187 protein-coding genes and 1 pseudogene (1 of these 188 running past the window's edge) are annotated in these 193,318 nt (G+C 55.3%); 162 read left to right on the top strand and 26 right to left on the bottom strand.

Going from position 1 to position 193,318, the window contains the following annotated elements; all coding sequences use genetic code 11:
* Window positions 1-182, top strand: a 182-nt coding sequence (locus AC3Y2E_RS15135; protein WP_483875099.1) for an AMP-binding enzyme, incomplete at its 5' end; no start/stop codon positions are given.
* A 174-nt stretch (window positions 183-356) separates the two neighbouring features.
* Window positions 357-1,097 (top strand): metallophosphoesterase family protein, encoded by a 741-nt coding sequence (locus AC3Y2E_RS15130; RefSeq protein WP_379211595.1) that lies wholly within the window; start codon window positions 357-359, stop codon window positions 1,095-1,097.
* An 82-nt stretch (window positions 1,098-1,179) separates the two neighbouring features.
* Here the strand turns inward: AC3Y2E_RS15130 and AC3Y2E_RS15125 are convergent, their stop codons facing one another.
* A complete protein-coding gene (locus tag AC3Y2E_RS15125) occupies window positions 1,180-4,347 on the bottom strand; it encodes a transglycosylase domain-containing protein (RefSeq protein ID WP_379211593.1) in 3,168 nt (1,055 codons plus the stop codon).
* Window positions 4,348-4,912: 565 nt separating this feature from the next.
* Here AC3Y2E_RS15125 and tyrS point away from each other — a divergent pair.
* Window positions 4,913-6,169, top strand: coding sequence for a tyrosine--tRNA ligase (gene tyrS / locus AC3Y2E_RS15120; protein ID WP_379211591.1), 1,257 nt, complete (start codon window positions 4,913-4,915; stop codon window positions 6,167-6,169).
* Window positions 6,170-6,280: 111 nt separating this feature from the next.
* Here tyrS and rpsD read toward each other — a convergent pair whose 3' ends face one another.
* Window positions 6,281-6,880 (bottom strand): 30S ribosomal protein S4, encoded by a 600-nt coding sequence (rpsD, locus tag AC3Y2E_RS15115; protein WP_190927639.1) that lies wholly within the window; start codon window positions 6,878-6,880, stop codon window positions 6,281-6,283.
* 522 nt (window positions 6,881-7,402) lie between these two features.
* On the opposite strand from rpsD, the gene AC3Y2E_RS15110 reads away from it, so the two are divergent.
* From AC3Y2E_RS15110 to AC3Y2E_RS15090, 5 genes are all read left to right on the top strand, one after another.
* Window positions 7,403-9,292, top strand: coding sequence for a diguanylate cyclase (locus tag AC3Y2E_RS15110; protein ID WP_379211588.1), 1,890 nt, complete (start codon window positions 7,403-7,405; stop codon window positions 9,290-9,292).
* Between the two features lie 80 nt (window positions 9,293-9,372).
* Window positions 9,373-10,251 carry a hypothetical protein gene (locus AC3Y2E_RS15105; RefSeq protein WP_379211585.1) on the top strand — a complete coding sequence of 293 codons (879 nt, stop codon included), beginning with the start codon at window positions 9,373-9,375 and terminating at the stop codon, window positions 10,249-10,251.
* 146 nt (window positions 10,252-10,397) lie between these two features.
* Window positions 10,398-11,084, top strand: a complete 687-nt coding sequence (locus AC3Y2E_RS15100) for a TVP38/TMEM64 family protein (RefSeq protein WP_379211583.1) — start codon at window positions 10,398-10,400, stop codon at window positions 11,082-11,084.
* Window positions 11,085-11,109: 25 nt separating this feature from the next.
* Window positions 11,110-12,225, top strand: a complete 1,116-nt coding sequence (locus AC3Y2E_RS15095; RefSeq protein ID WP_379211581.1) for an aminopeptidase — start codon at window positions 11,110-11,112, stop codon at window positions 12,223-12,225.
* Between the two features lie 119 nt (window positions 12,226-12,344).
* Entirely contained in the window at window positions 12,345-12,590 is a 246-nt protein-coding gene (locus tag AC3Y2E_RS15090) for an HPr family phosphocarrier protein (RefSeq protein ID WP_379211579.1), read from the top strand.
* 104 nt (window positions 12,591-12,694) lie between these two features.
* Here the strand turns inward: AC3Y2E_RS15090 and ald are convergent, their stop codons facing one another.
* Complete coding sequence (gene ald, locus AC3Y2E_RS15085) at window positions 12,695-13,804, bottom strand: alanine dehydrogenase (protein WP_379211623.1); 1,110 nt, start codon at window positions 13,802-13,804, stop codon at window positions 12,695-12,697.
* A gap of 107 nt (window positions 13,805-13,911) precedes the next feature.
* Window positions 13,912-15,159: a PucR family transcriptional regulator gene (locus AC3Y2E_RS15080; RefSeq protein ID WP_379211576.1), complete on the bottom strand. Its 1,248-nt coding sequence runs from the start codon at window positions 15,157-15,159 to the stop codon at window positions 13,912-13,914.
* A 229-nt stretch (window positions 15,160-15,388) separates the two neighbouring features.
* Between AC3Y2E_RS15080 and AC3Y2E_RS15075 the strand changes: the two genes are divergently transcribed.
* Complete coding sequence (locus AC3Y2E_RS15075) at window positions 15,389-15,682, top strand: Fpa/YlaN family protein (RefSeq protein ID WP_190927652.1); 294 nt, start codon at window positions 15,389-15,391, stop codon at window positions 15,680-15,682.
* 50 nt (window positions 15,683-15,732) lie between these two features.
* Here AC3Y2E_RS15075 and cax read toward each other — a convergent pair whose 3' ends face one another.
* Window positions 15,733-16,791, bottom strand: coding sequence for a calcium/proton exchanger (gene cax / locus AC3Y2E_RS15070; RefSeq protein ID WP_190927654.1), 1,059 nt, complete (start codon window positions 16,789-16,791; stop codon window positions 15,733-15,735).
* Between the two features lie 174 nt (window positions 16,792-16,965).
* Here cax and AC3Y2E_RS15065 point away from each other — a divergent pair, with 174 nt between their 5' ends.
* Window positions 16,966-17,346 carry an Asp23/Gls24 family envelope stress response protein gene (locus tag AC3Y2E_RS15065; protein WP_190927656.1) on the top strand — a complete coding sequence of 127 codons (381 nt, stop codon included), beginning with the start codon at window positions 16,966-16,968 and terminating at the stop codon, window positions 17,344-17,346.
* A 535-nt stretch (window positions 17,347-17,881) separates the two neighbouring features.
* Here the strand turns inward: AC3Y2E_RS15065 and AC3Y2E_RS15060 are convergent.
* Together AC3Y2E_RS15060 and AC3Y2E_RS15055 are read right to left on the bottom strand one after the other, a co-directional pair.
* The gene (locus tag AC3Y2E_RS15060) at window positions 17,882-18,439 is read right to left on the bottom strand and encodes a DJ-1/PfpI family protein (RefSeq protein ID WP_379211575.1); all 558 of its coding nucleotides are present in this window, start codon (window positions 18,437-18,439) and stop codon (window positions 17,882-17,884) included.
* Window positions 18,440-18,542: 103 nt separating this feature from the next.
* Window positions 18,543-19,031 (bottom strand): hypothetical protein, encoded by a 489-nt coding sequence (locus tag AC3Y2E_RS15055; RefSeq protein WP_379211572.1) that lies wholly within the window; start codon window positions 19,029-19,031, stop codon window positions 18,543-18,545.
* A 290-nt stretch (window positions 19,032-19,321) separates the two neighbouring features.
* Between AC3Y2E_RS15055 and hmpA the strand changes: the two genes are divergently transcribed.
* Complete coding sequence (gene hmpA / locus AC3Y2E_RS15050; RefSeq protein ID WP_379211569.1) at window positions 19,322-20,563, top strand: NO-inducible flavohemoprotein; 1,242 nt, start codon at window positions 19,322-19,324, stop codon at window positions 20,561-20,563.
* A 1-nt stretch (window position 20,564) separates the two neighbouring features.
* Here hmpA and AC3Y2E_RS15045 read toward each other — a convergent pair whose 3' ends face one another.
* From AC3Y2E_RS15045 to AC3Y2E_RS15030, 4 genes are all read right to left on the bottom strand, one after another.
* The gene (locus AC3Y2E_RS15045; protein ID WP_379211567.1) at window positions 20,565-21,086 is read right to left on the bottom strand and encodes a Crp/Fnr family transcriptional regulator; all 522 of its coding nucleotides are present in this window, start codon (window positions 21,084-21,086) and stop codon (window positions 20,565-20,567) included.
* Between the two features lie 214 nt (window positions 21,087-21,300).
* A complete protein-coding gene (locus AC3Y2E_RS15040) occupies window positions 21,301-21,801 on the bottom strand; it encodes a GNAT family N-acetyltransferase (protein WP_379211565.1) in 501 nt (166 codons plus the stop codon).
* The gene (gene ftsW, locus AC3Y2E_RS15035) at window positions 21,798-23,003 is read right to left on the bottom strand and encodes a putative lipid II flippase FtsW (protein ID WP_379211562.1); all 1,206 of its coding nucleotides are present in this window, start codon (window positions 23,001-23,003) and stop codon (window positions 21,798-21,800) included. Before ftsW ends, AC3Y2E_RS15040 begins: the two co-directional genes overlap by 4 nt.
* A 19-nt stretch (window positions 23,004-23,022) precedes the next feature.
* Window positions 23,023-23,370, bottom strand: a complete 348-nt coding sequence (locus tag AC3Y2E_RS15030; RefSeq protein WP_190927670.1) for a YugN family protein — start codon at window positions 23,368-23,370, stop codon at window positions 23,023-23,025.
* A gap of 194 nt (window positions 23,371-23,564) precedes the next feature.
* On the opposite strand from AC3Y2E_RS15030, the gene AC3Y2E_RS15025 reads away from it, so the two are divergent.
* Both AC3Y2E_RS15025 and AC3Y2E_RS15020 read left to right on the top strand, forming a co-directional pair.
* Window positions 23,565-24,773, top strand: a complete 1,209-nt coding sequence (locus tag AC3Y2E_RS15025; protein WP_379211559.1) for an amidohydrolase — start codon at window positions 23,565-23,567, stop codon at window positions 24,771-24,773.
* A gap of 120 nt (window positions 24,774-24,893) precedes the next feature.
* Entirely contained in the window at window positions 24,894-25,310 is a 417-nt protein-coding gene (locus AC3Y2E_RS15020) for a CBS domain-containing protein (RefSeq protein WP_223836587.1), read from the top strand.
* Between the two features lie 132 nt (window positions 25,311-25,442).
* Here the strand turns inward: AC3Y2E_RS15020 and AC3Y2E_RS15015 are convergent, their stop codons facing one another.
* Window positions 25,443-26,153 (bottom strand): thermonuclease family protein, encoded by a 711-nt coding sequence (locus tag AC3Y2E_RS15015; protein ID WP_379211556.1) that lies wholly within the window; start codon window positions 26,151-26,153, stop codon window positions 25,443-25,445.
* Window positions 26,154-26,486: 333 nt separating this feature from the next.
* Here AC3Y2E_RS15015 and AC3Y2E_RS15010 point away from each other — a divergent pair, with 333 nt between their 5' ends.
* From AC3Y2E_RS15010 to AC3Y2E_RS15000, 3 genes are all read left to right on the top strand, one after another.
* The gene (locus tag AC3Y2E_RS15010) at window positions 26,487-28,196 is read left to right on the top strand and encodes a DNA repair helicase XPB (RefSeq protein ID WP_379211554.1); all 1,710 of its coding nucleotides are present in this window, start codon (window positions 26,487-26,489) and stop codon (window positions 28,194-28,196) included.
* Entirely contained in the window at window positions 28,193-30,208 is a 2,016-nt protein-coding gene (locus tag AC3Y2E_RS15005; RefSeq protein ID WP_379211551.1) for a helicase-associated domain-containing protein, read from the top strand. The genes AC3Y2E_RS15010 and AC3Y2E_RS15005 overlap by 4 nt, the downstream gene beginning before the upstream one ends.
* A 118-nt stretch (window positions 30,209-30,326) precedes the next feature.
* Window positions 30,327-30,773, top strand: coding sequence for a YlbF/YmcA family competence regulator (locus AC3Y2E_RS15000; RefSeq protein WP_379211548.1), 447 nt, complete (start codon window positions 30,327-30,329; stop codon window positions 30,771-30,773).
* Window positions 30,774-30,789: 16 nt separating this feature from the next.
* On the opposite strand, the gene AC3Y2E_RS14995 is transcribed toward AC3Y2E_RS15000, so the two are convergent.
* A complete protein-coding gene (locus tag AC3Y2E_RS14995) occupies window positions 30,790-31,794 on the bottom strand; it encodes an asparaginase (RefSeq protein ID WP_379211546.1) in 1,005 nt (334 codons plus the stop codon).
* Between the two features lie 73 nt (window positions 31,795-31,867).
* Between AC3Y2E_RS14995 and AC3Y2E_RS14990 the strand changes: the two genes are divergently transcribed.
* The 7 genes from AC3Y2E_RS14990 (at window position 31,868) to AC3Y2E_RS14960 (ending at window position 39,191) form a co-directional block, all read left to right on the top strand.
* Window positions 31,868-32,128, top strand: coding sequence for a YlbG family protein (locus AC3Y2E_RS14990; RefSeq protein ID WP_190927683.1), 261 nt, complete (start codon window positions 31,868-31,870; stop codon window positions 32,126-32,128).
* Window positions 32,129-32,409: 281 nt separating this feature from the next.
* Window positions 32,410-32,847, top strand: a complete 438-nt coding sequence (locus AC3Y2E_RS14985) for a hypothetical protein (protein WP_190927685.1) — start codon at window positions 32,410-32,412, stop codon at window positions 32,845-32,847.
* 479 nt (window positions 32,848-33,326) lie between these two features.
* Entirely contained in the window at window positions 33,327-34,238 is a 912-nt protein-coding gene (locus AC3Y2E_RS14980; RefSeq protein WP_190927686.1) for a selenium metabolism-associated LysR family transcriptional regulator, read from the top strand.
* Between the two features lie 183 nt (window positions 34,239-34,421).
* Window positions 34,422-35,315, top strand: a complete 894-nt coding sequence (locus AC3Y2E_RS14975) for a PHP domain-containing protein (RefSeq protein ID WP_379211542.1) — start codon at window positions 34,422-34,424, stop codon at window positions 35,313-35,315.
* Between the two features lie 17 nt (window positions 35,316-35,332).
* Complete coding sequence (galU, locus tag AC3Y2E_RS14970) at window positions 35,333-36,238, top strand: UTP--glucose-1-phosphate uridylyltransferase GalU (RefSeq protein WP_190927688.1); 906 nt, start codon at window positions 35,333-35,335, stop codon at window positions 36,236-36,238.
* A gap of 897 nt (window positions 36,239-37,135) precedes the next feature.
* Window positions 37,136-38,137 (top strand): Gfo/Idh/MocA family protein, encoded by a 1,002-nt coding sequence (locus AC3Y2E_RS14965; RefSeq protein ID WP_379211540.1) that lies wholly within the window; start codon window positions 37,136-37,138, stop codon window positions 38,135-38,137.
* A gap of 22 nt (window positions 38,138-38,159) precedes the next feature.
* Window positions 38,160-39,191 carry a helix-turn-helix domain-containing protein gene (locus AC3Y2E_RS14960; RefSeq protein ID WP_379211538.1) on the top strand — a complete coding sequence of 344 codons (1,032 nt, stop codon included), beginning with the start codon at window positions 38,160-38,162 and terminating at the stop codon, window positions 39,189-39,191.
* Window positions 39,192-39,458: 267 nt separating this feature from the next.
* Here the strand turns inward: AC3Y2E_RS14960 and AC3Y2E_RS14955 are convergent, their stop codons facing one another.
* The gene (locus AC3Y2E_RS14955; RefSeq protein ID WP_379211536.1) at window positions 39,459-41,228 is read right to left on the bottom strand and encodes an Rqc2 family fibronectin-binding protein; all 1,770 of its coding nucleotides are present in this window, start codon (window positions 41,226-41,228) and stop codon (window positions 39,459-39,461) included.
* A gap of 241 nt (window positions 41,229-41,469) precedes the next feature.
* Between AC3Y2E_RS14955 and AC3Y2E_RS14950 the strand changes: the two genes are divergently transcribed.
* Both AC3Y2E_RS14950 and AC3Y2E_RS14945 read left to right on the top strand, forming a co-directional pair.
* Window positions 41,470-44,253, top strand: coding sequence for a calcium-translocating P-type ATPase, SERCA-type (locus AC3Y2E_RS14950; RefSeq protein ID WP_379211534.1), 2,784 nt, complete (start codon window positions 41,470-41,472; stop codon window positions 44,251-44,253).
* A gap of 507 nt (window positions 44,254-44,760) precedes the next feature.
* Window positions 44,761-46,383 carry a response regulator gene (locus AC3Y2E_RS14945; RefSeq protein ID WP_379211532.1) on the top strand — a complete coding sequence of 541 codons (1,623 nt, stop codon included), beginning with the start codon at window positions 44,761-44,763 and terminating at the stop codon, window positions 46,381-46,383.
* 63 nt (window positions 46,384-46,446) lie between these two features.
* Here the strand turns inward: AC3Y2E_RS14945 and AC3Y2E_RS14940 are convergent, their stop codons facing one another.
* Window positions 46,447-47,361, bottom strand: a complete 915-nt coding sequence (locus tag AC3Y2E_RS14940; RefSeq protein WP_379211530.1) for a helix-turn-helix domain-containing protein — start codon at window positions 47,359-47,361, stop codon at window positions 46,447-46,449.
* Window positions 47,362-47,626: 265 nt separating this feature from the next.
* On the opposite strand from AC3Y2E_RS14940, the gene AC3Y2E_RS14935 reads away from it, so the two are divergent.
* From AC3Y2E_RS14935 to spoVM, 22 genes are all read left to right on the top strand, one after another.
* Window positions 47,627-48,613: a Gfo/Idh/MocA family protein gene (locus AC3Y2E_RS14935; RefSeq protein WP_379211528.1), complete on the top strand. Its 987-nt coding sequence runs from the start codon at window positions 47,627-47,629 to the stop codon at window positions 48,611-48,613.
* A gap of 31 nt (window positions 48,614-48,644) precedes the next feature.
* Complete coding sequence (locus AC3Y2E_RS14930; RefSeq protein WP_190927697.1) at window positions 48,645-49,688, top strand: Gfo/Idh/MocA family protein; 1,044 nt, start codon at window positions 48,645-48,647, stop codon at window positions 49,686-49,688.
* Between the two features lie 2 nt (window positions 49,689-49,690).
* Complete coding sequence (locus AC3Y2E_RS14925; protein WP_379211525.1) at window positions 49,691-50,557, top strand: sugar phosphate isomerase/epimerase family protein; 867 nt, start codon at window positions 49,691-49,693, stop codon at window positions 50,555-50,557.
* Window positions 50,558-50,657: 100 nt separating this feature from the next.
* On the top strand, window positions 50,658-51,566 hold the full coding sequence (locus tag AC3Y2E_RS14920; protein WP_379211523.1) for a GNAT family N-acetyltransferase: 909 nt from the start codon (window positions 50,658-50,660) through the stop codon (window positions 51,564-51,566).
* A gap of 408 nt (window positions 51,567-51,974) precedes the next feature.
* Window positions 51,975-52,811, top strand: coding sequence for a diaminopimelate epimerase (gene dapF, locus AC3Y2E_RS14915; RefSeq protein ID WP_379211520.1), 837 nt, complete (start codon window positions 51,975-51,977; stop codon window positions 52,809-52,811).
* An 85-nt stretch (window positions 52,812-52,896) separates the two neighbouring features.
* Window positions 52,897-54,768: a bifunctional homocysteine S-methyltransferase/methylenetetrahydrofolate reductase gene (locus AC3Y2E_RS14910; RefSeq protein ID WP_379211518.1), complete on the top strand. Its 1,872-nt coding sequence runs from the start codon at window positions 52,897-52,899 to the stop codon at window positions 54,766-54,768.
* A gap of 86 nt (window positions 54,769-54,854) precedes the next feature.
* Complete coding sequence (locus AC3Y2E_RS14905; RefSeq protein WP_379211516.1) at window positions 54,855-55,742, top strand: YicC/YloC family endoribonuclease; 888 nt, start codon at window positions 54,855-54,857, stop codon at window positions 55,740-55,742.
* A 109-nt stretch (window positions 55,743-55,851) separates the two neighbouring features.
* The gene (gene remA / locus AC3Y2E_RS14900) at window positions 55,852-56,115 is read left to right on the top strand and encodes an extracellular matrix/biofilm regulator RemA (protein WP_110840413.1); all 264 of its coding nucleotides are present in this window, start codon (window positions 55,852-55,854) and stop codon (window positions 56,113-56,115) included.
* Complete coding sequence (gene gmk / locus AC3Y2E_RS14895; protein WP_379211514.1) at window positions 56,105-56,731, top strand: guanylate kinase; 627 nt, start codon at window positions 56,105-56,107, stop codon at window positions 56,729-56,731. The genes remA and gmk overlap by 11 nt, the downstream gene beginning before the upstream one ends.
* Window positions 56,732-56,734: 3 nt before the next feature.
* Window positions 56,735-56,944: a DNA-directed RNA polymerase subunit omega gene (gene rpoZ / locus AC3Y2E_RS14890; RefSeq protein WP_332072583.1), complete on the top strand. Its 210-nt coding sequence runs from the start codon at window positions 56,735-56,737 to the stop codon at window positions 56,942-56,944.
* Between the two features lie 116 nt (window positions 56,945-57,060).
* Window positions 57,061-58,278 carry a bifunctional phosphopantothenoylcysteine decarboxylase/phosphopantothenate--cysteine ligase CoaBC gene (gene coaBC / locus AC3Y2E_RS14885; RefSeq protein ID WP_379211511.1) on the top strand — a complete coding sequence of 406 codons (1,218 nt, stop codon included), beginning with the start codon at window positions 57,061-57,063 and terminating at the stop codon, window positions 58,276-58,278.
* Window positions 58,271-60,895, top strand: a complete 2,625-nt coding sequence (priA, locus tag AC3Y2E_RS14880) for a primosomal protein N' (RefSeq protein WP_379211509.1) — start codon at window positions 58,271-58,273, stop codon at window positions 60,893-60,895. Before coaBC ends, priA begins: the two co-directional genes overlap by 8 nt.
* A gap of 70 nt (window positions 60,896-60,965) precedes the next feature.
* Window positions 60,966-61,451 carry a peptide deformylase gene (gene def, locus AC3Y2E_RS14875; RefSeq protein WP_190927716.1) on the top strand — a complete coding sequence of 162 codons (486 nt, stop codon included), beginning with the start codon at window positions 60,966-60,968 and terminating at the stop codon, window positions 61,449-61,451.
* A gap of 4 nt (window positions 61,452-61,455) precedes the next feature.
* Window positions 61,456-62,415: a methionyl-tRNA formyltransferase gene (gene fmt / locus AC3Y2E_RS14870; RefSeq protein ID WP_379211506.1), complete on the top strand. Its 960-nt coding sequence runs from the start codon at window positions 61,456-61,458 to the stop codon at window positions 62,413-62,415.
* Entirely contained in the window at window positions 62,412-63,938 is a 1,527-nt protein-coding gene (rsmB, locus tag AC3Y2E_RS14865) for a 16S rRNA (cytosine(967)-C(5))-methyltransferase RsmB (RefSeq protein ID WP_379211504.1), read from the top strand. The genes fmt and rsmB overlap by 4 nt, the downstream gene beginning before the upstream one ends.
* A gap of 652 nt (window positions 63,939-64,590) precedes the next feature.
* The gene (rlmN, locus tag AC3Y2E_RS14860) at window positions 64,591-65,706 is read left to right on the top strand and encodes a dual-specificity RNA methyltransferase RlmN (protein WP_379211620.1); all 1,116 of its coding nucleotides are present in this window, start codon (window positions 64,591-64,593) and stop codon (window positions 65,704-65,706) included.
* Window positions 65,707-65,714: 8 nt separating this feature from the next.
* The gene (locus AC3Y2E_RS14855) at window positions 65,715-66,500 is read left to right on the top strand and encodes a Stp1/IreP family PP2C-type Ser/Thr phosphatase (protein WP_379211502.1); all 786 of its coding nucleotides are present in this window, start codon (window positions 65,715-65,717) and stop codon (window positions 66,498-66,500) included.
* The gene (pknB, locus tag AC3Y2E_RS14850; protein ID WP_379211500.1) at window positions 66,497-68,617 is read left to right on the top strand and encodes a Stk1 family PASTA domain-containing Ser/Thr kinase; all 2,121 of its coding nucleotides are present in this window, start codon (window positions 66,497-66,499) and stop codon (window positions 68,615-68,617) included. The genes AC3Y2E_RS14855 and pknB overlap by 4 nt, the downstream gene beginning before the upstream one ends.
* Complete coding sequence (gene rsgA / locus AC3Y2E_RS14845; RefSeq protein ID WP_379211497.1) at window positions 68,617-69,543, top strand: ribosome small subunit-dependent GTPase A; 927 nt, start codon at window positions 68,617-68,619, stop codon at window positions 69,541-69,543. The genes pknB and rsgA overlap by 1 nt, the downstream gene beginning before the upstream one ends.
* A 3-nt stretch (window positions 69,544-69,546) precedes the next feature.
* Complete coding sequence (gene rpe / locus AC3Y2E_RS14840; protein WP_379211495.1) at window positions 69,547-70,227, top strand: ribulose-phosphate 3-epimerase; 681 nt, start codon at window positions 69,547-69,549, stop codon at window positions 70,225-70,227.
* Entirely contained in the window at window positions 70,224-70,499 is a 276-nt protein-coding gene (locus AC3Y2E_RS14835; protein WP_190927727.1) for a hypothetical protein, read from the top strand. The genes rpe and AC3Y2E_RS14835 overlap by 4 nt, the downstream gene beginning before the upstream one ends.
* A 217-nt stretch (window positions 70,500-70,716) precedes the next feature.
* A complete protein-coding gene (gene spoVM / locus AC3Y2E_RS14830) occupies window positions 70,717-70,797 on the top strand; it encodes a stage V sporulation protein SpoVM (RefSeq protein ID WP_110840399.1) in 81 nt (26 codons plus the stop codon).
* 391 nt (window positions 70,798-71,188) lie between these two features.
* Here the strand turns inward: spoVM and rpmB are convergent, their stop codons facing one another.
* The gene (gene rpmB / locus AC3Y2E_RS14825; protein WP_120745324.1) at window positions 71,189-71,377 is read right to left on the bottom strand and encodes a 50S ribosomal protein L28; all 189 of its coding nucleotides are present in this window, start codon (window positions 71,375-71,377) and stop codon (window positions 71,189-71,191) included.
* Between the two features lie 276 nt (window positions 71,378-71,653).
* On the opposite strand from rpmB, the gene AC3Y2E_RS14820 reads away from it, so the two are divergent.
* From AC3Y2E_RS14820 to AC3Y2E_RS14800, 5 genes are all read left to right on the top strand, one after another.
* Window positions 71,654-72,013, top strand: coding sequence for an Asp23/Gls24 family envelope stress response protein (locus tag AC3Y2E_RS14820; RefSeq protein WP_190927729.1), 360 nt, complete (start codon window positions 71,654-71,656; stop codon window positions 72,011-72,013).
* A gap of 91 nt (window positions 72,014-72,104) precedes the next feature.
* On the top strand, window positions 72,105-73,778 hold the full coding sequence (locus AC3Y2E_RS14815) for a DAK2 domain-containing protein (RefSeq protein WP_379211617.1): 1,674 nt from the start codon (window positions 72,105-72,107) through the stop codon (window positions 73,776-73,778).
* A 29-nt stretch (window positions 73,779-73,807) separates the two neighbouring features.
* Window positions 73,808-74,662, top strand: coding sequence for a DegV family protein (locus tag AC3Y2E_RS14810; RefSeq protein WP_379211491.1), 855 nt, complete (start codon window positions 73,808-73,810; stop codon window positions 74,660-74,662).
* A complete protein-coding gene (gene recG, locus AC3Y2E_RS14805; protein ID WP_379211489.1) occupies window positions 74,659-76,713 on the top strand; it encodes an ATP-dependent DNA helicase RecG in 2,055 nt (684 codons plus the stop codon). Before AC3Y2E_RS14810 ends, recG begins: the two co-directional genes overlap by 4 nt.
* A gap of 692 nt (window positions 76,714-77,405) precedes the next feature.
* A complete protein-coding gene (locus AC3Y2E_RS14800; protein WP_190927735.1) occupies window positions 77,406-77,693 on the top strand; it encodes a stage VI sporulation protein F in 288 nt (95 codons plus the stop codon).
* Window positions 77,694-77,746: 53 nt separating this feature from the next.
* Here AC3Y2E_RS14800 and AC3Y2E_RS14795 read toward each other — a convergent pair whose 3' ends face one another.
* Window positions 77,747-78,316, bottom strand: a complete 570-nt coding sequence (locus tag AC3Y2E_RS14795) for a YdeI/OmpD-associated family protein (protein ID WP_379211486.1) — start codon at window positions 78,314-78,316, stop codon at window positions 77,747-77,749.
* A gap of 468 nt (window positions 78,317-78,784) precedes the next feature.
* Between AC3Y2E_RS14795 and AC3Y2E_RS14790 the strand changes: the two genes are divergently transcribed.
* From AC3Y2E_RS14790 to AC3Y2E_RS14755, 8 genes are all read left to right on the top strand, one after another.
* On the top strand, window positions 78,785-79,741 hold the full coding sequence (locus AC3Y2E_RS14790; RefSeq protein WP_190927737.1) for an ABC transporter permease: 957 nt from the start codon (window positions 78,785-78,787) through the stop codon (window positions 79,739-79,741).
* A gap of 39 nt (window positions 79,742-79,780) precedes the next feature.
* Entirely contained in the window at window positions 79,781-80,632 is an 852-nt protein-coding gene (locus tag AC3Y2E_RS14785) for a carbohydrate ABC transporter permease (protein WP_379211615.1), read from the top strand.
* Between the two features lie 210 nt (window positions 80,633-80,842).
* On the top strand, window positions 80,843-81,880 hold the full coding sequence (locus AC3Y2E_RS14780) for a response regulator transcription factor (protein ID WP_379211484.1): 1,038 nt from the start codon (window positions 80,843-80,845) through the stop codon (window positions 81,878-81,880).
* Window positions 81,877-83,724: a cache domain-containing sensor histidine kinase gene (locus tag AC3Y2E_RS14775; protein ID WP_379211481.1), complete on the top strand. Its 1,848-nt coding sequence runs from the start codon at window positions 81,877-81,879 to the stop codon at window positions 83,722-83,724. Before AC3Y2E_RS14780 ends, AC3Y2E_RS14775 begins: the two co-directional genes overlap by 4 nt.
* Before the next feature lie 70 nt (window positions 83,725-83,794).
* On the top strand, window positions 83,795-84,565 hold the full coding sequence (locus tag AC3Y2E_RS14770; protein WP_379211478.1) for an SDR family NAD(P)-dependent oxidoreductase: 771 nt from the start codon (window positions 83,795-83,797) through the stop codon (window positions 84,563-84,565).
* A complete protein-coding gene (locus tag AC3Y2E_RS14765; RefSeq protein ID WP_379211475.1) occupies window positions 84,562-86,718 on the top strand; it encodes a heparinase II/III domain-containing protein in 2,157 nt (718 codons plus the stop codon). Before AC3Y2E_RS14770 ends, AC3Y2E_RS14765 begins: the two co-directional genes overlap by 4 nt.
* 7 nt (window positions 86,719-86,725) lie before the next feature.
* Window positions 86,726-89,071: a DUF4962 domain-containing protein gene (locus AC3Y2E_RS14760; protein WP_379211473.1), complete on the top strand. Its 2,346-nt coding sequence runs from the start codon at window positions 86,726-86,728 to the stop codon at window positions 89,069-89,071.
* Window positions 89,072-89,206: 135 nt separating this feature from the next.
* On the top strand, window positions 89,207-90,769 hold the full coding sequence (locus AC3Y2E_RS14755) for an extracellular solute-binding protein (protein WP_379211470.1): 1,563 nt from the start codon (window positions 89,207-89,209) through the stop codon (window positions 90,767-90,769).
* Window positions 90,770-91,509: 740 nt separating this feature from the next.
* Here the strand turns inward: AC3Y2E_RS14755 and AC3Y2E_RS14750 are convergent.
* On the bottom strand, window positions 91,510-92,193 hold the full coding sequence (locus AC3Y2E_RS14750; RefSeq protein ID WP_379211468.1) for an SOS response-associated peptidase: 684 nt from the start codon (window positions 92,191-92,193) through the stop codon (window positions 91,510-91,512).
* A gap of 583 nt (window positions 92,194-92,776) precedes the next feature.
* Here AC3Y2E_RS14750 and AC3Y2E_RS14745 point away from each other — a divergent pair.
* Window positions 92,777-93,184 (top strand): YhjD family protein, encoded by a 408-nt coding sequence (locus tag AC3Y2E_RS14745; protein ID WP_332072562.1) that lies wholly within the window; start codon window positions 92,777-92,779, stop codon window positions 93,182-93,184.
* Window positions 93,185-93,303: 119 nt separating this feature from the next.
* A complete protein-coding gene (locus AC3Y2E_RS14740; protein WP_379211465.1) occupies window positions 93,304-93,639 on the top strand; it encodes a YolD-like family protein in 336 nt (111 codons plus the stop codon).
* 288 nt (window positions 93,640-93,927) lie between these two features.
* Here AC3Y2E_RS14740 and yqeK read toward each other — a convergent pair whose 3' ends face one another.
* Window positions 93,928-94,581, bottom strand: coding sequence for a bis(5'-nucleosyl)-tetraphosphatase (symmetrical) YqeK (gene yqeK / locus AC3Y2E_RS14735; protein WP_379211462.1), 654 nt, complete (start codon window positions 94,579-94,581; stop codon window positions 93,928-93,930).
* Window positions 94,582-94,948: 367 nt separating this feature from the next.
* Here yqeK and AC3Y2E_RS14730 point away from each other — a divergent pair, with 367 nt between their 5' ends.
* The 12 genes and pseudogenes from AC3Y2E_RS14730 (at window position 94,949) to AC3Y2E_RS14675 (ending at window position 102,011) form a co-directional block, all read left to right on the top strand.
* A complete protein-coding gene (locus AC3Y2E_RS14730; RefSeq protein WP_379211460.1) occupies window positions 94,949-96,253 on the top strand; it encodes an arsenic transporter in 1,305 nt (434 codons plus the stop codon).
* Window positions 96,254-96,585: 332 nt separating this feature from the next.
* Window positions 96,586-97,107, top strand: a complete 522-nt coding sequence (locus tag AC3Y2E_RS14725; protein WP_379211457.1) for a GNAT family N-acetyltransferase — start codon at window positions 96,586-96,588, stop codon at window positions 97,105-97,107.
* 153 nt (window positions 97,108-97,260) lie between these two features.
* A complete protein-coding gene (locus AC3Y2E_RS14720; protein WP_379211455.1) occupies window positions 97,261-97,596 on the top strand; it encodes a DUF3024 domain-containing protein in 336 nt (111 codons plus the stop codon).
* 11 nt (window positions 97,597-97,607) lie between these two features.
* A pseudogene (locus tag AC3Y2E_RS14715) lies at window positions 97,608-97,709 on the top strand (class I SAM-dependent methyltransferase); the annotation flags it as partial.
* A gap of 25 nt (window positions 97,710-97,734) precedes the next feature.
* The gene (locus AC3Y2E_RS14710) at window positions 97,735-97,911 is read left to right on the top strand and encodes a hypothetical protein (protein WP_379211452.1); all 177 of its coding nucleotides are present in this window, start codon (window positions 97,735-97,737) and stop codon (window positions 97,909-97,911) included.
* A gap of 63 nt (window positions 97,912-97,974) precedes the next feature.
* Window positions 97,975-98,448, top strand: coding sequence for an NUDIX domain-containing protein (locus AC3Y2E_RS14705; RefSeq protein WP_379211450.1), 474 nt, complete (start codon window positions 97,975-97,977; stop codon window positions 98,446-98,448).
* Window positions 98,449-98,472: 24 nt separating this feature from the next.
* The gene (locus AC3Y2E_RS14700; RefSeq protein ID WP_379211448.1) at window positions 98,473-98,952 is read left to right on the top strand and encodes a hypothetical protein; all 480 of its coding nucleotides are present in this window, start codon (window positions 98,473-98,475) and stop codon (window positions 98,950-98,952) included.
* A 132-nt stretch (window positions 98,953-99,084) separates the two neighbouring features.
* On the top strand, window positions 99,085-99,501 hold the full coding sequence (locus tag AC3Y2E_RS14695; protein ID WP_379211446.1) for a GNAT family N-acetyltransferase: 417 nt from the start codon (window positions 99,085-99,087) through the stop codon (window positions 99,499-99,501).
* Window positions 99,498-100,016 (top strand): NUDIX hydrolase, encoded by a 519-nt coding sequence (locus AC3Y2E_RS14690; RefSeq protein ID WP_379211443.1) that lies wholly within the window; start codon window positions 99,498-99,500, stop codon window positions 100,014-100,016. The genes AC3Y2E_RS14695 and AC3Y2E_RS14690 overlap by 4 nt, the downstream gene beginning before the upstream one ends.
* 72 nt (window positions 100,017-100,088) lie before the next feature.
* Window positions 100,089-100,631, top strand: coding sequence for a DUF4269 domain-containing protein (locus AC3Y2E_RS14685; RefSeq protein ID WP_379211441.1), 543 nt, complete (start codon window positions 100,089-100,091; stop codon window positions 100,629-100,631).
* Between the two features lie 39 nt (window positions 100,632-100,670).
* The gene (locus AC3Y2E_RS14680; protein WP_379211439.1) at window positions 100,671-101,315 is read left to right on the top strand and encodes an HAD family hydrolase; all 645 of its coding nucleotides are present in this window, start codon (window positions 100,671-100,673) and stop codon (window positions 101,313-101,315) included.
* Window positions 101,316-101,354: 39 nt separating this feature from the next.
* Window positions 101,355-102,011 carry an HAD family hydrolase gene (locus tag AC3Y2E_RS14675; RefSeq protein WP_379211437.1) on the top strand — a complete coding sequence of 219 codons (657 nt, stop codon included), beginning with the start codon at window positions 101,355-101,357 and terminating at the stop codon, window positions 102,009-102,011.
* 220 nt (window positions 102,012-102,231) lie between these two features.
* On the opposite strand, the gene AC3Y2E_RS14670 is transcribed toward AC3Y2E_RS14675, so the two are convergent.
* Both AC3Y2E_RS14670 and AC3Y2E_RS14665 read right to left on the bottom strand, forming a co-directional pair.
* Window positions 102,232-102,471 carry a hypothetical protein gene (locus AC3Y2E_RS14670; protein WP_379211435.1) on the bottom strand — a complete coding sequence of 80 codons (240 nt, stop codon included), beginning with the start codon at window positions 102,469-102,471 and terminating at the stop codon, window positions 102,232-102,234.
* Between the two features lie 174 nt (window positions 102,472-102,645).
* Complete coding sequence (locus AC3Y2E_RS14665; RefSeq protein WP_190927825.1) at window positions 102,646-102,885, bottom strand: hypothetical protein; 240 nt, start codon at window positions 102,883-102,885, stop codon at window positions 102,646-102,648.
* A 218-nt stretch (window positions 102,886-103,103) separates the two neighbouring features.
* Between AC3Y2E_RS14665 and AC3Y2E_RS14660 the strand changes: the two genes are divergently transcribed.
* From AC3Y2E_RS14660 to coaD, 3 genes are all read left to right on the top strand, one after another.
* A complete protein-coding gene (locus tag AC3Y2E_RS14660; protein ID WP_379211432.1) occupies window positions 103,104-103,859 on the top strand; it encodes a DUF1906 domain-containing protein in 756 nt (251 codons plus the stop codon).
* Between the two features lie 684 nt (window positions 103,860-104,543).
* The gene (gene rsmD, locus AC3Y2E_RS14655; protein ID WP_379211430.1) at window positions 104,544-105,107 is read left to right on the top strand and encodes a 16S rRNA (guanine(966)-N(2))-methyltransferase RsmD; all 564 of its coding nucleotides are present in this window, start codon (window positions 104,544-104,546) and stop codon (window positions 105,105-105,107) included.
* 63 nt (window positions 105,108-105,170) lie between these two features.
* The gene (gene coaD, locus AC3Y2E_RS14650; RefSeq protein WP_379211427.1) at window positions 105,171-105,668 is read left to right on the top strand and encodes a pantetheine-phosphate adenylyltransferase; all 498 of its coding nucleotides are present in this window, start codon (window positions 105,171-105,173) and stop codon (window positions 105,666-105,668) included.
* A gap of 158 nt (window positions 105,669-105,826) precedes the next feature.
* Here the strand turns inward: coaD and AC3Y2E_RS14645 are convergent, their stop codons facing one another.
* Window positions 105,827-107,131: a hypothetical protein gene (locus AC3Y2E_RS14645; protein WP_379211425.1), complete on the bottom strand. Its 1,305-nt coding sequence runs from the start codon at window positions 107,129-107,131 to the stop codon at window positions 105,827-105,829.
* A 108-nt stretch (window positions 107,132-107,239) separates the two neighbouring features.
* Here AC3Y2E_RS14645 and AC3Y2E_RS14640 point away from each other — a divergent pair, with 108 nt between their 5' ends.
* On the top strand, window positions 107,240-108,364 hold the full coding sequence (locus tag AC3Y2E_RS14640) for a SepM family pheromone-processing serine protease (RefSeq protein ID WP_379211423.1): 1,125 nt from the start codon (window positions 107,240-107,242) through the stop codon (window positions 108,362-108,364).
* Between the two features lie 59 nt (window positions 108,365-108,423).
* On the opposite strand, the gene AC3Y2E_RS14635 is transcribed toward AC3Y2E_RS14640, so the two are convergent.
* The gene (locus tag AC3Y2E_RS14635) at window positions 108,424-109,683 is read right to left on the bottom strand and encodes a nucleotidyltransferase (protein ID WP_379211421.1); all 1,260 of its coding nucleotides are present in this window, start codon (window positions 109,681-109,683) and stop codon (window positions 108,424-108,426) included.
* Between the two features lie 125 nt (window positions 109,684-109,808).
* On the opposite strand from AC3Y2E_RS14635, the gene AC3Y2E_RS14630 reads away from it, so the two are divergent.
* The 13 genes from AC3Y2E_RS14630 (at window position 109,809) to csaA (ending at window position 123,509) form a co-directional block, all read left to right on the top strand.
* Window positions 109,809-110,333 carry a YceD family protein gene (locus AC3Y2E_RS14630; RefSeq protein ID WP_190927838.1) on the top strand — a complete coding sequence of 175 codons (525 nt, stop codon included), beginning with the start codon at window positions 109,809-109,811 and terminating at the stop codon, window positions 110,331-110,333.
* A 23-nt stretch (window positions 110,334-110,356) separates the two neighbouring features.
* On the top strand, window positions 110,357-110,530 hold the full coding sequence (gene rpmF / locus AC3Y2E_RS14625) for a 50S ribosomal protein L32 (protein ID WP_190927840.1): 174 nt from the start codon (window positions 110,357-110,359) through the stop codon (window positions 110,528-110,530).
* Window positions 110,531-110,778: 248 nt separating this feature from the next.
* Window positions 110,779-111,375, top strand: coding sequence for a transcription factor FapR (gene fapR / locus AC3Y2E_RS14620; RefSeq protein WP_379211613.1), 597 nt, complete (start codon window positions 110,779-110,781; stop codon window positions 111,373-111,375).
* Window positions 111,359-112,366 carry a phosphate acyltransferase PlsX gene (plsX, locus tag AC3Y2E_RS14615; protein ID WP_379211418.1) on the top strand — a complete coding sequence of 336 codons (1,008 nt, stop codon included), beginning with the start codon at window positions 111,359-111,361 and terminating at the stop codon, window positions 112,364-112,366. Before fapR ends, plsX begins: the two co-directional genes overlap by 17 nt.
* Complete coding sequence (locus tag AC3Y2E_RS14610) at window positions 112,363-113,349, top strand: beta-ketoacyl-ACP synthase III (RefSeq protein ID WP_223836580.1); 987 nt, start codon at window positions 112,363-112,365, stop codon at window positions 113,347-113,349. Before plsX ends, AC3Y2E_RS14610 begins: the two co-directional genes overlap by 4 nt.
* Window positions 113,350-113,390: 41 nt before the next feature.
* Window positions 113,391-114,344 (top strand): ACP S-malonyltransferase, encoded by a 954-nt coding sequence (gene fabD, locus AC3Y2E_RS14605; protein ID WP_379211415.1) that lies wholly within the window; start codon window positions 113,391-113,393, stop codon window positions 114,342-114,344.
* Between the two features lie 14 nt (window positions 114,345-114,358).
* Window positions 114,359-115,099, top strand: a complete 741-nt coding sequence (gene fabG / locus AC3Y2E_RS14600) for a 3-oxoacyl-[acyl-carrier-protein] reductase (RefSeq protein WP_332072539.1) — start codon at window positions 114,359-114,361, stop codon at window positions 115,097-115,099.
* 108 nt (window positions 115,100-115,207) lie between these two features.
* Window positions 115,208-115,441 carry an acyl carrier protein gene (gene acpP, locus AC3Y2E_RS14595; protein WP_138877913.1) on the top strand — a complete coding sequence of 78 codons (234 nt, stop codon included), beginning with the start codon at window positions 115,208-115,210 and terminating at the stop codon, window positions 115,439-115,441.
* A gap of 142 nt (window positions 115,442-115,583) precedes the next feature.
* A complete protein-coding gene (fabF, locus tag AC3Y2E_RS14590; protein WP_332072538.1) occupies window positions 115,584-116,822 on the top strand; it encodes a beta-ketoacyl-ACP synthase II in 1,239 nt (412 codons plus the stop codon).
* 95 nt (window positions 116,823-116,917) lie between these two features.
* Window positions 116,918-117,616, top strand: coding sequence for a ribonuclease III (gene rnc / locus AC3Y2E_RS14585; protein ID WP_379211411.1), 699 nt, complete (start codon window positions 116,918-116,920; stop codon window positions 117,614-117,616).
* Between the two features lie 702 nt (window positions 117,617-118,318).
* Window positions 118,319-121,891 (top strand): chromosome segregation protein SMC, encoded by a 3,573-nt coding sequence (gene smc / locus AC3Y2E_RS14580; protein WP_379211409.1) that lies wholly within the window; start codon window positions 118,319-118,321, stop codon window positions 121,889-121,891.
* Window positions 121,892-121,935: 44 nt separating this feature from the next.
* Window positions 121,936-122,928, top strand: coding sequence for a signal recognition particle-docking protein FtsY (gene ftsY / locus AC3Y2E_RS14575; RefSeq protein ID WP_379211407.1), 993 nt, complete (start codon window positions 121,936-121,938; stop codon window positions 122,926-122,928).
* A 230-nt stretch (window positions 122,929-123,158) separates the two neighbouring features.
* Entirely contained in the window at window positions 123,159-123,509 is a 351-nt protein-coding gene (csaA, locus tag AC3Y2E_RS14570; protein ID WP_379211405.1) for a chaperone CsaA, read from the top strand.
* Between the two features lie 114 nt (window positions 123,510-123,623).
* Here the strand turns inward: csaA and AC3Y2E_RS14565 are convergent, their stop codons facing one another.
* A complete protein-coding gene (locus tag AC3Y2E_RS14565; protein WP_379211403.1) occupies window positions 123,624-124,538 on the bottom strand; it encodes an AraC family transcriptional regulator in 915 nt (304 codons plus the stop codon).
* Window positions 124,539-124,673: 135 nt separating this feature from the next.
* Here AC3Y2E_RS14565 and AC3Y2E_RS14560 point away from each other — a divergent pair, with 135 nt between their 5' ends.
* The 14 genes from AC3Y2E_RS14560 to AC3Y2E_RS14495 all read left to right on the top strand — a co-directional run bounded on the left by AC3Y2E_RS14560 (window position 124,674) and on the right by AC3Y2E_RS14495 (window position 136,086).
* Entirely contained in the window at window positions 124,674-126,434 is a 1,761-nt protein-coding gene (locus tag AC3Y2E_RS14560; RefSeq protein WP_379211401.1) for a hypothetical protein, read from the top strand.
* Window positions 126,435-126,546: 112 nt separating this feature from the next.
* On the top strand, window positions 126,547-126,897 hold the full coding sequence (locus AC3Y2E_RS14555; protein WP_379211399.1) for a putative DNA-binding protein: 351 nt from the start codon (window positions 126,547-126,549) through the stop codon (window positions 126,895-126,897).
* A gap of 51 nt (window positions 126,898-126,948) precedes the next feature.
* Window positions 126,949-128,331: a signal recognition particle protein gene (gene ffh / locus AC3Y2E_RS14550; RefSeq protein ID WP_190927860.1), complete on the top strand. Its 1,383-nt coding sequence runs from the start codon at window positions 126,949-126,951 to the stop codon at window positions 128,329-128,331.
* 34 nt (window positions 128,332-128,365) lie between these two features.
* On the top strand, window positions 128,366-128,638 hold the full coding sequence (gene rpsP / locus AC3Y2E_RS14545) for a 30S ribosomal protein S16 (protein WP_190927862.1): 273 nt from the start codon (window positions 128,366-128,368) through the stop codon (window positions 128,636-128,638).
* 21 nt (window positions 128,639-128,659) lie between these two features.
* Window positions 128,660-128,890: a KH domain-containing protein gene (locus AC3Y2E_RS14540; protein ID WP_190927864.1), complete on the top strand. Its 231-nt coding sequence runs from the start codon at window positions 128,660-128,662 to the stop codon at window positions 128,888-128,890.
* A 213-nt stretch (window positions 128,891-129,103) separates the two neighbouring features.
* Window positions 129,104-129,628 (top strand): ribosome maturation factor RimM, encoded by a 525-nt coding sequence (gene rimM, locus AC3Y2E_RS14535; protein WP_379211395.1) that lies wholly within the window; start codon window positions 129,104-129,106, stop codon window positions 129,626-129,628.
* Complete coding sequence (gene trmD / locus AC3Y2E_RS14530; protein ID WP_379211393.1) at window positions 129,628-130,368, top strand: tRNA (guanosine(37)-N1)-methyltransferase TrmD; 741 nt, start codon at window positions 129,628-129,630, stop codon at window positions 130,366-130,368. The genes rimM and trmD overlap by 1 nt, the downstream gene beginning before the upstream one ends.
* A gap of 183 nt (window positions 130,369-130,551) precedes the next feature.
* On the top strand, window positions 130,552-130,890 hold the full coding sequence (gene rplS / locus AC3Y2E_RS14525) for a 50S ribosomal protein L19 (protein ID WP_190927870.1): 339 nt from the start codon (window positions 130,552-130,554) through the stop codon (window positions 130,888-130,890).
* Window positions 130,891-131,086: 196 nt separating this feature from the next.
* Window positions 131,087-131,776, top strand: coding sequence for a signal peptidase I (gene lepB, locus AC3Y2E_RS14520; RefSeq protein WP_379211611.1), 690 nt, complete (start codon window positions 131,087-131,089; stop codon window positions 131,774-131,776).
* A gap of 31 nt (window positions 131,777-131,807) precedes the next feature.
* On the top strand, window positions 131,808-132,707 hold the full coding sequence (ylqF, locus tag AC3Y2E_RS14515) for a ribosome biogenesis GTPase YlqF (RefSeq protein ID WP_190927872.1): 900 nt from the start codon (window positions 131,808-131,810) through the stop codon (window positions 132,705-132,707).
* Window positions 132,708-132,879: 172 nt separating this feature from the next.
* Window positions 132,880-133,494, top strand: coding sequence for a ribonuclease HII (gene rnhB, locus AC3Y2E_RS14510; RefSeq protein ID WP_379211609.1), 615 nt, complete (start codon window positions 132,880-132,882; stop codon window positions 133,492-133,494).
* A gap of 80 nt (window positions 133,495-133,574) precedes the next feature.
* The gene (locus AC3Y2E_RS14505; RefSeq protein ID WP_379211390.1) at window positions 133,575-135,401 is read left to right on the top strand and encodes a hypothetical protein; all 1,827 of its coding nucleotides are present in this window, start codon (window positions 133,575-133,577) and stop codon (window positions 135,399-135,401) included.
* Complete coding sequence (locus tag AC3Y2E_RS14500; protein WP_379211388.1) at window positions 135,398-135,709, top strand: EscU/YscU/HrcU family type III secretion system export apparatus switch protein; 312 nt, start codon at window positions 135,398-135,400, stop codon at window positions 135,707-135,709. The genes AC3Y2E_RS14505 and AC3Y2E_RS14500 overlap by 4 nt, the downstream gene beginning before the upstream one ends.
* Window positions 135,706-136,086 carry a YraN family protein gene (locus AC3Y2E_RS14495; RefSeq protein WP_379211386.1) on the top strand — a complete coding sequence of 127 codons (381 nt, stop codon included), beginning with the start codon at window positions 135,706-135,708 and terminating at the stop codon, window positions 136,084-136,086. The genes AC3Y2E_RS14500 and AC3Y2E_RS14495 overlap by 4 nt, the downstream gene beginning before the upstream one ends.
* 76 nt (window positions 136,087-136,162) lie before the next feature.
* Here the strand turns inward: AC3Y2E_RS14495 and AC3Y2E_RS14490 are convergent, their stop codons facing one another.
* Both AC3Y2E_RS14490 and AC3Y2E_RS14485 read right to left on the bottom strand, forming a co-directional pair.
* Window positions 136,163-136,351, bottom strand: coding sequence for a DUF2524 domain-containing protein (locus tag AC3Y2E_RS14490; RefSeq protein ID WP_379211384.1), 189 nt, complete (start codon window positions 136,349-136,351; stop codon window positions 136,163-136,165).
* 256 nt (window positions 136,352-136,607) lie between these two features.
* A complete protein-coding gene (locus AC3Y2E_RS14485; protein ID WP_379211382.1) occupies window positions 136,608-138,167 on the bottom strand; it encodes a YifB family Mg chelatase-like AAA ATPase in 1,560 nt (519 codons plus the stop codon).
* Window positions 138,168-138,396: 229 nt separating this feature from the next.
* On the opposite strand from AC3Y2E_RS14485, the gene AC3Y2E_RS14480 reads away from it, so the two are divergent.
* From AC3Y2E_RS14480 to AC3Y2E_RS14200, 57 genes are all read left to right on the top strand, one after another.
* Window positions 138,397-138,654 (top strand): hypothetical protein, encoded by a 258-nt coding sequence (locus tag AC3Y2E_RS14480; protein ID WP_379211380.1) that lies wholly within the window; start codon window positions 138,397-138,399, stop codon window positions 138,652-138,654.
* Between the two features lie 315 nt (window positions 138,655-138,969).
* Window positions 138,970-140,130, top strand: coding sequence for an ADP-forming succinate--CoA ligase subunit beta (sucC, locus tag AC3Y2E_RS14475; RefSeq protein ID WP_190927887.1), 1,161 nt, complete (start codon window positions 138,970-138,972; stop codon window positions 140,128-140,130).
* A gap of 21 nt (window positions 140,131-140,151) precedes the next feature.
* Window positions 140,152-141,084, top strand: a complete 933-nt coding sequence (gene sucD / locus AC3Y2E_RS14470) for a succinate--CoA ligase subunit alpha (RefSeq protein ID WP_379211377.1) — start codon at window positions 140,152-140,154, stop codon at window positions 141,082-141,084.
* 147 nt (window positions 141,085-141,231) lie between these two features.
* Entirely contained in the window at window positions 141,232-142,329 is a 1,098-nt protein-coding gene (gene dprA, locus AC3Y2E_RS14465; protein WP_379211375.1) for a DNA-processing protein DprA, read from the top strand.
* Window positions 142,330-142,584: 255 nt separating this feature from the next.
* A complete protein-coding gene (gene topA, locus AC3Y2E_RS14460; protein ID WP_332072515.1) occupies window positions 142,585-144,696 on the top strand; it encodes a type I DNA topoisomerase in 2,112 nt (703 codons plus the stop codon).
* Window positions 144,697-144,778: 82 nt separating this feature from the next.
* Window positions 144,779-146,107: an FADH(2)-oxidizing methylenetetrahydrofolate--tRNA-(uracil(54)-C(5))-methyltransferase TrmFO gene (gene trmFO, locus AC3Y2E_RS14455; RefSeq protein ID WP_379211372.1), complete on the top strand. Its 1,329-nt coding sequence runs from the start codon at window positions 144,779-144,781 to the stop codon at window positions 146,105-146,107.
* Window positions 146,108-146,370: 263 nt separating this feature from the next.
* The gene (gene hslV / locus AC3Y2E_RS14450; protein WP_379211369.1) at window positions 146,371-146,910 is read left to right on the top strand and encodes an ATP-dependent protease subunit HslV; all 540 of its coding nucleotides are present in this window, start codon (window positions 146,371-146,373) and stop codon (window positions 146,908-146,910) included.
* A 26-nt stretch (window positions 146,911-146,936) separates the two neighbouring features.
* The gene (gene hslU, locus AC3Y2E_RS14445; protein WP_379211367.1) at window positions 146,937-148,334 is read left to right on the top strand and encodes an ATP-dependent protease ATPase subunit HslU; all 1,398 of its coding nucleotides are present in this window, start codon (window positions 146,937-146,939) and stop codon (window positions 148,332-148,334) included.
* Between the two features lie 36 nt (window positions 148,335-148,370).
* Complete coding sequence (codY, locus tag AC3Y2E_RS14440; RefSeq protein ID WP_332072512.1) at window positions 148,371-149,150, top strand: GTP-sensing pleiotropic transcriptional regulator CodY; 780 nt, start codon at window positions 148,371-148,373, stop codon at window positions 149,148-149,150.
* A 225-nt stretch (window positions 149,151-149,375) separates the two neighbouring features.
* Window positions 149,376-149,780 carry a flagellar basal body rod protein FlgB gene (gene flgB / locus AC3Y2E_RS14435; RefSeq protein WP_190927902.1) on the top strand — a complete coding sequence of 135 codons (405 nt, stop codon included), beginning with the start codon at window positions 149,376-149,378 and terminating at the stop codon, window positions 149,778-149,780.
* Between the two features lie 3 nt (window positions 149,781-149,783).
* On the top strand, window positions 149,784-150,233 hold the full coding sequence (gene flgC / locus AC3Y2E_RS14430) for a flagellar basal body rod protein FlgC (RefSeq protein WP_190927904.1): 450 nt from the start codon (window positions 149,784-149,786) through the stop codon (window positions 150,231-150,233).
* A gap of 28 nt (window positions 150,234-150,261) precedes the next feature.
* Window positions 150,262-150,570, top strand: coding sequence for a flagellar hook-basal body complex protein FliE (gene fliE / locus AC3Y2E_RS14425; protein ID WP_190927906.1), 309 nt, complete (start codon window positions 150,262-150,264; stop codon window positions 150,568-150,570).
* 91 nt (window positions 150,571-150,661) lie between these two features.
* Window positions 150,662-152,248 carry a flagellar basal-body MS-ring/collar protein FliF gene (fliF, locus tag AC3Y2E_RS14420; RefSeq protein WP_379211362.1) on the top strand — a complete coding sequence of 529 codons (1,587 nt, stop codon included), beginning with the start codon at window positions 150,662-150,664 and terminating at the stop codon, window positions 152,246-152,248.
* 12 nt (window positions 152,249-152,260) lie between these two features.
* Complete coding sequence (gene fliG / locus AC3Y2E_RS14415) at window positions 152,261-153,277, top strand: flagellar motor switch protein FliG (protein WP_190927910.1); 1,017 nt, start codon at window positions 152,261-152,263, stop codon at window positions 153,275-153,277.
* Window positions 153,270-154,118: a FliH/SctL family protein gene (locus AC3Y2E_RS14410; RefSeq protein WP_379211360.1), complete on the top strand. Its 849-nt coding sequence runs from the start codon at window positions 153,270-153,272 to the stop codon at window positions 154,116-154,118. The genes fliG and AC3Y2E_RS14410 overlap by 8 nt, the downstream gene beginning before the upstream one ends.
* The gene (gene fliI, locus AC3Y2E_RS14405; protein ID WP_379211358.1) at window positions 154,111-155,430 is read left to right on the top strand and encodes a flagellar protein export ATPase FliI; all 1,320 of its coding nucleotides are present in this window, start codon (window positions 154,111-154,113) and stop codon (window positions 155,428-155,430) included. Before AC3Y2E_RS14410 ends, fliI begins: the two co-directional genes overlap by 8 nt.
* Window positions 155,431-155,434: 4 nt before the next feature.
* Window positions 155,435-155,875, top strand: coding sequence for a flagellar export protein FliJ (gene fliJ, locus AC3Y2E_RS14400; protein ID WP_379211353.1), 441 nt, complete (start codon window positions 155,435-155,437; stop codon window positions 155,873-155,875).
* 37 nt (window positions 155,876-155,912) lie between these two features.
* Complete coding sequence (locus AC3Y2E_RS14395) at window positions 155,913-156,836, top strand: MotE family protein (RefSeq protein ID WP_379211351.1); 924 nt, start codon at window positions 155,913-155,915, stop codon at window positions 156,834-156,836.
* A gap of 54 nt (window positions 156,837-156,890) precedes the next feature.
* Entirely contained in the window at window positions 156,891-158,363 is a 1,473-nt protein-coding gene (locus AC3Y2E_RS14390) for a flagellar hook-length control protein FliK (RefSeq protein ID WP_379211348.1), read from the top strand.
* Between the two features lie 27 nt (window positions 158,364-158,390).
* Window positions 158,391-158,810 (top strand): flagellar hook capping FlgD N-terminal domain-containing protein, encoded by a 420-nt coding sequence (locus AC3Y2E_RS14385; RefSeq protein ID WP_317891195.1) that lies wholly within the window; start codon window positions 158,391-158,393, stop codon window positions 158,808-158,810.
* A gap of 12 nt (window positions 158,811-158,822) precedes the next feature.
* Complete coding sequence (locus AC3Y2E_RS14380; RefSeq protein WP_379211345.1) at window positions 158,823-159,209, top strand: TIGR02530 family flagellar biosynthesis protein; 387 nt, start codon at window positions 158,823-158,825, stop codon at window positions 159,207-159,209.
* Between the two features lie 115 nt (window positions 159,210-159,324).
* On the top strand, window positions 159,325-160,146 hold the full coding sequence (locus AC3Y2E_RS14375) for a flagellar hook-basal body complex protein (RefSeq protein ID WP_379211343.1): 822 nt from the start codon (window positions 159,325-159,327) through the stop codon (window positions 160,144-160,146).
* Between the two features lie 92 nt (window positions 160,147-160,238).
* Window positions 160,239-160,460, top strand: coding sequence for a flagellar FlbD family protein (locus tag AC3Y2E_RS14370; protein WP_332072505.1), 222 nt, complete (start codon window positions 160,239-160,241; stop codon window positions 160,458-160,460).
* Between the two features lie 2 nt (window positions 160,461-160,462).
* A complete protein-coding gene (locus AC3Y2E_RS14365; RefSeq protein WP_332072504.1) occupies window positions 160,463-160,948 on the top strand; it encodes a flagellar basal body-associated FliL family protein in 486 nt (161 codons plus the stop codon).
* Between the two features lie 30 nt (window positions 160,949-160,978).
* Window positions 160,979-161,977 (top strand): flagellar motor switch protein FliM, encoded by a 999-nt coding sequence (gene fliM, locus AC3Y2E_RS14360; RefSeq protein WP_190928027.1) that lies wholly within the window; start codon window positions 160,979-160,981, stop codon window positions 161,975-161,977.
* The gene (fliY, locus tag AC3Y2E_RS14355; RefSeq protein WP_379211339.1) at window positions 161,967-163,286 is read left to right on the top strand and encodes a flagellar motor switch phosphatase FliY; all 1,320 of its coding nucleotides are present in this window, start codon (window positions 161,967-161,969) and stop codon (window positions 163,284-163,286) included. Before fliM ends, fliY begins: the two co-directional genes overlap by 11 nt.
* 22 nt (window positions 163,287-163,308) lie before the next feature.
* Complete coding sequence (locus AC3Y2E_RS14350) at window positions 163,309-163,671, top strand: response regulator (protein WP_190927931.1); 363 nt, start codon at window positions 163,309-163,311, stop codon at window positions 163,669-163,671.
* A gap of 29 nt (window positions 163,672-163,700) precedes the next feature.
* The gene (locus AC3Y2E_RS14345; protein WP_379211337.1) at window positions 163,701-164,345 is read left to right on the top strand and encodes a flagellar biosynthetic protein FliO; all 645 of its coding nucleotides are present in this window, start codon (window positions 163,701-163,703) and stop codon (window positions 164,343-164,345) included.
* 26 nt (window positions 164,346-164,371) lie between these two features.
* The gene (gene fliP / locus AC3Y2E_RS14340) at window positions 164,372-165,106 is read left to right on the top strand and encodes a flagellar type III secretion system pore protein FliP (RefSeq protein ID WP_379211607.1); all 735 of its coding nucleotides are present in this window, start codon (window positions 164,372-164,374) and stop codon (window positions 165,104-165,106) included.
* Between the two features lie 57 nt (window positions 165,107-165,163).
* Window positions 165,164-165,433, top strand: a complete 270-nt coding sequence (fliQ, locus tag AC3Y2E_RS14335) for a flagellar biosynthesis protein FliQ (RefSeq protein WP_190927936.1) — start codon at window positions 165,164-165,166, stop codon at window positions 165,431-165,433.
* Between the two features lie 9 nt (window positions 165,434-165,442).
* Window positions 165,443-166,237, top strand: a complete 795-nt coding sequence (fliR, locus tag AC3Y2E_RS14330; RefSeq protein WP_379211334.1) for a flagellar biosynthetic protein FliR — start codon at window positions 165,443-165,445, stop codon at window positions 166,235-166,237.
* A 26-nt stretch (window positions 166,238-166,263) separates the two neighbouring features.
* Window positions 166,264-167,376: a flagellar biosynthesis protein FlhB gene (gene flhB / locus AC3Y2E_RS14325; RefSeq protein ID WP_317891196.1), complete on the top strand. Its 1,113-nt coding sequence runs from the start codon at window positions 166,264-166,266 to the stop codon at window positions 167,374-167,376.
* Entirely contained in the window at window positions 167,373-169,406 is a 2,034-nt protein-coding gene (flhA, locus tag AC3Y2E_RS14320; protein WP_379211331.1) for a flagellar biosynthesis protein FlhA, read from the top strand. The genes flhB and flhA overlap by 4 nt, the downstream gene beginning before the upstream one ends.
* Complete coding sequence (gene flhF, locus AC3Y2E_RS14315) at window positions 169,403-170,689, top strand: flagellar biosynthesis GTPase FlhF (RefSeq protein WP_379211329.1); 1,287 nt, start codon at window positions 169,403-169,405, stop codon at window positions 170,687-170,689. Before flhA ends, flhF begins: the two co-directional genes overlap by 4 nt.
* Window positions 170,689-171,561, top strand: a complete 873-nt coding sequence (locus AC3Y2E_RS14310) for a MinD/ParA family protein (RefSeq protein WP_379211605.1) — start codon at window positions 170,689-170,691, stop codon at window positions 171,559-171,561. Before flhF ends, AC3Y2E_RS14310 begins: the two co-directional genes overlap by 1 nt.
* Before the next feature lie 47 nt (window positions 171,562-171,608).
* Complete coding sequence (locus AC3Y2E_RS14305) at window positions 171,609-172,721, top strand: protein-glutamate methylesterase/protein-glutamine glutaminase (RefSeq protein ID WP_379211327.1); 1,113 nt, start codon at window positions 171,609-171,611, stop codon at window positions 172,719-172,721.
* 101 nt (window positions 172,722-172,822) lie between these two features.
* Complete coding sequence (locus AC3Y2E_RS14300) at window positions 172,823-174,880, top strand: chemotaxis protein CheW (protein ID WP_379211325.1); 2,058 nt, start codon at window positions 172,823-172,825, stop codon at window positions 174,878-174,880.
* 15 nt (window positions 174,881-174,895) lie between these two features.
* Window positions 174,896-175,357: a chemotaxis protein CheW gene (locus tag AC3Y2E_RS14295; protein ID WP_332072495.1), complete on the top strand. Its 462-nt coding sequence runs from the start codon at window positions 174,896-174,898 to the stop codon at window positions 175,355-175,357.
* 7 nt (window positions 175,358-175,364) lie between these two features.
* Entirely contained in the window at window positions 175,365-175,985 is a 621-nt protein-coding gene (locus tag AC3Y2E_RS14290; protein WP_379211322.1) for a chemotaxis protein CheC, read from the top strand.
* Complete coding sequence (locus AC3Y2E_RS14285) at window positions 175,982-176,473, top strand: chemotaxis protein CheD (protein WP_190927956.1); 492 nt, start codon at window positions 175,982-175,984, stop codon at window positions 176,471-176,473. Before AC3Y2E_RS14290 ends, AC3Y2E_RS14285 begins: the two co-directional genes overlap by 4 nt.
* A 2-nt stretch (window positions 176,474-176,475) precedes the next feature.
* Window positions 176,476-176,901 (top strand): hypothetical protein, encoded by a 426-nt coding sequence (locus AC3Y2E_RS14280; protein WP_379211320.1) that lies wholly within the window; start codon window positions 176,476-176,478, stop codon window positions 176,899-176,901.
* Window positions 176,902-176,917: 16 nt separating this feature from the next.
* Window positions 176,918-177,703 carry a FliA/WhiG family RNA polymerase sigma factor gene (locus AC3Y2E_RS14275; protein ID WP_190927960.1) on the top strand — a complete coding sequence of 262 codons (786 nt, stop codon included), beginning with the start codon at window positions 176,918-176,920 and terminating at the stop codon, window positions 177,701-177,703.
* 28 nt (window positions 177,704-177,731) lie between these two features.
* Entirely contained in the window at window positions 177,732-179,138 is a 1,407-nt protein-coding gene (locus AC3Y2E_RS14270) for a flagellar assembly protein A (RefSeq protein WP_379211317.1), read from the top strand.
* Between the two features lie 74 nt (window positions 179,139-179,212).
* A complete protein-coding gene (locus AC3Y2E_RS14265) occupies window positions 179,213-179,539 on the top strand; it encodes a hypothetical protein (protein WP_190927964.1) in 327 nt (108 codons plus the stop codon).
* Window positions 179,540-179,566: 27 nt separating this feature from the next.
* Window positions 179,567-180,133, top strand: a complete 567-nt coding sequence (locus AC3Y2E_RS14260; protein WP_379211315.1) for a DUF6115 domain-containing protein — start codon at window positions 179,567-179,569, stop codon at window positions 180,131-180,133.
* Window positions 180,126-180,632 (top strand): hypothetical protein, encoded by a 507-nt coding sequence (locus AC3Y2E_RS14255; RefSeq protein WP_379211313.1) that lies wholly within the window; start codon window positions 180,126-180,128, stop codon window positions 180,630-180,632. The genes AC3Y2E_RS14260 and AC3Y2E_RS14255 overlap by 8 nt, the downstream gene beginning before the upstream one ends.
* Before the next feature lie 131 nt (window positions 180,633-180,763).
* Window positions 180,764-180,976 carry a hypothetical protein gene (locus tag AC3Y2E_RS14250; protein ID WP_379211311.1) on the top strand — a complete coding sequence of 71 codons (213 nt, stop codon included), beginning with the start codon at window positions 180,764-180,766 and terminating at the stop codon, window positions 180,974-180,976.
* A gap of 192 nt (window positions 180,977-181,168) precedes the next feature.
* Window positions 181,169-181,867: a 30S ribosomal protein S2 gene (gene rpsB / locus AC3Y2E_RS14245; protein ID WP_190927970.1), complete on the top strand. Its 699-nt coding sequence runs from the start codon at window positions 181,169-181,171 to the stop codon at window positions 181,865-181,867.
* 126 nt (window positions 181,868-181,993) lie between these two features.
* Complete coding sequence (tsf, locus tag AC3Y2E_RS14240; protein ID WP_190927972.1) at window positions 181,994-182,644, top strand: translation elongation factor Ts; 651 nt, start codon at window positions 181,994-181,996, stop codon at window positions 182,642-182,644.
* A 124-nt stretch (window positions 182,645-182,768) separates the two neighbouring features.
* Window positions 182,769-183,497, top strand: a complete 729-nt coding sequence (gene pyrH, locus AC3Y2E_RS14235; RefSeq protein ID WP_190927974.1) for a UMP kinase — start codon at window positions 182,769-182,771, stop codon at window positions 183,495-183,497.
* On the top strand, window positions 183,497-184,051 hold the full coding sequence (gene frr, locus AC3Y2E_RS14230; RefSeq protein WP_190927976.1) for a ribosome recycling factor: 555 nt from the start codon (window positions 183,497-183,499) through the stop codon (window positions 184,049-184,051). The genes pyrH and frr overlap by 1 nt, the downstream gene beginning before the upstream one ends.
* Window positions 184,052-184,124: 73 nt before the next feature.
* The gene (uppS, locus tag AC3Y2E_RS14225) at window positions 184,125-184,889 is read left to right on the top strand and encodes an undecaprenyl pyrophosphate synthase (RefSeq protein ID WP_379211306.1); all 765 of its coding nucleotides are present in this window, start codon (window positions 184,125-184,127) and stop codon (window positions 184,887-184,889) included.
* 26 nt (window positions 184,890-184,915) lie between these two features.
* Complete coding sequence (locus AC3Y2E_RS14220; RefSeq protein ID WP_379211304.1) at window positions 184,916-185,710, top strand: phosphatidate cytidylyltransferase; 795 nt, start codon at window positions 184,916-184,918, stop codon at window positions 185,708-185,710.
* A gap of 30 nt (window positions 185,711-185,740) precedes the next feature.
* A complete protein-coding gene (locus AC3Y2E_RS14215) occupies window positions 185,741-186,886 on the top strand; it encodes a 1-deoxy-D-xylulose-5-phosphate reductoisomerase (RefSeq protein ID WP_379211302.1) in 1,146 nt (381 codons plus the stop codon).
* A gap of 148 nt (window positions 186,887-187,034) precedes the next feature.
* Window positions 187,035-188,291: an RIP metalloprotease RseP gene (gene rseP / locus AC3Y2E_RS14210; protein WP_483875101.1), complete on the top strand. Its 1,257-nt coding sequence runs from the start codon at window positions 187,035-187,037 to the stop codon at window positions 188,289-188,291.
* 315 nt (window positions 188,292-188,606) lie between these two features.
* Complete coding sequence (gene proS, locus AC3Y2E_RS14205) at window positions 188,607-190,055, top strand: proline--tRNA ligase (protein ID WP_379211298.1); 1,449 nt, start codon at window positions 188,607-188,609, stop codon at window positions 190,053-190,055.
* A 187-nt stretch (window positions 190,056-190,242) separates the two neighbouring features.
* Window positions 190,243-193,318 carry the 5' portion of a PolC-type DNA polymerase III gene (locus AC3Y2E_RS14200; protein ID WP_379211296.1) on the top strand. It continues 1,235 nt past the right edge of the window, so only the first 3,076 of its 4,311 coding nucleotides appear in the window; its start codon is at window positions 190,243-190,245; the stop codon falls past the right edge of the window.

Raw genomic sequence — 193,318 nt, 5'->3', positions numbered from 1 at the left:
ACGAGCTGAAGGCGGAGATTTCGCAGTTCGTCAAGGTCGGGCTGTCCGCCCACGCCGCGCCTCGCGAAATCGAGTTTAAGGATAAGCTGCCGAAGACGCGCAGCGGCAAGATCATGCGCCGCGTGCTCAAAGCGTGGGAGCTTGGCCTGCCGACCGGCGACTTGTCGACGATCGAAGATTAATTATCCGCTATTATGAATACGATCAGCCCCGCTAGGCCGTACATCAGGCCGGCGGGGTTTTCTATTGGAATAGACCGTTATAACCAACAAGTAGCTGGAGGCGGCAAGGCGTTTCCCCTAGGATAAGAAGTCTGAGGTCTATTCTATCAATACTATGAATCAGAGGAGACGTGTATGGAGCGAATTGCGGTAATATCCGATATTCACGCCAACCTGGCCGCGTTGAAGGCGGTCTGGGCGGATATCGAGCGGCGGGAGATCGGACGAATCTTTTGTCTGGGCGATCTGGTGGGCAAAGGCCCGTATCCGGCCGAAGCGGTTGATGAAGTACGCGAGCGTTGCGAGGTCGTGCTGCAGGGCAACTGGGATCATAAAATAACGTTAACTCCGGAAAACGAAGAATGGGTCTGGCAGCTGTGGACACAACCACTGCTTGGACAGGAGAGGCTCGATTATTTGCGGAATCTTCCGTTTTGCTATGATTTTTACTGGAGCGGGCGGAAGGTCCGGCTCTTGCATGCTTCCCCGACGAGCGTGTATGACCGGGTCCGGCTGAAGACGTCGATGACGGAGAAGTTAACGTTGTTTGAAAATACGCCGCTGACGGGCGATTGGCTCGGAATCAGCGGAGAGAAGTCTGATTGCGTCGTCTACGGCGATATTCATATGGCCTATGTGATGCCGCTGGAGGACCGGTTTGTCGTCAATGCGGGCAGCGTCGGTCTGCCGCTGGATGACATTCCGCTGGCCGGTTACGTCATCATGGAAGGTGCGCTGCATCAGCAATCGCCGGCACCGTTTTCCGTGCAGATCGTTCGAGTGCCGTACGACCGCGAAGAGGTGCTGCAGGATGCAGCCGCTCGAGGAATGCCGAGGCTGGAGAAGTTTACGCGCGATATTACCCGGGCGAGGTAGCCGGACTGCTGCCGGAAAACCGCATAGATCGCATCAAAAACAGCCTTGACCGGTTGCAGGTCAAGGCTGTTGAAGTTTGGTCTTATGGCTTCTTGCTTTTGAAAGGCACGCTTGCCGAAGCTTTGGATTCGCCATGCTCGTTAATGGCGACGACCCGGTACCAGCCTTCGTAGACGAGTGCGAAATAGTTCAGCTTCGGAGTTTCGGAAGACTGAATCTTTTTGAAGCTGCCGTTTTCTTTATCGCTGAAGTAGATATCGTACCGTTTGACCGCTTCGGTCTTCGGATTGGCCGACCATTCGATTTGAATCCCGGCTCCGGACTGCTGGACGGTTACGTTTTTCGGAGCTGACGGCGGTTCCTTTTTGGCAGGCTTGTCGTCCGGCTTGTTGTTTCCGTTGCTGCCGTTGTTGCCTTTACCGTCCGAGCCGTTGATGTCGCCCGGCTGACCGTTCGGCACACCGAACGGATCAAGCGGGGAGGAGATCTCTGTCGATCTTCCGTCGCTGAACACCACTTTGCTCGGCTTCGACTCTTTGCCGGCTACGTCCACGGCTGTTACGTAATAACCCACGACTTGCTGGCCGGATACCGTATCGGCAAAGATCCGGTCTTGCCCGGAAAGGACCACTTTGCCGGCTGCGCGTGCGAATTTGCCGCCGAGGGCATCCGCTTTGTACAGCCGATAACCGACGATATCGGCGCTTCCGGCTTCCTGGAACGTAATCTCGTTTTTGTCGGCCGAATGCTTCAGGGTGACGCCACCCGGCGCGTTCGGAATTTGTCCGTCGTCGGCTCTCGGGTCCACTTCGACGGCGGCGTCGTTATCGTAATCGAGCGGGTAATAGTGCGAGATGTCGGGACGGTTTTTGGCCGGCAATTGAGGCAAAATCGCCTGAATCTCCTTGATGATGTCGCCGATCGGCCGCTCCCGCTTGACGACGGTTTTCTCTTGCACCATATCGGCCGGCGTTCCCGGCTGCGGCAAGTAGACTTTGCCGTCGAACGTAACGTATTTCTGCTTGACCAACACCTGGTCTTCTTCGGTCGGAATAAACTTTTTGTTGAAAATATCCGTGACCAGCTTGCCGCTTTGCTTCGTTTGTTCGTTCGGCAGCTTGCCGGAATAACCGGATACGGTCCTTGAAACGATATTATCCGGCTTGACGAACTGTTTGTTCGGCAGCAGTTCCGGACGGTTATCCGCAATCGAGTTCATGACTTTGGCCCATATTTTCATGGCCCGCTGCGTACCGCAGCCGAGCTCGCTGTTCAGATTGCAGCCGCTCTTCTTCAGAGAATACTTCTGCTGGTCGTAGCCGGCCCATACCCCGACGGTAATATCGGGAGAATACCCTACAAACCAGGCGTCGCCGTCATTTTGCGTGGAGCCGGTTTTGCCTGCGACCTGGATCTGGCTGTAATGTTTAAAGTCTTTTTTCAGCAAGGTAGCCGTACCCGAGCTGATAACCGTCTTCATCATATCGGTGATGAGGTAGGCCGTCTCCTCGGAGAAAACCGCCGTCGGCTTCACCACATGCTCGTATACGATTTTGCCTTCCGAATCCGTAATTTTGCGGATCATATAGGCGTCCGTGAACTGGCCTTTATTCGGAATGGCGCTGTAGGCGTTCGTCAATTCCTCGACCGAAACCCCGCGGGACAACCCTCCGATAACTCCGGTTTGTGCTCCGTAATCGCTTTTCTCGATCGTCGAGATTCCGAGCTTCTTGGCAAAATCCCATGCGTTGTTAATGCCCACGACGTCGATAAACAGCTTGATCGCCGGAATGTTATACGATTGGTTCAAGGCTTGCCTTGCGGTCACCAGTCCATGAAATTTGTTGTCCCAATTTTCCGGCAGATGGAACCCTTTGCTGCCGTCCTTCAGGATGACCGGCACGTCGTCGATGACGACGGCCGGGGCGATCGCTCCTTTGTCGATGGCCGGGATGTAAGCCGCGATCGGCTTCATCGTAGAGCCGGGCTGACGCGTCATCTGGGTGGCGAGGTTCATCTGCTCCTTGTGGAAATCGCGTCCCTCGATCATCCCGAGAATGGCGCCCGTGGCGTTGTCCAAGGTGATGGCGGCGATCTGCTCCATCCCTTTTTCGGGATCGTCGGGAGTGAAGTTGTCGCTATTGTCGGAGATGACGTGCATCTCGTCGTAGATCTGCTTGTCGATCGTCGTGTAGATCCGGTATCCTTTGCGCTGCAGATCCTCGCGCGCCTGCTTGACGGCTTCCGCGTATTCGGCCTGGCCTTGCTTCGTATCCTTCTTGAGGTCCGGGTTGCTCAGGTTGGCCAATATTTCGCTTGATTGGCGCTCCACTTCCAGCATCAAGTACGGGTATGTATTGTATGCTTTCGGCTGGGACGGCGCGAGCGAACCTTTGATGTCGAACGCCAGCGCTTCGTCGTATTGCGTTTGCGTCAGCTTGCCTTCATCGAGCATTCTCTTCAAGACCAGCTTCATCCGTTCGACCGCTCCGTTAAAAGCTTTCTCGTCAAGTTCGCCGCGGCTCGTGAATGCCGAATATTTGGACGGCAGCTGCGGCAAGCCGGCCAGATAAGCCGCTTGGGCGGTGTGCAGATCGTGCAGGTTGTCGATATTAAAGATGCCTTTGGCCGCCGCCTTGATCCCGTACAGATTATAGCCGGACGAGCCGTTGCCGTATGGGATCTTGTTCAAATAGGCGAGCAAAATCTGCTCCTTGGACAGCAGCCTCTCCAGGCGGAGCGCGAGCAAAATCTCCTTCGCCTTCCGGTTGTCGCTGCGGTCCAGCGTCAAGAAAACCCGTCGCGCTACTTGCTGGGTAATCGTGCTGCCGCCTGTCTGCACGTCGGCATTCGTCAGCTTCTGGGTGACAGCCCGGAAAAAAGCTTTGACGTCGACGCCGTGATGCGTGTAAAAATCGTGATCCTCAATCGCCAGTACGGCGTCTTCGACGAACTTGGGCAGATCTTCGCTGCCGATCGGCCGGCGGTCTTCCTCCGAGCGGAGCTGACCGATCGGCGTGTCGTCGTTGAAATAGACGAAGCCGGTTATCGCATTTTCGTTAATCCTCTCCAGGATTTCTTCCTGGGGGCGAACGGGGTCGTCCTTTACAAGTGCGCTAACGTAACCGAATGCCGCTCCCGCTCCGACAAATCCGATTATTATGCCGGCGATAAACATCCATTTGAGAGTTATCAACGTTACGCGCAGCGCTTTTTTTGCTGTAGAAGATGATGATGATGGCTTGGTCATTCCGTTAATCCTCCTTCGGGCACACAGAGTTATTATAGCACATATCGTCATTTCATAATTTGGAATATCCGATAGAAGTTGCGAATTTTCGCCGTTTTTTTCAGTGAAATCCGAGAATTAATCAAAAATTGAATGATTCTTGTCGTTGACTTTCACTTTGGCCTTATGATATAACTGGTGTTAAATCTTAAAAACGACAAAGCGTTTGAAGGGCTAGCGTGGCCCGGCGAATACCGGGAGCGCCAGTAGGCGGATGCCAGCGCATATCAGAGAACCGGCGGAAGGTGCGAGCCGGGATGCGTCATGTTGCCGAATTACGGTCCTGAGCAGCAAAAGGGGAAGCGCGTGAGGCGCCAAGCTTTTGCCGGGTGATCCCGTTATCGAAATGAAGTGAAAGCAGCGCCCGTCTCCTTTAGAGTTAACAACGGCTCTTATAAGGATTCGAAAGCAGCTGCTTTAATTAGGGTGGTACCGCGGGTCAAAGCCTTCCCGTCCCTTTTTGTGGACGAGAAGGCTTTTTTTGCGTTTATTTTGGAAAAAACAAGCAGAGAGGACGCGAATAGCGATGGAAGCATGGAAACAGTTGACAGAGCAGATGAGAAAGGAAGCGGAACGGCAGCTGGAAGTCGTCCGCCGGGGTGTTGTGGAGATCGTTCCCGAAGAGGATCTGAAGGAAAAAATAGCGAATTCCCTGCTGACCGGGAAGCCGCTTAAGATCAAGCTCGGTCTCGACCCGTCCGCACCGGACATCCACGTCGGCCATACGGTCGTCCTTCATAAGCTGCGGCAGTTCCAGGAGCTCGGCCATGAAGTGCAGCTGATCATCGGGGACTTTACCGGACGGATCGGCGACCCGACGGGCAAATCGGAGACGCGCAAGCAATTGTCCGAAGAGGACGTGAAGCGTAACGCGGAGACGTACCAGGCGCAAATCTTCAAAATTTTGAACCCGGCCCAGACGACCGTTCATTACAATTCGCAATGGCTGAACAAGCTGAACTTCACGGATGTCGTCCAGTTGGCGGCGAAGGTGACGGTAGCGCGTATTTTGGAGAGAGACGACTTCACGAAGCGTTATGCGAACGGTCAGCCGATCGGCGTGCACGAGTTTTTTTACCCGCTGATGCAAGGTTACGATTCGGTCGAGCTGGACAGCGATGTCGAGCTGGGAGGAACCGACCAGAAATTCAATCTGCTTATGGGCCGCACGTTGCAGAAAGAGTACGGTAAACAACAGCAGGCCGCCATTACGCTGCCGCTGATCGCAGGGCTCGACGGCGTGCAGAAGATGAGCAAAAGTCTCGGTAATTACATCGGCATCGACGAAGCTCCGAATGATATGTACGGCAAGGCGATGTCGGTGCCGGACGAATTGATGGTGAAATACTTCGAACTGGCGACCGACCTGCCCGACGAAGAGCTCGGCAGCTTAAAGGCCGGACTCGAGGAAGGAACCGTACACCCGCGCGACGCGAAGATGAAGCTTGCATACACGTTCGTCAAGATGTACCACGGGGAAACGCAAGCGGAAGAGGCGAAGCGGCATTTCGTGACGGTATTCCAGCAAAAGGCACTGCCCGATGAGATCGAGGACGCGGAACTGCCGGTGTCGGAGCTGAACGGCGGGGAGATCCGGATTGTCCAGCTGCTGGTAACGACCGGACTGCAAGCTTCGAACGGGGAAGCGAAGCGCAGCGTATCGCAGGGAGCCGTGAAAATAAATGAAGAGAAGGTAACTGACCCGAACGCGGTTGTCCAACTGGAGGGCGGAGAAGTGCTGCAGGTCGGGAAGCGGAAGTTCGTCAAAATCAAGCTCGTGTAACCAGCCGGCCGAAACCAAAACGGGCTGAAGCAAAAAACGGCTAAAACCAAAACGGTCAAAAGCAAAAACCCCCAAGCCAAAAGGCTCGGGGGTTGATTGTTGAAGTCCAGATTAACGGCTGTAAAACTCGACGATTTGCTTCTCGTCGATTTCTTGAGGAAGTTCCGAACGCTCAGGCAGGCGGATGAACTTGCCTTCCATTGCCGTGTCGTTGAACTCCAGGTAGTTCGGCAGGAAGTTGCGGTTTGCCAAAGCTTCCTTGATGGAAGACAAGCCGCGGCTTCTTTCGCGAAGGCCGATTACAGTGCCAGTGCTAACTGTGTAGGAAGGGATATCTACTTTGCTTCCGTTCACCGTTACGTGGCCGTGAGCGACGAGCTGACGGGCACCTGCACGGGAGTTGGCAAGGCCAAGACGGTACACGAGGTTGTCCAGACGGCTTTCGAGCAGAACCATGAAGTTCTCACCGGAAATACCTTGCATTTTGGATGCTTTGTCGAACAAGTTGCGGAATTGCTTCTCGCCCAAACCGTACATATGGCGAAGCTTTTGCTTTTCTTGGAGCTGAATGCCGTAGCCGCTCAGCTTCTTGCGTTGTCCCGGACCGTGTTGTCCTGGAGGAAACGCGCGTTTCAATTCTTTTCCTGTCCCGCTAAGGGATACGCCGAGGCGGCGGCTCAATTTAAATTTAGGACCTGTATAGCGTGCCATTATGTTTTGCTCCTTTATACCGATAGTGTTTAATGGTTGAGTAGGCGTAGGGGAGACGTTCCGACGCGGTATACGTTGCGAAACGGACTTCGATCAGTCCCGTTTCCCGGCAGGCAGTTCAGCCGCTGGCCTGCTGGTAACGAACACCGTGAGGGTCGCATCGTGCGTCGCCAATCATAAAAAACACCTTTTTCCACTCGAATATTAATTCTATTAGAAACCTGGGGGTGATGTCAAGCGGAAACCGCTATTGGGCGAAATCTGACGATGCAAATATGAAGTGTGTATATAATGAAAGTAAATGATCCGGTGCGCATCTTATCGAATTTATACGGTTTGTGGCGGCAATGGGATTGGTAAGGCGCGGCAAGGTACGGTATGGTTCGGCATGGCACGGTAAAACGCAGCGATGACCGATTTTGGAGAATCCTTCCTTTAGCGAATTTTGAACGAAAATTTAGTGCAGCCTGTTTGCATTCATAGTATGATTGGAATATTGACGTTTCATAGAAGGGGTTCGCTATGAAAGAAATGCTACATCAGGACCGACTCGCTGTACTAATCGAGGATGGATTCGGCCCGTTCGTCACCGGCCTGGAGAGACATATGCCAGACCGGGCTGCGGTATACGCAGTGTGGGATGCCGACGGCCGCTGCATTGCTCATCATACGATCAACCCGTCCGGTTCCGGAATAAACGTTTCGTTTCCAGCGGATCCAGAAGCTTTTCTGCGCGAGATCCGGGCTGCACATGCTGTGAACGGTCACGACCGAACGTTTTCAAGAGCCGCATTTCTAGTCCATTCCGAACGCCGGGATGCCGCATCGCCCGTCATCGCCTCGTATCCCCTTTACGCCGACCGCAATGATCCGATCGCTTATTTGATTCGTATAACTGACGATTCGACAGCCGAGCCGGAGCTGCTGGAGTCCATGGAGCTGACCGGAACGGCATTCGCCGCCGCGATTCGCGCAAAGGAGGCGGAAGCCCGGCATGACGAGCTTGCCGGACAGATGAAGGAGCTGGAGCAGCAACTGGTACGCAAGAAAGCGTTGTTCGACATGGCGATCCATATTCATTCCTGCAACGATCCGGACCAGGTGCTGGAGACGCTGATCCGCTTTCTGGACGAGCGGGACCCGGCCGTGGCTTACGAAATTTATTTGTCTCAGGATCAATACAGCTCGATCCCGTCTGTCAAGCCGCTCCGTTTTGACCAGTCCGAGGAAGATATCCGCTTCCGTTCGTTTACCGAGGGCCGGCCGATCGTCGGACAATGCGGGACCGATGCGGTTTTCCCGCTGCGCGGCAAGCAGGGGGTGTACGGAGTCATCCGGATTGCGATTCCGGACGGAAAGACGGAGTTCGAGACGCTTCAGGAGATTACGCTGCTAGCCGATACGACCGGCGGCGCCTTCGAGAATGCGCGCCTGTATGAACAATCGAACCGGCTTGTCGGGGAACTGCGCCTGATTAACGAGATTACGCAGCGTCTGAATCAAAGTCTGAAGCTGCAAGATATATATTCGTTTGTTTCCATGGAGCTGCGCACGATTTTTAATGCGGAGTTTTCGTGCATTTTAGAGCTGGACAAGCCGAGCGGCAAGCTTATTGTCCGGGCCGGGGAGCCGGCTTCTTTTTGCGGCGAGGTGCTGGCCTCCGATTACGGGTTTGCCGGGCGGGTCATCGCTTCGAAAGAACCGCTGATCGTATCGGATTACAGGTTCAATCCGGCCGTCGAGTCGCTCTGGATGAAGGCGACGAACGCCCGCTCGCTGCTGGCTTGCCCGATCGTGGTGGAAGGAACGGTGGTCGGCGTCATTCTGATGGCGCACCGGCGGGCCCATTACTTCTCCTACGACAACTACAAGCTGCTCAAGACGTTGTCCAGCCATATCGGACTGGCCGCCTCCAATGCGAACCTGCACGCGGAAGTGCGCCGGATGGTGCAGACAGACCGGCTGACCGGGCTGTTCGCCAGACATTATTTGGACGACCAGATCGGTCTGTTTCAGAAAAAAGATTACTGCGGCTCGCTAATTCTGGTCGATATCGATAACTTCAAAAAGGTAAACGATACGTACGGCCACCAGATCGGCGACCGCGTGTTGATTCAGGTAAGCGCGATAATCCGCACCTCGATCCGCGAAGGCGATATTGCTTCCCGCTGGGGAGGCGAGGAGCTGGCCATTTATTTGCCCCAGGTTTCGAAGGAGCAGGCGATCAAGGTGGCGGAGCGGATCCGGAAGCAAGTGAAAACGGAAACTTCCCCGATCGTCTCGGTATCGTGCGGAGTTTCGGACTGGAACTGGGAAGACGAGAGGATCAGTGTGGAATCGCTTTTTTACCGGGCGGATATGGCGTTGTACAAGGCGAAGCATTCCGGGAAAAACCGGATCTGCATCGATTGAGCCGAATGTCGCAGGAATAACTACACTCTCTTGGGAAACGATAAGGTGAAGTTGAATCGTTATGCCCAGGAGGGGTTTTCATGCTAACGAAGCGGAGATATAGTCGGCTGAGGCGGCGTGCGCTCGCGCTTGCCGTTTTTGCGATTATCGCGATCCTGGCGGAGGCGTGCTCATTAACGGGAATGCCGTCCGATCCGGGCGAGCTGCTGAAGCAGACCGTCTCCGGCTTGTCCGGAACGGACGATTTCCGGTTTGAAGGGACGACGAGCGTATCGGTCGGGGGATTGCCGATGCAGGAAGGGGCCTCGTTCGAAGGCGTGGTCAACGGGCATAACCGGCTGTCGATGAGCTTTAACCGGGGCAGCCCGGGAGCAGGGACGATCGGTGCGGCCCAAGCGGGGGGAACGCCCCGTTCCGTCGTGTTCAGCAAATCCCAGAACGAATGGGTCGTCTCGGAGGCCGCTTCGCAAAGCGATGCGATCGTGCTGCTGCCCTGGAGCCCGCTGTACAAGCTGGAGCAGTTGAACACGATGGCGAAAAAAACGGAAAGCGCCAGAGACGAACAGGATACCCGTCTGACGATTCTTACGGTAACGCCGGAGACGGCCGATGTAACGAAGGCGGTCCGAGATCAGCTGGCCCGTCAAGCCGATGTGCTCGATATCGACAAGCAGCTCGCCGGACTGCGGACGAGGCACGGGCTGTCCGAAGCGGAGGCGGCGCGTATGAGGGGCGAGCTGGAGCAGAGCGTCCTTCTGACGAAGCGGCAGCTGGACGAGGCGGGAGGATCGCTTGAGGCGGGCGCCGTATACCGGATCTGGGTGGACCGGGTAAGCCGCCTTCCCCGCAAGATGCAGATCGAGACGGAGATGAAGTATACTTCGGACGGTCAGCCGAAGACCGAGACGATTCGCGTCGACTACCTTTTCACGGATTATAATAACAAGAAAAGCACCTGACGTCGCCGGCTTCGCACACCGAAGATCAGCGTCCGGGAGGGGCTTCTTTCCCGTTGTGCGCAGCTTCCCTGCGGCGGGGCCTGCCTTTTATCCATGTCCGAATCCGTGTTACAATATGGGAGGATGTACAGGGGAGGGCTTACAGGTTGAGCACCATACGTAATCGTTTGAAATACGGCATTCCTCTAGCCATGTTCGCAGCTGCAGCCTATTTCATCCTGTTTACGGAAACGGGAAGGGACCTTCGTCACGGCAACGTGGAGCAGCTTGCGGATCTGCTGCATTCGTTCGGGATATACGCAGTAATCGCTGGGATGCTCGCTATTTTTTTTCAAACCTGGTTTCCGATTGTTCCCTTCGTGCTGCTCGCTGGCGCCAATGCGTATGTGTTCGGCTTGACCGGAGGATTTGTGATGAATTACGGAATGACGTGTTTATCCGCGGTGTGCGCATTTCTGATCGCGAGATACATAGCCCGTGACGCGGTCGAAGCCAGACTGGCGAAGTTTCCGGCCGTACAGTCGTTCAACCGCAAGCTGGAGCGGCAAGGTTTCTTCTACACGCTGGTCGGCCGGCTGATCCCGGTCATTCCGTCCTCGCTGATCAACTTCGGCGCCGGCGTATCCAATATCCGGTTTCGTCCGTTCTTGCTGGCGACCGTGTTGGGCAAACTGCCGATCGTGCTGATGGAAACGTTCATCGGACACGATCTGATCCGGTTCAAGGAACATAAAATCCGGCTGCTGCTGGTGCTGGTTTTGTTCGTTCTGCTGATCTGCCTCGGCCAGTACATGAAGACGAGATGGACCGGCAAGCGGGATGAAGCGACCTAACTTACATAAGGAGATGAGCGGACTTATGAGAGATCCACGATTGCAAACGTTAGCCGCCAACCTGGTCGGCTATTCGGTGAACGTCCAGCCCGGCGACAAGGTGCTGATCGAGATGATCGGCCCGGAGAGGGAGATCGTCCACTGTCTCGTCGAGGAGGTTCATGCGAAAGGCGGCTTCCCGTATGTGATCTACGAAGACAGGGCGGTGCTGAGCTCGGTGCTGCAGTCGATCACGAAGGAGCAGCTTGAGCATTGGGCGGAGATGGACCTAAGGCGTATGGAGCAGATGGATGGTTACATCGCGGTCCGGTCCGGGGAGAACGTCAACGAATTGTCCGACGTCCCGAGCGACAAGAACGATATGTACAAACGGATCTACTACAAGCCGGTTCATCTGGAGCGCCGGGTCAAGAAGACGAGATGGGTCGTGCTGCGTTACCCGAACCCGTCTATGGCCCAGCTTGCCAGTATGAGCACCCGGGCTTTCGAAAATTTTTATTTCGACGTGTGCAACCTCGATTACCGCAAGATGGATATCGCCATGGACCCGCTGGCCGAGCTGATGGCTCGCACCGACCGGGTACGAATCACAGGGCCGGGCACCAACCTGTCGTTCTCGATCAAGGGGATCGGGTCCAAAAAATGTTCCGGACACCGCAATATTCCGGACGGAGAGGTGTTCACCTGCCCGGTCCGGGACTCCGTGAACGGTGTGCTGCAATACAATACGCCAAGCGTAAATTCCGGCATTACGTTCGAAAATATCCGGTTCCGCTTCGAGAACGGGAAAATCGTCGAGGCTACCTCCAACGATACGAAGCGGCTGAACGACATTTTGGATACGGACGAAGGGGCTCGCTATATCGGGGAGTTCAGTCTCGGATTTAATCCGTTTATCATGCACCCGATGAAGGATACGCTGTTCGACGAGAAAATCGACGGCAGTCTGCACTTTACTCCGGGCCAGGCTTATGAAGAGTGCGACAACGGCAACCGTTCGTCGGTTCATTGGGACCTGGTGCTGATCCAGCGGCCGGAATACGGCGGCGGGGAAGTGTATTTCGACGATGTGCTGATCCGCAAGGACGGCCGCTTCGTCATTCCCGAGCTGCAGGGGCTCAATCCCGAAAACTTGAAATAGATTCCAGCCCGCAGCAAGTTCTGGCAAATTATCATTGCGCGAATAGATGTTCCACGCTAATATAGAAGTATCAAATACGGAAGCCGGATTACTCCGCTTCTACTTGGAGGGATTGTGCCATGTCAAGCGCCAGCAACGCCGCAATTGTTGAAGTATCGCAAACGGCTAACAAGTTCAGATCTTCTATCGTACTTCAATATGAAAATAAATTCATTGACGTCAAGAGCATTCTCGGACTGTTCACGACACTGCTCGACTCGGGCGTTTACGATCTGCACGTTCACGGTCCCGACGCTGAAGAAGCAAAGGCTGCGATGGTCGAAGTATTTAAGAAGCATAACCTGGAAGTTAATGTCGTAAGCTGAGCGGACTTCCAGGTCCGTTCGATATACAGACGCAACCAAAAGGCTGCCTCGGGATAACCCGGGCAGCCTTTTCTGTGCGCAACCGCCTAAACGGACGACGAATCTTATACGGCTTGTTCGACCGCAACGTACGTGTAGCCGAGGTCGCGTGCGACCGCCGGATGCGTGATTGCTCCCCGGAACGTATTAATGCCGCTCAGGAGCGTTTTGTCGGACAGGAGAGCCTCCAGGCCGGACCCGGCGATACGAAGCGCATAAGGCAGCGTGGCGTTGGTCAGAGCCATGGTTGATGTGCGGGGCACGGCTCCGGGCATGTTGGCAACCGCATAGTGAACGACTCCGAACTTCTCGTATGTCGGGTTATCGTGCGTGGTCAGCCGGTCGACCGTCTCGAAGATGCCGCCTTGGTCGATCGCCACATCCAGGATGACGGAGCCGGGCGACATGGCGCGAACGGCGCTTTCCTTGACCAGCTTCGGCGCTTTCGCACCGGGAATCAGCACGGCGCCGATGACGAGATCGGATTCCGCCACCGATTCGGCGATATGCAGCGGATTGGACATAAGCGTCCGGATGCTCGTGCCGAATATGTCGTCCAACTGCCGTAGACGATCCGGGCTTACGTCGATAATCGTAACGTCGGCGCCGAGGCCGATCGCGATTTTGGCCGCATTCGTTCCGACGACGCCTCCGCCGATGATGGTCACCTTGCCGCGTTTGACGCCGGGCACGCCGCCGAGCAGGATGCCTTTGCCGCCGTGCGGGCGTTCCAGAAACTGCGCTCCGATCTGGGCGGCCATCCGGCCGGCCACTTCGCTCATCGGCGTCAGCAGCGGAAGCGAGCGGTTGACTTCAACGGTTTCGTAGGCGATCGCGGTTACGCCCTTGGTTGTGAGCGCCCGGGCCAGCTCGGGCTCGGCGGCCAGATGCAGGTAAGTGAACAAAATGAGACCGTCCCGAAAGTAACCGTATTCAGACGAAAGCGGTTCCTTTACTTTCATCACCAGATCGGAATTGTCCCATACCTCTGCGGCGCCGGTACAAATCAATGCCCCTGCCGACTGATACAGCTCGTCCGGAAAGCCGCTTCCCGCTCCCGCGTTCGTCTCGATCCGCACCTCGTGTCCTGCGCCCGCGAGCGCCATGACTCCGGCCGGAGTGACGGCTACCCGGTTTTCATTGTTTTTGATTTCTTTCGGTACCCCGATTCTCATCATCCATCCAGCTCCCCCGATTTGGTTTTCGTTACCAAGTATACGTGTCGGCGAGCGGTCTAGCTTCGTGATGAAACGAGAAAAAAAGGGGACGCCCTTGTGAAAAGTCACAAACGATCCGGATTGCCGCTCCATTTGTCCGTCTTTAAATCCAGAAACAAAGTCGTTTTCTGATCGACATTGGCAAAGTTGATACCGCCGATCTCGGCAATCCGCTTCAGCCGGTAAGCAAGCGTATTCGTATGAACATGCAAGGCGTCGGCGGCGACCTTGACGTTGCTGTCGCAGGCGAGGAACGTTTCCAGCGTCTCGACCAGATTGGCATGATGCTCCCGGTCATAGGTCCGGAGCTGTTTTAACGACGCGTTTTCGTACCGGTGCAGCCGTTTTTGTTCGAGGAAATAAGGAAGATAGCGGTAATAGCCGAGCTCGTGGTAGTGGGTGACGGAACCGGTCTCGGCGGGAAACTGCGCTTTGATCTGCAGCACGGTGAGCGCTTCCCGGTAGCTTTGCTCGACTGCGGTCACCTCTTCGCACGAGGAGCCGATTCCCCAGTTGAGCGGTTCACTGCCGAATCGTTCCTTCATCTGATGATAAAACGACAGGGCGAATTCCCCGGCTTCCGCTGCGAAGCGGGAGGCGTTCGTTCCCGGGACGAGGGCGATCAGCTGTTTATCCGACAGGACATGGAGCAGCGGACGGGTTTTCTGGATCGCCGTTACGATATATTGGATCTGCTGATTCAACTGCTCGGAGACATCGTGTCCGAACTGGAAGACGATCACGCCGAACAGGCCGGGCAGAGTGACGCCGAGCGAATCGGCTTTGAGCTTCGCCTGAAGCGCCGTCCGGTGATGGCCGGTAAGTAGCTCCCAGAAAAAGTCGCAACGCTCCTCGTCCTCTTTTCTTCTTTGCGTCTGGAGACGCAAAAGCTTGATCTTCGCCGCCTGGGCGGCAAGCTTCAGATGAAGCAGACAAGCTTCGTCCAGCGGCCGTTCCACCTCGAGCGCCCAGATGTAGCCGAGCACCTGATTGTCTTTGCGGATCGAGATGGCGACCCGGTCGCCGAGTCCGACATCGCGAATCGACCGGATCCGGACAGGTTCGTCGCTTTGCATGAGCCGGGGGATCACGCCGTCTTTCCACAAGCTGGCGATCACGTTATCGGGTACGCGCCGGCCGATGATCGTGGCAATCCGCGCCGCGTCGGTCCCGGGGTCGTGCTTGCTGTAGGCGAGCAGCCGGTGGTTTGCGTCCTCGACCGTTACCGGCGCGTGGAGCACTTCGCCTATTTTGTCGGCCAAAGCTTCCAGATGGTCAAAGCTTCGGTTGAAAGGATTTAGTTCCGCGTTCATCCGCGCGCTCCTTATTGTTCCGCCCAATTCGCATGCAAACGTACCAGCATCCGAATGGTTGACTATTTAGTTGGTTTCCCTACTATTTTATAGATTGGCCCGCGCCGATTCAATGCGAATAATAGACGCAGCTATAATTCTAATCTGTTGTGCGCTTGTGTAATCATCGGTTTTCGACTATCATAAGCATATAGAGATTGGATGAGCTTTGCGCAAAGGGGGAAAACGGATGTCTACATCGGACGTCATGGTCGGTTTGCATCAGAAAGCGCTGAACCTGCTTCAAGAAGATGCGGACAACATCGAAAAGCTGATTCAGATCCAAATGGAAACATTGACGAATCGCAGATGCCCTCTTTACGAAGAGGTATTGGATACACAGATGTATGGGCTGTCCCGTGAAATCGATTTCGCGATCCGGGCGGGGCTGATTGACGAAGCGTCGGGCAAGCTTATAATAAGCGATCTGGAGCGCAAGCTTGCGCAGCTGTACGAAGCGCTCGCCCTATCCAGAAAAGAGTAACTCCGCCTTGGAGCTACTCTTTTTTTTGTGCAATTTTGGAGTCCGGGCGGTCAGACGAGGAAAAAGGCGATTCCCAAGATGACATAGACGACCAGCAGCAAAAATCCTTCATACCAATTCGTCGCGCCGTCCTGGGAGATCGAACGGGCTAACACTGCGGCGATGGCGATGGCGGCGAGCTCGTATAACGTAAAGACGATATTCATCGGATCGCCCATAAAGTGGCTGACGATGACGAGTACGGGAGCAACGAATAGGGCGACCTGCAGGCTGCTTCCGATGGCGATTTCGACGGCGGCGCCGATTTTGTTTTTCATCGCGAGGAACACGGCGGCGCTGTGTTCGGCGGCGTTGCCGATGATCGCAATCAGAAACGCGCCTACGAACAGCTCGGACAAGCCGAACGTTTCCGTAAAATGTTCCAGGGTGCCGACAAGCCATTCGCTTATGAAGGCAACCATCACGGTGGCGAGCACGAGATAAAAGATCGATTTGCCCTTGCTCCAATTGAGCGTATGCGCATGATCCTCAGGGTCGCGAGCGGAGACGTCGCTCAGTTCTTTTTTGTGCGTTACCATGGAGAACAACAGCCATAAGCCGTAAGCGATAATGAGGATGACGGCGACGATCGTGCTGAGCATATCCATTTCCTTGAATGTGAAGCTTTTGGCGAATATGGCCGGCACGATCAGGGCGACTACGGCGAGCAACATAAGCGAGGCGTTATGGCTGGCCAGCATCACGTTGAAATTTTGTACCTTGTATTTGAGGCCGCCGAGAAACACGCTGAGTCCCAGCACGAGCAGCATATTGCCGATAATGGAGCCGGTAATGCTCGCCTTCACCATGTCGTGGAGCCCGTCGCGTACGAGGAAAATCGCGATGATCAGCTCCGCCGCATTGCCGAACGTGGCGTTCAGGAAACCGCCCATCCGCTCCCCGGCATAGTGAGCGACGCTCTCCGTCGCCTTGCCCATAAACCCGGCGGCAAAAATAACGGCTATGCAGCAGAGGACGAATTGCAAAGTCGTATTCAAACCGCTGTAGTGGGCGGTGCCGCTCAGCAGAAAACTGGCGATCAGAATGGTGTAAAACAGCTTTTGCTTCATGATGTGATCTCTGCTCCTTCCGTCAACTACCAGTGTTCCAGCATCAAGTGGATCCTATTCTACTATAATGGAAAAATTTCCAGTTGCAAAGAAAAACCGCTTCTGCTTATCCGGTTGCGAACCGCCCTTCCAAAAAGGTACAATGGAAATATCCGTATACGAGGAGTGAGAACAATGTCCGCTGAAAACCAACCGGGAATGATCCGCATTTCCGATGACGTCGTAGCCACTATCGCCGGATTGGCTGCTCTCGAGACGCAAGGCGTCGCTGCTATGTCGGGGGGCATTTCCGAAGGACTTGCCAAACGGCTTAGCGGAAAAAACGTACAAAAAGGCGTCTCCGTCGAAGTCGGACAGTTGGAGGCCGCGATCGATCTGCGAGTCATCGTTCATTATGGCTCGATTATACAGAGCGTCTGCCGCAGTCTGCAGGAAAACGTAAAAGAAGCGGTAGAGAACATGACGGGATTAAACGTGGTCGAAGTGAACGTTAAGGTAGAGGGAGTCGCTTTCAAGGAAGAGGAAGCGGAAGAAGTCCCGGCCCGGATCAAGTAAAGTGTGGAGCGGCGTTCGCGCCGCTTTTTTGTTTGCTGCCAGAAAGTTTAAGTTCTTTACCGTGCTAAAGTGAAGGTTTCCTTACTCGGCGTTAGTGAACGTATACTCAGGTGCGATGACTAACGAATCGTATCGTGCTTATGGCTGAAAAACGACGTTATTTCAGACGTAACGAATCCGGGGATCGTTATCGAACCGAAAGTGGAAAAAAAACGATCCGATTTGCGGGAGTAACCATACAAGAGTTCGTTACAAATTCAAACGCCTGCATTCGGCTCTGATAACGAATTCTGGGTTCGTTAGCCATACCACCGCATGAAGACAACACGACTGAGGGCGAGCGGCTGAAGCGAAGGTATCCATTCTCTTCCAACGTACTAATGTAGGGGGTTGCACGTCAAAGGACCTTCCGGATGCTTTTCTGGACGGTTTTTCTTAATTTTTTGTTTTTCTGCAACAGGCGAAGCGCCGCTTCATCGTGACATAACCCCCACAAAGAAGGAAGGGACCGTATCGAGACGGTCCCTCCGGATATTCAACCTCTCACCAACTTGAGAAATTCGCGCATAAAGCCGGGAAGATCCGGCCAGGCATGTCCCGATACGATGTTGCCGTCGACGCACAGCGTCTCTTTGGCGTATTCGGCGCCGAGATTTTCGATATCCGGCTTGCAGGCGGAATAAGCGGTCATTTTGCGGCCTTGGAAATAGCTGCTGTTCTTTAATACGGAAAGGACGAGCGCGGCGTGACAGATGGCGCCGACCGGCTTGTTCGCCTCGAAGAAATGGCCGACGATGCGGGGAACATCCGGATCGAGACGGATATATTCCGGCGCTCGGCCGCCCGGAATGATCAGGCCGTCGAATTCCGCCGGATTCACTTCGGCGAACGAAGTATGCGACTCCAGCAGGTAGCCCGGCTTCTCCGTGTAAGTGTCCCAACCCTCGAAGTCGTGAACGACCGTTTTCAGCACTTTTTTGGTCGGAGAAGCGATAATCGCCTCGTACCCTTCCTCTAAAACCCGGTAAAACGGATAGTACACTTCCAATGCTTCCACAGCGTCTCCAGTCAAGATCAAGATCTTCTTGGACATCCTGGACTCACACTCCTCGTTATCGGATAGCCTACCCTTCTATCTTGCAGCAACCCGCCCGATCTGTAAAGTAGAAGAATGAAGCGTCCGGCGTGGCTGCCCGTTATACGTCTTGCTTCGCAGCCGCCCGGAGCGGTGCGGCCGCCAGCCTGGCCTGGGCAGCTTTTCGCAGCAGCAGCTCCAGCTTCCCGATGAGCCATAACGGCAGAAGCAGGCAGAGCAGCGAGGCGAGAACCGTAAGCGGCAGCACCCAGACGACTTCCGGACGGACGAAATACGGAATCAAGGAAACGGCGAGAATCGGCGCCGCGTTCCACTTGCACCATTGAATCAATAAGACGGTCACGAGCGCGGTAGCGAGCAGCGAGAGGGCGCCGCTGCTGATCGTGTAGAAGACCGCTCCGATTCCGGTCGAGATACAAGCTCCGATGATGATCCTCCGGATGTCCTTCATCTGGTCCATCCGCTGCATGAACAAGTAGCTGAACGCGCCGAGAGTCGGGTAAAACACCATTTTAAAAATGGGGTAGTGCGCGGAGATCCAGTAGGCGGCGGCAAGATATCCGCATATGACGAATGAACGCAGTAACATGGCTGTCGAACCTGTCCTTTTCTGATAAACTCAAATTCTGATTTGAATACTAGGCAATCCATATTGTACACGATGGTTTTGTTTAACAACAAATAAGAAATGCTTATGCAAATGCGAGAATCGCTTATAGATGGAAACGCGATGCCGGCCTGCATAACGAAGCGGCTGTGCGCTTTGTCACAGAACGTTGGTTATTGGAGTGATTGCAATCACACTTCGCGCATGCTCCGGCTCCTTATAATGGGCACATAAGGCACGATACAAGTCCAAAACAGTGAGGAGAATGAAACATGCTAAACGAAGCTACGATCGCCATCATCAAATCCACGGTGCCGATTCTTAAAGACCGCGGAACCGAGATTACCAAACGATTCTACGAGCTTTTGTTCTCAAGTCATCCTGAGCTGCTCCATATATTCAATCACGCCAATCAGAAGCAGGGCAAACAACAGGCCGCGCTGGCCAATGCGGTATACGCCGCCGCCGCTCACATCGACCAGCTGCCGGCGATCCTGCCGGTCGTCAAACAGATTGCGCACAAGCACCGGAGCCTGGGAGTGAAGGCGGAGCACTACCCGATCGTCGGTCAGAACTTGCTCGCCGCGATAAAGGATGTGTTGGGCGATGCGGCCACGGACGAGATTTTGCAGGCATGGGCGGATGCGTACGGCGTGATCGCCTCGGTATTCATAGAGGTCGAACAATCGATGTACGACCAAGCTGAAGGGCAGGACGGAGGCTGGGAAGGGTTCCGTGCATTCGTCATCCAGAAGAAAGTGAAGGAGAGCGACGTGATCACTTCGTTTTACCTCGTCCCGCAGGACGGCAAGCCGATCGCGGGTTTCGAGCCGGGACAATACGTGAGTGTCCAAACGAAGCTGCCGGACGACGGCTACACGCATATTCGCCAATACAGCCTCTCCGACGCGCCGGGGAAACCGTACTACCGGATATCGGTGAAACGGGAAGACGCTATCGGCAACCGCCCGGCCGGAAAAGTATCTACCGCTCTGCATGAAAAAACGAAAGAGGGCGATGTCCTGCTGCTGTCGGCTCCGGCAGGCGACTTTACCTTGAACCGCGACGATAAGAGACCGGTCGTGCTGATCAGCGGCGGGGTCGGCCTGACTCCGATGGTCAGCATGCTGAACACGCTGGTGGAAACACAGCCGCAGCGCCCTGTCACGTTTATCCATTCGGCTCAGAACGGAAGCGTCCATGCGATGAAGGAGCATGTGAACCGGTTGGCGCAGGCTCATCCGCAGTTGTCCGTCCGGTATTGCTACGCCGAGCCTAATGAAGCGGACCAAGCCGCGGGATCGTATCACCGGGAAGGCTACGTCGACGCGGACTGGCTGAAATCCGTAATCCCGTCGATGAATTCCAGCGTTTACTTCTGCGGGCCTCAGCCGTTCATGGCGGTCGTCAACAGCGCGCTGAAGGCATGCGGCGTCGCGGACTCCGATCTTCATTACGAGTTTTTCGGTCCGGCAGCCAGCCTGGAACAGCCGGCGCTTCAGACGCAGCCTTAACCTACCCGTCCGTCGGGGGAAGCTTCGCCGCTTGCGAACGGAGCAGCCGATTGACCGTCTCACGGCGCATGCCGATTAATTGTCCGATTTCGTCCTGGGTCAGAACGTCGGTCAGCGTAGCCGGCGAGATATATACCGCAAACCATTCCTGCAAGCTTTTCAGCTTGGCCGCCGGAGTCGTCTGAGTGAGCTGGTCGATGCGCTGCTGCATCATTCTCAGCTTGCCTTGGAGCAGCAAAGCGACCTCCAGACATTTATCCGGATTGCCCGCAAGCGAATCGTACCATTCCTTCGAGGGAAGTGCTTCAACCTCGCTGGTGACGAGCGCGATGGCAGTTCCGTGGTAAGGCTTCGGCGTAATTAAGGAGTGGTGGGGGATCATCTCGCCGGAAACGATAATATTCACCAAGACCGGATTGCCGTCTTCATGTACGCGAATAATTTTAAGCAGGCCGCTCTTCAGACGATACAGCGGCCCGTTTTCCCCTTGCCGGAATAACGTTTCCCCTTTGTGCAGAAGCATTTGCCGCCCTCCTTCTTTTTCCTGGCTCCCGATGTCCGTCACTCGATTCAACCGATACGAACAGCTTCTAAACGACGCTTTTTCCGGTGAATACCCCTGTTTAAGAGAGGGTCTTTTCGGGTTAAAGAAGTTTCATTTGGCTTGCGGCGATAAAAAAGAGCCCGTAAGGACTCTGGATAATTGCCGGATGCGTGATGTGTTCCCCCTGCAAGCGTCAGGTACGCTCGAGGATGAGCTGATACAAATATACGTCCTGCCAGGCGTTAAATTTGCAGCCTACCTCGCGAAGCACGCCGGCCTCGGTAAAGCCGAATTTGCGGTGCAGGCGCACGCTTGCCTCATTGCCCCCGGTAATGCCGGATATGAGGACGTGAAAGCCGAGATCCCGCCCCATGTCGATCATGTGCTGCAGCAGTACGGAGCCGATTCCGCCGCCTCTGCAGTCTGTATCCAAGTAAATGGAAAGCTCTGCCGTCAACTGGTATGCCGGCTTTGGCCGATATGGTGTCAGACAGCAATAACCGGCCACACCCGATTCGTTCTCCGCTACAATAATCGGGAACCGTTCGTTAAATTGCGCGAACCAGCGTTCCCGCTCCTGCAGCGTCTGGGGTGTCAGATCAAATGTGGCCGCAGAGTGAATGACAGCATCATTGTAGATGTCCAGCAGCTTCGGGAGATCTTCCCGTACCGCCGGGCGGATTCGAAGGGTCATGCGCGTTTGCTCCAATCGTTGCGATCTCTTGCGAAGCCGGTACGTTTCTCCGGTTTCTCGGCCCGGTCCGGCTTTGTGATGTCCCGGGATATGCTGAGCAGGATGCCGATACTGGCCATCGTAACCGAAAGGGAGGAGCCCCCAGCGCTTATAAACGGCAGTGTGACGCCGGTCATGGGAATCGTCCCCGTCACTCCGCCCATATTAATCAACGCCTGAATGGCGATCAGACCTACGATGCCTGTCCCTGCCAAACTGCCGAACAGATCGGTGCAGCGCAGAGCAACGATAAATCCCCGCCATAGAAACGCCAAATACAACAGCAGGAAAAGCACCGTTCCGATAAACCCGAATTCTTCCCCGATAATTGCAAAAATAAAGTCGTTATGGGCTTCCGGTAAATAATGCATCTTCTGGATGCTTTGTCCGAAACCCGCTCCGGTCAGTTCGCCATGGCCAAATGCATATAGAGACTGCACCAGCTGATAGCAGCTGCTCTGCTGATCGAACCACGGGTCCAGATAACAGGCAATCCGGTCCATCCGGTAGCCTAGCGAGTCTGCGGAGATAAGGTAGCCCGCCAGAAAGATCGCTGCAATGACGGTGATTGACCCTACGGCCAGGAAAATATGTTTGAGATTGGCGCCTCCGACCACGATTACGAGCGAAGCGGCAAGAACAAGAATCATAGTGGAGCCGAAATCCGGCTGCAGCATGATGAGTCCCGCCACAATCCCGACGATAATGACAGCGGGCAGCAGCCCGTTTTTCAGATCGCGAAACCGCTCGCCTTTTTTGCTGATCAAAAGCGACAAATATAAAATGACGCCGACTTTGGCGAACTCGGAAGGCTGCAAGCTTCCCATGCCGCCCGGAAGGTTAAACCAGCTTCTCGCCCCGTTGACCTCGAAGCCGATAAAAGGCACCAGCACGAGCATAACGAGTACGACGATAAACCCCGGCCTCAAGAGCGGCTTAAGCCGCCTGTAAGGAATGTTCATAAGAAAAAACATGCCAACCGTGCCGGCGACGGCAAAGATGGCTTGTTTTTTCACGAAGTATAACGGATCGTTGCCGAACTTCTCTTTGGCAAGTGCCGTAACGGAACTGGCGCTAAACACCATCACGAGCCCGAAGCCGACGAGCAGGAACGTAAGAAGCAGCAGCAGAAAATCAGGTGTGCCTCTGCGTTGTTCGGTCATATCGGTTCCGCCTTCACGTTTATTCGCTCAGCTGTTTTTTCAGTTCGGCCAGTTTTTGATTGGCTACTTTCACGATCTGATCCGGTACCGGCGAATCATAATCGAGTCCGTGCGGGAACGTGCCGCGTCCCAAGTATGTATCTTCGATGACAAGGATCGCATAAGGCGATTCCAGCTTGCCTTCCACCGCTCTTGTGTTGATGCGAAGGAAGTAATCTACCTTATTCGCTTTATCTTCCAGCTTCAGGTCGTAGGTAGCGCGGTAATATTCCCACTGCCAGCGAACGAAGCCCAGCTTCTCCGAAGCGCCGTCCAGATGAGCCAAATCGCTTTTTAATCCTTTAATTCCCGCATTTTCAATAATCACGATAGGGAAACCTCCTGCGTATCATTTAAAGTAGTTCCGATAGGGGCGCAATCCTCTATTCATGATAGTATGTTTCCCTTGCATGCGCAAGCCTATTAAGATCCGAGATATTAAAATTTGATGACGGCTCGGGGCGATGCGGATGAAACGGCGGCTTCGTTCTGGTACAATGAAGGGATCAGAATCGCGAGCTTATGCGGGGGTGCAGGAAAGTGAACAGCATTATGGAACGGCTGCAATCGTTATTTCCGGACATGGTCGAATGGCGGCGCCATTTGCACCGTCATCCCGAGCTTTCTTATGGAGAACAGATGACCTCAGCCTTTGTCGCGGGGAAGCTTGCCGAGTGGGGAATCGAGGTAAGAACCGGGGTCGGCGGATACGGGGTAACCGGCACGGTCCGGGGAGGCCGGAGCAGAGGCGAACGCCTGACTGCTGCGCTGAGAGCCGATATGGATGCGCTGCCGATTCAGGACGGCAAATCGTGCGACTACGCTTCCATCGTGCCGGGCGTGATGCACGCTTGTGGACACGATGCGCATACGGCCGCTTTGCTTGCGGTAGCCAAGATGTTCGCAGAGAACAAAGATGAATTGCCGGGGGATGTCCGGTTTTTGTTCCAGCCTGCGGAAGAAATCAGTCCCGGCGGCGCGGCGCCGATGATCGCAGACGGGGCGCTGGACGGCGTAGATCGTGTATACGGGGTCCATCTGTGGACGCCGTTTCCCGCAGGAACCATTTATTCGGCCCCAGGACCGCTTATGGCTGCCGCCGACGAATTCGTCATCCACATCCGGGGGAAGGGCGGCCACGGAGGCTTGCCTCATCAGACGGTCGACAGCATACTCGTAGGTTCGCATCTGGTCGTCAATTTGCAGACCATCGTCAGCCGCAGTGTCGATCCGACCGAGCCGGGCGTCGTCTCCATCGGCAAGTTTCAGGCGGGCAACGGCTTCAACGTGATCGCGGAAACATGCAGCATTAACGGAACGGTGCGTTCCTTCGATGATAAGGTCAGGGAAACCATCGTCTCCCGGATGGAACGGATCTGCGCTCATACCGGAGAGATGTTCGGAGCGGACATTCAGCTGGACTACAAGCCCGGATACCCTCCGGTCGTGAACGACAAGGCCGAGACGGAACGGTTTTTCCGCGTTGCGGAAAGCTTGTTCGGTGCGGAGCGCGTTCAGGCTTCTCCGCTGATTATGGCCGGGGAAGATTTTTCTTATTATTTGCAGCGTGTACCGGGCTGCTTCATGTTCGTCGGCGCCGGCAACCCGGCCGCCGGTATTAAGGCGCCTCACCATCATCCGATGTTCGATATCGACGAGTCGGCCATGCTGCAGTCGGCGCAGCTTCTGGCATCGATGGCCGTCAGCTATTTGAGCGGAAGCTCCCGCTGAACATTCTCCGCATGGTACAAACTCACATGCATTTCTCTTCAGCCGGGCGGAAAGCCTATAGAAGCAATCCGTCATCAACGACTGAAGAGGAGGATCTACGTGAGAACGATACAAGATATTATGAGCACCGACTGCGTTACCGTTTCGCCGCAGGATAACATTTACGAAATTGCCGTCAAGATGAAGCAAAACGATATCGGGTTTATTCCTGTGGTCGAGGGGCGGAAGCTGATCGGCGTCGTAACGGACCGGGACCTTGTCATCCGCGGTTATGCGGAGAAACATTCCGGCTCGACTGCGGTGGAAGAAGTGATCTCCAAGGACGTCACGACGGTCGGACCGGACACGTCGGTAGACGAAGCGGCCAAGCTGATGGCGCGCCAAAAAATCCGCAGGCTTCCTGTCGTGAGCGGCGGAGAGCTGATCGGGGTTGTCGCGATCGCCGACTTGGCCGTTCGTGAGATTTTCGTGAACGAAGCGGGAGAAGCGCTCAGCGAAATTTCTGAAAATGTGGACCATGCGGCAACGGTTCATTAATTACACAAACCCGGGAGACGCCTAAGGCTCCCGGGTTTTGTACGTCCTGGCGCTATACAAGCCGACAGCGCGGCACTGCCTGAATAGGCGGATGCTGTAAGCGGTCAGCCTGCTCGGGTTTCTGCTTATCAGTTAGCCGGCTTTTCGAAATCCGGCTTCCTCCGCTTCCTCTTCCGTACAAAACATCATCTCTTCCTTCGTCTGATTGTACGACTTGCCGCCCGGCACATGATAAATTTTTTCATTTTTGGAATTAATATTGCCTTTAATGTTCGGTTCTTTGCAGGATGCCGTCCGGTAAGGACTTTCGCCGTTGCCGCCTTTTTTGCCCCATAGCCCTTTGTTTGTATTGCGCGCCTCGCGTTCCGCTTCCACGAACGTTTTGGCGAACGTTACATTTGGCACAATCGTCATCGTGTTGGCGTACCCTTCCCGGAGCAGCGTCTCGTTGTACATGACGGATTCGCCTTGAATGAACAAGTAGCGGAGCTTCCTGCCGTATTTGTCCGTGTCGCCGGCGTCGGCGAACAGGTAGACGGTTTTACCGGTCAACTGCTTTTTGCTGAAGGCGCTTGCTTCTTTGCCGTACGCTTCGACAGGGCTGTTCGGTTTGACCGTCTCGGGCGTATTCATGCCGATCAGCCGCACCTTGTCGCCTTCCTTCGTCTCCAGCGTATCCCCGTCTACTACGCGTTTCACTTCCGTCGTCTCGTACTTCTGGCCTTTCAATTCCGGATACCGGCTCCATATGCCGCTCATATCGCTTGCCTCGCCGCTCCCGGAAGACGCCGCGCAGCCGGCAAGGATGAGGGTGAACCAGAGCCATATCACCATCGGTTTCATTACACTACGTTCCTCTCTCCATAAGATCAGATTCTATAGTACCTTTTCACAGGCTCCGGTTCAAATCGAGGAGCCGTCCGTTTATTTCAGGCGGTTTCATTTCATACTATTAGTGCGAGTTCAAAAGTCCGGTTTTCAGCACCGAGAAGATGGGGTGAAGCTAGGAAATGAGGAGCGGAGCGTAGTGGGATCTACGTGAGCACCGGAAGTTCCGGCTGAATTCCATATTCGATGTCGAGCAGGCTTCCTGATCGGGTTCGTGATCAAAAGCGGACTTTTTGAACAACCTCTAATAGAGAGTGTCATTTTCCGAAACGAACAGGAGGGAGAGCTATGCGTTACGATCCGCAGCGGCCGCTGGTCGTACAAAGCGATTCCACGATGCTATTGGAGGCAGACCATGCGTTAAGCGAAGAAACGGCCGCGTCTATAAGCCGCTTCGCCGAGCTGGTCAAAACGCCGGGGCATATCCATACGTACCGGATGACGCCTTTGTCGCTATGGAACGCAGCATCTTCAGGTATGGATGCAGAGCGAATACTCGATGTGCTGAACCAATACGGCAAGTTTGACGTTCCGCTGCAGGCGAGGCAAAACATCATTCATTTCGTATCGCGCTACGGGCTGGTCAAGCTGAGATTGGATGGTCAGAAGCTGCTGCTCGTCTCGGATGAGCCGGGTCTACTGGACAAGCTGGCTGGCTACAAATCGTTGCAGACGTACTTTATCGGCGGCGATGCGTCCGAAGGGCTGGAGGTTGCCGCCGCTTACCGCGGGATGATCAAGCAGGATCTCATCCGGCTCGGGTTTCCGGTACAGGACGTCGCCGGTTATCATCACGGGGAACGATTGCCGATTCGGCTGAAGGACGTATCCGCTTCGAGGGATTCTTTTATTCTGAGAGATTATCAGAAAGCGGCTGTGGACGCCTTCTACGACGGCATAGGGCAGCATGGGGGGAGCGGAGTCGTCGTGCTGCCCTGCGGGGCGGGCAAAACCGTGGTGGGCATCGCCGCTTTAGCCCGCTTGCAATGCGCCGCGCTGATCTTGACGACCAATGTCGCTTCCGTCCGGCAATGGAAACGGGAACTGCTGAGTAAAACCGACTTGGACGAACAGCTGGTCGGGGAATACGGCGGCAGCCGGAAGGAGGTTCGTCCGGTCACGATCGCGACGTATCAAATCTTGACGCACCGCCACCGGAAAGAGGACGGCTTCTCGCATATGTCGCTGTTCAGCGAGCGGGACTGGGGGTTGATCGTCTATGACGAGGTGCATTTGCTGCCTGCTCCGGTATTCCGGGCTACGGCCGACATCCAGGCTACGCGCCGGCTGGGGCTGACCGCCACGCTGGTCCGCGAGGACGGAAGAGAAGAGGACGTGTTTTCCCTTGTAGGCCCGAAGCTGTATGAGGCCGGGTGGAAAGATTTGGAGCATAAAGGCTGGGTATCCAAGGTGCAGTGCACCGAGCTGAGAGTGCCGATGCCGGAGAGAATCCGCGAATCGTACGTGCGGGCCGAGCCGCGCAGCAAGCACCGGATCGCCGGGGAGAATCCGCTCAAGCTGCAGGTGCTCCGCGACGTGCTCGAGCAGCACCGGGACGACCAGACGCTCGTAATCGGTCAATATTTAGACCAGTTGAAGCGGATTTCCGCCGATCTGAACGCGCCGATGATATCGGGCGAGATGCCGCACGAGGAGCGGGACGGGTTGTACGCCCGGTTTAACCGCGGGGAGATTCGGACGCTGGTCGTCTCGAAGGTGGCTAATTTTGCGATCGATCTGCCGGACGCGCGCGTCGCGATTCAGGTTTCCGGGAGCTTCGGATCGCGCCAGGAAGAGGCGCAGCGGCTCGGACGAATCCTGCGGCCGAAACTGGAGGACAACCGAGCATTCTTCTATTCGCTCGTCAGCGACGACACGAGAGAGCAGGAGTTTTCGGTGCACCGGCAGCTGTTTTTGCTGGAGCAGGGATACCGGTACGAGATCCGGAAAGCGGAAGCGCTGCAGGCAGCGGAGATGGAGGAGGAGGGAGCGACATGAAATTGGCCGCTTTGCTGGAGAGCTTGACCGGGCCGATGCGCGAGGAGATTCGCCGTCATAACGGCTGGGAGGAAGAAGCCGTGACGCTGGAGCAGCTGCTCGCCGACGAGCGTAAAATCAGCGAGCTGAACGGTTCGTTATACGATCTGGAAATCAAGACGCTCACCCTCGTGCTGCGTACGTTCGGTTACGAGCCGTTCGACTGGCCCAAGCTGGAGAAGGCGGGCAGAAAGGCGTTTCCGGGAGCGGCGCTTAAGGTCGGTTTGATCCGGCTAAGCCGAAGAGGAATCGTATTTGCGATACAGCGGAAATGGGGGGAAGCCGAGTACCGGGTGGCGGAGGATACATTCCCGCTTTGGAGAAGGCAACTCGTCCCATTCGACGAGACTGCGGCGGTATATGCGGGCTCGGACGCAGCGCCGGACTCCGACTACCGTCCCGGCATTCCTTCGCAGTTGCTGTCGGTGCTGGCTTATACGGCCAAAGAAGAAGTGGCACTCACGCAGAAAGGAACGATGCATAAGCGTCATGCCGGCAAACTGTCGGCGCTTACTCCGGTCAAGGACGAGGAGTTCCGCGATGCGGGTACGCTTCTTCGGCCCGACCCCGACTACGGTTCTGCGGCGGCCGCTTATTTATGCGCGATGGGGCAAAGTCTGGGTTTGCTGGAAAAGGCGGACGGACGGTTAGCCGTGAGGAACAGTCGGATGCGCGGCTGGCTGCGCCAAACGGAAGCGGAGATGCATGCGGTCCTTTACGCGTTGTGGAAAGAGATGAACGCTCCGCGCTGCTGCTGGCTGCAGCATGCGGTCAGCTGTATCGAGCAGATGCCCGAGTCGGTCTGGATCTCCGTATGCGCAGTGGCGGAGCAGATGCCGGGCGATTCCGAAGGATTGACTGCCGGGAGACTGACCGGCGATGGTCCGGCAAGATCCGCGCTGCTTATGGACTGGCTGTCTTCGCTTATCGCCTGGGGCTGGGCGGAAAGCGGAGCGGCGCCGGACGGGAGAAAGCTGTTCCGCTGGCTGACCAACCCTGCCGGTTCCAAAATCGGTGGAGGGACAACCGCAGCAACCTCTTCCTCCCGTGACGAAGCCGCCGCGGCTCCCTGCCTGTTTATTCAGCCGGACTTCGAGCTTATCGTTCCGCCGGATTGTCCGTATGGCGTGCGCTGGGAGCTTGAGCTTATCGCAGATCGGATCAGGCATGAACATATGGCCGTCTACAGGATGACCCGGGAGACGATCATGCGCGCCCTGGAGCAAGGCAGAACGGCGGACGGAACGGTCGGGTTTCTGGAGCTGCATGCCAAGTACGGAGTGCCGGACAACGTGCGGGTCGCCATCCAGCAGTGGGGCGAACAGCAGTCGCTGCTCAAGCTTGCACCGTATGTCGTACTGAAGTGCCGGGATGAAGCGGCGGCCAGAATAATCGGAAGCGACGAACGGATCGCGCCCCTTCTGGGCGAAACGCTCGGGCCGACGGCTTGGACAGTGCCTGCGGATAAAGAGGCGGAGCTGCGCGCCTTGCTGGAAAGAAGCGGATACAGCCCCGGCGGGAAGAAGGGAGCAGACGGCGGTGCAACTGACTATTTGCAGCTATCCGCGGCGGATGACGTGCACTTGCCGGATACCCGCAGCGGCGAGCCGGCCGTGAACCCGGCTAAAGGGCATATTTACTCGAAGGCGGCTGTACAGTATTATGGTAAGGAGGGCAAATTTCCGTTAGTCGAGGATGTGTATCCCGGTCTGCAGGAAGTGCCGTCTATGTGGCTCAAAGACTGCAGGGCGTATCACGCTTCGACCCGCAAGCAGATGATCCTGAAGGCGCTCGAATGGAAGGCGTGTCTCAAGCTGAGAAAATCAGGAGCGGACACGGTTTTCATCCCGATCCGGCTGGACGGCATCCGCGACGATTGGGCGGTAACCGGCTTCGAGCAGTTAAGCGAGGTGCGGATATCGCCAGATCAATGGGAGGAAATGCAGCTTATCCTGCCGGGAATCAACGACTAGTATCATAGTCAGGCCTTACATCTGCGCGGCGGACTCGGGTTCCGGCAACTGCCGGCCGATCCATCGCACACTGCCGGTTCTGACTGGATGCCAGTGACCCGCGAGACGAAGGAGGCCCATGCCGGTGAACATGACCGAGACCCAATCGCTTGACATGGCCCAGGTGCTGCTTCAAGCGTATGAAGTCGGAGACATGATCAATAGCTCCGCGGAAGTTGCGGACTATTTATATTGGAAAAACGCGGTGGATGGCGATCCGGAGGTTAAGAACGCGATGCAGGCTTTCGCCAAGGCGAAAGAGACGTTCGAGGATTGCCAGCGGTTCGGACATTATCATCCGGACTATCACGCCGCGCTTAACGCCGCCAATCTGGCTCAGGAGAGGCTGGACGCCATTGAATCCGTCCGGCGTTTCAAAGAAGCGGAGGCGCGGCTGGACGAGCTGTTGCTTCACGTGTCGGAGGCGATCGCTTATTCCGTGTCCGATACGATCAAAGTTCCAAGCAACAACCCGCTTCCGTCCAAAGGCGGCTGCGGCGGCAATTGCAATGGCGGCTGCGGCTGATGCCGCAGCTTGGTTCTTAACGCAGCGCGAAGTCCGGGACCAGCTCGCCGACGATGGCTCCGCGGAAGTTGCGGACCGGCGGGCGATGGAACGTCCGGAGCGCCTCTGTCTCGTCAAGGGTGAGCCATCCGAGCTGGACGAGCGCTTCCGTTACCGCCGGATAGAGGGCGCGCTGGGCTCCGTCTTCGATCTTGACGGCCAGCGCCGCCTTCCGCTCCGGATTGGCGACGGCAAAGACGCCCTCGGCGCCCATCTTGCCTACAAGCCTTCCGCCAGTCGCTTCAATCAGCCTGGTGTCGAACCGGTCCGTTCCGGCTATAAAGTGCGGGTGACTCCGGACGGCGCGAATGATCTTGCGACATGCCTCGGCCGTCGGAGTCGATAGACGGTCCGGTGCGCCCCAGGAGGCGAACGCATAAGCGAGGCGATCCAGCGGCAGGCCGAATACGGGAACGCCGCAGCCGTCGGTTCCGAGCGCGATGTCCTCCGAAGGAACCCCGGAGAATTCGGACACCGTCCGGAGCATCGTCTGTTGAACGGGATGAGCGGGGGACATATAGTCGTCGGTGGATGCGTTCAAGAGCAGGGCAAGTGCAAGCATGCCCGCATGTTTGCCCGAACAATTGTTGTGAAGGCGGGTAGGTTGTTCCCCCGCCCGTTTCATCCGCTCGGCGGCAGGCTCGTAATACGGATAGTGCGGTCCGCACTGCAGCGCCGCTTCCGTCAAGCCCAGCTTGGCGAGCAGCTCAAGGGCGGCTTGAAGGTGCTCCGGTTCTCCGTTGTGAGAGGCGCACATCAGCGCGATTTGCCCGCCGTCGAAGCTGTACCGCTCGGCGGCGCCGGCTTCGATGACCGGGACGGCCTGCAAAGGTTTCGCAGCCGAACGGGCGAAGGTCCGGTATCCGGGATCGCCGGCGCTTGCCAGCAGCTTACCAGCCGTGTTCACGACCGCCATATGGCCCCGGTGAACCGATTCCGTAATCGGAGCACGCACGGCACGAACAAGCATCGCAGATTTCATTTGTTTTCACTCCCGATTGAACCTTAATATAGAGATATGTTTTGTCGATCCGATAACGAAAGGACAAAAAATCATGTATCCACAACGCACCGGCCTTATTTTGTGGGTGTCCGATCTGAAACAGACGAAACATCTGGAGAAGTACGGCAGCATCCATTATATTTCCAAACGTATGCATTACGTCGTCCTCTATGTGAACGCCGACAAGGCGGAAGAAACGACGAAGGCGGTTCAGAAATTGTCGTTCGTAAAAAAAGTCGAACGGTCGTATCGAAATGAAATCCGTACTGAATATAATAGTAATGTGCCGGATAAAGCGAAACTTTACACGTAACACTTCTTCCACATCATTCTAAAAAATAAGCTTGGATGAAAGACAACTTGTGAGCACTCGAAAAAAACCGGATCTCTCTACTATATCACACCGGAATGCTTGCAACCTAGTAAGCTTCCGGTGTTTTTATATAGAATTGGCGTGCATGAATTTGGGTGCGTCCGGAACGCAAAATGGTGCATTTTCCATTTGGAAAATGTTTAAAGATCGAGTAAAATAAAGTTAACTCCCGTTGTACATAGGTAATAAGACCTGATTTGGTTAAGAGAGGGGTTGGGATTATGAAGGATAAAATTATGGATCGCTGGAGCACCTATGAACCTTTTCATGTTGTTTTAGGCGATAAAAAAGTAGCAGACATCATTATCACGAATCATGCCCGATCCCGTTGGATCGATCGCGTAGAGAGTGAAAAAACAGGATTCGAGGACATTTGCGCTTTTCTATGGGATCGATTAAAAAAAGACCAAATCAAGCCTTATTACAAAAACGAAAAGGACGTTTATGTCGTCGAGGACGATTTGGTCATGGTAGCTGAATTTGCGATTATGGAGAACGAATTCGACATTGCCGGCAATCCGCTGCATAAGATGATCATCGTTACGTTCCTCGGGCGTATGTCCGAAGTGATCGAGCTTCGGGATTTGAAATCGTATTACTCCTGGCTCCGGCATTCCCGGAGGATGACCTTGATCAAGAACAGCCGCAAGCGTAAATAACGAACCTTAATGGGGCATGCCGGCAATCGCCGCATGCCTTTTATCGTCATTAAAGAAGTTTAACTCTGCATATGCAGTAATGTGCTAATGCTGAAGCAAAGTTATCTTTAGCTTGAGCAAAAACCGGCTATCGGTCAACCACGCACGAATGCCCTTCAACGAATTGCTTCGATCGGAAGCTGTTGTTACTTTACGAGTATAGGGGGAACCGAATATTGGTTCTGGTTTTTCGAAAAGGCCGAAAATAAAGGGTGCCAAAGACTTCTATTTTGTATAGGACCGGGCTGAAGCTGTGGGATGTGGGTACACGACTCGCGGCGGCGCGAGTCTGGGGCACTCACGATCATCCTTTCTGGCGTGACGCGAATTTCAGCACCATTTTTTGTCCGGGTGGCATCTCGATTGGCGTTCTCTTCCATTTGTTGCAAAAGGAAGGCCGCATGCGATACAGTATCAAGTAGAGAGGGGGCGGGATCGGCTTGGCGTTAAACTTCCATCAGCTTCATATTTTTTATACCGTCGCCGATAAAGGCAGCTTCTCCATGGCCGCCCAGGCGCTTCATATGACACAGCCCGCCGTAACGATGCAGGTGCAGTCGCTCGAGGATTACTTCGGCACGAAGCTGTTTCACCGGTCTACCAAAAAGATCGAGCTGACGGAAGCGGGAAGGACGCTGCTGCCGTTCGCCAAGCGCAGCATCGACCTGATCAAGGATACGGATTCGGCGATGTCGAAGTTTACACAGCTGCTGGAAGGCCGTCTTCAGCTCGGAGCAAGCCTCACGATCGGGGAATATATTTTGCCCCGCCTGCTCGGTCCGTTCGGCAAAGAATATCCGAGCATATCCGTCAGTTTGAAAGTGATGAATACGACGCAAATTCTCGAAGAGATCTTTAATCACCAGTTGACCTTCGGTCTCGTGGAAGCGCCGATCCAGCATCCGGACGTCCGGACGGAAATCGTGCTGAATGACGAGCTGAAGCTGATTGTCCCGTCGGATCATCCGCTGGCCGACAAAGACATCGTGACGATGGCCGACGTGCAGAAGTATCCGTTTATTTTGCGGGAACAGGGGTCCGGCACCCGCCAGGTGATGGAGCAGGAGCTGCATCGCGTCGGGGTCGGTTCGGAGCAACTGAAGATTGTTATGGAACTCGGCAGCACCGGGGCGATCAAATCCGCGGTCGAAGCGGGACTCGGGATTACGCTGTTGTCGCAGGCAGCCGTCCGGCACGAGATGGCGCTTGGCATTTTCAAGATGAAGACGATCGAGGGGCTTACGTTTACCCGGCATTTTTATTCGATTTATTTGCAGGCGGCTTTGCTTCCGATATCGGCGGTCACCTTTTTATCGTTTTTGCGCGAACGCGATCTGAATGCATGGCTGTAAAGAATTCAGACTATAAGTGCGAGTTCAAAAAGTCCGGTTTTCAGCACCGAGAAGATGGGATGAAGCTAGGAAATGAGGAGCGGAGCGTAGTGAAGCTTTTGTGAGCACCGGAAGTTCCGGCTGAATTCCATATTCGATGTCGAGCAGGCTTCCTGATCTGCTTCGTGATCAAAAGTGGACTTTTTGAACAACTTTTATAACGAGGAAAGCGAGGAGGGCGAATTGACGGATAAGTACGATCTGCATTCCCATACGACTGCGTCGGACGGCACGAACGCCCCGGCGGTTCAAGTCAGGCTGGCCCGGGAGGCCGGTCTGCGCGGAGTCGCGATCACCGACCACGATACGGTAGCCGGCGTTGCAGAGGCGCAGGCGGAGGGCGGCGCTATCGGCATCGAAGTAATACCGGGCGTAGAGATAAGCACCGTTGCCGACGGAAGGGATATTCATGTGCTCGGTTATTTTATCGATACCGGGAACACCGCGTTTTTGGAACGATTGAAGCAGTTGAGGGAGACGCGCAACACCCGGAATGAAATGATACTCCGCAAGCTTGCATCACTCGGCATCGAGGTGTCGATGGAGGAAGTGATTCAACAGGCCCGCAAAACTCCCGGCAAAGACGAGACGATCGGCAGGCCGCATATTGCCGAGGTGCTTGTTCGAAAAGGGCATGCTTCTGACATGGCCGATGCGTTCAACCGTTACTTGGCCACAGGCGCCGCAGCCTACGTCAATCCGCCGAGAATCCGCCCGGAGGACGCGGTCGACTGGATTCGCGAGGCGGGGGGCGTGCCGGTGCTGGCTCACCCGGGATTGTACGGCAATGACGAACTGGTCATACGGCTCATCGAGTATGGGATTGCCGGAATCGAAGCGTACCACTCCGATCATGGACCGGAGGAGGAGGCCAAGTATGCGGAGCTGGCCGAACAACACGGCTTGATCGCGACCGCCGGTTCGGATTTTCACGGTTCCCGGGGCGGTGTTGTGTTCCATGCTCCGCTTGGCTCCCGTACCGCCGACGCTTCGGTGGTAGAACGTCTCAGAGCAGCAAGCGCCACTAATCGACGATAGGAGACGTGACCGTATATATGAAAATACGTAAAGCCATTATACCGGCGGCAGGTCTCGGAACCCGGTTCCTGCCCGCGACGAAGGCCCAGCCGAAAGAAATGCTGCCGATCGTGGATAAGCCGGCGATTCAATATATTGTGGAAGAAGCGATCGCTTCGGGCATTGAAGACATTATCATCGTAACGGGACGCAATAAACGGGCGATCGAGGATCATTTCGACAAATCGGTGGAGCTGGAAGCGACGCTGGAGGAAAAAGGGAATTCCGATCTGCTCCGGATCGTCCAGGACATATCGAATATGGCGGACATTCATTATATCCGTCAGAAGCAGCCGCTCGGATTGGGGCATGCGGTATACTGCGCGAGAAAATTTATCGGCGACGAGCCGTTCGCCGTCCTGCTCGGCGACGATATTATCGATTCGGAGCCGCCTTGCCTGAAACGGATGATCGATCTGTACGAACGTCATCAGACGTCGGTCATCGCCGTGCAGCAGGTGCCTTGGGAAGACGTTCACAAGTACGGAATCGTATCGCCGGCAGGCGGCTGGGAAGGGCCGATCGCTCATACCCGGATCGAGGATCTGGTCGAGAAGCCGGACCGCGAAACGGCGCCTTCCAATATGGCGGTTATCGGCCGCTACATTATCGAGCCGGATATTTTCCGGCTGCTGGAGGAAGGCAAGCCCGGGCGGGGCGGGGAGATTCAACTGACGGACGCGCTCCGTCTGTTGAATACGGACAAGCCTATGCTCGCTTACCCGATCGAAGGAAAACGGTACGATGTCGGGGACAAACTGGGCTATATCGAGGCGACGATCGAATTTGCCCTGGGCCGCGACGATTTGCGGGACGACGTCCGGCAATACTTGTCGGCGCTTGTAAGCAAGTGGGACCTGGAAATGATGCGGGCCCGGGGATAGCGGATACAGCGAGAACGAGCCTGTGGAGGCTCGTTCCTTTTTTTAGATCAGAATGTTTAAGTGCTTTACGGTGATAAAGCGAAGTTAAACCACACGCTAACGGACATGGTGGAGGCTATTTCGCTAAAAAACAGTTTTTTAAAATGTAACGGTCACCACAGCGCTTATTTACTCCGAACCACCTCTAAAAGTAACATTTCTCACCAAATAGTTGCATCCATGTCCGTTAGAAAACAAATGGATCGATATTCACCATAATAACGACCGCTGTGCCCGTTAGAGTTTTGTTCTCTGCCAGAAAGTTTAAGTTCTTTACCGCACTGAAGGGGAGGGGTTTCCTTCCTTGGCGTTAGCGAACGTATACCCAGTTCGATGATTAACGAATCGGATCGTGCTTATGGCTGAAAAAACGACGTTATTCCAGACGTAACGAATCCGGGGATCGTTATCGAACCGAGAGTGAAAAAAACGATCCGTTTTGCTGGAATAACCATACAAGAGTTCGTTACAAATTCAAACGTCCGCATTTTGTTCTGATAACGAATGCGGGTTCGTTAGCGATACCACCTCATGAAGACAACACTACCTGAGGGCAAGCTGGCTGGAGCGAAGGTACCCATTCCCTTCCAACGTACAAATGCATGGGTTTGCACGTCAAAGGACCATCCGAACGGTTTTTCTTAAAGTCATAATTTTCAGCAAGCCATTTCTTACGGTTAAAACGGCTTGAAGGAGCGGAGTAGATTGAGGGGTTGGGCTTTGCCTTTTGGGAATTGTTAGTCATGTCGTAATAATATAGCTCGATGTCACAATAAAGTAGTAACAAATTAGGCCGTGTGTGTGGTATTTTGTAATTGATGTCGTATATTAATAGTCCTTGCGAGGAGTGGATCTGTTGTGATACGAGTGGCCATGCTGAGCTTTTGGCACGTACATGCGAAAGATTATGCCAAACAAATTAACGAGCATCCGGATACGGAAATTGTAGCAATCTGGGACGAAATCGCCGAGCGCGGCCGCGGAGAGGCGGAAGCGAGGGGCGTGCGGTTTTACGATTCGCTTGATGAGCTGCTGGCGCAGCCGGATATCGATGCCGTTGTCGTGGATACGCCGTCCAGCATGCATCGGGACGTTATGGTGAAGGCGGCGAATGCCGGCAAACATATTTTTACAGAGAAAGTATTGGCGCTGACGCTGCGCGAAGCGAACGAAATCGTGGAGGCGGTCAACCGCTCCGGCGTGAAGCTGACGGTATCGCTTCCGCGGCTGAACGACGGATATACGCTGGCGATTCAGGAAGTGCTGCGCGAAGGGCTACTCGGCGAGCTGACGCTCGTACGCGCCCGCTTGTCCCATGGCGGTGCTATAGCGAACTGGCTGCCCGCCCACTTTTACAACCCGCAGCAAACCGGAGGCGGCGCATTGGTCGATCTCGGCTGCCATCCGATGTACCTGACCCGGTTGTTCCTCGGTTTGCCGGAAAGCGTCACAGCCAATTACGGCTACGTGACGGGCAAGGAAGTGGACGATAATGCAGTAGCCGTGCTCCGGTATCCGGGTGGCGCGATTGGGATCGTGGAAGCCGGATTCGTCAACAAGTTTTCGCCGTTCTCGCTCGAGCTGCACGGTACCGAAGGGTCCCTTCTGTACAGCACGCACGATAATCAGATTGTGCTGCGGACGTCCAAGCTCGGCGAGGAAGCGGCGAAGTCCTGGAGCGTCAAGCAGCAGCCTTCGAATCGAGCTTCGGCGATTCAGCAATGGGTCGGTCATATTCAGAACGGCACGACCGCGGAGGAAAATATCGGCCTCGCTCTCGACTTGACGAAGCTGATGGAAGCGTCCAACCTGTCCGTCCAGCGCAATCAGCCGGTGCTTCTAAGCGAGCTGGTTCGATAACCGGCCGGGCGGGGGAAAGCCGATGGCTATCCATAAAGCGCGGCGCCGGGAAGAGACGGTTGCGTCCTCTGCGAGAAGAAGCGAGAAGCCAAGCCCTTACGCTTTTATGAACGGGCGGCATAACGAGTTGGAGCGGCGGGACATCCGGTTTCGCTGGGGCGATTACGGATTCCGGGTTCTCCGCTTTCACTGGACGACGTTTGCGCCATCCAAAACGGTCCCTTTTCATAAGCATGCGGAATTCGAATTCCATTTCATTCCCCGGGGTAAAGGGCTCGTCATTATGGACGATATCCGGCATCCGTTTCATGAAGGGATGTTTTACTTGACCGGTCCGGAGGTCGAGCATTACCAGGAAGCCGACGCGGTCGAAGGGATGGATGAGCTGTGTCTCCACCTGGATTTCGTCAAGCTGAACGAGCATCCTCCCAATGAAGCGGGAGCGCAGTATTCCGCCGTCTCGGGGGAATGGGGAATGGAGTCCGAAGTCGAGGAAGCGGAAGAGTGCGTCCGTCTTCTCCGCAGTTTGCCGCGCAAGCCGGCGGTGGACCAGTTCGGGGCGATGGACTGCTTTATGACCGCTTTTCGCGCCTGGTCGGGCAACGAGACCGGCATGTACACGACGATTAAACAAGCCGTGATCCAAATCCTGCTCCGGTCGGTTCGCGCTTACGGGGGCGGGCAGGCAGAGCCGAATTTGCCGACAAGGGATATGAACGCTTACCGGGTTCAGCTGGCCTGCCAATTTATTCAGGCGAACTACAAACGGCCGATTACGCTGGAGGAAGTGGCGGAGAAAATCCGGATCAGCGGCAGGCAGCTGCAGCGCATCTTCCGCGAGCAAGGCATGGGTTCATTCAGCGAGTATATCGAGGCGGTCAGGCTGGAGCGCGTATGCGGGCAACTGCTCGAATCCGACGAGCCGATCGAGCGAATCGCTCTGGAGCAAGGATTTGCAAGCGGCAATTATTTGTACTACGTATTCCGCAAACGATTCGGCACGACGCCGGGAGCTTATCGGGCTAAAGCCCGAAGCGGCGCGCTGAAGCCGTGATAAAGCGGGCGTGCAGCGGAGGCAGCGGGTTCCTCCTGCTCCCATACGTATAAGTTTGCGCATCCAAAAGGGGCGTTCCCAAAGCGTTCGCAAAACACGGAAACGTCCCCATAGCCAAACGAAAGGACCTCAACTTCCACGGTAAGGTGAAGCTTGAGGTCCTTTTTCTTCAGAAAATTCGAGCGGGGTTCGAAAAAGCGCAAAATGACTTTCAGGACAGTCTTTCTTTCGTACTCCGCCAAATGGCCGGCATCGGTCCGCAAGGCCCTACTTTACAGTAACGGGCATGGACTTGACCGCTTCATCATCCGGCGTTACGAATAACGTCTTCTGCCGTTCGTAGATGACATAGCCGGGCTTGGAGCCGTTCGGCTTGCGTACATGCCGGATCAGCGTGAAGTCGACCGGCACTTGGCTCGAAGATTTGGCCTGACTGTAGTAAGCGGCCAGCATCGCCGCCTCGTGCAGCGTCGTCTCCCCGAAAGTATCGGCCCGGATGACGACGTGAGAGCCGGGAATATCTTTCGTATGCAGCCAGGTGTCGTTCGGCTGGGCAAGCCGGTTGGTCAAATATTCGTTCTGGATGTTGTTTTTGCCGACATAGATCGGTATGCCTTCTCCAGACGTGTAGCAGGTGAGCAGCGGTTTGTCCGTTTTTTTCTTTTTGGCTTTCCCCTTCTTGCCTCCCCGGTCGCGGAGATACCCTTGTTCCACCAATTCGTCCCGGATGCCCTCGATGTCGCCGAGCGTCGCCCGGTCGAGCTGAGCGAGCAGCGTGTCCAGATACGTGATCTCGATGTCGGCCGCTTCAATTTGCTCTTGAACGGCGCTGACGCTGTTGCGGAGTTTCGTATACTTTTTGAAGTACCGCTGCGCGTTTTCCGACGGTGTCAGTTGGGGGTCCAGCTCGATTTCGAGCGGCTTCTGGTCCTCGTCGTAATAGTTGATCACTTCGATCGATTTGTCGCCCCTTTGCGCCAGATGAAGAGAGGCGGTGAGCAGCTCGCCGAGGATGCGGAAGCTGTCCGCTTCTTTGGCGTCCTCGATCGTATCGCGCAGCTTTTCCAGCTTTTTCGCATTTTTGGTGCGCTCGTTCTGCAAGAAACGAAGCAGATCGGCCGCCCGCTGCTTCACCGCATCGCGGTCCGCCTTATCCCCGTAATAGGATTCCAGACAAGCGCTGACCGTATCGAACCGGACGGTTTCTCCATGAATATGCGTCAGTTCGATAACCGAAAAGTAAGCTTTCCCGCCCGTTTCTTCTACGATTACCGGCACGTAGCGGTTCGCTTCGATCGCTCCCATCACATCGCGGAACGCCTTCCAGACGGCGCCCATATCCGTCTCGCCCGCAGCAGCTCCAGGCGCCGCGCCGCTGCGCCTTACAATTTCTTTGGCGGCCAGCGGGCTGATTCCGCTGTAAAGGTTTACGAGCTGCTGCCGGACAGGCGCGGCGCCGGTTTCCTCATCGCCGCCGCTTTCCTGCAACAGCTGCCTGAATGAAGCCTCGGTCGCCTCGAGCGGGTTCGCTTTGCCCTGCTCCGGGGGAGCGGCGTACTGGCTTCCGGGCATGACGATCCGATGCGAGCTGATCGCCGGCGTAACGTGATGGATGCCGTCCAGCACTGCATTCGTCTTCGGGTCGACTAAAATAATGTTGCTGTGCCGGCCCATAATCTCGATCACGATCCGCTTGACGCTAATATCGCCGATTTCGTCGCGCTGCCGGACGTCGATGTGGAGAATCCGCTCGAGACCGACCTGCGATACCTTCTCGATGACCGCGCCTTCGCAATGTTTGCGCATCAGCATGCAGAACATCGGAGCTTCGGTCGGATTCGTGTACGACGACTCCGTAAAATGAACGCGCGGGTAAGTCGGGTTGGCCGACAGCAGCAGCTTGCGATTCTGGCCCTGCGCCCGCAGTTGGAGCACGATATCGTGTCCGGCGGGCTGATAAATTTTATTGATTCTGCCTCCTACGCACACCGCGAGTTCGCTGGCGATGGCGCGGGTGACGAGTCCGTCCAAAGACATGAGGCTTTCTCTCCTTTGTATGAAAAACCGGCACGGCACGGATATTCGGCCGCCGGTAACACGTAAGCTTCCCCTATCATGCCATAAACAGGGCCGGCGGAACAAATGTTTTAATCATTTTGTGCGAACGGATCCGGCAAAAAAACGGATTCGGACGGGCGGTGGGATATTTTCCGGCTTGTCTGAATACATTTACCATGAGTGAGCGTGTACCATTCAACGCTTCGGGAGGGGAAGGGACGTGGATCAGAAGAACTGGTATCACATGGCGGCGGCGGAGTCGGCCAAGACGCAAGGCGTCGTTCCGGCGCAAGGGCTGACGTGGGAAGAAGTCGGGGCGCGCCGCGAGAAGTACGGCCCCAATGAACTGACGGAGAAGCGCAGTGTATCGCTGATCGCGCTTTTTTTCAACCAGTTCAAAGATTTTATGGTGCTTGTGCTTATGGCGGCGACGCTCATCTCCGGGCTGCTTGGCGAGTATTTGGACGCCATTACGATCATAGCGATTATTGTCATGAACGGCGTGCTCGGATTTATTCAGGAGTTCCGTGCCGAGAGGTCGCTCCGCGCACTTAAGGAGCTGTCCGCTCCTACAGCGAAAGTAATCCGGGAAGGCGAGCTCGTTTTGTTGGCGGCGAGGGAGCTGGTGCCGGGGGATATCGTGCTGATCGAAAGCGGCGACCGGATTCCGGCCGATATCCGGTGGATCGAGGCGAACAGCCTGTACGTGGAGGAGTCGGCGCTTACCGGCGAATCGGTACCGGTCGGCAAACATACGGATGCTTTGCAGGAGGGCGAAGTACCGCTCGGGGATCAGAAAAATATCGGATTTATGGGGACGATGGTAACGCGGGGAACGGCCAAAGGCATCGTCATCCGGACCGGTATGGAGACGGAGATGGGCAAAATCGCCGATCTGATCCAAAATACGGATACGATGGAAACGCCGCTGCAGCATCGGCTCGAACAGCTGGGCAAAATATTGATCGCGGTCGCCATCGGTCTCACGATTATGGTCGTCGTCGCGGGCATTATGCACGGACAGCCGCCATACGCCATGTTCCTGGCCGGCGTGAGCCTGGCGGTCGCGGCGATTCCCGAAGGATTGCCGGCGATCGTTACGATCGCCCTGGCGCTTGGGGTACAGCGGATGATCAAGCGCAAAGCGATCGTCCGCAAGCTGCCCTCCGTCGAGACGCTAGGGTGCGCTTCGGTTATCTGCTCGGACAAGACGGGAACGCTGACGCAAAATAAGATGACGGTCACACACGTCTGGCTTGGCGGGGACGTGCTCGAAGTAACGGGCGACGGATACGAGCCTTCGGGGCAAATTTTAAGCAACGGCGCGCTGGTCGACTTGCGGCAAAATCAGTCGCTGAGACGGCTGCTGCAAATCGCCGTCCTGTGCAATAATGCCCACCTGCATGAGGAAATTCCGGAACAGAAGCGGAAAGCGGGCAAAGGGCCGGTGAAGCCGGTGTACTCGATCAAGGGGGACCCGACGGAAGGCGCGCTGGTCGTGCTGGGGGCGAAGGCGGGCATTACCCGGCATTCGCTCGACGGGCTTTATGATAGGAAGGGCGAGCTTCCGTTCGATTCCGACCGGAAGCGGATGTCGGTGCTGCTTCAGCATCAGGGCGGCCGGCTGCTGTTCACGAAGGGCGCGCCGGACGTCGTGCTGGAGAAATGCAGCTACGTGTTGTGGGACGGCAAAGTCATCCCGTTCACCCCGACGCTGAAACAAAAGGTGATCGCCGCCAATGAGGGAATGGCCCGCTCCGCGCTGCGCGTCCTCGGTCTTGCTTACAAGGAGCTCAAGCCGTCGGACCGCGAAGATACGACGCATATTCTCGAAAATCAGCTGGTGTTCGTCGGACTGACCGGCATGATCGATCCGCCCCGCAAGGAGGTTCGCGACGCGATCCAAACGTGCAAACGGGCCGGAATCAAAACCGTTATGATCACCGGCGACCATCAATCGACGGCGGAGGCGATTGCCCGCCAGCTCGGGATGGTTCCGCAAAACGGCATGTCGATGAACGGCCAGCAGCTGAATGCGTTATCGGACGATGAGTTGGACGAGAAGTCGGATCACGTCTACGTTTATGCGCGCGTATCGCCCGAGCACAAGCTGCGGATCGTCAAATCGCTGCAGCGCAAAGGCCATGTCGTGGCGATGACTGGCGACGGGGTCAATGACGCGCCGGCCATTAAGGCGGCCGACATCGGCATCTCGATGGGAATAACCGGTACGGACGTGACGAAGGAAGCGTCCGCACTCGTACTGAGCGACGATAACTTTGCCACGATCGTCTCGGCGATCGAAGAAGGACGCGGCATCTATGAGAATATCCGCAAATTTATCCGGTATTTGCTGGCTTCCAACGTAGGGGAAATCATGACGATGTTCCTGGCGATGATGATGGGCATGCCGCTTCCCCTCGTACCGATCCAGATTCTCTGGGTCAATCTGGTGACGGACGGCTTGCCGGCCATGGCGCTCGGCGTCGACCAGGCGGAAAAAGATTTGATGCAGCAAAAGCCGCGTGGAGCCAAAGAAAACATTTTCGCCCGCAGGCTGGGATGGAAGGTCGTCAGTCGCGGCATACTGATCGGGGTATGTACGCTGGCAGCTTTCTGGATTACGCTGCAGCAAAATCCGGACAGCGCGGAAGGATTGGTCCGGGCGCAGACAGTAGCGTTCGCTACGTTGGTCATGGCTCAACTGATCCATGTGTTCGATTGCCGCAGCTCGCGCTCAATTTTTCACCGCAATCCGCTGCAAAATAAATATTTGGTGCTCGCCGTTATATCTTCCGTCGTCCTTCTGCTGGGCGTATTGTACATCGAAGCGCTGCAGCCGGTCTTCAAAACGATGGCGCTTGGGCTAGACGAATGGCTTATTACGCTTGTATTCGCGGCGATTCCGACGTTCCTGTTCGGACTTGGCAGCATTTTGACGACACAACGCCGCAAACGCCGCAAGCTTGTATCCGGGTACCGTTCCAATACGGCGGCAAGATAAGAACGCTGCCGGATCGCCAAGCAAGAGGAAATTTCGCAGCACGTATCGAACCGCCCCGGACTGCAACGGACCCGTTTGGAAGAGCCGGTTCGCAGCGGGAGCTGCTTCCTGGCGCTAGAATAGCGAAGATTGAGTATACGTAATAAGAAGCCGGGCTGTGCGCTCCGGCTTTTTTTCGTTAAATAATGTGTAAAAATGTTCATATTTGCGCCGCGAATTGAAGGACTTTTCTTTCTATTCTTAGAAGAGTAGTAAGGATTACAACGGGAAGGGAGCGGGGGCTGCCACACCTGAATCACTCTGAACCAGGCAGCATGCCGAATTTTGATGTCGCCAAGGAAAATCCGGAGCTGCCCGGCTCTGCGCTTAACGGGGGCCGGACACGTTTGGCAAATCGGTTGCAGACAGAGGCAACGATTGCTTCTTTCCTGAAGAATACGAGGCAGGGCTCTCTGAGCCCGGCAGCGTTTGGACAACCAACACGGACAGAGGGGAAGGGATGGACGGATGGTTAAAATATTGGCGGTTGATGACCGTGAAGCGAATTTAGTGGCACTGAGGGGCGTATTATCCTCCACCCGGTATGAAGTGATCACGCTCGGCTCCGGCCAGGAGGCGCTTCGTTACTTGCTGCAGGAGACGATCGACGACCTGGCTGTCATCCTGATGGATGTGCAGATGCCGGGCTTGAACGGTTTCGAGACGGTTAAACGGATCAAGCAGCGAGACAGGTGCAAAGACATACCTGTCATCTTCCTGACTGCCATTAGCATGTCCCACGAGCATGTCAGACGGGGCTACGACGTCGGGTCGATCGATTATTTATTCAAGCCGGTTGACCCGGAGCTGCTCAAAATGAAAGTGGAAGCGTTCGTCAAGCTGCACCGCTATCACCGGAAAATTGCCGAACAAGGCGAAATGCTCCGCAAACGGGCGCTCGAGCTGGAATGGTCCAACCGGAAAATCGTCGAGGCGGATGCGCGGCTGAAATATCAGAACGAGCGACTCGAGATGATGGTGAAGGAAAGAACGCTGGAGCTGATGGAAGCGAACGAAAAATTGCAGAAATCGCAGGAGAGGTTCCGCACGATGTTTATGTCCAGTCCGTGCCTGATGTCGATCCGGCGTATCTCGGACCTGAAATATATCGATGTCAACGAAAGCTGGATGCAGTGGACGGGATACGGCCCGGAGGTCGTCGGTGAAGCTTCCGACCTGCTGCGGATGAAGCTGGAGTCCGAGGAGCGGAACGCGGGGCTGCAGAGCTTGCGCAACGTGAAGATCAAATATACGACGAAGGCGGGGGAAGTGCGGGACGGGATGATCTCGACGGAAATGATCGAGATTGATCATGATAAATGTTTGCTGGAAGTCATCATCGACATCACCGAGCAGCTCCAGTTCGAGAAAGAAATGACCCGTCTGTCCGAACTGAACCTGATCGGCGAGATGGCCGCCGGCATCGCGCACGAAATCCGCAATCCGATGACGACGATCCGGGGATTTCTCCAGTTGTCCAAAGGCGTGAACGGGCGGATGGGAAGCGAGCATATCGACATTATGCTGGATGAGCTCGACCGGGCCAACAGCATCATTACGGAATATTTGTCGCTGGCGAAAAACAAACAGACCGATATCCGGCCGGCTTCGCTCAACCGGCTGCTCGAGTCGCTGTATCCGCTGCTTCATGCGGAAGCGATGATGTCAGGTAAGCACATTCATATCGAATACGGGGAATTGGCGGATCTGGAGCTGGATGAAAAAGAAATCCGGCAGCTCGTCCTGAACATCTCGCTGAACGGTTTGGAAGCGATGGAGCCGGGGGGAATATTAACGATTGCGACATGTGCGGAAAAAGGCTGCGGTGTGCTTCGGATCGCCGATCAAGGGCACGGGATCGGCAAAGAAAATATGGAGAAGCTCGGTCGGCCGTTTTTTACGACGAAGGAGCACGGCACGGGGCTGGGGCTGGCGGTCTGCTACAGCATTGCGGCCCGGCACGGGGCGGTCATCGAAGTGGATAGCGGCCCGGGGGGCACGATGTTCACAGTCCGGTTTCCTGCCATTACAATTAATGGAAGCGTTATCAAAAAAACTGAAGCGATCCTATCCGGCGACGGCAGCCTGTAAACAACGTGCGGTCCGGGAGGAGGCCGGATCGGTCTTTCCTCCCGGATTTTGCCCGCCATTCGATTACATCTGAGCTTTCATCGTTTTCAAATATTCCGAAGGGGCCATGCCGGTCGCTTTCTTGAACTGGCGGGAAAAATAATGGATGCTCGTATAGCCGAGCCGCTCGGCGATCTCCGTGACGTTGCACGTATCCTCACGAATATGCTGCTTCGCTCGCTCGATCCGCAGCTTGCTCATATATTCGGTAATTCCGCTGCCGGTATGCTGGCGGAAAACGGTGCGCAGATGCGTCTTGCTCAGCGCGAATTCGGCGCACAGCCGGTCGATCGACGGGTGCTCGTGCAGATGCTCTTCCAAATAGCGGACAATGCGCCCGACCAGCTCCCGCTGGCCTTTTTCCTTCGTAATCGACGACAGCTTCGGCTTCTGCGCCTGTGCCTGGTTGTTGCGGATGAGCCGGATGAACAGCGCTTCCAAGTAAATTTTAATCAGCTGCTCGGCGCCGAAATCGAACTTTTCCTTACGTGTGAGAGGGTGAGCCGACTTGCGCTTCACCGTTACGGAATACGGGCGCGCTACAGGCAGGACGAACAGCTTATTGCCTTCCTCGATAATTTGCGATAGCAGTTGACGCTCTTCGTTGCCGAGATGAAGCGCTTTATGGGAGAAAAAGCTCATCGCCTCGGACTTGCATTCGAACGAGATAATAAAAATGTTCGGCGGCGTCTTCCGGTTGCAGCGCAAGCTGTGAAATTCGTTCGGCGTATAAAATACGATATCCCCCTGTTTGACATGAAAGGTCGTAAAATCGGTCGTAATCTCCACTTCCCCTTTGTCCACGTACAGAAACTCCCAGAAATCGTGCTTTTCGCCGCTGTATACGTAGCCCTGACGCAGCTCGTTATAATGGAACGAGTATATTTTATCGACCGATATTTGCTCTCTCAGTTTAATGTGCCGGTGTCGTTTCCTCATGGCTCCCACCTTTTGGACGCGTTTCGTATAAAGAAGCTTTTCCAGCAAACGGTTCCTGAGTTAATCGTATGCGGCCGACCTTCCCTTGTCAATTGGCTGCGAGTGTTTTCGGGGGGCGGACATCCCCTGGCGCCGCTGCTCCTAAAGTGCAAAGATTCCGATTCAAAAGTGCAAATTTTGCGTCGTTTTAGATAAAGCTTTTCTTTCCGATCGCCGTTATGATAACGGTGAGAAAACGGTTTCCAGCCGAATGGAGGAAAAACAGATGAGTAAAATCCGCACAGCTGTAGTTGGTCTTAACATGGGGCTCGATCACGCTTACGCTTACAAGCTTGCTGAACGATCTGAACTGCGGTGGGTCGTCGATCTCGACGAAGAGAAAGCAAAGAAAGTAGCCGCGGATCTGGGCTGCAATTACACGACGGACTGGACGACGATTCTGGACGATATCGATGCCGTCAGCCTGTGTACGCCGCATCATCTGCATGCTCCTCAGTCGCTTACGGCGATCGCCGCCGGCAAGCACGTCCTTCTGGAGAAGCCGCTGGCGAATTCGGAGGAAGATTGCTTGAACGTCATTCAGGCTGCCGAGCAAAACAACGTCACCCTGATGCTCGCCTTCGTCGTACGGTTCCTGCCGGCGATCCGCAAGCTGAAGGAAGCGGTGGACAGCGGCAAGTACGGCAAGCCGATCAGCGCGCAAGGCTGGGTCGAGGCCTTTTTGCAACCGGCTCCGGGCACCTGGTTTGCCAGCAAAGAAAAACTCGGCGGAGGCGCTTTGTTCAGCCACGGCTGCCATTACATCGATATATTGCTCTACTTGCTTGGCGAACCGGCCCGGGTTTCCCATTTCGGAACGCGCGTCGGCACGGACTGGATGGAAGGGGAAGGGACTTCGCACGGCATCATCGAATTCAAAAGCGGAGCGCTCGCTCATCTGGTGACCAGCTGGGGCATGCGTTACAAGAAAACGCCGGCGAGATTCCAAATTCATATGACCGAAGGCATGCTGGAGCTGGACAACAGCATGTGGAAGGTCGAAGCGATCTCGAAGGACGGCACGGAAACGCTGTACGAGCGTCCTGCCGAATATCCGGCACGCCGCGGACAGAACGTTTTGTTCGAAATCGAGCATTTCCTCGAAAGTATCGCAACCGGACAGCGGCCGGAGACGGATGGTCACGAGATTTTAAAATCGCACCGGACGATCTGGGCGATGTACAACAGCCAGGGCACCCCGGTGAACCTGTAACGGCATCGATAACGAAGGAGGCTGGATAACGATGACGATCAAAGTTGGCTTAATCGGTTGCGGTCTGATGGGATCGCTGCATGCCCGCACGCTGCACAAGCTGCCGGGCGTAAAGGTGGCGGCCGTCCACAACCGGACGCGCGAAAAAGCGGAGTCGCTCGCCGCCGAAGTGGGCGCTACCGTGTACGATTCTTATGAGGCGCTGCTGGAGCAGGATTTGGATGCGGTATGGGTCGCTACGCCGGATCATCTGCATGTCGATGCTTCCAAGGCTGTTCTGGAATCGGGCAAGCACCTGTTTCTGGAGAAAGCGCTTGCCACCTCGGTGGAAGACGGGGCCGAGATCGTGGCGGCCGGAGCGAAGCATCCGGAATTGAAGTCGATGGTCGCTTACCCGCTCCGCTTTGCTCCGGCTTACCGGACGATGAAGGAGACGGTTTCCCGGGCGGGCGCGGGCAAGACGATTCAGGCCTGGTCGATGCGGACGCATTTCCTCGATCCGAATCAGCGGGTGTACGACAAGTACCGCGATCATTACTACGATACGCCGAGCTGGTATTTTGACGATGTAACGGCCAAAGGCCCGATTTTCTCCCACGGCTCTCACGATTACGACCTGCTTACCTGGATGTGCGGCGAGGTGGAATCGGTGTTCGCTTACGGCGGGACGTACCTGCTCCCTCCGGGCAGCGTAGCCGATGCCTTTACGGTATCGCTGCGGTTTGCGAGCGGCGGGATCGGCCAAGTCAGCACCCCGTGGGTGACGCGGGTGGAATACGACATCACCGGAGTCGCTACGGAGAATTTGACCGTCGTGAACAACAACGGCCAGGTACTGGTGAAGGACGACGGCGGACCCGAGCAGAAAATATCGTTTGCGGACAACGATATGTGGGTACAGCTGAACGGGCATTTCATCGACTGTATCCGTGAGAACAAGCAGCCGCTTATCTCGCTTGAGGACGGACTGCGCGTCATAGCGGTATCGGAAGCCGCGTACCGTTCGCTTAAGGAACGCCGCGAGGTGGCGGTCGATTATTCGGCGCTGCGCAGCGTTTCGCGGACCGGGGTGTAACAATGAAGCCAACCGTCAAGCTTGCATGCATGAGCTGGATCTATAACAAGCATTCGTTCGAACGCGCTCTGGAGAGCATATCCCGAGCAGGTTACCGTTACGTTTCGTTCGGCCTGCCGCACGAAGGCAAGCCTGCATTCGACGACGGGCTCGAAGGGGAAGCGGAGCGTATCGCGGCCTTGCTGAACAAGTACGGGCTCGAGCCTGTCTCGCTGGTCAGCACGGATGTCCTGCATCCGAATCAGCCGATCGAACGGGCGATCCAACGACTCGAGTTTGCCCGCGCCCTAGGCGTGGAGGAGCTGTTGTCGCTCGGTACGACGAGTTACAAGCGATTTCCGGATGAGCCGCGTTCCGACGAAGAGATGGCGCCGATCAACGAGGCGTTCGCGGACAAATACCGGCGGGTCGGAGAGGAAGCGGGCAAGCGCGGGCTGGTCGTCACGATCAAGCCGCACACCGGCAATACGGCTACGGCGGAAGTGATTGCGGACACGCTGCGTACGATCGGTTCCCCGCACGTGAAAGCGTCTTACGATCCGGGCAACGTGCGGTTTTATGAAGGGATCGAGCCGGCAGACGATTTTCCCGCCATCGCCGCCCAGACGATCTCCGTTGTCGCCAAAGACCACCGGGGAGCACGCGCGGCGCTCGACTTCCCGATTCCGGGCGAGGGAGAAGCCAACTTCCCCGCGATATTCGCCACGATGCGCGAGACCGGCTTTACGGGTCCTGTAATCGTGGAACGTCTGGACGGGTTGAACGGCGAGTTCGGTGCGGACATTCCGCTGGAGCAGTTGGACCGGCGGATTACCGAAGCACGCGTCAACCTGGAGCGGATGCTGCGGGAAGCGGGCTATGATATGTAGCGTAGTATAACTGAATGATCCGGGTGGACGGAAGAGTGCCTGCTATTCAGCGGGTCTTCTTCCGTTCCCGGCTTATTTTTTTGCGGGGGGAGAGTGCTTTATGGACAACCGTCTTACGGAGCGGGATTCGATTGAAATCCGGCGTTTGGCAGACTGTACGTTCCGCCAGGCGGTGGAGCTGTGGAATCAAGGATTTTCCGGCTACTATTCGGATATGTCGACGACGCTTGAGAAGTTTACGGCAAGGCTCGGACGGGAGTCGATCCGCACGGACCTTTCGGTCGCGGCCTTTGTGAACGGAGAACCGGCCGGATTCGTCCTGATCGCGCTGAAGGAAGCGGGCGGCGTCAAAATCGCCTGGAACGGCGGAACCGGAGTCAGCCCGAACCAGAGGGGCAAGGGGCTGGCCAAACTTCTGATGCGGGAAGCGGCGGAGGCGATCAAGGAGAGCGGTGCGTCCATCGCTTATTTGGAGGTCGTTCAGAAAAATGCGGGAGCGATTGCGGCGTACGAAAGCGCAGGGTTCCGCAAGTGTGACGGCCTGATCGGAGCAAAGCTGGAAGGCCCGCTGCCGGCTTCCGCCGTGCAAGCGGACGAAGCGTACCGGCTCCGGCCCGCCAAGCTTCGCGAGCTGACCGCGCTTCCGTTTTTCCGCCACGATTCGGCGTGGAACTGCCAGTGGTTCAACCGGAGCGACAGCGAAGGGATTGCGGTTATCGACGAGCAGGGTGCAATCGGCGCTTACGCGATTGTCCGGCGTTCCTATGGAGAGAACGGCGAGCTGGCGGGATCGGTGTTATTCCACTGTGCCGCCGATCCGGAACGCCCGGACCGGAGCAAGCTCGCACGGGCCGCTATTGCCGGTGCGTTCGGACCGGCGGACGCCGCTTACACGAGAACGGCGGACAATCTGTCCATGTCCGACCCGGCGGTGACCGAATGGCTGGAGGAAGCAGGCTTCAAGACGATATACACCCAGTATTTGATGGTCGCGGACTTTTCGGTTTAACGTTCATAGAGGCGGTTAAGCCGCCCGGACAGCCCCGGGGCTGTCAATCCGGCGCCCCGTATTGGAGTTGCGCCACGGCTTCCACGATATCATAAGAATAGCTCCGGCCCTTGACTTTGGCGGTCCGGGGCTTTTTTTCGTACCGGATTAATGTCCCCGCTTGATGAATGCCTATCGCAGCCGTGCCCCCGCCAGCCGCTCGATCGTGCCGGCATCCGTTTCGTCCGTCCGCTTCGCCGCTTCCGACCGCCGAATTGTTAACGATTTCCGCATTATCCCGGATAACGGCGGGAAAAATGGCGGTTTCCTCCGCCAGATTCGATATTGCTTACAAAATCACTAGGCATACTGTCCGTTATGCACTATAATAAGGTCTAATCCAAACGATTCAGAAACAGAGGAACCGCCATGAATTTTACTAAAATGCACGGCCTGGGCAACGATTTTATCGTGATCGCGGGCGAGTCCCGCCTGCCCGACAACGCGGCTTCGCTAGCCGTATCATGCTGCAACCGGTTTTTCGGAATCGGGGCCGACGGCCTGGTGTTCGTGCTGCCTTCCGACCGTGCCGATTTTATGATGCGGATTATGAATTCCGACGGTTCGGAGGCGGAGCAGTGCGGCAATGCCATCCGCTGTGTAGCCAAATACGTATACGATAATGGTTTAACCGATAAAACGGAGCTGGCGATCGAAACGATCGGCGCAGGCGTTCAGCCCGTACGGCTTCAAGTGCAGGACGGCAAGGCGGTTTCCGTTACGGTAGATATGGGGATTCCGGTGCTGAACGGGCTGTCCGTCCCAACGACGGTGGACAGAAATCCGGTAGTGGATTATCCGGTGGAAATTGACGGGGTTACTTTCCGGTTTACCGCCGTGTCGATGGGGAATCCACATTGCGTCGTGTACGTGGACGATGCCGCCGGGTTCGATCTGTACCGCTGGGGGCCGAAACTGGAGCAGCATCCGCTGTTTCCGAAGCGGGTTAACGTCGAATTTGCCACGGTCCGCTCCCGCGAACATATCGACATGCGCGTCTGGGAGCGCGGGGCCGGGCCTACGCTGGCGTGCGGCACGGGAGCGTGCGCCACGCTGGTCGCTTCGGTGCTCAAGGGCGTATCCGGCCGCCGCGCCGTCGTCTCGCTGAAGGGCGGAGATCTGAAGATCGAGTGGGCGGAGGAGGATGGCCGGGTGTATATGACCGGCCCTGCCGTAACCGTATACCGGGGTACGCTGGTTGAATAGATCCATAGCAGTTGGCAGGTTTCGGATGGGAGATTTGCAGTTTTCAATAGAGAGATTTATATAGAAAGCTTGGGTGAGGAACCGGATGAAAGAAGATTTGCGTAAAGCGCTCGGACAGCGGGTGTTGATCGGCGACGGAGCGATGGGGACGTTTTTGTATCAGCAGGGGTTCCCGGTAGGCGTCTCTTATGAAGAATACAACCTGCTGAAGCCCGAAGTCATTGCCGACGTTCACCGTCAATATTATGAAGCCGGAGCGAGATTGATCGAAACGAATACGTTCTCGGCGAACAGGGAGAAGCTGTCCAAGTTCGGACTCGAACAGGACGTGCGGGCGATCAACCAGTCCGGCGTGGCGCTCGCCCGGCAGGCGGTCGGCGAAGACGCCTACGTCATCGGCGCGGTAGGCTCGATCCGGGCGGCCCGCCGCCGCAACGTCACTCCGGAGCAACTGGAGCGCGATTACCGGGAACAGATGGAGGCGCTGCTGGAGGCGGGAGTTGACGGCCTGCTGCTGGAAACCTTTTACGATATGGAAGAGATTGTGCTTGCGCTTCGTGTGGCGCGGCAGTTAACCGATTTGCCGGTCATCGGCCAGTTTGCGACCGACGGCGGAGCGATGACGAATGACGGCGTCGATTATCAGACCGCTTTCGAACAGCTTCACGCCGAAGGGGCGGACGTGCTCGGCTTTAATTGCCACAGCGGTCCGAACGGAATCATCCGCACGCTGGAGAAGCTTCGCCCGGTTCCCGGAGTTCCGTTCTCGATTTTTCCGAATGCGGGATTGCCGAGTTATGTGGACGGGAAGTACACGTTCGGCTCCAAGCCGGATTATTTTGCGGAGAACGCGCTGAAGTTCGCCGATCTCGGAGCGCGTCTCATCGGCGGCTGCTGCGGAACGACGCCTGAGCATATCGCCGCAATGGCGAAAGCCTTGGAGCATTACGTGCCGAGCTCGGCAGGGCGTGCCGCCGGTAGCGCCGGTCCGGTTAAGCCGGCCTCGCCAGACGCCGGAACGGTTGCGGTTTCGCAGCCGGCAGGCGCGGCGCCGGGCGGTGCGGAGCCTTCGCTGCTCGAGCTCGTTCAAGAGCGGCATACGGTGATCGTCGAATGGGACACGCCGAAAGATCTGGACATCAGCAAGTTTATGGAAGGGGCGAAGGCGCTCAAGGAAGCGGGCGCAGATTCGATCACGATGGCCGATAATGCGCTGGCCGTCACCCGGATGAGCAACCTTCCGCTCGGCATACTCGTCAAGGAGAAGCTGGGCGTTCGCCCGCTGCTGCACATCGCTTGCCGCGACCGCAACCTGATCGGCACGCAATCCCATCTGATGGGCATGCATGCGCTCGGACTCGATCATACACTCGTCATTACCGGCGATCCGTCGAGATTCGGCGATTTGCCGGGCTCCAGTTCGGTTTACGATATGACTTCGTTCGAGATGATCCGCTTGATCAAGCAGTTGAACGAGGGCGTCGCTTTCTCCGGCAAGCCGCTGAAGCATAAGTCGAAGTTTATCGTTGCCGCGGCGTTTGATCCCAACGTCAAGTACTTGGAGAAAGCGGTGCAGCGGCTGGAGAAGAAAATCGCGGCAGGCGCCGATTTTATTATGACGCAGCCGGTGTATGACGCGAAGCTGATCGAGAACGTGTACGAGTCGACGAAGCACCTGAACGTGCCGATCTTTATCGGATTTATGCCGATCGTCAGCGAGGGCAACGCGACGTTTCTGCATAACGAAGTTCCGGGCATTAAGCTGTCGGAGGAAGTGCGCGGACGAATGGCGGGTCTCAGCGGCGAGTCCGGCCGCGCGATGGGCGTGCAGATTACGAAGGAGCTGCTGGACGTGGCAATGCCGAGGTTCAAAGGCATCTATATCATGACGCCGATGCACTTTTACGGCATGAGCGCTCAGCTGACCCAGTACGTGTGGGAGAAGTCGGGGCGCTGAGAACGCCCGGAGCCCTTGGGACAGCTCTCTTTTCCACTTGTCCCCTCTTGCAAAATGAATTAGAATAGGGTATGGATGTGATACCCATGGTTCAAAGCATGACCGGATTCGGTCAATCCGGCCGTTCCGTCTGCGGTTGCCGGCTGCAGGTCGAGATGAGATCGGTCAACCACCGGTACTCGGAAATTTCCGTCCGTATTCCCCGCGAATGGATGCGGCTGGAAGACAAGGTGAAACGGATCGTTCAGCACTCCGTCAAGCGCGGGAAAGTGGACGTGTCCGTCACCGTCGAGAAGGAACCGGGAACGGCAGCCCTTGCGGAGATCGACTGGCCGCTTGCCGAATCTTACCGTCTGGCGGCGGAACAGCTTAAGGAACGGTTCGCTTTCAGCGACTCTCTCTCGCTGAGGGATATCCTCGCTCTGCCCGGGATCGTATCGTTTCGGGATGCGGGGATGGCGGCGGATCATTTCACGGAACCGCTTCTGGAATGCGTGCGGGAAGCGGCAGCCGGCATGCTGGAGATGCGACGCGCGGAAGGCGGCCATCTGGCCATCGAAGTTGCCGGACGGCTCGACCGGTTGGAACGTTTGAGACGGGAAACGGCCGAGTGGGCTCCGAAAGCGGTGGAAGAGTACAAATTGAAGCTGCATCAGCGTCTGACCGGGTTGCTGGGCGAATCCGCCGGTTTGCTGCCGGACGATCCCAGGCTGCTTACCGAAGCAGCCGTTATGGCGGACCGTTCGGATATCCGGGAGGAGCTCGTCCGGCTCGAGAGCCACATCGGTCAATGCCGCAAGCTGCTAGCAACAGACGAGCCTGCCGGACGCAAGCTGGACTTTCTGAATCAGGAGATGAATCGGGAAGTCAATACGATCGGTTCCAAGTCAGGGCATCTCGAGATCGTCGGCAGGGTTGTCGAGATGAAGGCGGAACTTGAGAAAATACGCGAACAAGCGCAAAATATCGAGTAACCGGCCGCATTTTAAAGTATGAGCGTACATCGATAAGGCAAGAATAGTGCAAGGCTGCTAAGGCTGCGAGACAACGGGCCAACGGTCTTGAATTCGTAGGAGGGCAATGATGGCCATTAAATTGATCAATATCGGCTTCGGAAATATCGTATCCGCAAACCGGATCATCTCGATCGTCAGTCCGGAATCCGCGCCAATCAAGCGGATCATTCAGGAGGCGCGCGACCGGCATATGCTGATCGACGCCACGTACGGCAGACGTACCCGCGCGGTGATTATCACCGACAGCGACCATGTCATTTTATCCGCCGTACAACCGGAAACGGTGGCGCATCGACTTACTAACAATAAGGACGATGATCATGACGAGTAATGCGGGCGACAAAGGCCTTTTGATCGTGCTGTCCGGCCCGTCCGGCGTAGGCAAAGGAACCGTATGCTCCATGCTTCGCAAGCTGGCACCGGAACTGGTATATTCCGTTTCCGCTACGACCCGCTCGCCGCGCGCAGGAGAAACGGAAGGCGTTAATTATTTTTTTACGTCCAAAGATAAATTCCGTTCGATGATCGAAAAAGACGAGCTGCTGGAGTGGGCCGAATACGTAGGCAACTACTACGGAACTCCCCGGAGCTTCGTCAGAGACACGATCAACGCAGGTAAAGATATTATTTTGGAGATCGAAGTGCAAGGCGCGATGAAAGTAAAGCAGAAGTTTCCGGAAGGCGTCTTTATTTTCCTGATGCCTCCGTCGCTTGATGAACTGAAAAACCGGATCGAAACCCGAGGGACCGAAACCGACGAATCGATCCGCAACCGGTTGTCCGCAGCGGTTGACGAAATCAGGCTGCTCGAGCATTACGATTACGCGGTCGTCAACGACCAGGTGGAAACAGCCTGCTCCCGCATCCGCTCGATCATTACGGCCGAACATTGCAAGCGCGAACGGATTATGCCTTATGTGAATTCTTGGATGGAAGAGGTGCGTTAAAAGATGTTATACCCATCGATCGACCTGCTTATCAACAAAGTGGACAGCAAATATTCGCTCGTCGTAGCGGCATCCAAGCGGGCCCGCATGCTGCGGGACGGATCCAAGACCGATCTGAAAGACCAGCACGCCAGCAAGCATGTCGGAGTTGCGCTCGAAGAAATCTACGGCGATTACATTCACGTGGAGTCAAATAGAGAAAACAAACAGTAAGAGAACATGTACGTTTCGTATGACGACAACCTGTCACAGGTTGTTATTTTTTTCTCTTCCCAGGTTGAAGGACGCAGCCGGATGGATGTCATTGATCAGATGGAGAGGTGAGCAGGATGCAAGGAAAAACGATCGTGCTCGGAGTTACCGGAGGAATAGCGTGTTTCAAGGCGGCTGCGCTGTGCAGCAAACTCGTGCAGGCGGGGGCGGACGTACGGGTGATTATGACGGAGTCTGCGACCAGGTTTGTCGCCCCGCTGACGTTCCAGACGCTGTCAAGACATGATGTTGCGGTGGATACGTTCGACGAGAAGGATGCTTCCGTCGTGTCGCATATTCATTTGGCGGACAGCGCCGATCTGGTTGTCGTTGCACCGGCTACTGCGAACATAATCGCCAAAATGGCGCATGGCCTGGCCGACGATATGCTCAGCACGACGCTGCTCGCGACGGAGGCGCCGGTGCTGGTTGCGCCTGCCATGAACGTGCATATGTACGCGCATCCGGCCGTAACGGCGAATATGCAAACGTTGCGGGACCGCGGCGTTTCTTTCGTCGAGCCGGGCGAAGGGCAGCTGGCCTGCGGTTACGTCGGCAAAGGAAGACTGGCGGAGCCGGAAGAAATGATGACGGCCATCGAACGGATGCTGAATCCGGCAAAACCGCTCTCCGGGCTGAAGGTGATCGTAACGGCAGGGGGAACGGTGGAGCGAATCGATCCGGTCCGTTACATCACGAACGATTCGTCCGGCAAGATGGGGTATGCGATCGCGGAAACCGCGAAGCGGATGGGAGCGGACGTCACCGTTGTTACGGGGAAAGCGACGGCGGCTTTGCCGGCTGGAGTCAAGGTCGTCCATGTCGAGTCGACGGCCGATATGATGAACGCAGTATTGTCACGCTTCGAGGACGCGGATATCGTCATTAAAGCGGCTGCTCCGTCGGACTATCGTCCGGCCCTTCGGTCCGACAAAAAAATTAAGAAGAAAGACGAGACGATGACGCTGGAGCTCGTCAAAAATCCGGATATTTTGCAAACGCTTGGCCAGCGAAAGGCGAAGCAGTTCCTCGTCGGCTTCGCCGCGGAAACGGATAACGGGGAACAGTATGCGATGGACAAGCTGGTCCGTAAAAATTGCGATCTGCTTGTGCTTAATGATGTGACGGTGCCGGGTGCGGGGTTCGGAACGGATACGAACATCGTAAGCGTGTACGACAAAGACGGTCTGGTGGAATCGCTGCCGCAAATGAGCAAGCTGGACGTCGCGCAGAAACTGCTGAGCCTTGTAGCGTTACGGCTGAATACACGCGGCGGGAGTGATCGCCATGACTAAGGAAGGCGCGACGGCGCCTTCCGCGTTGTATGACGGGGCGCTGCTGCAAGGCGATCTGTTCGGGGAGCGCCGTCTCTATGCGCAGGTGATCGTGGATGTGCCGGCCAAACAGACGAACCGTCCGTTCGACTACATCGTGCCTCCCCAGCTTCAGTCCTGGGTTGCGGTCGGCAGCCGTGTTGGAGTTCCGTTCGGCCCCCGGACGCTGCAAGGCTTCGTCGTCGGCTTGTCGGACCGGACTAGTATGGATGCTGGCAAGCTGAAGCCGGTAGAGCAAGTGCTCGATTTGGTTCCTCCGCTGAACCCGGAGCTGGTCGATCTGGCCCGGTGGATGAGCCGGACGTATATATGCCACGAGATTACGGCGCTCCAAGCGATGATTCCGGGAGCGTTAAAGGCCAAATACGAGAAAATGATCGCTTTTGCCGGAGAAGAGACCCGCACGGCTGCCGGGGAGACCGGAAGGCAAGCGTATATGTTTGCCCGCAGTCCGGAGGAAGAGAATATCGTCGCCTTTGTGAAGCAGAAAGGCACAGTACCGGCGGAAGCGCTGCTTCGCCGTTTTCCCGATGCCAGCCTGATGCTGAGAAATCTGCTGGAGCAAGGAATACTGGCCGAGATCAACTCGGTGAAGGACCGGATGAACGCCAAGAAGGTGCTTTATGTCGAGGCGGCTGCGGACCGGGCGACGATGCTGGAACAAGCGGAGAAGCTGGGAGCCGGAGCGAAGCGGCAAAAAGAGCTGATGGTTTTTTTCGCCGGGCAGCCGGAGCCGCTGCCGCTCACAGAGCTGACCGATAAATTGAACATTAGCGCAGGCTCGGTCAAGGCGCTTGCCGAGAAAGGCTGGCTGTCGGTTCAGGAGCGGGAGGTATACCGGGACCCGTATGCAGGCAGGCAGTTTGCCAAAACGGAGCCGCTGCCGCTCACCGATCAGCAGCGCGGGGCGTTCGTTCCGATATCGGCTGCGCTCGAAGAGAGAGAGCACCGCGTTTTCCTGCTTCACGGCGTAACCGGCAGCGGAAAGACCGAAGTGTACCTGCAATCGATCCAGCAGTGTCTCGACCAAGGCCGGGAAGCGATCGTGCTCGTCCCGGAAATATCGCTCACTCCGCAAATGGTCGAACGGTTCAAGAGCCGGTTCGGCGATGCGGTCGCGGTGATGCACAGCCGCTTGTCCCAAGGCGAACGGTACGACGAGTGGCGCAAAATCGGCACGAAGCAGGTAAGCGTCGTGATCGGCGCGCGCTCGGCTGTGTTCGCTCCGTTTACGAAGCTCGGCCTGATCATTATCGACGAGGAGCACGAAGCTTCCTATAAACAGGAGGAGAGCCCGAAGTATCATGCCCGCGACGTGGCGGTTCAGCGCGCTTCGCATCAGGGGGCGGTCGTCGTGCTCGGCTCGGCGACGCCATCGCTGGAAAGTTATGCCCGGACAAACGAACGTTCGGCAGACCGCTCCCCGTTCCAACTGCTGACGATGGAGGACCGTGTCGAAGGCCGTCCTTTGCCCGCCGTTCATATTGTCGATTTGCGGGAGGAGCTGAAGGAAGGCAACCGCTCCATGTTCAGCCGCGGCTTGTATAAAGCGATTGAAGAACGGTTACACAAGAAAGAACAGACCGTATTGCTGTTAAACCGGCGCGGCTACTCGACTTTCGTCATGTGCCGGTCGTGCGGCTACGTCGTCCAATGTCCGCACTGCGACATCTCGCTAACCTATCACCAGGTATCCCGGACGATGCGCTGCCATTATTGCGGCTTATCCGAGCCGGAACCGAAAAAATGCCCCAGCTGCGAAAGCGAGCATATCCGTTATTTCGGAACGGGGACCCAGCGGGTCGAAGAGGAGCTGGGCAAGCTGTTTCCCGGTATTCGCGTCATCCGGATGGATGTGGACACGACTTCCGAGAAAGGCGCCCACGAACGGCTGCTGACCCGGTTCCGCAACAAGCAGGCGGATGTGCTGCTTGGCACCCAAATGGTGGCCAAAGGTCTTGATTTCCCGGACGTCACGCTTGTCGGCGTCATCGCGGCCGATACGGTGCTGCATCTGCCCGATTTCCGCGCGGCGGAGAAGACGTTTCAACTGCTCACCCAGGTAGCGGGACGAGCGGGAAGGCACAAGCTTCCCGGCGAAGTGTTTATCCAGACGTATACTCCCGATCATTACAGCATCGTAACCGCCAGCCATCATGATTATGCCTCATTCCTGGAGACGGAGCTGGAAATGCGGAGAGAACGCGGATACCCGCCATACTGCGATTTGGTGCTGATCACCTTCTCCCACGAACAGGTGCCGATGCTTGTCCGGGCGGGAGAATCGTTTGCCGCGAGACTGAAGGACAAGTGGAAGCGTTCAGAAGTCGGATCGGCATCAGAACGTGGAGGGTTGTATGGCCGGGGGGTGGACGCGCCTTACTTCGAGGTGTACGGGCCTGTCGCGTCGCCGATCCCGCGAATCAAAGATAGATATCGGTTTCAATGCATGGTAAAATATCGGGGGGATATCGACGTCTCCGGGATGATCGCCGAAGTGGCGGCCGCGTTTGACGATACGGTGCGCCAGGAGAAGCTGCAGATCGGGATCGACGTTAATCCGCAAGTGCTGATGTAGCGAGCGCCTTGGCGCTTCCGGACCGATTATGGAATGGATGACTTATGTTTTTGAAAGGAAGTGCTGATCCGTGGCCATTCGAATTATAGTAAAAGAACCGGACCCGGTGCTTCGCGAGAAAGCGAAACCGGTTCCGAAAATTACACCGAACATTCACAAGCTGCTGGACGATATGGCGGATACGATGTACGATGCGGAGGGCGTCGGCCTGGCCGCGCCGCAGATCGGTATTTTGAAGCGGGTGATCGTAGTCGACGTAGGAGACGACAACGGGCTGATCGAGATGATCAATCCGGAGATCGTAAGCGCGGAGGGCGAGCAGCTCGGGCCGGAAGGATGTCTTAGCATTCCGGGGCTCAGGGGCGACGTTAACCGTTCGCTGACAATTACGATTAAAGGTCTGGACCGCAACGGCGACGAGCTCGTCATTACCGCTTCGGAGTTTCTGGCCCGCGCATTCCAGCATGAGGTCGATCATTTGAACGGAGTGCTGTTTACCGATCTGGCCAAAAGCGTATACCGCGAAGAGGAACGGCAGAAAAAGGGCGAGGAGTGAAGACATGAACGTCGTTTTCATGGGAACGCCTGATTTTGCCGTTCCTTCCCTTCAAGCGCTGCTGGAGCAGGGCTACAACGTTGTGGCTGTCGTCACTCAGCCGGACCGGCCGAAAGGGCGCAAACGCGAGCTTGCGCCCACCCCGGTCAAAGCCGAAGCGATGAAGCACGGCATTCCGGTACTCCAACCGGTCAAGCTCCGCGATCCGGCTGCCGTTGAAGAGGTTAGCAGCTTCAAGCCGGACTTGATCGTAACGGCGGCTTACGGGCAAATTTTGCCCAAATCGCTGCTGGCCGTGCCGCAGCATGGCTGCATTAACGTGCACGGCTCGCTTCTCCCGAAATACCGGGGCGGGGCGCCGATCCAGCATGCGGTTATGAACGGCGAGCCGGTAACCGGCGTCACGATTATGTATATGGCGGCGGGTCTCGATACCGGCGATATGATCTCGAGCGTGGAAGTTCCGATTACCGACGAAGATACGGCGGGCACGCTGTTCGACAAGCTGAGCGTGGCGGGAGCCGAGCTGCTCCGCACGACTTTGCCCGAGCTGCTGGCCGGGCGTATCCAAGCCGTACCGCAAAACGAAGCCGATGCGACCTACTCCCCCAATATCTCCCGCGAGGACGAACGGATCGACTGGACGAAATCTTCGCTTCAGCTGTTCAATCAGATCCGCGGACTGAATCCGATGCCCGGCGCTTTTACGCTGCTTCACGGCGAAGTGTTTAAAGTATGGGCGAGCCGCAAACCCGCCGATGACGAGAGAACGAACGGTTCCGCATGGAAAGTGAGGCCGGGGACTGTGCTGCAAATGACGGACGACGGACTGGAAGTCGCTACCGGAAGCGGTTCGATCTGGCTCACTCACGTTCAGCCCGCCGGCAAGAAGGCGATGAGCGTGTCCGACCTGAAGCGCGGCACACCGATTGCCAAAGGAACGGTATTGGGGGAAACGAATTGAATCCGAAGCAGCCACAAACGCAAACGTCCGCGAAGACGAAAACGGATGCGCAGCGGCAACCGAACGGTAACAAACGATCCCCCGGAACGGGCAAGCCCGGACTGGTCGGCGGACGACCCAAGACGGGCGGAGGCTCCGGCAAAAAGCCGGGACCGGCGGCTCCACCGAGACAGCCTTGGTCCGCGCGGGAAATCGCTCTGGACGTGCTTACGCGCGTCGAGACAGAGCACGCGTACAGCAATCTGCTCCTGAACCAGGCGCTGCTGAAGCATAAACCGGACAAGGCCGATGCCGGACTTGCGACAGAGCTCGTGTATGGGACGATTCAGCGCCGAAATACGATCGATTATTTTTTGGACCGTTTCGTCGCCAAAGGAGTGAAAAAGCTGGAGCCGTGGGTACGTAATTTGCTGCGGCTCAGCTTGTATCAGCTGCATTACCTGGACCGCGTGCCGGAGCATGCGGCGGTTCATGAAGCGGTAAATATCGCCAAGCGGAGAGGGCATGCCGGCATATCGGGCATGGTGAACGGCGTGCTGCGCAATGTCATTCGCCGCAAGGAGGAGCTGACCGTTCCCGTCTCGCTGGAGCCGGTCGCCCGGATCGCGCTCGAGCACTCCCATCCGGAATGGCTCGTCGCCGATTGGGTGAGACGTTTCGGAGCGGAGACGGCGGAGAAGATATGCCGGGCCAATAACGAGCCGCCAAGCGCCAGCGTACGGGTCAATACGATGAAGCTGACGCGGGAAGAGCTGCTCGGCCGGTTGAGGGAAGCCGGCTGCGAGGCGCGTCCGTCTGACGTGTCGCCCGCCGGCATAGTGGTCGAGAGCGGCGGCAATATGGCGCTGACCCCTTGGTACGTGAACGGCGAGCTGTCCGTGCAGGACGAGAGCTCGATGCTCGTCGCCGAAGCGGCCCATCCGGAACCGGGCATGCAGGTGCTCGACTGCTGCGCCGCTCCGGGCGGCAAAACGTCGCATATGGCCGAGCTGATGAACGATCGCGGCCGCATACTGGCCTGCGACATTCACGAGCATAAGCGGGAGCTGATTGCGGCCCAGGCCGAGCGCCTCTCGCTCCGCTGCGTCGAGACGAAAACGATCGACGCCCGCAATCTTCCCGAGGCGTTGGCGGGGACGGCGTTCGACCGGATTTTGCTTGACGCTTCCTGCTCGGGATTGGGCGTGATCCGGCGGAAGCCGGATATCAAGTGGGCGAAAAGCCCCGGGGATGTGGCCGGGATCGCCGAGCTGCAGTACGAGCTGCTAAGCGGCGTCTCTTCCCTTCTGGCGCCGGGAGGCGTGCTGGTGTACAGCACCTGTACCGTGGCCGAAGAGGAAAACGAGCAGGTCGTGATGCGGTTTTTGCAGGAGCATCCGGAGTTCGCGCTGAGCCGGCCGCCGCAGTCTCTGCAGGATCGTCTGCCGGCGGATTCCGTAGCTCCGGGCGGGACGATCACGGTGTTGCCGCACCAATTCGGCTCGGACGGTTTTTTTATCGCCGTGTTGCGCAAACGTTCGTGAAGCTGCTAAGGAGCTTTGGAAGAGTCTCGGTGAAGAAGCTTAGGAGAGTCTTAGAGCTCTGACAGACTTGCGCGGGGACTTGGAAGAAGCTCTGTAAGAGCTTTGAAAAGGCTCTGAAAAGGCTCAGAAGAAGCTCTGAAGAAGCTTTGAAAAAGCTTTGAAAAGCGCAAAAGGCCCGGCAACTTTAGCTGGGCGCTCCGTTATGCTAGAATAAGATCAGCTTCCGGTTGAAGCTTGTTCGCTCTAAAAGCCGATCTTCAGCCAAAATGTTTAAATAAGAGCTGCAAACGACCTTTATTTGAGCACCAAATGTGGATCGAGAGCTGAATAGGAGCGGTTTGCAGCTCTTATTCTGCTCCAAAAACCGATTTTAGCCAGAAAACGTCGATTTAAGAGCCGCAAACCGCCCTTATTTGACTACATGTACGGATAACGAGCGAAATAAGAGCGGTTTGCAGCTCTTAACAACCGCCTATCCAAGAGAGACAGCGGGTTTATCCGCCACGAACGATCTCCAGCCAGCGATTTTTGATTCTAGAGAGAAATTGTTGCGGGCGATCGCGTTTTACCGACAATCTTTATTATTTGATACCGGTTGTCGCCACCATCAGATGTGTCATGCATACATGTGAAATCCAAACAACGGGCAGGGATGCTTGTGACTACACCTATACAACCTTTAAAACCATTAAAACCGCTGCAGCCCCATATTCCGGAAAAGCTGTCGGCCTACGATTTGACTCTCGAAGAGTGGCAGGCCTGGCTCAAAGAAAACGGCCAGCCGTCTTTCCGGGCGGGGCAAATCTTCGATTGGCTGTACGTGAAGCGCGTCGGGTCGTTCGAAGAGATGTCCAATCTGTCGAAGGAGCTGCGCCGGAAGCTGGACGAGTCGTTTGTATTCGTATCGCTGACGGAAATTGCAAGCCAGCAGTCGAAAGACGGCACGGTGAAATTTTTGTTCGAGCTGGCCGACAAAAACGCGATCGAAACCGTAGTGATGAAGCATAGCTACGGCAACAGCGTTTGCGTAACGACGCAGGTGGGCTGCCGGATCGGCTGTACGTTTTGCGCCTCTACGCTGGGCGGACTCAAGCGCAATCTGTCTGCGGGCGAGATTGTAGCGCAGATCGTTAAAGCCCAGCAATTGCTCGATGCGACCGGAGAGCGGGTAAGCAGCATCGTTATTATGGGAATCGGCGAACCGTTCGAAAATTACGATGCGATGCTTAAGTTTCTGAAGCTGATGATTCACGAGAAAGGGCTCAACATCGGCGCGCGCCACATTACGGTTTCGACGAGCGGCATCGTTCCGAATATTCACCGATTTGCGGACGAGAATATGCAGATCAATCTGGCGATATCGATTCACGCTCCGAACGACGAGTTGCGTTCCAAGCTGATGCCGGTTAACCGCCGCTATCCGTTCGCCGAACTGATTGAAGCGTGCAAATACTACCTTCATACGACCGGTCGGCGTATAACGTTCGAATACGCTCTTATGGGCGGAGTGAACGATAAGGCGGAGCATGCTCAGGAGCTGGCGGTCGTGCTGAAGGAGATGCTGCCTTTGGTCCATGTCAACCTGATTCCGGTTAATTTTGTAATGGAACGGGATTTCAAACGTACGGAGCGGGACGATATATTTGCCTTCCAGCGGATTCTAGAGAAACACAACATTCCCGCGACGATTCGCAGGGAGCAAGGTAGCGACATCGCCGCGGCATGCGGCCAGCTGCGGGCGAAGCATATGGAATCACAGGTGAGGTGAGGGAAAGTATGCAAACCGCGCATCGTACGGATGCCGGGCTCATCCGGTTGATTAACGAAGACCGGGCTGCGGTGAGAGACGAATTTAACGGCTTTACCCTCGCCATCGTTGCAGACGGCATGGGCGGACATCAAGCGGGAGAAATCGCCAGCCAGATGGCGATCGAGCTCGTAGAAACGGAAATGCGCAGCGTGCTTACGGCGGATATGAACGTGGAGCAGCGCAAAGACACGGTGCGCGGAGCCATCTCGGTAGCCAACGACCGGGTGTTTGAGATTGCCTCGAAGCAAGCCCGCTACCAAGGGATGGGCACGACCGTCGTCGCTGCGCTTGCGACCTCTACCGATCTCGTCATCGGCCATATCGGGGACAGCCGCGCCTACCTCGTATCGGACGGCTCGATCCGCCAACTGACGGAGGACCATTCTCTCGTCAACGAACTGATCAAATCCGGCCAGATCACCCAGGAGGAAGCCAGCGTCCATCCGCTCCGCAATGTAGTGACACGGGCACTCGGCACGGATAAGCAGGTCGATGTCGACGTCGTTCATACGGAATGGCGGACCGGCGACGTCCTGCTCCTGTGCAGCGACGGATTAAGCGGCCTGGTCGGAGAGGCGGAGCTATACTCGGTTATTACGGACAGCCGAGATCTGCACGGCAAAGTCGACCGGCTCGTGGAACGGGCCCTCGAGGAAGGCGGAGGCGACAACATTACGGTTGTTCTGCTGGCCAACGACAAGTTGGGCGGGGCGGACGTTACGACCGATCCGGGAAGGAGGGATGATGCATGATCGGCCACGTGTTGGGAGGGCGTTACGAGATACTCGACCGGATCGGCGGCGGCGGAATGGCGCTGGTGTACAAAGGGCATGATATTTTGCTCAATCGGAAAGTTGCGGTAAAAGTGCTGCGGCAGCAATACGTACACGATGAGGAGTTCATCCGCCGGTTTCGCAGAGAAGCCCAGGCCGCAGCGTCGCTATCACATCCGAATGTTGTAAGCATCTATGATGTCGGTCAGGAGGACGAGACGCATTATATCGTCATGGAATGCATCGATGGGAAGGCGCTTAACGAGACGATTAAGGAAAAAGCGCCTTTGCCCGTCGAAGAAGCCGTCCGGATCGCCAGTCAAATATGCGACGCGCTCGATCATGCCCACTATAACCAGATCATCCATCGCGATATTAAGCCCCATAATATCCTGATCGGCAAAAACGGCCGCGTCAAAGTTACCGATTTCGGAATCGCTCGGGCCGCGGATTCTTCGCAGATTACCCAAACCGGCTCGGTCGTCGGTTCGGTTCATTATTTTTCCCCGGAGCATGCCAAAGGGACGCTGACCGGCGCCCAGTCCGACCTGTATTCACTGGGCATCGTGCTGTACCAGATGTTGACGAACCGGCTTCCTTTTCTTGGAGAAAGTCCGATCAGCGTCGCGCTGAAACATTTGCAGGAAGACGTGGAGGAACCGCGTAAAGTCAACCCGCTCATTCCTCAAAGCGTCGAGAATATTATCCTGAAGTCGATGCGCAAAAATCCCGACGAACGTTACCGCTCCGCCAAAGAAATGCTGCAGGATCTCGATACTTGTCTGGAGCCGGGCCGCCGGAACGAACCGAAAATTACGTTCGTCTCTGACGATTACGACGATGACGAGAGAACCCGCGTAGTGCCGGCTATACGCAGCGACCAGTTTGTCCACGATGTGGAGGATGAACCGGACGAGGAGCCGAGGCGGAAGAAGAGAGGCTGGGTGAAGCCTGTCGTCTGGACCGTCGTCATACTGCTGCTGCTCGCCCTGATGTACATGGGAGTCCGGTATGTGAAGGAGATGCTTTATGTGCCGGACGTGGACGTGCCGAGTCTGGTCGGCATGACACGGGAAAATGCCGAAGCTTTGCTTGTGCAAAAGCAGCTTCACAGCAGGGTGATCGAAGAGCATCATCCCGATGTGGAGAAAGATATCGTCACGAAGCAGGACCCGAACCCGTCTACCGTAAAAATTAACAATACCGTGACGCTGTACGTCAGTCTCGGGCCGGAGAAGCAGAAGATGCCGGACTGGACGGGCAAAAAAGCAACCGATGTGAAAACAGAGCTGGCGGGGCTTAACATTACGAAGGTTACGCTAGAGGATATAAACAGCGATCAGGAGATCGGGACGGTGGTGTCCCAGGAACCTGCCCCGAGCGTCGAATATGATCCGAGGACGGTTGCGGTTAAGCTGAAGGTCAGCAAAGGGCCGAAAGAGTTTCCGATGCCGCAGTTGATCGGCGAAACGGAGGATACCGCCAAAGCGATTGCTACGAAGCTGGATTTGAAGCTGAAGGTCGAGCACAAGCCGTCGTTTTCGCAGCCAAAGGATCGGGTGTTTTTCCAGTCTCCGTATAAGGAAGGGGAGTCTGTCCTGCCTGGCGCCGAAATAACGGTCAGCGTAAGCACCGGTTATCCGGAGGACGCCAAAGAAGCGACCGTAACGAAACAAATTGAGCCGACCAGGAAAGGCGTAAAAAGCACAATCGTGATTAAATACAGCGACGCCCGGGGAGAAAACCAGACTTGGGGTAAGCCTGTTGAAATCACAGAAGCACAACAGTTTAATGTGACCCTGGTACTTTCCCCAGGGATGATCGGCACCATCGAATATTACAGGGATAATGATAAGATCGATTATTGGCCGGTACCGTATCCGGGCGAAGGTATTCCCGGCAATCCGGGCAACACTACCCAGCAGCAGGGAACGCCCGGGTCAACTACAGGCGGCTCCGGAGGAGCAGGCAACGGAAACGCCGCGAACAAACCGGCGTCGACATCGCCTTCCGGAGGAAACGGCTCTGGCGGCAACGCCCAAACGCCGGCCGGCACGACTACGACTACGAACTCGACTACAGGAGGACAAAATTAATGCCTGAAGGTATTATTGTGAAGGCATTGAGTGGTTACTATTATGTGAAGTCCACCGGTTCCGCAGAGGAGCCGGTACAATGCCGGGCGCGGGGGATCTTTAAGAAAAGAGGCGTCTCCCCGCTGGTTGGAGACCGCGTTATCTACGAAGTTACGGAAAACGGGGAAGGTACGGTGGATGAAGTGCTGCCGCGCTCCACCGAGCTGATCCGGCCGCCGGTCGCCAACGTGGAGCAGGCGGTGCTTGCTTTCTCCGTGGCGGAACCGGCGCTGAATTTGCAACTGCTGGATAAATTTCTGGTTCACACGGAAAACGCCGGCCTCGATACGATCATCTGCCTCACCAAGTCGGATCTTCTGGACTCCGAGGACGAATCTGCGGAGGCCGCTTCGCAGGAAACGATAACGATGCAGGACGCCAAGCAGCTCTACGAGCAGATCGGGTATACCGTCATCATCACGAGCACGAAGACGGAGGACGGGATATCCGAGGTGCGCTCCCGGCTGGCGGGCCGGATCAGCGTCTTCTCCGGCCAATCCGGCGTCGGCAAATCTTCGCTTCTGAACGCATTGGTGCCCGGCCTGATGCTGGAGACGAATCAAATTTCGTCCAAGCTCGGCCGGGGCAAGCATACGACCCGGCATGTCGAGCTGATCGAGCTGGAAGGCGAAGGAGGCGGTCTCGTGGCGGACACACCCGGCTTCAGCCAGCTTGATTTCGTACAGTTGGAGCCGGAGGAGCTGTCCAGCTGCTTCGCCGAGATGAAACGGATCGCTTCGGGCTGCAAGTTCCGCGGCTGTCTGCACCAGCACGAGCCCGGCTGTCAGGTGATAGCGGCGGTGGAGAGCGGGGCGGTCGCTGCGAGCCGGTACAAGCACTACCTTGTCTTTTTGCAGGAGATGAAAGAACGGAAACGGAGGTACTGACATATGCGGGAATTGTTAATTGCCCCTTCGATTCTGTCCGCGGACTTTGCCCGTCTGGGCGAAGAAATCCGCGACGTCGAACGCGGGGGAGCCGACTGGATTCATGTGGACGTGATGGACGGCCACTTCGTACCTAATATTACGCTGGGGCCTCCTATCGTGCAGGCGATTCGTCCGCACACGAAGCTGACGCTGGACGTTCATCTGATGATATCGAAGCCGGACGATTATATACGCGCTTTTGCTCAGGCCGGTGCGGATTACATATCGGTGCACGTCGAAGTTTGCACGCATCTTCACCGGACGGTGCAGCTCATCAAGGATCAAGGAGTTAAGGCCGGTGTCGTATTAAATCCGGCTACTTCGCTTTCAACTTTGGAGCATATCGCCGAAGATGTGGATCTGGTGCTGCTGATGACGGTTAATCCCGGGTTCGGCGGACAGCGGTTTATCGCCTCCAGCCTTCCGAAAATTACGGCGCTTCGTCACATGCTGGACGAGCGCGGGCTTGGACACGTCCACATTGAGGTGGACGGGGGAGTGAACGAGGAGACGGCGGAGCTCGTCAAAAAGGCCGGGGCGAACGTGCTCGTGGCCGGCAATGCGGTGTTTGCCCAAGCGGACCGCAAGGAAGCGATCTCGCGCATTCGCGGCGGTTCCGACAAAGGAGGCAGCTCTCTTTGAAAAAAACGCTGATGCTGCTATTGTGCAGCTTTTTGGCGGGACATCTGCTGCTTATCTTCTCCTGGCACGAATTTTCGATCTTCCGGTACATTTATTCGCTTGGGGCGCTGTTCATAGGCATTTATTATTTTAAAACCTATGAGAGCAAAGGGCTGCGGATCAGCTTCATCCTCGTATCGCTCGTGTTCTGGGTGCTGCTGACCGTAGTATACGTGATGATCGGCAAAATTCCGATTCTTAATCTGGAACCGCCGGGCTTGAAGCTGGAGTAGTAAGAACGCGCAGGCGAATGCATTTTTTTTCCTTTATCCGCATAAGATGACTACAAGAGTTGCCGCTCTTGTAGTTTTTTTTGTTTCGGGTCATCACCTTTTCCGCAGGCGGCGAATACAATGGAGACATAAGGTGAATTCGTACGGCGGCGCCATTTTCGGTCAAGCGGCGGGCGGACGTTCGCGGCCGTGCGGAACATGCGAGGGAGGGGTAGAAATGAAATTTTATACGATCAAGCTACCGAAGTTTCTGGGCGGTGTCGTGAAAGCGATTTTGAACTCGTTCAGCAAAAGCTGAGCTTGTACAAAGGACATAGGCTCGCCGCCGGGCGTTCATTACGATGCCTGTGACCTAAGACGGATACATTCATACTTAGGGCGCCGTTACGTCTTTCGGCTGCCCATCTGAAACGTACCGACGAATTCGTGGAGCGGATGCATGCGGCCGGATTCTGATAACGGCCGGTCCTGGGGCGCGAAGGACCGGGCCGTCTGTCTTGGTTAAGCGAAAAAGCACCTGAACGGGTGCTTTTTGTCATCAATCGCCATGTTGGCGACCCATTGGCTCGGCTTGGGGGGGGTTGACAAAAAAGAAAAACAACCGCCGGGTGGCGGTCGCTTGTCTTGGGAAACCATAAGTTTGATTCACAGTTGGCTTGATGCAATATGGCATCTTGCAAGCGTTAGAATTACACGCGCTCAACAAGGCCGGATTTCAAAGCACGGGCGCTTACATAAACGCGCTTCGGCTTACCGTTTACCATGATGCGGACTTTTTGCACGTTAACGCCCCAGGTGCGTTTGTTTTTGTTGTTGGCGTGGGACACGTGGTTGCCTTGGCGCGGGCTTTTACCAGTAATCGTACATTTGCGGGACATGAGTTACACCTCCTGACACTTTCATACCGAACACATACCCCAATATATTATCATATGGATAACTGCGGCGTCAATCTACGCGAGTGGCGGTTTTGCATTTCTTTCTGATGTCGATTATAGTAAAATGGAAGGTAGTCGTAAGGTAGGACGGTTGCGAAATCATGCACCTGTTTTTTTGGCGGCGTAAGCTAATGCTTGCCGGCTCTGACAAGCTATTCGCCAAGCAGGGCGGTAATTTCGGAACAGTCAGCAAGTAACCCGGAGGAGGAACATGCCATGCCTATGCAAATCGACAGCGAACTCGGCAAAGTATTCGTATCGAACGAAGTGGTGGCGGTATTGGCAGGATCGGCCGCTCTCGATTGTTACGGACTGGTCGGCATGGCTTCGCGCAAACAGCTTAAAGACGGGATTGCGGAACTGCTCGGCCGCGAAAATCTGGGCCGGGGCATCGAAGTCCGGAGCGAACCGGACGGGGTGCATATCGAACTGCATATCATCGTCAGCTACGGAACCAAAATATCCGAAGTTGCGCACAACGTGCAGTCCAAAGTGAAATACGTATTGAACGAGGTCGTCGGATTAAAGATCGATTTCGTACATATAGTCGTCCAAGGCGTGCGAATCGCACGCTGAGACGGCGTTCGAATCGGCAGAATATCCGAGAGGAAGGGGTTTTTTTTTGAGTAAGCGCTTTAATTCACTGGATGGTTCCACTTTTACTAGCATGATTTATAAGGGCGCGGAAGCATTGCACGCGAACGTTGCGAATGTGAATGCTCTGAACGTATTTCCCGTGCCGGACGGAGACACGGGAACAAACATGAATATGACTTTGACCTCCGGTGTCGAAGAGCTCAAGAAAAAAACGTCTCCGCATATCGGCAAATCGGCCGAAGCGCTGTCTAAAGGGCTGCTTATGGGTGCCCGGGGCAATTCAGGAGTAATTTTGTCACAATTGTTCCGCGGATTCGCGAAAGCGGTACAGGACGCGGAAGACATTGATGTCCATAAATTTGCGGCTGCGCTCCAACAAGGCGTAGATACGGCATACAAAGCGGTAGTGAAGCCGGTAGAGGGAACGATTCTGACCGTCGCGCGCGAAGCGGCCAAACATGCCGTCGCCTCGGTTCGGCGCAGCTCCGATATCGGCGAGCTGATGAAGGAGGTTCTGGCCAAAGCGAAGGAAGCGCTGGCCCGGACGCCGGAGCAGCTTCCGGTATTGAAGCAGGTTGGCGTCGTTGATGCCGGCGGCCAAGGGCTGGTTCTTATCTATGAAGGTTTTGCAGCGGCGTTAAGCGGCGATATGCCGGTTGCGTCCCTCATTGCGGCGCCCGGTGCGGCGGCTGCCTTGCCTGGACATGGAACGGCCGAGCGGAGATCGGCCCAGGCCCATATGGCGACGGAGGACATCGAGTTCGGCTATTGCACCGAATTTATGATCCGTCTGGAGCCGGGCAAGACGCCCGGACTTGCGTTTGACGAGTTGTCGTTCCGCGGCGAGATGGAGAAGTTCGGGGATTCCGTTCTGGTCGTCTCCGACGACGATCTGGTCAAAGTGCATCTGCATGCCGAGCATCCCGGAGAAGTATTGACGCTTGCCCAGCGGTTCGGCGAGCTGGTCAAAATTAAAATTGACAATATGCGCGAGCAGCATACGCATATATTGGAAGAAGGCGCTGCTCCGGCCGCATCCCATCATGCGGCACCGGCGGCGAAGCCGGAGGCGTCCGGAAAACCGGCCAAGCCGTACGGCTTCGTAGCTGTGGCGGCCGGAGACGGCGTGGCCGCCATCCTGTCGAGTCTGGGAGCCGATGTCGTATTGTCCGGCGGACAAACGATGAACCCGAGCACCGAGGATATCGTCAGCGCGATCAAGCGTGTTCATGCCGAGACGGTGTTCGTGCTGCCGAACAATTCGAACATTGTGCTGGCCGCTCAGCAAGCCCGCGATTTGCTGGACCGGATTGTGATCGTCATTCCGACGAAGACGATTCCGCAGGGAATGGCGGCGCTGTTTGCCTTCCAGGCGGGGGCGACTGCGGAGCACAACACTTCCGTGATGGAGGAAGCGATCGCACGCGTTCATTCGGGACAAGTTACGTACGCCGTCCGTGATTCGCAAATCGACGGAATGGACATTCGGGCTGGAGATTATCTCGGCATTCATAACAACAAGATTGTCGCCTCGACGCCGGAGCTGCTCGCAACGTGCCGTCAACTGCTGGACAGCATGATGGCGGACGGCGGAGAAGTGGTTACGGTGTTGACAGGGGCGGATGCGGCGGAGCCGGTTACTAGCCAGCTTGCAGCACTCATTGAAGAGACGTATCCCGACGCCGAGCTCGAAGTGCATGCCGGCGGCCAGCCGCTGTATTATTATTTATTTTCGGTAGAATGATCATTATTCATTTATGAAGGGGTGCGCCGATGGGGAAAGTCCGAATAGTGACGGACAGTACGTCCGACATTCCGGAGTCGGTCCGGAAAGAATACGGCATTGAGATGGTGCCTCTAAAAGTACATTTCGGTACGGAAACGTATTATGATTCGATTACGATTCAATCCGACGAATTCTATAACAAGCTGACGTCCTCGCCTGCGCTGCCAACGACGTCTCAGCCGTCGCCGGTCGATTTTCTCGAAATCTACAAATCGTTGACGGAAGATCCCGAGACGGAAGTGATCTCGATTCATCTGTCCTCGGCGATGAGCGGCACGTATCAGTCGGCCGTACTGGCCAAGTCGCTGCTGGAGGATAAGCCGAATCTGACGATCGTCGATTCGAAGTCGGCCTCTTACGGAATCGGCCTTCTCGTAGTCGCAGCGGCGAAGGCGGCTCAGGAAGGCAAAAGCAAGGAAGACATTCTGGCGCTGATCGAGAAGATTCGCCGGGAACTGCGCATTTATTTTTTGGTCGGCACGCTCGATTATTTGCAGAAAGGCGGCCGGATCGGCAAAGCGGCGGCCATGTTCGGCTCGCTGTTGAACATTAAGCCGATATTGACGATCGACGACGACGGGGAAGTGAACTCGATCGATAAAGCCCGCGGGCACAAAAAAGCGATGGCGCGCATCGTCGAGCTGATGAAGACGGACTTCGGCGGCAAGGAGCTGCACTTGACCGTGGCCCATTCGCAATGCCGGGAGGCGGCTGAGGAGTTCAGCACGCTGCTGCAGGAGCATTTCCATATTTCCAAACTGACGTATACGGACATCGGTCCGGTCATCGGTACGTACACCGGTCCGGGTACGGTGGCTGCATTCGCCATCCCGGCGTCATGAGCACGGATCTTCATACGCTTCCCGTCCGCAGCGTAAAGGGCGTCTCTTTGGCCAAAGCCAAAGAGCTGGAAGAGCTCGGAATCGACTCGGTCGCCCACCTGCTGGAATATTTCCCGTTCCGGTACGAGGATTACCGGATTCGGGATCTCGCGGACGTCAAGGACGGGGAGAAAGTAACGATCGAGGGCAAGCTGTACAGCGAGCCAAGCGTGCAAATGTACGGGCGCAGTAAATCCCGCATGACCTGCAAGGTGTTCGTCGACCCGCTAATGATCCAAACCGTCTGGTTCAACCGGCATTTTCTAAAAGACAGGCTGCGGCCGGGTGCCCAGCTCCTGCTGACGGGGAAATGGGACAGCCGCAGGCTGCAGCTTACCGTCGCCGAGTGTGAGTTTCCGGGGGGAAGCTCGTCCCGGTCGGGGACGCTGCAGCCTGTTTATTCGATTACGGGGGCGCTTGCCCAAAGATGGATGCGCAAGACGATCCAGCAGGCGCTCGTCCAGTTCGGGGCTCTCGTCGCCGAGGCGCTGCCGAAGCAGTTGGTCGACAAATACGGCTTCATGCCGCGAAAGCAGGCGGTGTACCGGATTCACCATCCGGACGATGTGGAGGAAGGCAAGCAGGCCCGCAAACGGCTTGTGTACGAGGAACTGTTTTATTTCCAATTGAAGCTTCATGCGTTCCGTGCCATCCAGCGCCAAAAAGAAGACGGCGTCGCCCACGAGTTCGACAACGAGGACGTGCGGCAATTCGTCCGTGCGCTGCCGTTCAAGCTGACCGATTCGCAGAAAAAGGTGATCGCCGAAATTTTGCACGACTTGAAGGAGCCGTATTGTATGAACCGGCTGCTGCAGGGCGATGTCGGCGCAGGCAAAACCGTGGTGGCGGCGGCCGCCTTGTTTGCGACCGTAAAAGCCGGTTGCCAAGGTGCGCTTATGGTGCCGACGGAAATATTGGCCGAGCAGCACAAGCGGTCGCTGGAAAAGCTGTTCGAGCCTTACGGAATGACGATAGGGCTGCTTACGGGCAGCCTGACCGACCGGCAGCGGCGGGATGTGATCGCTTCGCTTCATATGGGGCTGATCGATGTGGTCGTCGGGACCCATGCGCTCATCCAGGACGATGTGTTGTTCCGGAAGCTCGGGCTTGTCGTAACGGACGAGCAGCACCGGTTCGGCGTCAACCAGCGGAGCATCCTGCGCCGCAAAGGAATGAACCCGGACGTGCTGACGATGACGGCTACGCCGATTCCGCGTACGCTCGCGATTACGGCGTTCGGCGATCTGGACGTATCCACGCTGCGCGAGCTTCCGAAAGGGCGCAAGCCGATCAAAACGTATGCGGTCGGACACGACAAGCTGGAGCGGGTCATCGGTTTTATCCGTAACGAAGTGAGCACGGGGCGTCAGGCGTACGTGATATGTCCGCTGATCGAGGAATCGGAGAAACTGGACGTGCAAAATGCGATCGACGTGCACGCCCAGATGTCGCACGCATTTCCGGAGTTCCGGGTAGGGCTGCTGCACGGGCGGATGACGACCCAGGAAAAAGACGAGGTTATGCGCCAGTTCAAGGAGAATCAGGTACAGGTGCTCGTCTCGACGACTGTCATCGAGGTCGGCGTCGACGTGCCGAATGCGACGGTGATGGTCATTTACGACGCGGTCCGGTTCGGCTTGTCCCAGCTACACCAGCTGCGCGGCCGTGTCGGCCGGGGGGAGCATCAGTCGCACTGCATTTTGATCGCCGACCCGAAAAACGAAACGGCGAAGGAGCGCATGCGCGTCATGACCGAGACGAACGACGGCTTCGAGATCGCCCGCCGCGATTTGGAGCTGCGCGGTCCCGGCGACTTTTTCGGCACGAAGCAGAGCGGCCTGCCCGAGTTCAAGCTTGCGGATATGATGAGCGATTTTGAAATTATGGAGATGGCCCGCGACGACGCGGCCGAGCTGGTCGCCCAGCCGGATTTCTGGACGTCGGCGGAGATGCTGCCGCTGCGCGAATTTTTGCAGAGAGAGCATATTCTGGACGGAGAGCGGCTGGACTGAGTTGGTTAGTTGGTTGGGCGAAGATTGTGGTTATCGTTTGGTTTGGAAGCGCCGGCTTGCCGGCTGCCGCGTTAGGAAAGCGAACCTCCATCCGTTATCGGCTGGAGTGCGCTGCTTGGTATGGACATGGGACAAACGATGAGTTTAGTCCGATGGATCTGCCAAGCCGGTGCGCTCGGCAAACGGGTTGGAGGTTTTTTCGAGAGAGCTGGAATGTATAAGTTCTTCACCGTGCTTAAGCGGGTAAAGGGAGGCTGTCGATTCAATGTGGACAACCAAGTGGAAAGGGAAAAGATTACCTTCTGGCGAGTTTTGTCTGGAATCCCCTACCTTACAATCCTATTCAATCAAGGGATTCCGGACAACCTGTTTGAGCAGAAGAAGGTAACTTTTCACTTGGAGCGGCCCTACTAACACTTCTACACAATGAATCGACAGCCTCTAAAGGGCCCTTACTTGTCGAGTCAGCCAGTGTCGCAAGCTGCTCTACCGTGATGACCGCTGTCCTGTACGGAATGGGGGGAGACGCCCGAACGCATGAAGCAGGCGCGCTTGACGGAGGCTGCGGGAACCGTAACATTCCGGTCCCTGGTCCCGAGTGAAGGTGAAGCCGATAGTTGTTCCCCGGGCAGGCAAAACGACGGCCTATCCGGCATACAATTAGAGACGACCACTTCGGGAGGTGTCCGGCGTTGAGCTATCAAAAGTATGGAATTCCGCGCGAGCTGGTGGAGAGGGTCCGGAAAAAGCTGAAGCATCCGGAGACGAAGGACCGGGTCCGAGCGATTATGGACGGGGTGACGAAGGGGGACTTGCAGGACCGCTCCAAAGTTAAGACGCTGCTCAGCAAGACGGCCAAGGCGCTGGGCGAGCCGATCTCGGACGGTTTGGCCAAACAGATCGTACAGATGGTTCTGGATCTGAAAATCGATCCGAACAATACGTTTCATTTGATTAAGCTGTGGGGGATGTTCCGGTAGGCTGCCATCCCCTTTGCTTCCCTTATCGGGCGAACCGTTGCCGCTGTCGCCTCTTAATAATCCAGAAGACGTCCATGATCATGCCATTGACCGTACATTTTATTTGCTTTTGTGTGCGTAATGAATTTGTCTAAACGACTCCTAAATAATTCCGGCTGATTTTTATAGCTCTGGATCGTGTCGATCCGAATTCGTTTATAAAGAGCAGGAAATGCCAAAAAATTCTCGTATACTTGCCTTTCCTCTTGCAGTCTTTGCTCGATAACCGTATCTATTTTAAAAGAATCGGGGTCCATATCAGGAAGCACCTTTCTTCCTTCGTCTCTCATGAACCCCAACTTTTCGAGGCGGCGGACACGTTCTTTATTCAATTCCGTCCATGAGCTTTTTTTGCTTCTGGGAGACAGTCTTTGCGCCAGCTCCGTCTCGGATATTTTCTTTTTGACCCCATCGATCCAGCCAAAGCATAAAGCTTCTTCGACCGCGTCCAAATATAGCAGCGCATCCGGGTTTGGCGTCATGCTCACGACTACCCAGCAAAAGGTTTCCGTTTTACCCTTTTCCTGCAGCCAGCCCCTCAAGCCTTCTCTTGATGTTACTTTAATCAGATGTTCGATATCCATAAATAAATACGTTCTCCTTCCCGGGTATGGAGAGTCATTTCAATTGATTGCGGCGTCTAGCCCCAAGTCGATGTCGTAGCTAGGAGCAAGAGGATGTAGGGGCACCTATCTTCATAATAGCAATGATGACTTATCAAAGTCACGTTAGCAGCCATCGCCTGTTACCGTTAGAAGACCTCCGGCGCGTGTGAAGTCCGACGTTAGGGGCATTCTCCCGGAGCCGGTCGCTGACGTAACGGCACCGATATCCTATAGGTTCATCAGCCTGACGAACGCTGTTCCTACACCGGAACGGCGTTTTTTCGTTGTGCAAACCCAGCCGCGCGGCTTGCCTCCCACCTAAAAAAAACACAAGTCCAATCAAAGGGACTCCATTGTTGGCGAACCGCTCCCGCTCTATGATTAAAGAGAACAAGCGCTTACAAATCTAGGCTTGCACTACGATAACAGACGGTTGGGGGGAGCGGAATGGCGGCTGCAATACAACCCGAGGCCAAGAAGGCGATCAAGTCTTCGCCCCGCGGAAGATGGCTGGATTACATGTGGAAATACCGGGCGCTGTACTTCATCTCGATACCGGGGATCGTTTACTTTTTCATATTCAAATACGTTCCTTTGTTCGGCTCGGTGATCGCGTTTCAGGATTACAACATTTTCAAAGGATTTACGGGCAGCGAGTGGGTCGGGCTCAAACATTTTAAAACGATGTTCGAGCATTACGATTTCCTCCGCATCTTGAACAATACGATTTTGCTGGGGCTGTACGATCTGTTCATCGCATTTCCGGCCCCGATCGTCCTGGCGCTGCTGCTCAACGAGCTGAGACTCGTGTTGTACAAGCGGGTGCTGCAAACGGTCGTGTATATGCCGCACTTTTTGTCCTGGGTCATTATAAGCGGGATCGCGATCGGCATCTTGTCTCCCTCGACCGGCATCTTGAACAAAGCGCTGTCGCTGTTCGGCATCGATCCGATTTACTTCCTGGGCGAAAATTCGTATATCCGCACGATCTTGATCGGCTCGGGCATATGGCGCGATACCGGCTACGGGACGATCATTTATTTGGCCGCACTGGCGGGTATCAATCCCGATCTGTACGAAGCGGCCGAAGTGGACGGCGCGAGCCGGTGGAGGCAGACGCTGTCGATTACGCTGCCGTCGCTGCTGCCGACGATTATGATTTTGTTTTTGCTTCATATCGGCAAGTTTCTCGATCTCGGCTTCGAGCGTGTGTACGTGTTCCTCAATCCACTTAATACGGAGAACGGCGAAATACTCGATACGTACATTTACAAGGTCGGCCTGTTGTCCCAGCAATACAGCTACACGACGGCGGTCGGTTTGTTCAAATCGCTGGTCGGGCTTATGCTGATCGTCATTGGCAATGTGTTCAGCAAAAAAACGACGGGTGAAAGTCTTTACTAAGGGGTGAGAAACTTGAGAAAATATAGCCGAGGACAAAATATGTTCAACGCGTTCAACGTCGTGCTTCTCACCGTCATCGCCCTGACGATGCTGCTGCCGTTTCTGAACGTGATCGCGCAATCGTTCAGCAGCTCGGAAGCTATTATTAACAACCAGGTCGGCTTGTGGCCGGTAGACTTTACCTGGATCAACTACCAGTACGTGTTCAGCGACGCCTCGATCTGGCGGTCGTTCGGAGTTACCGTATACATTACAGTGTTCGGCACGCTGATCAATCTGCTTGCAACCGCGTCGCTCGCTTACCCGGTTTCCCGTCAGGAATACGTCGGGCGCCAAGCCGTCGTTATGTTCGTGCTTATTACGATGGTATTTACGGCTCCGCTTATTCCGAACTTTATATTGATGAAAAATTTGCATCTGGTCAATTCGTTGTGGGTACTCCTGATTCCCGGGGCAATCAGCGCGTTTAACTTTTTCGTCATGCGGTCGTTTTTCATGCAAATTCCGGCGGAGCTGATCGATTCGTCCCGAATCGACGGATGCGGCGAGCTGCGGATTATTTCCAGCATCGTGCTGCCGTTGTCCAAGCCGGTAATGGCTTCGCTGGGTATCTTTTATGCGGTCAACCATTGGAATACGTATATGAGCGCGCTGTATTACATCAACAAGCCGGCGTTGTGGCCGTTGCAGGTGAAGCTGAAGAAGCTGTTCGAGACGGACGATATCAGCATCGACCCGTCGTCCCAGGTGTTCAGCTCGCTCGCCCACACTTCGCCGGAAGGCATCAAAATGGCCGTCATCATGATCGCCACGGTTCCGATTATTCTCATCTATCCGTTTCTGCAGCGCCATTTCGTCAAAGGCATGATGGTCGGTTCGGTCAAATCGTAGGGCGCATGCGTCTTCGTCCGGGCCGGTCTGCGGAGAACGGAACATGTCGCGGTTCAGACGGCGGGTGAGGCTTCGGACCGGAAGTAACGTCAATCCAATCGAAGCGAAGCAAACGAAACGGGCCGGCCCTACGCCGCCGTCCTCCTTTACAGACGGGAGAACGATGTTGGAGCGCGAGCCGTTGGTTTGCCCGCAAAAGGGGCGTTCACCATGTACAGCATTCTGATCGTCGACGACGAGCCGATAATTCGCAAAGGGCTCGAGAAAATGATCCGGCAGACGGAGTCGCTGGACTGTTCCGTCCGCATGGCCGAAAACGGGGAGGAAGCGCTTGCCCGAATCCGCGAGGAACGACCGGATTTTGTATTCACGGACATTCGCATGCCGCGGATGGACGGGCTGGAGCTGTGCCGGAGGCTGGCCGAGGAGGAGCCGGACGTTCAGGTCGTCGTCATATCCGGCTACGGCGACTTCGAATACGCGCAGAAGTGTGTCTCGTACGGAGTTAAGCAATATTTGCTGAAGCCGGTCGGCGTCCAGGATATGCGGGATACGCTGGCTAAGCTGACGAACGCGCTGGGCCGGAAGCAGTCGCCGTATTATTTGTCGGTAGCCCGGCTGGACGAATGGGTGGAGCAGATGGAGGTCGCGGTCTGGAGTCTTCATAGCGAAGAGCTGGAACGGCTGCTGGAACGGCTGGAGTGCGATTACGATTTTGCCCAATTGACGGTAAGCCGGCAAAACGAGGCGCTGCAGGAGCTGTACGCGCTGCTTGTGAAGAAGCTGGCACACCGCGACGTCGTGCCGCACGACAAAGAGCTGCGGCTGGAGGGCGTCGCCACGAGCGCCGAGTCGTTCGGACGGCTGGCCGAGGCGGTTCGCAAAATCGCCGCCGATTTGAAGGCGAAGCGCAAAGGCAAGGCGAAAAATCCGGTGGAGGCGGCGAAGGCGTTTATCGACGAGCATTTGTCCAAGGAGGTGTCGCTGGAGGAAGTGGCGGACGTGCTGGGGCTGAATCCATCATATTTCAGCCAGCTGTTTAAGCAGACGACGGACGAAACGTTCGTCCAGTACCGGACCCGCCGGAGGATGGACAAAGCCAAGAAGCTGCTGGAGCAGCCGCACTACCGGATTACGGATATTTCCTACGAGGTCGGTTACGCCGATCATCCGCATTTTACGAAAATGTTCAAGAAGCATACGGGTTATTCGCCGTCCGAATACCGCAGCAGGCTCGGGATCGAATGATGAAGAAACGTCTGTCGAGACAGCTTTTCGTCTATTTCCTGGTCGTCATCGTCATGTCGCTTACTACGGTTGGGATTTTCTCGTACACGCAGTCGTCGCGGGCGCTTGACCGCCAGTCGGAGCGGTACATTTCCCAGATCATTACAAGCGCCGCTTATCAAACCGACATTTACTTGAGAACGTATGAGCGGGCAAGCCAGTCGCTGCTCACCAGCATGGATTTGAAGCGCTTTCTCGATATCAATCCGAACGACAGCTACGAGTACTACCAATACTACAATGCGCTGCAAAAGGAACTGTTTCCGACGGTGTTCATTCTCCATCCGCAAACGCATCTGATTTATTTGATCGGAGAGCACGGACGCGCCGTCGCGGACGACAATTCGACCCAGCTGTATACGCCGAACTTCCGGCCTGCGGAGCAGTACGCGATGCTGCTCGAGCGGACGCCGGAGAACGGGGCGATTGCGATGTTCAAGTCGAGCATCAAGCCGGACCAGGCGGACCGGATCATTACGATGGCCCGGAGGGTGCGGGGAGTCTCGTCGTATACGCCGAACGGCGTGCTGGCGATTGAGTTCAAGGAGCAGGATCTCGCGCAAATGTGGAAGCCTCTCGATATCGGGGAGCGCGGCTTTTTCTTCATCGTCGACGAACAGGGTGGTTTGATCTACCGGCCGGCGGATTCCGAATATGCGGGCATTTCGAGCGGAAGTTTGCTTCACAAAGTGACGGAGACCGGCAACGGCAGCTTTCTGGAGAAGCTGAACGGGGAAAACCGGCTGTTCGTCACCCGCAAATCGGACTATTCCAACTGGACGATCGCGATATCCGTGCCCGTGCAGGAGCTGCGCGGCCCGGTATCCGCCATCCGCTCGACAACGCTTGTCGTCGGGCTGCTGACGCTGGTGGCGGCGATCTTCGCCGCGCTCCGGTTCGGCCGCTCGATCGTGAAGCCGATTCAGGTGCTCAAGAACGGCATGCGCCAGACGGAGAAAGGCAATTGGGCCCATATTCACGTTCCCGAGCGGCAGGACGAGATCGGCAGCCTGATTGTGACGTACAACCGGATGGTGACCCGTCTGTCGGAGCTCGTCGAGGAAGTGTACGCAGCCGAGCTGAAGCAGCAGGGGACGCTGCTGGATTTGCAGGAAACCCGGCTGGAGCGGCACAGGGCGGAGTTTCAGGCGCTGCAAATGCAGATTAACCCGCATTTTTTGTACAACACGCTGGAGACGATCAAATGTTACGCCGTCGTCCAGGATTCCGCGGAAATTACCGAAATGGTGGAGGCGATGGCCTTCATGCTGCGGTATTCGATCCAGACGAATCTGGAGGAAATTACGATGGCCAACGAGCTGAAGCATGTGCTCAGCTATATGACGGTACTGCGGCACCGGCACGGGCGCGACTTCGACATCGACGTCGCGGTTCCTCCCGAGCTGCTGCTGGAGAAGATGGTACGGCTGACGCTGCAGCCGATCGTGGAAAATATTTTTCAGCATGCGTTCCCGGACGGGATCGAGGACCGGCACTACATCCGGATCGACGCGCGGCGCGAGGACGACCGGTTTCTCGTGATCGTCGAAGATAACGGGGCCGGCATGAGCCCGGAGAAGCTGGAGGCGCTGCGGGAGAAGCTGAAGCAAAACCGGCTGGCCGAACCGGACACCGGCTCGATCTATCATCGCGGAGGCATCGGTCTGATGAACGTGCACCGGCGCATCCAGCTCGTATTCGGCGAACAGTACGGCATGTCGGTCGGCAGCGAGCGCGGCAAGGGAACGCGCATTACGCTAACGATGCCGGGCATACGCAACAAGCTCAGCATAGCGGCGGACTGAACGGACAGAGGCTGACATTCAAAAACTGGCATTCTGCCCAAAAAACAAAAATCATGAGGAGGACGAAACAATGAATACGATCGATCTGACGGGGAAAGTCGCTTTAGTAACGGGTTCCAGCTCGGGTATCGGACGCGCGGTTGCGATCCGGCTGGCGGCCAGCGGAGCGAAGGTGGCGGTTAATTATTTGAAAAATGCGGGCGACGGCGAGGAGACGGTCCGGACGATCCGCGCGGCTGGAGGGACGGCGGAGCTGTTCCAGGCCGACGTCTCGAAGCTGGATCAGATCGATACGCTCGTGCGCGCCGTCGAGGCCGCCTTCGGCACCGGAATCGATATCCTTGTGAACAATGCCGGTCATCTGGTGCAGCGTTGCTCCAACGCGGATATGACGGAGGAGCTGTACGATACGATCATGGATGTAAACCTGAAAAGCACCGTGTTCGTGACGAAAACGGCGCTGCCGGGCATGAAGGCCAAGGGCGGGGGCGCTATCGTCAACCTGTCCTCGCTGGCGGGGCATGACGGGGGCGGGCCGGGCGCGAGCGTGTATGCGGCGAGCAAGGGCGCGATCGTCTCTTATTCCAAAGGGCTTGCCAAAGAGCTGGCAGCCAGCGGCATCCGGGTTAATGCCGTTTCCCCGGGCTTTATCGGCCAGACGGCGTTCCATGCGACGTTCACCTCCGAGGAAGGGCGCAAAGCGACGGTCGGGCGCGTTCCGCTTGGACGGGAAGGCACTCCGGACGACGTGGCCGGGGCGGTTCTGTTCCTCGTCTCCGATCTGGCTTCCTACCTGACCGGAGAAACTGTCGAAGTAAACGGAGGCATGTTCATGCGATGAAGACGACACGAATCCGGGAAAAGGTGCGAGGGAGCATATGGGGTCAGCCGGCCTGCGAACTGCTGCGCCGCGAGCTGGATTCGCTGCCGGAGCAGGCGCTGGCGATCCCTCATGAGCCGGGCGGGTGGTGGCACCAATACGTGTGCCCGGAGCATCATACCGAGCTGCTATTCGATCCGGCCGAGGCGGATGCGCTGTCGTACGTTTGCCCTCACGGCTGCCGGCTGTCGGGCGAGCCTTACCGCGGCGCCTGGCTCGTGTTCAAGCACCAGGCGCTGGCACGGTATGCGCTTCAGGCAGCGTCTGTTTATGCGGGAACCGGCGATGAGGCATATGCCGCGCTCGGCCGGAAGCTGATTGCCGGTTATGCCGCGCAGTTTCCGCATTATCCGGTCCATCCGGACGCCCAGCCCTGGATGCTGAAAGGGCGAGCCTTTCATCAGGCGCTGACGGAGGCGATCTGGGCGACGACGCTAATCCGGGGGTATTTGCTGCTGCGCGACGAGGGTGCTGCCGATTGGGAAGAAGCGGATGCTGCGGCGATGGAGACGTTTCTCGGCTTGCTGGAAAGCAGTATGGAGCAGTACCGGCACGTCTTGATTCATGAAAAGCGCAATCCGGAAAATAACTACACGGCTTGGCTAAACGCGGCGCTAGCCTGCGTATATGCCGCCCGCGGCGAGAAGGAAAAGCTGCTGGCGCTCGTTGACGGCGAAGGCGGACTGCTCCATCATCTGACGATCGGCGTAAAGCCGGATCAGTTCGAATTCGAGGGCAGCACGTATTACCACATTTTTGTACTGCGGGCGTATTTCATTACAGCGGAGATGGCGGAACGGCTTGGCGTCGATTTGTACGCGGTCCGGGGAGCGGACGGTCAGTGCTTCGAAGGGATGCTGGACGTGCTAGCCGGGCTGGCGAACGATCTCGGCGAGCTGCCTGCGCTGCACGACGGCCCTTACGCGCGGGTGCCCTACGCCCGGGAGATCGCCGAAGTATTCGAGACCGGGCTGACCCGGTACGGGCATGCCCGGTATACGCCGATTCTTGCCGAAGCTTACAGACAGCTGTACGGCGGGCCGGTGCGGACCGGACTGGAGGCCGTGGTGTACGGAACGGGCGATTGGACGCCGACGCCTTATCGTATGGATCAGGGAGCGGTGGATGGCTTGGAAGGAGGAGCCCGCGCCCGCTCCGGGATTCCGCCGGCTGACGACTATAATCAGCGCCGTTCGCTGCTGCTTGCCGACTCGGGTTTCGTCGTGCTGCGCCGTCCGGGGAGCAAGCTGTCCCTTCTGGCCGATTTCGGTCCGCACGGCGGCTCGCACGGCCATTACGACAAGCTGCACGTATCGCTTATGCACAAGAGCGGCGCCGTCGCCCCGGATATGGGAGTGGTGCCGTACGGCTCGCCATTGCGGAAAGGCTGGTATGCGGAAACGGCGAGCCATAACACGGTGTCGATCGGCGGACAGTCGCAAGCGCCGCATGAAGGCGAATGCGTCGGATTTGAAGAGGGGGCGGACAGGGCTTACGTCTGGCTCCGCTCGGATCAGGCTTACGCGGGTACGGTGCTCGACCGTCATCTGCTGCTGACCGGGGAATGGCTGCTCGACTGGTTCGAGGTACAGACCGGGGAAGAGGCGGAGATCGACTGGTGGATGCACGGAATCGGAGTTATGGCGCCCGCCGGTTCTCCGGAAGCGTGGGCGGACGGCATCGATACAGGCGCTGAGGGTGTGGTATTGGGCGCCGGCGGCGGTTACTCTTACATTCGGGAGGTACGCAGCCATAAGCCGGTCCTGCCCGGACAAGATACCTGCTTATGGCGGATGACGGTGGAAGGAACGGAGGAGCAGGTGACGGCGGCGATGGTGCTGTTTCCCGGCTCCGAGGCTAAGTTGATTCGCACGCCGGGCGTATCCGTCGATCCGAGCAGGCCGGGGGCAGGTCTGCTTCATCGGCAGCGCGGGCGCTCGGCCAGGTTCATCGCGGTGTACCGGGACGGTGCAGAGCCGTTGTCGCTTCATTTCCGCGAAGGAACGGCTGGAGGTGCCGCGCTGGATATCGCCGACGGTAACGGTGTGCGGAGGACCGTTCATTTTACGAAGCAGGCAGGTTTACGTTTGGCAGAGCCAACCCGAGGAGCGTGATCCGGAAATGACGAAGCTGTACGAGCCGAACAGCGGCATATTAACCGTCCTGTATGAACCGAACGAGCGGACGATACTGCTGGAAAATCCGCCGCGCTTCACCTGGATGCCGGCGGCGGAGTCCGACGACCGGTACGTGCTGCAGCTGTCGTCTTCGCCGGGCTTCGAGGCGGAGCGAACGGACGTATACGAGCCCGTTCCATATAACTACTTCACCCCCGATCGGCCGCTTGCCCCGGGTACCTACTACTGGCGTTACGCCCTGCTGATCGGGGAGGAGACGGCGGACGGCTGTGCCGCCGGGATCGGCGCTGCGGCGAATACGGGTGCCGGGCGGCGGACGGAATGGAGCCGGGTCCGTTCGTTTGAAGTGCCGGCAGGGCTGCCGGAGACGCCGCTGCCGGGACGCGGCACCCGTTACCCTGCGGCGGGCGGGGGGCACCCCCGCTTGTGGCTGCAAGCCGATTCGCTTGCGCCGTTCCGCGATGCGGTGCGAAAAGACGAGTCCGCGTACGGCTGGGGCGAGTTTATGGAGAAATCGGTACTCCCCTGGACGAACCGGCCGCTCATCCCGGAGCCTGCACCATATCCGGACAACAAGCGGGTGGCCCATCTATGGCGCCGGATGTACATCGATTGCCAGGAGTGCTTGTATGCGGTCCGTCACTTAAGCGTCGCCGGCATCGTGCTCGAAGATCGCGAACGGATCGGACAGGCGAAGCGGTGGCTGCTGCATGTGGCGTCTTGGAATACGGAGGGAGCGACGAGCCGGGACTATAACGACGAAGCGGCTTTCCGCACCGCCGGCGCGCTTGCCTGGGGCTACGACTGGCTGCACGGGGAGCTGAACGAGGCGGAGCGGGCGGCAGTGCGCCGCAGCTTGTTCCGCCGTACCGAGCAGGTCGCCTACCACGTGATCGAGCGGTCGAAAATTCATCAGGTGCCGTACGACAGCCATGCCGTCCGCTCGCTGTCGTCGGTGCTGGTTCCTTGCTGCATGGCGCTGCTAGGGGAAGAGCCGAAGGCCGAGCAGTGGCTCGACTACGCGATCGAATATTTCGCCTGCCTGTATTCGCCTTGGGGCGGCGCGGACGGAGGCTGGGCCGAGGGGCCGATGTACTGGACGACCGGCATGGCGTTCGTCACCGAAGCGATGAATCTGCTGCGGTCTTACACCGGAATCGATTTGTACCGCCGGCCCTTTTTCCGGCGAACCGGAGATTTTCCGCTGTATGTGTTTCCGCCGGACGTAAGGCGCGCCAGCTTCGCGGATCAGTCTACGCTCGGCGACCCGCCCAGCCTGAAGACGGGGTTTAATGTCCGCCAGTTTGCCGGAGTCACGGGGGACGGACGCTACCAATGGTATTATGAGCAAGTAAAACGTCTTAATCCTGATGCGGACAGTAAATTTTACAATTACGGCTGGTGGGATTTCCGTTTCGACGAGATGACGTATCTTCACGATTATCCGCTTGTCGAGCCTGTGGCGCCTGCCGGCATTGAAGCGGTCAAATGGTTCAAGGACGTCGGCTGGGTGGCGATGCACCGCCGTATGGACGATCCGCAGGAGCATATCATGCTGCTGACGAAGAGCAGCCGCTACGGCTCGATCAGCCACAGCCACGGCGATCAGAACGCTTTTCTGCTGCATGCGTTCGGCGAACCGCTGGCGATCGAGAGCGGGCATTACGTCGCCTTCGGCAGCACGATGCACCTTCAATGGCGCAGACAGACCCGCTCCAAAAACGTCATCCTGATCGACGGGCAGGGCCAATATGCGGGACCCGATAAGGTGCTGAACATGGCGGCCTCCGGAACGGTGCTCGAAGTGTGCGATACCGGAGACTGCAGCTTCGTCCGATCCGATGCGACCGCCGCTTACAAGCAGCTGGTGCCGTATTTAAAATCGTATGTCCGTGAAATTTATTTCGTAGGGCAGTCGTATTTCGTGATTGTCGATCACGTCGATCTGGAGCAGCCGGCTTCCGTCGATTGGCTGTTCCACACGCTGCATCCGATGACGATCAAAGGCCAGTCGTTCCGGGTTAACGGAGAACAGGCGGAGCTTGCCGGCCGGTTTGTCTATTGCTCGTCGGGAGAGCTGAAGCTGTCGCAGCATAACGCGTTCACGGACGTTGACCCGGCGGAGATCGAAGGGCTGCCGCTTCACTGGCATTTGACGGCCTCGACCCGGAAGGCGTCCAGCCACCGCATTGCCGCGCTGCTCGTCCCGATGAAGAAGGGGGACGCCAAATACGTCTCGTTTTTTATGGACGATCAGGATCACGGGGTTCACTTGTATTTCACGGAGGACGGCAGGACGCAGCGTATTGAAATCGCCAAATCGTATTAGGCGTGACGGGTAAATCTGAAAAAATGACAAACCGACATAAAGCCACTCCATTGTTGAAATCCGCATCCGGCGATAAGATAGGGCTAGAACTACGATAAAGCGTTTTCAATATAGCGAAAAGGGAAGAGGGGTATCATGAACAAATGGTTTAAAGTGAGCTTGGTGAGCACGCTTGCCCTTGGCACCTTAGTCGGCTGCGGTACGAAAGAGGACGGGAATTCCGGCAAGGACGGCCAGGCAGCCGGCCCGGGAGAAAAGACGAAGTTTTCGATCGCGCTGCGGACGCTGGCTTTTAACTATGTGGAGAAGTCCCCGAATCTGAACGAAGACAAGTGGGTCAAGCGGCTGGAAGAAAAAACGAATACCGATCTGAACATCGTGCTCGTGCCGCATAAGGAATATGAGCAGAAGATGGTGCAAATGTTCGCCACCGGCGACGTTGCGGACGTGATGCAGGGCAGCGGAGGCGTCAACGGCAAAGAAATGGCCGGCTCGGTGCAGGCGGGCGTCTTTATGCCGCTGGACGACCTGCTGAAGAAGCACGGGCAAAATCTGCTGAAGAAAATTCCGAAGGACGCTTGGGATCAAGTGTCGTATCAGGGCAAAATTTACGCGATTCCGGAATATTTGTCCAATCCTTCGCGGAGAGCGACCTGGGTTCGCCAAGATTTGCTCGATAAAGCCGGGCTGAAGGCGCCGAAGACAGTGGAGGAAACGCTCGATATGCTGCGTGCGTTCAAGAAGCTGGGCGTCGAGAATCCGTATATGGGCCGTCAAGATTTCAAATACGCCGATACGTTTTTTGGAGCGTATGATGTGTATCCGTATTTGTCGATGTTCGAGAAGCAGGGCGACCAGGTCGTTCCGAAGTTTTTCGACTCGGACAATATGCAGAAGGCGCTCGGCGTCTACAAGACGATGTACGATGAGGGCTTGATTAACAAGGAGTTCGCGACGATCAACCCGACGACGTTCAAAAACACAATCCTGGCCGGTAAAGCGGGCATGTGGACGATGAATGCCAACGAGCTGCTGCAATGGGAAGCGCAATTGAAGGCGAGCGTTCCCGAGGCGAAGCTGGAAATTATCCCTTCCCCGACCGGAACTGACGGCAAGGGCGGCCATTATTTGTACGGATCGGTCACCCGCTCGTATTTTATCAAAAAAGATGTGAAAAACGCCGAAGGCATCGTGAAGTTTTTCGACTGGATGATCTCGGACGAGGCGGAGAAGTTTTTCACGTTTGGCGTTGAAGGCGAGACGTACAAGACGGAGAACGGCAAAATCGTCTATACGTCGCCGACCGATCCGACGGCTGTCGACGAAGAGCGGTACAGACAGGCGTTTCTGTGGATGGTTCAGGATACGACGTACAACAAAGGCTCGCTGGAGCTGACGCCCGAAGGCAAAAAGCTGATTCAGATTTACGATACGGTTCTCGCCAAGGAAGGGCGCGACGGCATCACATTCGAACCGCGTCTGGAGTCGCTTACGAAAAATCCGGACGTTTCGCCTAATTCCGACACCGCGCCACCGCTTCTGCTCACCCACATGGTCAAAATGGTGTACGGCAAAGAGCCGATCTCCGACTGGCCGAAGGTAATCGAGGAGTGGAAATCGAAGGGCGGCAACGAGGTTATCAAGGAAGCGACCGACAAGTTCAACAAAAAAGAAGGAATCACGATGCCGCGGCGGTAAGGCCGGACGCGGGCGCGGCTTTCTTCGGAAGGGATGTCCCCAAAGTCATTAATCGTTTTTTTGAGCCTCATCCAGAACCGATTCCCTCAAGAAAAAGGACCTCAGTCTCCACCTTACGTGGAATTTGGGGTCCTTTTGCTCGGATATTGGGACGCCTCTGTCACGCGGACACTTTTGGCCCCCCTCTTTTCCGTGCATAGATCGATGTATATTTACCGTGGTGAAGGGGAAAAGGATTCCCTTTACTGATCGGGTCAGCGAAAAGGGTGCATCTCCCATCAGTTGGTGGAAATAAGGGGTGCAAACCGCTTCTATTCGTTTCCGTTTGTCGAAAAGGCCGAAAATAGAAGGTGCCAAAGAGACTGTCGATTCATTGTGTAGAAATGTTAGCAAGACCGTTCCAAGTGAAAAGTTACCTTCTTCTGCTCAAACAGGTTGTCCGGAATCCCTTGATTGAATAAGGATTGTAAGGTAGGGGATTCCAGACAAAACTCGCCAGAAGGTAATCTTTTCCCTTTCCACTTGGTTGTCCACAATGAATCGACAGCCTCGCCAAAGACTCCTATTTTGTTCCGGGCTCACACGCGTAGACGGTTTTTCCTGCCGCTATTTTTAGGAAGATCCTGTTTCCGGGGTTACTACGCAGGGTCCTGAGTAGCAGCCTTCTGGGCAGGAACGGGTTTTTGCTGCCGGCTACGGGAGGCGATTCGCTCCACCCGGGGCCTCGGCCTGGGCCGGCCCTAATCGTCGATGGTGAGCCTGCGTATACATTCGGGACTGTCGTTTCTGACATTGCCGACGCCGGCGGCGACCGGGTAGGCCGTCATCTGCTCGGCCGGATAAGGCCGCAGCAGACCGAGCAGCAGGGACGTTTGGCGCATGCTGCGGTCCAGCCAGATTGCCTCCTGCTCCGGCGGGACGATGACCGGCATCCGGTCGTGAATGTCCGCCATCAGCCGGTTGGGGGTCGTCGTAATGACCGTGCATGTGCTGACTTTGCGTCCGTCCGGGGTTGTCCACGACTCGTACAGGCCGGCCATCGAGAAGAGCGATTCGTCCTTCATCGTAATGCGCATCGGCTGTTTGCCGCCGTCCTGCTTTTTTTTCCACTCGTAAAAGCCGTCCGCCGGGATAAGGCACCGTCTGCGCTCGAAGGCGGTCCGGTAAGCCGGCTTCTCCGCTACGGTTTCGGCGCGGGCGTTGATCATTTTGAACCCTGCCGCTTCGTCCTTCGACCATTCCGGCACGAGCCCCCATTTCAATTCCCCGATCCGGTTGCTCGCCCCGTCGTTAATAACGGCAACCACCATTTGGCCCGGGGCTACGTTATATTTCGGACGGTGGTACAGCGGGAAAAACGGATCGATCTGATACCGCATCAGCAGTTCCTCAAGCGTGACCGTAATTGTGTATCTGCCGCACATGGATAGTCCTCCTTACGGGAAAGTTTGTTCGCATCTATGACGAATCCGGGAATGTTACTTGGGGGATTCTCCCATCATTCAATAATCCAGTTGCATCAAACGAACGAGTGGAACAAGGGAACCGATGCGGCGTTCGGATTTTGGCGAAAGGGGTTACGCTCTAGCTTGACGGATGAAAACGGCATGAAAGCGCGAATTTCGGTATATCAGGCCCCCCTTTACGTAGGGCCTTTATCGTAGAAAAGGCTTGTGGAGCTGCTGCTCTTACCTCCATTGTACGCTTTTCAAACCGCATCTTCCAGTTAGCCTCCCGTATGCCGGGAGCGGCCGGAGCCGGACGAAGTTGGCGCGCATCAAAATTTTCCCTCTTGAAACAGGAATATATGTTCGCTTATTGTATATACTAGTAAGGGAACGTTTGTTCTTATTTGTGAGGCTGGAAGTATACGATTTTAGCCGAGTTGAACGGTTACCGCTTGCAAGAAAGCTCCCACTTGTGCAGAGTTCGTCGTAGAGAAGGCTTCGCTTAGTCACATAGTCGCTTAGTCGGCTTAGAAGCTTTTCTAAAAAAGGGGATGTTCGAATGGGTGAAGGTGGGACGATGCACATGCCGGACGGAATCAAGCGGACCCCGCTGGAGACGCAGGAAGAGCTGCAATGGGTGCTCGATTACATGCTGCTGCCGGTCGTGCTCGATGTGCTGGAGCGCGATATCCGGACGCTCGATACGCTCGAGCTGAAGATGCCGTTGCTGTATATCAAAAGCTTAAGAAAAGTGCAGGATCGGGTAAGCGGCGAAATGGCCGCCCTTCGCGGCAAGCTGAAAAGCCGGGGAATCCGGATTTACGATCAGCGGCGGGCGAAGGAGCAGCTCGAGGCGGATTTTATGTGCAGGGGCTACCACCGCAAATGCTCGATGCTGTGGGGGCTCGTCAAATCGGAGGTAGAGCGCAAGCTGAGCGTTTATTTGGAGCTCGATCTGGCTCAGTGATGATGGCGGGAAGTTGGCTCCTTGTAACGGTACGCCGGCGTCCCGGGTACGAACGACCCTCCCGCGGCTGCGGCGGAATAGGCGAATGGCTGGCAGGACAAGATTGGGGGAATGACAACATGGGGAAGAAACTGGAAGGGAATGGTCTGTTCGAATCATCACGTATGATGCTGCCGGAACATAAGGCGCAGTTTGCGGCCAAGCAGAAGGAGACCGGGCATCGGCAACGCCCTCTGCTGGACGACCAGGCGCTGGAACAATACGCGCTGCTGCTGCTGGAGTCGACGGAACGGCAGACGGATGTCGTCATCTGCGTCTTCGATCCCGTCCGGGACGAAACCGTCCAAGGGAGAGTGGTCAAAATCGACTTTACGCTGCGTCGGGTGAAAGTAGCCTGCGCTGGAGAGACTGTCTCGATCCAGTTTGCGGATATCGTCAACGTTACACGGGGGTAAGAGGACTGGGCGGGTTCAGGCCGCAGACTTAGGAATTGAGGCTTTGCAAGTCCGCTCGGGGCAGCTTGCAGCTCGGCAGGGCTGGGCGGAACAGCGGCCCGCCCGAGTCTGTCGAACAGCAGCGCCGCTGGCTGACTGAAGCGCGGTCGCATTCTCCCGGCAAGGGCCGGTTGGGCGGGCAGGTGGCTGCTGGATGCTAGAAAAAGCCGCTCCCGCTCTGCCGGTGTGCCGAAGTTCAGGTACATGGTATCCGGAACAGGGAGCGGCCGGGTGTTGGCAAGAATGACGCTAGCGGCTGTTCCGCAGGGGCAGCGTCACCTCTTGCCGGGCGATGACGGCCGGCAAATCCCGGTAAGCGTCCGCCAGCCAAGGGTGGACGACTTTAAGCTTATCCTTTTGCGACCACAGGTAGCCGATATACGCCATCGCTCCATGCTCCAGCGACTCTTCGAGCTGGGCGTTCAGCTCGGCCAGATACGGCGGGGTTCCCGCCTGATCCCACGAGATTTTATCGGCGACGAAGACGATCCGGTCCAGCAGCGTGGAAGGGGCTCGCAAGGTCGTATGGCAGCCGATCGCATCGAGCACGTCCTGCCGGGTTATCCCGAACAGATCCCGGGCTACGGCAACGGACAGCTTCTGGTGGATGATCATCGGGAACGCCTCTTCTTCCGGGAGCACTTCGATGCCGAGATTGCGGGCCACGACAGCCCGTTCGGCGCTCGGATAGATGGCGCTGCTATCGTGCAGCCAGCCGGCGGTTTCCGCCGCGTCCGGGTCCGCGCCGAACCGCATCGCGAGAGAGCGGGCTTCGGCGCCAACCATGATGCTGTGCTCCGCCGTCTTGGGGCAGCCGTGCGATTCGAGAAACCGGCGTACGTCCGCTGCCGTATCGCCGCTGTGCTGAAAGGTACGGGCTTCCGTTTCAAAAAAAGGATGCAAGGGTGTTCAAACTCCTTCCAGAGATATTGTTTTATCCCAGTTTACCATACAACCGATTCGCTGCCCCGGCCGCCGTTAAAAACCTTTTGCTCCCGTTACCCTTTCGGCCTTATAGTAGAGAAAGTGGAAACATGGCGTTCGGGCAAGAAAGCGGCGTTATGCGGGGCGAAAGTGGCGGACCAGGACTTTGGAAGCGGGCTGTTATCGGCGGCAACCCATGATGAGTGCTTTGGCTGTACGGGGAGAAAGGACAATGCGAAGGGAAGGGCGGACGCTATGAACGGTTCGCCATGCAGCGATTGCAACGCGCGGTCTAAGACGTATGGCGCCGGATGCCGTTAATCGGCTTCGGGGGGAATCGGCACAAGTGGCAACAACGGTATTGGCTATCCTTATTTTTATTCTGACGATGACCTTCGTCATCTGGCAGCCGCGGAATCTCGGTATCGGCTGGTCCGCGTCGGGCGGGGCGCTGCTGGCGCTGCTTGCCGGGGTGGTCGGCTTGCACGATGTGGCGACCGTGGCCGGCATCGTTTGGAACGCGACGCTGACGTTTGTCGCGCTGATCGTGATCTCGGTCATCCTGGACGAGATCGGATTTTTCGAATGGGCGGCGCTTCATATGGCCCGGCTTGCCGGAGGGAACGGCAGACGCATGTTCGTGTACATCATTTTACTGGGGGCGGGGGTATCGGCGTTTTTCGCCAACGATGGAGCGGCGCTTATCTTAACGCCGATCGTGCTTGCCCAAGTTCGGGCGCTGCGGCTGGAGGAAGCGCGGATTTTGCCTTTTGTCATGGCCAGCGGTTTTATCGCCGATACGACGTCGCTGCCGTTTATTATCAGCAACTTGACCAATATCGTGTCCGCCGATTATTTCGGGATCGGGTTCGTCGAATACGCGTCGCGGATGGTGGTTCCGAACTTCTTTTCTTTGGCGGCCAGCGTAGCGGTGCTGTATATCGTGTTTCGCAGAAACGTCCCCGCGCATTACGACACCGCAGACTTAAAGCAGCCGGCAGCGGCCGTTAAGGATAAGCGGCTGTTCCGTATTTCCTGGGCCATTCTCGGCGTACTGCTCGTTGCTTATTTGCTTAGCGAGTGGGTCGTTGTGCCGGTATCGTTTATCGCGGGGGCGGTCGCTTTGCTGTTTTTGCTGGCTTCCCGCGGCAGTCCGGTCGTTCAGTCCAAAAAAGTGCTGCTGGAAGCGCCTTGGTCAATCGTTATATTTTCCATCGGGATGTACGTCGTCGTCTACGGCTTGCGCAACGCGGGACTTACCGATCTGCTGGCCGGCGTGCTGGAGCAGCTCGCCGCATCCGGCTTGCTGGCGGCTACCGTGGGCATGGGAATGATTGCGGCGGTGTTATCGTCCATTATGAACAATTTGCCGACCGTTATGATCGGCGCTTTGGCGATTGACGGCACGTCCACCGAAGGGCTCCTTCGCGAAGCGCTTATCTACGCTAACGTCATCGGCACCGACCTCGGCCCGAAAATGACCCCGATCGGCTCCCTTGCGACGTTGCTGTGGCTGCACATTTTGGCGCGGAAAGGCGTTCGCATCACGTGGGGGTACTATTTTAAAATCGGCGTCGTGCTGACGCTGCCTACTCTGCTCATTACTCTCGGGGGATTGTATGTTTGGCTTCGGGTGTTGGGTGGGGGGTGAGGAACGGGCCGGATAAAGCTACCGTCATATAAACGAATACAAAACGAAGCGTCGCCCCTTTCCATTAGAAAGAAAGGCGGCGCTTTTTTAATGGGAAGGAAAGCGCTGAAGTCGCGTGTTGAAGCTATGTCCCAATTTTGGCATGAGCATAGAACTTTTGCTCGTACTAATGTCTTGCAGCAAACCTGCCTTTGGGTTAAAGTGGATGAAAACGCTGGATTATGCAGGGAATGAAGCGGTGATCCAAAGCTTACTCCAATACTCGTCTGCAGGGTAAAACAAATCGCAAGGCCAGAGAAAAGCATCCCAAACGATCCGGAAGGAGAGCCGTTATGGACCTCATCAACACCGCAAGACTGCGGATCAGACCGTACGAGAAAGAGGAGTTTGTCTCCATTCACCGTATACTCAGCGATCCGGTTACTATGCATTTTTGGCCCTTGCCGTTTACGGAGGAGCAGACTTCGGGCTGGATTCGCAGGAGCTTGGACAGCTATGCGGCCTGGGGATTTGGAAGGGCGGTCATCGAGCTGAAGGAAACGGGCGAAGTGATCGGCGATGGGGGGCTCATGAAAGCTGAGCTGGACGGTACGACCGAGAACGATCTCGGATACATCATTTACTCCCCGTATTGGCATCAAGGGTATGGATATGAAGCGGCACAGGCGATATTGGACTACGGTTTCGTCCATCTCGGACTGCACAGAATTTGCTCCAATATGCCAATCGATCATCACGCCTCGCGGAGAGTGGCCGAGAAGCTAGGGATGACTTTGGAAAAAGAATATATCAACCGCCGAAACCGGAACATCCGGACTTATTTGTTCGCGAAAGAGACGGCGGAAAAAGCTTAATACCAAACCCTTCACCATCGTTTTTTTCATACATATGATCTGCTACAGTTTCGTGTATTCATTACTATTCGCAGGCAGCAGTAGAAAGGCTTAGTATCGGACTTCTCTCCCCAAATCCCCAGAATTACTATGGAAAGGTAAAGGTGAACCGAAATGCTGGACGCGTTTACTAAAAAGAGAATTGAGAATATTTTGGACAGTTACATGGAACAAAAAGTGCCCAAACATGCCAGAGATCAAGTGAAACTCAACTACAAGATCCGCGGTGATTCCGTAACGTTATTCGAGGAAAGAGTCGGGTTTCGCAGCGATCAATGGATTCAACTGCCGATTGCTCAGTTTCGTAGAAATGAAAACAACAAGTGGACCGTTTACTGGCAGGATAGTAAAGATCGGTGGCATCCTGTCGTTGAGATCACTCCAGAAGACGACTTCGAACTCCAATTGCAGGCTGTGGACCGAAATAATCAAGGAGTATTTTGGAAATAGGGGTGCACTTTATGGAGAGCGCTAGAATAGAGCGGATTCGCCAGGGAGAACGCAACTACCACGAAGCTTGCTACGAGGAGTACAAGCTGTTCGAACCGGGCTCTTGGTTGTACGGCCGCTGAGCCGCTCGAAGTCCAGATGGAACTAAATCTGGAGACGGCGGCCGTACAGGAGCTGTTCGGTAGACTTTATCGGGAGTGGAATGTGGTGGAGGCCAGCGTGAAGCCGATGCAATTCCCTATAAACCGGCACGGACGGGAAGTTATTCTGAAAAGCGATGTGGTGACCTTTGCCGCGCAAAAACGAGCTCCGTAAACGGAAAGCGAAAGCATGGATCGCCGAAATCGGACATACAAATCAGGCTAAGGGGGATTCCACTTGGGAGAAGCCAGATTTTATTATCGAAACGAACACGCTCCGCGGCCCAATAAGCCGACCGGTATCGGAGTAGTCGCGATTATCAGACGTGATGACGGCATTTTGCTGGAAAAACGGTCGGACAGCGACCGCTGGGCGATCATTGGCGGGGGCGTGCAGGAGCACGAGTCGCTAACGGATGCGCTAAGCCGGGAAGTTAGGGAAGAAACGGGCTTAACCGTGTGCGGTGTAAAGCTGTTCGGGACGTTTTCGGACCCTTCCAGAATCGCCGCTTTTCCGGACGGCAATGTGAAACGGATCATAACGATCGCATATGAGGTAGAAGTCGAGCCTTTCTCGGAAATCGGGTGCAGCGAAGAGTCGAAAGAGGTGCGATTTATACCGGTCGGTCAACTGCATCAACTCCCTATAGCCGAAACACATCTGCCGATCATTCAGTCGATTGTAACGGGGCAAAGCGTTATATTGGAATAAAGGATCACTAGGGAGGGGCGTCCTATGAACGGCATCGACCCGGTCCGGATCGTCAAGCTGGCGGCAGGGCTCCAAGTTATCATTTGTTTGTGGATCCTCATTCTGTTTGGGTTTAACGGGGTTTTGCACCATTTCATAACCTGGGATTTGTCTGCCGGCCAACGGCTCCTGTTGCTCAGTTTCGTTTCGGGCGTCGTGCTGGCTGCCGGTTCGGTTGGCGTGTTAAGGGGAAAAAGGTGGGGCTGGTGGATTACGGTTACGATGTGCATCTATCTTTCCTTCGTCTCGGTTCAAAACCTGATCCTGCCTGGTCCAGCGATCCGGCCGGGAGTTTCCCTCCTCGTTAGTTTCAGCTTGCTTATCCTCTTTTTTACTGCAGCGGTTCGGAGAACGTATCGGGTGCATCGGCAGAAGCCCGCTGTTTTGTTGATCGTTTCAATAGGTATTGGCGGGATGTACAGGATCGCTATGTGGGTCATTTCGAACAGTATGGTTTCATCCTAATCAAGGCCGGCAGGGAACTTCTCTGACGGCCGGGCGGGAGGACAAGCCTTATGAGCGGTTCCGGCGGCGGCTGAACAAGATCATGCACTATTTTAAAATAATAACGAAGATGTAAGGGGCGCAGCGCACAAGATGGACATCCGGGAAATGAAGCTGGACGATTATGAAGAGGCGGTCGGGTTATGGCGCCAAACGGAAGGGCTGGTGCTGAGCGAAGCGGATTCCAAGGCGAATATCCGGTCGTTTTTGGACAGAAACAGCGGCTTGAGTGCGGTATGCGTTGAAGGGCGGCGTGTGGTGGGGACAGCGCTGTGCGGACATGACGGCCGGAGGGGCTTCCTGTATCATGTTGCGGTAAGCGAACCGTATCGCGGGAAAGGAATTGCCGGGCGGATGGTCGAACATTGTCTGGAAGGGCTGCGGCTGGCGGGGGTAACCAAGTGCCATCTCTTTACCGTCGAAAATAACGAAATCGGGAACCGCTACTGGTCCGGAACCGGCTGGCGGCGGCGAGACGGAATTTTGCTGTATTCGAGGGATCTGCTATGAACGAATTTATCCGGTATACGATTCTATTTATAAGACAAGGCAGCCGGATTTTACTGCTTAACCGCAATTCGGCACCGGCTAAAGGGCTGTGGAACGGAGTAGGCGGCAAGCTCGAAGCCGGAGAAACCCCGATGGCCGGAGTTTTGCGCGAGGCATGGGAGGAAACGGGCATTCGTTTGACCGAGGTGGCGTACAAAGGAGTTGTCAGTTGGGAGTCGGACGTTTCACCGCGCGGAGGAATGCATGTATTTACGGCTGAACTGCCGCCGTCGCTCGCTTACCCGACTCCTGTCCAGATGGAAGAAGGGCTGCTCGATTGGAAGGAGATCGAGTGGGTGCTGTCGGATCACAACTTCGGTATGGGGGAGATTATTCCGCGTTATTTAAGGACCGTACTCGAAGATGACTCTTGTTATGTTCACCATTGTGTGTTTCAACAGCACAAAGTCATTGCTTACGAGCGCAGACAAATGGAGCCAGTGTTAGCCGGGACGGTTACTAGGAAAGGCTGCTAAGATGAAGCAAGAGGTAATCCGAGAGGAGGCTTCACTCACTACGGGATGGAAGACTGGACAACTATTACATACATGAGCCGAGGCACCGCGGTCCAGCGGAACGCTTACCGGATTATCGGATCGTACGGTTTGCTTGAGAAGCTGAAGCCTTTCCGGCCTGTGGTGGTCGGCACGATCCCTATCGCAATCGATATCCCGGGCAGCGATCTGGACATAGCGTGCGAAGTGGAAGATTTTTTATATTTTGAGCAAACGGTTAGAGAGGCGTTCGGTCATCACGAGTTGTTCGGCTACTCTTACAGAAGTGCGGAGCCTCCAAGTGCCGAGCGGGCGGTGGTACGTTTTTGCTGCGACGGTCTTCCGATTGAGATTTATGGAGAGCAGACTCCAGTGGAGCGACAGAACGGATATATCCATATGGTTGTGGAAGCGCGTCTGTTACAATTGTTCGGAGACCATGCCAGAAACGCCGTTATGGCTAAAAAACGGGCTGGGCTCAAGACAGAGCCGGCTTTCGCCGACTATTTCGGGCTCGAGGGTGACCCTTATCAGGCGCTGCTGGAGCTTGCGAAGGAGCCGGATGAACGTTTGTTTCAAATGCTTATAGTCAGATAATGTTGGGTTTGTATACCCTTGACGGGAGCGGGAATTCAGATGAACTATAAAACGATTCTTTTTGACTTTGACGGAACGCTGGCGGATACGCTGCCGGTTTGCATTCATTCGATCGGGGAAGCGTTCTCGAAGTATGACGGGAAATCGCTGAGCGCCTCTGAGGTAGTGGCGATGTTTGGTCCTACGGAGGCCGATATTATACGGCTTAATCTGGGAAACCGCGACTCTGCAGAAGATGCTGTCCGTTTGTTCTACGATTGCTACGTCCGGGAGCACGACCGGATGGTGAAGCCCAATGCCGAAATCAACAGCCTTCTCGAACGTTTGAAGGCGCGCGGACACCGGATGGGCATCGTTACGGGAAAAGGAAGGGCGGCGCTGGATATCTCTTTGGAAAAGCTGGGGATGAGCGGGTATTTTGACGTAACCGTATCCGGCGACGAGATGACGCGCCCCAAACCGGACCCGGAAGGGGTGCTGACGGCGATGAACGCGCTTGGCGGCACTAGGGAGGAGACGGTGTTTATCGGCGACAGCGAGGCGGATATGCGGGCAGGCAAAGGAGCGGGCGTGTTCACGATCGGAGCTCACTGGCTGGAGCATGTGCAGACACACCGTTTTGATACGACCCCCGATTTGTATATAACCCGGGTCGCGGAACTGATTGACTTTCTGGAAGGCTAGGGCGGACTAACCGAAACGGATACATCCAAGGGGGAAGAAATGAAGCCGGATTTGCCTTACGAAGCTATTATTTTCGATATGGATAATACGTTGCTGAGATCGTCTATTAACTTCCCGCAAATTAAAAGCGAAGTGTTCGCTCTGCTGTGCAAGGAACAACTGCTTCCCCCCGGTTTCCCGGTCGGCGACCATACGATCGCTACCTTAATTGAGACGGCTCGACATACGCCCGGGATGACGCCGGCGCTCGATCAAACGGTATGGGAGATTGTCGTAGAAGGGGAGCGGACGGGCATGGCGGGAGCGGGACTGGAGCCGCATGTGCCCGAGGTGCTGGAGCGGCTTCATGGCCGGTATCCGTTAACCGTCCTCACGAACAATGCGTATCAGGCGGCTGTGGAGGCATTGGAACGAACGGGAATTATTCGTTTTTTTGAACATATCGCGGGGCGGGAGCAGATGGATGCGTTGAAGCCCTCCTCTTCCGGAGTGGCCGCGCTGCTTGCGCATTACCCGCATATTCGCCCCGAAAAGTGGCTGTCTGTCGGCGATTCCTGGATCGACGGGAAAGCGGCGCAGGGAGGCGGAGTCGCTTTTCTGGCGTATAACGCAAAAGTGGCGGAGCTTGTGCGAAGAGAAGTTCCGTTCATCGGACATATTCAATCGATGCGGGAGCTGCTTGGTTTTTTGGAATAGTATAGGCATCGCTGCGTAAACGGAGAACGTACACTCTGCACCGAGGGCTGTTTCAAATGTCATTTTGCAATTTTTTGAGCCCCGCTTCAAACCGGTTTCCTTGAGAAAAAGGATCTCGATCTCCACCTTACCGTGGAATTGAAGGTCCTTTCGTTTAGATATGGGACGTTCCCGTGGGACTGACACTGGGGGAATGTGGACTATACAAGGTCGATGCATGTCAAGGCACCAGCTTGTCGTGTCCTTTCGGGTCGAGCATACCGGGATTCAGGCCGGTGGAGCTGATCGCTTCTTCTTTCATAGCGGTGCTGCAGGACTTACATATGTAGAGCTTGGTCAAGTTCATTTTCAGTTTCGGGTAATACGGATCGCTCGCTTCCAGGCGGTACTCTTTTCGGCAGGTCATACACTTCGCTTCGAGTGACAACAGGAATTCCTCCCCATAATCGGATGACTGCATAACCATTATATCCTATTCGGGAGCAGGCGGATGCGGCCGATTGTGAACGGGAGCGTACATTCAGCGCCAGGCACAAGCGGAATTTGTGCGTTTTGACGGCCGCAAGGAAGGCATGCAGCGAAAAACAGACGAAGCCTCCGCCGGAGCTCATCGCTCCGACGAAGGCGCTCCCCTTTATCTTCTTCCCCCGTAACGCGTATTTCGAGCCATATTTACATTCGCCATTTCCCCGCAAAATTCATCCCGTTCACTGCAAGTATAGACATGTTGATACACCGGCACACAATGATGGCGATTCACCACCTCGACAGCATGAACGACCTGGACGATTTGCGGATGATAGTGATTGCGGTACACAACTCTGGGCGGATCGTATATCGCTTTGGTCGGACAATGGAAACCTTGAGAAGACATATCATGTTCCTCCTTCCAGTGTGGAGATTCACCATAGTATACGAAGCGGGGAGCCGCTTCGACTGTACCTTCGCCCGGTTTTCGGGACGAGAGAACATTTTTTTATTCGTTTCGGCCCGGCATCCGCCTTTTTGTAGAGATACATCGTGTCACTTGCCAAGTGCGGGCGTACCGCTTGCTGCATATGTTACAGAAAAGGACAAGGCAGGTGAACCGAGATGGCACAAGGATTCGATTGTGCAACACCGTTAACCGCAGCGACGGCTGCAGCCTTTAATCGGGATGGCTACGCCTTCGTTTGCCGGTACCTCGTTCCTTTAACAAGCTGGAAAGCATTAAAAAAATCGGAGGCGGACCTGATCAGCGCCGCCGGCTTGCAAATCGTGTCCGTATTCGAAACGACCGCAAACCGGGCGCTCGGCGGACGGAACGCCGGACGTGCAGACGGGCAAACGGCCGTTCAAGTTGCGAAGCAGGTAGGTCAGCCTGAAGGAAGCACGATTTATTTTGCCGTCGACTTCGATGCCCAGCCTTCACAGATGACTACGATCATAGACTATATTCGTGGTGCAAATGAAGCGACCCCCGCCTATGATACAGGCGTATACGGATCGTATGCGGTCGTTCAGGCCGTTCGATCCGCAGGAGCGTGCTCGAAGTTTTGGCAGACGTACGCCTGGAGCAGGGGGCAGGTCGCAAGTGGAATCCATCTTTATCAATACGATAACGGTCCAAGCGGACAGGGGATGCTGATCAACGGGATCATGGTCGATCTGGACGAATCGTATGGGGAAGAAGGGTGGTGGAATACTTTGGCGTACATGATCAAACCGGAGGATGCCAACGAGATCATCGAGCGTTTTTTGGCCCATGAATTCGATAAAGCGTCGGATGCCGACAAAATCCGCCGCAACCAGCTCGCCAACGAGCTTCGTAAAGCTTCGGGACAGCCGGAGCAGATTTATAATGGGTGACTAAAATGGGGTCTAAGCCGTTGAATATTCTACAACGAAAAGAGAGTGTGCGGATAGTCTGCGCGCACTCTTTTTATAACTTACAACAAAACTGAGATTGCTGCATGTTTACATATTTCAAACAGGGATTGACATTGTTTAGATTTAGTACCGAAATAAGAATGACAAGTGTAGTACGAGAAGTGAAGGACAAACCGGAGTGTAGGTATGATGGAAAATGGAGTTTTCCAGAATACGGAAGAGGGAAGCCCTAAGGTGGACCGAGCCATGGTGCTATGCGTACCACTGTTAATGCGATAACTATAGCTGAATACACTAACACAAGACTCTAAACCCTGAAGAGAGGTACAACAAAAAACCGCCCCACACAAGGCCGGGCGGATCATAGTCTTTGGGGGCCGCTTGCGCGAACCCCCTCATGGGAGAGGAGAAACCGGACGAAGAGCTTATGGGGAAACGTAAGTCTTCTCCGCGGTTGTCTACGACATCTTGTGAATGTCGATAGCTTCAATATGGCCCGCAGAACCAAAAGATATACATGGCGGGCTCAAAATTTTTGTGGTTTTTTTGCAGAATATGATACGATAGCTACAGCAAAACCGCTATGGAGGCCGGAATCCAACGACGGGCCGGCCGGCCATTTACATAAAGGTGCCCGCAAGCGGGAGAAACGAGGGAACGATCGTGAGAGTCATTTCGGGGTCGGCGAAGGGCAGACCGCTTAAAGCGGTTCCCGGCATGGGAACGCGGCCGACGACGGATAAAGTGAAGGAAGCCATTTTCAGTATGATTGGACCGTATTTTACGGGAGGAAATGTGCTCGATTTGTTTGCGGGCACCGGAGGTCTGGGCATCGAGGCGCTCAGCAGGGGGATGGAACGGGCGGTTTTTGTGGACGCCGACAAAAAAAGCGTGGAAGTTGTGGCGGCGAACTTGCAGGCAGCCCGGCTATCGGAACAGGCGGAAGTGTACCGGAACGACGCGGCCCGGGCGGTCAAAGCGCTGAGCAAGCGGGATTTGCAGTTTGAGCTTATTTTCCTCGATCCTCCGTACAAAATGACTGCGATTGAAGAGCTGCTCCATTCGATGCAGGAGCTTGGTCTTTTGGCGGAGAAGGCAATCGCAGTCGTGGAGCACGATGCAGCCAACCGTTATGCCGATGAGATCGGGGGGCTGGCGCTCCGGAAACGTGTGGAGTACGGTGAAATTGCCGTATCCGTATACGACAAGGTCGCCCCTGCGACATAGTAGGATGCGAGTGTTCACCTTCCGAAAAACAGTCTAATTTCAGCGCCATCAGGAGATGAGGATATGACTACAATTAAACACGATTATACGGTAGCCGTATATCCGGGCAGCTTCGATCCGGTTACCTTCGGACATCTGGACATCATTCACCGGGCCGCCAACGTGTTTGACAAAGTAATCGTGGCCGTTCTGAATAACAGCAAGAAAAGTCCGCTATTCACTGTCGAGGAGCGCAAGCAGCTGCTTGAGGAAGCTACCCGAGGATTGACTAATGTTGAAGTGGACAGTTTCGGCGAACTGCTGATTACGTACATGGCGGCCAAGCAGGCGAATGTAATCGTTAAGGGGCTGCGCGCCGTGTCCGATTTCGAATCGGAAATGCAGATGGCTTCGCTCAATCACAAGCTGAACGACAAAGTCGAGACGTTTTTTATGATGACAAGCCCGCAATATTCGTATCTCAGCTCCAGCATCGTGAAAGAGATCGCCCGTTTTCAAGGTCCGGTTTCCGATCTGGTCCCGGCCGAGGTGGAAGCGGCGTTGCGGGTGAAGTTTACATAAGCTGATCTTGCCGATTGTTTAGAAGAAAGCTTCTCAACGAGCTCTTTCCCACGTCGCCTTTCCAGGTCGAATGACCCTGTATAAGCGGCAGCTTTTCTACATTCAGAATGTCCTAGATCGCTATGAATATGTTGAAAATGGCGCCCGTCCAAAGCCAATTACGACGGTTTTCGGAAACGAAGCAGCACCGAGAGCGCGATGGACATGGCGGCGAGTCCGGCAAGGACAAGCGCCAGGTCGAGCATCCGGTAGGGGGCAGCCGCCCACAGGCTCCAGGCGTCCAGCGTTACGGGCTGAACCGGATCGGCTCCGCTTTCCGGCAAAAAGCTGGGCTGTATCTGGGACAACCAGCCCGTTAACGGCCGCCATAATACGAAGGTCAGAACAACGGCCAAGCCGGCGTGGAGGAGACGGGACAGCAGAAACGATACGTACCGGAAGTCGGTATGACGAACGGCGGTTTGTACCTGCAAATGAACCGCGGCTCCGCTCCAGGCGAGCGCGGCACCGATCAGTGCGGCTGTAGCGGCATCCGGCATACCTCCGGAAGCGCTCAGCCGGTTCGTTCCGATATGAAGCTCGAGCAGCCCGGACAACATGCTTCGGACGGAATCCGCCGGGGACGACAGCGAAGGGACCGCCACAGAGACGACATCCGCCAGCAGACCGACAATGCCGGCCGTGTCCAGCACGCCGAGCAGCACGGAGAACACGATCATCGTACCGCCGATCATCATGAGCGTTTGGATCGCATTGGAGACCGAATCGCCGAGCAGCTTGCCGAGAGAGCGGCCATCCTCGAGACGAGCGGCGTGCATGTCCGACATCGCGCGAATGAGAAGGGAATTTCTGGTGCGAACCGGTTTCCGTTTGGTTTGTAAAACAGTAGTTGTACCGGGCAGCGGGGCATCCGGGAGGTCGCCGGGCGGTGTCCGCCACAGGAAGCGCATCAGCACGCCCATACCGATCGCGGCGGCATAATGAATGATCGCGATTGCGGCTCCCGCCTCGGGACTATGAAGAAATCCCGCTCCGAGAACGGTCAGCATAAAAAAAGGGCTCGCCACGTGCGAGAGCGCGAGTAAGCGTTCGCCGTCTTCACGGCTGACCCGCTTTTCCAGCCGCAGCTTGCTGGCCGCATCCGCTCCAAGCGGAAGACCGCCGACAGTCCCGACGGAGAGAACCCAGCCGCCGATGCCGGGAAGTCGGAACAGAAGCCGGGTGGCGGGCTCCAGCAGCGTACCGAGGCCGCGAATCGCGCCGAAGCCGGACAGCAGCTCGCTTAGCATCAGAAACGGAAGCAGCGAAGGGAATACGATCGTCCACCAGATCGTTAATCCTCCAAGCGAGGACTGAAAAGCCCGTTCCGGAAATAATAGTATGGAAAGCACGAGCACGGCCGTCAGCACGGCGAGCACGACGGTGAATTCGCGGCTTCTCGCGTGAAACGTCCCGAGTTGCATGTGAATCGCCTCCAAACGATGGTGCTACCATGTTTACGCGAAGCGGCGGCGCTTTAGACCAAGCCCCTTCCGAGAACGGCGGGGCGATTGACCGGAGGGAGCACACGGATGATGTACGATCACCACAGAGAACGAGCCAAGCTGAGATGGACGCGCAGCTTTCTGTCCACGTTTCTTATTACGCTGGCGGTTATCTATGCGTTTTATTTCATTCCGGTTCCGTATTACATCTACAAGCCGGGAACGGCGGAAGAACTGAAGCCGATGGTTAGCGTGACGAACGGCGACCCTGAGGAAAAAGGGACGTTTATGCTGACTACCGTGACGATGGGACGGTCCAGCATCTTAAGTTTACTCACCGCCAGACTGAATCCGAATGTGGAAATCCGCAAAAAGCAGGAAGTGCTGCGAGGCAGCTCGGAGCAGGAATATTCGACCCGTCAGGAATATGTCATGCTGGATTCCCAAGGAAACGCCATTCAGGCGGCGTATAAAAAGGCCAATATCCCGTACCAAATCGAATCCCAAGGCGTGCTCGTCATGCAGGCGGTGGAAGGATATCCGGCGCACGGTATCTTGCAGCCGGGGGATCGCATTATCCAGGTTGGGACGAAACCGGTCATCAAGCATGAGGATATCGTCAACGAAATCAAGCGGCATCAAGCGGACGAGTCGGTCGAGGTCACGATTAAACGGGGGAAGACGGAAAAGAAAGTAGCGGTAACGCTGAAGGATTTGAACGCGATCGACGCGGCGAACGGCAAACCCGGAGCGGCGGGCGGAGAAAGCCGGGTCGGTCTGGGCATCTCTACGGCTGAGCTGCTTGAGATTGTACCTGCGCAAGGGGATAAGAAAGTTACGATCAATGCCGGAGAAATCGGGGGGCCGTCGGCCGGATTGCTGTTTTCACTGGAAATCCTCAACCAGCTGACTCCCGGGGATTTGACGAAAGGTTACCGGATCGCAGGGACCGGCACGCTGGACACGTCGGGCAATGTGTGCTCGATCGGCGGCATCCGGCAAAAAATCGTGGCGGCCGATCGGGAGAAGGCGGACATCTTCTTCGCCCCGGCCGACCGGAAAAAGGGCGAATGCAATCTGAGCGCCGACGTACCGAACGCATCCGATGCGGCGGATCAGGCGCAAAAAATCGGGACGAAGATGAAGGTCGTCCCTGTCGCCACGATGGAGGAAGCTGTGCATTATCTCGAAACGCTGAATCCGAAATCGTAAACCGTTCCTGCGAAGGCGCACCTGCCGGGATGCAAGTCCTGCCAGGTGCGCCGCGTTATTTAAGGAAGACGAAGGGGAGGCTCGTAGTAATCGCGCCATAACTCCGCTTTCGCCGGAGAACGGAAGGCCGAAGCGTGAACAGTCGCGGACCGGATGTCGAGCTCCAGAAACGGATGCCGGAACGCGGCCGCCTTCGTCACTACCGGGACCGAGGAGCGGGTCCGCATTTGCTTTAACAGCACTTGCCCTTGGGCGGAGAAGCCGAGCACGCGCAAGTAAGGAACGCCTTGGCCGAGCAGCTCGGGGGACAGTTCTTCTTTACGGTGATGGAGCAAGATGCGGGTCATCGTCCGCTGCAGCTTGGTACGGGTATACCGTTTCGTCTTGAGATTGTTCATCAACTGCCCGAACGGGTCCCCCAGGTCGGGCTGCACGTCTGCTATAGCCCGACCGATCCGGTGCTCGAGCCCTTCCGTCACTTCCCCGATGCCGGCCAGCTCCGCGGGAGCGGTTACGGCAAGCCTGGCGAACAAGACGCGGTAAAAGCAATCCCAGCTTACCGGAGCGCGTCCCGCCTCAAGCTCGCGCTTCAGGATCGTCCACGTGTAATCCGGCACAAACGGGCGAAGCGCTTCGGCGCGGCCTTCATCCGCGAGCAGCTTGCGGAGAGCCGTGGCGCTGGCGATCTGCTCGTCCGTAATGTCCGTCTGATTATAGCCGGCTTTTTGCCTGCTGATCGTATACGGCGTCATCGTTCCTCCGAGCCGCTCGAGCGCGAGCAAATAATGCAGTCCGAGCGTATTGTTCGGCTGGGCGAGCCAGTCGGCCCCGGATGGATCGCCCAAGCAGCCGGCCGCTGCGGCCGCATAGGCGTGAGGGTAGCTGATCCCGTTTTTCAAATGAGACCTCAGCGCTTTCTGGAATCGTCCTTCCCCGCCATCCGGCGCATTCCGGTCGGCGCTGTGCAGCCGTTTGGCAGCTGTACGCAGCAAGCCGATGTCCCCGCTTTCGCTGCCAAAGCAGAAGGAATCGACCACTCCCGCAGCTTCGAGAGCCGAGACGGCGCCGAACGCGAACCATTCGGCAGGCTGCGTAGAATAGGCAACGGGCAGTTCGATGACCAGGTCGGCTCCCATCCGGAGCGCCATTTCCGTACGCGCCCATTTGCTGACGAGCGCCGGTTCGCCTCTTTGCAGGAAGCTGCCGCTCATCACGGCAACGACGGCGTCCGCGCCTGATACGATTTTGCTTTGTTGGAAATGATAAACGTGACCGTTATGCAGCGGGTTGTATTCGACGATAATACCGACCGTTTTCAAAGGAATGCTCCTTTTCCGTTCTACGGATGCGTTCTTGGATATTTCTACTATAGCACGGCCGCAAAACGTTGACAAAATAGGAACGGAATCGATATAATAGTCTATGTTTGTTTGGAGTGATTAACATGAAAATGAACATCCGGGATCTGGTTTCCAAATCGGGACAGGTCCGGTTCACCGAAGACTTGGACATCGGTGGTCTGTTTCAAGGTCAAGGCGATGTGCTTCGGGTCGACCCGCTTCACGTAGATGTGGTAGCGAAGGCTGATTCCGGCATCGTGGATGTTAGCGGGACGTTGACCCTTCCAGTCGAATTCGCTTGCTCGCGCTGCTTGAGCCATTACGGCCAGCGGCTGACGATCCCGTTCCGGGAACGATTTACGCGCGACAAGGAACATCTGGAAGAGGGGGATGACGAGGAAAACGAACTGTTCGTGATGGAGGAAGACGTCGTTGATCTGACTCCGTTCGTCGAAGAGGGCGTTCATCTCGGATTGCCTTACATTCCGCTGTGCATGCCCGAGTGCAAAGGCTTGAATCCGGAAACAGGGGCAAATCTGAATATCGATCCCGCGGCCGTACCGGAACCGCGCATCGATCCGCGGTTGGCCGTGTTACAGCAATTGTTCGACAATGGGAACGAGAAATAAGACTCTGAGAAGGAGGTGGGAATATGGCAGTTCCATTTCGTAAAACATCGAAAAGCACCCGTGACAAGCGCCGTACTCACTTTAAATTGTCCGTACCAGGTATGGTAAAATGCGACAATTGCGGCGAACTTAAGCTCGCTCACCGCGTATGCAAAGTTTGCGGTACTTACAAAGGCAGAGAGATCGTCAAGCAATAACAATTACAGGCAGGACGCAAAAGGTACTTCATTTCGATGAGGTGCTTTTTTCTTTTCCGAGGGAGAAGCAAGAAGAGCCGGCCTACCCGGATGTCGTTCGCGGGGCCCGTTTTGCAGGATTGGGCCTTTCTTTTTGGACGGGAATTTTATATACTAACGTTTAGTACCTGGTAACAATCGATTCGTCGATTCATATAATGAACTGCAAGTGTACGAAGAATTGAAAGTAGGTGCGCGATATCGAACGAATGCCGAAGCGCCAAAGACAGCAGCTGCTGGCAAAAGAACTCGAGCAAAACCCGTTCGTCACCGACGAGGAGCTGACGCGGACGTTTAAGGTCAGCATTCAGACGATCCGTCTGGACAGGCTGGAGCTCGGCATTCCGGAGCTTCGGGAACGTCTGAAGCTGATGGCCGAGAGAACGTACGATCAGGTGCGGTCGCTTCCTCTGCATGAGGTAATCGGGGACGTAATCGATCTGCAGCTCGACAAAAGCGGGATCTCGATGTTCGAGATCCGGGAGGAGCATGTATTTTCCCGGACGAAAATCGCCAGAGGCCATCATATTTTCGCTCAGGCCAACTCGCTTGCGATCGCGGTCATTAATAACGAGATGGCGCTGACCGCTGCAGCAGACATCCGGTTTATCCGGTCCGTCAAGCTGGGGGAGAAATGCATAGCGAAGGCGTATGTGAAGTCGATCTCCGGCCAGAGGGGGAAGGCCAAGGTCGAAGTTTTTACATACGTCGGTGAGGAAACGGTATTCCAGGGCAATTTTTTAATCTATCGATTCGCTAATGAAATGAGCGAAAGAGAGGAACAGCTGCATGCGAATCGCGATTGATGCCATGGGCGGCGACAATGCGCCGCGAACGACGGTGGAAGGAGCGCTGCTTGCGGCGCGGGAGTGGAGCGACGTTCAAATCATCCTAGTCGGGGACGAAACGCAGATCGCCGCTTTTATGCACACAGGTTCCGTGCCGGCCAACGTGACCGTGCACCACGCCTCCGATGTCATTGCGGCCGATGACGAGCCGGTGCGTGCCGTCAGGCGCAAAAAAGACGCCTCGATGGTCGTAGCCGGGCGATTGATCCGCGAAGGCGCTGCCGACGCCATGATTTCGGCGGGCAATACGGGAGCGCTGATGACGACGGGGCTGCTGATCGTCGGCCGCATTGACGGCATCGAACGGCCGGCGCTGGCGCCCATGCTGCCGACGATGGACGATTCCGGCGTCCTGGCACTGGATCTCGGTGCCTATATGGACGCATCTCCGCATAATTTGCTGCAATACGCCGTAATGGGCAGCATATACAGAAATAAGGTGCACGGCCTTCAGAAGCCGCGCGTCGGTCTGTTGAACGTTGGAACGGAAGCGATGAAAGGCAATGAGCTGACCAAGCAGGCCTACCCGTTACTCGAACAGGCTCCGATTCATTTTATCGGCAACGTGGAAGCGCGCGACGTGCTGCAGGGCGCCTGCGACGTGCTCGTTTGCGACGGGTTTGTCGGCAATATTTTGCTGAAATCGATGGAAGGCACCGCAGGGACGATTTTCTCCGTACTGAAAACGGAGTTTACCCGCTCGTTTTTCAGCAAACTGGCGGCGGCGGTTCTGAAGCCCGGCTTGGTCGCATTTAAGAAAAAAATGGATTACAACGAGCATGGAGCGGCTCCGCTCCTCGGAATTGAAGGGCTCGTGCTGAAAAGTCACGGCTCCTCGGATGCAAATGCGATAAAAAATGCGGTTCGGCAAGCGCGTATCGCCCTTGCGAGTCGCCTGGTTGAGGCGATTTCAACGGAAACCGGCAGGAAGCGAGATGGAAAAGAATGAATGGGATACCGGTAGGCATTTTGGGGACGGGCATGTACGTGCCGGAGCGTGTGCTTACGAACAAAGAATTGGAACAAATGGTGGAGACGAACGACGAATGGATCGTCAGCCGCACCGGCATCAGCGAGCGGCGGATTGCGGCGAAGGAGCAGGCTTCCTCCGATTTGGCGTACGAAGCGGCTCTCGAGGCGCTCGGCAATGCAGGCTTGTCCGCTGAAGAGCTCGACCTGATCATCGTCGCTACGGTGACGCCGGATATGTCGTTTCCTTCGACGGCGTGCGTGCTGCAAAGCCGGCTGGGCGCGAAAAACGCGGCGGCGTTCGATTTGTCCGCAGCTTGCTCCGGGTTTATTTACGGATTGGCCAACGCTTCCGGACTGATCTCCAGCGGCATGTACAAAAACGCGCTGGTGATCGGAGCCGAATGTTTGTCGCGGATTACCGACTATACGGACCGCAACACCTGCATTTTGTTCGGAGACGGCGCCGGAGCGGTCGTGATCGGCCAAGTTCCGGAAGGGCGCGGTTTCCAATCGTTCGTCCTCGGGGCGGACGGCTCGGGCGGCGAGCTGCTGAAGGCGCGCGCGGGGGGCTCCCGGGACCCGATCACCCGGGAAGTGCTGGATGAGAAACGCCAGTTTATCTATATGGCCGGCAAGGAAGTTTTCAAATTTGCGGTCAAAATTATGGGAAGTGCGGCCGAGGAGGCGCTGGTCAAGGCGGGAATCGACAAATCCGAGATCGATCTGCTGATCCCGCACCAGGCCAACATCCGGATCATCCAATCGGCTCTGGAAAGACTCGAGCTGCCGGAAGAGAAGTGTGTCGTTAATATTAACCGGTACGGCAACGTGTCCGCGGCATCGATCCCGATCGCACTCGCCGAGGCGGCCCGGGAAAACCGGATTAACCCGGGCGACAAGCTGCTGTTTGTCGGCTTCGGAGGCGGCTTGACCTGGGGCGCTTCCGTGCTGGTCTGGTAAGAGGAAGAACTTAAGAGCGTCGAAAGGAACGGATACGGCCCATGAAACGAATCGCATTCGTATTTCCCGGCCAGGGGGCGCAAGCCGTCGGTATGGGAAAAGATTTTTACGACAGCCACGAAGGCGCAAAGCGCGTCTTTGACCAGGCGGATGAGTCGCTTGGCTTTAAGCTGTCCGAACTTATTTTTAACGGTCCGGAAGACGAACTGAAAAAGACGTACAACACGCAGCCGGCGCTGCTTACGACCAGCATCGCAATTCTGGAGGCGGTGCGCGAACTCGGCGTGGAGCCTGATTTCGTAGCCGGCCACAGCTTGGGCGAATACAGCGCGCTGGTCGCTGCAGGCGTGATGGGCTTCGAGGATGCGGTACGGACCGTGCGCGCCCGGGGACAATATATGGAGCGGGCGGTTCCGAGCGGCCAAGGCGGTATGGCGGCGGTGCTCGGAGCGGAGCGGGAGAAGCTTGCGGAATTGTGCCGCGCGGTGAGCGGCGAGACCGGAGTGGTCGAGATGGCGAACGTCAACTGCCCGGGGCAGATCGTCGTATCCGGCAGCGCCGAAGGCGTCGCAGCCGTCGTAGAGCGAGGCAAAGAGGCCGGAGCGAAACGGGTTATCCCGCTTGAAGTCAGCGGTCCGTTCCATTCTTCGCTGATGCAGCCTGCAGCCGACGAGTTGGCGAAAACGCTGGAAGCCGTGCCGATGCAGGATGCGCGCATCCCGGTTGTCGCCAACGTGACAGCAGACTCGGTGCTTCAAGCCGGCGATATCCGCCGGCTGCTTGTCGATCAGGTCGTCTCGCCCGTTCTGTGGGAAGACAGCATAACGTGGATGATCGCGCAAGGCGTCGATACGTTCGTCGAGATCGGTTCCGGTACTGTACTGGCCGGTCTGATTAAAAAGGTGGATAAGCAAGTCCAGATCGTCTCCGTAGGCAGCCGGGAAGGGCTGGAGAAACTCGCCGCCGAACTGCAGGCGGCACGTTCTTCATCTTGAAAGGAGGAATCGCGATGTTGGAAGGAAAAGCGGCGCTTGTAACGGGAGCTTCCCGCGGCATTGGCCGGGCGATCGCCATCAGTCTTGCGGAAGCGGGGGCCGACGTAGCGGTAAACTACTCGGGGAGCGAACAAGCCGCCGAAGAAGTGGTGCGCCATATCGAAAGCTTGGGACGCCGCGCGTTCAAAGTGAAGGCGGACGTTGCGTCCTCGGCTCAAGTCGAAGAGATGGTCAAGCAGGTGCTCGATCAATTCGGCAAGCTGGATATTTTGGTCAACAATGCCGGAATTACGCGTGACAATCTGATCATGCGAATGAAAGAGGAAGAGTTTGACCAAGTTATGAATACGAATTTGAAAGGCGTTTTCAACTGCATCAAAGCGGTAACGCGTCCGATGATGAAGCAGCGTTCGGGTAAAATCATCAATATTTCCTCCGTCGTAGGCGTGCTCGGTAACGCGGGACAGGCGAATTACGTTGCGGCGAAAGCCGGCGTAATCGGACTCACCAAGTCGGCCGCCCGGGAGCTGGCTTCCCGGAACATCGCCGTGAATGCGGTCGCTCCCGGATTTATCGAGACGGATATGACCGACAAGCTGACGACGGAGCAGCGGGAGCAGATGCTGCAGCAGATTCCGGCCGCAAGGCTCGGAAAGCCCGAGGATATCGCCCGTGTCGTTCGTTTCCTCGCTTCGGACGATGCCGCATACATGACCGGCCAGACGATTCATGTCGACGGCGGCATGTATATGTAAGGAGCGGCGTCGAAAACGCCCGTTCCGTGTCCGAAGCTGCAAGGTTATCGGACAGGTATGGCATTTTGTTTTCTTTTCTCGTATAATACCATGGAGGAGGTGAACCGGATGTCCGACATTTTTGACCGCGTGAAGCGCATAGTGGTCGATCGCCTAGGGGTTGAAGAATCTGAAGTCACCCTCGAAGCATCTTTCAAAGACGATTTAGGTGCAGATTCCCTCGACGTAGTCGAATTGGTTATGGAGTTGGAAGACGAGTTCGATTTGGAAATTTCCGACGAAGATGCCGAGAAGATTACAAGCGTAGGAGAAGTAGTAGAATACATAAAGTCTCATACCTAAACAAGCGTTGTAAGTCCCGTTTTCGTCTGAGGAACGGGACTTACTCGTCATTACAGCGCCAACAATTTCTCCGGCGGCGCCGGAGACTCCGAATACAGCAGCAACCCTATTAACCGTCCATTTGTCGAAGAGGTGAGAACTCATGAAACGGAGAGTCGTCATTACCGGGATGGGCGTCATGTCATCACTGGGACACGATCTGGATACATTTTGGAATAACCTGATGGCCGGCAAGTCCGGTGTTTCGGTAATTCAGGCGTTTGATACGAGTGAATATACGACTCACATCGCTGCGGAAATCGCTGATTTTAATCCGGAAGAGTATATGGATAAAAAAGAAGCCCGCCGCATGGACCGGTTCGTGCAATTTGCCGTAGCCGCCAGTCAGTTTGCTATGAAAGATGCGAATTTGGATATTCAGAAAGACACCGATCCGGAACGCTGCGGCGTATACGTAGGGTCCGGCATAGGCGGTCTCGGAACTTGGGAAGAACAGCATAAAATATTGCTGGACAAAGGCCCGAAGCGGGTAAGCCCGTTTTTCATCCCGATGATGATCGCCAATATGGCTTCCGGACAAATCTCGATGCTGTTCGGTGCCAAGGGGCCTAACAGTACGGCAGTAACGGCTTGCGCAACCGGGACGCATTCGATCGGCGATTCGTACAAGCTGATTCAGCGCGACGAAGCGGACGTCATGATATGCGGCGGAGCCGAAGCGACGATCCGTCCTACCGGCATGGCCGGATTTTGCGCGCTGCGCGCCATGTCGACCCGCAACGACGAGCCGGAGAAGGCGAGTCGTCCGTTCGATACCGACCGCGACGGTTTCGTTATGGGCGAGGGCGCCGGCATCCTCATTCTGGAGGAGCTGGAGCATGCGCAGAAACGCGGAGCCCGCATCTACGCCGAAGTGATCGGCTACGGGATGAGCGGAGACGCTCACCATATGACCGATCCGGACCCGGAAGGCGCCGCAAGATGCATGTCGCGCGCGATTCGCGACGCGGGACTGGAGCCTAGCGCGATCGACTACATTAACGCGCACGGTACTTCAACGCCGGTCGGAGACAAGTCGGAGACGACTGCAATCAAGAAAGCGCTCGGCGACCATGCTTATCAGGTAGCCGTCAGCTCGACCAAGTCGATGACCGGACACCTGCTCGGCGCAGCCGGGGGCGTAGAAGCGGTTATCACCGGCCTTACGCTGCATAACGGCAAAATCGCCCCAACCATCAATTTGGACAACCAGGACCCTGAGTGTGATCTCGACTACGTCCCGAACGTTGCGAGAGAAGCGGACGTCCGCATCGCGATGTCCAACTCGTTCGGTTTCGGAGGACATAACGCGACGATTATTTTGAAGAAGTTCGAGGAGTAACATCTCCAAGTGACGACACTCACTCCCGGATAACGGCGCCTGACGGACGCAACATTCTAATTACCGGTTCCGGACACGAGGGGCGGTGAATTCCGTTGAGATCATTAAAAAGGCTGCAAGCCGATTTAGGAATCGAATTTCGCGAACCGAAGCTGTTGAAACAGGCGTTTACCCATTCGTCTTATGTAAACGAACAGCGTTCGGCCGATATACGGGATAACGAACGTCTGGAGTTTTTGGGGGACGCCGTGCTGCAGTTGACGGTATCCGAATATTTGTACAACACCTATCCGGACCGGCCTGAGGGCGAACTGACCCGGCACCGCGCGGCGATCGTATGCGAACCGTCGCTGGTCCAGTTTGCCGAAAGGCTCGATTTCGGCTCCTGCGTCTTCCTCGGCAAAGGGGAAGAACTGACCGGCGGAAGGTCGCGTCCGGCGCTGCTTGCGGACGTGTTCGAGTCTTTCGTCGGAGCGTTGTACCTGGATCAGGGACTCGGCGCGGTGCGTGCATTTTTGCAAACGCATCTGTTCCCGTACTTGTCTCAGGATACGATGGTGCTGTCGGGGGACTACAAGACGAAGCTGCAGGAATATACACAGCAGCGCGGAATGGGGACGGTGGAATACCGGATCGTGGAAGAGCGGGGTCCCGCTCACGACCGGGAATTCGTCTCCGAGGTGTGGATGGACGATCAGAAGCTGGGCTCCGGCCTTGGGCGTTCCAAGAAGGATGCCGAGCAGCGGGCCGCCTCTCAGGCGCTCGCCAAACTTACCTCCGCGCCCAAAGCGTAGCGTCAGCGGCCACCCGCAACGGATGCGGCGGCACTACGCGGGAACAAGCGGCGAAAGCCGCTTTTTTTCACGAATGGAACTTATACATTGACGGGCTCTCCGCCAAGTATCAAGATAAACGCAACGAAGCTAAAGCCCCACGTTGTGGGGTTGTTTTTCTTCGGTACGGCGGGATTCCGCTTCGAAAGAAGCAAAGTGGTTGTGCTTATTCAGCATTATGGAGCGATAAGAGTTGTTCGAAACCGCTATTCGGGAAGCCGATAAGGCCGGAGCTGGAATAAGCTTGCCTTGTACGGCTGCCGGAACGCCGCGGCTCGGCTGGAAATACGAAAGCGTCGTCGAAATAACGGTACCGAATGACCCTTATCCGGATCGCTGGGGGAGAGGTGTCCTCAGTGGGACAGTCCGCTCGAACCGCCGCGCCCTGACCAACCTTGACAGAGCCGAAAGCGGGCGATTTTCGCGTTAAGGCATATATGCTACAATGAAAGGTAGGCTGCAGGTCCGCAGCGGCGACAATGGAGAGTGGAACGGCAAAGTCCGTTGAAGCGGCTGAAGGGCAAGGAAGAGATCGGGTTTGATGAATGGAATAGGCTTTAGCTTGCGGTTTCGTTGAATACACCGTGTCGACCTCATCAGATTCAAGGCATAAACCGTACATAAGAGCCGTGACCATTTTTTTTAATAGTTTGAGGTGAAGCTATGTTTTTGAAACGTTTGGAACTGGCCGGGTTCAAGTCGTTCGCCGACAAGACGGAGCTGGAGTTCGTCCAGGGCATTACTGCCGTAGTAGGGCCAAACGGCAGCGGCAAGAGCAATATATCCGACTCGATTCGCTGGGTGCTCGGGGAACAAAGCGCGCGCTCGCTTCGGGGCGGCAAGATGGAAGATATCATTTTCGCCGGAAGCGACGCCCGCAAGGCGGTAAACTACGGCGAAGTTTCGCTGACGCTCGATAACTCCGACGAATCGCTTTCGCTCGGCTTTAACGAAGTCACCGTGACGCGGCGCATCCACCGCAGCGGGGACAGCGAATATTTTATCAACAAGCAGGCGTGCCGGCTGAAAGATATAACCGAGCTGTTCATGGATACGGGGATCGGCAAGGAAGCGTATTCGATTATCGGACAAGGGCGGATTGAAGAAATTTTAAGCACGAAGTCGGAAGACCGGCGGGGGATTTTCGAGGAAGCTTCCGGCATCGTCAAATACAAATCCCGTAAAAAGGAAGCGGAGAAAAAACTGGCCGACACGGAGCAAAATTTGCTGCGCATCCACGACCTCGTATCCGAGCTGGAAGATCAGATCGAGCCTCTGCGCGATCAGTCGGAGAAGGCGATCCGCTATAAGCAGTTGAAAGAGCGGCTGAAAACGAGCGAAATCTCGATGTATGTCCATCAGATCGAACAGATTCACCAGTTCTGGTCGGAAGCCAGCGAGAAGCAAAATGTGCTGCGCAAAGAAGAACTGGAGCTGTCCACGATCGTCAGCAAGCATGACGCGCTGCTGGAGAAGGAACGGATGGAAGCGCGACGGCTGGAGGAGGAGATCGACCGGCTGCACGAGACGGTGCTGCGCCTGAGCGAGGAATTCGAGAAATGCGAAGGACAGGGGGAAGTATATAAGGAACGCGACAAAAACTTGCGCAGCAACCGCAGTCAGCTGGAGCAGACGATCGAGGCGCAGGAGAAGCGGATCGGCGACAAGAGGACGGAGGCTGCCGCGTACCGGGACAAATATACGGCGCTTCAACTGGAAGTAGACGAGCTGAGATCCAAGCTGACGGAGGAAGAAGAGCGGCTGCTTGGCGTCGCCGGCGGGGTTAGCAGCGCTGAGGAAGAAGACCTCAAGGCGGAGCTGCTGGAGGCGCTCGGACGGACTGCCCAAGCGCGTAACGAAATCCGCTATGCGGAGCAAAATCTGGAATCGCTCGCTCGGCGGATCGACCGGCTGGAGGAGGAACATGCCAAATGGTCCGGTCAGCATGAGCAGATCGTCCGCAAGCGCGGGGAACTGCAGGAGGCGGCCGGGAAGCTGGCCCGGGAGCTGCAGGCGGGCCGCGACCGGTTCGTCGAGCTCGGGCAGGAGCTCAAGGCGAAGCAGGAACTGCTCGGCGAGGCGCAAGAGACGGTCCGCAGATGGGAGCAAAAGCTGGAGGCGCAAGTTTCCCGGCGGGACACGATGCGCGAGATGCAGAACGATTACGACGGCTTCGCCCATGGGGTCAAAGAGGTGCTCAAGGCGAAAAGCCGCTCGGACGGGCTCAGAGGGATACATGGCGCGGTAGCGGAGCTCGTGCACGTGCCGGCCGAAGTGGAGACCGCAATCGAGACGGCGCTGGGCGGCGCCCTGCAAAATATCGTCGTCGAAAACGAGGCTTCCGGACGGGAAGCGATCGCCTTTCTAAAGCGCAGACAGTCGGGCCGGGCTACGTTTCTGCCGCTGGACGTCATACGCGGAAGATCGATTCCGGAGCATGAGAAGTCGAATGTGACCGGGATGGACGGTTTTGTCGGGATTGCCGTGCAATTGGTGCGTTTTGACTCCAAATACGACAATATTATGTCCAGCCTGCTCGGCAACGTTATCGTGGCAGAGAAGCTGGAGGAAGCGAACCGGATTGCAGCCCGCTGCCAATACCGGTACAGGGTCGTCACGCTGGAAGGCGACGTCGTTAATCCGGGCGGCTCAATGACGGGCGGAAGCCTGCAGAAGAAGTCGTCCAGCCTGCTTGGTCGTCAGCGCCAGATCGAGGAGATGGACAAAGAAATCCGCACCGCCGAAGGGCAGCTGGCTGAGCTTCGCAAAAAGCTCGAGCAACTGCGGCGGGAGCTGTCGGAAGGAAACCGGACGCTGGACGAGCTTCGCCAGCTCGGGGAACGGCAGCGGCTCGAGGAGCAGCAGCTTCGCGCTCAGCTGAGCCAGCTGGACAGCGAAGGGAAAAATGCGGCCGAGCATACGGTGCTGTATTCGCAAGACCATGCGGCGCTAACGGCTGAGCGCAGTGAGTACGAGCAGAAGAAGCAGGCGGCGGCGCTGTCGCTGGAGACGCTGCGTCAGGAAGAGGCGGATTTGCAGCAGGCGATTCGCGATGCCGAGCTGAAGCGGAAGGCGAAGGAGTCGGCGAAGGAAGAGCTGCAGGTGCAGCTGACCTCGCTGAAGGTGAAAACCGCTTCCGTCAGCCAGGAGAAGCAGTCGCTCGAAGATCAGCTGCGCCGGTTCGAGGACGACTTGACGGCGACGCAGCGTGAATGGAGCGGGAGCAAAAAGCTGCTGCAGCAAATCATTCAGGATTTGGACGCCAACGATGCCGAGACGGTCAAGCAGATCGAGCAGCTCAATCATTTGCGGCTTAAAAAGCAGGAAGCGGCCGAGCAAATGGATTACAAGCGGGCGGAGCGGGCGAAATGGGTGCAAAAGCTGGAGGAAGGCGAAAGCTTGACGAAGGAGCAGCGTACCCAGCTGAAGCAGGTGGAGGAACAGCTTCGCCAGACGGAAGTGCGTGTGGCCCGCCTCGACGTCGAGCTTGACAACCTGCTCAAAAAACTGGCCGAAGAATACGAGCTGAGCTATGAGCTGGCCAAGGAACGGTATCCGGTACCGGAAGACGTCGCTGCGGCACAAAGCGAAGTGAAGGATCTGAAACGGCAAATTTCCGCGCTGGGCGACGTCAATTTAGGCGCAATCGACGAGTACCAGCGGGTCAATGAGCGGTTTCAGTTTCTCTCCGCCCAGAAAGACGATCTGGTGGAAGCGAAAACGGCGCTGTATCTTGTCATTCGCGAGATGGACGAAGAGATGTCCAAACGGTTTAAGACGACGTTCGACGCGATCCGCTCGCAGTTCGTCGGCGTATTCGTCAAGCTGTTCGGCGGCGGCCGCGCCGATCTGATCTTGTCCGAGCCGGAACGGATGCTCGATACGGGCATCGAAATCGTCGCTCAGCCTCCCGGCAAAAAGCTGCAAAACTTGCAGCTGCTAAGCGGCGGAGAACGCGCTTTGACGGCGATGGCGCTGCTGTTTGCGATCCTGCACGTGAAGCCGGTGCCGTTTTGCGTGCTGGACGAGGTAGAGGCGGCGCTCGACGAAGCGAACGTCAGCCGGTTCGCGGAATATTTGCGTGAATTTGCCGGACAAACCCAATTTATCGTCGTTACTCACCGCAAAGGCACGATGGAGACGGCGGATGTGCTGTACGGCGTCACGATGGAAGAGGGGGGCGTATCGAAACTTGTATCGGTGCGGCTTGACGACGAAGATGTAATGACCGCTTAGGGCGGAGCAGTTGGACGATATTGATAAGGGACGGTTGGGAAACGATGAGTTTTTTTAAGAAGCTGCGCGACAGCATCGCCTCGAAGGCGGAGACGGTTACGAACAAGTTCAAGGAAGGGCTGAGCAAAACCCGCTCCGCTTTCGTCGAAAAGGTGGAGGAGCTCGTTCTCCGGCGGAAAAAAATCGACGAGGAGTTTTACGAGGAGCTTGAGGAAATCCTGATTTCGGCCGACGTCGGCGTCAACACGGTAATGGAGCTGATCGAGGAGCTTCGTGCCGAAGTGCGCAAGCGTAAGCTGGAAAATCCGGCGGATTTGCAGCCGGTATTGTCGGAGAAGCTCGTCGGCATGATGCAGGGGGCCGAAGACAGCAGCTTGAAAATGGCGGCAAGCGGAATGACCGTTATTTTGTTCGTAGGCGTCAATGGCGTCGGTAAAACGACGACGATCGGCAAGCTAGCCCACCGCTTCAAGTCGGAAGGGAAAAAAGTGCTGCTTGCGGCGGGAGACACGTTCCGGGCGGCGGCGATCGACCAGCTGGAAGTATGGGGCCAGCGTGCCGGCGTCGATGTCATCAAGCATTCCGAAGGCTCCGATCCGGCAGCGGTGATGTTCGATGCGATCCAGGCGGCGAAAACGCGGGGCGTCGACGTCTTGCTGTGCGATACGGCGGGCCGTCTGCAGAACAAGTCGAACCTGATGGATGAACTGAACAAAATATACCGGGTGATCCGCCGGGAAATCCCGGACGCGCCGCACGAGACTTTACTCGTCATCGACGCGACGACAGGACAAAATGCGTTGTCGCAAGCGAAAATGTTCGGCGAGAAAACGGGCGTCACCGGTCTCGTGCTCTCCAAGTTGGACGGCACGGCCAAGGGCGGGATCGTCATCGCGATCCGTCACGAGCTGAACATTCCGGTCAAGCTGGTCGGACTCGGCGAGAAGATCGATGATCTGGAGCAATTCGATTCCGAGCAGTTCGTTCATGCGTTATTTGCCGGTTTAATCCAGAAAGAAACGGCTAACGAGGCGTAGTCGATTTAACAACGAAACAGGTATTGCTCCTTAAGGTCCCTTGCCTGGACGGGAAAAGACGGTCGTCTTATCCTTCCGGCAGGGCCTTTTTGTCGTTTTCGGCAGAACCTCGGCGGATAGTCACGACAAAGGACAAAACCGTTGTAACGGATCTATCCATTGACTGCAGCGGCAGTTAAGGGGAAGATAAACGGTATACGCACACTTTTCACAGCTAAGGGGATGTAAGCATGGAAACGAAATCAACAGCGTCTGCAAACTACGAACAATTTGCGCAGCTCGACATCCGGGTCGGGACGGTCGTTTCGGCCGAGCCTTTTCCCGAAGCCCGCAAACCGGCGATCAAGCTGACGATTGACTTCGGACCGCTCGGCATAAAGCGGACTAGCGCGCAAATTACTACCAGATACGAGCCGCAAACGCTTGTAGGAAGGCAAGTGACGGCAATTGTGAACTTCCCGCCCAAGCGGATCGCCGGCTTCATATCGGAAGTGCTTGTTCTTGGCGGCGTACCCGGCGAGGGGGATGTTGTCCTGCTCCGTCCGGACGAGCCCGTTGCTAACGGGACTCCAGTCGCTTAAGCAGCGCCAGCGGGAAACGCCGGTATGTGACGTTCAGACACGAATTCGGAAAAGACGTCTGACCGGCGTATTGCCGCGCCGCAAACTCGTTTTTATAATGAAACCCAAAGGAGCCTAATCCTTTGGGTTTTGTTGGTTGCGGTAAGCGGTTGGAGTAAGGCCGACATTTTGTCTAAACGCGGCATGGAAGTTTCCCGGCGACTGATAGCCGACCGCAGCCGCGATATCATGGACAGGCCGGTCCGTGTTTGTGAGCAGCTCCATGGCAATTTTCATCCGGGTCTCCAGCAGCTTCCGGCGAAAGGACGTGCGGTACAGCTCATTTAAGATACGGTGCAGCTGACGGGTGCTCACATTCAGCCGGCGCGCCAGCTCTTCCTCCTTGACCGCCTCATTATAGTGCGTGGCGAAGTACGCATCGATCAGCCCGGTCCGGTTATCATCCGGGTTCAAAGGTACAGCCGGTCTGTACTCCTCGGCAGGGGCATGCGGGGCGGAGCGGATCAGATCGATCAGCAGCTGGGCGAGCAAACTTTTCGTTTTGGCCCGGTAGCCGACCGGCTTCTCCAGCAGCTCCCGTTTAATAGCGGTCATAAGCGATTGCAGGCTTCCGGACGAATCCGTCTGCTTGTAGAAGGTCATCCCGTCCAGCACCTGAAGGAACGTTTCCGCTTCCGGATCGCGGGTTTGGCTATCGCGGTCAGCAGCTGCTCTGTAGTGGAAGCGCAAACATATTTTGCGCACCTGATCCTGCTTGCCGGACAATTGGGAATGATACGTTCCGGGCGGAATGACGCAGTACGTACCTTCCGGCAGCTCGTGCTGCTGGTCTTCGATGAGCATGACGCATCTGCCCAACTGGACAAGATGGACCTCGAAGTCGGCATGATTATGGCTTAACTGCTGGTCCCAGTCGTAATCGTCCGGGCGAAAAAAGCCGATGTCCAGACCGGCCTCGAAGAGCACGGTTCCGGCTTCCACAGTAATTTTGACGGACTCGCACGGCTCACGACGGCTTGGTTCCTGCACTTGATTCAACTCCAGCTCGGTTTATAGGGGGGCTTGACGTTCGTTGATTTTATCATAACGGACGGAGCATGGAGCGTAAATATCCGTTTTCCGCGGCAACAGTTTTATGAAATGGTCAGAAGGGGAGAGGTATACATGATTCGTTCGATCGTGCAACGAAACGATAACTTGGTGGAATTGAAGCTGGGCGGCGTAGAAGGACTGATCTCGTGCGAGATGCGGATCAGTGTGGACGGTTTAAACTGGAAAGCGGCCAGCCTATACCCCGGCTTGGATGCGGAAACGGTACTGAACGGAAACGGGTACTTATGGAGCCAGGCCGTATCCAAGGGGATCGTCCGGTTAAGCGGCCAAGCCGAGCCGAAGTTTTACTGGAACAGTTATTTGAACCTGGGCGCATACTGCGGCGCCGTGTCCGTTCGACTGATCGTCGTCGCGGTAGACGGTATTCACGAATATTCCGAATCCGTCGAATTATCGGACCGGGGAGTTGTATACTGCAGCGATTGGGTGTATCCGGCCGAAGGGACGGACGTTTCGGCTGCACACGGGGGCGAGGGGCGGCCGTTCGGCGTGCTGCGCAACGAGTTTTCACCGTATGCGACGATGACTTTACCCGCTTCCGGAGAGTACGATATTTATTTCGGCCTGCCGGCAGGAGGCTTGAGACAGCTGGTACGGATCGATGCCGAGCCGTTTTCCCGAATCGTCACCTCGGGCAACAGTATGGACTTATTGGAAAGCAGCTTTAACGGCAAAGCGAATAAAGAATTATACTGGAAGCGGCATAAGCTGGACGGAAGTGTTCTCGAATTAGCCAAACTGAAAGAGACGCTCGTGGAGCATCACCAGGCGGGGAAGATCGGGTATGTGAAGCTTGTCCCCGTAACCGAATCGCTGAAAACGGACGTTATTTCAGACAGGAGAGCTGTTCCGGAGCTTGTTCTGTATTATGAACCGTACAGCTATTCTCTCCATGGGTTCCATGACGGTGCGACGATGAACGGAGTGATGCTGGAGGAGTTTCTGCGTTTACAGCCGCGGGAAATTACATGCCAAACCGTCCGGATCGGGATGAAGTCGCTGCACCACAGCCGCTTTTTGCAAAGGCTGGACACTCCCGCCCGAACGGATGAAAACACGATTATCGACGACCCGGTCAAGCTGGCGAACAACTGCGATATTTTGTCGGAAACCGTTGCTTATGCAAAAGGCAGTGGAGTGCGGCTGACCGCCAACGTCGGAATGAACCGGCCTTACCTGTGGCTTCCCGCCATATCGGAACGATTTTCCCAAAGCAATCCGGGCCTGCTGTCCGGCGGGGAGTTCGATTACGGCAAAGAAGAAGTGCGCGAGTACGCGCTGCGCATCCTGTTCGAGCTGGTCGACAATTACGATATAGACGGTTTATTCCTGGACTATATGAGAAGCTTCGGCAATCAGACCGCGGAATCGATCGTGTATATATTGCAGAAAACAAAAGAGCGATTGAACCGCAAGTCGGCGGAAACGGGCCGGCCGCTTGATCTGAAGGTACGGATTCCGGCAGATCAGGCTCATTATTTCAGGGCGATGCAAATCAGTGTGGAACACGGATACGTCGACGGGATCGTACCTTCCAATTCGGCGACCAGCGAGCCGTTCCCGCCGGTGGAGCATTTCGTAGCGATGTGCAAAGGGACGGCCACCAAGGTATACGGCTGCATCGACGGGTGGAAACGATCCGTAGCTTCCGACCCGAGGGCGGGCAGTTTGTGTATGGCTCACTCCCCTCAGGATCTATTGCGGTATATCGATCATTACACGAATCTTGGCGTGGACGGCATCTTCATTTACCAAGCCGATCAATTTACGGCGAATCCGTTTCTGAATAAAGTGTTTGCCCCGGTCGAATGACCGGGGTTGTTTTTTGTCTGACAAGGTAAAATGCTTGACAACGCGCCGCCTACCCGCTATGATTAGTTTTGTCGCTGTAAAGGTGTTTTCCTTAACAGAGGGAGTGACGCAGGTGACAAGCGAAGAAGCGCTCAGCAAGACGAACCGGATCAACATGCTGTTTGACATATACGGCCCTTTGTTGACGGGCAAGCAGAGCACGTTTCTCGGTCTGTACTTTCACGACGATTATTCGCTCGGCGAAATAGCCGAGGAATATGAGATCAGCCGCCAAGCGGTATACGAACATATCAAGCGCGCAGAACAGGCGCTGGAGGATTACGAGGCGAAGCTGGGCCTGCTCCGCAAGCACGAGGAGCGCCGCCAGGTCGCAGAGCGGATCGAAAAGCTGTTCGCCGGCGAAACGTCCGCCCTTCCGGGCGAATTGAAAGAGCTGGTGCGAAAGCTGTACAATATAGATTGAACGACTGCAACACTGTACTTAGAACTCCACGGATGAAGCGGGGGGATGACCATGGCATTCGAAGGATTGACCGGCCGTTTGCAAAACGTGCTTACCAAGCTGCGGGGCAAAGGAAAACTGACCGAAGACGATGTGAACGAAGCGCTGCGCGAGGTGCGTCTTGCTCTGCTTGAGGCCGACGTCAACTTCAAAGTCGTCAAAGAGTTTATCGCCAAAGTGAAGGAGAAGGCGATCGGCCAGGAAGTGCTGAAGAGCTTTACTCCGGGCATGGTCGTCATCGATATCGTAAACAAAGAGCTGACCGAGCTTATGGGGGGCACCCAAAGCAAGCTGGCGAAGGCGAACAAGCCGCCGACAGTCATCTTGATGGTAGGCTTGCAGGGCGCGGGTAAGACGACGGCTTCAAGTAAGCTGGCCAAGCTGCTGCAGAAGCAGAACCATCGCCCGCTGCTTGCCGCTGCCGATATTTATCGTCCTGCGGCGATCAAGCAGCTTCAGGTGCTCGGCGAGCAGATCAAAGTGCCGGTGTTTACGCTCGGGGATCAGACAAGCCCGGTCGACATCGCCAAGGGCGCTTTGCAGCACGCGAAGGATAACGGAAACGACTACCTGATCATCGATACAGCCGGACGGCTGCATATTGACGACCAACTGATGAACGAGCTGAAGATGATCGTCGAGTCGGTGCAGCCGGACGAGACGCTGCTGGTCGTCGACGCGATGACAGGTCAAGAAGCGGTTAATGTCGCCGAGAGCTTCCATGCCCAGCTGGAGCTGACCGGCGTCGTTCTGTCGAAGCTGGACGGGGATACGAGAGGCGGAGCCGCCTTGTCGGTCAAGGCCGTTACCGGACGGCCGATCAAGTTCGCTTCGCTCGGGGAGAAGATGGATTCGCTCGAGCCGTTCCATCCGGAGCGGATGGCGTCGCGGATTCTCGGCATGGGCGACATGCTGTCGCTGATCGAGAAGGCGCAGGCCAACATCGACGCGGACAAAGCGGCCGAGATGGAACGCAAGATGCGCAACGCCGAGTTCACGTTCGAAGATTTTCTGGAACAGATGGAGCAGGTGAAGAAGCTCGGACCGCTTGACCAACTGCTCGATATGCTGCCCGGAGCGAACAAGATGAAGGGCATGAAAGACATGAAGGTCGACGACAAGCAGATGGGTCGCGTCGTCGCCATCGTCAAGTCGATGACTACCGAAGAGAAACGCAAGCCGGAGCTGCTGAACGCGAGCCGACGCAAGCGGATTGCGGCAGGCAGCGGCACCTCGATTCAGGACGTCAACCGTCTCATCAAGCAGTTCGACGATATGCGCAAAATGATGAAGCAGTTCTCGTCGATGATGGGACCCGGCGGTCCGAAAGGCATGAAAAACTTAAAAAACAAACTCGGCAAAGGCGGCGGAGGCTTCAAGTTTCCGTTCGGCTAAACCGGCGTCTATTCTGCAAGGGAGGTGAAATCAAATGGCAGTTCGCATTCGTTTGAAACGTATGGGCGCTCATAAAGCCCCTTTTTACCGCGTGGTTGTATCGGATTCCCGTTCCCCGCGTGACGGCCGATTCATCGAAGAAATCGGTACGTACAATCCGTTGACGAAACCGGCTGCAGTTACCATCGACGAGGAAAAAGCGTTGAAATGGCTGCAAGACGGCGCGCAAGCGTCCGACACGGTTCGCAACTTGTTCAGCAAAGCCGGAATCATGACGAAGTTTCACCAAATCAGACAACAGAAGTAATCTGTTGATTTGGAGGTTGCTATGAGAGATTTGATCACCGTTATCGCCAAGGCGTTGGTTGATCATCCGGAAGATGTCGTCGTGAATGAAGCCGAGGAGAAAGACGAGATCGTGTACCGGCTGTCCGTTCATCCGTCCGATATGGGCAAGGTGATCGGCAAGCAGGGGCGTATCGCCAAAGCTTTGCGCACTGTCGTCACATCGGCGGCCGTGAAACAAAACAAACGCGTGTCCGTGGAAATCGTCTCTTGACGTTTGAAGCGGACTCGCTTCCGTTTGCCTTCCGTTCCAGCCGCTATGCGGCAAGTATAACGGTTGGAACGGGAGCGCAAGCTGCAGGCAGGAAGGGTTAGGCCGCTCGCGCCTAGCCCTTTTTCCAAATCCGGAGGGCGGAGGTCCGCTGTCCTGCCCTGCTTCGAAAGCTCGGAATATACAAATGAATACCGGTTACATGGAGGGACATGGATGAGCGGAAAACTGTACAGTGTCGGTAAAGTAGTTAATACGCACGGCGTTCGCGGAGAGCTTAAAGTAGTGCCGCAAACGGACTTTCCCGAAGAACGGTTTGCCAAGGGCAGCCGGCTGATCGTGGTAAACCCGCAGAACGAAGCCGATCGTATGGCCGTTCAGGTGGAGTCGGCCCGTCTCAACAAAAACGTGTATATCGTCAAGCTGAAAGGGCACGTTAACATTAACGAAGTACTGCCTTACAAAGGCTGGGAGCTGAAAGTGGCGGAAGAAGAGCGGAAGCCGCTGGACGAAGGCGAATATTATTATCATGAGATTATCGGCTGCACCGTCGTTACAGAGGACGGGGAAGAGCTTGGAGTGGTAAGCGAAATACTGGCTCCCGGAGCGAACCACGTGTGGGTCGTCGAACGTCCCAAAGGCAAGCAGGTATTATTGCCGGTCATTGACGACGTCATTCTCGACGTGGATGTGGAAGCGAAACGGATCCGGGTTCATCTGATGGAAGGTTTGATCGACTGATGCGGATTGAGGTGCTGACTCTTTTTCCGAGTATGTTTGAAGGCGTCTTCGGTTCGAGTATATTGGGCAAAGCGCGGGATAAAGGAATCGTTTCGCTGCAAACGGTTAATTTTCGCGATTATGCGAGCAACAAGCACAATACGGTGGACGATTACCCGTTCGGCGGCGGGGGAGGCATGGTGCTGAAGGCGGAACCGATCTTCAGCGCCGTGGAAGAGCTGGCGCCGCCCGGAGGAGATCGCCCGCGGGTTATTCTCATGTGCCCGCAGGGCGAAACGTTTACACAGCGCAAAGCGGAGGAATTGTCGCGGGAAAGCCATCTCGTGTTCGTTTGTGGACATTATGAGGGGTACGATGAACGGATTCGCGAGCACTTGATTACAGACGAGCTCTCGATTGGCGACTACGTGCTGACCGGCGGCGAGCTGCCGGCGATGGTTGTGATCGACAGCGTCGTCAGACTGCTTCCCGGCGTGCTTGGCAACGAGCTGTCCGCTGTCACCGATTCGTTCAGCACGGGGCTGCTGGAATATCCGCATTATACGCGGCCTGCCCAGTTTCGGGAGTGGCCGGTGCCGGACGTGCTGTTATCCGGTCATCACGACAATATAGCCCGCTGGAGACGCGAGCAGTCGCTGCTCCGGACGCTGAGGAGACGGCCGGATTTGCTGGAGGATGCCGACTTGACGCCGAAGGAACGGGCGTGGCTGGAGAAGCAGCGGAGCGAGCCGGAGTCGTAACAGGGGAAAGCTAGAGCTTTCGATTGATATTTTAGAAGAGTTGCTTGCATTCATTAGGGTGGGTATGGTAAAATATCACCTGTTGTAGTTTTTAGTTCGGTGGTCCTCTGCGCGCCATGATGTCAGCCATATAGGGCTTTCGGAGCGAGTACGAACATCTGAGTGGAAGGAGGAAGTCAACCTATGAATCTTTTACGTGAAATTACGCAAGAACAGCTTCGTCAAGTACCAAGCTTTCGTCCAGGCGACACGTTGAAAGTGCATGTTAAGGTTATCGAGGGCTCGCGCGAACGGATCCAGCTGTTTGAAGGTGTTGTGATCAAGCGTCGTGGCGGCGGAATCAGCGAAACGTTTACCGTTCGCAAAGTTTCGTATGGCGTAGGCGTGGAAAGAACATTCCCGCTGCATTCGCCTAAGCTCGAGAAAATCGAGGTGGCTCGCCGGGGTAAAGTTCGCCGCGCGAAGCTCTACTACTTGCGCGGACTGCGCGGTAAAGCAGCTAGAATTCAAGAAATTCGTTAATCGGAATGGGGGCTTGTCGCAAACAAGTCCCTTTTCGTTTACCCGGATAGAGATAGGACGACTTCAGTAACATGCAGAAGGAAGCGTAATTCCGGAGCAGAAGGGGGAGGCTATGAGCGATAACGATCAAGCGAAACGTCCGGTTCCAGCGAATGCAAACGATATGCCGGACGAGAGCAAGCAGTCGGATTCAGACATGGAGCGCTCCACAGCTCCGGAAGCGGCAAGCGCCGAAGAGGGCCTGAACCGGAACGATGCGCCGCCGGCGAATGGACAAGTTGAGCCGGCACGTGAAACGGATGGGGCCGGCGTCCAAGCAGCGGCGCAGACCGGCGGCACCGCCGCCGCGAAAGCGAAAAACGAAGTGTGGGAATGGACCAAGGCGCTGCTGATTGCGTTCGCGCTCGCCTTTTTGATCCGCTACTTCCTGTTCGGCTCCTACATCGTGGACGGTCCGTCGATGAAACCGAATTTTCACACCGGCGAGCGAATTATCGTCAACAAACTGCTGTACAAGTTCCGTGAGCCGAAACGCGGCGAAGTGATCGTGTTCCACGCTCCGGGCAATAAAGATTTCATCAAACGCGTAGTGGCGCTCCCGGGCGAGACCGTTAAAGTGCAGGGCGATACCGTTTTTGTTAACGGACAAGCGGTGGACGAGCCGTTTTTGCGGGATGTCATAGAGAAAGCGAAGCAATCGGGCAGAACGTATAACGATCTGAACTGGCCGGAATCCAAAGTTCCGGAAGGGACCGTTTTCGTCATGGGCGATAACCGCTCGGACAGCACGGATAGCCGGATGATCGGGCCTGTGCCGTTTGACAATATCGTCGGGCGGGCGGATATCGTTTTTTGGCCGGTGAAAGATTGGCAATGGATTCATTAAAGAAATGAACGGACAGTCGGGAGGTGACGGCATGGCGACGATCCAATGGTTTCCCGGTCATATGACGCGGGCGAAGCGGCAAATCCAGGAGAAGCTGAAGTTGATTGATCTTGCGATCGAACTGCTGGACGCTCGGGTTCCGCTCTCCAGCCGCAATCCGATGATCGATGAAATATTGATGAACAAGCCTCGGCTCGTTTTGTTGAACAAAGCGGATTTGGCTGATCCGAGCGTTACCCGGGAATGGGTTCAATATTTTGCCGGCATCGGCATCGAGGCGCTGCCGATAGACTGTGTATCGGGCGAGGGCGTACGGGCCATCCCGGAGCGGGCGAAGCATGCGCTGAAGGACAAGATCGAGAAGCAGCTCAGCAAAGGAATGAACCCGCGTGCGGTACGGGCGCTGATCGTCGGTATCCCGAACGTAGGGAAGTCGACTTTGATCAACCGTCTCGCAGGCAAGCATATTGCGGCGACCGGAGACAAGCCGGGAGTGACGAAGGGGCAGCAGTGGATCAAGGCAGGCGGGGATCTGGAACTGCTCGATACGCCGGGGATATTGTGGCCGAAGTTCGAGGATCAGCAGGTCGGCTATAAGCTGGCGGCGATCGGGTCGATCAGCGATCAGATTTTGCAGGTGGAAGATGTGGCGTATCATGCGATCCGGTTTCTGATTGCCGGGTATCCAGGCGAGTTGCAGCAGCGGTACGAGCTGGACGAGCTTCCGTCCGGACAGTCGGAGCCGAATGCGTTCGTCGACGTGATGGAACGGATCGGCCGCAAGCGGGGCTGCCTGCAAAGCGGGGGTACGATCAACCTGGAGAAGGCGTCGATGGTCATCCTGCGGGATCTGCGAGGCGGTAAGCTGGGCCGGATCAGTCTGGAAAGCCCGAATCAGATGCAGTATATGACAAGCACTCTTGACGGCTGAACGTTACGCCGCCCGAGGGTGCTTTTTTGTCGTTACCGGGGGATTTAGGCTGAGCGATTTCCAGCGAATGTTTAGGAGGGATTTTTGCGGGAGGGATCAGATGCGGTCTTCCCACTTGTCCGTATTCCCGGTACAATGGAACATACAACGACCGATCATGGGGGAACGCAAGGTGCTGGAATATGAACGCGATTTATGGCAAAGCGGCATCCGATTCGTCGCGGGGATCGACGAGGTCGGACGCGGCTGTCTGTTCGGCGACGTAGTTGCCGCAGCGGTGATTTTGCCGGAGGGCTGCGAAATTGAAGGAATTAACGATTCGAAAAAGTTAAGCGAGAAAAAACGCGAGGAGCTGTATCCAATCATTACGGAGCGGGCGCTCGGGATCGGGATCGGCTGCGTGAGCGCTTCGGTAGTCGATTCGATCAACATTAAGCAGGCGGCCAGACTGGCTATGAAGAAGGCGCTGGAGCAGCTAAGCGAATCGGTCGTGCCGGACTATCTGCTGGTCGATGCGGAGAAGGTGGACAGCCCAATCCGGCAGCTCGCGGTTATACACGGGGATGCGCTTAGCCAGTCGATTGCGGCCGCTTCGATCATCGCCAAAGTAACCCGGGACCGTCTCTGTCTTCAGTGGGATATGGAATATCCCGAATACGGAATCGCGGCGCATAAAGGATACGCTACGAAAGCGCACAGGGAAGCGATACTCGAATACGGGGCTTGCCCGCTGCACCGCAAAACGTTTTTGAAAGGTTTGTTAAACGAGCAACTGGAGCTGTTCTGACTCCATAGGCCTATTAACAATAAATCCGTATCAAGCCGATATACATAACAAACAGATAAGACGGTAAAGGAGTCGGCGATATGAGCATGCAGATCGGTCAAATGATGCGGAATTTGCTTGGCGAGATGCAGCCGGCGGCAGATGCCAAATCGCTGGAGCTGAAAGTCGGCCAAATCGTCAAAGGAATGGTGCTGCAGCTGCTCGGTGAGCAGGATGCGATTGTTAATATAGGCGGGGTCCATATGAGGGCCAAGCTGGAAATTCCACTGCGCCAGGGATTGGTGACGTTTCTGCAGGTGATGCCCGATTCGAACGGCAGCCAATTGGTGCTAAAGCCGGTAAACGGGTCGGCGCTGCCGCTTGATGAAGGGGCGTTGTCCGAGCTTGTCAAAGGATTTCCTTCCAAAGACCAGCCTGCGCTGAAAGAATTGGCGAAGCAACTGCAGCAGGCGGATGTGCCTCCCACGAAAGCGAATCTGCAATCGTTTCATAAAATCATGACTCAGGCGCCTGCCCAGGTCCCGGCCAATCAATGGCTGGAAGCGGCTGTCGTGGCAAACGACCGGAATTTGCCCCTAACCCGGGAAACGGTAGCCGGCCTTCGGGAGGCGATGTTCGGTCCGGCGCTGCAGGAGAGGCTGGACGGACTCGAGGCGAGAGCTTCGGAAGCGTCGCGCACGCTCGCCGCAAGCGGTACGGCCGCAGAGCTGAAGCCGCTTCTGGACAAGCTGCAGCAGGCGATCGGCCAAGTCCGCGAGGCGGCAGGACGTATGCCGGCGGCGCTTGCGGAACAAGTCGCGCCGGACGTGCCGGCAAGACCGCAGACCTCTGCGGCGAATCCGGCCCCGGGAACGGCGAATGCTACCGCACGCGAGCCGATTCCATGGTCGCAGAGTGCGGGCGCTGCCCCTACGGCGGTGCCGGCTTCGGGTCCAGGAAGCGGAGGTGCTGCAACCGGGGCAAATGGTGCAGGACAAGCCGGGGACGGGAGGACGCCGGGGACGGCAGCAGGGACGGAAGCCGCTGTAAGCCGGGATTCGGCTATCCCCAAAGCGGCGAATCCGGCCGCGTCCGCTATTCCCGCTGCGCCCCAACCATCCGTAGAGCACGATCCGTCCTCCTCCGGCCGGCCGGCAGCTAGAGCCGACGACAATTGGATCTCACGCGTTCTGAAGGCGGTAGGCATGGATCACGAGCATCAGCTCGCCAAAGCGATCGAGAAGGCGGAGCCGAAGCCGGGAGGAACGCCTATGACGCACGACCCGGCCTCTGTGCGGCTTGCAGCGCAGGAACCGGAGGTCAGAGCCGTTCCATCCGATCCGGGCCGTCACGCGGCGGCTGACAGCCTCAAAAGCGTTCTGTTGCAGGTGATCAGTTCGAGTTCCGCTCCGGAGCCTCTGCGCGAGCAAGCTCAGCAGACTTTGCAGCAAATTACCGGGCAGCAGCTGCTGCTTTCACCGGACCGGGGGTCCGTATTCAGCCATGTCACTTTATTGCTGCCGGTGCGTCATGAAGGGAGCGAGCAGACGGCTGCGATTCACGTCCAATCGAGAAAAGGAAAACGGGGGGAAATCGACGCGCAAAATTGCCGGCTGCTGTTCGACCTGAACATGCAGACGCTTGGCTTGACTCTTGTCGACGTTCAGGTGTTCGATAAAAAAGTGCATCTGCAAGTGCATAACGATATGCCATTTCTCGGACCGCTGCTCCAGCAGTACCGCGATGAGATTGAAAACGGGTTAAGACAGAATGGATACCAGTTCATGGCGCTCAAGTGCAGCCCTTTTCCTCAGCCCGCACAGGCGGATTCCGACTCCTCCGGTATGGCTGTCCTGAATCCCGACAGAGCTGCGGCAGCATCCGGATTCCGCGTAAAGCCGTATAAAGGTGTGGACGTGAAAGTATGAACGGAAACAATAAGAAGGATCGGAACAGCAGCATCAAAAAAGCGGTAGCACTCCGCTACATGCCCGGCGAGAACACTTCCCCGGTCGTCGTAGCCAAAGGGAAGGGCCACATCGCGGAGACGATAATGGAGAAGGCGAAGGAGCACGGCGTCCCGCTGCAGGAAGATCCGTCGCTCGTCGAAGTGTTGTCCAAGCTGGATCTGAAGCAGGAAATCCCTTCCGAGCTTTACCAACTGGTCGCCGAAATATTAAGCTTCGTGTACCGGACCGATTCGCGCGCCAAGGCGGGAAGGGAAGAAGCGAAATGACGGGCGGAAGAATGGCAGACGGCAGACGTGCGCTGGGGCGCAAAGGGGAAGAGGCAGCCGCCGCTTACCTGGAAGCGGAAGGGTACCGGATACTGGAACGGAATTGGCGTTGTCCGAGCGGGGAGCTTGACCTGATCGCGGAGACGGATGGAGTTATCGTATTCGTTGAGGTGCGTTCTCGAAGAGATACCGGCACGTTCGGAACGGCGGAGGAGTCAGTCGACGCCCGCAAACGGAACAAGGTACGGGAGACGGCGAATTTTTACTTGTACCGCAATCGGGCTTTTGATAGAAAGACGCGGTTTGACGTCATTGCGGTCGCGTTTACGACCGGCGGGGAGCTGCTCCGAATCAATCACATTCCGTACGCTTTTTAATGGAATACGTAAGGGAAAAAGCCGCAAGACCGGTTCCGGTCTACGACGGCTTTTTCTTAGGTTGAGGGTGATGCGATCAGCTTTCGCCGGGAATGGAGCATTTGTTGCGGATAAACCGGATCTGATTTTCGATTCGGTTCAGCTGCTCCTGATCTTCTGGTAATGCCCCGCTGCGGCTGCGCAATTGCTCCGCCTCCTGCAGCAGGTTGTGCAAATCTTCGTCGGCGTTCGAGCAGTTATAGTCGCTTTCCAATTGATCCAGCATAGTAGCCTCCCTAGTGTCGTATTGCCCATGCAGCCAGCAAGCCTCGCAGAAGGGGCTGGCTCATACGGTAATGGGCGGTGCAACACTATTATGCATCGATGTCGGCCCGGATAATCGCAAGAGTGCGACGAACGGATATCGGGCCTTTTGGCGCGATCAAAAAAATAATAGATCAATCGGTTAACCAGAAAGGCTTAGCGACACGTATGATTGGACAACATAAGGTCCGCTATTTTTGATCGCGCCTTAGTCCGGATCATCCGAATTTATCTTCCATATTGCGGTCCAGACAGCGGTATTGAAGCGCCTCGGCGAGGTGTGCCGTCCGGATCGATCCGCTGCCGTCCAGATCGGCAATCGTCCGGGCTATTTTGAGAATGCGGTCGTGAGCCCGTACGCTTAAGCTTAAAGCTTCGAACGACTCGGCCAGCAGCTTGTCTCCATCCGGAGGGAGCCGGCAGTATTCACGCAGCAAGCGGCCGGACAACTCGCCGTTAAACCGGATTCCTTTGCCCGCATAACGCTCCGCCTGGAGCAGCATCGCACATTCCACCGACTGGCGGATCTGTTCCGAGGAAACGTTGCCCTCCGTTCGCTTCATCGAATCGAAATCGATGCGCGGAACCTCCACATGGATATCGATCCGGTCAAGCAGAGGGCCGGATATTCGGGAACGGTAACGCTGAACTTGAGGCAGACTGCACGAACAGGCCGCTGCCGGTCCGGAGAAGCCATAAAATCCGCAAGGACAGGGGTTCATTGAACCCGTCAGCATAAAATGGGTTGGGAATGTAAATACCGCTTTCGCCCGGCTGATCGTCACGCGCCGGTCTTCGATCGGCTGACGCAGCACCTCCAGCACATTCCGCGGAAATTCCGGCAGCTCGTCGAGAAACAGGACGCCGCGATGGGCCAAGCTGACTTCGCCCGGCTTCGGAACGCTGCCTGCGCCGACAAGTCCGCCCATCGATACGGTGTGATGCGGATTGCGAAACGGTCTTGCCCGGATCAACGTCGTGCGGTCCTTTAATTGGCCTGCAGCACTATATATTTTCGTTACTTCAAGCGATTCCTCGTCCGACAAGACGGGGAGGATGGAGGGCAGCCTGCGGATCAGCATCGTTTTTCCGGAGCCTGGCGGTCCGACGAAAATCAGATTATGCATCCCGGCCGCAGCGATCGTTAGAGCGCGTTTCGCCTGATGCTGACCGCACACCTCGACAAAATCTTCAGCCCATGTTTCGACAAACTGCGGCTGCAATTGATCATTTGACGGGCGCCGTGAATCGGGTAGGCTCTTAAATATGTCGTTCCCACTATACTGAAGCAGTTCCTTCAAATTGTGAATGCCTGCGATCCGCATGCCTTCGATCAGGGCGGCCTCCTCCGCATTCTCCGCAGGCAGCAGCACGTTCGTTAGCCCCCTGCGTCTGGCTGCATCGACCATCGGCAGCACGCCGTGCACAGGCCGCAGCCGGCCGTCGAGCGACAGCTCGCCGATCGTCAGGCAGCGGTCCAGACCTGGCAGCGACAGTTGGCCGCTTGCCGTGAGGATGCCTGCGGCAATGGCCAAATCGAACGAGGCGCCTTCCTTGCGGACGTCGGCCGGAGCCAGATTGACCGTAATCCGTTCCATCGGAAAGGCGGCTCCCGTATTTTTGATCGCAGATCGCACCCTTTCCGCAGATTCCCGCACGGAGCTGTCCGGAAGTCCGACGATTTGAAAAAACGGCAAGCCGTTGCTAATATCAATCTCCACATCCACGACCGTACCGTCAATCCCTTGCAGGCAAGCGCCATAGCGGTTGTCGTACATAACCAAAAACACCTCTTCTCGGAATGATAACCCAGGCCGGGCATGATAGGCCAAGCGGGTCGGTTGCCGGAAAAGGTGCTTCCTTATCGTCCGTATTACCGAAATTTACTCAGATTGTAAGAAGTAGTTATTCGCCGCGGCGATACGGTTTTCCTTCCCGGCCCAACATTTTTATTAAAATCCGATCCGTTGGAGATACTGGAATGTAACGGAAATGAGGTGAGACTACATGGAGGAAAAAGCGTACTTTTGTCCCAATTGCCGTTCAAACCGGACGAAGTTCCGGGTTTATGCGACAACGTCCCAATCGTTTATGAAAGAGCCGGTGACCGGGGAAATCTACAGCATGGCCGATCCCGTTCCGGTTGAGGATGCCGAGCCGACGATCGGTTGTCTCGTGTGCGGCTTTGCCGGCAATGAGATGCGGTTCGTCAAGCAGGCGGAGCGCGAGCCCAGAATGGCTTCGCCAACGAATCCGGTGTATTGAAGGACGGGTCCGCGCGTATAGTCCGGCCCCTTAGCGATAGCGCGAGCTTTCCGAGTTCGGGAGCTGCGCTATTTGCATGTCTAAGCGTATGGAACGCCTCCTAACGTTCCGGCTGTCTTTTTGTCGTCTTAATCAAAAAAACGTACATTGTTCACAAAAAATTCAGGAAAGTGTCGATGAAACGTGATACAATGAGTAGGGCATTTTTGGGGATACACCGAATCGACGGAGTTGCTTTACGTTCGGTCGGGAGAGGGCAATTTGCCTTTTTTTGCATACAAACTCACCCAAGACAGTTGATAGGAGGATTCGAGAATGAATATCCATGAGTATCAAGGCAAAGAAGTCCTGAGACAATATGGCGTTGCGGTTCCTCAGGGCAAAGTGGCGTTTACCGTCGACGAAGCCGTCGAAGCGGCAAAAGCTCTCGGCACCCAGGTGGTCGTCGTCAAAGCTCAAATCCATGCAGGCGGCCGCGGTAAAGCGGGCGGCGTCAAAGTGGCTAAAAACCTCGACGAAGTGCGTACATATGCCGAGCAAATTCTCGGAAAAGTACTCGTAACGCACCAAACCGGGCCGGAAGGCAAAGAAGTGAAGCGTTTACTCATCGAAGAGGGCTGCGACATCAAGAAAGAGTACTATGTGGGCGTGGTCGTAGACCGCGCTACCGGCCGTGTCGTCATGATGGCTTCCGAAGAAGGCGGTACCGAGATTGAGGAAGTTGCCGCACATACCCCGGAGAAAATTTTCAAAGAAGTGATCGATCCTGCAATCGGCTTGATGCCTTTCCAAGCCCGCAAGCTGGCTTATGCGATCAACATCCCGGCTCCGCTGGTCAATAAAGCGGTTCAGTTCATGACAGCTTTGTATACCGCATTTGTGGACAAGGACTGCTCGATCGCGGAGATCAACCCGCTCGTCGTAACCGGCGACGGCAACGTGATGGCGCTTGACGCCAAGCTGAATTTCGACTCCAACGCTTTGTTCCGTCATAAAGACATTTTGGAGCTTCGCGACCTGGACGAAGAAGACGAGAAAGAAATTCAAGCATCCAAATTCGACCTGAGCTACATCGCGCTTGACGGCAACATCGGTTGCATGGTTAACGGCGCGGGTCTTGCCATGTCGACGATGGATATTATCAAATATTACGGCGGCGAGCCGGCGAACTTCCTCGACGTAGGCGGCGGCGCAACGACCGAGAAAGTTACGGAAGCGTTCAAAATCATTTTGTCCGACCCGAAAGTAAAAGGCATCTTCGTCAATATTTTCGGCGGCATCATGAAATGCGACGTGATCGCAGACGGCGTAATTGAGGCAGCTAAGCAAATCGGCTTGGATCGTCCTCTTGTCGTGCGTCTGGAAGGTACGAACGTCGAGCTTGGCAAGAAGAAGCTGAATGAATCCGGTCTGAACATTGTGGCGGCCGACTCGATGGCGGACGGCGCGCAAAAAATCGTTTCGCTGGTGAAGTAATTCGAGAGGAGATGGACAACGATGAGCATTTTGATCGATAAAAATACGAAAATCATTACGCATGGCATCACCGGTTCGCAAGGGAAGTTCCACACTCAAGGCGGACTCGAGTACGGCTCGCAATTCGTCGGCGGAGTAACGCCGGGCAAAGGCGGTACGGAAGTCGAGTTCTCGCTGGAGAACGGCACGACCGTCAAATTGCCTGTGTTCAACACGGCTATCGAAGCTAAAAAAGCGACGGGTGCAACTGTATCGCTCATTTTCGTTCCTCCGGCTTTCGCTGCGGATTCGATTATGGAAGCGGTCGACGCGGAGATGGATTTGGCCATCTGTATTACCGAAGGTATTCCTGTACTCGACATGGTTCGCGTCAGCCGTTATATGGAAGGCAAGAAAACCCGTCTGATCGGGCCGAACTGCCCGGGTGTCATCACTCCGGATGAGTGCAAAATCGGCATTATGCCGGGTTACATCCATTTGAAAGGTCATGTGGGCGTCGTATCCCGCAGCGGTACGCTTACATACGAAGCGGTTCATCAGCTGACGACCCGCGGCATCGGCCAATCCACGGCTGTAGGGATCGGCGGAGACCCGGTTAAAGGCTCCGAGTTTATCGACATCCTCAAACTGTTCAACGAAGATCCGGATACGTATGCGGTTATTATGATCGGCGAGATCGGCGGTACGGCGGAAGAAGAAGCGGCCGAATGGATTAAAGCGAACATGACGAAACCTGTCGTCGGCTTTATCGGCGGCCAAACGGCGCCTCCGGGAAAACGGATGGGACATGCCGGCGCGATCATCTCCGGCGGCAAAGGAACAGCTGCAGAGAAAGTATCGACGCTTGAGGCTTGCGGCATCAAGGTTGCTCCTACGCCTTCCGAGATGGGCTCCACGCTCGTCAGCGTTCTGGAGGAAAAAGGACTGCTCGAGAAATGCACCGTTAAAAAATAAATATATACAATAATATGTATTTAATGAAGGTAAGCAACCTTCCGCATCCCGGTTCCGGGTACGGAAGGTTTTTTTGTTTTTTCGACAAAAATCCGCAAAGGATGCCCGGTTCCCATCGGGTCTACAAAATAGGAGGTGCTTTACTTCATGAACGATCGTAAGGTATTATTTGGATTGCACGAGTTAGAGGGGGTTGGCTGGAAATCGATAAAGCTTCTGGAATCGGCCGTATCCGGAGCCTGGTCGGAATTGCGCCTCATGAGCCCGGAGGAGTTGAAGGCGGCCGGGCTTAGGGCAGCTGCAGCCGAGAACGTTTATGCGCGCCTTCGCGACGAAGCTTCGATCGACAAAAGAGCCGGGGAATACGCGAGCCGCCGCATTTCGATCGTCACGGTCCTTGATCCGCATTATCCCGCACTGCTGAGAGAAATCGCCCAGCCTCCGTGGGTGCTTTATTGCAAGGGAGAACTGAGCGTGCTCGAGCGGGCGGCGATTGCCATTGTCGGTACACGTTCTCCTACTGCGTACGGGAGAAAGGCCGCCTTTGATCTGGCCCGGGATTTGTCCGCCGCAGGCGTATGTGTAGTGAGCGGACTGGCGCGCGGGATCGACAGCTGCGCACATCGCGGAGCTTTGACGGGAGAAGGAGGGACGGCCGCTGTACTCGGATGCGGCCTGGATACGGTGTATCCGCCTGAAAACGCTTCCCTGTATGACGATGTAACGAAGAAAGGGGTTTTGTTGACGGAATATCCGCTGGGCACCCAGCTGCGTCCGGGTCTGTTTCCGCAGCGCAACCGGATCATCTCCGGGTTAAGCCTCGGGACGATCGTGGTGGAGGCGGCGTCGCGAAGCGGGTCTTTGATTACGGCGGATATGGCGCTGGAGCAGTCGAGAGACGTATTTGCGGTTCCGGGACCGATCTCGTCGCCTAAAAGCGAGGGAGCTTTGGAGCTCATCCGCCAGGGGGCGAAGATGATCGCAAGCGCGGACCATGTTCTGGAGGAGTACCGGCACCTGATGAGGCGGGTGACCGAAGGCCGCAAAGAGGCTCCCGAGCCCGGTCCGTCCTTAAGCGAAGACGAGCGAAAACTGCTCGCCTGGATGACCGCCGTTCCGGTAACGTTCGACGAATTGTTGGAGCTTTCCGGATTCGAATTTGGACATTTGCATTCAGTTCTGTTAAATTTAATTTTGATAAAAAGGATTACGCCCTTGCCCGGCTCGTCTTACATCGCTTTATAGTGCGAGTTCAAAAAGTCCGGTTTTCAGCACCGAGAAGATGGGATGAAGCAAGGAAATGAGGAGCGGAGCGTAGTGGAAACTACGTGAGCACCGGAAGTTCCGGCTGAATTCCATATTCGATGACGAGTAGGCTTCCTGATCGGCCTCGTGATCAAAAGTGGACTTTTTGAACAACCTCTTATAGCGGCGGTGACGAACGGTCCGGGCATACGCATACAATGGAACAGCCACTTACGAGGGGAGGACGGCGAGCCTATGGCGGATTCGTTAGTCATTGTGGAGTCACCCGCAAAAGCAAAAACGATCGGCAAATATTTGGGAAGCAAGTTTATCGTGAAAGCGTCCATGGGCCATATCCGGGACCTTCCAAAAAGTCAGATCGGCGTCGAAGTTGAAAACAAGTTCGAACCGAAATATATAACGATCCGGGGCAAAGGCTCCGTTCTGAAAGAATTGAAGGATGCAAGCCGCAAAGTGAAAAACATCTATCTAGCGGCTGACCCCGATCGCGAGGGGGAGGCGATCGCCTGGCACTTGGCGCATTACCTCGAACTGAGCGAGAAGGAGCCTTGTCGTGTTGTTTTTAATGAGATAACGAAACAAGCGGTGAAGGATGCATTCAAGCAGCCGCGGCCTATCGATATGGATTTGGTGAACGCTCAACAGGCGCGCCGCATTTTAGACCGCCTTGTGGGCTACAAAATCAGCCCTCTGCTGTGGAAAAAGGTAAAGAAGGGACTTTCGGCCGGCCGCGTGCAGTCCGTCGCCGTAAAGCTTATTATCGACCGCGAGAACGAGATCAAGCTTTTCGTTCCGGAAGAGTATTGGTCGATCACGGCGATGCTGGATGTGAACGGTTCGGCGTTCGAGGCGAAATTTTACGGAATCGGCGGAGAGAAGAAAGAGCTGAACCGCGAAGCCGAAGTCCAGGACATCCTGAAACGGATCGAACAGGAGACGTTCACGGTCAGCGAAGTGAAGGAGAAGGAGCGTCAGCGCAATCCGGCGCCGCCGTTCATTACGAGCTCCTTGCAGCAGGAGGCGGCCCGCAAGCTGAATTTCCGGGCGGCCAAAACGATGCAGGTGGCGCAGCAGCTGTACGAGGGCGTCGATATCGGCAAAGAGGGCACGGTCGGTTTGATCACGTACATGCGTACCGACTCGACCCGGATTTCGCCAGTTGCGCAGGAAGAAGCCAAAGAATATATACAGCAAGCCTATGGAGCGGATTATTATCCGGAAACGCCGCGTGTTTATTTAAAAAAGGGAGCCAACGCCCAAGACGCTCACGAAGCGATTCGGCCTACGTCCGTAGCCAAAACGCCGGAAGAAATGAAGGGGTATTTGAGCCGGGATCAGTTTCGTCTTTACAAGCTGGTATGGGAACGCTTCGTCGCCAGCCAGATGGCTTCGGCCGTGTTGGATACGATGACGGTCGACATAAAGGCAGGCGATGTGACGTTCCGCGCCGCCGGCTCCAAAGTGAAGTTTCCCGGCTTCATGAAAGTGTACGTGGAGGGCAACGACGACGGCAGTACGAACGAGGACGACAAGTTTTTACCGCCGCTACAACCGGACGATAAGCTGGGCAACCAAGGCATCGAGCCGAAGCAGCATTTTACCCAGCCGCCTCCGCGTTACTCGGAAGCACGACTGGTCCGGGCGCTGGAGGAGATGGGAATCGGAAGACCGAGCACGTACGCGCCGACGCTGGAGACGATTCAGAAGCGCGGTTACGTCGCGATGGAGGAGAAACGGTTCGTCCCGACGGAGCTCGGCGATCTGGTCATCCAGTTGATGGCGGAATTTTTCCCGGAAATTTTAAACGTCGAATTCACCGCCCATATGGAGGAAGAACTCGATTTTGTCGAAGAAGGCAAGGTCGACTGGGTCAAGGTGCTGGACGAATTTTACGTTACGTTCGAGAAGCGGCTTGAAGTAGCCGAGGAAGAAATGAAGGAAGTCGAGATTCAGGACGAAGTAACCGACATCTTGTGCGAGAAGTGCGGCCGCAACATGGTCATCAAGATGGGCAGATTCGGCAAGTTTCTGGCTTGTTCCGGTTTTCCGGACTGCCGGAACGCGAAGCCGATCGTCAAAGAGGTTGGCGTTACTTGCCCGAAATGCAAAGAAGGCAACGTCGTCGAACGGCGAAGCAAAAAAGGGCGCATCTTCTACGGCTGCGATCAGTACCCGGGCTGCGATTACGTCTCCTGGGATAAACCGTCCGGCAAGCCGTGTCCGAACTGCAGCACCATGCTGGTGGAGAAGTACGCCAAATCCGGCTCCCACCTTCAATGTCCGGATTGCGGATACAAGGAAGAGATGCAGCAAACGGACGGCGACGGCGATACCGACGCGGATTGATGGAATCCCGAGCTCTGCTGCCATGCTGCGGCAGAGCTTGGACAGGTAAAGCGCGGATCGTGATAACAGGAGGAGCTTACCATTGACTAACGCTAGCAAAGTAACGGTGATCGGCGCCGGCCTGGCCGGCAGCGAGGCAGCCTGGCAGATTGCCAGCCAGGGCGTTCCGGTCGTGTTGTACGAGATGCGGCCGGTCCGCAAAACGCCTGCCCACATCACGGATCAATTCGCTGAACTGGTATGCAGCAATTCGTTGCGGGCCAACGGACTGACGAATGCGGTAGGGGTATTAAAAGAAGAAATGCGCCGGATGAACTCCCTCATCATGAGCTGTGCCGACAAACATGCGGTTCCGGCCGGAGGCGCGCTTGCGGTTGACCGCGACGGCTTCTCGGGAGAGGTGACGTCGACGCTGCGGAATCATCCGTTGATCGAAGTCCGCAATGAAGAGCTGCCGGCGCTGCCGGAAGGGATTACGGTGGTAGCGACCGGTCCGCTGACGTCCCCGTCCTTATCGGACGAGCTGAAGCGGCTCACAGGCGAAGAATATTTGTATTTCTACGATGCTGCCGCCCCGATTGTGGACAAAGATTCGATCGATATGAGCAAAGTGTATTTGGCTTCCCGTTACGACAAAGGGGAGGCCGCTTATTTGAACTGCCCGATGACGGAGGAGCAGTTCGACGCCTTCCATGAAGCTCTGATCAGTGCCGAGACGGCGCCTATGAAAGAGTTCGAGAAAGAGATTTACTTCGAAGGCTGCATGCCGATCGAGGTGATGGCCAGACGCGGCAAGCAAACGGCACTGTTCGGCCCGATGAAGCCGGTCGGACTGGTTAATCCGCATACCGGCAAACTGCCGTACGCCGTCGTTCAACTGCGCCAGGATAACGCCGCAGGAACGTTATACAATCTCGTCGGCTTCCAGACGCATCTGAAGTGGGGGGAGCAGAAGCGGGTGTTCTCGCTTATCCCCGGTCTGGAGAACGCGGAATTCGTCCGCTACGGCGTCATGCACCGCAATACGTTTATCAGTTCGCCCAAGCTGCTTCATCCGACGTACCAGTTTAAAGGCCGTCACGATCTGTTCTTCGCCGGACAGATGACCGGAGTCGAAGGATACGTGGAGTCTGCGGCTTCGGGGATGATTGCCGGGATCAACGCAGGGAGGATGGCGCTCGGACAAGAATGCGTCGTAGTGCCGCCGGAAACGACCCTTGGCAGTATGGCTCATTACATTACGACTACCGACCCGAAACATTTTCAGCCGATGAACGCCAATTTCGGTCTGCTTCCTCCGCTTGGAGAGAAAATTCGCGACAAAAAACGTAAAAATGAGCTGCTTGCCGAACGCGCGCTGCAAACAATTCAGAATTTTTCATATAATGTACACAATTTGACTTGTATGTAAAAGCTCCGCTATGGTACGATGAACATGTTTTCATAAGTGAAACCCATTTTCGGAGCTGCAAGCTCGTTTCGATTCAGACGACAACCTTTTAGCAAAATACGGGAAACAGCAGCAGATCGAACATTTGGTGCTGTTTCCTGCCGTTTATACGGGTTCCGACGTTTCCGGCAAATGGAAATACCGGCCGAAGCCGTTTATGGACCTGAACGTACATAGCAGCGGTATAGCGGTATACAGGTTAGCACAGATAAGGGGGGATCACGGTGGGTGACTTTCACGCGACTACGATATTTGCCATCAGGCATGAAGGTAAAGGCGCCATAGCGGGAGACGGACAAGTGACGTTCGGGAACAGCATGGTGATGAAGTCGAAAGCCAAAAAAGTAAGGCGCTTGTACCGGGGCAAAGTAATAGCCGGATTCGCAGGCTCCGTGGCGGACGCGGTGACGTTGTTCGAGAAATTCGAGGCGAAGCTTGAGGAACACCAGGGCAATTTGCTTCGCGCGGCCGTCGAGCTGGCCAAAGACTGGCGCTCCGACCGGGTGCTTCGCAGGCTGGAGGCGATGATGATCGTCATGGATTCGCAAAGCCTGCTGCTTATTTCCGGGAATGGCGAGATTATCGAGCCGGACGACGGTATTCTTGCGATCGGTTCCGGGGGGAGCTTCGCGCTGGCCGCCGGACGCGCCTTGAAACAGTTCGCCCCGCATCTGACCGCCAACGAGATCGCCAAGGCATCGCTGGAAACGGCTGCCGACATCTGCGTATTTACAAACCGGAACATTATTGTGGAAGAAATATAATCGCGCCATAACCGGGAGGGACTTCCATGAACAATCGCGCTCTGACGCCCAGACAAATCGTATCGGAGCTTGATAAGTATATCGTCGGACAAAAGCAAGCCAAAAAATCGGTGGCGATCGCACTGCGCAACCGGTACCGCCGAAGTTTGCTCGGCGAATCGATGCGGGACGAGATCGTCCCGAAAAACATTTTGATGATCGGTCCGACCGGTGTCGGCAAAACGGAAATCGCCAGACGTCTGGCCAAGCTCGTCGGAGCGCCGTTCGTCAAAGTAGAGGCGACCAAGTTCACCGAAGTCGGATACGTCGGCCGCGACGTGGAATCGATGGTCCGCGATCTCGTGGAAACGTCGATCCGCATGGTCAAGGCGGAGAGAACGGAAACCGTGAAAGATAAAGCGGAACAGCTTGCCAACGAACGGATCGTGGCGATTCTCGTACCGTCCTCAACTCCTCCGAAGTCGCAGCGCAATCCGCTGGAGATGCTGTTCGGCGGTTCCCAGCAGCAGCCGGCTGCCGAGAAAGAAGAGACCGATCACAATATCATCCAGCGCCGTCAGGAAGCGAAGGAGAAGCTGCGCCGCGGAGAGCTGGAGGAGCAGATGATCGAGATCGAGGTGGAGGATACCGCGCCGTCGATGCTGGATATGTTTGCGGGGCAAGGCAACGAGCAGATGGGGATGAACATGCAGGAAATGTTCGGAAACCTGATGCCGAAACGGACGAAAAAGCGCAAGCTGCCGATCAAGGAAGCCCGTCAGGCGCTGATTCAGGAAGAAGCGCAAAAGCTGATCGACATGGACGAAGTGGTGCAGGAGTCGGTCAAGCGGGCGGAACAGACCGGCATTATTTTTATCGACGAGATCGATAAAATCGCCAGCTCCGGCCGGGGGGGCGGCCCCGACGTTTCCCGCGAGGGCGTGCAGCGCGATATTTTACCTATCGTAGAAGGTTCGACGATCATGACCAAGTACGGGCCTGTGAAAACCGATTACGTGCTGTTTATCGCCGCAGGCGCGTTCCATATCGCCAAGCCGTCCGATCTGATCCCCGAGCTTCAGGGACGGTTCCCGATCCGCGTCGAGCTGACGAATTTGACCCAGGACGATTTCGTTCTAATTTTGAAAGAACCGCAAAATGCGCTGACCAAACAATATACGGCGCTGCTTGAAACCGAAGGCATTCGTGTCGAATTTTCGGACGAAGCGATCGCGGAGCTTGCCAAAATCGCGGCGGAGGTCAACCAGAATACGGACAACATCGGAGCGCGAAGACTTCATACGATTTTGGAGAAGCTGCTTGAGGATCTGTCGTTCGAAGCGCCGGACATCACGCTTGACCATATCGAAATTACGCCCGAGTACGTGCGAGAGAAAGTGGCTGGAATCGCGCAGAACCGCGACCTGAGCCAATACATTTTGTAGGGCGCATGTTCTGCAATACACCGGGAGGCTTACGCTATGAGTTTACTGAGCAAGACAAGAAGTTTGAACCGATTGCTGCAGAAGGCTGCCGGCAATGCCGTCAGCTTTATGGAGATGTCGGAAGTGCTGCGGGATCTGATTGCGGCGAGCGTGTTCGTCATCAGCCGAAAAGGCAAAATACTCGGATACGCGACGACCGGCGAGCCGTTGTCGGAGCCGATGCACGAGATGATCGTACTGAACCGCAGGCTGCCCGAAGAATATAACAATGTGTTGAAACGAATCGAGGAGACATCTTCGAACGGGGAGACCGACAGTCCTTATCAGATGTTTACCGAAAAAATAAATGCATTTTTCGACAATTCTCACGTAACGATCATCCCGATCATTGGAGGAGGAGACCGGCTCGGCACGGTTGTGTTGACCCGCAGCGGCAATTCCTTTATCGACGACGATTTGATTATGGCCGAATACGGCTCGACCATTGTAGGCATGGAGATATTGCGCGAGCACGCCGAAGAAATCGAGCAGGACGCGCGTACCAAGGCGGCTGTGCAAGTGGCGGTCAACTCGTTGTCGTACAGCGAGATGGAGGCCGTCGATCATATTATTGAAGAGCTGAAGGAAAAAGAGGGATTGCTCGTCGCAAGCAAAATCGCCGACAGAGTCGGAATTACCCGTTCGGTGATCGTGAACGCGCTACGCAAGCTGGAAAGCGCGGGAGTGATCGAGACGCGTTCGCTTGGGATGAAGGGGACCTATATCAAAATATTAAATGAACAGCTCGTCCAAAGCGTAGCCAACGCCAGAGCGTAAAGCGGCCGGCAGACGCCATAAAAACAGCCCTGTCTTCCTAAAGATAGGGCTTTTTGCTTATTGTAAACTTTTCGGTATAGATAGAATATATATATGGTTCGTATGCAACAAATTTAGACAAATTCTTTATTTTTTTTAGTAAAGAAGTCGAATAAAGAAGGAATCGACAAAGGCGTGAAGAATAACATTACATAAAACTTTTCACGGGAAAGTGGGTAAAATGGAATGGCTTTTTGGGACACTCCGAGCCTAGGGCTAATGGAACGTACGTTGGATGCCGCCTCCTTTCGACAAAAAGTGATGTCCAACAATGTGGCAAATGTCGACACGCCTTATTTTAAAAGGTCCGATGTGCAGTTCGAGGAGCTTCTGGAGAAGGAATTGATAAAAAACAGTCTCCAGGGCCGAAGGACCGATCCGCGGCACATTCCGATCGGGGTTCCGGCGGCGCCGGTCGCTCCGAAAGTGGTCACTGACGAAACAACATTGATGAACAACAACCTCAACAACGTCGATATCGACTACGAAATGGCGCTGCTCGCCAAAAACCAGCTTCGTTACAACGTTATCGTAGGCCAGGTCAATTCCGATCTGAAGCATTACAGAACCGCATTGAATGGAGGAAGATGATAAGTGAAATTGACTAACGGCTTCGACATTAGCGCTTCCGCTCTAACCGCCCAGCGGTTTCGGATGGACGTCATCTCTTCGAATATGGCGAACGCGGATACGACCCGCGGCAAGCTGGTGGACGGCCGATGGGTGCCTTATCAACGCAAAATGGTGACGATGGAAGCGAAGGAGCAGGCACCCTTTTCGCAATACTTGAATCAGTCGATGCGGGATTTGACGGGCGAAGGGGTAAGAGTATCCCGGGTGTTCGATGATGAGGCCCCGTTCAAGCAGGTATATAATCCTACTCATCCGGATGCCGACGAGCGCGGTTATGTGCAGATGCCGAATGTCGATATTTTAAAAGAGATGGTCGATCTGATGTCGGCGACCCGTTCGTATGAGGCGAACGTCACGGCTCTAAATGCTACGAAAGCAATGGTCTCCAAAGCGCTGGAGATCGGGAAATAGATAATTTCATTAATCGGGGGGACGCTGCATGATCGAACAAATTGGCTTTTTACCCAAAAAACCGCTCGTTTCCTTAAGCGACAAAACAAACGGCGAAGCCGGAGCGGCTCAAATCGGCAAACAGTTCGGCTCGTTTCTGAACGATGCTATGAACAACCTGAACAAGCAGCAGACAACTGTGGAGACGCTCAACGATAAATTTATCGTCGGGGAAATCGCTGATGCGCACCAACTGACGATTGCGGCCGAGAAGTTGGCCCTTAGTCTGGAAATGACGGTCGTGATGCGCAACAAGGTTATTGAAGCTTACCAGGAGATTATGAGAACACAGATCTGATCGTACATAGATTTATGAAAGATTGCCAACTTCATAGAAGCATTCAGAAACACACCAGCAATCGCAGCAGATTCCCGGACGGGGTGACATAGTGAACGAGACACTTGTCCAATATCGAGACAAAACGACTCAGTATTGGAAGCAGCTGAGCAAAAATCAAAAGTTTATGGTGCTGGGTACCGTCGTGATTCTGATCGCGGTAATTATATTGACCTCCGTCAATTTATCAAAAACCGAATATGTCACGGCGTTCTCCAACCTGCAGCCGAACGATGCGGCGAGCATTAAAAAATATTTGGATGATTCGAAAGTACCCTATCAATTAGGCGCCGACGGTAAAACGATCGCGGTTCCGGCCAGCCAAGCGGCATCGATCAAGCTGGAGGTAGAATCGCAAGGGCTGAATAACAGCGGATCGCTCGGTTATGCGGCATTTGCCGGAAGCAATACGTTCGGGATGTCGGATAACGAATTTAACGTCAAACTGATCAATGCCGTACAAGGCGAAATTCAGCAAATGTTTAACCAGATCAACGGGGTAGCCAGTTCCAAGGTGTTGATCACGGTACCGAAGGAAACGGCGTTTATTACGACGGAGCCTCAGGAATCGACCGCATCGGTCGTACTAAACATCCAGAACGGGTACCGGTTCGATCAAACCCAGATCGATACGATGTATAATCTGGTCGCCAAGACGATTCCGAAACTGAAATATGAGAATATTACTATCTCGAACCAGAACGGGGAACCGCTGCCTTATTCCAAGACGAACGGGGCGGTTGCGGGAGCGGCCGGACAAATTCAACAGCAGTTCCAGGTGAAAAATCAGTTCCAGAACGAGCTGCAAAAAAACATAATGAGTCTTCTGGGCAAAATCTACGCTCCGAATAAAGTCGTTGTCAGCGTAATCTCCACTCTTAACTTCGATCAAAAAACAAGCAAGCAAAATCTGGTTTCGCCGGTCAATACGGTAGACAACCGGGGAATCGAAATCAGCCTGCAAGAGAACAACAAGTCGGCCACCAATTCCGGAGCGGCCAACGGCGGAGTGCCGGGGACAGGTACGACGGACGTTCCGACCTATCAAGGCGGGCAAAATGCGGCCGGACAATCGCAGTCGGAAGAAACGAACCGAATCGTCAATTTCGAAGTGAACCGGATTACGAACGATATCGTATCCAGTCCGTTTGTCGTTAAAGATTTGTCGATTAGTGTCGGCATCGAACCGCCGATCAAAGATGACCCGAACTCCTTGACACAGGAAATGAGAGACAACATCCAACGGACGCTGGCAAGCATCGTATCGGCATCGCTTGCTGATAGCGGTCAGACGTATACGGCCGAGGAGATTGCCAGAAAAGTGACGCTGTTCGCCCAACCGTTCGCAGCGACGGCAGCGACCGAGCAAGCCGGTATTAATTATTGGATGTGGGGCGGAATCGGGTTGGCCGCGATGGCGCTTGCCGGAGCCGCCGGGTATATGCTCCGCCGCAGAAAGCAAAAAGAGCTGGATTATGTCGAGGAAGAATTGCCGGCACCGACGAAGGTGGAGATGCCAACGATCGATATCGAAACGGTCGGCAACGAGAACCAGGTTCGCAAGCAGCTTGAAGGTCTGGCGAAGAAAAAGCCGGAAGAGTTCGTTAATTTGCTGCGCACTTGGCTAGTAGATGATTAAGGGGGGACTTCCGTGGCGAAAGCGGTCCAGCAAGGCTTAACAGGACGACAAAAGGCTGCCATTTTATTGATTAGCCTCGGGCCGGAAGTATCCGCCCAAATCTTTAAACATTTGCGCGAAGAAGAAATTGAGCAGCTGACGCTTGAAATCGCCAATGTAAGAAAGGTGGATAGTGCGGAAAAGGAAGCGATCCTAGCCGAATTTCATCAAATCTGTCTTGTCCAGGAATACATCTCGCAGGGCGGCATTCAATATGCCAAGGAAATTCTGGAGAAAGCACTCGGCAGCTCGAAGGCGATGGACATTATTAACCGGCTGACGGCGACGCTTCAAGTACGTCCTTTCGACTTCGCCCGCAAAGCGGACCCGGCTCAAATATTGAATTTCATTCAAAACGAAAATTCGCAGACGATTGCACTTATATTATCTTATCTTCAATCGGACCAGGCGGCCATTATTCTATCTTCACTGCCGCAGGACAAGCAGGCCGACGTCGCCAAACGGATCGCCCAGATGGACAGCACGTCGCCCGAAGTTATTAATCAGGTCGAGCGTGTGCTGGAGCAGAAGCTGTCTTCTACTGTAACTCAGGACTATACGACGGCCGGCGGCATCGAGGCGATCGTTCAGATATTAAACGGTGTAGACCGCGGTACCGAACGGACGATTCTCGATTCGCTCGAAATTCAGGACCCGGAACTTGCCGAAGAAATCAAAAAGCGGATGTTCGTATTCGAAGATATCGTCAATATCGACAACCGTTCGATCCAGCGGATCATTCGGGATATCGAGAATGCCGACCTGCAGCTTGCGCTTAAAGTCGCCAGCGAAGAAGTTCGCGAAGTCATTTTCCGGAATATGTCCAAACGGATGGCGGAAACGTTCCGCGAAGAGATGGAATATATGGGTCCTGTCCGGCTTCGCGACGTCGAAGAGGCGCAAACCCGCATCGTAGCTACGATCCGACGCCTGGAAGAAGCGGGAGAAATCATTATCGCTCGCGGCGGAGGAGACGATATCATTGTCTAACGTCATTAAGGCGACCCAGTATATCCCTATAGACGATAAAAAGTTGATACAGGTTTCACTTTCCGCGCCAATTTCCGAACCGGATCCAAGTTTAGATGCGGAATCCGCAGATGAGGGGCGCATATCGGCTGAAGAAGCGGCCGCACTCGAAGCGAAAGAGCGGATCATCCGCGATGCCGAAGCGTATGCCGACTCCGTCGTAACTGCAGCATCGGAAGAAGCGCAGAAGCTCCGCAGCGAAGCGACAGCCGAAATCGAAAGCTGGTGGCAGCAGCGGCGTTCCGAAGATGAGCAGCTGATCGCCGAGTGCCGCGAGTCGGGCCGGGACGAAGGGTACCGGGAAGGCATGGAAACGGCCGAAGCGGCGATGCGCCAGCAATACGAATTGATGCTAAGTGAAGCTCAGTCGATTATTGAGAGCGCCGTTCGGATGAAGCACCAGCTGATCCAGGAATCCGAACCTTTTCTGATTGAGCTGAGCTGCTCGATCGCCGAGAAGATTATCGGAAGGCAGTTATCGCTCGAGTCGGAATGGTCGATTGAACTGATCCGAAAAGTTCTGATGCGCCGCAGGGAGCAAGGAATCATTACGCTTTGCGTCTCGCCGGATCATTTCCAGTTCGTCCTGGATGCCAGAGAAGAACTTATGCTGGCCATCGATTCGCAGGCGGAGCTGCAAATTATTCCGGACCCGACCGTACGGGATCATGGTTGCGTCGTCCGTTCTTCGTTCGGCAGCATCGACGCCCGGATCGATACCCAACTGGACGAGATCAAAAAAGGATTACAGCATGTGGCTCACGTTGCTCTTAGTAGCGAAGGAGCTGATAAATATGAATAACGTTCCAGATGTTTCCAAGTATGTAGAGCAGCTTCGTCATATCGATCCGGTTCGCGTGAACGGGAAAGTAACCCAAGTCATCGGACTGACGGTGGAATCCGAGGGACCGGATGCCAGTGTCGGCGATGTGTGCTACATTTACCCGTACAAGTCGGCCAAGCCCCTTAAAGCCGAAGTCGTCGGCTTCCGCGACAACAAGGTGCTTCTTATGCCGCTCGGGGAATTAACTTCGATCGGTCCCGGCTGCGATGTCGTCAGCACGGGCAAACCGCTTACCGTTCAAGCGGGTCACGAGCTGCTGGGAAAAGTACTAGACGGGTTGGGCCAGCCGCTGGACGGATCTTTTTTGCCGACCCGGATGGCGCATTATTCGACTAACAGCTCGGTTAACAATCCGCTCAAGCGACCGCGGGTTCAGGAGCCGATCAGTGTCGGCGTCCGTTGTATCGACGGGTTGCTTACCCTCGGCAAAGGCCAGCGCGTCGGCATCTTCGCAGGTTCGGGCGTCGGCAAAAGCACCTTGATGGGGATGATCGCCCGTAACACGTCCGCCGATGTGAACGTCATCGGTCTGATCGGAGAGCGCGGCCGCGAAGTTCTCGATTTTATTGAACGAGACCTCGGTCCGGAAGGGTTAGCCCGCTCGGTCGTGGTGGTGGCTACTTCCGACCAGCCGGCCCTGATCCGGATGAAAGGCGCGTTGATCGCGACCAGCATCGCCGAATACTTCAGGGACCGTGGTCTGAACGTCATGCTGATGATGGACTCCGTCACCCGTTATGCGATGGCGCTGCGCGAAGTCGGACTGGCGATCGGCGAACCGCCTGCGACCCGCGGCTATACGCCGTCGGTATTTGCCAACTTGCCCAAGCTGTTGGAGAGAGCAGGCACAGGGCCAAAAGGCTCGATCACCGCTTTCTACACCGTGCTCGTTGATGGCGACGATATGAACGAACCGATCGCGGATACGGTCCGGGGAATATTGGACGGTCATATCGTGCTGGACCGCAGTCTTGCCCATAAAGGTCATTATCCGGCGATTAACGTACTGGCCAGCGTCAGCCGCTGTATGAAGGAGATCGTGCCGGAAGAGCAGACGAATGCGGCCGACCGGTTGAAACGCTTGCTTTCCATTTACAAAGATTCGGAAGACTTAATCAATATCGGGGCGTACCAGAGAGGGTCAAATCCGGAAATTGATTTATCCTTAGACAACATCCAGTCGATATGGGATTTTCTTCAGCAAAAAACAAGTGAAAAAGTTGGATACAAAGACGCATTAAACCAATTAATCGAACATTTCGGAGGTTGAGGTCATGCGATTCCGGTATCCTTTGCAAAAGCTGGTCGATTTAAAAACGAACCAAAAAGAGCAGGCCGAATGGATGCTGTCCGAAGCGATCGCCGATTTGCAGCGGGAGGAGCTTGCGCTGTCGGAGCTGAGAGCGGAGCAAGGACGGCTTGCCGCCGAATTGGAGCAGGCCTCCATTCGCAAGACGACGATCTCGCAAATGCAAATGCTGCAGTTGTACTTGCAGCACCTGGATCGGCAAATCCATTCCAAATGCGAGGAAGTCGGCCGTGCGCAAGCCAACGTGTCGGAGAAACAGCAATATTTAACGGAGAAGCTAAAAGAAGAAAAAGTATGGACGAAAGCGAAAGAAAAAGCGCAATCCCAATTCACCGCCTTCGTTCTGAAAAAAGAACAGGATGAATTGGACGAGCTTGCGCTGAACCGCCGATTCCAGACGATTTGAACGTGTTACCCGATAAGCGGAAAGGAGGCTCCTCTACATGGCGAATACGGACACGGAAAAATCTTCGTACGGAGCTTTCGAACGGTTTTTGTTTTTCGCTACGCCGATTATTTTTACGATCGTCCTGCTTCTGGTTTTGTTCGCGATGTTCGATTCCAGCTTTATGAACGGCATTCTGAAGGCGGCGAACAAAGTGCCCGTTCTGGAGACGTTCATTCCGGACCCGAAAACGAAAGAGCGGATCACGCTTCCTTCGGATGCGACGGCGGGCGGATCGGCAGGGACGGCTAATGCCGCCGGAGAAGCAGCCTCGATCGAACAGCTGAAATCCCAGCTCGCGCAGATGCAGGCCGATCTTCAGGCAGCTAACAGCCAGTCGCAGCAAAAAGACCAGACGATCCAGGACTTAAAGGCGCAGCTTGAAGCAGCGGAGGAGAGAACAAAGTCGAAAACGCAGACGGACGAGGAATACCGGGCGCAGATTCAACAGCTTGCCTCCATCTACGCCGGCATGATGCCCAGCAAATCGGCTCCGATTCTCGAAGCGTTGACCTTGAAGGAACGTGCGCTCGTATTAGGCGAGATGAGGACGGCGGACCGGGGGAAAGTGCTGGAGAGGATGAATCCGGCCGTTGCCGCTGAAACGTCGATCCAGATGAAGGATGTTATCCCGGCCAAAGACGTGCAGATTGCGGCGCTTCAAGAACGGCTCGACATTAATAAGCAGGAACAGCAAAAAGCATTGCCTTCGATTACGAAGGAGGATATCGGCCAAACCTTCTCGCAGATGGTTCCCAAAAGCGCCGCTGCGATTCTGATCGAGATGAACACGGCGAATCCGGCCAGGGTTGTCGATATATTGAAATCGATGGACAGCGCCGGGAGAGCCAAGGTGCTGGCGGCCATATCCGATTCGTCGAAGCCGACGGCGGCCGCGTTAAGCGCGAAGCTTAGCGAATAGCCGAGCGACGCGGTAGGAGCCGATGACCTTCTAAGGAAAGGAGGTGAAACTTATATGAGCATTCCTTTTAATTTGGTCACCTCAATGCCGTCAGGCGGAGCGGCCCAGAATGGCGCAATAGCCGCCAAAGCTGCAGCGGGAGCCGGTACGGGCGACGCGGGAGGCAGTACACCATTTGCAGGTACGCTCGTACAAGCTCTGCTTGGCCAGAACGGTACAGGAGCTCCGGTGCAGTCCAACATGATGGCCAGCGATCTGCTTGCAGGTTTGGCAGCTTCGCAAGCCGCCGAAGGCGAGGCGAGTCTTCCCGGCGACCTGTTGCTCCAATGGCTTGGAACGATGGACATGGATACCGCTTTGGAAGGACAGGAGGAACTGTTGGCCGGATTGTTGGCGCTTATGGAACTGGCGCAAGCGGTCATTCAACAGTGGAAGCCTAGCGAGGACGTACAGCAAACAAATGTGTTGCCGGACGATTTGGTGCAACCAGGTGACTCCTTAACTGGACAGAACGGCAAAGCGAAATCATGGATACATACTTTCGAGACACTCGTAGAACTGATGAAGCAAAATCCGAATGAGCCGGAAATCGTGCATGTCGTGCAAGCGTTCGAGCGGCTGCTCGCCCCTGTCGTCCAAGCTGCTAATGGTCAGGACCCGATGAAGGCCGGGGACATGCCGAGTTCGGCCCAGCAGTCAACCGTCGCAGCATCTTCTGCTGGTACCGTTCAGACCGTCGTACAACCTGCAATCGCGCAGCATAGCCGCTCCAGACAGACGGAAACGGCAAATGACGGCGCTGGCGTGAAATTGGCGGCTGCGGCAAACCTTCTGGTGCGCGGCGCGGAAGTAAGAAGCCGTCTGGAGGAGATCGCAGCGCGAGCAGGCGTTCAGAACCAGCTTAGCGCTATCGTATCCGGAAAAGAATCTGCTTCTGATCCGATGACGGCAGAGGCGAGGATGTCGGAAGAAGGCATTGACAATGATTCCCCTGTACAACAGATGAATCACCTGGTTCGACAGCCGACCGGGCACCCGCAACCTGCCCACCAATCGCAACCTGTAGTTCATGCGGACCGATTTGCGGATGAGATGGCGCAAGTGCTTCGAAGCATGAAAGTGTCCGGTGCCAACGGATTGTCGGAAGTTCGTCTTACGCTGATGCCGGAACATCTTGGACAAGTCGATGTTAAAGTTACGATGCAAAACGGTCATATCGTCGCCCAGTTTATGGCCGACACCGCGCACGGCAAAGAAATGCTGGAAAGCCAGCTGTCGCAGCTAAGAACATTGCTGATTACGCAGGGGCTGCAGGTTGAGAGACTGGAAGTCGCGCAGACGAACCCGCAATATCAGGGCTTGTTCCAGGATTCGCGCGGACAGCAGCAGTCCCAGCAATCCGATCGCCGGGGTAAAGGAAAACCGGACGACTTCGAACAGGAGCCGGTCGATTTCTTGACTGAGCTGGAAGGCGTAACGGAACGCAAATCGCAGTCTGCAGACGGATCGTTCGACGTCACAGCATAAAGCAGCATCAAAATGGAGGAATTCCGGGTGGCCAACGTTGGCGTATCGATGGGAACCTATTATTACAAAAATGCGGTTGAGAAACAAAAAACGGGAAGCAGCAATTTAGGACGGGACGATTTTCTTAAAATATTGGTCGCCCAAATGTCCAATCAAGACCCGACCCAGCCGCTGCAGGATAAAGAGTTTATCGCTCAGATGGCGCAATTCACTTCGGTGGAGCAGCTCACCAATATGGCCGGCGAGATGAAACTGCTGCGCCAGTCGATCGGGTTCAGCTCCTCGCTGATCGGCAAGTCGATCAGTTGGACGCACACGAATGCGAGTAAAGAGCAGGAAGTGAAATCCGGTACGGTGGAGTCGATCAAGATCAAGGACGGCAAACAGTTTGCCGTAGTCGACAGTATGGATGTCCAGCTTGAAAACATCGTGGAGATTAAAAATTAGAAGGGATTTGCTATGGCAGATCGAATAACGGTCGGACATTTATATCCGAATGCGATTCCGCCGGCAGCACCCGCTAAACGCGTTGAACCGAGTACCGGACAGCTCCCAGCTGGAACGAAATCGTTTCAGGACGTGTTCCGGGACAGCCTTGTCCGCATCAGCCACCATGCCGGTCTGCGCATGCAGCAGCGGGGGATTGAGCTGAAGCCGGAGCAGCTGGCTAAACTATCGTCGGCTATCGACAAGGCCGCTGCCAAAGGCGCCAAAGAATCGCTTGTTTTGATGGACAGTATGGCGATGATCGTGAACGTCAAAAGCAAAACGATCGTGACCGCCATCGATGGCGATGCGATGAGAGACAACTTGTTTACTCAGATCGACAGTGCCGTCATTTTATAATCGCATACCGGGCTGGCCCTATCCGGAAGCCCGCGGGCCGCGGACCGCTTGAAGCGGCTCGGACAAATAACGCAGTACCCACTATGGCTCTTACGGTTCTCAAGGAGGAACGAGCATGTTAAGATCCCTGTACTCTGGCGTTTCCGGGATGAGAGGCTTCCAGACGAAGTTGGACGTCATCGGAAATAACATCGCCAACGTAAATACGATCGGGTTTAAAGGCAGCCGCGCGATGTTCAAAGACATTTTAAGTCAGACAGTCGCAGGCGTTACGGCTCCGCTTGACGGCAACGGTGGAGTCAACGCCAAACAAATCGGACTCGGAGTAACGCTGGCCGCGATCGACACGCTGCATACTCCGGGTAGTGCAATGACGACGAACGTCGTTACCGACGTACGGATCGACGGAGACGGATTTTTTGCGGTTCAGGCCGGCGATGAGGGAGGAATTTTTTTAACGCGCGACGGCAACTTCAAGGTGGATGCCGCAGGACAAGTTGTAACTGCTGACGGCTATCGAGTTCTTGGAGTTGGCGGCGAGTTGCTGCCCGAGATCGATCCGGCTACAGTTACGGCCTTCTCCATCGACCAAAACGGACAATTCGTTGGCGTTAACGTCGACGGAACGTCGGCACCGATCGACGGAATGCAGCTGGGTGTAGTCAAAGTCCTTAATCCGGCTGGTCTGGAGAAGGTTGGCGGCAACATGTACCGGATGACTCCTAACGCAGGGGTAGATGAGATTGATGTTGTAGAACCCAATAACCCTGAAATCGGCACCGGAGCCATCATCTCCGGCCAGCTGGAGATGTCGAACGTCGACCTGACCGGCGAGTTTACGGAAATGATCGTAGCGCAGCGCGGTTTCCAGGCCAACTCCAAGATCATAACCACGTCGGATGAAGTGCTTCAAGAAATATTAAGCCTGAAACGTTAATTTGAAACACGGGAAGAGCGTCGAAGGGGATTTTTTCTTCCCCTTTGCGCTTGACCGTGGATGAAGCAAGCAATATCTCGGGAGGGAACCTTGTGATACCTGTTACGCGGTTGAACGGCAGTAAGCTGACGATCAACGCTTTGTTGATCGAAACGATTGAAGAAACCCCGGATACGCTCATTACGCTGACTACGGGCAAAAAATTCATCGTAACCGAAACGGTATCGGACGTGGTGAGCATGGTGAAAGCCTACATGCAACAGGCCGGATCGATCAGGGTAGCTACTAAGAATATTGTCCCGGAGGGCTCGTAGTCATGTTCAAGAACAAAATGGTGCAATGGTTAATCATGATCCTTATCGCGATCACGCTGATCGCACTCGCAAGTTTTATTTTGTGGGAATATTTGGACAAAAAGTCTCAATCCGGCGACCCGACCCAGCAAGCGGCTAACTCCGTCGAGAACGTGAAACCGAGAAAAATGTCGGCGAAGGAAGAAAAAGCGAATACGGTTGAATTCAAAGACATTACGACCAATTTGGTTGGCAAAAATTACGTGAAGATCAATTTTGCTTTTTTGCTGGAAGATTCCAAGGCGAAAGAAGAGTTCGAACTGTTGTCGACCCGGGTGAGATCGATCATCCTGCAGACGCTCGCCGATATGACGCCCGAGCAAGCCGGGGGCTCCAAAGGACAAGATCTGATCAGCACGACGCTAATCAATAAAATCAATCCCATTTTATCTAAAGGTAAACTGGTGCGTGTCGATATTACAGACATTAACATCATGATGAACAATTAATCGAATGCCGCGGATAAGGGGGTGATGGAATTGGTAGACGTGCTCTCGCAGAATGAGATTGACGCCCTGCTCGCCGCGCTGTCATCAGGCGAAATGGACGCCGAGGAGCTAAAAAAAGAAGAAACCCAAAAACGGGTAAAGGCATACGACTTTAAACGTGCCGTCCGTTTTTCCAAAGATCATATTCGCAGCTTGACTCGGATACACGAAAATTTCGCGCGATATTTGACTACGTATTTCTCGGCTCAACTTCGCACTTTCGTGCAAATTAACGTCGTCCAAGTAGAGCAGCTGCCTTACGACGAGTTTATCCGTTCAATTCCGAAAATGACGATTTTAAATATATTCGAGGCCGAACCTCTGGAAGGCCGGATGGTGCTGGAGGTGCATCCGAACGTCGCGTTTGCGATGCTGGACCGTCTGCTCGGAGGTCCTGGAAGCTCTCCTCCTAAAGTCAATGCGCTCACCGAAATCGAGACGATTATTATCGAACGGATATTCAGCAGGGCGTTCGAGAGCTTGCAGGAAGCCTGGAAAACGGTTATCGATCTGGCGCCCAGACTCGAAGCGCTCGAAACGAATCCGCAGTTTATGCAAATCGTTTCGCCTAACGAAACGATCGCACTTATTTCGCTTACGACCAAAATCGGCGATACGACGGGGATGATCAATTTATGTATCCCTCATGTAGTCCTGGAACCGATCATGCCGCGATTATCCGTGCATCACCAATTTTTGGCTCAGCGCAAGAGCAGGGCTCCGGAAGAAGTGGAAGCACTTCAGGAGCGCGTGCACAAGGCGAAGCTTCCGGTTATTGCGGAGCTCGGCGAATCGGTTATTACCGTCAAAGAATTTCTGAACCTGGCTGTGGGCGACGTCATTACGCTCAACAAGCCGGTTGACGATGGACTGCACATCAAAGTAGGGGAAAAGTTAAAATTTATAGCAAGTCCTGGAACCGTGAAAGACAAACTTGCCGTTCAAGTGACGGAGATTGTCAGCGAAGGGGAAGAAGAACATGACGAGTAAAGATTATTTATCGCAGGAAGAGATCGACGCGCTGCTTCGGCAAACGAGCGAAGATTTCAGCGGCGCTTCGTCGTCAGACGGCCCACCTTCCGTTGACGATTACTTAAGCCCGATCGAGCAGGACGCTCTTGGGGAGATCGGCAACATCACGTTCGGCAGCGCGGCAACCGCACTTTCCACCTTGCTGGGGAAAAAGGTGGATATCACGACGCCGAAAGTATCGATCATCGCCCGGGAGGAATTGGAGCGGGAGTTCCCGAGACCGCATGTGGCGATTCACGTTAATTACGTGGACGGTTTCGACGGGATCAACTTGCTGGTCATTAAGACGAAAGACGCGCAAGTGATCGCCGATCTTATGATGGGGGGCACCGGCAACGTTGCAGACGACTCGGAGCTGTCGGATATTCATATCAGCGCCGTTCAGGAAGCGATGAACCAAATGATGGGCTCATCCGCCACCTCGATGTCGACGATCTTCAACCGGTTTGTCAATATATCTCCGCCGGGCATCAACATTTTGGATTTGCCGAACGGGGAAGGAAAAGACCAGCTCCCCCGTGAGGAAGTGTTCGTCAAAATCTCGTTCCGCCTGATTATCGGGGACTTGATCGACTCTACCTTGATGCAGCTGCTCGCCGTTTCCTTTTCCAAAGAAATGGTCAACATTTTGCTCGGCGGAACTGATGTTCAGCCTGAGCCGGCACCGGCCTCGCCGCCAGCCCCGACCCAGGAGCCGCAGCAGCATTATGAACAGCCGCCGATGAGGCAGGAGCCGGACCCGATGGCAGGTTACAACCAGGCGCCGATGGCGCCGCAAATGCCAATGCCGCAGTACGATCCTTACGGTCAGCCTCCGATGATGCATCAGCAGCCGCCGATGGGCCAGTCTTATCAACAGCCTTACCAGCAGCCGATGTATCAGCAGCCGATGTACCCGCCGCAGCAACCGCCGATACCGCAAAACTATGGCGGAATTCCGGGACGCAGCGTTAACGTGGCACCGGCGCAGTTCGGCAATTTGACGGGCGCCTCGATGCAGCCGGACGATTCGAATTTAAACTTGCTGCTCGATATTCCGCTAAAGGTTACAGTCGAGCTCGGGCGGACCAAGAAACTGATCAAAGATATTTTGGAGTTTTCTCAAGGTTCGATTATCGAGCTGGATAAACTGGCCGGCGAACCGGTTGATATTTTGGTTAACAACAAGCTGATCGCCAAAGGCGAGGTCGTGGTTATCGATGAGAATTTCGGTGTGCGGGTGACCGACATCATAAGCCAGATGGACCGCATTCAAAAATTACAATAATCCCGGGAGGATTGACTACTCAATGGCTAACAAAATTTTGATCGTAGACGATGCAGCATTCATGCGGATGATGATAAAGGATATTCTCAGCAAGAACGGATATGAGGTAGTCGGGGAAGCGCAAGACGGGTCCGTCGCAGTTGAAAAATACAAGGAACTGAAGCCGGATCTCGTCACGATGGACATTACGATGCCAGAGATGGACGGAATCGCCGCACTGAAAGAAATCAAAAAGTTTGACGCCAACGCCAAAGTGATTATGTGCTCGGCTATGGGCCAACAAGCGATGGTTATCGACGCGATTCAAGCGGGCGCCAAAGATTTTATCGTGAAGCCGTTCCAGGCTGACCGTGTTATTGAAGCGATCAAGAAAACGTTAGGATAATGGCTGGGGCAGCGGGGGGACGATTGAAGTTGCAAAGCATTTATAGGCATCTTGCCGCTTTGGCCGTCCTGACCATTCCGGTATTGGGGTACGCCGTGCCGTCTGCAAACGCGGAAGAGCGATCGGGCCCGGACAGTTTTCCCGGCGTGACGAACGCCGGCGGAGTTCAGGCGGATTCGGGCGCGGTTTTTCTAATGATGGTGAAAGTGCTGTTTTTCCTTATTCTTATTATCGGATTTTTCTTGCTGATTATTAAGTTTTTATCCAAAAAAAAATTAAGCTGGATGCAGGGGCGGGCGGTGAAGTCGCTCGGCGGAGTTCCTTTGGGACCGAACAAGTCCGTGCAGATTGTTGAAATCGGCAGGTCCATTTATGTTGTCGGGGTAGGGGACGACGTCAATCTGATTCAGAGAATCGACGACCCGGAGGAAGTCGCAATCATTACGGCTTCCCTCACTTCCGATTCGACCGGAAGCGGGCAAGGCATGCAAAAGCTGGGCGAGCTGATTGGCGGATGGACCAAGCGGAAGAAGGAACCTGCCCGGGAAGACGAAATGACCGCTTCGTTCCAGGATGTGTTCCAGTCGAAAATGAAAAATATGTCGGGGCGGAAAAAGATGATTGAAGATTTGCTTAGCCAAAACGACAAGCCGGACGGGAAGGCGGACTCATGAAACGATCCTTCGTTCTTCTGGGGGCGATGATCGTCCTGCTGCTGGTCTGGTCGCCCGCTCCAGCCTACGCCGCCCTCCCGATTCCAGGCATCAACCTGGAGATTGGCAACGGGGAAGGCCCGGCGGGCACGGCTAATACGGTAACACTCATTTTGCTCGTCACGATATTGAGCCTAGCTCCTTCGATTCTGGTGCTCATGACAAGCTTCACCCGTATCGTCATCGTTCTTAGCTTCGTCAGGACGGCGCTAGGCACGCAGCAGATGCCTCCGAACCAGGTGCTGATCGGCATCGCCTTGTTTCTCACCTTGTTCGTCATGTCGCCTACGATCGGCACGATGAACGAGACGGCGATCCAGCCGTTCCTGAGGGGAGAGATTCAGCAGGCCGAAGCGCTGGACAAAGCGGTGCTGCCGCTCAAAAAGTTCATGATGGCGCAGACGCGCGAAAAAGATTTAATGCTGTTTCTGAACTACTCGAAGGCGGAAAAGCCTACAGGGGTGGAGGATACTCCGCTGACTGCGCTTTTGCCGGCTTTCGCCATCAGTGAGCTGAAAACGGCTTTTCAGATGGGTTTTATGATCTTTATTCCGTTTCTCGTCATCGATATGATCGTGGCCAGTACTCTCATGTCGATGGGGATGATGATGCTTCCCCCGATTATGATATCGCTGCCGTTCAAAATTTTGTTGTTCGTTCTTGTGGACGGCTGGTATTTGGTCGTCAAGTCGCTGCTGCTTAGTTTTCATCCGCCTGTCTGAAACAGCTAAGCGAACATGGCGGCGACACCAATCGGATAGGAAAGGAAGCGAAGTACGGTGAGTTCCGAGTTCGTCATACGTTTAGCCGGAGAAGCCGTGTACACCGTGCTGAAGGCCAGTGCTCCGATGTTGGTTTTGGCGCTGGTCGTCGGTCTCATCGTCAGTGTCTTCCAGGCGGCAACGCAAATTCAGGAACAGACCCTTGCATTCGTTCCGAAAATTGTGATCGTCCTGCTGTCCGTTCTCGTGTTCGGACCGTGGATTTTACAAACACTGATCGACTACACGTACAATTTGCTGGACAACTTGTACAAGTTTATAGGGTAAGGCGATTTTATGGAAGCATGGATTCCGTTTCTGCCCAACTGGCTGCTTATATTTTGCAGGATTACCGCTTTTCTGCTCGCATCGCCCGTATTCTCCACCCGCGGCGTTCCCGCCCCATGGAAGATCGGCTTAGCGGCGCTAATCGCATTTCTGACGTTTGCCTCTGTCGGACTAAAGGAACCGGCAGACATTGACGGATTGTTCGTCGTATCGATCATTCGGGAAGTGCTGGTCGGACTGCTTCTCGGTTTCACCGCTTATTTGTTTTTTACGGTCGTGCAGATCGCCGGAGCGTTCATCGATATTCAGATGGGGCTTGGCATCGCCAACGTAATCGATCCCATGACCGGCGCGCAAAGCCCGATCATCGGCAATTTTAAGTTTATTATCTCGATCCTTCTCTTTTTGTCTTTTAATGGTCACCATTACTTGTTCGACGGCATTATCAAAAGCTATCAATGGATTCCGCTTACTAACGAACTGTTCGCCCGCATTCAGCAGGGAGCGGTTCACGAATTTCTGCTTCGCTCGTTCTCCGACGTTTTCGGACTTGCTTTGCAAATGTCAGCGCCGCTCGTAGTCGCATTGTTTCTGACGGACGTGGGACTCGGGATTTTGTCCAAGACGGCGCCGCAGTTCAACATCTTCGTCGTAGGCGTGCCGATCAAAATCATTGCCGGTTTTTTGCTGCTGATTCTTGTATTGCCTGGATTTATATTTTTGTTTCAGGATTTATTCGGCATGCTGTTCCGGGCGCTCGAACAGCTCGTGAACGTAATCGGCACTGCGCCGGAACCATCTTAGCTTAGCACTGGGGGAAAATGACGACCGTGCCGCGATTTGCGTTACCTCTCGACTTGCAGCTGTTCGCCGGTGAAAAAACGGAAAAAGCAACCCCGAAAAAGCGGCAGGATGCCCGAAAAAAAGGGCAGGTCGCCAAAAGCATGGAGCTTCCTTCCGCGATGATCCTGTTTTCGGTCATGCTGCTCTTGTTCGGATACGGCACGATTATGAGGGACAAAATCGAAAATATGTTCGTTGTCTCGTTTTACGACTATATCAACATGGAGATGACGACGGACAATATTTCGATTATATTCGGCCGGCTTATATTCGAGGGACTGCTGCTGCTCGCACCGATATTCGGAATAGCCGTCGTAATGGCAGTCGTGGCGACCTTCTCGCAAATTGGCTTTTTAGTAACGACAGAAACGCTTAAAATGCAGTTCAACAAGCTCGATCCGATTAAAGGGCTCGCCAACATGTTCAAGATTCGCGCTTTGGTGGAGCTGCTGAAATCGATTTTGAAGCTCACCGTCATCGGGCTTGTCGTCTTTTTTACGATATGGAACGAAAAAGATCAGTTTATTCAGATGGCGTCTTGGCCGGTCATCCATACGTTTTCTTATACGGCCAGGCTTATTCTGATGCTAGGCGTCCAAATCGCCGTACTCCTGCTCATTCTCGCGCTGTTTGACTTCATCTACCAGCGTTATGAAATGGAAAAAAACTTGAAGATGTCCAAGGACGAAGTGAAGCAGGAATACAAAAATACCGAGGGAGATCCTTTGATCAAAGGGAAAATCCGCGAGAAGCAGAGGCGTATGGCGCTGCAGCGGATGATGCAGGACGTTCCCAAGGCCGACGTAGTCATCACGAACCCGACGCACTTTGCGGTTGCGATCCGGTATGATCCGAAAAAAGCGGAAGCTCCCGTAGTGATTGCCAAGGGGATGGATTATATCGCGCTCAAAATCAGGGAGGTTGCCGAAGAACACGGCATTGTCCGGATGGAGAACAAACCTCTCGCGCGCGCTTTGTACAATCAGGTGGAGATCGGACAATCGATACCGGCGGAGCTGTTTCAAGCGGTCGCGGAAGTGCTGGCATACGTGTATAAGCTGAAAGGCAAAGATCAACCGGGGAGGAGGACCAAGCCATGAAGACGAGAGATCTAATCATCCTAACAGGCATCATCGGGATCATTCTCATGATGGTTGTCCCGATCCCGATCATGCTGCTAGACTTTTTGCTCATCATTAATATCTCGATTGCTCTCATTATTATATTAATTGCGATGAATACGCAGGATGCTCTCGACTTCTCGATCTTTCCGACCTTGCTGCTGATTACGACCTTGTTCCGGCTGGCGCTTAACGTATCGACGACCCGTATTATTTTAAGTGAAGCGGAAGCGGGAAGCGTAGTCGGCACATTCGGTTCGTTTGTGGCCGGAGGCAATCTGGTCATCGGGTTCGTCGTCTTCCTTATTCTCGTTGTCGTTCAGTTCATCGTTATTACGAAAGGTTCCGAACGGGTTGCGGAAGTCGGAGCGAGATTTACGCTCGATGCCATGCCTGGTAAACAGATGGCGATTGATGCGGACCTCAACTCCGGTCTGATTAACGAACAGGAAGCGAAGGACCGTCGTAAAAAAATCGAACGGGAAGCGGATTTCTACGGAGCGATGGACGGAGCGAGCAAGTTCGTTAAAGGGGACGCCATCGCGGGAATTATTATTTTGCTCATCAACCTGATCGGCGGTTTCATTATCGGAGCTACGTATCACGACATGAGCATGATGGAATCGCTGCAGACGTTCTCCGTACTTACGATCGGGGACGGTCTCGTCAGCCAGATTCCGGCGCTGCTGATCTCGTCCGCGGCAGGCATTATCGTCACTCGCGCCGCTTCGGAAGGCAACCTGGCGACAGACTTGACGGCTCAGTTGTTCAGTTATCCGAAGCTGTTGTACATTGTGGCGGGCACTGTGCTTTTTCTCGGCCTGTTCACCCCGATCCATCTGATCACTACAGCTCCGATCGCCGGTCTGCTGGCTTTGGCGGCTTACCGGATGCAGCGGAATTTGTCGCAGAAGGCTGCGGAGACGGAGCAGCTCGTAGAAGAGCAGCAGATTGAGGAAGTGCGCAGTCCGGAAAGCGTCGTGACGCTGCTGCAGGTCGATCCGATCGAGTTCGAATTCGGTTATGGACTGATTCCGCTTGCCGATACGAACCAGGGCGGCGACTTGCTCGACCGGATCATTATGATCCGCAGACAGTGTGCGCTCGAGCTCGGACTGGTCGTGCCGGTCATCCGGATTCGCGACAACATCCAGCTTAGACCGAACGAATACGTCATTAAGATTAAAGGGAATACGGTAGCCCGCGGCGAGCTGCTGCTCAATCATTATTTGGCTATGAGCCCGGGCATCGACGACGATTCCATTATGGGAATCGATACGACGGAGCCGGCGTTCGGCCTTCCGGCATTGTGGATCGATGAGAATATGAAGGAGCGGGCGGAACTGTCCGGTTATACGGTCGTTGATCCTCCTTCGGTAGTCGCCACCCACTTAACCGAGATTGTGAAACGCCACGCCCATGAGCTGCTGGGCCGCCAGGAGACGAAGCTGCTGATCGAAAACGTCAAGGAAACGTACCCGGCGCTGGTGGACGATCTCGTACCGAACGTGCTGAACGTGGGCGACATTCAAAAGGTGCTCGCCAAGCTGCTGAAAGAGAAAATATCGATCCGCGATCTTGTCACCATTTTCGAAACGTTGGCCGATTACGGAACGTATACCAAGGACCCCGATATTTTGACCGAATATGTCCGTCAGGCGTTGTCGAGACAAATTACGAACCAATACGCGAACGGTCTGGATTCCCTCAAAGTAGTCACGATCGGACCTTCGCTGGAGAAGAAAATTGCCGACAGCGTTCAGCAGACGGAGCACGGTTCTTATTTGGCGCTTGACCCGGTCGCTTCCCAGACGATTCATCAGAAAGTATCGGAACAGCTGACGAAACTCGTTCAGCAAGGACAGCAGCCTGTCATTCTGGCCTCGCCTACGATCCGGATGTACTTGCGGCAGCTGCTGGAGCGCACGATGCAGGATATTACGGTGTTGTCTTACAGCGAGCTGGAGCCGCAAGCTGAAATTCAGAGCGTAGGGGTGGTGAATTTATGAGGGTGAAACGATATGTGGTCGACTCGATGCCGGATGCCCTGCAAAAAATTCGCACAGACCTCGGCAAGGACGCCGTCATTCTGAATACGAAAGAAATTCGTTCCGGAGGGTTTCTCGGTCTGTTCGGCAAAAAGAAGATCGAGGTCATCGCCGCTACCGATGCGGGTCAAGCTCAGCCGGCACCGCCTGCGATGTCCCCGGCCGCCATCAAGACGCCTCCTGCAGCGGGAGCTCAGCTGGCTAAGCTGATTGAGGAAGCTAGCGCGGCGGCCGCTAAAAAGTCGGCAGCCGTTCCTTCCGCCCCAACAGCGTTGATGGAAGAGCCGGTGATTCCCCCCATAGCGAGGCCTTCTCCGGTCCGTGAGGTTCGAGAAGGTCGAGAGGTCCGCGAAGTCCGGGAGCGCGGCAAAGAGGATCTGCTGCTCGACGAGATCAAATCGATGAAAGAGATGATGAGCAGGCTGACGGCATCAGCCGCAGAAAGACCTCGATATCCGGAACCGCTTCTCAAGTTCGAGCGGCTGCTGCTTGAGCACGAGGTATCGCCCGATCTGGTTGAGAAGCTGCTCGGCAAAGCGGCGGAGGAGTTTGAAGGCGAGTTTTCTCCGAAAACCGACGAGTACGCCTATGAGCTGATCAAGCAGCAACTGAAACAGATTTTATACTCGCCGTATAACAAAAGGATTGCAAGCGATACGCGGATCGCTCATTTCGTCGGCCCGACCGGCGTCGGCAAAACGACTACGATTGCCAAGCTGGCCGCGGAGCAAGTGCTGAAGGAAAAACGCAAAGTAGGCTTTATTACGTCCGATACGTACCGGATTGCGGCGGTCGAGCAGCTCAAAACGTACGCCAACATCTTGAATGTGCCGCTGGAAGTCGTGTTTTCGCCTCAGGAGCTGGCGAGAGCGTTTCAGTCGCTGCAAGATTGCGACATCATCTTTATGGATACGGCCGGACGCAATTTCCGCAACCAGATGTACGTATCGGAGTTGAACGCGCTGCTCCAGTCCAAGGGCAAAAGCGAGACGTTCCTTGTGCTGAGCTTATCTTCGAAGTATAAGGACATGAAGGCGATCACGGACAATTTCGCCAAGTTCCGGCTGGACAAAGTATTGTTTACCAAGATGGACGAGACGAACTCTTACGGTTCGATCGTCAACCTGCTTTACGATTTCCCGCTGCAGCTGTCTTACATCACAAACGGCCAAAATGTGCCGGACGACATCGTAGAGACGAACGAAGACCGGTTGATTGATCTGCTGCTGGAGGACCGCGAGTGATGAGCGACCAGGCGCAAAGACTGCGCAATCTGATTCGTTCCCAAACGGAGCCACAGTCGTCATCAACCCGGATTCTTACCGTCACGAGCGGCAAAGGCGGAGTCGGCAAATCGAACTTCACCCTGAACTTCGCGCTTACCTTGCAAAAAAGCGGGTACCGGGTATTGGTGTTCGATGCCGATATCGGCCTGGCCAATATCGATGTATTGATGGGGATCAACTCCACTTACAGCTTGTACCACCTGCTGAAACGCGAGAAAACGATATGGGAAATTATCAATAAAGGCAGCAACGGCTTGGAATATATTGCGGGAGGCTCCGGCTTCAACGATTTGATGCGGCTTACGGAGGCGGAAATCGATTATTTTGCCGAGCAGGTCAATCTGTTGAACGGTTATGTCGATTACATCATCTTCGATACAGGCGCCGGCTTGTCCAAGGAGACGCTCAGATTTATTGTCGCCGCCGACGAAACGATAGTAGTGACGACACCGGAGCCTACCGCGATCACCGATGCTTATGCAATTATTAAAATGGTTCACTCGCTCGGACACGAAGTAGACTTCAAGCTGGTCATTAACCGGGTTACCGAGCTGCACGAGGGGAAGCAGACGGCCGACAAGATCAGTCTGGTCGCCAAACGGTTTCTGGGCATTCACATCCCTACTCTAGGTTTTGTGGAGGACGATCCGAATGTCATGAAAGCGGTGAAGCAGCAAACGCCGTTTACCGTCGCTTATCCCGGCAGCGCCGCGTCGAGAAGCATCGAGCGACTGGTCGGCAGGTACGTGACCGGGCAGATGGCGCCGGAGCCGCAGCAGCAAAGCGGAGTTAAAGCTTTTTTCAACAAAATGAGGAAACTTCTGAAATGAAATCAAGTCAACCGCGATACCGATGACATCAGGATGAGGTGAGGCTCGTGAGCAAGATTAGGGTGTTGGTTGTCGACGATTCCGTCTTCATGCGCAAAATTATTACCGACATGATTCAAGAGGACGCCAGGTTCGAAGTGGTGGACACTGCCAAAAACGGCTTGGAAGCCGTCGACAAAACGAAACGGTTAAATCCCGACGTTATTACGCTCGATATCGAAATGCCCGAGATGAACGGACTGGAAGCTTTAAAGCGGATTATGGCGGAGCATCCCGTTCCGGTCATTATGCTCAGCAGCTTGACCGAGGAAGGGGCGAAGGAAACGATCGCCGCTCTGGAGCTGGGAGCGATCGATTTCGTACGAAAGCCGTCGGGCTCGATCTCGCTTGATTTGTTTAAAGTGAAATCTTTGCTGATGGAAAAACTGTCGATCGCCGTTCAGACGCGGGTGTCCAGGGCGATGCCCGCTCCGCGCCAGACTCCGGCTCCGAATCGGGCTTCCATATCCGCACCGGCCATGAAGCCGCCCGTCTCTGCCGGCTCGAAGGAACTGATCGATTCGATGCCGGCTTCGCGGATTGACAAGCTGGTTGCGATCGGAACGTCGACAGGCGGCCCCCGGGCGCTGCAGCAAGTCGTGACGGGCCTGCCGGAAAAGTTTCCCGCTCCGATTCTTATCGTTCAGCATATGCCGCCGAATTTCACGAAATCGCTGGCGAATCGTCTCGACGCGACATCCCGGATCCGGGTAATCGAAGCGTCGGACGGCGACCGGCTGCGAAACGGCGTTGCTTATATAGCTCCAGGGGGATGGCATATGATCGTCAAGAGGGACGATGCCGGTTACAAAGTCCGATTGACGAAAGACGATCCCCGAAGCGGCCATCGGCCGTCGGTCGATATGTTATTCGAATCGCTGCTGCCGTTCCGGGAGCTGAAGCGCCATATCGTGCTTATGACCGGTATGGGCAGTGACGGCGCTAAAGGGATGCAGGCGCTCAGACAGGCCGGAGCCGTATCCACGATTGCGGAATCCAGCGAAACGTGTGTCGTATACGGGATGCCGCGAGCCGCAGCGGAATTGAACTGTCTCACTCACCAGCTTCCGTTGTATCAGATTGCCGCAAAGCTAAACGAGCTTGTACAAAGTCAGAGCTGAGTGCCTCGGAAGCGGCCGGCTGGCCGCGGGAACTCATTTTCAACGCACAGCACCAAACCGGGTGCTGCAACACTATACCGTTAACAGGGGGTGTACGACGAATGGAAATGAATCAATACTTGAGCATGTTTATCGATGAATCCCGGGAGCACTTGCAGGCGATGAACGAAAATATGCTGAAGCTGGAAGCTAACCCGGAGGATATCGGCATCGTGCAAAGTATTTTCCGTTCGGCGCATACGCTGAAGGGGATGTCCGCGACGATGGGATTCGAGGATCTCGCTTCGCTCACGCACGAGATGGAGAACGTGCTCGACCTCGTCCGCAACCACAAGCTGGCGATGAACCCGTTTATTTTCGACGCGATATTCAAAAGTTTGGACTCGCTGGAAGCGATGGTGGAAGACATCATCAATGGCGGAACGGGGCAGGCCGACGTCAGCGCGATCGTCGCTACGCTGAAATCGATCGTGTCCGGCGATTACGAAAAAAGCGGCTCAAGCGGCGGGAGCCCGGCGGCAAGCGCGCCGGCGGAAGCGGAGCTGGACGAGTTCCAATATTCGATCCTTCTGCAATCGCTGGAATCCGGACATCAGGTCTATTACATACAAGTATCGATTGAAGAAACTTGCGTCTTAAAAGCGGCACGCTCTTATATGGTATTTAATTTGCTGGAGCAAAACGGGGAAATCGTCAAATCGACTCCGTCTGTGGAAGACATTGAGAAGGAGAAGTTCGACAACTCGTTCACTGTTTACTACTTATCCCAGCTCAGCAAGGAAGAGCTGGAGAAGCAGGTCGGCAACATCAGCGAGATCCAGTCCGTTATCGCGGAGAAGCTGGATGAGAACAGCCTAAAGCTGAAAATGCAGCAGTCGCAAGCTCAGGCGTCTGCAGCGGCAGCATTGCAAATCGCCGAAGCCTCGCAGCAAACTGCAGCGACGGCGGTAGCGGCGAAGCCGGAAGCAGCGGCGCCGAAGGCCGCCCCTAGCGGCGGCGGAGCAGTTGCCTCGCGGACAATCCGCGTCGATATCGAGCGGCTCGATGTCCTGATGAACCTGTTCAGCGAGCTGCTGATCGACCGGGTCCGGCTGGAGCAGCTGGCCAGCGAGATTCACAGAAGCGATCTGACTGAGACAGTGGAGCATATGGCCCGGGTCAGCAGCGATCTGCAAAATATCGTGCTGAAGCTGCGGATGGTGCCGGTCGACAACGTATTTAACCGGTTCCCCCGAATGGTGCGGGATCTGGCCAAATCGCTCGACAAGAAGGTCGATCTGATCATTACCGGAGCGGAGACCGAGCTTGATCGCACGGTCATCGACGAGATCGGCGATCCGCTCGTCCATCTGCTGCGCAACGCCGTTGATCATGGCGTGGAGACGGTACCGGAAAGAATCGCCGCCGGCAAGCCGGAGACGGGCACGGTCAACTTGCGCGCGTTCCACAGCGGCAACCACGTCTTTATCGAGATTGAAGAAGACGGCAAAGGCATTAACCGCGACAAGGTGCTCGCTACCGCGCTGAAACGGGGAATCGTCACGCCGGAGCAGGCCAAGACGTTAACGGACGAAGAAGTGTACCGGCTCTTATTCGCCGCCGGATTCAGTACGGCGGACAAAATATCGGACGTATCCGGCCGGGGCGTCGGGCTGGACGTCGTCAAGACGAAAATCGAGTCGCTCGGCGGCCACGTACAGATCGATTCCAAACCTGGCGCAGGCACGAAATTTTCGGTACAGCTTCCTTTGACGCTATCGATCATTTCGGCGATGCTGATCCGTCTCGGGGACGAGAAATATGCGATTCCGCTTTCTTCCATCGTAGAGACGGCCGTCATTCAAAAGGAGGACATCCGCAGCGTACACGGCAACAAAATGATGGATTTTCGCGGAGGGTTTATTCCGCTGCTGTCCATCAGCAAGTTGTTTGAAGTTACGAGCTACTCGGAAGACGATGAGACGGAGACGGAGATCGTCGTGATCCGCAAAGGAGACAAGCTGGCCGCGCTCATGGTGGACGAATTTATCGGTCAGCAGGAAATCGTGCTCAAATCGTTAGGCAAATATTTGACGAATCTGTTCGCCGTATCCGGAGCGACGATACTGGGCGACGGGCAAGTCGCGCTTATTATCGATCCGAACGCGTTAATCAAATAAAAGGAGGCACCTATCATGGGAGAAGAGTTAAAAGTTATCGTATTCTCGCTTGCTCATGAGCAGTACGGCGTCGAAGTGGATAAGGTCAAAACGATCGAACGGATGCAGCCGTTGACGCGCGTGCCGAAAACGCCGGCGTTTGTCAAAGGAGTTATCAATCTGCGCGGGGTCGTCGTTCCTGTTATCGATCTGCGCGGCCGTTTCAATTTGCCGGAGGCCGATTACACCGACAACTCGCGGATTATTATCGTAGCCGTCAAAGACCTGGAAGTCGGGATGATTGTCGATACGGCGAACGACGTAGTCGATGTGGACAGCGATGCAATCGAACAGCCTCCGGAGATCGTCGGCGGAATCCGGGCCAAATATTTGCGCGGGCTTGCCAAGCTGAAGGACGACCGGCTGCTAGTGCTGCTTAATTTGGAGGAAGTGCTGAATAAAGCGGAGATTGTACAGCTGGAACAGCTTGGAGACTAAACGACCTATGACCGAATTTGGCAGCATCGCAGACTATCAACTTGACGTTCTTAAAGAAATCGGAAATATTGGCGCGGGCAACGCTGCGACGGCGTTGTCCAAGCTGCTCGATAAACCTGTCGACATGCAGGTGCCGCAAGTGAATATGCTTCCTTTCGAAGATATTATCGAAGCGCTTGGCGGGTCGGAGCAGATCGTGCTCGCCATCTTCCTGCGGGTTACCGGAGAAGCTCCGGGCAATATGTTCTTCATTCTGACCCAATCGTCAGCCAAGCTGCTGCTTCAAAACTTGGCGGGAATCGAAGTGGAGGACGAAGAGCAGTATTCGGAGATGGAACTGTCCGCCTTGAACGAAATCGGCAATATTTTGGCGGGATCGTACTTGTCTTCGCTCGCGGACTTCACGAAGCTGAGCATGTCGCCCTCCGTCCCCTCGCTTGCGATCGACATGCTGGGTGCCGTAATCAGCTACGGTCTTATGCAATACGGGGAGATGGGGGACAAGGCTTTGTTTATCGATACGAAGTTTTTTGACGGCAGCGACGCCGTAGAAGGACGATTTTTCCTCGTGCCCGATCCCGAGTCGTTCCACAAAATTTTTACAGCGTTGGGAGTACCCGTGGAATGACCGAACTGCTCATAAAGGTGGGAATGGCTGATTTAAATGTAACGACCGGAACGGGCGTTCTCAAAACGACCGGGCTCGGGTCATGCGTAGGCGTAACGATTTACGATCCGAAGGCGAAGGTGGCCGGTATGGCCCACGTCATGCTGCCTTCCTCGGATATTGCCAAGGAAGGCAGTCTCAATATCGCCAAATACGCCGACACGGCAATTCCCGAGATGGTGAAAAGAATGCTCAATCTCGGTGCGGTCAACTCGCGGCTCGTCGCGAAGATGGCCGGCGGCGCTCAGATGTTCGCGTTCAGCACGTCCAACGACACGATGCGGATCGGGCCGCGCAATGTCGAATCCTGCAAGGAACAGCTCAAACTGTTTTCCATACCGGTACTGGCGGAGGATACGGGAGGCAACTTCGGCCGGACGATCGAGTTTCATACGGACACCGGAGTTCTCGTCCTGCGCACCGTACAACAAGGAGTAAAGGAACTGTAGCTATGATCGGATCGTATCGATGGAACCTGGTTTTAGGAACGCTCGGTTTTGCGCTGACGTTTATCCTTTCAATCGAATACAACTTTATTTGGCGGACGCTGATGAGCAGCGTTTACAGTTTCCTCATTATATTCGTTGCAGCCTTCGCGCTGCGCTGGATACTGGGAACGCTCATCGGGTTGAAGCCGCAGCCCGTTTCGGATTCCGGGCAGCCTATGGAATCGCAGCTTCCGGACGAACCGGTCGGCCAGACGGTGGATACGGCGACTCCGGACGATCAGGACCAATTAAACGAAATGTTGAAGGAACAGTTAAACCGCTCCGATTCGGAACCTTTCGTGCCGCTTCAACCCAAGAAACTGGCCACGGTGCAGGAGACGGAAGCTCAGGAGCTGGCGCAAGCCGTAAGGCATTTGACAGAAAAGTAAGAGGAGTGCGTGCGGAATGATTGCACTGAAGCAATCCCCCTTGTCCAATATCGGCGTATGGAAACAATGGAAAAGTGACGGTTTGCTTTCGGCGAAGCAGGCGCTGATCGAGCATTATTTGCCGCTCGTGGATTATGTGGTCGGCCGCCTCCTCATCGGATTGCCCAAAACCGTCTCTAGGGACGATTTATCGAGCTATGGTATAATGGGATTGATCGATGCGATCGAGAAGTTTGACTACGAACGCGGACTGCAGTTCGAGACGTACGCGTCTTGGCGCATTCGCGGCGCGATCATCGACGGGCTGAGGCAGGGAGATTGGGTCCCGCGGTCCGTCCGGGAAAAGGCCAAAAAAATCGAGGATGCCTATCAGAAGCTCGAACAGCACTACTTGCGCTCTGTGACCGATGCCGAGATCAGCGCTTATTTGGAAGTCAGCGAGAAGGAGTTTCAGCAGATGCTCCAGGAAATCTCGATTACGACGGTATGCTCGTTCGACGACCCGATTAAGGAAGAAGATTCGGAAACCCGGTTATCGCTGATGGTCGATGAAAAGGCGAAAAACCCCGAATACAAAGTCAACGAATTTTTTCTGAAGGAGTCACTTGCGAAAGCGATCGATAAGCTGACGGAGAAGGAGCGCACCGTCGTTTCGCTGTTTTATTACGAGGAGCTTTCGCTGAGCGAGATTGCGGAAGTGATGTCGTTATCTCCGTCGCGCATCTCCCAGCTTCATTCCAAAGCGGTGCTGAGGCTGAGAGGATCGCTGGGAAGATGGAAAAATCAATTGCTCCAGCAATAGCGGGAAGTAAAACCAAGGAGGAATCACATTGTCCACCGAAAAGTCTTTGGACCACTTATTAACTGTGAGCCTAGCCGAGGACAAAATGTCAGCCTCCATCCAAGTCGTTTCGCTTCCGGGCTCTTTTCCTTATACGGTTAACGACATAATTGCTTTTCTTCATAAGAATGACGTGCGAAGCGGAATTCAGCCAGATATCGTCAATCGACTCATCCAAGATCCGAAGCCGTTCTTTCAGACCAAAACCGTAGTAGCCACCGGCATACTTCCGGGAGCCGGAATTGACGGATACGTGCGAAGCCTGTATGAAATGGATGCAGCAGCGACAAAACCGGCGGAGCTAGAGGATGGAACCGTCGATTATAAGGAAGTGACCCGGCTGTCGAACGTCCGCAAAGGGCAACTGATCGCCGAGCGGGTTCCTCCCAAGGAAGGAACCCCCGGCAAGACGGTGACGGGCGAGCCGATTCCCGGCCAGGCGGGCAAAGAAAGCCGGTTCAAAATCGGCAAAAATGTCGTAGCCGACGGCGAGCAGAAAGCGCTTTATGCCGCAATAGATGGGATGGTCGTCAAGACCGATCACGACAAAATCAACGTGTTTCCCGTATTTGAAGTGAACGGGGACGTCGATTACCGGATCGGGAATATCGATTTTCTGGGAACCGTCGTCATTCGCGGCAACGTCCTGTCGGGCTTCAAAGTGAAGGCGGCCGGCGACATCCGTATTACTGGCGGCGTTGAAGGGGCCGAAGTGGAAGCGCTCGGCTCGATTGAGATCAGCGCTGGTGTTCTGGGCCATAATAAAGCGGTTATTCGCGCAGGCGTCAATCTAAAAAGCTCGTTTATTCAGGACGCGGTTATCGAGGCTGGAGGCAACGTTCACGTCTCGCAAAGCATCCTGCACTCCCAAGTCCGGGCAGGGCAACACGTATATTGTACCGGCCCGAAAGGACTGATCGTAGGCGGGACGATCCAGGCGGGGGAGAAGGTGGTTGCCCGAACGATCGGCAACTCCATGTCCACACCGACGGCGATAGAAGTCGGCGTGTTGCCGGAGCTGCGCAACGAGCTCTCTACGCTGCGTCAGCAGCTTCGAAATGTGCAGGACGGTCTGGATAAGACGGACAAGGCATTAACGCTGCTTGACCAGCTTGCCGCCGCCGGATCACTGACGCCTGAGAAGCTGGCTTTGCGGATCAAGCTGTCCCATACGAAGAAACAAGCGGCTGACGAACAAATCGCTTTCCGCGAGCGCATTCTCGAAATTGAAAAAACGCTCGAAGATACGGAACGCGCCAAAGTGGAAGTGATCTCCATGATATACGGCGGGACGAAAATCGTAATCGGCCGATACACCCGCTTTATTAAGGACGCTACGCCCAGAGTCCATTTCATGTACTCCGAAGGCGATATATCGATGCTGCCTAACGGGTAACTTCTCCCGTACAGCCTGAACTGAAGGCGTCCTCGGCCCGCAGAAAGCCAATACTCCGCACTGGAGGGGAAAGCATGAGCCTTAGATCAGTTGAGATGCAAATCGCGATACCGCGCACAAGCGAAGCGGCCAGCGTGCAAAACCAGTTGTCGCAAAAGCCGATGTATGATCAGGCGGCGCTGGCTGCCAAATCGACGGAACAAAAGGAACGTCAGCTTCAGCAAAGCGCCAAAGTGGACGAGGCAGCGGAGCCGCAAATCCGAGACGACCAGCAGAGAGGCTCGAAGGGAAGAAGGGACCGTTCAGGCGCCAAGTCCAATACGGGAAAGAATAATCAGGCCGGAAGCTCCCCGGGGAGCGGGCATCCGTACAAGGGGCATCATATTGATTTTTCTTTATAACTGGTCAGAAGAAGGTGAACAAGCAGCATGGATCCCTGGCTGTATATCGTGTTGCTCGGATTGGTCCTCATCGTCTATGCGAAGCTTGTTCCGAAGAAAGAGCCCGCGGCAAAGCAGACGAATGTAATGAAAGAAATCGAAGACACGATGGAGCTTTTCTCCGCAGAGCTGGAAGAGGAGAACAAGCAGCTTCTCGGGCTCGTCTCCGGGATGAAACAAGAGCACGAAGCCCATACCGCGACTTTGCTGGGCCGGATCGAAGCGCTCGAACAGCAAAATAAAGCGGTTAACGAGCAATTAAGCATTCTGCTGGACCAGCGAATGCGGAAAGAACCAGTCCCGGCTGCCGCCGGCGCAGAAGCTCCTGTCCTGGACGCCCTTCCGGTTGCCGCTCCTTTGGCGCAGCAGGCCGAGGAACCGGCCGTTCAGCCGGAACCGGTGCCTGCAAGTATCCGCGATCGGTATCCCGACGTTTTCCGGTTATACGAGCAGGGCAAATCGACCGAATATATCGCCAAGAAGCTGGAAATGAACAAAGGCGAGGTTATGCTGATCATCCAGCTCGCGAAGCAGGAGGACCAGAGCCGTGTTTAAAAATAAAGGTTTCGTGTACGGCCTAGGGATCGGCCTCATCGCCGGAGCGGTTATGCTGCAGCTGATGTTTAAGGTGGACGAGATGGAAAACCGCACGATCCGGCAAGGGGGACCTGCCGCCGTCGATCAGCTTCAGGCCGAGGCGGACAAGCTGAACTACAAGGTTGTTCCTAAAGACCAGAAGACGTACTCCGACAAAGACATCGAAGCGATCCGTCAGAAGACGTCCGAGGAAGAACGCTCGAAGCTCGCCGCACAGCCGGTTCCGCAGCAGGTTCCGCCGAAAACGGTAAGCTCGGTGTACATTACGGAGCAGATGAACGCGTATCATGTGGCCGATATGCTGCTCAAAGCGAATCTGATCGCGGATTCGAACGGCTTTGTCACCACTTTGCGGGACAAAAAGTTAACGACGCGCATACGTGCAGGGTCGTACTCGTTTGAGGGCGGCGCCTCTGTGGACGATATTATTTCAAGGATAACGATAGCGAACCCATAGACCGTATTTCGCCTTGCAAGCGAATCCGGTCTATTCGCCGTATGACCCGGGGCGGGCTGAAGCAGGAAATCCGCGGTTCGCGTCGAACCGCTAACGGTAGGAAGACGCGATGAAGTGGGGAGGATGTAGCGATGGCCGTGTATACCGTTCATTTTTATTTTATCGGCGGAGGAAGCCACCAGATGGAAGTTCAGGCCGATACGTTTTCGCAAGTATCGATGAGCATTACGCATAACCGCGACGGGTGGTTCGGCAAGCAGGGGGACTTGATTCAGTTGCGCAATGTGGAGCGTGTCCAGATTGCCGAGTCGGACGAAGGCCGCCCCAGAACGGGCAGGTTTTAGCCGCTTTGTCGAAAGCTAGCGGATTCGGTTGCAAACCCTATTTCGGATATGGTATAGTAATTGACGGTGTTAAACCACGCACGCCATTCAATTTCTTTGAAGGTGCTCACGCTCCTGTCCGGGAGATGAGTCTCAAAGAAAGATGCGACTGGCGGAGGAAACCCAAAACCAATTTAGAGGAGGTGTGTGAAGATGGCAGTAATCTCCATGAAACAGCTTCTGGAAGCTGGGGTACACTTCGGTCATCAAACCCGTCGCTGGAACCCGAAAATGGATCGTTACATCTTCACCGAAAGAAACGGCATTTACATTATCGACCTGCAAAAAACGGTCAAAAAAGTGGAAGAAGCGTACAACTTCGTAAAATCGGTCGCTGAAGAAGGCGGCACGATCCTGTTCGTAGGAACGAAGAAGCAAGCTCAAGATTCCGTTAAAGAAGAAGCAGAGCGCAGCGGCATGTACTACATCAACCAGCGTTGGCTCGGCGGCACTCTGACGAACTTCTCCACGATCCAAAAACGGGTTAACCGTCTGCATGAGCTGGATCGTATGGAAAGCGACGGAACGTTCGATCTGCTTCCTAAAAAAGAAGTTATCATTCTCCGCAAAGAAATGGAACGCCTGGAGAAATTCCTCGGCGGCATCAAACATATGAAGCAATTGCCAAGCGCGCTGTTCGTTATCGACCCGCGTAAAGAGCGCATTGCAGTTGCTGAAGCACGCAAATTGGGTATTCCGATCGTCGGTATCGTTGACACGAACTGCGATCCGGACGAAATCGACTACGTCATTCCGGGCAACGACGACGCGATCCGCGCCGTGAAGCTGCTGACAGGCAAAATGGCCGACGCCGTTATCGAAGCTCATCAAGGCGAGCAAACGACAGCTTAATTGATCGGTACAACGAAAGGGTGGTTAGAAGGTTATATAACCTCTCGCCGCCCTTTTTTTAAAGAGAATATTCGATCGTTCACAACTCCGGGCAGAACGGGGTAATTTAAGGGAGGTACGACGGAAATGGCAGTATCGGCACAAGCAGTTAAAGAATTGCGCGAAAAAACCGGAGCAGGCATGCTCGATTGCAAAAAAGCTTTGGAAGAAGCAAATGGAGATCTGACAAAAGCAGCCGAGCTCCTTCGTGAGAAAGGGTTGTCCGCAGCAGCTAAAAAAGGCGACCGCATCGCAACCGAAGGTCTCGTGGAATCTTATATTCATGCAGGCGGCCGGATCGGCGTGCTTGTCGAAGTCAACTGCGAAACCGACTTCGTTGCCAATACGGATTCGTTCCGCGAATTCGTCCGCAGCATCGCGATGCAAATCGCAGCTACAAGCCCGCTGTACGTCGGTCGTGAAGAAGTACCGCAAGAGGCGCTGGACAAAGAACGCGAAATTTTGAGAAACCAGGCTCTGAACGAAGGCAAACCGGCTCATATCGTCGACAAAATGGTAGAAGGCCGTCTCTCGAAATATTACGAAGAATACTGCTTGCTCGAGCAGCCATACATTAAGGATCAGGACAAAACGGTCAGCATGCTGCTGAATGAAAAAGTGGCTACGATCGGCGAGAAAATCGCGATCCGCCGTTTCGTTCGTTATGAGCTCGGCGAAGGTATGGAGAAAAAGCAAGACAACTTCGTGGAAGAAGTTATGGCTCAAGTCAAACAATAAGGTAGCGTCCGGACAACCAATACCAGAGATTCGGTATTGGTTGTCCCATAACTGCCCGACAAAAGGAACACAGGTACAGCGTGTTCCTTCTTTTGTAACGGAACCGGCATAGGAGGAGACCATATTGGAACGACCGAAATACAAACGAGTGGTGTTGAAGCTTAGCGGGGAAGCGCTCGCTGGTCAACAAGGATACGGAATCGACTCCGCCATGATTTCAGAAATCGCCGCTCAGGTGAAAGATATACACGAATTGAACGTGGAAGTGGCTATCGTCGTCGGTGGGGGCAATATCTGGCGAGGCATCGCCGGCAGTGCCAAAGGAATCGACCGGGCTACTGCGGACTACATGGGGATGCTGGCAACGGTGATGAACTCGCTGGCGCTGCAAGACGCCCTGGAGCAAATCGAAGTTCCGACCCGTGTTCAAACGTCGATCACGATGCAGCAAGTAGCGGAGCCATACATTCGCCGCAGAGCGATTCGCCATCTCGAGAAAGGCCGCGTCGTTATTTTTGCAGCCGGAACCGGCAATCCTTATTTCTCGACGGATACGACTGCAGCACTCCGTGCGGCTGAGATCGAAGCGGAAGTTATCCTTATGGCCAAAAATAAAGTGGATGGTGTCTACAGCGCAGATCCGTTCAAAGATTCGAATGCCGAGAAATTCGAAACCCTCACCTATATGGAGATGCTCAACAAAAACTTGGGCGTAATGGATTCAACAGCATCGTCGCTCTGTATGGATAATAATATTCCTTTGCTCGTATTTTCCATCACCGAACGCGGAAATATTAAACGGGCCGTATTGGGCGAGAAAATCGGAACGATTGTGAAAGGGAGTGCACATTGATGCCGCAGTCCATTAAGAAAAATGCGGAAGAACGTATGGAGAAAGCGATTGGAGCGCTCAAAAGAGAACTAGCTGCTTTGCGCGCAGGACGCGCCACCCCGGCTCTGCTGGATCGCATCCAAGTCGAATATTACGGGTCGATGACGCCGGTCAATCAGCTGGCGAATATTAATACGCCCGATTCCCGCACGCTTATGATTCAGCCGTGGGACAAGTCTTCCATGGGCGCGATCGAGAAGGCGATCTTAAAGTCGGAGCTGGGTCTTACTCCTTCCAACGACGGCAGTGCGATTCGTCTCAGCATTCCGCCGCTTACGGAAGAACGCCGCGGGGAACTCGTCAAAATGACGAAGAAATATGGCGAAGAAGCGAAAGTGGCGATCCGCAATATTCGTCGCGATGCTAACGATGAGATTAAAAAACTCGAGAAAACGACGATTTCCGAGGACGAATCCCGCCGTCATCAGGACGATATTCAAAAATCCACAGACAAGTTCATTGCTGAAACGGATAAAGTGCTGGCGGCCAAAGAGAAAGAGATTATGGAAGTGTAACAGCAGGGATCAAGGCCCCCCGGTATCGAAGGGGGATTTTTGTGTTCGCTTCGAACAGGGGTGTGTGGGTACTATGTTCCATCTTTTCAAAAAGGCGCAATCCGACCGGAGCGTAAACAATATCGGGCAATTGCAGCCGGACAATATTCCGGGTCATATCGCGATTATTATGGACGGAAACGGCAGATGGGCCAAAAAACGGGGCTTGCCCCGCATCGCCGGGCATCATGCGGGCATGAAAGCCGTAAAACGGACTACGATCGCGGCGGACGAACTGGGAGTTAAAGTGTTGACACTGTACGCCTTTTCCACGGAAAACTGGAAACGTCCCCGCGAAGAAGTCGACTTTTTGATGAAGCTGCCTCAGGAATTTTTGGCGCTTGAACTCGATGAACTGGTCGAGAAAAACGTTCAGGTCCGACTGACCGGATGGAAGGAAGGGCTTCCCGGCCACACGCTGGAAGCGGTGGAAACGGCGATCGAACGAACGCAAAGCAACAACGGTCTTATCCTTAATTTTGCGCTCAATTATGGAAGCCGCCACGAAATCGTAAATGCCGTCCGTGAAATCGCCGAGCAAGTGAAGCGGGGAGAGCTGAACGAAGAGGACATATCCGAATCGATTCTCTCCAGCAAGCTGCTTACAGGCAATTTGCCCGATCCCGACCTGATCATCCGGACGAGCGGAGAAATTCGGATCAGCAACTTCATGTTATGGCAGATGGCCTATTCCGAGCTTTGGTTTACCGACATTTATTGGCCGGAGTTCACCGAGCGGCATCTGATGCAGGCGATCGGCGAATACCAGCGCCGGGCTAGACGATACGGAGGCCTGTAGCACGTTTTTCGGACGGAGGAAATCGGTTGAAACAACGAATTATTACCGGCGTCGTCGCAGGTGCCGGGTTTTTACTATTTCTCGTTCTAGGCGGTTTTTATTATACCGCCTTGATTTTGCTGCTCGCAGCTGTCGCTTATTTCGAATATACGCGTATGAACGGTCAGCCGCAAATACGCTTAATTACGTTGCTCGGATACCTATCTACGCTGTACATCGCGTTTCCTTGGGAGAAATATCCCGAGTGGAAGGCGCTTTCCTACGAATCGACGGCGTGGCTGGCTCTATTTCTCATGTTCGCGGTGACGGTTATATCCAAAAACAAAGTGACGATCGACCAGATCGCGCTTGTGCTTCTTGGCGCTTTGTATATCGGTACAGGCTTTCATTACATGATAGCGACGCTTCTGGGCACGAACGGCCTTTACTGGACCTTGCTTCTGTTCGTATGCGTCGTGGCGTCCGACACGGGAGCCTATTTCACAGGGCGCGCGTTTGGGAAGCGTCCTTTGTGGCCTACCATCAGCCCCAAAAAAACAGTGGAGGGAGCTTTGGGCGGAATCGCCGTTTCGATTGTTGCTGCACTCTGCTTTTCTTTATATGCTCCTTCTCTGTTGTTTTGGGGAAGCGCCATCGGGCTCGGGCTCGCGATCGCGGTCGTCGGTCAAATGGGCGATCTGATCCAATCCGCCTACAAACGAATTCGCAATATTAAAGATACCGGCGCTATCCTGCCGGGGCACGGGGGCGTGCTGGACCGCTGCGACAGCTGGCTGATCGTCTTCCCGTTCGTCCACCTGCTGTCTCTTATCCCGCAGTAACCGGCCATTTAACGGAGGTGCCATAGAAGTATGAAACGAATCTCTTTACTGGGCAGCACCGGATCGATCGGAACGCAAACGCTGGACGTGATATCCCGCTATCCCGAACAGTTTCAAGTCGAAGCGCTCGCAGCGGGGCAGAACGGAGATTTGGTGGTCGAGCAGGCGAACCGGTTCCGGCCCAAGCTCGTATCCGTCTCTTCGAAGGAACTGGCGGATACGGTAACCCCGCGGCTCCCGGCCGGAACGGCTGTTGTGTACGGAGAGCAGGGGCTGATCGAGGCGGCGGCCAACAACGATGCGGATATGGTCGTCACGGCGATTGTCGGAAGCCAGGGATTAAAGCCGACGCTAGCTGCAATCGAAGCCGGGAAACAGATCGGTCTCGCCAACAAAGAAACGCTCGTAAGCGGAGGGCATCTCGTCTCGGCTGCGGCGCAGCGCAAAGGCGTGCAAATATTGCCGGTAGACAGCGAGCATTCCGCGATTTTTCAATGTTTAAACGGCGAATCGATAAAATCGGTCCGGAAAATCGTCCTGACGGCTTCGGGCGGTTCCTTCCGTGACCGTACGCGGGAGCAGCTCGCAAACGTTACGGTGCAGGAAGCGCTGGCCCATCCGAACTGGTCGATGGGAGCAAAAGTGACGATCGATTCGGCTACAATGGTCAATAAAGGGCTGGAGGTCATCGAGGCACACTGGCTGTTCGGGCTAGCGTACGAGCAGATCGAGGTGCTCATCCATCCGGAAAGCATCATCCACTCGTTCGTCGAATACGAAGACCGCAGCATCATCGCTCAGATGGGACTGCCCGATATGCGAGTTCCGATCCAGTATGCGCTTACATATCCGGACCGGTACGTCTCTCCCGTTCAATCTCTGGATTTGACGGAGCTTGGCAAGCTGCATTTCCGTACGATGGATTTCGATCGTTTTCCTTGCCTGCGTATGGCTTTTGAATGCGGAAAGACGGGCGGAACGATGACGACGGTATTTAATGCGGCGAACGAGGTCGCCGTAGCCCGGTTTTTGGCCGGTGAAATCACGTTCCTCGGCATTGAGGAAGTGATCGAATCGGTGATCGGGCGCCATCAGCCGATCCGGCTTCCGGCTCTGGAAGAAATCGACGAAGCGGACAGCTGGGCCCGCCTGGCTGCCGGTGAAATACGGGTGTAGGGAAAGACCTCCGACTTCAGGTTCTGATCCTTGCGGCTAGCTTGTATTATAGTAAAGAATAATGTTAATCTTAGTACAGGCTGAAACAAGAAACTGCGATACGATCGCAGCCCGAGCTTTACGGGATAAGCGCCGCGGGAGGAAGATGCTGTTGTCACCTCAGGTCATATTTCAGATTGTGCTTATGTTTTTCGTACTTGTGACGATCCATGAATGGGGACATTATTATTTCGCGAAACGGGCCGGTATTCTCGTGCGCGAATTCGCTATCGGTTTCGGTCCTAAGCTGTTTTCGTTCACGCGCGGGGAGACTCGCTACACGCTTCGTTTGCTTCCGATCGGCGGTTTCGTACGGATGGCGGGCGAAGATCCGGAGATCGTCCAGATTCAGCCGGGCCAGACGATCGCCGTCGGTCTCGAGCAAGGACGCGTAAGCCGGATTTACCTCGATCAGCTGGATCAGAGAACAGGTGTGGTGCAAGGAACGGTAGAGCAGATCGACCTGGAGCATCAGCTCAGCGTGAAGCTGGATGTGGACGGGGAGAAGCTGACCTATGCCGTACATCCTGCCGCGTTTATGATTACAAAAGGCAAAGAAGCGCAAATCGCGCCTTGGGACCGGCAGTTCGGAAGCAAGACGGTCGGACAGCGGGCGTTGTCGATATTCGCCGGGCCCCTCATGAACTTTATCCTGGCATTCGTTTTGTTCGTGACCGTCATGTTTTTGGCGGGAATGCCGACCAATGTGAAGATCGACCGGGTAGAGCCCGACTCTCCCGCCCAGAAGGCGGGGCTGCTCGCCGGGGATATTATCACCCAAGTGAACGGACAGCAGATCGGTTCCGCACCGAGCGAATTAACGGGCCTTATTCGCGGCTCGGAGAACAAGAAGATGGACTGGACCATTTTGCGTGGCGGGCAGGTACAGCTTCTGCAAGTAACTCCAGAATTAAAAGAGAACACCGTATTGGTCGGTGTTCGGCTGACCGCCGATACGCGGACAACGACAATCGGCGAGGCGTTATCCGGCGGTTGGAACAATATGGTCGAGGCTACGAAACAAATTATGATCGGCTTCAAGACGCTGGTGACGGGACAGTTTAAGCTGGACGATCTCGGCGGTCCGGTCCGGATTGTGGAAGTGACCGGGGAGCACGCAAGCGCAGGCCTTCCGCAGTACACGTTCTGGTGTGCCGTCTTTAGCTTATATTTGGGGATATTCAATTTATTGCCATTCCCTGCGTTGGACGGCAGCCGACTAGTTTTTCTCGGTCTCGAAGCAGTCCGGGGAAAGCCGGTCGATCCGAATCGGGAAAGCATGGTCCATTTCGTTGGCTTTGCGATGATGATGCTGCTTATGATTGCCGTTACGTACAACGACATTTTGCGCTTGATCAAAGGCTGAGGCCATCCGGCAGGACACAAGCGATTGTGTCCTGTTGCCGGTTTACGGCGATGCAGGCACTACGCTTACGCTTAGCGGCAAATAGGAAGACCATTTAATTGCTATCTTCGGTCTTACGAAGCTTTTTATGACGATCTAGCCGAGATATGCTAAAATGGCGTAATAGAGTCACTTTCCATCGTCTTCACGACGCAGGCTTTTTTTACAAAAAAGCCCAAGTTTATCCTTACGACGCAAGCTTTTCTACGAAAAGCTCAGTTTATCCTTACGACGCAGGCTTTTTTTACAAAAAGCCCTCAGGAGGCCCAGTCGCTCATGTCCAAAGAAAAACAATTTGTTAAAGAAATTACGCCTCAAGCCGAAGATTTCTCCCGCTGGTATCTCGACACGATCAGCAAGGCGGAACTGATGAGTTATTCGCCGGTTCGCGGTTGCGTCGTTCTTCGTCCCGACGGTTACGAGATTTGGGAACATATACAGCGCGAGCTGGACCGCAAGTTCAAAGAAACCGGCCACCGCAACGCTTACTTCCCGCTGTTCATTCCGGAGAGCTTCTTCCAGAAAGAGAAAGAACACGTGGAAGGCTTCAATCCCGAACTGCCCTGGGTGACGGAAGCGGGGGGAGAGAAGCTTGAAGAGCGGCTTGCCATCCGTCCGACCTCGGAGACGATGATCGGCCATATGTACTCGAACTGGATCAACTCGTATCGCGACCTGCCGGTACTGATCAACCAGTGGGCCAATGTAGTGCGCTGGGAAAAGCGGACGCTGCCGTTTTTGCGGACGACGGAATTTTTGTGGCAGGAAGGCCACACGGCCCATGAGGACGAGAAGGACGCCCGCGAAGAAACGATGCGGATGCTGGAAGTATACCGTGAATTCGCGGAAAACTTCCTGGCGATTCCGGTCATCGTCGGACAGAAGACGCCTTCGGAGAAGTTCGCCGGCGCTGTCGACACGTATTCGATCGAAGCGATGATGAAGGACGGCAAAGCGGTTCAGGCAGGAACTTCGCACTACTTGGGAACCAACTTCGCACAGGCGTTCGATATCAAATATTTGGACCGGAGCAACGAGCAGCAATATGTACATACGACGTCCTGGGGCGTCAGTACACGTCTGATCGGCGCGCTGATTATGGTGCACGGGGACGACCGCGGACTGGTGCTTCCGCCCAAGGTCGCTCCTACGCAAGCTGTCGTCATCCCGATCGGCCCTCCGAAGACGCGCGATCAGGTCGTGCCGCGCGCCGAAGAGATGTTTTACGAGCTTAAACGGGCCGGTATCCGCGTGAAGCTGGACGATAACCCGGATCAAAGCCCGGGCTGGAAATTCAACGAATACGAAATGCGCGGAGTACCGATCCGCATCGAATTCGGACCGAGAGATATGGAGAACGGACAAGCGGTTCTCGTCTCCCGCGTAACCGGGGAGAAACGTCCGGTGAAGCTCGATGCGATCGTAGACGAAGTGCAGAAGCTGCTGGAAGAAGTTCATCAGGCGATGTATGACAACGCCAAGGCGTTAATGGAAAGCAACTTCAAATCGCTCGACACGCTGGATGAGATGAAAAGCTTCCTGGAGGCGCAGCGCGGGTTCGTTCTCGCCGGCTGGTGCGGTTCGGACGTATGCGAACGTCAAGTCAAGGAAGAAACCGGGGCGACGAGCCGCAATATGCCGTTTGAACCGAAGGAACACAAGTCCGCCTGTATCGTGTGCGGCTCCAAAGCGGAACATACGGTCGTTTACGGCAAATCGTATTGATCGGTTCGGCGATGACCCCAAGAAGGGACATGGATGAGCTTCCGGCTTACATCCGCTTTTTGGGGTCATTTTATGTCCCGGCATGAGGGACGACGAGTGCCCATGAACCGGCAGGAAGGAATCCCCCTGCCTAAGAATCTATCAATCTGCCAATGCGACATCACTAGCTAGTTTGGGAGGGAACCGGATGAGCAACGCGGCGGACAAAAGGAAGCGGTTTGAGCTGCTGCTGGAGCAGTCGGCCGTGCCGGCCAACGTCGTCGAAGCGTATTTTACGGACGGTCATATCGAGAGGGTGGAATGCAGCCGGAGCAACCGGGAATGGACGTTTATCATCGCCAAGAACAAAGTTGTTCCGGTAGATATTTACCGTTCATTTTATAAAATGGTGCGGGACAAATATGTGCATATCGCCAAAATCCGCATGATCTTCCACTATTCCGCCGAGGTGGCCGACGAGCAGCTGCTCGAGCATTATTGGGGGCTGTTCATCGATTGGGTGCAGCGGGAAGCGACCTCGGTCAACGGCTGGATGAGCAAAGCGTCTTATGAGGTGAACGGAGGCGTCATTACGCTGCGGATGCTTGACCCGATCGGACTCGAGATGGCCCGCAAAAGAAGCGTCGACGGCTGGGTGCAGCGGTTTTTCGAGGAAAATTTCGGCCGCCGCTATAACGTCAGACTGGCGCTAAGCGAGACCAGCAACGAAGTGTTTGAAAAGTTTGCGCAGCGGGTCGTCGAGGAAGAGCGGACGGTTATTCAGGAAATTATGACGTCCGTGGACACGGAGCCGGAGCTGCCGGAAGTTCCGGAAGGCGATCTGAAGCTGATGATCGGTTATGAGATCAAAGATCCGCCGGTGCCTCTGAAGGACGTGCTGGAGGAAGAGAAAAAAGTAACGGTGCAGGGGCTCATTTTCGGCCTGGACAAAAAGGAACTGAGAAACGGCAACACGCTGTTCGAGTTCAAGCTGACCGACTTTTCCGATTCTCTCATGCTGAAGGCGTTTGCCCGCAACAAGGAAGATTTGAAAATATTAAACCTGCTTCAAAACGGCAAATGGATTCGTGTGCGCGGCAAAGTGGAGTACGACCGGTTCATGATGACTCCGGAGCTGGTTATGATTCCAAGCGATCTGACCGAAGTCGTGGCGCCCCCGGAGCGAAAGGACGACGCGCCCGAGAAACGGGTGGAGCTGCATCTGCATTCGACGCTCAGTACGATGGATGCCGTAACCCCGATCGACGAATATATCAAAACCGCCGCAAAGTGGGGGCACAAAGCGATCGCGCTAACCGACCACGGCAACGTGCAGGCGTATCCGGAAGCGAACAAAGCCGCGAAAAAGCACGGAATCAAAATGATTTACGGACTCGAAGCGAACGTCGTTAACGATGCGGTGCCGGTTGTCATGAATGCGGCGGACCTATCGCTTGCCGAAGCGACTTACGTCGTATTCGATATCGAGACGACCGGTCTGTCGGTTATCAACAACAAGATCATCGAACTGGCCGGCGTTAAAATGCAGGACGGCAAAGTGATCGACAAGTTCGAAACCTTCGTCAATCCGCACGAAAAAATCCCTTATCATATCACGCAATTGACCCATATTACAGACGAAATGGTTGTGGGCGCGCCCGAACTGGAGGATGTGCTCCCGAAATTTATCGAGTTCGTCGGCGATGCGGTGCTTGTGGCGCATAATGCCAAATTTGATATGGGCTTTATTCAGGAATCGTGTAAAAGGCAGCAGCTGCCGATTTTGCCGAACCCCGTTCTGGATACGTTGGAATTGGCCCGCTTGCTGTATCCTTCGCTCAAAAACCACAGACTTAATACGTTGTCCGACAAGTTCAAGGTCAGCCTGGACAATCACCATAGGGCGGTAGACGACTCCGCGGCGCTCGGGCAAGTGTTGTTCCATATGCTGAAAGAGGCGGCCGATCGCGGCAAGCTGCAGCTCACTCAGTTGAATGACGAGGTCGGGAAAAATTTGTCCAACACCCGTCCGTTCCACTGCTGCATTTATGCCAAAAATGCGGATGGAAAAAAGAACTTGTATAAGCTGATTTCGATGTCGCACACCGAATATTTCAACCGGGTGCCCTGTATTCCCCGCAGCAAGCTGATCGAGCTCCGGGAAGGGCTTCTGATTTCATCCGGCTGCGAGAAAGGCGAGTTTTTCGAAGCGGTGCTTAACAAGTCGATGGAGGAAGCGGAGCAGGTTGCAGAGTTCTACGACGTGCTGGAAGTGCAGCCGATCGGCGTGAATATGCATCTGGTGGACAAAGGGCTCGTCGGCAGCAGATTGGAGCTGGAGGAGGCGAACCGGCGCGTCGCGCAAATTGCAGAGAAGCAGGGCAAGTGGCTGATCGCTACGGGCAACGTGCACTATTTGCGCCCCAGAGAGAAAATACACCGGGACATTACGATTCATGGCATCACCGGGTTTAGTCCGCTCAAGGATATGAAGAAGCCGGACGTTCATTTCCGCACGACAAAGGAAATGCTCGACGAATTCGCTCATTTGGGCCAAGAGAAAGCGTACGAAGCCGTGGTCACGAATACGAACTTATTCGCGGATCTGATCGAGGAGTACGATCTGTTCCCGAAAAAGCTGTTTACGCCGATTATTGAAGGAGCGGAGGACGTAATCCGCACAACATGTTACAATACAGCCAAAGATCTGTACGGAGATCCCGTTCCCGAAGTAGTCGTCAAGCGTCTGGAGAAAGAGCTCGTGCCGATTATCAATTACGGCTTCTCCGCCAACTATCTGATCTCCGCCCGCCTCGTCAAAAAGTCGAACGCCGACGGATACCTGGTCGGTTCCCGGGGTTCCGTAGGCTCGTCGGTAGTCGCCACGTTTCTCGGGATCTCGGAGGTTAATCCGCTGCCGCCGCACTATATGTGTCCTTCCTGCAAGCACAGCGAATGGATTCTCGATGGCAGTATACCGAGCGGTTTCGATCTGCCGGACAAAGATTGTCCGGAGTGCGGAGCGAAGCTGAAGGGCGAAGGCCAAGATATTCCGTTCGAAACGTTCCTGGGCTTTAAGGGCGATAAGGTTCCCGATATCGATCTGAACTTCTCCGGGGAATACCAGCCTGAGGCGCATAATTTCACGAAGGTGATGTTCGGCGAAAAAAGTGTGTTTCGTGCAGGAACGATCGGTACGGTTGCGGAGAAGACCGCATTCGGTTATGTCAAGAAATACGAGGAAGACCAGGGCAAGCAATGGCGGACGGCCGAGGTGCTGCGTC

The organism is Paenibacillus sp. MAH-35, assembly GCF_058135425.1.
Note: the sequence above shows the minus strand (reverse complement) of the source record. Positions and strands in the feature narration are given on the sequence as shown.

Bases quoted from the DNA above. Each gene is read 5' to 3' on its own strand.
- AC3Y2E_RS15130 (WP_379211595.1), top strand. From the start codon at position 357: ATGGAGCGAATTGCGGTAATATCCGATATTCACGCCAACCTGGCCGCG.
- AC3Y2E_RS15125 (WP_379211593.1), bottom strand. From the start codon at position 4,347: ATGACCAAGCCATCATCATCATCTTCTACAGCAAAAAAAGCGCTGCGC.
- tyrS (WP_379211591.1), top strand. From the start codon at position 4,913: ATGGAAGCATGGAAACAGTTGACAGAGCAGATGAGAAAGGAAGCGGAA.
- rpsD (WP_190927639.1), bottom strand. From the start codon at position 6,880: ATGGCACGCTATACAGGTCCTAAATTTAAATTGAGCCGCCGCCTCGGC.
- AC3Y2E_RS15110 (WP_379211588.1), top strand. From the start codon at position 7,403: ATGAAAGAAATGCTACATCAGGACCGACTCGCTGTACTAATCGAGGAT.
- AC3Y2E_RS15105 (WP_379211585.1), top strand. From the start codon at position 9,373: ATGCTAACGAAGCGGAGATATAGTCGGCTGAGGCGGCGTGCGCTCGCG.
- AC3Y2E_RS15095 (WP_379211581.1), top strand. From the start codon at position 11,110: ATGAGAGATCCACGATTGCAAACGTTAGCCGCCAACCTGGTCGGCTAT.
- AC3Y2E_RS15090 (WP_379211579.1), top strand. From the start codon at position 12,345: ATGTCAAGCGCCAGCAACGCCGCAATTGTTGAAGTATCGCAAACGGCT.
- ald (WP_379211623.1), bottom strand. From the start codon at position 13,804: ATGAGAATCGGGGTACCGAAAGAAATCAAAAACAATGAAAACCGGGTA.
- AC3Y2E_RS15080 (WP_379211576.1), bottom strand. From the start codon at position 15,159: ATGAACGCGGAACTAAATCCTTTCAACCGAAGCTTTGACCATCTGGAA.
- AC3Y2E_RS15075 (WP_190927652.1), top strand. From the start codon at position 15,389: ATGTCTACATCGGACGTCATGGTCGGTTTGCATCAGAAAGCGCTGAAC.
- cax (WP_190927654.1), bottom strand. From the start codon at position 16,791: ATGAAGCAAAAGCTGTTTTACACCATTCTGATCGCCAGTTTTCTGCTG.
- AC3Y2E_RS15065 (WP_190927656.1), top strand. From the start codon at position 16,966: ATGTCCGCTGAAAACCAACCGGGAATGATCCGCATTTCCGATGACGTC.
- AC3Y2E_RS15060 (WP_379211575.1), bottom strand. From the start codon at position 18,439: ATGTCCAAGAAGATCTTGATCTTGACTGGAGACGCTGTGGAAGCATTG.
- AC3Y2E_RS15055 (WP_379211572.1), bottom strand. From the start codon at position 19,031: ATGTTACTGCGTTCATTCGTCATATGCGGATATCTTGCCGCCGCCTAC.
- hmpA (WP_379211569.1), top strand. From the start codon at position 19,322: ATGCTAAACGAAGCTACGATCGCCATCATCAAATCCACGGTGCCGATT.
- AC3Y2E_RS15045 (WP_379211567.1), bottom strand. From the start codon at position 21,086: ATGCTTCTGCACAAAGGGGAAACGTTATTCCGGCAAGGGGAAAACGGG.
- AC3Y2E_RS15040 (WP_379211565.1), bottom strand. From the start codon at position 21,801: ATGACCCTTCGAATCCGCCCGGCGGTACGGGAAGATCTCCCGAAGCTG.
- ftsW (WP_379211562.1), bottom strand. From the start codon at position 23,003: ATGACCGAACAACGCAGAGGCACACCTGATTTTCTGCTGCTGCTTCTT.
- AC3Y2E_RS15025 (WP_379211559.1), top strand. From the start codon at position 23,565: ATGCGGGGGTGCAGGAAAGTGAACAGCATTATGGAACGGCTGCAATCG.
- AC3Y2E_RS15020 (WP_223836587.1), top strand. From the start codon at position 24,894: ATGAGCACCGACTGCGTTACCGTTTCGCCGCAGGATAACATTTACGAA.
- AC3Y2E_RS15015 (WP_379211556.1), bottom strand. From the start codon at position 26,153: ATGAAACCGATGGTGATATGGCTCTGGTTCACCCTCATCCTTGCCGGC.
- AC3Y2E_RS15010 (WP_379211554.1), top strand. From the start codon at position 26,487: ATGCGTTACGATCCGCAGCGGCCGCTGGTCGTACAAAGCGATTCCACG.
- AC3Y2E_RS15005 (WP_379211551.1), top strand. From the start codon at position 28,193: ATGAAATTGGCCGCTTTGCTGGAGAGCTTGACCGGGCCGATGCGCGAG.
- AC3Y2E_RS15000 (WP_379211548.1), top strand. From the start codon at position 30,327: ATGCCGGTGAACATGACCGAGACCCAATCGCTTGACATGGCCCAGGTG.
- AC3Y2E_RS14995 (WP_379211546.1), bottom strand. From the start codon at position 31,794: ATGAAATCTGCGATGCTTGTTCGTGCCGTGCGTGCTCCGATTACGGAA.
- AC3Y2E_RS14990 (WP_190927683.1), top strand. From the start codon at position 31,868: ATGTATCCACAACGCACCGGCCTTATTTTGTGGGTGTCCGATCTGAAA.
- AC3Y2E_RS14985 (WP_190927685.1), top strand. From the start codon at position 32,410: ATGAAGGATAAAATTATGGATCGCTGGAGCACCTATGAACCTTTTCAT.
- galU (WP_190927688.1), top strand. From the start codon at position 35,333: ATGAAAATACGTAAAGCCATTATACCGGCGGCAGGTCTCGGAACCCGG.
- AC3Y2E_RS14960 (WP_379211538.1), top strand. From the start codon at position 38,160: ATGGCTATCCATAAAGCGCGGCGCCGGGAAGAGACGGTTGCGTCCTCT.
- AC3Y2E_RS14955 (WP_379211536.1), bottom strand. From the start codon at position 41,228: ATGTCTTTGGACGGACTCGTCACCCGCGCCATCGCCAGCGAACTCGCG.
- AC3Y2E_RS14945 (WP_379211532.1), top strand. From the start codon at position 44,761: ATGGTTAAAATATTGGCGGTTGATGACCGTGAAGCGAATTTAGTGGCA.
- AC3Y2E_RS14940 (WP_379211530.1), bottom strand. From the start codon at position 47,361: ATGAGGAAACGACACCGGCACATTAAACTGAGAGAGCAAATATCGGTC.
- AC3Y2E_RS14935 (WP_379211528.1), top strand. From the start codon at position 47,627: ATGAGTAAAATCCGCACAGCTGTAGTTGGTCTTAACATGGGGCTCGAT.
- AC3Y2E_RS14930 (WP_190927697.1), top strand. From the start codon at position 48,645: ATGACGATCAAAGTTGGCTTAATCGGTTGCGGTCTGATGGGATCGCTG.
- AC3Y2E_RS14925 (WP_379211525.1), top strand. From the start codon at position 49,691: ATGAAGCCAACCGTCAAGCTTGCATGCATGAGCTGGATCTATAACAAG.
- AC3Y2E_RS14920 (WP_379211523.1), top strand. From the start codon at position 50,658: ATGGACAACCGTCTTACGGAGCGGGATTCGATTGAAATCCGGCGTTTG.
- dapF (WP_379211520.1), top strand. From the start codon at position 51,975: ATGAATTTTACTAAAATGCACGGCCTGGGCAACGATTTTATCGTGATC.
- AC3Y2E_RS14910 (WP_379211518.1), top strand. From the start codon at position 52,897: ATGAAAGAAGATTTGCGTAAAGCGCTCGGACAGCGGGTGTTGATCGGC.
- AC3Y2E_RS14905 (WP_379211516.1), top strand. From the start codon at position 54,855: ATGGTTCAAAGCATGACCGGATTCGGTCAATCCGGCCGTTCCGTCTGC.
- remA (WP_110840413.1), top strand. From the start codon at position 55,852: ATGGCCATTAAATTGATCAATATCGGCTTCGGAAATATCGTATCCGCA.
- gmk (WP_379211514.1), top strand. From the start codon at position 56,105: ATGACGAGTAATGCGGGCGACAAAGGCCTTTTGATCGTGCTGTCCGGC.
- rpoZ (WP_332072583.1), top strand. From the start codon at position 56,735: ATGTTATACCCATCGATCGACCTGCTTATCAACAAAGTGGACAGCAAA.
- coaBC (WP_379211511.1), top strand. From the start codon at position 57,061: ATGCAAGGAAAAACGATCGTGCTCGGAGTTACCGGAGGAATAGCGTGT.
- priA (WP_379211509.1), top strand. From the start codon at position 58,271: ATGACTAAGGAAGGCGCGACGGCGCCTTCCGCGTTGTATGACGGGGCG.
- fmt (WP_379211506.1), top strand. From the start codon at position 61,456: ATGAACGTCGTTTTCATGGGAACGCCTGATTTTGCCGTTCCTTCCCTT.
- rlmN (WP_379211620.1), top strand. From the start codon at position 64,591: ATGCTTGTGACTACACCTATACAACCTTTAAAACCATTAAAACCGCTG.
- AC3Y2E_RS14855 (WP_379211502.1), top strand. From the start codon at position 65,715: ATGCAAACCGCGCATCGTACGGATGCCGGGCTCATCCGGTTGATTAAC.
- pknB (WP_379211500.1), top strand. From the start codon at position 66,497: ATGATCGGCCACGTGTTGGGAGGGCGTTACGAGATACTCGACCGGATC.
- rsgA (WP_379211497.1), top strand. From the start codon at position 68,617: ATGCCTGAAGGTATTATTGTGAAGGCATTGAGTGGTTACTATTATGTG.
- rpe (WP_379211495.1), top strand. From the start codon at position 69,547: ATGCGGGAATTGTTAATTGCCCCTTCGATTCTGTCCGCGGACTTTGCC.
- spoVM (WP_110840399.1), top strand. From the start codon at position 70,717: ATGAAATTTTATACGATCAAGCTACCGAAGTTTCTGGGCGGTGTCGTG.
- rpmB (WP_120745324.1), bottom strand. From the start codon at position 71,377: ATGTCCCGCAAATGTACGATTACTGGTAAAAGCCCGCGCCAAGGCAAC.
- AC3Y2E_RS14820 (WP_190927729.1), top strand. From the start codon at position 71,654: ATGCCTATGCAAATCGACAGCGAACTCGGCAAAGTATTCGTATCGAAC.
- AC3Y2E_RS14815 (WP_379211617.1), top strand. From the start codon at position 72,105: ATGATTTATAAGGGCGCGGAAGCATTGCACGCGAACGTTGCGAATGTG.
- AC3Y2E_RS14810 (WP_379211491.1), top strand. From the start codon at position 73,808: ATGGGGAAAGTCCGAATAGTGACGGACAGTACGTCCGACATTCCGGAG.
- recG (WP_379211489.1), top strand. From the start codon at position 74,659: ATGAGCACGGATCTTCATACGCTTCCCGTCCGCAGCGTAAAGGGCGTC.
- AC3Y2E_RS14795 (WP_379211486.1), bottom strand. From the start codon at position 78,316: ATGGATATCGAACATCTGATTAAAGTAACATCAAGAGAAGGCTTGAGG.
- AC3Y2E_RS14790 (WP_190927737.1), top strand. From the start codon at position 78,785: ATGGCGGCTGCAATACAACCCGAGGCCAAGAAGGCGATCAAGTCTTCG.
- AC3Y2E_RS14785 (WP_379211615.1), top strand. From the start codon at position 79,781: ATGTTCAACGCGTTCAACGTCGTGCTTCTCACCGTCATCGCCCTGACG.
- AC3Y2E_RS14780 (WP_379211484.1), top strand. From the start codon at position 80,843: ATGTACAGCATTCTGATCGTCGACGACGAGCCGATAATTCGCAAAGGG.
- AC3Y2E_RS14775 (WP_379211481.1), top strand. From the start codon at position 81,877: ATGATGAAGAAACGTCTGTCGAGACAGCTTTTCGTCTATTTCCTGGTC.
- AC3Y2E_RS14770 (WP_379211478.1), top strand. From the start codon at position 83,795: ATGAATACGATCGATCTGACGGGGAAAGTCGCTTTAGTAACGGGTTCC.
- AC3Y2E_RS14765 (WP_379211475.1), top strand. From the start codon at position 84,562: ATGAAGACGACACGAATCCGGGAAAAGGTGCGAGGGAGCATATGGGGT.
- AC3Y2E_RS14760 (WP_379211473.1), top strand. From the start codon at position 86,726: ATGACGAAGCTGTACGAGCCGAACAGCGGCATATTAACCGTCCTGTAT.
- AC3Y2E_RS14755 (WP_379211470.1), top strand. From the start codon at position 89,207: ATGAACAAATGGTTTAAAGTGAGCTTGGTGAGCACGCTTGCCCTTGGC.
- AC3Y2E_RS14750 (WP_379211468.1), bottom strand. From the start codon at position 92,193: ATGTGCGGCAGATACACAATTACGGTCACGCTTGAGGAACTGCTGATG.
- AC3Y2E_RS14745 (WP_332072562.1), top strand. From the start codon at position 92,777: ATGGGTGAAGGTGGGACGATGCACATGCCGGACGGAATCAAGCGGACC.
- AC3Y2E_RS14740 (WP_379211465.1), top strand. From the start codon at position 93,304: ATGGGGAAGAAACTGGAAGGGAATGGTCTGTTCGAATCATCACGTATG.
- AC3Y2E_RS14725 (WP_379211457.1), top strand. From the start codon at position 96,586: ATGGACCTCATCAACACCGCAAGACTGCGGATCAGACCGTACGAGAAA.
- AC3Y2E_RS14720 (WP_379211455.1), top strand. From the start codon at position 97,261: ATGCTGGACGCGTTTACTAAAAAGAGAATTGAGAATATTTTGGACAGT.
- AC3Y2E_RS14710 (WP_379211452.1), top strand. From the start codon at position 97,735: ATGGAACTAAATCTGGAGACGGCGGCCGTACAGGAGCTGTTCGGTAGA.
- AC3Y2E_RS14700 (WP_379211448.1), top strand. From the start codon at position 98,473: ATGAACGGCATCGACCCGGTCCGGATCGTCAAGCTGGCGGCAGGGCTC.
- AC3Y2E_RS14695 (WP_379211446.1), top strand. From the start codon at position 99,085: ATGGACATCCGGGAAATGAAGCTGGACGATTATGAAGAGGCGGTCGGG.
- AC3Y2E_RS14690 (WP_379211443.1), top strand. From the start codon at position 99,498: ATGAACGAATTTATCCGGTATACGATTCTATTTATAAGACAAGGCAGC.
- AC3Y2E_RS14685 (WP_379211441.1), top strand. From the start codon at position 100,089: ATGAGCCGAGGCACCGCGGTCCAGCGGAACGCTTACCGGATTATCGGA.
- AC3Y2E_RS14680 (WP_379211439.1), top strand. From the start codon at position 100,671: ATGAACTATAAAACGATTCTTTTTGACTTTGACGGAACGCTGGCGGAT.
- AC3Y2E_RS14675 (WP_379211437.1), top strand. From the start codon at position 101,355: ATGAAGCCGGATTTGCCTTACGAAGCTATTATTTTCGATATGGATAAT.
- AC3Y2E_RS14670 (WP_379211435.1), bottom strand. From the start codon at position 102,471: ATGCAGTCATCCGATTATGGGGAGGAATTCCTGTTGTCACTCGAAGCG.
- AC3Y2E_RS14665 (WP_190927825.1), bottom strand. From the start codon at position 102,885: ATGTCTTCTCAAGGTTTCCATTGTCCGACCAAAGCGATATACGATCCG.
- AC3Y2E_RS14660 (WP_379211432.1), top strand. From the start codon at position 103,104: ATGGCACAAGGATTCGATTGTGCAACACCGTTAACCGCAGCGACGGCT.
- coaD (WP_379211427.1), top strand. From the start codon at position 105,171: ATGACTACAATTAAACACGATTATACGGTAGCCGTATATCCGGGCAGC.
- AC3Y2E_RS14645 (WP_379211425.1), bottom strand. From the start codon at position 107,131: ATGCAACTCGGGACGTTTCACGCGAGAAGCCGCGAATTCACCGTCGTG.
- AC3Y2E_RS14640 (WP_379211423.1), top strand. From the start codon at position 107,240: ATGATGTACGATCACCACAGAGAACGAGCCAAGCTGAGATGGACGCGC.
- AC3Y2E_RS14630 (WP_190927838.1), top strand. From the start codon at position 109,809: ATGAAAATGAACATCCGGGATCTGGTTTCCAAATCGGGACAGGTCCGG.
- rpmF (WP_190927840.1), top strand. From the start codon at position 110,357: ATGGCAGTTCCATTTCGTAAAACATCGAAAAGCACCCGTGACAAGCGC.
- fapR (WP_379211613.1), top strand. From the start codon at position 110,779: ATGCCGAAGCGCCAAAGACAGCAGCTGCTGGCAAAAGAACTCGAGCAA.
- plsX (WP_379211418.1), top strand. From the start codon at position 111,359: ATGCGAATCGCGATTGATGCCATGGGCGGCGACAATGCGCCGCGAACG.
- AC3Y2E_RS14610 (WP_223836580.1), top strand. From the start codon at position 112,363: ATGAATGGGATACCGGTAGGCATTTTGGGGACGGGCATGTACGTGCCG.
- fabD (WP_379211415.1), top strand. From the start codon at position 113,391: ATGAAACGAATCGCATTCGTATTTCCCGGCCAGGGGGCGCAAGCCGTC.
- fabG (WP_332072539.1), top strand. From the start codon at position 114,359: ATGTTGGAAGGAAAAGCGGCGCTTGTAACGGGAGCTTCCCGCGGCATT.
- acpP (WP_138877913.1), top strand. From the start codon at position 115,208: ATGTCCGACATTTTTGACCGCGTGAAGCGCATAGTGGTCGATCGCCTA.
- fabF (WP_332072538.1), top strand. From the start codon at position 115,584: ATGAAACGGAGAGTCGTCATTACCGGGATGGGCGTCATGTCATCACTG.
- smc (WP_379211409.1), top strand. From the start codon at position 118,319: ATGTTTTTGAAACGTTTGGAACTGGCCGGGTTCAAGTCGTTCGCCGAC.
- ftsY (WP_379211407.1), top strand. From the start codon at position 121,936: ATGAGTTTTTTTAAGAAGCTGCGCGACAGCATCGCCTCGAAGGCGGAG.
- csaA (WP_379211405.1), top strand. From the start codon at position 123,159: ATGGAAACGAAATCAACAGCGTCTGCAAACTACGAACAATTTGCGCAG.
- AC3Y2E_RS14560 (WP_379211401.1), top strand. From the start codon at position 124,674: ATGATTCGTTCGATCGTGCAACGAAACGATAACTTGGTGGAATTGAAG.
- ffh (WP_190927860.1), top strand. From the start codon at position 126,949: ATGGCATTCGAAGGATTGACCGGCCGTTTGCAAAACGTGCTTACCAAG.
- rpsP (WP_190927862.1), top strand. From the start codon at position 128,366: ATGGCAGTTCGCATTCGTTTGAAACGTATGGGCGCTCATAAAGCCCCT.
- AC3Y2E_RS14540 (WP_190927864.1), top strand. From the start codon at position 128,660: ATGAGAGATTTGATCACCGTTATCGCCAAGGCGTTGGTTGATCATCCG.
- rimM (WP_379211395.1), top strand. From the start codon at position 129,104: ATGAGCGGAAAACTGTACAGTGTCGGTAAAGTAGTTAATACGCACGGC.
- trmD (WP_379211393.1), top strand. From the start codon at position 129,628: ATGCGGATTGAGGTGCTGACTCTTTTTCCGAGTATGTTTGAAGGCGTC.
- rplS (WP_190927870.1), top strand. From the start codon at position 130,552: ATGAATCTTTTACGTGAAATTACGCAAGAACAGCTTCGTCAAGTACCA.
- lepB (WP_379211611.1), top strand. From the start codon at position 131,087: ATGGAGCGCTCCACAGCTCCGGAAGCGGCAAGCGCCGAAGAGGGCCTG.
- ylqF (WP_190927872.1), top strand. From the start codon at position 131,808: ATGGCGACGATCCAATGGTTTCCCGGTCATATGACGCGGGCGAAGCGG.
- AC3Y2E_RS14505 (WP_379211390.1), top strand. From the start codon at position 133,575: ATGAGCATGCAGATCGGTCAAATGATGCGGAATTTGCTTGGCGAGATG.
- AC3Y2E_RS14500 (WP_379211388.1), top strand. From the start codon at position 135,398: ATGAACGGAAACAATAAGAAGGATCGGAACAGCAGCATCAAAAAAGCG.
- AC3Y2E_RS14495 (WP_379211386.1), top strand. From the start codon at position 135,706: ATGACGGGCGGAAGAATGGCAGACGGCAGACGTGCGCTGGGGCGCAAA.
- AC3Y2E_RS14490 (WP_379211384.1), bottom strand. From the start codon at position 136,351: ATGCTGGATCAATTGGAAAGCGACTATAACTGCTCGAACGCCGACGAA.
- AC3Y2E_RS14485 (WP_379211382.1), bottom strand. From the start codon at position 138,167: ATGTACGACAACCGCTATGGCGCTTGCCTGCAAGGGATTGACGGTACG.
- AC3Y2E_RS14480 (WP_379211380.1), top strand. From the start codon at position 138,397: ATGGAGGAAAAAGCGTACTTTTGTCCCAATTGCCGTTCAAACCGGACG.
- sucC (WP_190927887.1), top strand. From the start codon at position 138,970: ATGAATATCCATGAGTATCAAGGCAAAGAAGTCCTGAGACAATATGGC.
- sucD (WP_379211377.1), top strand. From the start codon at position 140,152: ATGAGCATTTTGATCGATAAAAATACGAAAATCATTACGCATGGCATC.
- dprA (WP_379211375.1), top strand. From the start codon at position 141,232: ATGAACGATCGTAAGGTATTATTTGGATTGCACGAGTTAGAGGGGGTT.
- topA (WP_332072515.1), top strand. From the start codon at position 142,585: ATGGCGGATTCGTTAGTCATTGTGGAGTCACCCGCAAAAGCAAAAACG.
- hslU (WP_379211367.1), top strand. From the start codon at position 146,937: ATGAACAATCGCGCTCTGACGCCCAGACAAATCGTATCGGAGCTTGAT.
- codY (WP_332072512.1), top strand. From the start codon at position 148,371: ATGAGTTTACTGAGCAAGACAAGAAGTTTGAACCGATTGCTGCAGAAG.
- flgB (WP_190927902.1), top strand. From the start codon at position 149,376: ATGGCTTTTTGGGACACTCCGAGCCTAGGGCTAATGGAACGTACGTTG.
- fliE (WP_190927906.1), top strand. From the start codon at position 150,262: ATGATCGAACAAATTGGCTTTTTACCCAAAAAACCGCTCGTTTCCTTA.
- fliI (WP_379211358.1), top strand. From the start codon at position 154,111: ATGAATAACGTTCCAGATGTTTCCAAGTATGTAGAGCAGCTTCGTCAT.
- fliJ (WP_379211353.1), top strand. From the start codon at position 155,435: ATGCGATTCCGGTATCCTTTGCAAAAGCTGGTCGATTTAAAAACGAAC.
- AC3Y2E_RS14395 (WP_379211351.1), top strand. From the start codon at position 155,913: ATGGCGAATACGGACACGGAAAAATCTTCGTACGGAGCTTTCGAACGG.
- AC3Y2E_RS14390 (WP_379211348.1), top strand. From the start codon at position 156,891: ATGAGCATTCCTTTTAATTTGGTCACCTCAATGCCGTCAGGCGGAGCG.
- AC3Y2E_RS14380 (WP_379211345.1), top strand. From the start codon at position 158,823: ATGGCAGATCGAATAACGGTCGGACATTTATATCCGAATGCGATTCCG.
- AC3Y2E_RS14375 (WP_379211343.1), top strand. From the start codon at position 159,325: ATGTTAAGATCCCTGTACTCTGGCGTTTCCGGGATGAGAGGCTTCCAG.
- AC3Y2E_RS14365 (WP_332072504.1), top strand. From the start codon at position 160,463: ATGTTCAAGAACAAAATGGTGCAATGGTTAATCATGATCCTTATCGCG.
- fliY (WP_379211339.1), top strand. From the start codon at position 161,967: ATGACGAGTAAAGATTATTTATCGCAGGAAGAGATCGACGCGCTGCTT.
- AC3Y2E_RS14350 (WP_190927931.1), top strand. From the start codon at position 163,309: ATGGCTAACAAAATTTTGATCGTAGACGATGCAGCATTCATGCGGATG.
- fliP (WP_379211607.1), top strand. From the start codon at position 164,372: ATGATCGTCCTGCTGCTGGTCTGGTCGCCCGCTCCAGCCTACGCCGCC.
- fliR (WP_379211334.1), top strand. From the start codon at position 165,443: ATGGAAGCATGGATTCCGTTTCTGCCCAACTGGCTGCTTATATTTTGC.
- flhA (WP_379211331.1), top strand. From the start codon at position 167,373: ATGAAGACGAGAGATCTAATCATCCTAACAGGCATCATCGGGATCATT.
- flhF (WP_379211329.1), top strand. From the start codon at position 169,403: ATGAGGGTGAAACGATATGTGGTCGACTCGATGCCGGATGCCCTGCAA.
- AC3Y2E_RS14310 (WP_379211605.1), top strand. From the start codon at position 170,689: ATGAGCGACCAGGCGCAAAGACTGCGCAATCTGATTCGTTCCCAAACG.
- AC3Y2E_RS14300 (WP_379211325.1), top strand. From the start codon at position 172,823: ATGGAAATGAATCAATACTTGAGCATGTTTATCGATGAATCCCGGGAG.
- AC3Y2E_RS14295 (WP_332072495.1), top strand. From the start codon at position 174,896: ATGGGAGAAGAGTTAAAAGTTATCGTATTCTCGCTTGCTCATGAGCAG.
- AC3Y2E_RS14290 (WP_379211322.1), top strand. From the start codon at position 175,365: ATGACCGAATTTGGCAGCATCGCAGACTATCAACTTGACGTTCTTAAA.
- AC3Y2E_RS14285 (WP_190927956.1), top strand. From the start codon at position 175,982: ATGACCGAACTGCTCATAAAGGTGGGAATGGCTGATTTAAATGTAACG.
- AC3Y2E_RS14280 (WP_379211320.1), top strand. From the start codon at position 176,476: ATGATCGGATCGTATCGATGGAACCTGGTTTTAGGAACGCTCGGTTTT.
- AC3Y2E_RS14275 (WP_190927960.1), top strand. From the start codon at position 176,918: ATGATTGCACTGAAGCAATCCCCCTTGTCCAATATCGGCGTATGGAAA.
- AC3Y2E_RS14265 (WP_190927964.1), top strand. From the start codon at position 179,213: ATGAGCCTTAGATCAGTTGAGATGCAAATCGCGATACCGCGCACAAGC.
- AC3Y2E_RS14260 (WP_379211315.1), top strand. From the start codon at position 179,567: ATGGATCCCTGGCTGTATATCGTGTTGCTCGGATTGGTCCTCATCGTC.
- AC3Y2E_RS14250 (WP_379211311.1), top strand. From the start codon at position 180,764: ATGGCCGTGTATACCGTTCATTTTTATTTTATCGGCGGAGGAAGCCAC.
- rpsB (WP_190927970.1), top strand. From the start codon at position 181,169: ATGGCAGTAATCTCCATGAAACAGCTTCTGGAAGCTGGGGTACACTTC.
- tsf (WP_190927972.1), top strand. From the start codon at position 181,994: ATGGCAGTATCGGCACAAGCAGTTAAAGAATTGCGCGAAAAAACCGGA.
- frr (WP_190927976.1), top strand. From the start codon at position 183,497: ATGCCGCAGTCCATTAAGAAAAATGCGGAAGAACGTATGGAGAAAGCG.
- uppS (WP_379211306.1), top strand. From the start codon at position 184,125: ATGTTCCATCTTTTCAAAAAGGCGCAATCCGACCGGAGCGTAAACAAT.
- AC3Y2E_RS14215 (WP_379211302.1), top strand. From the start codon at position 185,741: ATGAAACGAATCTCTTTACTGGGCAGCACCGGATCGATCGGAACGCAA.
- proS (WP_379211298.1), top strand. From the start codon at position 188,607: ATGTCCAAAGAAAAACAATTTGTTAAAGAAATTACGCCTCAAGCCGAA.